The sequence below is a fragment of the Stenotrophomonas maltophilia genome, from assembly GCF_001676385.1.
GTDB classification, from domain to species: Bacteria; Pseudomonadota; Gammaproteobacteria; order Xanthomonadales; family Xanthomonadaceae; genus Stenotrophomonas; species Stenotrophomonas maltophilia_J.
Map to the genome: position 1 here is coordinate 115105 of NZ_LYVJ01000005.1, position 207354 is coordinate 322458.

Consider the following 207354-nt stretch of genomic DNA (forward strand, 5'->3'; position numbering starts at 1 on the left):
GCGGGAAGCCGCCGGCCAGTCTGCAGGCCAGCGCACGCGCAGGTCACCGGCGGCCTGTGCTTCAGCCAGCGAAGCGCGCGTGCAGACCGGGCCACCGAGCACCTGCGGCGCAGCGCGCGCCGCTTCCTCGAACCGCCAGCCAAGCCGCTGCAGCAGGCCCTGCGCACAGTCCAGCGGCGCCGCCACAGCGCCCAGCGCGGGCACCAGCAGCAGTGCCGTGCCGAGCACGGTCCCGCGCACGCTCACCGTTGATCCGTAGTGGCCGGTGCCGGTTCCGGAGTGGCCGCTGCAGGCGGCACTGGCTTGGCAGCCTCTGCCGGCAGGTACTGCTGCAGGCGCTGGAAGAAGCGACGGTAGAAATCGGCATCCGTCACCGTGCTGCTGGCCACCTTCACCAGTGAATCGTCATTGCTGCCGAACGGCAGCGACACAGATCCCAGTGCGCCCACGCCGACACTGGCCGAGGTCGGGCTCTTCTTCAGGGCGTAGCGGTCCTGCACCGCGCTGACGAACACCAGCGCCTGATCGCCCCGGGGCGCACAGGAGATGCGCAGCACCAGCTGCTCATGGTCGTCCTCGCGCGGCTGGAAATTCTTGCTGCCCTCGACCTGCGCATCGTCGGCACGGGCGATGGCATAGCCCTGGCTGAGCAGCCTGCGGCGTGCCGCCTCGCAGGCCTCAGCGGGGCGTCCTTCGACGGTACGCGAGAAGGTATCGCCGGAATCGAACGATTCGCGCAGCACGGTGCTGTCGGCGGCGCGGCCACCACAGGCCGACAGGATCAGGGCGCTGGCGCACCCCAAGGCAATGCTGGAAAGACGGGAGGCCCGCATGGGTACTCCTGCGAGGACGAGATCACCAAGGGTAGTCCCGCGACCGTGTGCGCCAGGTTGACAGCGTCTCCCGCGTTGCTCCCCGTTCATGCATAAAAAAAGGGACGGAGGCAGTCGTTTGTGCCACAAACGACTTAATCCCCTCCGTCCCCTTTTAGGCTAGAAGGGCCGGCAATGCCGGCCCGTCGGAGATCACATGGCGTCGCCGGTTCAGTCCGCCCAGCGGCCAACGCCGGTGGACTGCGGCAGGACCTGTGCCGACAGCGGGCGGTCGTTGGCCAGCAGGTTCACCGCGTCGGCCAGGATCGCTGCCGACTCGCGCAGCAGCGGATCCGGGCGCTTCTCCGCGGCCTTTTCGCGTGCGGCATCCTTGACGATGTCGCGCTCGTTGCCGGTCAGGCCGTCGTCACTGCTGTCGTCAGCCAGCGGGTCCAGGGCCAGGCCCAGTTCCTTGCGCTGCATCTGGCGCTCCTTGCGCTGGGCGTCCTGGCGCTCGCGCTCGGCGCGGCGGGTGGCTTCGTTGAGCGAGATGTACTTCTTCGCCGCCTCGGTGCGGAACTGCTCCACATCCTCGTTCCACCACTGGAATTCCCTGTCCGTGGCAATGCGTGCGTCGTGGCGGCTTTCCAGCTTCGGCAGCAGCGGTGCGAAGTTGCCGTACTGGGTATGCGGCACGGCGGCGATGCGGGTCCACGGCAGCGCGTTGTCGTAGGTGCTCTCGCCGAACTCGGTGGCATCGACACTGGCCGGGAATGCCAGGTCCGGCACCACCCCCTTGTGCTGGGTGCTGCTGCCGCTGACGCGGAAGAACTGGGCGATGGTCAGCTTGACCTGGCCGAAGCGCTGGGTCTCGCCGCTCGGCCAGCGGTCCAGGTCGACGATGTTCTGCACGGTCCCCTTGCCGAAGCTGGTCTCGCCGATCACCAGGCCGCGGCCGTAATCCTGGATCGCACCGGCGAAGATCTCCGACGCCGATGCCGAACCGCGGTTGATCAGCACCGCCAGCGGGCCGTCCCACGCAACGCCCTGGTTGCGGTCGCTGTTGACGGTGACGCGGCCACCGGATTCGCGCACCTGCACCACCGGCCCCTGCTCGATGAACAGGCCGGTCAGTTCGATCGCCTCATCCAGCGAACCGCCGCCATTGTTGCGCAGGTCCAGCACCACGCCATCCAGCTTGTCGGCCTTGAAGCCGGACAGCAGCTTGGCTACGTCGCGGGTCGCCGAGGCATAGTCGGCAGCGTTGCGGCGGCGGCCCTCGAAATCCTGGTAGAAGGTCGGCAGCTTGATCACACCGATCCTGCGTGCCGGTTCACCATTGGCGGCCGGAATATCCATGGTCTCGCCCTTGGCGGCCTGCTCGGCCAGGCGCACCTTCTGGCGGGTCAGCACCAGCGTGTGGTGCTTGCCGTCGACACCTTCGGCGGCCGGAATGAACTCCAGCTTGACCTGGGTGTCCTTGGCGCCACGGATCTTGGCCACGACATCATCGATACGCCAGCCGATCACATCTTCGACCTGGCCGGACCGGCCCTGCCCGACGCCGACGATGCGGTCACCCGGCTTCAGTGTCCCGTCCACCGCAGCCGGGCCACCGGCGATGATCTCGCGGATCACCACCATGTCGTCCTGCCGCTGCAGCTGCGCACCGATGCCTTCCAGCGACAGCGACATGGCCTGGTTGAAGTTCTCGGCCGTGCGCGGGGTGAAGTAGTCGGTGTGCGGATCCACGGCGCTGGTGTAGGCGTTCATGAAGAACTGGAAGACGTCTTCGCCCTTCAGCTCGTTGACCGACTTCTCCAGCGTCGCGTAGCGCTTGTCCAGCGTCTTGCGGATATCGTCCGGCTTCTTGCCGGCCAGCTTCAGGCGCAGCCAGTCATTCTTGACCGACTTGCGCCACAGCTCGTCGAGCTCGGCGCTGCTTGCCGCCCACGGCACTTTCTTGCGGTCGTACTCGAAGCGCTCATCGGTGGTGAAATCCGGCTCCTGCTTGAGCAGCTTGCGCGCATAGGCCACGCGCTCGCCGACGCGCTGCTTGTAGACCGCGAACACCTGGAATGCCGGCTCCAGCTCACCGCCGCGGATGGCCGGGGAAATGTTGGCCTCGAACGGCGCGAAGCGCGCCACGTCGGCCTGGGTGAAGTACTGCTTGCCGCCATCCAGCGTTTCCAGGTAGCGCTTGAACACGTCCTTGGAGGTGGCTTCGTCCAGCGCGCGCGGACGATAGGCGTAGCGACTGTCGGACAACAGGCCGTACACCAGCTTGGAGGTGGTCACCTGGTCGGCGGTTGTCGCGGCGGGCAGTGCCGGCGAGTCGGCCTTGGCCGCCAGCGCCAGCGGCGCCACCAGCGCCAGGGCCATCAGGAATGCGGGGGCTTTGAATTTCATTGACGTGCTCGAAGGCGCCTTGCCAAGGGAGAGACTGCGGGGTGTTCAGACACCACGACAGTGCCGAAAGTTGCCGGGTTTGTCACCCGGCCGCGCTCGGTGGAAAACCAGCCTAGCCGGGCCGGTGTAGCAAATTGTGAATGCAGGCGAAGGCGTGCGGACCAACGGTCCGCACCCACCCCAACGGTCCGCACCCACCATGGTGGTGGTGGCATCCCATTGGCAGCGCCGGGCGATGGCTGGCGAAGGCGTACGGACCAACGGTCCGCACCCACCTCAGGAAATGCCGGCGCCCTTGGCCTGCACGTCGGCATGGTACGACGAGCGCACCATGGGGCCGGAGGCCACGTGGCTGAAGCCCAGTTCGTAGCCGTAATCTTCCAGCGCCTTGTAGTCCTCGGGGGTCCAGTACTTCAGCACCGGGTGATGGTGCGCGGTCGGCTGCAGGTACTGGCCGATGGTGATCATGTCCACATCATGCGCGCGCAGGTCACGCATCGTGGCCTTGATCTGTTCGAAGTCTTCGCCCAGTCCCAGCATGATGCCGCTCTTGGTCGGGACGTCCGGGTGCTGCGCCTTGAAGTTCTTCAGCAGGGTCAGCGACCACTGGTAGTCCGCACCCGGGCGCACGTTGCGGTACAGGTCCGGTACGGTCTCGATGTTGTGGTTGAACACATCCGGCGGATTCTGCGCCAGGATCTCCAGCGCGCGCTCCATGCGGCCCTTGCCGCGGAAGTCCGGGGTCAGCACTTCGATGCGGGTACCCGGCGACTTCTCGCGGATGGCGGTGATGCAGTCGACGAAGTGCTGGGCACCGCCGTCGCGCAGGTCATCGCGGTCGACGCTGGTCACCACCACGTACTTCAGGCCCATGTCGGCCACGGTCTGGCCGAGGCTGGCCGGTTCGTTGGCATCCGGCGGCTTCGGCCGGCCGTGGGCCACGTCGCAGAACGAGCAGCGGCGGGTGCAGACCTCGCCGAGGATCATGAAGGTGGCGGTACCGTGTCCGAAACACTCGTGGATGTTCGGGCAGCTGGCCTCCTCGCACACGGTCACCAGGCGGTTCTCGCGCAGCTTGGCCTTCAGGTTCTGCACGGCATTGCCCGAGGGAATGCGCACGCGGATCCAGGACGGCTTGCGCAGCACCGGCGCATCGGCGAACTGCACCGGCGAACGGTTGATCTTGTCACCGCCCAGCTGCTTGACCCCGGCCTGCAACGGCGCGGCGGACGGAGAGTCGCCCTGCACGACCTGCAGGGGAATGGAACGGGCGGTGGTTTCAGTCATGGCGGTTCCGGGAGCGGTCAGTTGGCCGCAGAAAGATCGGGCAGTTCGGGCGTGGGTTGCAGCAGCAGGCCGAACTGGCGGGCCAGGTGGTCCAGCAGCACCGGCTTGACGGCCTCCATCCCGGAGGGCCCGCCCAAGTCTACCACCGAGGTCACCTGCAACCCCTGGTAGCCACACGGGTTGATGCGGTGGAAGGGTTCCAGGTCCATGGCCACGTTGAAGGCCAGGCCATGGAAGGTACAACCGCGGCGCACACGGATGCCGAGTGCGGCGATCTTGGCGCCGCCGACGTAGACCCCCGGGGCGCCGTCGCGGCGTTCGGCACCGATGTTCCATTCGGCCAGGGTGTCGATGATGGCCTGCTCGATGCGGCACACGTAGTCGCGCACACCGATGCCCAGCCGTGGCAGCCGCAGCAGCGGATAGACCACGATCTGGCCGGGACCGTGATAGGTCACCTGGCCACCGCGGTCCACATGCAGCACCGGGATATCGCCCGGCGCCAGCACATGCTCGTCCTTGCCGGCCTGGCCCAGGGTGAACACGGGATCGTGCTCGACCACCCACAGCTCGTCGGCGTCGGCATCGCTGCGCTGGTCGGTGAAGCGCTGCATGGCACGCCACACCGGCTCGTAGGCCTGGCGGCCGAGGTCACGGACCACCGCAGGGCGCGGCGCGCGGTCTTCCGGAGCGGCTTCGGCCGGGCAGTTGCCGGCTACAGCGTCCACTTCACTTCCGGATGGTCGCGCAGCGCCTGGTGGGCCAGGTCGTACTGCTCACGATTCTCGGCCTTGAACACCAGGCGGACGGACACGTACTTGCCGTTGCTTGAATGCTTCCAGCTGATGCGCTCGTTCACTACATCGATGCCCGCAGCCTGCAGCAGGCGCGGAAGCTCGTGTTCCAGGCCGCGGTTGGCCGGGCCCATGGCGCTGAGCTCGAACTGGCCGGGGAACTGGAAGCCGTGGTCGGGGTTGTCGGACTTGATTTCCATGGGCCCATTATCGGGCCGCGGGACAACAAACCCAAGAGTATTCATCAACGTCAAGCACGGCATCGGCGGGCCGTTGCGTTGCAGGGGACGCCCGTTCAGGCGCGATACGGCAGCGCCGGAGGCCGACCGGCGCCCGGGGTGCCAGCCATCCAGAGCGTCAGGACAGCTTGCACAGGCCGGACATTGTCGTTTTCGGAACAGACAAGTGAGCGGAACACGCTCGTTCCCTCACACATCCAGCGGTAACGTGTTGTTGCACAAATCGACCAACACGCACCCCCTTCCCCATGACCATTCCATCCATGCGTTGCATCGCCGCCGCCGGGCTCTCCGGCCTGCTGGCTGCCGCCCTCCCCCTTGCCGCCCAGGCCTCCACGCAATGTGGCCCCGACGCGATGCGCGATCATCCACCGCAGGTCAATTTCCGCGTCGACAACGACCTGCTGGGCGGCCGCCACCAGGACCAGGGCTACACCAACGGCGCGCAGCTGACGCTGGTTTCGCCGAACCTGGTGGACTACACCGATGACCCCTGCCTGCCCCGCATGGCGCGCTGGGTGAACCGCTACCTGGAAGGCCTGCACCCGGGCCGCTTCGAGCAGCAGAACATGATCTTCAGCATCGGCCAGGGCATCTTCACCCCGACCGATCCGACGCGCCGCGACCTGATCGAGGATGATCGGCCGTACGCGGGCGTGCTGCTGGCCAGCTTCGGATTCAATGCGCGCAGCGGCGATCGCCTGCAGACCACCCAGCTGGCGCTGGGCGTGGTTGGCCCGTGGGCGCAGGGCAAGCAGGTGCAGGACGCGGTGCACAGCGTACTGGGCGACGAGAAGTTCCAGGGCTGGGACAACCAGCTGCATAACGAACCGGTGTTCATGCTGACCCACGAACGCATGCGGCGCTGGCCGGGCGATGCCAGCATCAATGCCGGCGGCTGGGGCTGGGATGCGATCAGCCACTACGGCGGCTCGATCGGCAATCTGGAAACCAAGGCCAACGTCGGCGGCGAAGTGCGCTTCGGCTGGAAGCTGCCGGATGACTTCGGCAGCACGCCGTTGCGCCCGGCGGGCGAGAATACCGCGCCCACGCGCGGTGGCCGTCCGAGCGGCTGGTCGTGGCACCTGTTCGCGACCACCGACGCGGCCTGGGTGATCCGCGACATCACCCTGGACGGCAACACCTTCCGCAACAGCCACAGCGTGGACAAGCGCCATGTGGTGGCCTATGGCGGCTACGGCGTGGCGGTGATGCATGGCCGCTGGAAGTTCGCCATGGCGCGCTACCACAGCACCCGCGAATTCGACGGCCAACGCGAAGCACCGGTGTTTGGCAGCTTCACCATCAGCCGTTCGCTGTAAGCGGGCCTTTGTAGAGTCGAGCCATGCTCGACTGCATCTCCCATCCGTCGAGCATGGCTCGACTCTACAGAATGGAAAAGGCCGGCGTTCGCCGGCCTTTTCCGTTCATCGCGCCAGGGCGTGGCTCATTCCGATTCCCACCACATCCAGAAGCTGTCCCACAGGCGCTTGAAGAAGCCGGCCTGCTCGACCGCTGCCACGGCCACCAGCGGCGCTTCGGCCACCACCTTGCCATCCAGGGTGACCTTCACGGTGCCGATCTGCTGGCCGGCGGTGAACGGTGCTTCCAGGGTCTTGGGCACATCGATGCTCGGCTTCAGGTCGTTGTAGCGGCCACGCGGCACGCTCACCAGCATCGGCTGGGCCACGCCCAGCTGCACCTTGTCGGCGGTGCCCTTCCAGACCTTGTGCTCGGCCACGGCCTTGCCCGGCTCGTACAGGCGGTGGGTCTCGAAGAAACGGAAGCCCCAGTTCAGCAGTGCCAGGCTGTCATCGGCGCGCTGCTTCTCCGATGCACCGCCGAGCACCACCGCGATCAGGCGCTGGTCGCCACGCTGGGCCGAGCTCATCAGGCAGTAACCGGCTTCGGAGGTGTGGCCGGTCTTGATGCCGTCCACGCTGCCATCGCGCCACAGCAGCAGGTTGCGGTTCTGCTGCTTGATGTTGCCGACCTGGAAATCCTTGATCTTGTTGTACGCGTAGGTTTCCGGGTAATCACGCACCATCGCGCGGCCCAGCAGTGCCAGGTCGTAGGCGGTGCTGTGGTGGCCTTCGGCGGTCAGGCCATGGGCGTTGACGAAGTGCGAGTTCTTCATGCCGATCCTGGCGGCGTAGCTGTTCATCAGCGACGCGAAGGCTTCTTCGCTGCCGGCCACATGTTCGGCCAGCGCGATCGCGGCGTCATTGCCGGACTGGATCGCCATGCCCTTTTCCATGTCTTCCAGGCGCGCGGTCTGGTTGACCGGGAAGCCGCTGTAGCTGCCATCGGTACCGGCGCCACCTTCGCGCCAGGCGCGCTCGCTCATCATCACCTGGTCATCCGCACGGACCTTGCCGTTCTTGACCTCGGCGGCGACCACGTAGGACGTCATCACCTTGGTGATGCTGGCCGGCGCCAGCTGCTCGTGGATGTTCTCGCCGGCCAGCACCTGGCCGGTGGCGTAATCCATCAGGATCCAGGCCTTGGACACGCTCGGTGCCGGGGCCGGCGGCGTGGCAACGACGACCGGAGCGGCAGCGGCGGCGGGTGCCGGCGTGGCCGGAGTCGGCAGCGGGGTCTGGGCGGAAGCCAGGCCCACCACCAGGGTGGCGGCCAGGGCGGTGGCGGCGGAACGGAAATTCATTGGACAGCAGGCTCCAGGGGACGGCCGGGAATGGAGGGTGGAACGTAACGGCCATTGTAGGCCGGGGGAGCATGGGCCGGCAGCACCGGCCCGGGCGGATCAATCCTTGACGATCTGCGGCGACCCCAGGCCCAGACCGGCGATACGGCCGACAAGTTCCGCGGCACTGGCATGGTCGCTGGCGGGAACGCGCAGGCGGAACAGGGTGCGGCCACCGGCCGCGATGTCACTGATGGTCGCACCCACGATGCCAGCGGCGTTGAGCTGGCCCATCGCGCGATTGGCATTGTCGCGGCTGGAGAAGCTGGCCACCTGCACCATCACCGCGCCCACCACCTGCTGTGACAGGCTCGGGGTTGCCGGTGCGGCGCGGACCGGGGCCGGCACAACGGCTCGCGTGGTGCCGGCAACGACCGCCGGGGCCGGCGTGGGCGCCGTGCCGCGCACCGGCGGCGCACCTGGCGGCAGGCTGCTGACCGCCACCTCCGGCACGGTGCTGGCCACGCCCTGGGTGGTGGCCGGCTGGCCACGGGCCGGCATGCTGTCGGCCGGCAGGCGCTTGACCAGGCGATCGATGTCGCTGTCGGCGCTGGCCCGTGTGGCGGGCGTCGGGCGCGCACTGGCCACGGTGGCCGCGGCGGCTTCGGCGGCTTCGGCGGCGCGACGTTCGCGGCGCGACGGCTTCTGCGCCAGCAGGTTGCCCTCGCCCGGCTGCAGCGCGCGCACTTCCACATTGCCGGTGCCACGCTGGGTGATGCCCAGGCGCACGGCAGCGGCATAGCTGAGGTCGACCACGCGGCCATCGTGGAAGGGGCCACGGTCATTGACGCGCACGATCACGGATTCGCCGTTGTCCAGGTTGGTCACGCGGGCGAAGCTGGGCAGCGGCAGCGTCTTGTGTGCGGCGGTGAACTGGTACATGTCGTAGACCTCGCGGTTGGAGGTCAGGCGGCCATGGAATTTGGCGCCGTAGTAGGACGCCGTGCCGCGCTCGACATAGTTGCGGGTATCGTCGAGCACCTTGTACGACTTGCCCAGCACCACGTAGGGTGATTTGTTGCCGACCGCCGAGCGGGGTTCCGCAGTGACTTCCGGCTCCGGAATGCAGGCCACGTTGGGAATGTAGTCCGGCGTGCTGTCACGCACCCCGGGCTTGTACAGCCCGCCAGCGGTGTAGTTGCCGCGCGTACGGGGATCTTCCTTGGCCGCCGCGTATGGCGAGCCTTCCGGGCAGTGCGCCGGGCGCGAGCTGCGGCCCTGTACCAGCGTGCCGCCGGGCTTTCCACCGTGACCGGCCGCCGCCGGCTTCTTCGGCGCGCTGCTGCAGGCCGCCAGCGCGAGGACGATCAGGCCTGGGACCAGCCATCTGATGTTCATGCCGGGGGCAGCTCCTGTCCGGCGATGGCCTGGGACAACTGGAACACGGCCATCGCATACATCTTCGAGAGGTTGTAGCGGGTGATCGCGTAGTAGTTCTGGAAGCCCAGCCAGTACTGCTTGCCGGTGCTGCCCTCAAGCGTGATCGGGGTGGCGGTGGCGCCCGGCTGCACCGGCACGCTGGGCTGGTAGCCGCGTTGCGCCAGCTCGGCCAGCGACCAGGTCGGCATCCATTCGGTCGGATTGAACTCCTCGCGGCCCGGCGCCAGCGTGGCCGGCACGGCCACCTGGCCACCCCGGACCCAGCCGCCCTTCTTCACGAAGTAGTTGGCGATGGACGAGAACACGTCGTCGTAGCTGTTGAACAGGTCACGGCGGCCATCACCGTTGCCGTCCACGGCGTAATCGAGGTAGCTGGACGGCATGAACTGGCCCATGCCCATCGCCCCGGCATAGCTGCCCTTGAGCGTGGTGATGTCCAGCTTCTCTTCGCGGCCCAGCTCGAACAGCTTGGCCAGCTCATCGCGGAAGAACAGCTCTCGGCGCACTTCGCGTTCCAGCCTGGCCGGGTCGCCGCTGCGCGGGTAATAGAACGCCAGCGTGTACAGCGCATCAAGCACGCGATGGTTGCCAGCATTCCTTCCGTAACTGGTTTCCACGCCGATGATCGCCACGATCACTTCGGCCGGCACGCCGGTGCGCTGTTGCACCCGATCCAGTTCAGCGCGGTGCTGGGCCAGGAACGCGCGGCCGCCATCGATGCGCGCCTTGCTGATGAACATCGGCCGGTACTCGTTCCACGGCTTGACCCGCTCGGCCGGGCGCGACATCGCGGCGATGATCGGCTGGCGCACCTGCGCCTGGTCGAGCACGCTGCGGATCTGTTCCGGTTGCAGGCCATAGCGCTTGGCGGTATCGGCAATGAACCTGGCCCGCGCGGTCTCGAACGGCACCGGGGTCAGATCGACCGGCGGCGCGGTGGCAGCGGTGGCTTCGGGCGCGGCCTCGGCCGGACCCTGGACCCTGGTGGCGGGGTGGCGCGGCGTGCTGCTGGCCTGCGGAGAAGACGTCGGGGACTTCGGCGGGGTCGCGCAGGCGACCAGGCCGAGGGTGAGCATGCAGGCCAGAGTGCGTCGAATCATCGTCGCAGGTTAGCAGGTCATGGATGAATTAAAACCCCTAACACCATGAATCACAACGATTTGCCCACGTCTGGCGGGAAATGTGAAGACCTGGTGATCAGACCGCCCATTCAGATAGAGGTGGCCGGTTGCGCCCCATCCCCGCAGACGCAACCGGCGACCAGATCCGGTCGGTACCTGCGCGGCTGCCGCTCCCCAGTGGCAGTACCCCGCGCTCCCTGTACCCGTTGGATCAGTACTGCTTCCCGTCCGGCGCCCCCTCGCGCTGCATCGAATGGCGGCGCGCCGTGCCGAACGGGCCGCCATTGTGCAGGCCGATTGCGACAAGTCCATTGATCAGGATCAACGCGGCGTCAAAATGTGAACTTCATAACATTTTTTGCGGACATTGGTCGGAGACCGTGTTGCTCTGCACCGGATGGAACGCGCCGCCATCACGCACGCTGCGCAGATTCAGGAAGCCGGGTTGCCTGCGGGTAACGCTGCACATGCCGGCGTAGCGCTGCGCCCAGGCCCGGCGGGGACACTACCCATAGCCCCCATGCACCGGGTTGTGGCTGCGGACCGCCATCACCAGCCCGAAGCCGGCCAACAGGGAAACCGCCGAGGTACCGCCATAGCTGATGAGCGGCATCGGCACGCCCACCACCGGCAGCAGGCCGGAAATCATTCCGCCATTGACCAGCACGTAGACGAAGAACGCCAGGCCGGTGGCACCCGCCAACAGGCGCGAGTAGCAATCGCGCGACTGGCTGGCGATCCACAGGCAACGCCCGATCACCACCAGGTACAGGGTCAGCACCATTGCCACGCCGATCCAGCCGAATTCCTCGCTCAACACCGAGAACGCGAAGTCGGTGGTCTGCTCGGGAATGAAGTTCAGGTGCGACTGCGAACCCTCGCCCCAGCCCTTGCCATCGAAGCCGCCGGAACCGATCGCGATCTTCGACTGGATGATGTTCCAGCCCGCTCCCAGCGCGTCCATTTCCGGATCCAGGAACATCATGATGCGGTCCTTCTGATAGGGCCGCAGCAACCAGAACCAGGCCACCGGCGCAACCGCGGCCACGCCGCCGACGCCCAGCCCCACCCACCACCACGGCAGCCCTGCCAGCAACAGCACGAACATGCCACTGGCGGCGATCAGCACGCCGGTGCCGAAGTCCGGCTGCAGCATCACCAGGCCGGTCGGCACGCCGATGATGACCAAGGCCACGAGCACGGTGTTGAAGCGCGGTGGCAGCGGCATCCTGTGCAGGTACCAGGCCACCATCATCGGCAGGCTGACCTTCAGCAGTTCGGCCGGCTGCAGGTAGAAGAACTTCAGGTCCAGCCACTGCCGCCCGTACTTGCCGGTCCCCAGCACGAACACCGCCAGCAGCGGGATCATCGAGATCGCGTAGATCATCGGCGTGGCCGAGCGGATGCGCAGGATCGGCACGCGGGAGATGCCCCACAGCGCGGCCAGGCCCACCGCGAAACGCACGCCCTGGGCCATCACCAGGCTGTCGCCACCGGCACTCTTCAGAGTGGCGAGGCCGATCACCATCAGCGCGCCCAGGGCCAGGCACAACACCCAGTCCAGCGTGCTGAAGAAGCGCCGCAGCATGTCGCCGGCCCAGCGCAGGAACACTTTCATCGGGCAGGCTCCGCAGGGATGGGGCGTGGCGCGGCCGGCAGCGCGGTGGCAGTGGGCGCTCCCGGCGGCGGCGCCGGGGCCGGGGCCGGCACACCGATCAGGACCGGGTGTTCGCCAACCTGCCCGGCGGCAAGATCACCGGCCTGGCGCGCGCCGGCATCTTCATTGTCGAACGCGGTGGCGCCGATGGCGGTGGTGCCCCGCTCGCTGTCCAGCGGTTGCATGCCTTCGGGCATCCTGCCCAGCAGGTAGGCATCGAACACCTTGCGCGCGATCGGCGCGGCGGCCGAACCGCCGTAGCCGCCGCCCTCCACGGCCACGGCGATCGCGATCACCGGGTTCTCGGCCGGCGCGAAGCCGACGAACAACGCACGGTGGCGCAGATGCATCGGCAGGCTCTTCGGGTTCACGGCAGCCGTGCCCTTGCGGCTGATCACCTGTGCGGTACCGGTCTTGCCGGCCATGACGTAGGGCGCCCCAACGGCCACGCGCCAACCGCTGCCGCCGGGCCGCATGGTCGCCATCATGCCTTCGCGCACGGCCTGCACGTTGCCGGGGTTGGGGCTGATCGGCCGGCTTTCACCGGCCGGCATCGGTGTCCAGGCACTGTCGAAGCCGGCGCGCTGCTGGATCACCAGGTGCGGGGTGCGCAGCTGGCCGTCGGCCAGGCCGCTGACGCCACGTGCCAGTTGCAGCGGTGTGACTTTCCAGTCGCCCTGGCCAATGCTGATGTTGACCGTATCGCCAGGGAACCAGGCTTCCTTGCGGGTCTTCCGCTTGTACGCCGGCGACGGCAGGATGCCGCCGATCTCGCCGGTCAGGTCGATACCCGTCGGCTGGCCGAAGCCGTAGTACTCCATGTAATGGTCGAAGCGCTCGATGCCCAGGTCCAGGGCCAGCTTGTAGTAATAGGTGTTGACCGACTCGGCGATGGACTTGCGCAGGTCGGTCCAGCCGTGGCCGCCGCGGTGCGCATCACCCCAGCCGCGCGAGGTGCCCGGCAGGTAGAACATGCCGGTGGACAGCACCTTGTCTTCGGGCCGGCGCACGCCCGAGTCCAGGCCGGCCAGGCCGATCAACGGCTTCAGCGTCGAACCGGGGGCGACGCCGCCCAGCACCAGGCGGTTGAACTGCGGCCGCGACGGATTCTCGTTCAGTGCCTTGAAGTCGGCATGGGAAATGCCGTTGACGAACAGGTTCGGGTCGTAGGACGGCAGGCTGACCATCGCCAGCACTTCGCCGGTGCGCGGGTCCATCGCCACCGCCGAGCCTTCCTGGTCGCCGAAGGCGGCCACCATGGCGCGCTGCAGGTCGGCATCGATCGACAGCCGCAGGTCGGCGCCGGACTGCGCGGCGACACGGCCGATGGTACGGATCGCACGGCCCTGCACGTTGGTCTCGACCTGCTCGTAGCCGACCCTGCCGCGCAGCTGCTGCTCGTAATAGCGCTCCAGGCCGGACTTGCCGATGTGGGTCAGCGCGGCGTTGCCTTCGCCGAGGATCTCCAGGTCCTTGTCATCGACGCGGCCGACATAGCCGATGATGTGCGCGAACAGGTCGCCATACGGGTAACGCCGGGTCAGGTAGGGCTCCAGCTCGACGCCGGGGAAGCGCCAGCGGTCGACGGCGAAGCGCGCCATCTCCTCGTCGCTCATGCGCAGCTTCAGCGTGACCGGCAGGAACTTGCGGCGCGCCTTGCGCGACCTGTTGAATGCTTCCAGCTCTTCCGGGCTGATGCTGATGATCTTTGCCAGCCCTTCGAGGGTGGCATCCATGTCCTTGACCTTGTCCGGGGTCACATCGAGGCGGAAGGCCGGCACGTTCTCCGCCAGCAGGCGGCCGTTGCGGTCGTAGATCATGCCGCGCCCGGGCACCACCGGCCGCGGCTTGATGCGGTTGGCCTCCGAGCGCGTGGCGTAGACGTCGTGATCCAGCACCTGCAGCTTGAAGTACCAGCCCCCCAGTCCCAGCAGGCAGACCAGCACGCCGAGAAAGCCCAGCGCCGCGCGACGGCGGAACTGTTCGGCTTCGGCGTGCGGGTTCTTGACCTGGCGGCGCGGGATCATGATTCAGCGCCCGCGCTTGCCGAAGCGCACCGCGTCCAGCAGCACGAACACCAGCGGCCACAGGCCCATGCCCAGCAGCGGCGCCCACCAGTACGACCACGGCAGGGTCGGCTCATCCACCACGATGTGGACCAGCGCACTGACAATGCGGTCGTTGAACAGCAGGCCGCCGATGGCCAGCATCTGCTGCGACATGGGGAAGAACCGGATGCGGGCGCGGAAGCGCTGCAGGATGAAGGCCAGCATCACCAGCCGCAGTGCCTGTTCGCCGAGCACACCACCGTACAGCAGGTCAGCGACCACGCCGCTGGCGAAGGCGATGCCCAAGCCCACGCGCTCGGGCGTTTCGATCACCCAGTACGCCAGCACCAGCGCCAGCCAGTACGGGCGCAGCGGCTGCAGCAACGCCGGCAGTGGCAGCAGGCCCAGCAGCAGCGCCACCACCACGCTGGCCGGCAGCACCCACGGATTGTCGCGCAGGCGGCTCATCGCTGGGCCTCCGGCGTGGTCGGTTGCCGGTCAACGGCCGGCACTACCGGAGCAACAGGGTCAGGGGACGATGCGGGGGCAGCGGCCGGCACTACCGTGGAGCTGGCCGGAGCCGTCGGCGATTGTGCAGGCACAGTGGCGCCGGCGGCGGGGCCACCCGGGGCGGCCTCGTCCAGCTGCAGGCGCAGTTCCGGCGGAATCCGGATCGCCGCGCCGGGGCGCAGCAGCAGCACGTCGCGGCCGCGGTCGAGCTGCGCCGCCGGCTTGAGGTCGCCAACCAGGAAGGCATGGGTGTCGTCCGGGCGCAGCGCGGTGATCGTCCCGACCGGGAAGCCGGCCGGGAAGCGCCCGCCGAGGCCGGAAGTGACGATCTCATCGCCCACTTCCACGCCGGCGCTGAGCGGGATGTCACGCAGTTCCAGCGTATCGCCACGGCCGTAGACGATCAGGCGCACGCCGTTGCGGGCCACGGTGACCGGCACCGCATGGTCGGGATCGGTCAGCAGCAGCACGGTGGAGGTGCCACTGGTGACGCTGATCACCTGGCCCATCAGTCCGCCGGCATCGATCACCGCCTGGCCCACGTGCACGCCTTCGCGGCTGCCGGCGTCGAGCACCAGGCGCTGCTTCACCGGGTCCAGGTCGATGTCCAGGATCGGCGCCAGCTGCACGTCCAGGCCGCTGCGCTCGGCCACGTTCAGCAGTTCGCGCAGCTGGGCGTTGTCCAGCGCGGCGGTCTGCAGGCGGGTCAGGCGCGCGTTGGCCAGCAGCAGCTGGTTGCGCAGTTCGCGGTTCTCGGTGACCAGCTGGCTGTGGCTCGCTGCGGAGTCCTTGACCTGGTTGCCGAGCTTGCCGGGCAGCCCGGCCAGCGCCCACACAGGCTGCACCAGGTTGTTGGCCTGCTCGCGCAGGCGCGCCAGCCAGCCGGCCTGGTCGTCAAGGACGATCAGGGTGATGGCCAGTGCAAGGTAGGCCAGCAACCGCAGGGGGCTGACGGCATCACCGGATCGGGAGGCGACGGGAGGACCGGCGTAGGGCGGCACGGCGACGATTCAACTGGCAGAAGGCGGAAGGGAGACACGCGGGCGCCCCGCCGGCGCCGGCCCGCCATCACGGCGGGCCGCACCCCGGAAGGGCGCAGCGGGCGGAAGCGGCCGGGACGGCTTATTCCGGCGCAAAGAACTCGTTGCCGTGCATGTCCACCAGCTCCAGCGCGCGGCCGCCGCCGCGGGCCACGCAGGTCAGCGGATCATCGGCCACCTGCACGTGCAGGCCGGTTTCCTCGGAGATCAGGCGGTCCAGGTCACGCAGCAGGGCACCGCCACCGGTCAGCACGATGCCGCGCTCGGCGACGTCGGCGCACAGTTCCGGCGGGGTCTGCTCCAGTGCCAGCTTGACCGCGCTGACGATACCCGACAGCGGCTCGTGCAGGGCTTCGAGGACCTCGTTGGAGCTGATCTTGATCATTTTCGGCACGCCCTCGGCGAGGTTGCGGCCGGAGATCTCCAGTTCCTGCACCTCGGCCTGCGGGTAGGCGCAGCCCAGTTCGACCTTGATGCGCTCGGCGGTGGCTTCACCGATCAGCATGCCGTGGTTGCGGCGCACGTAGTTGGTGATCGATTCGTCGAAGCGGTCGCCACCGATGCGGACCGAGGCCGAATACACGATGCCGTTGAGCGAGATCACCGCCACTTCGGTGGTACCGCCACCGATGTCGATGACCATCGAGCCACGGGCTTCGGTGACCGGCATGCCGGCACCGATCGCGGCGGCCATCGGCTCTTCGATCAGGTACACGTCGCGGGCACCGGCTTCCTCGGCCGATTCCTTGATCGCGCGGCGCTCGACCTGGGTCGAGCCGGCCGGCACGCAGACCAGCACGCGCGGGCTCGGGCGCAGCACGCGCGACTTGTGCACCTTCTTGATGAAGTGCTTGAGCATCGCCTCGGTATAGGTGAAGTCGGCAATGACGCCGTCCTTCATCGGGCGGATGGTGGTGATATGGCCCGGGGTACGGCCCAGCATCTGCTTGGCTTCGGCGCCGACGGCGGCCACCGAGCGGGTGCCACCGATGGCGCGGTCCTGGCGCACGGCCACGACCGACGGCTCGTTCAGCACGATCCCCTGCCCGCGCACGTAGATGAGAGTGTTGGCCGTGCCCAGGTCGATGGACAGGTCGTTGGAGAACATGCCACGGAGTTTCTTGAACATCTGAGGAAGGAGTCCTGAGGGGTGTCGTGCCCGCCGCGGGATGGCGAAAAAATGGGCAGAAATCGAGGCCGACAAGCCTAGCAACCCGCCTGCCGCCGAGCAAGGAAAAATCCAGCTGAACCCGCGTCTTCACAGGCTTTCGGCCTGATCGGGCCTCACCCGGTTCTGGCTCTGGACGGCACCAGCGGGTAACCTTTGCGCCGTCGGGCGCCCAAGGGCGCCGTTTGCTTGCCCGCCGAACCGGGCTGGCCCACCCCAAAATTCACCGCATAGGCTTACATCGATGTCCGCTCTGATCTGTGGTTCTCTTGCCTTCGACACCATCATGGTGTTCCCGGACCAGTTCAAGAATCACATCCTGCCGGACAAGGTGCACATCCTGAACGTGTCGTTCCTGGTGCCGCGCATGCGCCGCGAGTTCGGCGGCTGCGCCGGCAACATCGCCTACAACCTGCACCTGCTGGGCGGCCAGCCGATCCCGATGGGCACCGTGGGCTCGGACTTCGGACCCTACCGCGAGTACTTCGAGGGCCTGGGCATCGACCTCTCGCGCGTGCGCGTGATCGATGAGCTGTTCACCCCCCAGGCGTTCATCACCACCGACCACGACAACAACCAGATCACCGCCTTCCATCCGGGCGCGATGATGCGTTCCTACGAGAACCACGTGCGTGGCGTGCCCGGCGTGACCCTGGGCCTGGTCGGCCCGGATGGCCGCGAGGGCATGATCCAGAACGCGCAGGAGTTCCACGAAGACGGCATTCCATTCATCTTCGATCCGGGCCAGGCCATGCCGCTGTTCAATGGTCCTGAACTGCGCGTCTTCATCGAACAGGCCGACTACGTGGTGGTCAACGACTACGAGTCCAACCTGCTGCAGGAGCGCACCGGCTGGGACGAAAAGGAAATCGTCAGCCGGGTGCAGGCCTACATCACCACCCGTGGCCCGAAGGGCGCGGTCATCCACACCCCGGAAAAGAGCTACGACATCCCGCCGGCGCACGAGCGCCGCGTGGTCGACCCGACCGGCTGTGGCGACGCCTTCCGCGCCGGCCTGATCTACGGCATCCAGAAGGGCTACGACTGGCTGACCATCGGTCGCATGGGCAACCTGATGGGCGCGCTGAAGGTCGAGCACCCGGGCACGCAGAACCAGCGCTTCACCTTCGACGAGTTCAACGAGCAGTTCAAGCAGCAGTTCGGTTACGCGCTGGGCGCGTAACCCGAACTGCCCGCGCATTCCACCTTATCCCCGCGCCTTCGGCGCGCCCCCTTGAACAACAAGGGGGCTTTCCACCCGATGCGCTGCCGGGAATGCTGTTGGCAGGTGTCGACCTTGGTCGACGCGCTGCTTGATTCCTGTAGAGCCGAGCCGTGCTCGGCTTGCGCGCGCCAGCGCGATCGGAACGAAAAGAGCCGAGCCTGGGCCCGGCTCTACATCATCAGGCGCCCTGCCAGGCCGCCAACAGCGCGCGGCAATCGGCGAAATGCCAGTCGGCGCGGCCCGGCCACGGGTTCTCCGGCAGGTTGACCAGCACGGTGTGGGTGCCCGCAGCACGGCCGCACTCCAGGTCGTAGCCGTGGTCACCGACCATGACGGCCTCCGTCGCTGCAATGCCCCAGCGCCGCAGGTGCTGCTGCAGGCCGTCCGGCGAAGGCTTGGGCACCGCCTCATCACGGCCGATGATGTCGGCATCATCGAACAGTGCCCCGATCCCGATCGCCTCCAGCGTCAGCTTCGCCAGCGCATGATCGTTGCGGGTCAGGATGCCCAGCCGGCAGCCGGCCGCCGCCAGCGCGCGCAGCAGCTTCACCGCGCCCGGTGCCGGCAACGCATCCTCGGCCAGTGCACGCTCGTGGTCCAGCAGCCACTCACGCTTGGCCTGCGCAGGTGCATCCGGCAATGCCGCGATATGCTCGAGGATGTCTTCCTCGGCCGCGATCTCCAGCGCACGCCGGATCGCGGCGAAATCATGCACCGCCACGGTCAGGGTACCGTCCATGTCGAATACCCAGTGGCGGATCGTGGACAGCGCGTGCCGCACGCTGCCTGCCTGGGGCGTCACTGCCACCACTGCGGCATCCGGCTGGCGTCGACACCCCCGGTCTCGAACACCGCAGTGCGGGTGCCACCCGCCTTGACCGGGAATTCGATGCTGATCGACCTGCCCTTGCGGGCCAGCTTCCACAGCGCCTTCTGGTCGGTGATGAACAGGGCAATGGCTTCATCGGTCTTCGGGCGCCAGGCCGCCATCGGCACCGGCCTGCCGTCGTCCACGGTCACTTTTACCGTGCACTGCGGGCACCGGAAATCGCCGGCCTGCAGCACCAGGTAGGCGTGGCGCTTCCACTCCGGATGATCGCGGAACACCAGCTGCACCGGCTTGGCGCCACTGCCATCCACGTCCACCCGTTCCTTGCTGTAGATCGACGCCGAGACCTGGCTGCCCTTGCTGCCGACCGGGATCTGGTTGTACTGCCACAGCGCCTGCATGCGGCGCAGATCGCGCGCGGCATCGCCCTTGGCCTTGACCTCGTCGAAGCCGGCGGCGATGCGCTCAGCGGCGGCGGTGTCCTTGTACTGGTCCAGCAGCGAGGCGCCATGCAGGCGTGCGCGTTCCCAGTCCTGCGCGGCCACGGCCATGTCGTACTGCTTGGCCACGTCCTCGGCCTTGGCTTCCTTCTGCGCCTGCGCGGCCGCCGCGGCGGCTTCCTGCGCCTTTCGTTCTTCCTCGGGGTTGCTGCAGGCGGCCAGTGCCAGGCTGCAGGCAGTAAGCAGGATCAGTCGTTTCATGGCGGAGGTCCTTCGTGTTTTCGCATTCTTGTAGAGTCGAACCATGCTCGACTGGCCGTTCAACAGCAGTCGAGCATGGCTCGACTCTACAAAAAAAGCGCCGGGGGATGCCCGGCGCGTTTTCTTACTTGGCTTCGGCCTTGGCCAGCATGTCCTGGACCGAGGCGGTGGTGATCGGGTGGTAGCCCGGCTTGGCCTTCTCGAAGGCCTGCTTGGCCAGTTCCAGCCCCTTCGGGGTCTTCACCAGTTCGGCGTAGATCGGCAGGATCAGCTTGCGACGGCCGACGCGCTCGATGAATGCGGCCGCACCTTCATTGGCCTGCTCGTAGCCGCTGCGGATCGCCAACGGGTACCAGCGCATGGCGATCTCGCCATTCGGGGTGCCGGTGAAGTGGAAGGCCTTGTCCAGCGTGGCCAGCTTGTCCAGCGGCTGGGTCGCGCCCAGGCCGTCGATGAAGCGCACCCATTCCTGCGTGCTCCAGTCGGCGATGACCTGGCTGCTGGGCACGTTGCCGGCGCTGGCGAAGGCGATGCGCGCGGTATCGACGCTGCTGAAGTTGCGCGACTGGGCCTTGGCCGCGAACGCCGGAATGCCCGGCTCGTCCAGCCACGCCTTCAGTTCGGCCTCGGTCACTGCCGACGGATTCTTCGGCAGCAGGTTCTTCTTCATGTACTCAACGAACTGGTCGGTGTTCGCGCTCTGGAAGGCGTGGTCATCGAACCAGCCACGCAGGAACGGATCGAAGGTCTCGCGGCCGAAGCGCTGCTCCAGGAACTCCAGGAACCAGGCACCCTTGACGTAGGCGACCTGGCTGAGGGCTTCGTCGGGGTCGCGCTCGTTCAGCGGCGGCAACGCCAGCGCCTGGTCGGCCGGGCTCATGTCCTTCACTTCGGCCAGCAGGTCGGTCTGGTCGATCTGCTTCTCCATTTCGGCCATCTCCTTGCCGTACAGGGCTTCGGTGATGCGGCCCTGGACGTAGGTGGTGAAGCCTTCATTGAGCCAGATGTCCTTCCAGCTGGCGTTGGTCACCAGGTTGCCCGACCAGCTGTGCGCCAGTTCGTGGGCGACCAGCGAGACCAGCGACTTGTCGCCGACGATCACGGTCGGGGTGGCGAAGGTCAGGCGCGGGTTCTCCATGCCACCGAACGGGAACGACGGCGGCAGCACCAGCATGTCGTAGCGGCCCCAGCGGTATTCGCCGTACAGCTTCTCGGCAGCACCGATCATCTTCTCGGTGTCTTCGAATTCCTTGGCGGCCTTGTTGACCATGGTCGGCTCGGCCCAGACGCCGGAGCGGCCGGAGATCGGCTCGAACACCAGGTCGCCGGCGGCGATGGCCAGCAGGTAGGACGGAATCGGCTGCGGCATCTTGAAGGTGTAGTCACCGTCACGCGCGGCCTTCGGATCGTTGTCGGCGCTCATCAGCACCATCACGTCCGGGCGCGAGACCACATGCGCGCTGTAGGTGAAGCGCACGCTCGGGGTGTCCTGCAACGGTACCCAGGAACGGGCGTGGATGGCCTGCGACTGGCTGAACATGAAGGGCAGCTTCTTGCCCTCGGTCATCGACGGCGCCAGCCACTGCAGGCCCGAGGCGGTCGGTGCGGTGTGGTAGGTCACTTCCACCCTGGCCGGCTGTTCCGGGGCCTCGATGGTGAGCTTGCTGCCAAACACCTTGTCAGCGGCGGCCAGCTCGAACTTCAGCGGGCTGCGCGCGCCATCGGCGGCGACGGCCTCGACCTTGGACACAGTCAGCTCGCGGGTGTCGAGCACCAGCTGGCTGGCGTCCTTCTGCTTCCATTCCAGGGTGTAGGTGGCGGTGCCGCCGATCTGCTTCTGGTCGAAGTCCAGCTTCAGATCCAGCGCGATGTCCTTGATGGCGACCTTGTCCGGCTCGGCGTACGAGCTTTCGTCGTGGCTGCGGTTCTCGGCGTTCACGGGGGCGGCGGGGGCCTTTGCGGCAGTCGGGGCGGCGGCGGGCGCGGCCGCCTCCTGGGAGCAGCCGGCGGCCAGGGCCACGGCCAGCGGAAGGAGCATCAGCGGATTACGCATGAATCGGGACCGTTACGGGGATCAAACCCCAATGGTACCTCCCTCCGGCCCCGCAGGCGTTGCGCGGTGCGGGGTAATGGCCGGCCGGGTGCGCGGTGCGCGACCATGCCGACCCAGGTTGGCACGGACCTTTCACCGCTCGCGGCCTGCGCTGTGCCAACCAGGGTTGGCACCTCCCAAGGCAGGGGCTACAGCTTGTAGCCGGAGTGGATCGAAACGATGCCGCCGGTCAGGTTCTTGTAGTGGCAGCGCTCGAATCCGGCCTGCCCCATCATCGCCTTCAGCTCGTCCTGCGGCGGGTGCTTGCGGATGCTCTCGGCCAGGTACTGGTAGCTGTCCGAATCATTGGCGAACAGCTTGCCCAGCTTCGGCAGGATCTTGAACGAGTGGAAGTCGTAGATCGGCTTGAACCAGTCGGCGGTCACTTCGGAGAATTCCAGCACGCGGGCCTGGCCGCCCACCTTCAGCACGCGGTACATCTCGCGCAGGCCGGCGTCCTTGTCGGTGACGTTGCGCAGGCCGAAGGCAATGGTGACCAGATCAAAGCTGTTGTCCGGGAACGGCAGGGCTTCGGCGTTGCACTGTACGTAGTCCAGGCCGAGCACCAGGCCGCGGTTGGTCAGGCGATCACGGCCAACCGACAGCATGCCGGCGTTGATGTCACCCAGCACTACCGAACCCTCGGCGCCGACGCGTTCCTTCAGCAGGGCGGCGATGTCGCCGGTGCCACCGGCCAGATCGAGCACGCGGTCGCCCGGCTTCACCTGCGCGGTTGCCACGTAGTAGCGCTTCCACGCCCGGTGCACGCCCAGGCTCATCAGGTCGTTCATCAGGTCGTAGTTGCGCGCGACCGAGGTGAACACCTGGCCGACCAGCTTCTGCTTGTCCTTGGCGGCGACGTCGCGGAACCCGAAATGGGTGGTACCGGATTTGTAGGGGGATTCGCTCATGGCCCCGATTATCGCACCGCCGGAGCCGCTGCGGGGCAACCGGGCCTTATCATGGCCGGCCATGACCCATCGGAGCCCCGCATGATCACCACGCCCGACTACCCGGCCCTGCTGCAGACCGCCATTGCCGAAGCCCGCCAGGGCCTGGCCGAAGGCGGCGTCCCGATCGGCGCGGCGCTGTACCACAACGACGGCCGCCTGCTCGGCTGCGGCCACAACCGCCGCGTGCAGGAAGGCGACCCGTCGGTGCACGGCGAAACCGACGCCTTCCGCAAGGCCGGCCGCCAGCGTCGGTACCAGGACACCATCATGGTCACCACCCTGGCGCCGTGCTGGTACTGCTCGGGCCTGGTTCGCCAGTTCAACATCGGCACCGTCGTGGTGGGCGAATCGCGCACCTTCCAGGGCGGCATCGACTGGCTGCGGGAAAACGGCGTCAACGTGATCGACCTCGACAGCCAGGAATGCGTCGATCTGCTCGGCGGCTTCATCGCGCAGCATCCGGACATCTGGAACGAGGACATTGGTGAATGAGGGCGAACGGGGCCGCTTCCACATCAATCAGCACGATTTAATGAACGCTTCAGCAGCGCTGCCGCCTTGCGCTGGCAGCGTTTGCATCAGTCGCTGTGAACCAGTGCACAGTCCACTGCGACGCCTGCATACACGGTGGTAACACCCCGCACGGCCGACGCGCCTAAGGTGGGGTCTACCGGGATTTCCTTTCCCCCGACGGAGCCAGGCATGTGCGCTCGCGCCGTACGACCCGTGACCGATCCTGCCCTCGATGCGATCCGTGAGCGCCTGCGGCAGCAGTACGTGCTGCACCGGCGCGGCGCGCGGTTCTGGACCGCCTATCAGGCACTGCAGCTGCAGCTGGTACGCGGCCATCCGATCGACCACGTGCGCCTGTGCAATGCGATGGCCGGAATCGCCGAGGAACTGGGCGCGGTCGAGCACGCGCAGTTGATAGGCAGCCGCAACGCCGGCTCTACATCGTCCTGACGCGGCATCCACCGGCACATCGGCCACACTCCAAGGCCCCCCACTCCCTTTTCCCTCAACCGAACTGGATTGTCATGCACGCTGAAGTTCCTGCCATTCCCCCGGTCATCGATGTCGACGCAGAACTCGAGCACTGGCGCCGCCAGCATGCCGACGGGGTGCTGCCGCACAACTCCTTCGGCTCCTATGTGCCGTGGATCAAGTTCGCCTGCGACTCACTGATCACCCAGCCGCGCGCCAGCGAGGCCGAACGGGACGAGATGTTCCAGACCCAGTACGCCCTGCAGATCATGCCGCGCCTGAGTGAAGCCCAGGCCCGCGAATTCGTCGAGCGCTGCTGGGAGCACGTGTACCAGAGCAGCCCGGTGCGCAGCCTGCAGGCACCGCGGCTGCAGCGCATGCGCGCCTGACGGCGCTGCACGTCGCCTGCACGGCCGCGTGCCGATCATCGTATCGATTCCCCTGGAGCGGTCACGATGAGAGCAAGAAAGCTGTTCAACACCATCGCCAAGAAGGCCTCGACGGCGGCAGGATCGCCGTGGACCTTCCTCGGAGCGGTCGGCATCGTGGTTTTCTGGGGCATCACCGGCCCCGTGTTCGGGTTCAACGACACCTGGCAGCTGGTGATCAATACCGGCACCACGATCATCACCTTCCTGATGGTGTTCCTGATCCAGCACACGCAGAACGCGGATACGGCGGCGATGCAGATCAAGCTGGACGAGCTGATCCGGGCCACGTCCGAAGCCAACAACGAGCTTCTCGACCTGGAAGAGCTGGACGAAGCGCGACTGGAAGAGATCCGCGCGGAGTACGAGCAGATGGCGCGCGAAGCCGGCGATGCGCTGGCGCGCGTACGCGCCTGCCATGCCGCGAACCGCGACGACGAAGCGGTGTAGCAGATCCCGGAATGACAATGCCGGCCAGCGGCCGGCACTACCATTGATCGTCCAGGCAGGTGCCAACCAAGGTTGGCACCTGCCAGAAGCGCGGACTACCCGCGCTCGTGCCAGCCACCACCCAGCACCTTGTACAGGGTTACGCGGTTGGCCTGTTGCGCCAGCTGGGCCTGCAACTGCGTCTGTTGCGCGCTGTACGCCGTTCGCCGGGCATCGAGCAGGGTGACGAAGCTGTCCAGGCCGGCGTCATAGCGGGCCTGCGACAAGCGGTTGGCCTGCCCGGCGGCGTCCACCAGGCGCTGCTGGGCGTTGACCTGCTCATCCAGGCTGGCATTCAACGCCAGCGCGTCAGCGGCTTCGCGGAAGCCCACCTGGATTGCCTTCTCGTACTGCGCCAGCGCGATATCACGGTCGGCGTTGGCGATGGCCAGGTTGGCGCGCAGCTTGCCACCCTGGAAGATCGGCAGGGTCACTTTCGGCAGGAAGCTCCACAGGCGGGTGTCGCTGTCGAACAGGTTGGACAGTTCAGTCGATCCACTCCCGAGGCTCCCGGTCAGTGAAATGCTGGGGAAGAACGCCGCGCGTGCCGCACCGATGTTGGCATTGGCCGCCAGCAGCTGGTGCTCGGCGGCCATGATGTCCGGGCGCTGCAGCAGCACGTCGCTGGGCAGGCCCGCCGGTGGCGGTGCCACCGCCAGCAGCCGCGGCTCGATGCTGTCCGGCAGCAGCGCCGGATCGAGCGGGCCACCGGCCAGCAGCGCCAACGCATTGCGGTCCTGGGCCAGCTGGCCACGCAGGCGCGCCACATCGGTGCGTGCGGCCTCTACCAGCGTGCGGGTCTGGGTCAGCTCCAGCGCCGAACTGCCGCCTCGCTCGTGCCGGGCTTCGGCCAGGCGCAGCGAATCCTCATAGGTCTGCAACGTGGCTTCGGCAATCTTCAGCTGCTGCGCGTCGGCCCCATGGGTCAACCACGCGGTAGCGGTCTCGGCGATCAGGCTCAGCTGCGCGCTCCGGCGGTTGGCAGCCACGGCAAAATACTGCTGCAGTGCCGCCTCACTGAGGTTGCGCACGCGACCGAACAGGTCGAGCTCGAACTCGGCCACGCCGACACCGGCGGTGAACTGTTCGGTCACACCGGCGCCGGTGCCCTGCCGCTGCATCTGGCCAGTGACGGCCACGCCGGGCACGCGATCGGCACGCTGCACGCGGTACTGGCCACGCGCGCGCTCGACGTTCAGCACGGCCACGCGCAGGTCGCGGTTGTTGTGCAGCGACTGGTCGATCACCTGCTGCAGGCGCGCATCGGTGAAGAAGTCGCGCCAGCCGAGTGCAGCAGCATCGATGACTTCGCCCTGGGACACCTCGGCCGGCCACTGCGCCGGGATGGCCGGAGCGACGGCGGTGTCCTTCGGCGCCAGGGTGGAGCAGCCGGCCAGCGCGAGCGCGGCGGCAATGGAAAGGAACAGGGATGCACTTTTCATGGGAATGACTTCCATCGGTACTGCCGGATGGCAGGAGGCAATGCCGGCCAGTGGCCGGCACTACCGTTTCGATCACGTCGTGGATCTGCGCTTGAACACGCGCTGCACCACCACGAAGAACAGCGGCACGAAGAACACGCCGAGCACGGTGCCGACGATCATGCCGCCGAGCACGCCGGTGCCGATCGCCTGCTTGGCGCCGGAGCCGGCACCGCTGGAGATCGCCAGCGGTACCACGCCCATGCCGAAGGCCAGCGAGGTCATCACGATCGGGCGCAAGCGATCGCGCACGGCGTGCATGATCGAGTCGATCAGGCTGGCGCCCTTCTCCAGGTTTTCCTTGGCGAACTCGACGATCAGGATCGCGTTCTTGCTGGTCAGGCCCACCGTGGTCAGCATCGCCACCTGGAAGTAGATGTCGCGCTCCAGGCCCTTGAAGGTGTTGGCCAGCACGGCGCCGAGGATGCCCAGCGGGGCGGCCAGCAGCACGGCGGTCGGCACGCTCCAGCTCTCGTACATCGCGGCAAGGCACAGGAACACGATCATCAGCGACAGCGCATACAGCAGCGGCGTCTGCGAACCGGCCTGGCGTTCCTGGTAGGACATCGCCGTCCATTCGATGCCGAAGCCTGGCGGCAACTGCTTGGCCAGCTGCTCGATCTCGGCCATGGCATCACCGGAGGCAACACCCGGCGCCGGCTCGCCCTGGATCTCCATCGCCGACACGCCGTTGTAGCGCTCCAGGCGCGGCGAGCCGTAGTCCCAGTGCTTGGTGGCGAACGCACTGAACGGCACCATTTCGCCCTTGTCGTTCTTCACGGACCACAGATCGAAGTCCTCCGGCACCATGCGGAACGCCTGGTCGGCCTGCACGAACACGCGCTTGACGCGGCCGCGATCGACGAAGTCGTCGATGTACGAGCTGCCCCACGCGGCGGCCAGCGTGCTGTTGATCTGGTCGATCGACAGCCCCAGCGACGTCGCCTTGGCCGCATCGATGTCGATGCGGAACTGCGGCGTGTCTTCCTGGCCGTTGGGGCGCACGTTGGCCAGCTTCTTGCTGCCGGCGGCGAGGCCGAGCAGCTGGTTGCGTGCGGCCACCAGTGCCTCGTGGCCCTGCCCGCTGTTGTCCTTCAGGAAGAAGGTGTAACCCGAGGCAGTGCCCAGCTCCGGGATGGCCGGCGGCGGGAAGGCGAAGATGAAGGCATCCTTGATCTGGCCCAGCGCCGCCATCGCGCGGCCGGTGATCGGCATCACGCCATTGCTGGCGTCGCGCTCGCTCCAGTCCTTCAGCTTGACGAACGCCATGCCCGCGTTCTGGCCCATGCCGGCAAAACTGAAGCCCTGCACCGAGAACACCGAGTCCACCGCATCCTTCTCGTTCTGCAGGAAGTGGTTTTCCAGGGCTGCGATCGATTCCAGCGTGCGTTCCTGGGTGGCACCGACCGGTGCCTGCACCAGCGCCATCAGCACGCCCTGGTCCTCGTTGGGCAGGAACGAGCTGGGCAGGCGCACGAACAGCACGCCCATCAGCACGAACAGCGCCGCCACGACGCCCATGAAGCGCCATGGGCGGTGGATGATGCCGCGCACGCCGCGCTGGTAGCTTTCGCTGGTACGGTCGAAGCCGCGGTTGAAACCATTGAAGAAGCGGCCGGCCAGGCCGCGGTGGGCGACATGGTGCTCACCCTTCTTCAGCGGCTTGAGCAGGGTCGCGCACAGCGCCGGGGTCAGCACGATCGCCACCAGCACCGACAACGCCATCGCCGAAACGATCGTGGCCGAGAACTGGCGATAGATCACGCCGGTGGAGCCGCTCATGAAGGCCATCGGCACGAACACGGCCGACAGCACCAGGCCGATGCCCACCAGCGCACCGGTGATCTGGCCCATCGACTTGCGCGTCGCTTCGAGCGGCGACAGCCCTTCCTCGGACATGATGCGCTCGACGTTCTCCACCACCACGATGGCGTCGTCCACCAGCAGGCCGATCGCCAGCACCATCGCGAACATGGTCAGCATGTTCACCGAGAAGCCCAGCATCGCCAGCACACCGAAGGTCCCCAGCAGCACCACCGGCACCGCGATGGTCGGGATCAGGGTGGCGCGGAAGTTCTGCAGGAACAGGTACATCACCACGAACACCAGCACGATCGCTTCGAGCAGGGTCTGCACCACGCCCTTGATCGACACGCGCACGAACGGGGTGGTGTCGTACGGGATCTCCGCCTTCAGCCCGGCCGGGAAGAAGCTCTTCATGTCCTCCAGCGCGGCATCCACGCCGGCGGCGGTATCCAGCGCATTGGCGCCGGTGGCCAGGGTGACGGCCAGGCCGCTGGCCGGCTGGCCGTTGTAGCGGGTGACGAAGTCATACGACTCCGCGCCCAGCTCGACGCGGGCGACATCTCCCAGGCGCAGTTCGGCGCCGTCCTGCGCGCCACGCACGATGATGTTGCGGAACTGTTCCGGGGTCTGCAGGCGCGACTGCGCGTTGATCGTGGCGTTGAGCTGCTGGCCCTTCACCGATGGTGCACCGCCGAGCTGGCCGATGGCCACCTGGGCGTTCTGTGCCTTGATCGCGGCGGTCACTTCCGCAACCGAAAGGCCATAGGCATGCAGCTTGTTCGGGTCCAGCCAGATGCGCATGGCGTACTTGCCACCGAACACCTGGATGTTGCCCACGCCCGGCACGCGGCTGAGGCGGTCGACAACGTTGGAGCCGACGTAGTCGGCGATGTCGTTCGCATCCATGCTGCCGTTCTCGGACACGAACGCGATGACGTTCAGGAAGCCCGAACTGGACTTGGCTACGTTGATGCCCTGCCGTTGCACTTCCTGCGGCAGCAGCGGCATGGCCAGCTGCAGCTTGTTCTGCACCTGCACCTGGGCGATGTCCGGGTTGGTGCCACTCTCGAAGGTCAGGGTGATGGTGGCCTGGCCGTTGGACGAGCTGTTGGAGGAGAAGTAGATCAGGCCATCAAGGCCCTTCATGTTCTGCTCGATGATCTGCGTCACCGAGTCCTCGACCACCTTGGCCGAGGCACCCGGGTAGGTGGCGCTGATTTCCACCGCCGGCGGCGCGACGTTGGGGTACATCGAGACCGGCAGCTTGAACAGGGCCAGGCCGCCGGCGAGCATGATGATGATGGCGATCACCCACGCGAAGATGGGTCGATCGATGAAAAAGCGTGCCATGGGGTTCTCCGCTTACTTCGCGTCGCCGGCCGGGGCGGCAGGCTGGGCAGGCGCCGCCTTGGCGGGTGCGTCGCCCTTCTCGGTGGCCTTGACCGGCATGCCGGGGCCGATCTTCTGCAGGCCTTCGACGATGACCTTGTCGCCGGCCTTCAGGCCGTCCTCGACCAGCCATTTGTCGCCGACCGTGCGGCTGACCTTGACCGGGCGCACTTCGACCTTGCTGTCCTTGCCGACCACCATCGCGGTGGTGTCGCCCTTCGGATCGCGGGCGATGCCCTGCATCGGCACCAGCACCGCATCGCTGCGCACACCGCCGCCGATCACCGCACGCACGTACATGCCCGGCATCAGCAGGCCGTCCGGGTTGTCCACCTTCACGCGCAGGCCGAAGCTGCCGGTGGCCGGGTCGACGCTGACTTCGGAGAACTCCAGCGTGCCCTTGTGCTCGAAGGTGCTGCCGTCTTCCATCAGGATGCTGACCGGCAGCGTCTGGTTGTCCTGCAGGCGGCCGGCGGCCAGTTCGCGGCGCAGCTGCAGCAGCTCGGCCGAGGACTGGGTCAGGTCGACATAGATCGGGTCCAGCTGCTGCACGGTGGCCAGTGCAGTGGCCTGGCCGGCGCTGACCAGCGCGCCCTGGGTGACGCTGGACTTGCCGATGCGGCCGCTGATCGGCGCGGTGATTCGGGCGTAGCCCAGAGTGACGTTGGCCGCATCCAGCGCGGCCCTGGCAGCCCCAACATCGGCTTCAGCCTGCTTCTGCGCGGCCACGGCGTTTTCCAGGTCCTGCTGGCTGACCGCGTCGACCTTGGCCAGCTCGCTGATGCGCCTGGCGCTCAGGCGCGCGGCATTGGCGGTGGCTTCGGCGCGCGCCAGCTGGGCGCGGGCACTGTTGGCCTGGGCGCGGTAGCTGGCGTCCTCGATCTGGTACAGCGGCTCGCCGGCCCTGACCATGCCGCCCTCGGTGAACAGGCGCCTGGCGACGATGCCATTGACCTGCGGGCGCACTTCGGCGACCAGGAAGGCGTTGGTGCGGCCCGGCAGTTCGCGGGTCAGGCCCACGGTCGCGGACTTCAGCGTGACCACGGTGACCTGGCCGGGGCCCTGCTCGGGGGCCTGGGGTTGGCCGCCACAGGCAGCCACGGTCGCGGCGATCGCCAGTGACAGCGCAATGGGTCGGATTCGGCTCAGCAACATGACGGAAAGGCTCTCAGGGAAAGGAATCTCAAACAGCGCTGATACCGACCGAAGCGCCAGCAGGCAACGCTCACCAGTGGGGAGTGGGAGCCGGACCGGCTTGCCACGCACACGGCGGGAATGATGGGAGCGAAATATACATACATGCTTGTTTGTTTGTAAACCAGTACAATTCAGCCACGTTTCACCCGCCCGCATACCCATCCATGGCCCGCAAGACCAAAGAGGACACCCAGGCAACCCGGGAAGGCATCCTTGACGCCGCCGAAGCCTGCTTCCATGAACACGGCGTGGCCCGCACCACGCTGGAGATGATCGGTGCCCGCGCCGGTTACACCCGGGGCGCGGTGTACTGGCACTTCAAGAACAAGAGCGAGGTGCTGGCCGCGATCGTCGAGCGGGTGCACCTGCCTTTCATGCAGGAACTGGAGCGGACCTCGACCGACCAGCGCGACACCCCGGTGCATGACCTGCGCGCGGTGATGATCCACTCGTTCATCGAGCTGTCCGAAGACGAACGCCTGCGCAAGACCATGGAGATCATGCTGCGCAGCGATGCCTCGGCCGATACCAGGGTGTTGACCGAACTGCAGCAGGCGGGTTTCCGCGACGCGCTGGACCGCATGGAACGTGCACTGCGCCGTGCCAGGGACCTGGGCCAGCTGCGCGAGGGTGCCGACCCGAAGATCGCCGCACGCATGCTGCACGCCACCGTGCTGGGCGTGCTGCACGGCGCGATGGTCGAACCGGACCTCATGGACCTCAAGCGCGACGGCATGCTGGCGCTGGACATGACCCTGGCCGCCTACGTGAAGGACGGTGTGTTCGTACCCGGTACGGTGCCCGAGCCGCTGCCGGAGGCGTAGATCACCTGGCGCGGTGAACGTTGCACGCTCCCGACCCGATCAACAGCGAGAACGACGCGATGGTGCTGGACAACGTGGTGTGGGGTTTCATCGGCTGCGGCAGTGTCACCGAGAAAAAGAGCGGCCCCGCCCTGGCCGGCACGCCTGGCTCAGGGGTGGCGGCAGTGATGCGCCGCAATGCAGCGCTGGCCGAAGACTACGCCCGGCGCCATGCCGTTCCCCGCTGGTACACGGATGCCGGTGCGCTCATCGCCGATCCGGACGTGAACGCGGTGTACGTCGCAACACCGCCGTCCACTCATATGCACTACGCGCTGCAGGCGATCGCTGCAGGCAAGCCGGTCTACATCGAAAAGCCGATGGCGATGGACCACGGCGAATGCCAGCGCATCATGGAAGCCAGCACGCGCAGCGGCGTGCCGGTGTTCGTGGCCTACTACCGCCGTGCCCTGCCCCGCTTCGCGCAGGTGAAGCAGTTGCTGGACAACGGCGTGATCGGTACGCCGCGCTGCGTGCGCGCCACCCTGCACCGGGCGCATTCGGCAGCTGCCGCATCGCCGGACTTCTGGCGGACCAATCCCGCGATCGCAGGTGGCGGGCTGTTCGTCGATCTGGGCTCGCACACGCTGGACCTGCTCGACCACCTGCTGGGGCCGTTGACCGATGTCCACGGCCTGGCCAGTTCGCAGGCAGGCGCGTATGCCGCCGAGGACAGCGTCTCGATGTGCTTCCGCACCGGGACCGGGGCCCACGGCATCGCCCAGTGGAGCTTCTGCGCATTCCGCCGCCACGATGAAATCGAGATCACCGGCGACCGCGGCCGGCTGCGCTTTGCCACCTTCGAGGACGTTCCCGTGGTACTGGAAACCGAAGCCGGCATGCAGACGTTCGACATCCCGAACCCACCATCGATCCAGCAACCGCTGATTGCCACCCTTGTGGACGAACTGCGCGGCAGCGGCCGTTCGCCCTCGACCGGCGTCAGCGCTGCCCGCACCAGTGCGGTGATCGACCAGGTGTTGCAGGACTATCGCGCCCGGCACTCGCGCTGACCGCCAACAGGAAAGGCCGCCGTCCGGCGGCCTCTTCTGTTGCGGGCGGGGCCAGAGCCCTCGCCACGGCAAGGGATCCCGCATCCAACGGGCGTTACAGGATGTAGCGGCTCAGGTCCGGGTCCTGCACCAGCTCACCCAGGTGCTTGTCGACGTAGGCGCTGTCGATGGCCAGGGTTTCGCCGTCGCGGTCCGGCGCCTCGTAGCTGAGCGAATCCAGCAGGCGCTCCAGCACGGTGTGCAGGCGGCGGGCACCGATGTTCTCCTGGCGCTCGTTCACCTGGAAGGCGATCTCGGCCAGGCGCTCGATCGCGTCGGTGGTGAAGCTGACCTTGACGCCCTCGGTGGCCAGCAGCGCTTCGTACTGCTTGGTCAGCGCGGCCTTCGGCTCGGTCAGGATGCGCACGAAATCGCCCTTGCTCAGCGCCCCCAGTTCGACACGGATCGGGAAGCGGCCCTGAAGTTCCGGAATCAGGTCGCTGGGCTTGGCCAGGTGGAAAGCGCCCGACGCAATGAACAGGATGTGGTCGGTCTTGATCGTGCCGTACTTGGTCGACACGTTGGAGCCCTCCACCAGCGGCAGCAGGTCGCGCTGCACGCCTTCGCGCGAGACGTCGCCACCGCCGACGTTGTCACCGCGCTTGGCAACCTTGTCGATCTCGTCGATGAAGACGATGCCATGCTGCTCGCAGGCCTCGATCGCGGCGGTGCGGATATCGTCCTCGTTGACCAGCTTGCCGGCCTCTTCTTCGATCAGCAGTGGACGCGCGGCCTTGATGGCCAGCGTACGCTTGTGCGCCTTGGCGCCGCCACCGAGGTTGGCGAACATCGACTTCAGTTGCTGGCCCATCTCCTCCATGCCCGGCGGGGTCATGATGTCCAGGCTGACGTTGGCAGCCAGGTCGAGTTCGATCTCGCGCTCGTCCAGTTCACCATTGCGCAGCATCCTGCGGAATTTGATGCGGGTCTCGCTGTCCTGCGCCGACGGTTCGCTGCGTGCCACGTCCGGATCGAACCCGATGCCACCGCTGCGACGCGGCAGCAGCGCATCCAGGATGCGGTCTTCGGCGCGCTCTTCGGCCTGGGTCCGCACGCGCACCTTGGCCTGTTCGCGGTACAGCTTGACCGCCGTGTCAGCCAGGTCACGGATGATCTGCTCGACGTCCTTGCCGACGTAGCCGACCTCGGTGAAGCGGGTCGCTTCGACCTTCACGAACGGCGCATTGGCCAAGGTGGCCAGGCGACGCGCGATCTCGGTCTTGCCGACGCCGGTCGGGCCGATCATCAGGATGTTCTTCGGCATGACTTCATTGCGCAGCTCCGCTGGCAGCTGCATGCGACGCCAGCGGTTGCGCAGGGCGATGGCCACCGCGCGCTTGGCGTCGTGCTGGCCGACGATGTGCCGGTCCAGTTCCTGCACGATCTCGCGCGGGGTCATGGTGGCGGAGGAAACTTCGATCTTCGACATGGATGTGCTCACGGATTCAGATGCATGTAGAGCCGAGCCATGCTCGGCTGGCGGGCAGCCCTGCCGAGCATGGCTCGGCACTACGGAAGAGCGGTCAAAGCTCCTCGACCACCACGTTGCGGTTGGTATAGATGCAGATGTCACCGGCGATGCCGATCGCTTCGCTGGCGATGGTGCGCGCATCCAGTTCGGTATGTGCCATCAGCGCACGCGCAGCCGACAGTGCATACGAGCCACCGGAACCGATGGCGATGATGCCGTCCTCCGGCTCGATCACATCGCCGGTACCGCTGATGATCAGCGAGGTTTCCTTGTCGGCCACCGCCAGCAGGGCTTCGAGCTTGCCCAGGCGGCGCTCGGTGCGCCAATCCTTGGCCAGCTCGACCGCAGCACGCTGCAGCTGGCCGTGCTTTTCCAGCTTGGCCTCGAACAGCTCGAACAGGGTGAAGGCATCGGCGGCGGCACCGGCGAAGCCGGCCAGCACCTGGCCATCACGGCCGAGGCGGCGCACCTTGCGCGCGTTGCCCTTCATCACGGTGTGGCCCAGCGTGACCTGGCCGTCGCCGGCAATGGCCACATGCCCGCCGCGACGAACGCAGACGATGGTGGTGGCGTGGAAAACGTTGGGGTTCTGACTGGGGTCCATGCGGCCTCCGATGGCTGTCTCCGGGACATGGGGACAGCGCCGGGTACGATCAAGCCTGCGTGGATGGCTGCCGTTCAGCGCTTGGCGTGCGCTGGCCGGTCCGGATCGGCCTCGATGCCCCAGGCGATGTACCAGTCTTCACCCTGCGTCTCGATCGGGTGCTGGGTGCGGCCGGAACCGTTGCCGCAGGCCAGCGCGTCAGCCGCACAGTAACGGTCGCAGCCCCAGCAGATGCGCTCGGGGTGGCGGGGATGCAACGGAACCGGCTTTGCCATGCCTGCAGTGTCCTCGTGGCCTGCGACCATGGTGCGCCAACGGCGCCGGCCCTGCCCTGATGCGGATCAAGCGGCGGTTGTTCCGGCAGCACCAAGCATGGATCGCACAGCCGCCGGAAGGGCCTGGCATTACCCGCTCCCGCCGGGCGGATCCTTGCGGCGCTTCGCACGTGGATGCGCGGCATCGTAGACCTTGGCCAGGTGCTGGAAGTCGAGGTGGGTATAGATCTGGGTGGTCGCAATGTCGGCGTGGCCGAGCAGCTCCTGCACGCCGCGCAGGTCGCCGGACGACTCCAGGATGTGGCTGGCGAAACTGTGCCGCAGCATGTGGGGATGCACATGCTTGAACAGGCCCTGGCGCTGCGCCAGCTGGCGGATGCGGATCTGCACCGCGCGCTGGCTGATCGGCCCGTTACGGCCGGGAAACACCGGCGTGGCCGGGCCGCCGCCGCTTTCCGCACGCCACGCCTGCAGCGCTTCACGCGCCGGCCGCCCGAAGGGTACCCGGCGCTGCCGGTTGCCCTTGCCCGTTACATTGACCAGGCCGCTGGCGAAATCCAGGTCGCGCCAGGTCAGCGCGCAGACTTCGCTCAGCCGCAGGCCCGAGGAATAGAACAGCTCCAGCAGCGCGCGGTCACGGCGGCCGAGCTCACCGTCTGGTTCCAGCTCGACCAGCTGCACCGCTTCATCGGCATCGAGCACCTGCGGCAGCCTGCGCGGCGCACGTGGTGCCTTCAGCGTCGCCGCTGGACTGGCCTCGATGCGTCCATGCTTGAGCAGCCAGGCGTAGAAGCTTCGGCAGGCCGACAACCGGCGCTGCAGGCTCTTGGCCGACAGGCCGCGGCGGTGCTCATCGGCAACAAACTGGCGCAGCGCCTCGGCGTCGAGTGCCTCCACCGCAACACCACGCGGTTCGGCCCAGGCCGACAACGCATCCAGGTCACGGCGGTAGGCATCGAGCGTATGCACCGACATCCGCCGCTCCACCTGCAGGTGCTGCAGGAAGGCCTGTACCGCGCTCATCGCCGGGCGTTCCGCTCAGCCCTGGAAGCGCTTCAGGCCGGTGGCCAGGGCATCGCCCATCATGCGCAGGAACAGCGTGCCCATGCCCGGATAGAAGCGGTTCGGGTCATGGCTGCCCACTGCGATCAGGCCCACGCCCGGCAATGGCAGCAGCGCGGTGGTCTGCACTTCCTCGCTGCGCACGCCATACAGCACGGCATTCTTTTCCGGCTGCAGGCGGCCACAGATCGGCTCGCCATCCTTCAGGCAATCACGGAACGGGCCCAGCTGCGGATCATCGGCGGCGATGACCTGCAGCCAGTCGGCCTGTTCCAGCCCGGCCACCGGCGCATGCACCACCAGCCGCACCAGGTCGCCGGCGAAATCTTCCTGCAGCGAGGCAGCCATCGCACGCAGGGTGTCGGCGGCGTTGTCCTGCTTCATCAGCGCCAGGGTCAGCTGATGCGTGCGCACCGCCAGGCGTTCGTTGACCTGGGCGGTCGCGCCCAGGTCGGCCAACCGTCGCGCCAGCTCGCGGTTCTTCTCGCGCAGCACTTCCAGCTGGTAGCTGGCCAGCGACGCGGTCGGGCCGTCGTCGCGCGGCACCACCAGGGTCAGGGCCAGGTCCGGGAACTGCTTGAGGAAGCCCGGATGTCGCCGCAACCAGGCCGCGACTTCATGGGCCCCGAGCTTGTCGACGATGTCGGTCATGCCATCCACTCCCCTTCAAAGACGAATGCAGTCGGGCCGGCCATCACCACCGGCTGGCCCTCGCCCGGCCATTGAATGCGCAGGTCGCCACCGGGCAGGCTGATGCGGGCGTCGCGCCGCAGGCGGCCGCGCTGCATCAGGGTCACTGCGGCGGCACAGGCGCCACTTCCGCAGGCCAGCGTTTCGCCGACGCCACGCTCGTATACCCGCAGGCGGGCATGTTCCGGCCCCATCACCTGGGCAAAGCCCACGTTCACCGAGCGCGGGAACGAGGCATGCTGCTGCAGCAGCGTGCCGACGCGCTCGACCGGCGCGGCATCGACCAGGCCCACTTCGATCACCGCGTGCGGGTTGCCCATCGATACCGCCGCGAAGCGTACGCTCTCGCCCTGCAATGGCAGCAGGTACTCTTCGCGTGCATGGGCGAAGCCCATCAGCGGCACGTTGGCCGGCTCGAATCTGGGCACGCCCATGGTTACTGCGAACCGGTCATCGCCCAGTACCTTCACTTCGTGGCTGGCCAGTGGGCTGTCGATGACGAAGTGATCGCCCTGCGCACTGCCCTCGCGTACCAGCCAGGCGGCGATGCAGCGCGCGCCGTTGCCGCACTGCTCGGAATTGGAGCCGTCGGCGTTCCAGATCCGGTACGAGGCCACCGAGCCTTCCTCACGCGGCGCTTCGATGGTCAGGATCTGATCGCAACCGACGCCGGTGTGGCGGTCGGCCAGGCGTGCGGCCAGTCCAGGCGTGGGCGGCAAGGTGCCGTCCCGCAGGTCGATCACTACGAAATCATTGCCCGCACCGTGCATCTTGCTGAAGCGCAGCGCCTTGGAACCCGCCTTACTCATTCCCGTCGTCCGCCTTCTTCGCTGGCGCAGGTGCCGGCTGCGTCGTCGGTGCGGCCGGGTCCACCGTCGTGGCGGGTGTATCAGCGCCCTGGGTTTCCGCCGGGACCGCCTCGGCGGCAGGCGCGGTAGCGGGTTCGACGGCTTCTTCCACCGGCACCGGCTTCTGTGGCAGTACCAGCGGGCCCTTGTTGCCGCAGGCGGCGAGGAACAGCAGCGAGGCCGCTGCCAGCGGAATCAGGATGGCGTTTCGAGGGGGGATCTTCATGCCCCCGAGTATAGCCATTGGTGGCTGAGCGGTTGGTGCAGCCGATCGGGTTGCCGGCCAGCGGCCGGCACTACCGCTCCGGCGGCGGCAACGGCCGGGTCCACAGCCAGATCGCCACCACGGTCATGCTGCCGATCGAGAATCCCTTCACCCACGCGTTCGGCACGCACCACAGCATGATGCCGGCACACACGGCCATGGTAATCGTGGCCATCCATTTGCCGTAGCGGCTCACCGCACCGTGGGCCTGCCAGTTGCTGATGGCCGGGCCGAAACGTGGATGCTGCAGCAGCCAGCCGTGCAGGCGCTCGGAACCGCGCGAGGCGGCCCAGGCCGAGATCAGGATGAACACGGTGGTCGGCAGGCCCGGCACGAAGATGCCGACGATGCCGGTACCCAGGCTGACGTAGGCCAGCAGCCACCACGCCCATCGGAAGCGCACCGCGCGCGGCGGCGCGGCGGTCTCGCGGGGTGCGGGTGCTTCGGGCAGGCTCATGGCCGCAAGGATAACGGTTCGGGGTGCCCGGCAGTGCCCGGCACCCCGCCGGGGTCACGGTTGCCCGATGCCCAGCTGCTGCAGCACGAAGGCATACGACTCGGACAGCTCGCGGTAGCGCTGGAAGCGCCCCGACTTGCCGCCGTGGCCGGCTTCCATGTTGGTGCGGAACAGGATCGGATAATGGCCGGTGTTGTCGTCGCGCAGCCTGGCCACCCACTTGGCCGGCTCCCAGTACTGCACCTGCGAATCCCACAGGCCGGTACCGACGAACAGCGCCGGGTAGGCCTGCCGCTTCACGTTGTCATAGGGCGAGTAGGACAGCATGTAGTCGTAGTACTGCTTCTGTTCCGGGTTGCCCCACTCGTCGTATTCGTTGGTGGTCAGCGGAATGGTCGGGTCGAGCATGGTGGTGACCACGTCGACGAACGGCACCTGGGCCACCATCACCCGGTAATCCTGCGGCGCCTGGTTGGCCACTGCGCCCATCAGCAGGCCGCCGGCGCTGCCGCCGGACGCGGCCACGCGATCCTTCGCCGCCCAGCCCTGCGCCACCAGGCCACGGGTGACGTCGATGAAGTCGTTGAAGGTGTTCTGCTTGTGCAGCAGCTTGCCGTTCTCGTACCAGTCGCGGCCCATTTCCTGGCCGCCACGGATGTGGGCAATGGCATACACCACGCCACGGTCGAGCAGGCTCACCGCCGTCTGGTTGAAATACGGGTCCATCGACATGCCGTAGCTGCCGTAGGCGTACTGGAACAGCGCACCCTTGCCGTCCTTCTGGTAGCCCTTGCGGTAGACCAGCGACACCGGCACCTTCACGCCATCGCGCGCGGTGATCCAGACGCGGTCGGTTTCATACTTCGATGCGTCATAGCCGATCACCGGCTGCACCTTCAGCTGGCGACGCTCGCCGGTGGCGGTGTTCAGCTCGAATACCGTGGTCGGCGTGGTCATCGAGGTGTACACGTAGCGCAGCCACGGCGTCTCGGCTTCGGTGTTGTCACCCAGGCCCATCGAGTAGGCCGGTTCATCGGCCTTCACGTAGTCGCTGCGGCCGTCCTTGAACAGCAGGCGGATGCGCTCCAGGCCCTCGGAGCGTTCGGCGATGGCGGTATAACCCTCGAACAGCTCGAAGCCTTCGATGAACACCGCCTCGTCGTGCGCGATCCAGTCCTTCCACTGCGTGCGCGAAGTGGCGTCGGTCGGGGCGGTGACCAGCTTGAAGTTCTTCGCGCCATCGTTGGTGCGGATCACCCAGCGGCCATCGTAGTGGTCGGCGTCGTACTCGACGTCACGCTGGCGCGGCGCCAGCACGGTGAAGGTGGTGGGGTCGCTGGCCGGCGCGTAGCGCTCTTCGGAGGACACGGTGCTGTGCACGCCGATGGTGATGAAGCGATCGTCACGGGTGCGGCCGATGCCCATGTAGAAGCTGTCGTCCTTCTCTTCGTAGACGACGGTGTCGGCGCTGGCCGGGGTGCCCAGCACGTGCTTCTTCACGCGCACGGTCAGCAGCGTTTCCGGATCGTTCTCGACGTACAGCACGGTGCGGTTGTCATCGGCCCAGACCAGGTCGCCGGAGCTGCCGGTGATGACGTCGGGCAGCACCTGGCCGGTCCGCAGGTCCTTGAAACGGAGGGTGTACTGGCGGCGGCCGACGTCATCCTCGGCCCATGCCAGCAGCTGGTTGTCCTGGCTCACTTCCATCGCGCCGACGTTGAAGTAGCCCTTGCCGGCGGCCATCGCGTTGACGTCGAGCAGGATTTCCTCGGCGGCCTCCATGCTGCCCTTGCGGCGGGCGTGGATCGGGTAGTCCTGGCCGGTCTCGAAGCGGCTGTAGTACCAGTAGCCGCGCTCACGCGCCGGAACGCTGGAATCGTCCTGCTTGATGCGGCCGACGATCTCCTTGTACAGGGTGTCTTCGAGCGGCTTCAGCGGCGCCAGCAACTGGTCGGCGTAAGCGTTCTCGGCCTGCAGGTAGGCCAGCATGTCCTTGTTCTCGCGCTTGTCGTCGCGCAGCCAGTAATAGTCATCGTTGCGGGTCGCGCCAAACGGCGCCTTGACCACATGCGGGTGCCGGGCGGCATCCGGCGGAACGGGCGGAGTGGCAGCGGTAGCAGTCGTGGTCATCAGGCTGGCAAGCAACAGGCAAAGGGTGGATTTCATGAAGTAAGGCTCCAGGCGCGTCAATGCAATGGTCTTCGGCGGGGTCAGATCCCTTTTCCCGAAAAGGGATCTGACCCCAATCCCTGCAATGCGGCAACCCTGCGGATCGTCATGGGTCATGCCGACCGGCGTACCATGCGGGCATGAGTACCCTGCCCCACACGCCGGGCTTCAGCCGGCGCAGCCATGAAATCGCCCCGTTCCACGTGATGTCCCTGCTGGCGCGCGCGCAGGCGCTGGAACAGGCCGGCCACGATGTGATCCACCTGGAAATCGGCGAACCGGATTTCACCACCGCCGAGCCCGTCGTCCGTGCCGGCCAGGCCGCGCTGGCCGCCGGCCACACCCGCTACACCGCCGCACGCGGCCTGCCAGCGCTGCGGCAGGCGATCAGCGGCTTCTATCGCAGCCACTACGGTCTGGACATCGATCCCGAACGCATCCTGGTCACCCCGGGCGGTTCCGGTGCACTGCTGCTGGCCAGCAGCCTGCTGGTCGATCCCGGCCGCCATTGGCTGCTGGCCGACCCCGGTTATCCCTGCAACCGCCACTTCCTGCGCCTGGTGGAAGGCGGCGCACAACTGGTCCCGGTCGGGCCGGGGACCGCCTACCAGCTGACGCCATCACTGGTCGAACGGCACTGGAATGCCGACAGCGTCGGTGCGCTGGTTGCCTCACCGGCCAACCCCACCGGCACCGTGCTGTCCGCAAGCGAGCTGGCGGCGTTGTCGACGTCACTGCATGCGCGCGGCGGCCACCTGGTGGTGGACGAGATCTACCATGGCCTGACCTACGGCCTGGATGCCCCCAGCGTGCTGCAGGTGGATGACAGCGCGTTCGTGCTGAACAGCTTTTCCAAGTACTTTGGCATGACCGGCTGGCGGCTGGGCTGGCTGGTGGCGCCCCCAGCGGCGGTGCCGGACCTGGAGAAGCTGGCGCAGAACCTGTACATCAGCGCGTCGAGCATTGCCCAGCATGCTGCGCTGGCCTGCTTCGGCGAAGAATCGATGGCGATCTTCGAGCAGCGCCGCGAGGCGTTCCGCCAGCGCCGCGACTTCCTGCTGCCCGCGCTGCGTGAGCTGGGCTTCCGTATCGAAGTCGAGCCGCAGGGCGCGTTCTACCTGTACGCCGATGTCAGCGCATTCACCGACGACGCGCAGGCGTTCTGCGCCCACTTCCTGGAAACCGAGCACGTGGCATTCACCCCCGGCCTGGATTTCGGCTTCCACCGCGCCAACCAGCACGTGCGCCTGGCCTACACGCAGGAAGTGCCACGGTTGCAGGAGGCGGTGGAGCGGATTGCGCGCGGGCTGAAGCGCTGGAGCGCCTGAGCGGCCGGCGCGAACGGCATCCACGCATGGCGTGGATGCGTGGTCCCAAAGAAAAACGCCGCCCGGGGGCGGCGTTTTTCATTCTGCTTACTTGCCGCCCAAGCGTTCCCACAGGAAGCTGTAGGCCAGCGCCGACATGTGCGCGGCCTGTGCGTTGTTGGCGGCACCGCCGTGGCCCCCTTCGATGTTCTCGTAGTAGGTCACATCCTTGCCCGCGTCGATCATCTTCGCCGCCATCTTGCGGGCGTGGCCCGGGTGCACGCGGTCATCGCGGGTCGAGGTGGTGAACAGCACCGGCGGGTAGTTCTTCTTCGCATCGAACAGGTGGTACGGCGAGAAGGTCCTGATGAACTCCCAGTCGCTGGTGTCCGGGTTGCCGTACTCGGCCATCCATGAGGCGCCCGCCAGCAGGTGGCTGTAGCGCTTCATGTCCAGCAGCGGCACCTGCACCACCACCGCACCGAACAGTTCCGGGTACTGGGTCAGCATGTTGCCGGTCAGCAGGCCTCCGTTGCTGCCCCCCTGCACGCCCAGGTGCTTGGCGCTGGTGATCTTGCGCTTGACCAGATCGCGCGCCACCGCGGCCATGTCTTCATAGGCCTTGTGGCGGTTCTGCTTCAGCGCCGCCTGGTGCCAGCGCGGGCCGTACTCGCCGCCACCGCGGATGTTGGCGACCACGTACACGCCGCCCTTCTCCAGCCAGGCGCGGCCCATGCCACCGGAATAGCTCGGGGTCAGCGAGATCTCGAAACCACCGTAGCCATACAGCAGGGTCGGGTTGGAGCCATCGAGCTTCATCGCCCTGTCGTGCACCACGAAATACGGCACGCGGGTGCCGTCCTTGCTGGTGGCGAAGTGCTGCTCGATCACCTTGCCCTTGGCATCGAAGAAGGCCGGCATGGTCTTCAGCGTTTCCGGGGCCTGGCCGATCTCGGCCAGGGCCAGCGTGGTCGGCGTCAGGTAATCGGTGGCGGTCAGCCACACCGCGTCGCTGTCATTGCTGTCCACCGCAGCCACGCCCAGCGTGCCGAAGGCCGGGGCGCCGACGAACTCGCTCTTCTGCCAACCGCTGGCACCCGGAGTCAGTACCGACAGGCGGTTCTTGACGTCGTCCAGCACGTTCAGCACCAGGTGGCTCCGGGTCCAGGTCGTGCCGGCCAGTGAGGTGGTCGCGGTCGGGGTGAACAGCACCTCGAAGTCGCGCTTGCCGGCCAGGAAATCGTCCAGCCTGGTCGCCAGCAGCGAACCGGACGCATAGGTCTTGCCGCCCACGGTCCACGGATCGCGCAGTTCCAGGGTCAGCCACTGCTTGTGCAGGCCCTTCTCGGCCGAATTCGGCGCGTCGATCCTGGTCAGCGTGCCGTCGTCGCCACGCAGGTAGAGCTCGTTGTTGTAGAACGCCAGCGTGCGGCTGACCAGGTTGCGCTCGAAGCCCGGCGTGTCGTCGTGCATCGCCGCGATGTACATGTCTTCCGGCTTGCCTTCATACACCACGCTCGCCGATGCCATCGGCGTGCCGCGCTTCCACAGCTTGGCCACGCGCGGATAGCCGGAGGTGGTCATCGAACCAGCGCCGAAATCGGTATAGACGAACACGGTGTCGCGATCGACCCAGTTGAGGCCCCCCTTCGACTCCGGACGGAAGAAACCATCCTTGACCCAGGTCTTGCCGGCCAGGTCGAACTCACGGGTGACGTCGGCATCGGCGCCGCCGCGCGACAGCGCGATCAGGCAGCGGCTGTAATCCGGCCGCAGGCAGTCGGCACCGTGCCAGACCCAGTTCTCGCCCTCGGCCTTGTTCAGTGCGTCCAGGTCGAGCACGGTCTCCCACTGCGGCGAGGCCTTGCGGTACTCCGCCAGCGTGGTGCGGCGCCACACGCCGCGTTCGTGCTGCTTGTCCTTCCAGAAGTTGTAGTAGTAGTCACCGATCTTCTGCACGCCAGGAATCTTGGCATCGGAATCGAGCACCTCGCGGATGCTGTTCTCCATCTGCTTGAAGGCCGGGGTCTGCGCCAGGCGCGCCTCGGCCTTGGCGTTCTGTTCCCTGACCCAGGACAGCGGCTTGTCGCCAGTCACGTCCTCCAGCCACGCGTAGCGATCGGTGTCTTCAGCGGCCACGGCGGTCCCCACCGAGGCAGCGGTCATCATGCCGGCCAGCAGGCAGGCGGAAGCGAGTCGTGGCATTGCAGCTCCAGGCAGTCATAAGCCGTGGAACGCTAGCACGGAACGGTACACGCTCCCCCGTGTCGAAGGTCAGGCCGCGGCGGTCGATCGCCGTCGGGCGCGGGCGGGCGCGCCAGCGCGACGACGGGCCTGCCCACCATTGCGCCGCGCCAGGCGCAGCCACGACAGGCGCGGCAATGGAAAGCGCAGCAGGGCCCACCACGCCGCGAGCGGCATGCCCACCAGCCACATCGGCAGCCAGCCCAGCCAGGCGCTGCTGCCACGAGCCGCGGGCCATACCAGGACCAGCGCCACCCCGGCCAGGGCCAGCTGCCGCGCGCTGCGCAGCAGGCGCGGATCCGCGCGCTCGCGGGCGCGTTCAGTTCGAGGAGGGCGGGTGGGACGTGCGTTCATGGAGCTTCTCCGGCAGGCAACGCAGCACAGCATGGGGCGGACGCTTCTCATGGATTGCGACACCATTGACGGATCGCGTGCGCGCAGTCGACCATGCGCGGGCAAGCCCACTGGAGCCCGCTCCCGCATGACCTCGATCCGCCCGTTCTGCGCCGTTCTGCTGGCCCTGTCCCTGGCGGCGCCCGCCCTGGCGGCCGACGAGCCGCCATCGCCCCGTGCCAGCACCGCCGGCGCGGCCGCTCTGGACGCACCGATCGACCTCACGCGTTTCATGGGCACCTGGTATGTGATCGGCCGCGTGCCGAACTTCATCGAGCGTGGCCATGTCGCCAGCGTCAATGAGTACGCGCTGCGCGATGATCACAAGGTGGCCATCACCTACCGCTACCGCGATGGCTTTGGTGAACCGCTGCAGGAGATCCGTGCCCGCGCCAGTGTTGATCCGGGCAGCGGCAACCATGGCTGGCGCACCTGGTTCTACCGTGTGGTACCCACCCATTCGCGGGTACTGGAAGTGGCCCCGGACTATTCGTGGGCCCTCATCGGCTACCCGGGCCGTGAAATGGCCTGGATCTTCGCCCGTACGCCGGACATGGACAAAGCCCTGTACAAGGAGCTGGCCGAGCGACTGCGCGACGAGTACGGCGTGAACACCGACAAGCTCAAGCGCGTGCCACAGCACCCGGAGCAGGTTGGCAAGCTGGGTTACGAAGTACCGAACGTGCGCTGACCGCACATGGGGTTGTCGGCCAGCGGCCGACACTACCGTTTCCACGCAATGGAGCAGAGCCGGCCGCCGGCCGGCTACCGCGATGCACCGGACGATGCCGGGCGCCGCCCGGCCTGCTGTCATCTGCGGCTGTAATGCGCGACCAGGCGGTCGCCGAACATCTGCAGCAGCTGGACCAGCACCAGCAGCAGAACCACGGTGACCAGAGCCACGTCGGTATGCGAACGCTGGTAGCCATCGCGGAAGGCAAGGTCGCCGAGGCCGCCGGAACCGATCGCACCGCCCATCGCAGTGAAGCCGATCAGCGCCACGGTGGTGACGGTCGCACCGGCGATCAACCCGGGCCGGGCTTCCGGCAGCAGCACGCGGGTAACCAGCTGCCAGGTGGTGGCGCCCATCGCCTGGGTGGCCTCGATCACGCCGCGATCCACTTCGCGCAGCGCAGTCTCGACCAGGCGGGCGTAGAACGGCGCCGCGCCGATCACCAGCGGCACGATCGCGCCGCGCACGCCCAGCGAGGTTCCCATCAGGAACAGCGTGACCGGAATCAGCACGATCATCAGGATGATGAAGGGCACCGAGCGCAGCAGGTTCACCACCAGCGCCAGCACGCCGTAGGCGATCGGCCGCCGCTTCATCTGCGGTGCGCCGAACAGATACAGCAGCACGCCCAACGGCAGGCCGATGGCCAGCGTCAGTGGCAGTGAACCGATCAGCATCAGCAGGGTGTCGAGGGTGGCCTGGCCGATATCGGCCCACTTGCCCGCATCCAGGTGGCGGAAGAAGCCGCCGGCAGTCGCGATGATCATCGACGCAGTTCCTCAACGTGAACGCCGGCGGCCACGAACGCGGCCTGCGCGGCGGACTGGTCGCCGCCCACCAGGGCGACCACCAGCTGGCCATACGGGGTGTCCTTGATCCGGTCGATCCGGCCGGACAGGATGTTGTAGTCGACCCCGGTCTGCCGCGCGACGCTGCCGAGCAGGGGTTCATAGGTATCGCCGCCCAGGAAGGTCAGGCGCACGATGCGTCCCCCCACGGCGTCGAAATCGCGGTGCAGCGCACCTTCGTCCACATGCTCCGACTCGCTGACGAAACGGCGCGTGGTCGGATGCTGCGGGTGCAGGAACACCTGGGTCACCGGCCCGGTCTCGACCATCTGGCCGGCGTCGAGCACGGCAACCCGGTCACAGACGCGGCGGATCACGTCCATCTCATGGGTGATCAGTACGATGGTCAGGCCCAGCTCGCGGTTGATCTTCGACAGCAGCGACAGCACCGAGGCCGTGGTCTGCGGATCCAATGCGCTGGTTGCCTCGTCGCACAGCAGGATCTGCGGGCGGGTGGCCAGCGCGCGGGCGATGCCGACACGCTGCTTCTGGCCACCGGAAAGCTGTGCCGGGTATTTCCGCGCGTGCGCCTCCAGGCCCACGGTCTGCAGCAGCTCGGCCACACGCGCATCGATCTCCGCCTTCGGCGTGCCGGCCAGTTCCAGCGGGAAGGCGACGTTGCCAGCCACCGTGCGCGAGGACAGCAGGTTGAAGTGCTGGAAGATCATGCCGATACGCCGGCGCAGCGCGCGCAGGCCGTCCGCATCCAGCGCGGTGACGTCCTCGCCGCCGATCAGCAGGCGGCCACCGCTGGGCTCTTCCAGCCGGTTGATCATGCGGATCAGGGTCGATTTGCCGGCGCCGGAATGACCGATGATGCCGAAGACCTCACCGGCCTCGATGGTGAGGTTCAGCGGTTGCAGCGCGCTGACTTCGCGGCCGGCAACGGCATAGGATTTGTGCAGGCGCTGGAACTCGATCACAGGCGTGGCTCACCGGCTGGGTGACGGAAGGGGGCGTGCAGCCTACCAGCGCAGCCGCTCGCGCGCCCGCGCCATGGGCCAGAATGTTATTCCTTTTGGTTCTAAGGCGCCCGCGCCGGCGCAATGGCCGGGGTCAGAGCTCCTGCGGGGATCTGACCTCGGGATCGGATCCCCGCAGGGGCTTCGATCCCATTCCCTGTCCAGACCGGCTCAGGGATGATCCAACGGCTTCGGCGGCTGCACCCGGTTCAGGCGTTCGCGGTGCAGCAGGTACAGGCCCGAGGCGACGATGATCGCTGCGCCCACCCAGGTATAGCCATCGGGCAGTTGGCCCCAGAAAGCCAGGTCCCAGCCGATCACCCAGACCAGGCCGCTGTACTCCAGGGGTGCGATCAACGAAGCCTCCCCCAGCTGGAAGGCCCGGGTCAGGGCAATCTGGCCCAGCGCGCCGGCCAGGCCCATGCCGGCGATCAGCGGCGCATGCGCCAGCTGCAGCGGCACCCAGCCGGGGACTGCCAGCAGACCGGCGCCGAGGGCCATGATCACCAGGAACCACACCACCATCGACTGCGACGTATCGGTGCGGGTCAGCAGGCTGACCGTGATCGCGGCTACGGCATAGGCAGTGGCGGCAGCCAGCACCATCAGGCCCGGCACCGAGATGAAGCCGTCCACGCCCGGCCGCAACACCACCAGCACGCCGACCAGGCCGATGCCGATAGCGACCCAGCGCCGCGGGCCAACCCGCTCGCCCAGCAGCGGCACCGACAGCGCGGCGATCAACAATGGGGCCACGAAGTAGATGGTGTAGGCGGTCGACAACGGCAGGTCGCGTAGGGCGAATACGAAGCAGCCGATCATCGCCATGCCCAGCGCGCCACGCAGCAGGTGCAGGCCCCAGCGACGCGGCACCAGCGAGCGCGGACCCGCGCTGGCCAGCACCCAGACCAGCACGAACGGCAGCGAGGCGGCGCCGCGCAGGAACGTCACTTCCAGAGTGGGATAGCTGGCCGAGAGCTGCTTCATGCCGGCATCCATCAGCGAGAAACAGGCGACCGCTGCGACCATCCAGGCCACCGCGCGCGAGGGAGAGCGTTGCACGTTCATGGCCCATTATCGCCCGGTCGTCGCCTTCTGTAGAGCCGAGCCCACGTTCGGCTGTTCTTCACAAGGCAGCCGAGCATGGGCTCGGCTCTACACAAAGCGGGCACACCGGCCGGCAAGATAGAATGATCGCCACTGAAACCTGCGGAGCTTCGCCCATGCCCTCCTTCGACGTCGTGTCCGAAGTCGACACCCACGAGCTGACCAACGCCATCGACCAGGCCAACCGCGAACTGAGCACGCGCTTCGACTTCAAGGGCGTCGACGCCAGGTTCGAGCGCGACGGCGATGTGATCAACCAGTTCGCACCGACCGAGTTCCAGCTCAAGCAGATGAACGACATCCTGCGCGCACGCCTGGCCGCGCGCGGCATCGACGTGCTCAGCCTGGAATTCGGCGACATCGAGACCAACCTGGCCCAGGCCCGGCAGAAGATCACCGTCAAGCAGGGCATCGAGCAGAAAATCGCCAAGAAGATCGCGGCAACACTGAAGGACGCCAAGCTGAAGGTGGAAAGCCAGATCAACGGCGACAAGCTGCGCGTGCAGGGCAAGAAGCGTGACGACCTGCAGGAAGCGATCGCCGTGCTGAAGGCCGGCAAGTTCGACCTGCCGCTGCAGTTCAACAACTTCCGCGATTGATGCCCCCACCGGGCGCTGCCCATGGCAATGGCTCGACGGCGCGTTGGCGGCGGCGCGCCTACAATGGCGGGCCCGCCAACCGACGTGCCCGCCATGACCGATCCCAGCCTGCCCGCCGATGACCCGATTGCCGCCACCCGCCTGTGGCTGGAGCGCATCGTCATCGGCCTGAACCTGTGCCCGTTCGCCAAGGCGGTGTATGTGAAGGACCAGGTCCGCTTCGTGCTGAGCGATGCGACCACGCCGGAAGCGCTGGTCGAACAGCTGGCCGAAGAACTGGTGCTGCTGCGCGACACGCCGGCCGAGCAGATCGACACCACGCTGATCGTGCATCCGCAGGTGCTGACCGATTTCCTCGACTACAACGACTTCCTCGACAACGCCGATGCGGCGATCGAGGCGCTGGACCTGCAGGGCATCCTGCAGGTGGCCAGCTTCCATCCGGACTACCAGTTCGAAGGCGTGGCGCCGGGCGATGCCAGCAACTACACCAACCGTGCGCCCTATCCCACCCTGCATCTGCTGCGCGAAGACAGCGTGGCGCGCGCGGTGGATGCATTCCCCGATCCGGACGTGATCGTCGAACGCAACATCCAGACCCTGGACCGCATCGGCGTGGACGGCTGGCATCGCCGCCTGCGTGGCGAAGACCTGGCATGAGCGCGGCGGCACCGCCCATCACTCCATGGCCGCTGGCCCCGCTGTCGGGCAAGGTGGTGCTGGTCACCGGCGGCGCCAACGGCATCGGCCGTGGCATCGCCCAGGCCGTGCTGGGTGCCGGTGGGCAGGTGCTGATCGGCGACCTGGACGTGGAGGCCGGCGAGGCGTGCCTGGCGGAATGGCAGCGCGGTGAGGATGCCGCATTCCAGCGCCTGGACATCACCGACGAGGCCAGCGTGCGCGACTTCATCGCCACGGCCCTGCAGCGCTTCGACCGCATCGACGGGCTGGTCAACAATGCCGGCATCGCCGGTCCGCATGGCACGCTGCTGCAGGACATGGCGTGGGAAGAGTGGCAGCGCCGCCTGTCCTCGCTGCACGGCGCCTTCCTGTGCAGCAAGCACGCACTGCCGGCGCTGACCGCCAGTGGCGCCGGCGCGATCATCAACATCGCCTCGACCCGCGCCTGGCAATCCGAAGCGCACAGCGAAGCCTACGCAGCCGCCAAGGGCGCGCTGGTGGCCTTCACCCATGCGCTGGCGATCAGCAGTGGCCCCGCCGTGCGGGTGAACAGCATCAGCCCCGGCTGGATCGGCACCACGGCATGGCAGGCACCTTCGCGACGTCACGAACCGCAGTACTCGGCCACCGATCATGCGCAGCACCCGGTCGGCCGCGTCGGCCGCCCCGAGGACATCGGCGCGCTGGCGGTCTACCTGCTGTCGTCGCTGTCCGGCTTCACCACCGGCCAGGATTTCATCGTCGACGGCGGCATGACCCGGAAAATGATCTACGCCGAATGAAAAAAGGGGACGGAGGGGATTAAGTCGTTTGTGCACAAACGACTTAATCCCCTCCGTCCCCTTTTTTGCGGTTACGCCATGCCCGAGTGGCGCAGCAGCGCGTCGATCTGCGGTGCACGGCCGCGGAAGGCCCTGAAGTTCTCCGCCGCCGGGCGGCTACCGCCGCGCGAGAGGATCTCGTCGCGGAAGCGCGCGCCGGTTTCGGCCAGCGCCTGCGGCGCCTCCTCGAACGCCGCATAGGCGTCGGCACTGAGTACCTCGGCCCACTTGTAGCTGTAGTAACCGGCCGCGTAGCCGCCGGCGAAGATATGGCTGAACTGGTGCGGGAACCGGTTCCAGGCCGGCGGGTGGTTCACTGCCACTTCCGCGCGCACGCGGTCGAGCAACGCCAGCACGCTGTCCTGCGCCGGCTCGAACTGGCTGTGCAGCAGCATGTCGAACAGGCCGAATTCCAGTTGCCGTACGGTGGCCATGCCGCTGTGGAAGTTGCGTGCAGCCAGCATGCGCTCGTACAGCGCGCGCGGCAGCGGCTCGCCACTGTCCACGTGCGCGGTCATGCCCTGCAGGTGATCCCATTCCCAGCAGAAGTTCTCCATGAACTGGCTGGGCAGCTCCACCGCGTCCCATTCCACGCCGTTGATGCCGGCGACGCCCAGCTCGCCGATCCGGGTCAGCAGCTGGTGCAGGCCGTGCCCCATTTCATGGAACAGGGTGGTCACTTCGTTGTGGCTGAAGGTTGCCGGTTTGCCGTTGGCGCCGCGGCCGAAGTTGCATACCAGGTAGACCAGTGGTGTCTGCACGCTGCCATCGGCATGCACGCGACGGTTGCGGCAATCGTCCATCCACGCGCCGCCGCGCTTGCCCTCGCGTGCGTACAGGTCCAGATAGAACTGCCCGACCAGCCCACCCTGCGCATCCACCAGGCGGAAGAAGCGCACATCTTCATGCCAGACCGGCGCGCTGTCCGGCTGCACGCTCAGGCCGTACAGCTGCTCGATCACCGAGAACAGGCCCGCCAGCACCTTCGGTTCAGTGAAGTACTGCTTCACCTCCTGCTCGGAGTAGCTGTAGCGCGCCTGCTTCAGGCGGTCGGCGGCGAACGCCAGGTCCCAGGCCTGCAGGTCGTCGATGCCGAGCTGCGCGCGCGCGAACTGCTCCAGCTCGGCACGGTCCTTGGCGGCGAACGGCTTGGCCCGCGTGGCGAGATCACGCAGGAAGGACAGCACTTCGGCCGGGTCCTGCGCCATCTTGGTCGCCACCGAATACTCACCGTACGAACCGAAGCCCAGCAGCGCGGCCAGTTCCGCGCGCAGGGCCAGGATGCGGTCGATGTTCCCGCTGTTGTCCAGCGCGTCGTCGCCGAACTCGGAGGCGCGCTGCGCGCTGGCGCGATACAGGATCTCGCGCAGGTCACGATCTTCGGCCCAGGTCTGCACCGGCAGGTAGCAGGGCATCTGCAGGGTCAGCTTCCAGCCGTGCGAACCGTCCTTCTCCGCGGCGGCCCGCGCGGCCGCCTTCACATCGTCCGGCAACCCCGCCAGGCGCGCCTCGTCCTCGACGAGCAGCGACCACGCATCGGTGGCATCCAGCACGTTCTGCGAGAACTTCGCCGACAGCGCCGACAGCTCCTCCTTGATCGCAGCGAAGCGCTGCTGGGCCTCGGGCGCCAGTTCGGCACCACCGAGACGGAAATCACGCAGGGTGTTGTCCAGCACCCTGCGCTGGGCCTCATCGAATGTCGCAGCGTCCGGGCTGGCGGCCAGTGTCTGGTACTGGCGATACAGCGCCAGGTTCTGGCCCAGCGCGCTGGCGAAACGGGTCACCCGCGGCAGGTTGCTGTTGTAGGCCTCGCGCAGTTCCGGCGTGTTGACCACGCCCTGCAGGTGGCCGACCAGGCCCCAGGCGCGCCACAGTCGCTCGGTCGCGTCGTCCAACGGGGTGACGAAGGTCTCCCAGCGCACCGGCTGCACCTGCTCGGCCTGGCTGACGGCGGCTTCGGCCTCGGCCAGCAACACGTCCAGCGCCGGCGCCACGTGCTCCGGGCGGATCGCCTCGAAGCGCGGCAGGCCGGAAAAATCGAGCAGGGGGTTGGCAACGGTCACGGCAGATCTCCAGGGTACGGGCCCGGCAGGCGGGCAGCGCTCCCGATATGGCGCTGGCAGGCCCGGCTGACAAGGGGGCACGGCCCGGCATTCACGTCGGCCTTACGGTCCAGCGCCGAAGCTCTGGCTGCGGGGGAGCCCGCAGCGGCATGTACCGAAAGAGGCCCCACATGGAAGGTCTGGCTGCAGATGCATCCGCCTCACCGGCCTGTTCACTGGCGTTGTCCGCCAGCCCGGCCGAACTGGCCTGGATCGCCGCGCTGTGCGATGACGGCGATGACGCCACGCGCCACCTGCAGCAGCTGCAGGCGGTACTGCAGCAGGGCGGCACATTCGATGACGCCCAGGAGTGGTACCCGTTCGAGGTGATCGAACGCGGCGCCAGCCAGCTGCAGCCGGGCCACGAGCGCGAGTTCGTGATCTGCGTGCTGCTGTGGCTGCAGGCGCTGGCCCAGGGCCGCGCCAGCATCCTTGACCCGGGCCTGCACCTGGATGACCGCGCGATGGATATCGAGGCACTGCCGGACGCACTGCGCGATGCGGTGCTGGATGCGTTCACCGCGGCGGGGTACTGAATGTGCAGCGTCGAGCCATGCTCGACTGCTCTTGGCGCCTGCTACCGGGTCAAGCATCCGGAACGGAAAGCAGTCGAGCGTGCCTCGGCTCTGCGAGGGCGTTACACCGCTTCCAGGCTGCACCACGGCAGCTCGGGCAAGCCCTGCCCCGCCACCGCTGCGGCCAGCTGTGCATCGGCACGGTCGACTTCGATGCCCTGGCGCGCGTACCACGCCGGGTCGTAATAGCTCTGCGCATAGCGCTCGCCGCTGTCGCAGAGGATGCTGACGATGCTGCCCTGGTGGCCCGCCTCGCGCATCCACTGCGCGGCCTGCAGCACACCGATGAAGTTGGTCCCGGTCGAGCCACCGACACGGCGCCCCAACTGGCGGCTGACATGGCGCATCGCGGCCAGGCTCAGCGCGTCGGGCACCTTCACCATCGCATCGACGCTGGTCGGGATGAAACTCGGCTCCACCCGTGGCCGGCCGATGCCTTCCACGCGCGAACCGCCGCTGCAGGTCAGGTCACGCCAGTCCTGTTCACCGGCCACGGCAGCCTTGTAGCCGTCGAAGAACACCGACACTTCCGGGTCCGCGCACAGGATGCGGGTGTCATGCCGGCGGTAGCTGACATAACGGCCCAGCGTGGCGGCGGTACCGCCGGTGCCCGGGCTGCACACGATCCATTCCGGAACCGGGCTGGGCTCTTCGGCCATCTGCTTGAAGATGGATTCGGCGATGTTGTTGTTGGCACGCCAGTCCGTCGCGCGTTCGGCGTAGGTGAACTGGTCCATGAAGTGGCCGCCGGTTTCGCGGGCCAGCTTCTCCGAGTCGCAGTTGAGGTCGCAGGCGCGCTCGACCAGGTGGCAGCGGCCACCGTGGAACTCGATCGCGGCGATCTTCTCCGGCGAGGTGGTGGCCGGGATCACCGCGATGAACGGCAAGCCGAGCAGCCGCGCGAAATAGGCTTCGGAGACAGCGGTCGAGCCGCTGGAGGCCTCGATCACCGGCCGGCCCTCGCGCAGCCAGCCATTGGCCAGCGCGTACAGGAACAGCGAGCGCGCCAGCCGGTGCTTGAGACTGCCGGTGGGATGGCTCGATTCGTCCTTGAGGTACAGGTCGATGCCTTCGAACCCGGGCAGCGCCAGCGGGATCAGGTGGGTATCGGCGGAACGGTTGAAATCGGCTTCGATCTTGCGGATGGCGGCGGCCACCCATTCACGCTGCGACATGGCGGGCAATCGTTGTCAGGACGGAACGGTGCGATCTGCCCATTGTACGTCGCGGTGCCGTCAGGTGCCGGCCGGTAGAATGGGCCATCCGGCCGGCAACGGCCCCGTCTGAAGGACCTCCCCATGACCATTCCCGCCCTGCGCGACGTCCCCGGCGTCACCGCCCAGGCCCCGGCCGAGACCACCGGCTTCGTGTTCAACCACACCATGCTGCGGGTCAAGGACATCACCGCCTCGCTGGACTTCTACACCCGCGTGCTCGGCTACCAGCTGATCGACAAGCGCGATTTCCCCGATGCAGAGTTCAGCCTGTACTTCCTGGCCTACGTACCGGCCGGCGCGGTGGTGCCGGAGGACGATGCACAGCGCCGCATGTGGATGGCCGGCCTGCCGGGCGTGCTGGAACTGACCCACAACCACGGCACCGAAACCCAGGACGGCGCGGTCTACCACGACGGCAACAGCGACCCGCGCGGTTTCGGCCACATCTGCGTATCGGTGCCGGACATCGAGGCCGCCTGCCAGCGCTTCGAAAATCTCGGCGTGGCGTTCCAGAAGCGCCTGACCGACGGCCGCATGAAGAACCTGGCCTTCATCAAGGACCCGGACGGCTACTGGGTCGAGATCATCGCCAACTGATAAAAGGGGACGGAGGGGATTAAGCCGTTTCTGGCACTATTGGCTGGAAGCGACTTAATCCCCTCCGTCCCCTTTTTTTGCGAGGTCCGTATGGAAACGATGGAACTGCACCGCGGCCGCCTGATCGACCACCTGCAGCTGGTGGTGCGTGACCTGGAGGCCAGCCGCCGCTTCTACCAGGCGGTGTTCGATACGATCGGCATTCCGATTGCCGGCGAGGGTCCCGACTTCTTCTGGGCCGACGAGCTGTTCATCTCCACCGCCAGCAGCCGTGCCGCCGCCGGCCAGCTGACCGGCCGCCATCATCTCGCCTTCCAGGCGCGCGACACTGCCACCGTCGATGCTTTCCATGCGGCCGCGATCGCCGCCGGTGGCACCGACAACGGCGCGCCGGGCGAGCGCCCCTACCACCCGGGCTACTACGGTGCCTTCGTGCTCGACCCGGATGGCAACAACATCGAAGTGGTCTACCACGGTCCGGCCACCTACAGCGCCGACTCGGTGAAGGTCACGTTCTGATTTCACCAACGCCGCGAACGAAGAAGCCGGGCAATGCCCGGCTTCCCTGGTTGCAGCGCGGCAGCCTCAGTGGGCCGCCATGTAGATGTCCTGCAGCACGGCCTTTTCCAGCTCCAGCTCACCCAGCAGGTTCTTCACGATATCGCCCAGGCTGAGGATGCCCACCAGGCGACTGCCTTCGGTGACCATCAGATGACGGCGCCGCGAGTACGTCATCAGCGACATGGCCTGTTTCAGGGTCGCCTCCGGCGAAATGCCTTCCAGGCCCGTGGACGGCAGGCTGGAAATCACCCGGCGACCGGCCTGCGGACCATCGTCGGCCAGGGTACGCACGATGTCCTTCTCGGAAATGATGCCGACCGGGGCATCGTCCTTCATCACCACCAGGGCAGCGATCCTGTTCGCGCTCATCTTGTGGGCGGCGGCACCGATGGTGTCTTCCGCGTCGATGGTGATGACAGCTTCTTTCTTGGATTGCAGGAGTTCGCGGACGTTCATTCTTGTTTCCTGGTACAGGTCACTCAGTGAAAAAGTGTGCTCTTCCGATACGCCCCCTCCCCGGGAACAGACCTTTCAGCGCACGACGTACTGCAATGCGAACGAGGCGGGCTCAACCGCACAACCCGGACCTCGGTCAAATCGATTCTACGACTGCGACCATCGGTCACTACCGGCATCGATAGGACAGTACGTCGTGGGAACCAACCGACGATCCAGAGAATGGCACCGCCACTGAAACCGACGCTGAATGCTGCGGCCGATGCGTGCTCAAGCTTGCCTTCCCGCTGCCGAGGGGCGGGACAGGCGGGTACGGCACTGTCCCACTTGCAACGATTCCCGCGCTGGTGGCCTGCCCGGCCGCAAGGGAACCGGCCTCAGTCCACCCCGGCAGGCCGCCCCATCGGCGCATCAAGCAACGGCATTCCCTCCCTGCTCCAATGCACCGGTTGGATGCGCGGCGAGCGTTTGGATGTGCAGCCCATTCCCGGTCCCGGGTTGGCGTGATAGATGATCCATTGCGTGCCATCGCGCATCCTGAAGAAGCCATTATGCCCAGGCGCGTATACGTGGCCCGCAGGGTTCTTCGCCAGGATCGGATGCATGGCCTTGGTCCATGCCGCGGCGTCCAGTGGATCGGCGCCTTCCCTGGCGTGCAGCAGCCCGATGGCATAGCCGTCCGACCAGCATGCACTTCCGGAGTAGGTCAGGAACAGGTCACCGTTCGGGCCCTGCAGGAACTCGGGCCCCTCCAGTATCTGCCGCCCGCCCTGCCGCTCCCACGGTTGGTCCGGCCGCGCGATGATGGTTTCTCCACCGCGCAGGGTCCAGGGATTGGCCATGGCCACGATGGCCAACGCGCTGTCCGGCCCTACATAGGGTGAATACACGAAGTAGCGCTTGCCGCCAGCCACGAAAGTGGTGCCGTCGATGCCGGCGTGTGCCGTGTCCAGGCGCCCGCGATCGGTCCAGCGGCCTTGGGTCGGATCGGCATTGCGGTTCTCCAGCACGAACACGCCGCGATGGGCGTCCTCCTGGCCGTCGGGCACGTCACTGGCGGCCGCCGTGTAATAGATGTACCAGCTGCCATCGATGCGATGCAGTTCCGGCGCCCAGATCGATTTCGCGTTGGGACCTGTCGCGGGCGGACGCCACACCGTCACCTCACGTGCCTCGGCCAGCCGACCCAGGTCGCGTGTAGCGCGGATCGCGAGGCGATCACCGTGCGTGCCCATGTAATAGAACATGTCCCCATCACGGACGATCCACGGGTCGGGCCCGGAGTCGAGCAGGGGATTGTCTACCCCATCCACCGCAGCGGATGCGCTGGCCGAAGGCTGGAGCAGCGCTGCAAGCGCCAGGACAAGCGTGCCTTTCATCCTGTTCCCCTCCCGGGTGTAAGGGCGCCGGCGGGCTTGCCAGCCAGCGGCAACAAAACCATATAATCATACAATAGGCAACCGCCGCCGCGTCCAAGGAACCGCCATGCAGCAGGACCACCCCGACAGCTTCATCGGCATCAACTGGGGCAGCAGCAATCTGCGCGCCTATCTGATCGGGGCCCACGGTGAGCTGCTTGATTCGCATGAAGCTCCTTCGGGCGTGGCCACGCTGGACCGCGCCGCCATGGCGACAGCCGCGGATACCCTCCGCGCCCGCTGGCCTCATGCACGTCGTGCTTACGCGGCCGGAATGATCGGCTCGAATGTCGGCTGGATCGATGCCGGTTATGTGGAGTGTCCGGCAGGCGTCGAGGCGGTTGCGCAACGGCTGGTGCCCACCCGTATCGGTGAGCTGGCCGTCAGCATCGTGCCCGGCATGGCGTGCGTGCGCCCGATGGACGGCATGCCGGACGTCCTGCGTGGCGAGGAGACCGAGCTGCTCGGCCTGCTTGATCGCAGTGACGTCGGCCCCGATTCCGTCGTCGCGCTGCCCGGCACGCATACCAAATGGATCCAGCTGGCCAACGCCCGCGTGGAGAGCTTCATGACCTCCCTGTCCGGCGAGCTGTTCGACCGCCTGGCCAGTGGTGGCCTGCTTGCTTCGGTGCTGGAGGGCCCGGGCGAGCCAGGGGCGGCATTCGCCGAAGGCGTGCGTACCGCAGCCGAAGGCCGCCTCGGGTTGGGTGCTCTACTCTTCGGCGTGCGCGCGCGGTTGATCCGCGGCGCCCTGCCGCGGACGGCCACCAGCTCGTATCTGCGCGGCCTGCTGGCCGGTGCGGAGATCGCCGATGCGCTGGTGCTGTTCCCTGGGCTGAGGCATATGTCCGTGCCGCTGGTCGGCTCCGGGCCGGTGACCCGGCTCTACCGGGCCGCGATGGCCGAACTGGGAATCAACGCTCATCCCGTGTCCTCCGCCGACGCGGCGGTGCGTGGTTTCCGCGCACTGCACGCGATGGCCTCCGCCGAGCGGTGAGGCGCGGCAGATCGCGTGCTGCGTCGCAACGTGCGTATTGTCTGATTATATGTTTTTGTACGCATCACGACATCGAGAGGGGTCTTGAGCAATGCGTGCTGGCAAGGGGAAGGTGGCAGGGCTGATCGGCGTACTGGCAATGTCCGCGGCTGCATCGGGACAAGCGCAGGAACGCACCGTGGTGGGCAGGACCGCCGATGGCGTCGCCGTGGAGTCGATTCTGCTGCGCGATGGCACGGGCATGCAGGCCACCGTACTGACCCTCGGCGCCGCGCTGCACTCCCTGGAAGTCCCCGACCGCGATGGCAGGTATGCCGATGTCGTGCTGGGCGATGCCACGCTCAAGGCCACGCTCGACACACCGCAGTACTTCGGCACCCTCGTCGGCCGCTTCGCCAACCGCATCGCCAAGGGCCGCTTCACCCTGGACGGCAGGACCTACCAGGTGCCCGTCAACAATGGACCCAACAGCCTGCACGGTGGCACGCGAGGATTCGACAAAGTGGTGTGGACCATCGTGGAAGCCACCGCGAACCACGCCATCCTGCGCCATGTCAGTCCGGACGGCGACCAGGGCTATCCGGGCTCGCTCACGGTCACCGCGACCTACGCGCTGAAGGGTAACGGCCGGCTGGAAATCGAATACCGCGCTACCACGGACGCGCCGACCATCGTCAACCTGAGCAACCATGCATACTGGAATCTGTCCGGCGAAGGTTCGGGCACGGCGATGGATCACGAACTGACCATACCGGCCAGCGCCTACACGCCGGTCGACGCGACCCTGATCCCCACGGGAGTGCTGCAGCCGGTGGAAGGCACCGCATTCGACTTCCGTACGGCCAAGCCGATCGGCCGCGACCTGCGCCAGGGCAACGAGCCGCAGCTGCTGCACGGCCGTGGCTACGATCACAACTGGGTGATCAGCAGGTCACCCAGCCGCGAGCTGCGCGAAGTCGCCCGTGTGCACGATCCACGCTCGGGCCGGGTGATGCGGGTGCTCTCCACGCAGCCCGGCCTGCAGTTCTATTCGGGCAACTTCCTCGACGGCAGTACCGTCGGAAAGAGCGGTCGCGTGTACCGCCAGGGCGATGCCATCGTGCTGGAACCGCAGCTGTTCCCGGACACGCCGAACCAGCCGGCCTTCGGTTCGGCACGGCTGGATCCGGGCGAGACCTACCTGAACCGCATCGTCTACGACTTCTCGACGGACCGCGCGCCGCCCAGACGCTGATTCCGCGCACCGCGCGTTGGCCGGTCATCGCACCGGCATCCCGATGCAGCACGCACTACCGCCTCCCGGCCGATGCCAGGACGGGCAGCTCATGACCCAAGGAGATGCAGCTCATGCGAAAGTGGCTTTCCCCACTGTTGGCGGCGATGCTCGCCGTGGCACCCATCGCGCATGCGACCGACGCGGCGCGCTGGTCTCCGGCCGAGGCCGATGCATGGTATTCCCGGCAGCCATGGCTGGTGGGCGCCAACTACGCCACCTCCAACGCGATCAACCCGCTTGAGATGTTCCAGGCGGAGACCTTCGATCCGGAGACCATCGACCGCGAACTGCGCTGGGCACACGAGCAGTTCGGCATGAATACCATGCGCGTCTACCTGCATGACCTGCTCTGGAAGCAGGATCCGCAGGGCCTGCTGAAGCGTATCGACACCTTCCTGTCCATCGCCGAGAAGAACGGTATCCGCCCGATGCTGGTGCTGTTCGACAGCTGCTGGGACCCGGACCCGGTGCTGGGGCCGCAGCGACGCCCGATTCCCGGCGTGCACAACTCCGGCTGGGTGCAGAGCCCGGGCCGCCACATGCTGGTCGATCGTTCCAATGACGCCCATTTCCAGGCCTATGTCGAAGGCGTGGTCGGTGCCTTTGCCAACGACCGGCGCGTGCTGGCCTGGGACCTGTGGAACGAACCGGACAATCCGGGCGGCGGCAACTACATGGACAAGCAGCTGAAGGGCGAACAGGAGCGCGTCGCCGAGCTGTTGCCGAAGATCTTCGACTGGGCGCGTGCGAAGAAGCCGGTGCAGCCGCTCACCAGCGGCGTATGGATCGGTGACGACTGGTCGCCCGGCGCCGCGACGCTGACCGCCATCCAGCGCACCCAGCTGGAACGCTCGGATGTGCTCACCTTCCACAACTACGAACAACCCGAAGCCTTCGTTGCCCGCGTCGGGCAGCTGCGCAAGCACGGCCGCCCGCTGATCTGCACCGAATGGCTGGCCCGCGGCGCCGGCTCGAACGTGGACACGATCCTGCCGATCGCCCGCCGGGAGAACATCGGCATGATCAACTGGGGCCTCGTCGACGGCGCGATCCAGACCCGCTTCCCGTGGGACAGCTGGCAGCGTCCCTACACGATGGAAGCACCCACGGTGTGGTTCCACGACCTGCTGAAGGCCGACGGCACGCCCTACCGGGCACGCGAAGCCGAACTGTTCCGCAGGCTGGCCAGGACGCCGCGCACGTCCGTTCCTGCCTTCTGACCTCCTCGTGCCCGCCTGCACTGAAGGCGGGCCACTCAACCGCGACTGCTTTCCGGAATCCGGAGATACCGCCATGACCGCTCGCTCGTCCCGCACCGCGCTTTGCCTGGCCATCCTCTCGGCCCTTGCCCTGCCTGCCCTGGGCCAGGCGCAGGAGGGCGGCTCGCAGGAGGCCGTCAACCTGGACACGGTCACCGTGACCGCACTGCGCCAAAGCCTGCAGACCGCCCAGTCCATCAAGCAGGAATCGGCGATGGTCGTTGATTCGATCGTCGCCGAAGACATCGGCAAGCTGCCCGACAACAGCGTGGCCGATGCGCTCCAGCGCGTCACCGGCGTGCAGGTGGCCCAGGGCAACCAGGGCGAAACCACCGGCGTGGTGATCCGGGGCCTGCCCAACGTGATCAGCACTCTCAACGGGCGCGAGATCTTCAGCAGTTCGGGGCGTGGATACGCGTTCCAGAACCTGCCGGCCACCGCCATCAAGAGCCTGAACGTCTACAAGAGCAGCGAAGCGAGCCTGCCGCTGGGCGGTATCGCCGGCCTGGTCGACATCCAGCTGCGCCGGCCGCTGGACTTCGAGGGGGCGGAGATTGCCGGAACCGTGACGGGCACGCACAGCAAGTACGGCGGTGACGTCGATCCCTCCGCCAGCCTGCTGCTGAGCAACCGATGGGAGACCGATGCCGGCGAGATCGGCGCGATGGTCAACTTCGGCTATGTCGGCAAGCGCTACGCCTATGACGCGGTGTGGGGCGACTTCCCGAAGGTACTGGAAAATCCCGACGGGACACCGGTGCGCAGCGAGGCCGGCAGCCTGATCGCCGCACCCAACGGCTGGGGCACCAACTACAATCACGGTGACCGCAAGCGCAGTGCGTTCAATTACGCCCTGCAATGGAAGCCCAGCGAACGCACCGAGGTCTACGCCGAAGGCCTCTATGACTTCGTGCGTGACGACTATGACCAGGCCTTCCTCTTCAGCTTCCCGGTCGGCGTGGTTGCGCCGAACGGGCTCCAGGTCGGCAACAACTGCTATGCCAACCGCCTGGACGGGCCATTGGCCGGCCAGACCATCTGCGATGCCACCGGTGGCTCGTGGACCGGCGACACCTATGCGGCCAGCAGCACCCAGGCGCACAAGCAGCGCGGCCAGGACATCCAGAACGCGCTGGGCTTCAAGTGGCGCGGAGACCAGTTGCAGCTGTCCACCGAAGTGGCGCGTACCTCCGGCTACTACCGCGACGAGAACTTCATCATCGACACCTTCCTGGGCGGGCCGATCACCACCGTGTGGGACGGTACTTCCGGCAAGCACCAGAACTGGCACCTGGCCGGCAACCCCGCCATGGATCCGTCGCGCTTCTATCTCAATGGCCTGTTCCAGACCTGGGGCGAATCACGCGGCGAAGAGAACAGCTGGCGCGGCGATGGAACCTTCGAATTCCTCGATGGCCCGATCGCCAACCTCCAGTTCGGCCTGCGCTACGCCGACCGCACGGCCAGCGCCAAGGGCAGCGTGGAGATCAACACCCCACCGCCGGGGGGCGCCGGCAGCGGCAACATCACCGCCTCGCCCAATCCGGCCAACCAGGTGGTCGGGCTGTTCCCGGCGGGCAGCTTCTTCTGCAGCAAGCGCGGCAACTCGGCGCTGAACCAATCGTTCCTCACTCCGTGCTACGACTACCTGATCGACAACGCCGATGCGCTGCGCCGCTACTACGGCCTGCCTGACGGCCTGGCGGCGGAGAATCCCGGCCGCTTCTTCGACATCGAGGAGCGCAAGAGCGCAGGCTACCTGCAGGCAAAGTACGACTTCGACCTCGGCGGGCTGCGCGTGGACGGCCTGGTCGGCGTGCGTGCGGAAAAGATCAAGCGTGAGCTGAACGCCTTCTCGTTCGATGCCGGTACCGGCGTCTACAGCGCCATCACCCGCAGTACCCAGGACACCAATGCGCTGCCCAACGCGAGCCTGAACCTGCACTTCAACGATGCGTGGCAGCTGCGCGTTCTGGCGGCCAAGACCTTGAGCTATCCCGACTTCGGAGCATTGAACCCGTCGATCTCCTTGAATCCGGGCACCGTCAACCGCGCCGGCGTGGCCAGCAGCGGCAACCCCGACCTGAGCCCGATCAAGTCGACAAACTATGACATGTCACTGGAGTGGTACTTCTCCCCGGTCGGCTACGCCAGCGCAGGCGTGTTCTATCGTGACATCGATGGCTACATCCAGAACTACATCACCAACGTGGTCATCGCCGGGGAAGACTATGAGCTGTCCTCGCCGCAGAGCGCCGGCAGTGGCCACCTGCAGGGCGTGGAACTGGCCTACCAGCAGACCTTCGATTTCCTGCCCGGCGCCTGGAGCGGGCTGGGCGCCCAGTTCAATTACACCTACATCGAAGGCGACACCAAGTCACCGGAATTCATCGGCGGGCCGACGATCTCGCGCCCGTTGCAGAACGTGTCCAGGAACAACTACAACGCGGTGCTGTTCTACGAGAACTTCGGCTTGAGCGCGCGCCTGGCCTATGGCTATCGCAGCCGCTACATCGACTTCTTCACCCAGCCCACCGTGGCCGGAACGGAGGACCAGGTCGAGCCGGCCAGCTCGCTGGACTTCTCGATCAGTTACGACGTCACTCCGCGCGCTACGGTGGTGTTCTCGGCCACCAACCTGCTCGGCAACAACCTGCACCAGTACTGGGGCAGCGGCACCACGCGGCCGCGTGATATCCGCTACCAGGACAGGACCCTGGGCATGGGCTTCCGGTTCAAGCTCTGATGACGACCTTCCCCCACATGCCTCACGCCCCGCATCGTCCCTTTTGTCGGATAATAGGAGTGACCGCAGCCTGCGGTGCACCAAGCCAAAGGGACGCCCGTGAAACGGATCGAGGTACGCAACCTCTACGACCAAGTCACCCAGGAGATCGGCCAGCGCATCGTCAGTGGCGCGATCAAGCCGGGCGAGTTCCTGCCCAAGGAAGAGCTGTTGGCGCAGACCTTGTCGGTGAGCCGTACCGCGCTGCGCGAGGGCCTGAAGGTGCTGGGCTCCAAGGGCCTGATCGAAACCAGGCAGAAAACCGGTTCGCGGGTGCGCGAGCCGCGTTTCTGGAAGCAGCTGGACAGCGATATCCTGGCGTGGCGCTGTGCGTCCATGCCGACCCAGGACTTCGTGGAGAAACTGGTGGAAATGCGCGAGGTGATCGAGCCGGCCGCGGCCGCCTCGGCTGCGCGACGCCGTTCGCCCGCGCAGCTGGCCCGGATCCGGGCGGCGTACCAGGCGATGGCCGATGCAACCGACCAGGATGCGTGGGCCAAGGCCGATCTGGCCTTCCACGAGAGCGTGCTGGAAGCTACCAACAACGAACTGCTGGGTTCGCTGTTTTCGGTGATCGATGCCGCGCTGGGCACCTTCTTCCTGCTGTCGGCGCAGACAGCGAAGGACTTCAAGTATTCGCTGCCGCATCACTTCGACGTGTACGACGCGATCCGGCAGAAGCAACCGGACGCGGCGCGCGCCGCCATGCTGGAAATGATCGCCGACTCCCGCGCCAACCTGAAGGGCAGCCGCGCCAGACGCTCCGCCACCCCATAGAGGATTCGCCATGAGCACCGCCTGGATGCAACCCCTTCCCCTGGTTGCGATCCTGCGCGGGCTCACCCCGCAGGAAGCACCGGCCATCGGTGCCGCATTGGCCGAGGCCGGCTTCCATCTCCTGGAAGTGCCGCTCAACTCGCCACGACCGCTGGAGAGCATCACGCTGCTCGCCAGGCAGCTCGGTGACCGTTGCCTGGTCGGCGCAGGCACCGTGCTGTCCACCGCCCAGGTACAGGACGTGGCCGATGCGGGCGGACGGCTGGTGGTGATGCCGCATGCCGATGTGGAGGTGATCGCGGCAGCCCATCGGAAGGGCATGGTCTGCACGCCCGGGGTGGCCACGCCCACTGAAGCGTTTGCCGCCCTGCGCGCCGGTGCGGATGCGCTGAAGCTGTTCCCGGCCGAACAACTGCCACCACCGGTGCTGAAGGCGTGGTCCAGCGTCCTGCCCGCCGGCACGCCGCTGCTGCCCGTGGGTGGCATCACGCCCGAGCGCATGGCCGCCTATCGCCACGCCGGCGCGGCCGGCTTCGGCATCGGATCTGCCCTCTACGCCCCCAGGACTCCGGCCGCGGAAGTGGCGCGCCGTGCACGCGCGTTCATCGACGCGTGGAACAGAACGAACATGGACCCCCACGCATGAAGATCACTGCCATTACAACCTATCTGGTGCCCCCGCGCTGGCTGTTCATCCGCATCGACACGGACGCCGGCATCAGCGGCTGGGGCGAACCCATCGTCGAGGGCCGCGCGCACACCGTCGCCGCCGCCGTGGACGAGCTGTCCGACTATCTGGTCGGCAAGGACCCCCGGCATATCGAAGATCACTGGAACGTGCTCTACCGTGGCGGCTTCTATCGAGGCGGCCCGATCCTGATGAGTGCGTTGGCCGGCATCGACCAGGCGCTGTGGGACATCCATGGCAAGGCCTTGGCCGTGCCGGTGCACGCCCTGCTCGGCGGCCCGGTTCGCGACCGCATCCGCGTGTACTCGTGGATCGGTGGCGACCGGCCGGCCGATACCGCGCGTGCCGCCAGCGACGCCGTCGCGCGCGGCTTCACCGCAGTGAAGATGAACGCGACCGAGGAAGTACAGTTCGTCGATACCCACGCCAAGGTCACCCGGGTGCTGGAAAACGTGCAGGCGGTGCGCGATGCGGTGGGCCGGGATATCGGCGTGGCCGTGGATTTCCATGGCCGCGTGCACAAGCCGATGGCCAAGGTACTGATGCGCGAGCTGGCACCGTTCGGGCTGATGTTCATCGAGGAGCCGGTGCTGTCGGAGCATGTGGAAGCGCTTCCGGAACTGGCCGCGCTGTCACCCGCCCCCATCGCGCTCGGTGAACGCCTGTACTCGCGGTTCGACTTCAAGCGCGTGCTCCAGGCCGGAGGCGTGGATATCCTGCAGCCCGACCCCTCGCACTCCGGTGGCATCACCGAGACCCGCAAGATTGCCGCCATGGCCGAGGCCTACGACGTGGCCATCGCCCTGCACTGCCCGCTGGGCCCGATCGCCCTGGCCGCCAACCTGCAGCTGGATGCCGTCTGCTACAACGCCTTCATCCAGGAACAGAGCCTGGGCATCCACTACAACGCCAGCAACGACCTGCTCGACTACCTGGTGGACCGCGCACCGTTCGATTACAGGGAGGGCTTCGTGAAGATTCCTGATGGCCCCGGGCTTGGCATCGAGATCAACCAGGCCTACGTGGACGAGCGCGCTGCCGAAGGCCACCGCTGGCGCAACCCCATCTGGCGCCATGCCGATGGCAGCGTGGCCGAGTGGTGAGCGCCATGACCACCCTGGCTCGCTATCCCAGCCTCGCCGGCCGTTCGGTGCTGGTCACCGGTGGAGCCACCGGCATCGGTGCCGCCTTCGTCGAGCAGTTTGCCCGGCAGGGCGCCAACGTCGCTTTCCTCGACATCGACGACGCCGGCGCACGCATGCTGCTGGACAGCCTGCACGATGTCGGGACGGCCCCCCGCTACCTGCACTGCGACATCACCGATATCAGCGCGCTGCAGGCAGCGATTGCCGAAGCGCGCACACTGCTGGGGCCGTTCGCGGTGCTGGTGAACAATGCCGCCAACGACGCCCGCCATGCCTTGGCCGATACCGGCGTTGCGGACTTCGAACGCAGCATGGCGGTGAACCTGCGCCACCAGTACTTCGCCATCCAGGCGGTGGTGCCGGACATGCGCGCCCTCGGCGGTGGCTCGATCATCTGCCTCGGGTCCACCGGCTGGATGATCAAGAACAGCGGCTATCCGCTGTATGCGATGGCCAAATCCGCCGTGCATGGCCTGGTCAATGGCCTGGCGCGGGAACTGGGCCAGGACCGCATCCGCATCAATGCGCTGGTGCCCGGCTGGGTCATCACCGACAAGCAGCAGCGCCTGTGGCTGGACGCGGAGGGCGAAGCACAGCTGCGGCGTGCGCAGTGCCTGCCGGGTTACCTGCGCGCGGACGACCTGGCTCGTGCTGCGCTGTTCCTCGCCGCCGATGACAGCCGCATGTGCACCGGCCAGGACTTCATCGTGGACGGGGGCTGGGTGTGAACGGCCCGGCGACCCTTGAGGTGCCCGCCGGCAACACGCTGGGCGAAGGCGTGCTGTGGTGTGACCGCGAAGCGGTGCTGTACTGGACCGACATCGCCCGGGCCGAGCTGTGGCGCTACCGTCCCGAAGATGGTGCGCTGACGCGCTGGTCGATGCCGGAACGGCTGGCGGCGCTGGCACTGTGCGACGCGGCGGGCTGGCTGCTGCTCGCGCTGGCGTCGCGACTGGCGTTCTTCCATCCCGGGCGCGGTGAACTCCGCGAAGTGCTCCCGTTACCCGATACAGGCGCCCGCCTGCGCGCCAACGACGGCGCCTGTGATCGCCAGGGCCGGTTCGTGTTCGGCCTGCTGCACGAACCCGTCGACGGACCGAAGCATGCCGTTGCCCCGTTCTACCGGCTCAACGCTGACCTCGCGCTGGAACGGCTTCCGCTGCCGACCGTGGCCATCGCCAACAGCGTGGCGTTCAGTCCGGACGGCACCACCATGTACTTCTGTGACTCCCTGCAGAAACAGATCCTGTTCTGCGATTACGGCGACCACCCAGGCCCGGTGAACGTGCTTGCCGACCTGCGTGGCGAGGACGGAGAGCCCGACGGCAGTGCGATCGACGCCGAGGGAGGCCTCTGGAATGCCCGATGGGGTGGCGGGCGGATTGTCCGTTACCGGCCCGACGGCCGCCCGGACCGCTCGATTGCCGTTCCGGTCACACAGCCGACAAAACCGGCCTTCGGCGGCCGCAACCTGCGATCGTTGTTCGTCACCAGCGCACACGACGGCATGGACGCGGCCGCCCGTGCACGCGACCCGCTGGCCGGGCATCTGTTCACCCTCGACGCCGGCGTCGCCGGTCTTGCAGAGCCCCGGTTCGCGGGCAACCCCAACGACCTGCCGCCGCACGCACGGCGCGGAACCATCGCGGAGCTTCCATGAGCCTTTCCACCCTGGATATCAGCATCGTGCTGGCCTATCTGGCCGGCATCTTCCTTCTCGCGCAATGGGTCTCGCGCGAGAAAGCCGGCAAGCAGAAGTCGGCACAGGATTATTTCCTGGCCAGCCGCAGCCTGCCGTGGTGGGCCATCGGTGCCTCGCTCATCGCCGCCAACATCTCGGCCGAGCAGATCATCGGCATGTCCGGCTCGGGCTACGCCATCGGCCTGGCCATCGCCTCCTATGAATGGATGGCGGCCCTCACGCTCCTGATCGTCGGCAAATGGTTCCTGCCGGTCTTCCTGCGCAACGGCATCACCACGATGCCGCAGTTCCTGCAGGAACGTTACGGCAACCGCATCCGCACGTTGATGGCAGTGTTCTGGCTGGGCCTGTACGTGTTCGTCAATCTCACCTCGATCCTGTGGCTGGGTTCGATCGCCATTGCCGGCGTGGCCGGCCTCGACCAGGATGTGGCGCTGGTGCTGCTGGGTGCGTTTGCCCTCGCCTACCAGCTGTACGGCGGCCTCAAGGCCGTGGCCCTGACCGACATCGTGCAGGTCTCGCTGCTGGTCCTGGGCGGCCTCCTGGTTACCTTCATCACGCTCGGCCAGATCGGCAACGGCAGTGTCACCGAGGGTTTCATGCAGCTCTGGCAGCAGCATCCCGAGCGCTTCGAGATGATCCTCAGCAGGGACAATCCGTTCTACAAGGACCTGCCAGGATTGTCGGTGCTGCTGGGCGGCATGTGGATCGCCAATCTCAGCTACTGGGGCTTCAACCAGTACATCATCCAGCGCGCACTGGCCGCAAAGGATCTGCGCGAGGCACAGAAGGGGGTCGTGTTCGCTGCGTTCCTGAAGCTGCTGATTCCGGCCATCGTGGTGCTGCCGGGCATTGCCGCAGTCATGCTCGCCCCTGGGCTGGCGCGCCCGGATGCGGCCTATCCGACGATGCTGGCGCTGCTTCCCAGCGGCATCCTGGGGCTGGTATTCGCCGCACTGGTGGCCGCGATCGTGGCCTCGCTGGCATCGAAGATCAATTCGGTGGCAACGATCTTCACGCTCGACTTCTATGCCAAGCGCGCGCCGGACGCATCGGAAACCAGGCTGGTGCGCGTCGGCCGTGTGGCAGCTTCCATTTCGATCATCGTCGCCGTGCTGACCGCCCGGCCGCTGCTCGGCGGCTTCGACCAGGGTTTCCAGTACATCCAGGAATTCACCGGCTTTTTCACCCCCGGCATCGTGGTGATCTTCCTGTTGGGCCTGTTCTGGAAACGTGCGAACGAAGCAGGCGCATTGGCAGCGGCGATCGGCTCGTTCGCGCTGTCGCTGGCCTTGAAGCTGCTCTGGCCCTCCCTGCCGTTCCTGGACCGCATGGGCGTGGTGTTCCTCGCCACGCTGCTGCTTGGCGTGGGCGTCGCGCTGGCCACGCGCGCCAGCGGCGACCGCGACCGCATCCGGACCGACGACGTGGGCTTTGCCACCGCCCCTTCGTTCAACATCGCCTCGCTGGCCGTGCTGGCGATCCTGGTGGCCCTGTACGCAACCTACTGGTGACCGCTGATGCACCTGACCGCCCGGCACGCGCCACTGCTGCGCCGCGGCCTGCACGCCCTTGTCCTGCTGGCGGTGTCCGGCCTGGCCGCCGCTGGGCCAACCGCCGAGGTGAGATGGACCGGCAGCGCCACCATCACCGCCAGCAACGCGGGCTGGGGACGGCTGGCGCGGCTGCCCGATGGCCGTTGGCTGGCAGTGACCACGCACTTCAACGAGGGACAGCCGACCACCCTGCGACTGTCGGTCAGCAACGATGGCGCCCGCAGCTGGGCCCCCTTGTCGGACGTGGCCGAGCCGGGGCGGATGATCGACAATGGCGAACTGTCCGTCCTGCCCGGGGGGCGCGTGCTGCTGGCCATGCGTTCACTGGTCGAGGGCGCGTCGTATCGTCTGCGCCTCTACGCAAGTGATGACCAGGGCCGCAGCTGGGCCTTCCTGAGCACCATCGCCGCCAATGAATCACCGAGGGGCCGCAAGGACCGCGGTGTGTGGGAGCCGGTGCTGACCCGCCTGGACGACGGCACGCTTTCGGTGGTGTACGCCGACGAGACCCGTGCCGATGAGCATCCGTCCTACAACCAGGTGGTCTCCCAGCGCCTTTCCGTTGACGGTGGCCGCACCTGGGGCCCAGCCACCACCATTGCCGAACAGCCCGGCGGTGGATTGCTTCGGCCCGGCATGCCGGTGATGGCACGCCGCCCTGCCGGTGGCTACCTGATGGTGTTCGAGACCTGCGGCGAGGATCCGCAGTGCCCGGTGTCCTACAAGGTGTCGCCGGACGGCCGCAGCTGGCCGGCCGGCCTCGGAACGCCGCTCGCCGACCAGCGCTGTGGCCCGCACGTCATGGCCACGACACGGGGCGTGATGTTCGTCAGCTCCTGCCTGAACGAAGTCAGCTGGAGCGGGGACGGCGGGTCGACCTGGCAGAAGGTGCGCACCCCGGCATGGCCGCTGGGCTTCCGCCATTCCTGGCCGGCGCTCGTTGAGATCGGACCGGCGGAAATCGGGGTCGTCAATGCGGTGGACGGAAGCGTGAGGATACGCTTCGGCATCTATTAGCTTCCATCCAACGCATCCGTGCAGCCAGCCTGCGTTACTCCACCGTCACGCTTTTGGCCAGGTTGCGCGGCTTGTCCACGTCGGTACCGCGTGCCAGTGCGGTGTGGTACGCCAGCAACTGCACCGGAATGGTGTGCACGACCGGGCTGAGCACGCCGGCATGGCGCGGCGTGCGGATCACATGCACGCCTTCGGACGCGTTGAAGTTGCTGTCCTGGTCGGCAAACACGAACAGCTCGCCGCCGCGGGCACGCACCTCCTGCATGTTCGACTTCACTTTCTCCAGCAGGCTGTCGTTGGGCGCAATCACCACCACCGGCATGTCCTCATCCACCAGCGCCAGCGGACCGTGCTTCAACTCGCCGGCCGGGTAGGCCTCGGCGTGGATATAGGAAATTTCCTTGAGCTTGAGCGCGCCTTCCAGCGCGATCGGGTAATGCAGGCCGCGCCCCAGGAACAGGGCATTGGGCTTGCGCGCGAAGCGCTCGGCCCACGCCGCGATCTGCGGCTCCAGGTTCAATGCGTGCTGCACGCTGCCCGGCAGGAAGCGCAGCTGCTCCAGGTACTCAGCTTCCTGCGCCGCGTCGATGCGGCCCCGCAGCTTGCCCAGTACCACGGTCAACTGGAACAGTGCGGCCAGCTGGGTGGTGAAGGCCTTGGTCGAGGCCACCCCGATCTCGGCACCGGCGCGGGTGTAGCAGACCAGTTCGCTGGCGCGCGGAATCGCGCTTTCCGGCACGTTGCAGATCGACAGCGTGTGCGTGTGGCCGAGCGACTTGGCGTACTTCAACGCCTCCATCGTATCCAGCGTCTCGCCGGACTGGGAAATGGTGACAACCAGGTGCTTCGGGTTGGCGTAGGCCGCACGATAGCGGTATTCGCTGGCGATCTCCACGCTGCACGGCAGGCCGGCAATCGCCTCGATCCAGTAACGTGCGGTCAGGCCGGCGTAATAGCTGGTGCCGCAGGCAATGATCTGCACGCCTTCGATGCCCGACAGCACCGCTCCGGCGTTCCTGCCGAACAGCTCGGCCGGGAAGCCACCGGCGTCGATCGCCGCCTCGATGGTGTCGCCCAGCGCGCGCGGCTGCTCGTGGATTTCCTTCTGCATGAAGTGGCGGTACGGGCCCAGTTCCAGCGAGGCCAGCGACACGTCGGACAGGTGTACCTCACGCTCGGCCAGCCGGTCGTGCTCATCGAAGATGCGCACGCCATCGCGGCGGATCTCGGCGGTGTCGCCCTCTTCCAGGAAGATCACCCTGCGCGTGGCAGCAATCACCGCCGATACGTCGGAGGCGACGAAGTTCTCGCCATCACCCAGGCCGACCAGCAGCGGGCAGCCCATCCGCGCGCAGACAAAACGCTCCGGCTCGGCGCGGCTTACCACGGCCAGCGCATAGGCGCCGGTCAGTTCCTTCACCGTGCGCTGCAGCGCCGCCAGCAGGTCATCGCCATCCTTCAGGTGGTGGTGGATCAGGTGCGCGATGACTTCGGTATCGGTCTGCGATTCGAAGGTGTACCCGAGCGCCAGCAGCTTCTCGCGCTGCTCCTCGTGATTCTCGATGATGCCATTGTGGACCAGCGCCACGCCGTGGCTGATGTGCGGATGCGCGTTGGCCTCGGTGACCCCGCCGTGGGTCGCCCAGCGGGTGTGGCCGACACCCAGCACCGCGTTGAAGCCCTCGGCCTCGGCCGCAGCGGCCATTTCCGACACGCGGCCGGTACGGCGCACGCGGCGTACCTCACGCCGCTCGCCCTGCTCGACGACGGCGATGCCGGAGGAATCGTAGCCACGGTATTCCAGGCGCTTCAGACCCTCGATCAGCACCGGTACCACGTCGCGATCGGCGATTGCACCCACGATTCCACACATGTCACGCGTTTCCTTGAAGACGATCGCCGCATTCTAGCCTGCGTGTCCGCCTTGGCCCTCCTGTCCGCTTAATGAAAGTGTCCGGAAAGGTGTCCGCGGACAGCCGGACACTCCGCAGCCATCCGCAAGCCATTGACCCGAAAGGAATTGAAGTTGGCACGCTACGTGCTTGGTACTGGCTACCACCGTCAGGCACGCACCCGATGATCCGCGACACTTCCGCACAGGACCAGATCGTTTCCTCCGCCCCCGCCGGCACCGCGCGCGTTGCCTGGCACCGCTATCGCTGGCCGGCCCTGGCTGCCATTGCGCTGCTTGCCGGCATCGGCTGGGCCGTGCATGCCTGGTCCAATGCCAGTCGCTCCTTCGACAGCAGCCGAGTGCGCATCGCCGAAGTGAAACGAGGCGACCTGGTCCGGGACATCGCCGCCGACGGTCGCGTGATCGCCGCCAACAGCCCGATCCTGTACGCCATCTCGGCCGGCACCGTGGACCTGAAGGTGGTTGCCGGCGACGTGGTGAAGAAGGGCCAGGAGCTGGCGATCATCGACAGCCCGGAGCTGCGCAGCAAGCTGGCCCAGGAACAGGCGACCCTGGCCGGCCTGGAGGCCGAGGCCAGCCGCGCGGCACTGGACGCAACCCTGGCGCGCGCCCGGTCGCGCAAGGAAACCGACCAGGCCACCATCGAACGGCAGGCCGCCGACCGCGACCTGCAGCGTTATCAGCGGGGCTACGACGGCGGCGCCGTGCCGCAGATCGACCTGGCCAAGGCCAAGGACGCGCTGAAGAAGGCCGACATCAGCCTTGCCAACGCCACCACCGATGCCCGCCTGCAGAGCCAGGGCGCGGACCTGGATGCCCGCAACAAGCGCCTTCTGGCCGATCGCCAGAAGGCCGTGGTGGCCGAAGTGCAGCGCCAGGTCGATGCCCTCACCCTGCGCGCCCCGTTCGATGGCCAGGTCGGCCAGGTCCAGGCCGTGCAATCGACCAACCTGGCGGCCAATGCCCCGGTGCTGGGCGTGGTCGACCTGTCCAAGTTCGAAGTCGAGATCAAGGTACCCGAGAGCTTCGCCCGCGACCTGGCCATCGGCATGCCGGCGCAGCTGACCGGCGGCAACGGCCAGCCGTTCCCGGGCGAGATCAGCGCGGTGTCGCCGGAGGTGGTCAACGGCGAGGTCAATGCCCGCGTGCGTTTCGCCAGCGCGCAGCCGGAAGGCCTGCGCCAGAGCCAACGGATGTCGGTGCGCGTGCTGCTCGATACCCGCAAGGACGTGCTGAAGGTCGAACGCGGACCGTTCGTCGAGCAGGGCAACGGCACGGCCTACGTCATGGATGGCCGCACGGCGGTACGCCGTCCGGTGGAACTGGGCGTCAGCAGCCTGGGCGAAGTGGAAATCAAATCGGGCGTACAGCCGGGCGACCGCATCGTGGTCTCCGGCAGCGACCTGTTCAAGGACGCCGAACGCGTCTCCGTCAACTGATACATCCTGGAGAGAGAGGACACCCCATGTACATGCTCGAAATGCGTTCGGTCGCCAAGGTCTTCCGCACCGAACAGGTGGAAACCCACGCGCTGCGCTCGCTGGAACTGCAGGTCAGGGAAGGCGAGTTCGTCGCCGTCACTGGCCCGTCCGGCTCCGGCAAGACCACCTTCCTCAACATCGCCGGCCTGCTGGAGACGTTCACCAGCGGCACCTACCTGCTTGATGGCCAGGACGTGAGCACGCTGGGCGACGACGCGCGCAGCCGCCTGCGCAACCAGAAGATCGGCTTCATCTTCCAGGGCTTCAACCTGATCCCCGACCTGAACCTGTTCGACAATGTCGATGTACCGCTGCGCTACCGGAAGATGAGCGCCGGTGAGCGCCGCGAGCGCATCGAGAAGGCGCTGACCCAGGTCGGCCTGGGTTCGCGCATGAAGCACTACCCGAACGAACTGTCCGGCGGACAGCAACAGCGCGCGGCGATCGCGCGCGCCCTGGCCGGCAGCCCGCGCCTGCTGCTGGCCGACGAACCGACCGGCAACCTGGACACGCAGATGGCGCGCGGCGTGATGGAACTGCTGGAAGAAATCAATGCGGCCGGCACCACCATCGTGATGGTCACCCACGATCCGGAACTGGCCGCACGCGCGCAGCGCAACGTGCATATCGTCGACGGCCAGGTCACGGACCTGGTGCGCGAGCCGGTGCTGGCCACGCCGCGCCGCATCGCCGCGGTCAACGAGTGAGGGCCCGCCCATGTTCGCCTACTACGCCCGATTGGCGGTGCGCAGCTTCCGCCGCAACAAGGTGCTGACCGCGCTGATGGTGATCGCCATCGCACTGGGCATCGGTGCCTCGATGACCACGCTGACCGTGTTCCACGTGCTGTCCGGTGACCCGATTCCGGAAAAGAGCGATCGCCTGTTCTATGCCCAGATCGATCCGCGCCCACGCTCGGGCTACCTGACCGACGAGGAACCGGAGGGCCAGATGACCCGTTTCGACGCCGAAACCCTGCTGCGCGAGAAGCGCGGCGTGCACCAGGCGATGATGAGCGGTGGCGACGCCATCGTCGAGCCGGAACGCAGCACGCTCAAGCCCTTCTCGGTGGACACGCGGTGGACGTCGGCCGATTTCTTCCCGATGTTCAACGTGCCCATGCAGTACGGCCGCCCCTGGTCGGCCAGCGACGACGACGCGCGCGCCCGTGTGGTGGTGCTGTCCAAGGCCATCAACGAAAAGCTGTTCCAGGGCGCCGACAGCGTGGGCCGCGAGGTCCGCGTGAACAGCCATACCCTGCGCGTGATCGGCGTGATGAAGGAGTGGAATCCCGAGCCGCAGTTCTTCGACCTGACCACCGGATCCTATGGCAAGGACGAAGACCTGCTGGTGCCCTTCTCCACCGCCATGGACCTGGAATTCGGCAACAACGGCAACATGAACTGCTTCCGTGATGGCGGTCCGGGCGGCGACAGCCATTCGCTCAGCGCGGCATGCACCTGGATCCAGTACTGGGTTGAACTGGAGCCGGGCAAGGTCGATGACTACCGCCGCTACCTGGTCAACTACTCCGACCAGCAGCGCGCTGCGGGCCGTTTCGAGCGCCCCGCGAACGTGCGCGTCCGCAGCGTGATGGAATGGCTGGACTTCAACGGTGCGGTACCCAGCGACGTGCGCCTGCAGATGTGGCTGGCGCTGGGCTTCCTTGGCGTTTGCCTGGTCAACACCGTGGGCCTGCTGCTGGCCAAGTTCCTGCGCCGCAGTGGCGAGATCGGCGTGCGCCGGGCGCTGGGCGCCAGCCGTGGCCAGATCTTCCTGCAGTGCCTTATCGAGGCGGGTGCGGTGGGCGTGGTCGGTGGCGTGCTCGGCATCGCCCTGGCACTGGTTGGCCTGGCTGCAGTACGCCAGCAGCCCGTGGACTATGCACAGCTGGCGCACCTGGACGGCAGCATGCTGCTGCTCGCCCTCGGCCTGACCCTGGTGGCCAGCCTGGCCGCCGGCTTCCTTCCGGCCTGGCGTGCCATGCAGGTCACGCCCGCCATCCAGCTCAAGTCGCAGTAAGCACGAGGAAAACCGCCATGGATATCCGCCCCATCCTCAGCACGCTGCGCCGGCACAAGACCGCCGCCGCCCTGATCGTGCTCGAGATCGCATTGACCTGCGCCATCGTGTGCAATGCGCTGTTCCTGGTCAGCCAGCGCGTGGAGAAGATCACCCAGCCCAGCGGCGTGGCCGAGCATGAGCTGGTGCTTGTGCGCACAAGCGGCATCGGCACCCAGACCAACGCCATGGCACGTACCCGGGAAGACCTGGCGGCGCTCCGGTCCGTTCCCGGCGCGATCAGCGTGGCCAAGGTCAACCAGATGCCGTTCCGCTCCAGCTCGTCGAACACCAGCATCTCGCGCGAGCGCGACCAGGAGCGCCCGACCATGTCGGTATCGCTGTACATGTTCGGCGAAGGAGGACTGTCGACGCTGGGCCTGCAGCTGGTGGCCGGCCGTGATTTCCTGCCCGGCGAGTACATCGACTTCGAGGATGCCCGCACGTCGGCCAGCGCCACGCCGGACAAGGCGTCCGCGGCGATTCTCAACCAGGCCGTGGCCGAGAAGATGTTCCCGGGCCAGAACCCGTTGGGCAAAACCTTCTACATGGGCCGCCAGGTGCTGCGCGTGGTCGGCGTGGTCGCGCACCTGGCCACTCCGACGGACTGGAACAACAACAGCACCTTCTCAATGATCCTGCCCGTCCGGACCGACTTTTCCGGGCCAGGGCCGTACGTGCTGCGCACCACGCCCGAGCGTCGGGATGAGGTACTGAAGGCGGCACTGGCCGTGCTGGAACGCAACGACCCCAATCGCCTTGTCCGCGAGAAACTCAGCTACGAAGATCAGCGCCGCGACTACTTCAAGAACGACCGCGCGATGGTCGGCCTGCTGGTCACTGTCTGCGTGGCATTGCTGGTGGTCACCGCGCTGGGCATCGTCGGCCTGGCCAGTTTCTGGGTGCAGCAGCGCAGCAAGCAGATCGGGATCCGCCGCGCACTGGGCGCGACCCGCGGCCAGGTGCTGCGCTACTTCCAGACCGAGAACTTCCTGTTGGCCACGCTGGGCATCGTGCTGGGCATGCTGGCCGCCTATGCGATCAACCTGGCGCTGATGAACATGTACGAGCTGCCGCGCATGCCGCTGCTGTACCTGCCGCTGGGCGCGCTGCTGCTCTGGATGCTGGGCCAGATCGCGGTGTTCGGCCCGGCCCGCCGCGCTGCGGCGGTACCGCCTGCCGTCGCTACTCGGGGAGCCTGAGATGCGCGCATGCGCAATGCTGCTGATGATGCTCCTGCCCCTGCCGGCCCTGGCCGGCGGGGACAGCAGGCAAGCGCTGGAATGGCGGCAGGATGGGGCACGCCTGTCGCTGCGGTCGACCGAAGGCGAGGTACAGGTGGCGGCCGCCCGCCCTGAAACCCGCTTCGGCGTACGCAGCGGTGACCGCATCCTGCAGGTGGATGGCACCCCGGTCCACGAGGTCGAGCATCTTGCCGGCGCCCTGCGGGACTCCGGTGCGCCCACCGCGCATCTGCGGGTGCAGCGCGGCGGGCGCGAACTGACGGTTCCGGTGAATGCCAGCGCCTGGCGCCAGGCGCTGGCGGTGCCACCTCCGCCTGCGCCACCACCACCGCCTTCCGCGCGTCGCTGAGCGCAGCCCCTGCACGGCCATGGGTTTGGCTATGCTTGATGGGTGGCGCCGGGCTCTCCCGGTGCATGGACACGAACGGCTCCATCGGCGCCGCCCATCCCTTTCTGCAGAACCGCGTGATGCCTGCGATCCTGATCATCGACGACAACGCCAGCGTGGGTACCGCACTGGACGTGCTGTTCTCCCTGCACGACATCGACACCCTGCAGGCCCGGAATCCGGCCGAAGGGCTGGCCCTGCTGGAGTCGCAGCCGGTCGACCTGGTCATCCAGGACATGAACTTCAGCGAGGACACCACGTCTGGCGAAGAAGGCGAGGCGCTGTTCGCGCAGATCCGCGAACGCCATCCGGACCTGCCGGTGATCCTGCTGACCGCCTGGACCCACCTGAGCAGCGCGGTGGACCTGGTCAAGGCCGGCGCCGCCGACTACCTGGCCAAGCCGTGGGACGACCGCAAGCTGCTGACCACGGTCAACAACCTGCTGGAGCTGTCCGAGGCACGGCGCGAGCTGGACCGTCGCCGCAGCCGCGAACTGCGCCAGCGCAACGTGCTGGAGGAAAAGTACGAGCTGTGTGGCGCGGTCGTTGCCGACCCCGCCAGTGAGCGCGTCGTGACCCTGGCCTGCCAGGTCGCGCGCTCCGAGCTGCCGGTGCTGATCACCGGACCGAACGGGGCCGGCAAGGAGAAGATCGCGCAGATCATCCAGGCCAACTCCCTGGTGGCCAAAGGCCCGTTCGTGGCGGTCAACTGCGGCGCGCTGCCGTCCGAACTGATCGAAGCCGAGCTGTTCGGCGCCGAAGCGGGCGCCTACACCGGCGCCAACAAGGCGCGCGAAGGCAAGTTCGAGGCCGCCGACGGCGGCACGCTGTTCCTGGACGAGATCGGCAACCTCTCGCTGGGTGGCCAGATGAAGCTGCTGCGCGTGCTGGAGACCGGCCGTTTCGAGCGCCTCGGCTCCAACCGCGAACGCCAGGTCAAGGTCCGCGTGGTCAGCGCGACCAATGCCGACCTGCCGGCAATGATCCGCGATGGCACGTTCCGCGAGGACCTCTACTACCGCCTCAACACGGTGGAACTGGTGCTGCCACCGCTGGCCGAGCGCCCGGGCGACATCGTGCCGCTGGCCGAGCGTTTCCTGGCCGCCGGCAAGCCGTTGTCCAGCGCCGCCGCTGCCGCATTGCAGCGGCACCCATGGCCGGGCAACGTACGCGAACTGCGCAATGTGATCCAACGTGCCGAGCTGCTGGCCACCGGCAACCGCATCGAGGCGGCGGATCTCAACCTGCCGCGCGCGCCGGCAGCGCCGCGGCCGGCAGCCAGTGCGGGCAATGATCCCGACCGTGCACGCATCGAGGAGGTGCTGCTGCGCAATCACGGTGTGATCGCCCAGGCTGCCGCCGAGCTTGGCCTGAGCCGGCAGGCGTTGTACCGGCGCATGGACCGGCATGGCATCCCACGCGAATGAAACGGCGCTCGTTCACCTTCCGCCTGTTCCTGCGCCTGCTCCCCGTGCTGGCGCTGGCCGCCGCACTGCCATGGCTGCTGGCGTACTGGATGGACCAGGGCTGGCTGGTGGTCACCGTGGCAACCCTGGTCGTGCTGTCGCTGATGTGGTGGACGCTGCGCCGGGCCACCGCCCCGGTGCGCTCGCTGATGCGCGCCCTGTCCGGCACCACCAGCAGCTATCGCGATGGCGAATTCAACTTCGGCGTGCACTGGCCGGGCAACGATGAGCTGGGTGACCTGGTGCAGGCGCATCGCGAACTGGGCGAGGTACTGCGCGCGCAGCGCCAAGGCCTGGTGCAGCGCGAGCTGCTGCTGGACACCATGGTGCAGAACACGCCGGTGGCGATGCTGCTGATCGCCTCCGGCGGCGACGGCATCGCCCGCGTGGTGTTTTCGAACCTGGCCGCGCGCAAGCTGCTGCACGGTGGCTGGAAGCTGGAAGGACAGCGCATGGACGACGTGCTGGAACAGCTGCCCGTGGAACTGCGTGATGCAATCGCGCGCGGCGGCGACAGCCTGTTTGCCGTGCATGCGGAAGGCGAGGAGGGCGATGAGGCCGACGAGCAGGTCTACCACCTGTCGCGTCGCGCATTCCAGCTCAACGGCCGCCCGCACGACCTGCTGCTGGTGCGCCTGCTCACCGCCGAACTGCGTCGGCAGGAAGTGCAGACCTGGAAGAAGGTGATCCGGGTGATCAGCCACGAGCTCAACAACTCGCTGGCGCCGATCGCCTCGCTGGCCCATTCCGGCGGCATGCTCGTGCAACGCGAACGCTACGACCGGCTGCCGGAAATCTTCACCACCATTGAAGACCGTGCACGCCACCTGGAAGGCTTCATCCGCGGCTATGCGCGCTTCGCCAAGCTGCCGCAGCCACAGCTGCAGACCGTGCACTGGGCGCCCTTCCTGTCCAGCCTGCGCCAGCAGATCGGGTTCACCATGGAGCACGAACCGGACGCGGAACTGAGCAGCCGCATCGATATCGCGCAGTTCGGGCAGGCGCTGTTGAACCTGCTGAAGAACGCGCATGAAGCCTGTGCCGAAGCCGATCCGCCCAACGACGACGTGCAGGTGCAGCTGACGCGGCTGCCGCAATGGCTGCGCCTGGATGTGCTGGATCGTGGCAAGGGCATGAACGAGCAGGTCCTGCAGAATGCACTGATGCCGTTCTATTCGACCAAGCGCAACGGCACGGGGTTGGGACTGGCGCTGACCCGCGAGATCGTCGAGGCGCACGGTGGGCGGGTGTCGCTGCAGAACCGCGGCGATGGCGGGTTGTGTGTTTCGATCCTGTTGCCGGTGGCTTGAGCGGGCCCGGCAGTCGCCGACCTTGGCCGGCCTGTCGGTAGATCCACACCCTGCGTGGATATGCCGACCTGGCTCGGCATCTACCAGACCCGCCGCATCGCCACACGCAGATGCATCGGAAAGCCCAGCGCGGCTTCCTCGGCCATCACGGCCTTCAGCCCGGCTCCCCACTCCGCTTGCGGTACCGCGATGAAGCCTTCGCTGGCATAGAAGGCTGCATTCCACGGCACATCAGACAAGGTGGTCAGCACAGCGGAGCAGTAGCCTCCCGCCCGGGCCTGCGCCAATGCATGGCGCAGCAGCGCACGTCCATGACCACGGCGCGCATGCGCCGGATCCACGTCCATCTGCAGGACATGGAACTCACCGCACAGGTCGCCTGCCAGCAGGTAGCCGGCAATGCCGCCGCAGTCCGCATCGTCCACCACCCACAGCTGCCCGCGCCGGAGGCCCTGCCGCAACGTTGGCAGATCCAGGCCATGGCCGGTGAACACCGGATAGGCCTCATGGCCCTTCAGCAGCTCGCCGGCGCGCTGTTCGATCGCCGGCAGCACGCCGAGCTCGTCGGCATGCGGAAGACGTGGCTCAGGATTTCTTGACCGGACGCTTCCAGCCATCGATCGTTTCCTGCCGTGCGCGCGCCAGTGTCAGCTTGCCATCCGGCGCGGTGCGGGTGATGACCGAGCCGGCGGCGATGGTCGCGCCCTCGCCAATCGTCAACGGCGCCACCAGCGAGCTGTTGGACCCGATGAAGGCGTTGTCGCCGATGGTGGTGGTCGACTTGTTCACGCCATCGTAGTTGCAGGTGATGGTACCGGCACCGATGTTGACCTTGCTGCCGATCACCGCGTCCCCCAGGTAGGTCAGGTGGTTGGCCTTGCTGCCGACCCCCAGGATGGCCTTCTTGGTCTCGACGAAATTGCCGACGTGCACGCCATCGGCCAACACGGTACCCGGGCGCAGGCGCGCAAACGGACCGACCTGCGCAGCGCCTTCGGTGACCACGCCCTCCAGGTCGCAGTGGGCGCGCACCTCGGTACCTGGCCCGAGGTTGACGTCCTTCAGCCGGTTGAACGGGCCTACGGTAACGCCGTCGCCGAGCACGACGTCGCCCTCCAGCACGACATCGACGTCGATCAGCACGTCGCTGCCGACAGTGACGGTACCGCGGATGTCCAGCCGCGCCGGATCGCGCACGCGCGCGCCCTGCGCGCACAGCGCACGCACCGCGCGGCGCTGCCAGGCGCGCTCCAGCTGCGACAGCTGCCACGGATCGTTCGCGCCCTCGGCTTCCTGCGCATCCGCCACGAGTGCCATGTCGGCCGGAGTGTATTCCTGCGCGGCGAAGGCAAAGACGTCGGTGAGATAGTACTCGCCCTGGGCGTTGCTGTTGGACAACTGCGACAGCCAGCGCCGCAGCGCCGTTGATTCGGCGGTGATGATGCCGGTGTTGATCGTGCGCACGCGCAGCTGATCGTCATTGGCGTCCTTCTGCTCGACGATCGCGCCGACCTTGCCCTCTGCATCGCGCAGCACCCGGCCGTATCCGGTCGGGTCGTCCACATCGGCCACCAGTACCGCGAGCCGGCCCGGCTGCGCGAGCAGGTCGCGCAGGGTCTGTGCGCGGATCAGCGGCACGTCGCCGTACAGGACCAGCACCTGTGCCGCATCCGGCACCTGCGGCATGGCCTGCGCCACCGCATGCCCGGTGCCGAGCTGCTGCGCCTGTTCGGCCCACTGCAGGTCGGGCTGTCCGGCAAAGCACTGCCGGACCGCCTCGCCGCCGTGGCCATGGACCACGTGGATGGCCGCCGGCTGCAGCTCCCGGGCCGTGGCAATCACGTGCGCAAGCATCGGCTGGCCGGCGATCGGCTGCAGCACCTTCGGCAACACGGATTTCATGCGCTTTCCAGCGCCGGCGGCGAGGATGATGACGTGCAGGGGTTGGGTCATGGGAGCAGCAATCCGTGGTTCGTTGCCACTGATTCTAGAGCGTGGGTCGTTAACATGGGCGTCCCTCCTCCTTTCTCCCGCCAATGACCCTCATCCGCCAGGGAAGCGCCTACCTTTTCATCGGGCTCGTGCAACTACTGGTGGATTGGCTGGTCTACGTGGTCGCCACGGTACAGGGGCTACCCGTTGCACCTGCCAACATCACCGGGCGCCTGGCCGGCATGCTGCTGGGCTTCTGGCTCAACGGCCGCTACACCTTTGCCGAGGCCGGCACCCCCAGGCTGGGCTGGAAGCGCTTCGTCCGCTTCTTCGCGCTGTGGCTGCTGATGACCGCCGCGAGCACGCTGCTGGTGAGCCTTGTCGACCACGCGCTGGGCCTTCGCTACACCTGGCTGGCCAAGCCGCTCGTCGAAGGCGGGCTGGCCGGAGTGTCGTTCCTGTTGATGCGCCACGTCGTGTACCGCTGATACCGCGCCGGGACCGGGCGGCTGCGCCGGTTGCCCGCCGACCCGCGTGTACGGCGCCTGATTCACGGCGGCAATGCGCCGTCGGCGAGGATCGATGCTCTCCGGCCGGACCGGCCGGGCCACGCACAAGAACACGCATAAAAAAACGCCGGCACAGGGCCGGCGTTTTCGTGGGTCCCGCGTGATCCTCAGTGCTTGAGGGTCTTGCGCAGGCGCTCCAGCGCCTGCAGCTGGACGACCGCTTCAGCCAGCTTCTGCTGCGCTTCGGCCACTTCCATCGCTTCGCTGCGGTTTGCCAGGATGCGCTCGGCTTCTTCCTTGGCCTTGCGGACCGAGGCTTCGTCGATGTCCTGCGCGCGGATCGCGGTGTCGGCCAGCACGGTCACCACCTGCGGCTGCACTTCCAGGATGCCGCCGGAAATGGCGAAATCCAGCTGCTCGCCGTTTGGCGTGGTCACCACCACCTTACCCGGCTTCAGGCGGGTGATCAGCGGCGCGTGCTTGGGGGCAATGCCCAGTTCGCCCAGCTCACCGGTGGCCACGACCAGGGTCGCTTCGCCACGGAAGATTTCCTGCTCGGCGCTGACGATGTCGCAACGGATCGTGCTCATGCAAATCTCTTCGCTGTTCGCGGCGGCGCGATGCCACCGTGGGAGTCCACCGGCGCGGGCGGTTGCCCGGCGCCGGCGTCAGGTCGGGCGGGATCGCTCCCGCCCGCCCCGGATCAGGCCTTCTCGGCCATCTTCTTGGCCTTCTCGACCGCTTCCTCGATGCCGCCGACCATGTAGAACGCCTGTTCCGGCAGGTGGTCGTACTCGCCATCGACGATGGCCTTGAAGCCACGGATGGTGTCCTTCAGCGGCACGTACTTGCCCGGCGAACCGGTGAACACTTCGGCCACGTGGAACGGCTGGCTGAAGAAGCGCTCGATCTTGCGGGCGCGCGACACGGCCTGCTTGTCCTCTTCGGACAGCTCGTCCATGCCCAGGATCGCGATGATGTCCTTCAGCTCCTTGTACTTCTGCAGGGTCTGCTGGACGCGCTGGGCGGTGTCGTAATGCTCGTTGCCGATGACCAGCGGATCCATCTGGCGGCTGGTCGAGTCCAGCGGATCGACGGCCGGGTAGATGCCCAGCGAGGCGATCGAACGCGACAGGGTGACGGTCGAGTCCAGGTGGGCGAAGGTGGTCGCCGGCGACGGGTCGGTCAGGTCGTCCGCGGGAACGTACACGGCCTGGATCGAGGTGATCGAACCGTTCTTGGTCGAGGTGATGCGCTCCTGCAGGACGCCCATTTCCTCGGCCAGGGTCGGCTGGTAACCCACGGCCGACGGCATGCGGCCCAGCAGTGCCGACACTTCGGTACCGGCCAGGGTGTAGCGGTAGATGTTGTCGACGAACAGCAGCACGTCCTTGCCCTTGCCGTTTTCGTCCTTCTCGTCGCGGAAGTACTCGGCCATGGTCAGGCCGGTCAGGGCGACGCGCAGGCGGTTGCCCGGCGGCTCGTTCATCTGGCCGTACACCATCGCCACCTTGTCCAGGACGTTGGAGTCCTTCATTTCGTGGTAGAAGTCGTTGCCCTCACGGGTACGCTCGCCCACGCCGGCGAACACGGACAGGCCGCTGTGCGCCTTGGCGATGTTGTTGATCAGTTCCATCATGTTGACGGTCTTGCCGACGCCGGCGCCGCCGAACAGGCCGACCTTGCCGCCCTTGGCGAACGGGCACATCAGGTCGATCACCTTGATGCCGGTTTCCAGCAGCTCGGTGGCCGGGGACTGGTCTTCATACGACGGGGCCGCGCGGTGGATTTCCCAGTTGTCGCTGGCAGCGACCGGGCCGGCTTCGTCGATCGGACGGCCCAGCACGTCCATGATGCGGCCCAGGGTACCGGCGCCGACCGGCACCGAGATGCCACGGCCGGTGTTGACCGCCACCAGGTTGCGCTTCAGGCCGTCGGTGGAACCGAGGGCGATGGTACGCACCACGCCGTCGCCCAGCTGCTGCTGGACTTCGAGGGTGATTTCGGTGTTTTCGACCTTCAGTGCGTCGTACACCTTCGGCACCGATTCACGCGGGAATTCGACGTCGACGACCGCGCCGATGATCTGAACGATCTTGCCCTGACTCATTGCTGCATCCTCTAATGTGTGCTTTGAACGAACGCGGTCAGACTGCTGCCGCGCCGCCGACGATTTCGGAGATTTCCTGGGTGATCGCTGCCTGGCGCGCCTTGTTGTAGACGAGCTGCAGGGTGCCGATCAGCTTGTTGGCGTTGTCGCTCGCCGCCTTCATCGCAACCATGCGTGCCGCATGCTCGGAGGCGACGTTTTCCAGCAGTGCCTGGTACACCAGCGACTCGATGTAACGCGTCATCACGTGCTCCAGCACGGTCGCGGCATCGGGTTCGTACAGGTAGTCCCAGTCGTGGTGAGCGACCTGCTTCTCGGCCGGCGGCAGCGGCAGCAGCTGATCGAAGCTGGCCTTCTGCACCATGGTGTTCACGAAGCGGTTGTAGACCAGGTACACGCGGTCGATCTTGCCTTCGGTGAAGGCGTCGAGCATGACCTTGATCACGCCGATCAGCGATTCCAGCTTCGGCACGTCGCCGATATGGGTCACGCTGCCGACCATGTTGACCTTCACGCGGCGGAAGAAGGTCGATGCCTTCTGGCCGATGGTCACCAGGTCCACTTCCGCACCCTTGTCCTGCCATGCCTTGGCTTCGCCCAGCATCTTGCGGAACAGGTTGTTGTTGAGGCCGCCGGCCAGACCGCGATCGGAGGAGATCACGATGAAACCGACCCGCTTGACCTGCTCACGCTCGACCAGGAACGGATGCTGGTAGTCGGTACTGGCCTGGGCCAGGTGGCCGATCACCTGCTTCATCGCCTGCGCGTACGGACGCGAGGTCTTCATCCGATCCTGCGCCTTGCGGATCTTGGAGGCCGAGACCATTTCCAGGGCGCGCGTCACCTTGCGGGTGTTCTGCACGCTCTTGATCTTGGTTTTGATTTCGCGTCCGCTTGCCATCTCTTGTTTCCCGTGGCGCGGGGCTGTCGCCCCGCGTTGTTCAACCGTTTGATCATCTGGTCCAGCGGAGCCAGTGGCTCCGCTCTACAGGACCGCGATTACCAGCTGCCGGTGGTCTTGAACTCGGTGATGCCCTTCTTGAAGGCAGCCTCGATGTCGTTGTCCCAGCCGCCGGTGGCGTTGACCTTGCTGACCAGCTCGCCCTGGGTGTTGGCGAAGTGGGCGTGCAGGCCTTCTTCGAACGCCAGCAGCTTGTTGACCGGCACGTCGTCGAGGTAGCCCTCGTTGACGGCGTAGATCGACAGCGCCTGGTTGGCGATCGACATCGGCGCGTACTGCTTCTGCTTCATCAGCTCGGTGACGCGCTGGCCACGTTCCAACTGCTTGCGGGTCGCTTCGTCCAGGTCCGAGGCGAACTGCGCGAAGGCAGCCAGCTCACGGTACTGGGCCAGCGAGATACGGATGCCGCCCGACAGCTTCTTGATGATCTTGGTCTGGGCCGAGCCACCGACGCGCGACACCGAGATACCGGCGTTCACGGCCGGGCGGATGCCGGCATTGAACAGGTCGGTTTCCAGGAAGATCTGGCCGTCGGTGATCGAGATCACGTTGGTCGGAACGAAGGCGGACACGTCGCCGGCCTGGGTTTCGATGATCGGCAGCGCGGTCAGCGAACCGGTCTTGCCGGTGACCTTGCCTTCGGTGAACTTCTCGACGTACTCCTCGGACACGCGGGCAGCGCGCTCGAGCAGACGGGAGTGCAGGTAGAACACGTCACCCGGGTAGGCTTCGCGGCCCGGCGGACGCTTCAGCAGCAGCGAGATCTGGCGGTAGGCGACGGCCTGCTTGGACAGATCGTCGTACACGATCAGCGCGTCTTCGCCGCGGTCCATGAAGTACTCACCCATGGTGCAGCCCGAGTAGGCGCTGATGTACTGCATGGCAGCCGATTCGGAAGCGGTCGCGGCCACCACGATGGTGTGGGCCAGCGCGCCGTTCTCTTCCAGCTTGCGCACGATGTTGGCGATGGTCGACGCCTTCTGGCCGATCGCAACGTACACGCACTTGATGCCGGTGCCCTTCTGGTTGATCACCGCATCGATCGCCATGGCGGTCTTGCCGGTCTGGCGGTCACCGATGATCAGCTCGCGCTGGCCACGGCCGATCGGGATCATCGAGTCGACCGACTTGTAACCGGTCTGCACCGGCTGGTCGACCGACTTGCGCCAGATCACGCCCGGCGCAACACGCTCCACCGGAGCGGTCAGCTCGGTGCCCAGCGGGCCCTTGCCATCGATCGGCTCGCCCAGCGCATTGACGACGCGGCCCAGCAGTTCCGGGCCGACCGGCACTTCCAGGATGCGGCCGGTGGTCTTGGCGACGTCGCCTTCGCGCAGGTGCTCGTAGTCACCCAGGACCACGGCGCCGACCGAGTCGCGCTCCAGGTTCAGGGCCAGGGCGAAGGTGTTGTTCGGCAGTTCGATCATTTCGCCCTGCATCACGTCGGCCAGACCGAAGATGCGCACGATGCCGTCGGACACGCTGGTCACGGTGCCTTCGTTGCGCGATTCCGCGGCCAGCTTGACCTTCTCGATGCGGTTCTTGATCAGTTCGCTGATTTCGGAGGGGTTGAGCGTGGTTGCCATCGTCAAGTCCTAGTGCCGGCAGCGGGGCCGGACGTTAAATGAATTCAGTTAGCGAGCGCGGTCTGCAGACGGGCCAGCTTGCCCTTCAGCGAACCATCGATGACCACGTCACCGGCGTCGATCACGGCGCCGCCGATCAGCGAGGCATCGACCGCGGTGGTCACCTCGACCTCGCGGTTGAAGCGCTTGCGCAGCGCGGCCGTGATCGCGTCCAGTTCACCGGCCGACAGCTCGGCGGCCGAGGTCACGGTGGCCTTGACCACGTGCTCGGCTTCGGCGCGCAGGGCATCGAACATGCCGGAGATTTCCGGCAACAACGGCAGACGATGCGATTCGGCCAGGAGGGCCAGGAAGCGCGAGTAGGTCTCGCCGTGGGACACCGGCGCCAGCAGGGCGACGGCGTCGTCACGACCCAGCTCCGGGTTGGCGAGCAGGGCCGCCACGCGCGGGTCGGCGGCGACGTGGGCGGAGAACGCCAGGGCGTCCGACCACGGCGCGAACGCGCCTTCGTCGCGCGCGGTCGCGAACGCGGCGCGGGCGTACGGGCGGGCAAGCGTGAGGGCCTGGCTCATCCTTAGATCTCCGAGGCCAGCTCGTCGAGCAGCGCCTTGTGGGCGTTGGCGTCGATTTCGCGCTTGAGCAGCTTTTCGGCACCGGTCACGGCCAGCGCGGACACCTGCTTGCGCAGGTCTTCACGGGCACGGTTGGCGGCGGCGTCGATTTCAGCCTGGGCCAGTTCCTTCTGGCGGGTGGCTTCGGTGATCGCTTCGTTGCGGGCAGCGTCGACGATCTGGTTGGCGCGCGCGTGGGCCTGGTCGATGATCTCGTTGGCCTTGGTGCGGGCTTCCTTCAGCGCTTCGTTGACCTTCTCCTGCGCCTGGGCCAGGTCTTTCTGGCTGCGGTCGGCAGCAGCGAGGCCTTCAGCGATCTTCTGCTGGCGCTCCTCGATCGCGTTCATCAGCGGCGGCCAGATCTTGGTCGCGATGATCCAGATCAGGCCAGCGAAGGCCAGCGCCTGCGCAAGAAGGGTGAAATTGATATTCATGGTTAGCTCGATCGCTGGTTTCGGGGTGGACGCGCCGCCGTGGCGGCGCATCCGGCCTTCATCCGAAACCGGGTGCATCCGCACCCGGTCGTCTCAAACCGCTGTATCAGCCGGCCAGAGCCTTGGTGACGGCGCCAGCGAAGGCAGCCGACAGCGGGTTGGCGAAGGCCAGCAGCAGGCCGACGGCGACCGAGATGATGAACGCGGCGTCGATCAGGCCGGCGGTGATGAACATGCGGACCTGCAGGACCGGGATCAGTTCCGGCTGGCGGGCGGCCGACTCCAGGAACTTACCAGCCATGATGGCCAGACCCAGACCGGCGCCCAGCGCGGCCAGGCCGATCATGATGCCGACGGCAAGGGCGGTGGAGCTCTGAATCTGCGCGAAGTTGGTCAGGACGGCGAAGTACATGGTTATCTCCAGGAACTTAAGTTGCTAAGGGTGATGAAACGGATGAAGGTTGAAACGCGTTGAAGCTTGAAACTCAGTGAGCGTCTTCCGACAGGCTCAGGTACACGATCGACAGCATCATGAAGATGAAGGCCTGCAGCGGGATCACCAGCAGGTGGAACAGCATCCAGCCCAGGCCGAACGCACCACCGGCAATGGCACCGAAGAAGCCGGCACCACCCAGCACCCAGATCAGCAGGAACACGATTTCGCCGCCGAACATGTTGCCGAACAGTCGCATCGCCAGCGAGATCGGCTTGCTCAGCCACTCGACGATGTTGAGGATCAGGTTGAACGGCATCATCCACTTGCCGAACGGCGCCGTCAGGAATTCCTTGATGAAGCCGCCCAGGCCCTTGGACTTCAGCGCGAAGAACAGCATCAGGAAGAACACGCTGATCGCCATGCCCAGGGTGGCATTGACGTCAGCGGTCGGTACCGGCTTCCAGTAGTGGATGCCCGCCCATTCCAGCGGCTTGGCGATGAAGTCGGCCGGGATCATCTTGATCAGGTTCATCATCAGGATCCAGAAGAAGATCGTGATGGCGATCGGCGTGACCAGCTTGCTCTTGCCGTGATAGGTGTCCTTGGCCTGGCGGTCGACGAACTCCAGGCAGATCTCGACGAAGGCCTGCCACTTGCCCGGCACGCCGGCGGTGGCCTTGCGGGTACCCAGCCAGAACGCGACCACGATCACCAGGCCCATCAGGACCGCGGTAAGGAAGGTGTCGACGTGGATATGCCAGAACATCCCGTCGCCGTTGCCGACCGGAGCGGTCAGGTTCTGCAGGTGATGCTGGATGTAGCTGGTAGGGGTTAGAGCCTCGCCCGCCATGTGTCCGGAACCTTCAGTTAATTGAATTCTGTCAACGCCTGGCCATGGCCAGGACCTGGAACATCAAGCCGACGGCGATACCGGCCAACAGCGCCAGTGCAGGCAGCTTGAAGACCAGGAACCCCACCAGCAGGACGCCGAAAACCACCACCCACTTGGCCACGATGGCCACGATCAGGCGAGCCATCGCCGACCCCGCGGCCATCGCTCCCCCGCCCAGCGCCATCCGGGCCGCGACCCAGCCGCCCGCTGAAATCGCCACGCCGGACGCCAGCGCGCCGAGGGCATATTTCGGCCCTGCCAGCAGGAAGGCCAGGGCCAGGACAGCCACTGCGGCCAGCGGGTAGACCGCGGCGCGCAGCATCAGTCGCCGACCCGCATCAACGGAGTTCAGCACAGGACGTCCCGCGTGGTTGCAAGTGGAAGGCTGAGGCGGCTACAGCAGGGGGGCCTCATCGAGCCGCCAAATTATAGCAATGGGACAATTTGCGAGACAACCGCCCCCTGTTCATACCGGAAGGCCGCAAGTTGCGGTAACGGTTACAGTTTTGCGTGCCACCCGGGGGACAATGACGTCCATCCGATGTTGCAATGCAGTATTGAACTTTGGTCGCACGCCACGGAACTTTCGCCGCAGCGACCGGTCCCACCCTGCGACCTGCCTGCAGCAACCTCGTCGGCTCCATCCCCGCAGGTCCCGCGATGGCCCCGAAGCCCGGCTCCGGGGCCATCCTTTTTGCATCGTCGCGACAGCGCTGAACCGTGCACACACCGTGGACCATACGTTCACGGATGGTGGACGGTGGTACGCGGCACAGTGGCCTTCATCCTGATGAACCATTGCAAGGACTCCTCGATGCGCCCCGTACCCACCCTGCTCGCCCTTTCCCTGCTCGCTGCCGGCGCTTCATTCGCCAGCGCCGCCCATGCCGCCGAAGGCGACGATCGCTTCGCCCTGCGGCTGGGTGCGATGAACATCGATTCGGACAACACGATCCGCGGCAGGACCAGCGTGGCCGGCCAGGACATCGGCTTCTCGGAGGACTTCAAGCTGGGGGGCAAGGAATGGGAACCGCGCGTTGACGGCATGTTCCGCATCAGCGACCGCCAGCGCCTGCTCTTCAACTACTTCAAGTACGACAAGGATCGCCGCGAGACCCTCGGCGAGGACATCTCCTTCGGTGACGTCAACGTGCCGGCCGGCAGCTTCGTCAAGGGCGAGCTGAAGTACCAGGTCGCCAGCCTCGTCTATGACTACTCGGTCGTTGATACCGACACATTCGACCTGGGCCTGCAGCTCGGTGCGGAATACGCCAAGGTCAGCAGCAAGGCCTACGCCGATCTGGGGACCGTGTACCAGGGCCGGTTCCTCGATGAGAAGACCGACGGCATCGCGCCGGTGGTCGGTGCGCGCCTGAGCTTCACGCCGTCCGAGAAGTGGATGATCACCCTGCAGGGCCAGTATCTCAACACGCGCTGGGGCAGCTTCGATGACTACAAGGGCGACCTGAGCCGCGCCAACGCCATCGTCGATTACCGCTTCACCAGGAACTTCGGTGTGTTCGCCGGCTACGACTGGTTCAAGCTCGACGCGGACAAGAAGGGCAGCGATGGCACCATCGGCCTGAAGCAGGAATTCAAGGGCCCGGTGGCCGGCGTCAGCTTCGTGTTCTGATCCCCCGCTCCTTCCACGCTCTCTCTCTCCTGGCGCGGCCTCCGGAACATCGGGGCCGCGTTTTTTGTGTGGCCCTGATGCAAGAGCAGAAGCGGGTTGGTCGAGCGCTGGAGGGAGCGGGGGCTGCGTGCGAATGTCCCCCGGCGCCAGCCTGCGGCCGGCGCCTCCTCCTTTACTTCGCACACAACCCCCGCTCCCTCCGCGTGTCAGGCATCCCGGCGGCCCAGGCACTGGCTCTCGACTATCCGCAAGCCGAGCCGCTGCGTGGGTGGCAGTTGCCGTAGACGCATGCGTGGTCGAGCGCTGGGGGAAGAGGGGCTTGCGTGCGAATGTCCCCCGGCGCCGGCCTACGGCCGTCACCTCCTCCTTTACTTCGCACACAAGCCCCTCTTCCCCCGCGTGTCAGGCATCCAGGCGGGCCAGGCTGTGGCTCTCGACTATCCGCAAGCCGAGCCGCTGCGCGGGTGGCAGGCGTTTGGACAAAGTAAAGGAGGAGGCGACCGCCGAAGGCGGACGACGGGGGACATTTGTCCAGACGCCTGCCACCCGCACAGCGGCCCAGACCTTCGCGGTGGCAGTTGCCGTAGACGCAGGCGTGGTCGAGCGCCGGAGGGAGAGGGCATCCGGGCGGCTTTGGCACTGCTCTCGACCGTCCGCAAGCCGAGCCGCTGCGCGGGTGGCGGGCGTTTCGACAAAGTAAAGGAGGAGGCGACCGCCGCAGGCGGGCGACGGGGGACATTTGTCGAAATGCCTGCCACCCGCGCAGCGGCCCCACCCTTCGCTGCAGCACTGATCGAAGAAAAGAGCCCCGGCAGATGCCAGGGCTTTTCGTTCGAAACGGCGTGGACGCCTTACTTCTTCTTCGGCAGGTACAGATCGGTGATCGTGCCGTCGTAGATTTCCGAGGCCATCGCCACCGACTCGCTCAGCGTCGGGTGGGCATGGATGGTGTGGCCGATGTCCTCGGCTTCGGCACCCATCTCGATCGCCAGGCCGATCTCGGCCAGCAGGTCACCAGCATGCACGCCGACGATCGCACCGCCGATGATGCGGTGGGTTTCCTCGTCGAAGATCAGCTTGGTGAAGCCCTCGGTACGACCGATGCCGATCGCGCGGCCACTGGCGGCCCACGGGAACTTGGCCACGCCGACCTTCAGGCCCTTCGCCTTGGCTTCGGTCTCGGTCACGCCGACCCAGGCGATTTCCGGGTTGGTGTAGGCCACCGACGGAATCACGCGGGCCACCCACTCCTTCTTGTGGCCGGCGGCCACTTCGGCGGCCAGCTTGCCCTCGTGCGTAGCCTTGTGGGCCAGCATCGGGTTGCCGACGATATCGCCGATGGCAAAGATGTGCGGCACGTTGGTGCGCATCTGGCGGTCGACCGGGATGAAGCCACGATCGGTGACCTGCACGCCGGCCTTCTCGGCATCGATCTTCTTGCCGTTCGGCGAACGCCCGACGGCCACCAGCACACGGTCGAACGTGCCTTGCGCCAGCGCCGGCGCCTGGCCTTCCTCGGCCGCCTCGAAGGTCACGGTGATGCCCTTGGCATCGGCGGTGACGCCCGACGCCTTGGTCTTCAGGTGTACTTCGATGCCCTGCTTCTTCAGGCGGTCGGCCAGCGGCTTGACCAGATCCTTGTCGGCGCCAGGCATCAGCTGGTCCATGAACTCGACGACGGTGACCTTGCTGCCCAGCGCGCTGTACACGGTGGCCATTTCCAGGCCGATGATGCCGCCACCGACGACCAGCAGCGAGCCCGGCACTTCGGCCAGTTCCAGCGCGTCGGTGGAATCCATCACGCGCTTGTCGTCCCACGGGAAGTTCGGCAGCTTCACCGCCTGCGAACCGGCGGCGATGATGCACTTCTGGAAGCGCAGCAGCTGGGTGCTGCCGTCAGCGGCGGTGATTTCCAGCTCGTTGGCCGAAACAAACCTGCCGACGCCCTGCACGTTGCGGACCTTGCGCTGCTTGGCCATGCCAGCCAGGCCCTTGGTCAGCTGGTTGACGACCTTTTCCTTGTACTCGCGCAGCTTGTCCAGGGTGATGGTCGGCTTGCCGAACTCGACGCCGAAATCACCGGCGTGGGCCACTTCGTCGATCACCGCAGCAGCATGCAGCAGCGCCTTGGACGGAATGCAGCCCACGTTGAGGCAGACGCCGCCGAGGCTGGCGTAACGCTCGACCAGCACCGTATCCAGGCCGACGTCGGCGGCGCGGAACGCTGCGGTATAGCCGCCCGGGCCCGAGCCCAGCACGACCATTTCGCACTCGATATCGGCCGGCTTGCCACTGGACAGCGCCGGCTTCGGCGCAGCCGGCTCGGCCGGGGCACGGTGCGACGGGGTCACCGGCGGCTTGCTGGCCGGAGCGGCTGCCGCCGGGGCCGGCGCAGCGGGCTTGGCCGGGGCTTCAGCGGCACCTTCGGTTTCCAGCACCACGACCACGGCGCCTTCGGACAACGTATCGCCCAGCTTGACCTTCAGTTCCTTGACCACGCCGGCGGCCGAGGACGGCACTTCCAGGGTGGCCTTGTCCGACTCCAGGGTCACCAGGCCCTGGTCCTTCTTCACCGTGTCGCCGACGGCGACCAACACTTCGATCACCGGCACATCGCTGTAATCACCGATGTCGGGAACCTTGACTTCAATCGTGGCCATGGTGGGTTTTCCTCGTGCCCGCCCGGCGGCGCCGGCGGGCTGTCACTGCATCTGTTCACGCGGCCGCGCCAGGGGCTGCGGCCGCACGGTGGGGGCGAAGCGGTGCCTTACAGCAGCACGCGACGCATGTCGGCCAGTACCTGTGACAGGTACGTGGTGAAGCGTGCGGCCAGGGCGCCGTCGATGACGCGGTGGTCGTAGCTCAGCGACAGCGGCAGCATCAGCTTCGGTGCGAATTCCTTGCCGTTCCAGACCGGCTGGATGGACGACTTGGAGACGCCGAGGATGGCCACTTCCGGTGCGTTGACGATCGGGGTGAACGCGGTGCCACCGATGCCGCCCAGCGAGCTGATCGAGAAGCAGCCGCCGCTCATGTCGGCCGGGCCGAGCTTGCCGTCGCGCGCCTTCCTGGCCAGTTCGCCGGTTTCCTGCGCGATCTGCACCACGCCCTTCTTGTCCACGTCGCGGATCACCGGCACGACCAGGCCGTTCGGCGTGTCGGCGGCAAAACCGATGTGGAAGTACTTCTTCAGGGTCAGGTTTTCGCCGCTGGCATCGAGCGAGGCGTTGAACTCCGGGAACTTCTTCAGCGCCGCAGCGCTGGCCTTGATCAGGAAGGCGAGCATGGTCAGCTTGATGCCGGCCTTCTCGTTTTCCTTGTTCAGCGCCACGCGCAGGGCTTCCAGGTCGGTGATGTCGGCCTGGTCGAACTGGGTGACGTGCGGGATCATCGCCCAGTTGCGGGCCAGGTTCGCGCCGGAGATCTTCTTGATGCGCGACAGCGGCTGCACTTCGGTCTCGCCGAACTTGCTGAAGTCGACCTTCGGCCAGGGCAGCAGGTTCAGGCCGCCACCGGCAGCGACAGCAGCACCGCCGGCAGCCGGCACGCCACCGCTGAGCGCGGCCTTGACGAACTTCTGCACGTCACCCTTGGTGATGCGGCCCCCCTTCTCGGTGCCGTTGATCTGCAGCAGGTCCACGCCCAGCTCGCGGGCGAACACGCGCACCGCCGGAGTGGCGTACGGCACCTTGGCCGGCAGCACGCCATCGGCGTTGAACTGCACCGGCGGGCTGGACGGGGTACCGGCCGAGGCGATATCGCGGGCCGCCAGCTTGTCCGGCTGCGCCGGCATCGCGACCGGTTCGACCTTGGTGGCCGTCTCGGCAGCGGCCGGCGCAGCGGCGGCGGCGGCCTGGGTCGGTGCCGGCGCGGCAGCACCCTCGGCTTCGATGATGGCGACCACATTGCCCTGCGACAGGGTGTCGCCGACCTTGACCTTCAGTTCCCTGACCACGCCGGCGACCGAGGACGGCACCTCCATGGTGGCCTTGTCGCTTTCCAGCGTGACCAGGCCCTGGTCCTTCTTGACCGTGTCGCCGACGGCGACCAGGACTTCAATGACCGGGATGTCGGTGTAATCGCCGATGTCCGGTACCCGGGCCTCGACCGTACCGCCGCTGGCGGCCGGGGCGGCCGGCGCTGCAGCGGCCGGCGCCGGGGCGCTCTGGCTGGCGGCAGCCGGGGCCTTGGCCGGCGCCGGGGCGGCGGCCGCCGGCTTGGCGGCTTCACCGTCTGCCACTTCGATCAGCGCCACCACCTTGCCTTCGGACAGGGTGTCGCCGACCTTGACCTTGATGTCCTTGACCACGCCGGCAACCGAGGACGGTACTTCCATCGTTGCCTTGTCACTTTCCAGCGTCACCAGGCCCTGGTCCTTCCTGACCGTATCGCCGACGGCGACGAGCACCTCGATTACCGGGATATCGCTGTAGTCACCGATATCGGGGACAAGTGCTTCCTTGATTTCGGCCATGGGGATAACTCCGGCAATCTGGTGTAGGGAAACGTCTATTGTGCGGCCAGCCGGGGCCAGCGCCAACCGTTACAGGTGTTTTCAGTACGCACGCAGCCGGGACACGCTGTTGCCGCCGGATGCGGGGCGCGACCAGTGGGTAGCGTATTGTCCGGACGATGTCCGCTTCATGTCGCCAGTACAGCGGCCACCGGTTGCCAGGCCTGGCGCAGGCGCGGCAAGGACCACGCGGCATTGGCGGGGCTCGTGGACGGCAGTGCCAGCAGTCTCGGCGGCGCCTCCAGTTGCGGCAGCACCCAGCGCTGGAAGGCCTGCATCGACGCCCCGCCATTGCAGCCGATCAGCTCCAGCCCGGGAAGCGCGGCAATCAATGCCGGCAGCGCATTGGCCACTTCCGTGCCCCGCACGATGTCCGCATCCAGGCTGCCACGGCGCTCGCATCGGCCGATCACATCCCACAGGCCGATACCGGCCGCCTGCAGTGCCTGCAACCGTTGTTCATAGACCAGGCCTGCGTCGAAACCGCACAGGTCCGCCATCAACGGCCAGAAGCGGTTGCGGGGATGAGCGTAGTAGCGCTGCTCCTGCAGCGACGCAGCGCCGGGCATCGAGCCCAGCAGCAACACCCGGCAATCCACGTTCACCTGCGCTTGCAGGCCGATGCACACCGTTGCTGCGCTCACGCCTCCTCCAACTGCATGAATGTCAGCGGGGGCCGAAAACCCCATGAATACAGGCATTTCGCACCGGTCGCTGAACGAAGGAAACTATTTTTTAACGTGCGTCGGATTCGATTCATGTTGGGGCGACTACGGTGTGCTCGCCCCGCAACCGGGGGCCCAAAACAAGAAACATCTAGGAGATACCCCCATGCGCTCCATCCGTATCCTGAGTCTCGCCCTGCTGACCTCCGCCGCCTTCGCGCCGGCCGCTTTCGCCCAGGACAGCAGCAGCACCGACACCGCGTCGGGCAAGCATTTTGCCGTGGTTGGCGGCATCTCGCTGCTGGAACCGAAGAACGACCCGATCACCGGCGTGAAGAAGACCGATGGCGGCCCGGCGCCGACCGTCAGCTTCAGCTACTACATCAACGACAACTGGGCCGTTGAGCTGTGGGGCGCCGCCGACAAGTTCGAGAACAAGTTCAAGGGCCCGAACAATGCCCGCCTGGGCTCGGTCGAGCAGCAGCCGGTCGCGCTGAGTGGCCAGTACCACTTCGGCCAGGCTGACAACGTGTTCCGTCCGTTCGTGGGCGTCGGTTACTACCAGTCGAGCTTCAGCAACGAGAAGCTGGGCAACGGCACCGACAGCGACATCCGCTTCAAGGATGCCAAGGGCGTGATCGGCACCGTCGGCGTTGACATGAACATCAATTCGACCTGGTTCGCCCGTGCTGACGCCCGCTACATGCGCTCGCGCCCGGACATCAAGGTCGGCGGCGAGAAGATCGGCGAAGCCAAGATGGATCCGTGGACCGTCGGCTTCGGCATCGGCGCCCGCTTCTGATCCAGGCAGTACCGCTTCAGTGATGCAATGCGACGGGCCCTTCGGGGCCCGTCGTCGTTTCCGTCACCATCGTTCTGTAGAGTCGAGCCCATGCTCGACGCCTTTCGCAGAGTCGAGCCATGCTCGACTATCGGGAAAGCAGCCGAGCATGGGCTCGGCCCTACACAAACAGGGTGCGAAGGCGCGATGGAGGAAGTCGACCTGCTGGTGATCGGTGGCGGCATCAACGGCGCCGGCATCGCCCGTGACGCTGCAGGTCGCGGCCTGCGGGTGCTGCTGTGCGAACAGCACGACCTCGCCGCCCACACCTCCGGTGCCAGCAGCAAACTGGTCCACGGCGGCCTGCGCTACCTGGAGCAGGGCGAGTTCGGACTGGTGCGAAAGGCGCTGGGCGAACGCGAGGTGGTGCGCCGGCAGGCCCCCTATATGGTCCATCCGCTGCGCTTCGTCCTGCCCTGGGAGCCGCACCTGCGACCGCGCTGGATGCTGCGCGCGGGACTGTGGCTGTACGACCACCTGGGCCGCCGCAGCCCGGCCTTCCCCGCGTCGCGCGCGCTGGACCTGCAGCGCGATCCGCTGGGGCGCTGGCTGTCCTCCTCGTTGCGGCAGGCCTTCAGCTACGCCGACGCGCAGGTCGATGACGCACGGCTGGTACTGCTCAATGCCCTCGATGCCGCGCAGCGAGGCGCACAGGTGCGGGTGCGCAGCCGCTGCATCGCCCTGCACCCCGTGCAGGGCCGATGGCGGGCGGTACTGGAAGCCGCCGACGGCCAGCAGCAGCACGTGACTGCGCGCGCCGTTGCCAATGCAGCCGGCCCATGGGCCGGCGGACTGCTGGAACGGATGCAGGTGCGCAGCGCTGGCCCCGCCCTGCGCCTGGTCCAGGGCAGCCACATCGTGCTGCGCCGGCACTGGCCTGATGACCGCGCCTGCCTGCTGCAGCAGCCCGATGGGCGCGTGGTGTTCCTGCTGCCGTTCGCCGGCGACCACCTGCTGGTCGGCACGACCGACACCGACTATCGCGGTGACCCGGCGCGGTGCAGCGTGCTGCCTTCCGAGGTGAGCTACCTGTGCGAAGCGGCCAATCGCTACCTGCGTGATCCCATCGCACCGGAAGAAGTGGTCTGGCAGTTCGCCGGCGTGCGCCCGCTGCTGGCCGACCCCGACCCGCGCGCGGCACAGCTCAGCCGCGATTACCGCCTGCAGCTGCAGGAGCAGCCAGCACCGGCGCTGCATGTGCTGGGCGGCAAGCTGACCACTTACCGGGTACTGGCCGAAGAGGCGCTGGACCTGCTGCGTCCCGCCCTGCCGAAGATGGGCCCGGCGTGGACCGCAGGCGCAGACCCGCTGCCGGGCAGCGACTGGGGCGACGCGGCGCAGGCGCACGCCCGCCTGCGGGCACTGGCACCGTGGTTGCCCGCGCAGATCGCACGGCGCTGGGCGGGGGCCTACGGCAGTCGCAGCGCGGACCTGCTGCACGGCGTGCAGGGCATGGGCGATCTTGGCGAGGATTTTGGTGGTGGCCTGCACGCGCGGGAAGCGGCTTTCCTGCGCGACCACGAATGGGCCCTGGATGCCGAGGACGTGCTGTGGCGACGGAGCAAGCTAGGGTTGCGGCTGGATGCGGCGCAGGTGGCCAGGCTGCAGGCGTGGATGAGGCAACCCACCTGGTAGAGCCGAGCCACGCTCGGCTGCGTTGTGCAGAAACAGCCGGGCATGGCCCGACGGTTCCCGCGTACAGCAGCCGAGCATGGCTCGCCTCTACAGAAACCTGAGGTAAGTTACCCTGACCGCCCAACCGGAGACGCCGCATGACGCCCCGCTACGTGCTGGCCATCGACCAGGGCACCACCAGCTCGCGCGCGATCCTGTTCGACCGCGCCGGCGAGGTGGTCGGCAGCGCGCAACGCGAGTTCGCGCAGCTCTTCCCGCAGCCCGGCTGGGTCGAGCATGACCCGCGCGAAATCCTCACCAGCGTCTATGCGACGCTGACCGAACTGCTCAGCCGCGAACAGATCGACCCGCGCCATATCGCCGCACTGGGCATCACCAACCAGCGCGAAACCACCGTGGTCTGGGACCGCGCCACCGGCCAGCCGATCCACAACGCGATCGTCTGGCAGTCGCGGCAGAGCCATGCCCTCTGCGAGCGGTTGAAGTCCGAAGGGCATGAAGCACTGATCCGCGAACGGACCGGCCTGCTGATCGATGCCTATTTCTCCGCGACCAAGGTGCGCTGGATCCTCGACCACGTGGAAGGCGCGCAGCAGCGCGCCGAGCGGGGCGAGCTGCTGTTCGGCACCATCGACAGCTGGCTGGTGTGGAACCTCAGCGGTGGCCAGGCCCATGTGACCGACTACAGCAACGCCGCGCGCACCCTGCTCTTCAACATCCACACGCTGGACTGGGACGACGACCTGCTGGCCCTGCTCGATATCCCGCGCGCGATGCTGCCGCAGGTGCGCGACTCCAGCGCCGTGTATGCACATACCCGGCCGCAGTTCTTCTTCGATCACCCGATCCCGATCGCCGGCATCGCCGGCGACCAGCAGGCGGCGCTGTTCGGCCAGGCCTGCTTCCAGCCGGGCATGGTCAAGAACACCTATGGCACCGGCTGCTTCATGCTGATGCACACCGGTGCGCAGGCCGTGCGGTCGCGCAACGGCCTGCTCACCACCATCGCCTGGGGCCTGGACGGGCGCGTGGAATACGCGCTTGAAGGCTCGATCTTCATCGCTGGCTCGGTGGTGCAGTGGCTGCGCGACGGGCTGCGCATGATCGAACGCGCCAGTGACAGCCAGGCACTGGCCGCGCAGGTACCCGACAGTGGCGGTGCCTACCTGGTGCCGGCATTTGTCGGCCTCGGTGCGCCCTATTGGCGCAGTGATGTGCGTGGCGCGATGTTCGGCCTGACCCGTGGCACCGGCAAGGCGCACTTCGTGCGCGCAGCGCTGGAAGCGATGGCCTACCAGACCCGTGACGTGCTTGATGCGATGCAGTCCGATGCCGGCATTGCGCTGACCGAACTGCGCGCCGACGGTGGCGCGATCGGCAACGACTTCCTGGCGGGTTTCCAGGCCGACATCCTCGGCGTGCCGTTGCTGCGGCCGCGGCTGACCGAAACCACTGCGCTGGGCGCGGCCTGCCTGGCCGGCCTGGCGGTGGGATTCTGGACCAGCCGCGAACAGATCGCCGCACAGTGGGGCCTGGACCGGCGCTTCGAGCCGCGGATGGACGCCGCCCGGCGCGAGAAGCTGTATGCCGGGTGGCAGCAGGCAGTGGCCGCCACCCTCGCCTTCCACGTCGATTGAGGCGGTGTCGACCAAGGTCGACACCCACCACAGGCATCGTCAGGGGATCAGCGCGGTCAGAACGCCGGCAGCACCGCGCCCTTGTATTTGGTCTCGATGAACGCCTTCACCTGCGGGCTGGTCAGGGCCTTGGCCAGCTTCTGCACGCGGGCGTCGTCCTTGTTGTCCGGGCGCGCGACCAGGAAGTTCACGTACGGCGAATCCCTGCTCTCGATCGCCAGCGCATCCTGGGTCGGGTTGAGTCCGGCATCCAGTGCGTAGTTGGTGTTGATCAGCGCCAGGTCGACCTGGTCCAGCACGCGCGGCAGCATGGCCGAGTCCAGCTCGCGGAACTTCAGTTTCTTCGGGTTGGCGACGATGTCGCGCTGGGTCGACAGCGCATTGGCCGGGTCCTTCAACTCGATCACGCCGGCCTTGTGCAGCAGGATCAGCGCGCGGCTGTTGTTGCTCGGATCGTTCGGGATCACCACGTCGGCACCTTCACGCAGCTCGGCCAGCGCCTTGATCTTGCGCGAGTACGCACCGAACGGCTCGATGTGCACGCCGGTCACCTTCACCAGGTCGGTCTTGCGGTCGCGGTTGTAGGCATCCAGGTAGGGCTCGGTCTGGAAGTAGTTCGCGTCCACCTGCTTCTGCACCAGCTGGTCGTTGGGCTGCACGTAGTCATTGAACACGCGCACGTCCAGGTCCACGCCTTCCTGCTTCAGGAGCGGCTTGACCACGTCGAGGATCTCGGCATGCGGTACGGCCGTGGCGGCCACCACCAGCTTCTGCGAGGGCTCGCCGGACTTGCCGCAGGCGGTCAGGGCCAGCGCAGCGGCGAGCAGGGGCAGCAACAGGGTCTTCTTCATGGGGGACTGGGTTCTCGGAGGAAATGTCAGGATTTTTCGTAGTTGCTCAGCGCCAGCTCGAGCAACGCCTTGGCCTGCTCGCGCAGCATCATCGGTTCGACGATCTCGGCATCCGAGCCATAGTGCAGCACGTCCATCAGCAGTTCGCGCGAAACGCTGTACGGCACCTTCAATTCATAGCGGCCATCGGCCAGGAAGCGGCCCTGCTGCTTGGAATGCCAGTGTTCGTCGGCCACCCAGCGCGCGGCCTTGGCGCTGAACAGGATGGTCGCCCAGCCTTTCGGAGCGCCGGAGAAAATGCCGTAGCTGGCGCCCAGCTGCTCGTCCAGTTCACTGTCGGCGACGTCACGGGCAGTGCTGTCGATCACCCGTGCCCTATGGATGCGGTCGACCGCAAAGCTGCGCAGGGCCTCGCGGTCATGGTCCCAGGCATCCAGGTACCAGTTGTCGCGGTAGTGGGTCAGGCGCTGCGGCGAAACGGTACGCTTGGTCGGCTCGTCGGTGGAGCGGGCGCGGTATTCGAACGCGAGCTGGCGGCGTTCCAGCACGGCCGAGGCCACGCTGCGGAAGCTGCCTTCATCGAACTTGCGGCCGCGGTGCGGGATGACCCGCACGCGGTCCACCGGCCAGCTGGAAACACCCGCCTGCGCCGCCAGCAGGCTTTCGATGCGCTGCTGCAGGGGCGCCAGCACGGACGACAGGACGCCTCCGCCGGTCCGCGCCAGCAGGTGCTGCGAGGCCAGCAGGGCGTGCAGCTCCTCCGAGCTCAGCCATAGGCCGGGCAGTTCGAATCGGTCGCTCTCGTCGGCGTGATAGCGGAAACCTGCCTCGCCGTCACCCTCGATCGGTGCCATCAGCGCATCGCGCAGGAAGGCCAGGTCGCGGTAGACGGTGGCGCGGGAACAACCGAGCTTGTCCTGCAGGGTCGCCACCGTCACCGGATAGCGTGCGGACTTGAGCAGACGATGCAGGGCGGTGATGCGTTCGTATCGGTCCATGCCCCCGATTATGTCCGAGTCGCGGGTCTTGTGTGGGACGTTTCGGCTATCGTGGGCCCCCCGCCCCCATGGAACGCCCGATGCGCCGGTTGCCTGCCCTGTCCCTGCTGGCCTGCCTGTTGCTGGCCGCCTGCGATCACACGGCCGGGCCAGCCGGCACTCCGGGCCCCGTACCGGCTGCCGATCCGGCGCAGGCGGTGCTGGACGCCAGCCAGCGCTTCGCCGCCCTGCGCAGCTTCCATGCTGAACTGGAGGTGCTGGGCGCGCCACAGCCGGTGCGCAGTGCCATGGACTTCGTCGCCCCTGACCGGTTCCGGGTGCAGACCCCCGCCGGGCCGCAGACCATCATCGGCGACACGATGTTCCTGCAGGCGGAGGGCTCGATCCGCCAGGTACCGGCCCCGCCCGGCCTGCTCGAGCAGTGGCGCAACCCATTGCCGGCCGATGCTCTGCCCGCCGGCCTGCAGGCCGAGGACCTGGGCAGCCAGACGCTGGATGGGGCCGAGACCCGCCACTACCGGCTGCGCGGTGCCCGGCCCGGCGAACGCCTGGAGTACTGGGTGGACGCCCAGGGCCTGCCGCGGCAGATCGTGCGCAGCGGCAGCAGCAATGGCCGCAGTTTCCAGCTTCGCCTGCGCTATTCGCGCTTCAACGATCCGGCATTGCGCGTCGATCTGCCCTGAACGGGCGTTCGCGGCAACGTTCGCTGAAGCGCGCATTGGATCGATTCGGACGGCCATCACGCTTCCAGTATCATCATCGGCTGTCAACCGCTTCGGAGAAGCCTCGATGTCCCCACGCGTGTCCCTGCTGGTCCCCCTGCTGCTGTGCGCACCGCTTGCGTACGCGCAGGATGCCTCCGAACTGGCGGCGATGTCCTCGCCGTGGAGCGGCAGCGGCGGCGAGCTCGGCTTCGCCTCGGCACGCGGCAACAGCAGCACCGAGAGCTTCAACGGCCGCCTGCGCCTGCGATACACCGATGGCGACTGGGTGCACAGCATGGACCTGTTCGGCCTGCGCTCCAGCTCCAAGGTGACCGAAACCAACGACGACGGCACCACCACCCGTCGCAACAACACCACCGCCAACCGCTATACCGGCAGCGCCGGCAGTGCGCTGCAGCTGGGCGAGCACCGCCAGCTGACCGCCACGCTGCGTACCGAGCGTGACGACTTCGCCACCTACGACCGCCAGAGCTCGTTCGGCCTGGGTTACGGCACCCGCCTGTGGAACACCGACCGCTTCTACTTCGACGCCCAGGTCGGTCCCGGTGTGCGCCGCACCCACAGCACCGAAGATGACCGCACCCGCACGGGGCTGATCGGCCGCGGGCTGTTCGACATGAAGTACGCGCTGACCGGCAACACCGACCTGGTCAACACGCTGCTGGTCGAATCCGGTTCGTACAACACCTTCGGCCAGAACGATTTTGGCGTCTCGGTGAGCATGAACGAGCACCTGGCGCTGAAGGCCGGCTGGCAGGCGCGTTACAACAGCGACGTCGCCGAGGACAAGCGCAAGACCGATACGCTGACCACGATGAACGTGGTCTACAAGTTCAAATAAGCAGACGGGCGCCAAGGCGCCCGTTCTTCCTTTTGTAGAGTCGAGCCATGCTCGACTGCTGTTGGCCAGCCCCGTCGAGCAGGCCAGCCTCTGCGAAAAGAGCAGTCGAGCATGGCTCGACTCTACAAATGCATCGTTCAGACGTTCAGCAGTTCGCCGGCGCCAGCATCCAGTAGCTGCCTGGCCACCTGCCGGCCCAGCGCTTCCGGATCACTTGCCGGGCCCACTGCTTCGGCACGCACCGCCCGGCCATCGCTGGCACTGCCGACCAGCCCCTGCAGGTGCAGGTCGCTACCCTGCCACTGCGCGATCGCCGCCACCGGCACGTGGCAACTGCCATGCAGCGCACGGTTCATCGCCCGCTCGGCCTCCACGCAGGCACGGGTGGCGGTGTCATCAAGGCTGGCGAACAGCGTCATCAGCCGCGCATTGCCGCCATCACACTCCACCGCCACGGCACCCTGTGCCGGCGCCGGCAGCCACTGCGGGGGCTCCAGGCGCGCGACGATGCGCTCGCCCAGGCCCAACCGCTCCAGCCCGGCTACGGCCAGCACGATGGCGTCGTAGCCGCCGTTGTCGAGCTTGGCCAGGCGGGTGTTGACGTTGCCGCGCAGATCCAGCAGTTCCAGGTCCGGGCGCAGCGCGCGCAGCTGGGCCTGGCGGCGCAGCGACGACGTACCGACCCGCGCGCCGATCGGCAGTGCATCCAGCGACGCGTACAGGTTGGAGACGAAGCCATCGGCCGGATCGTGGCGGACCAGCATTGCCGGCAGCGCGAAGGGCGCGTCCAGTTCCATCGGCACGTCCTTCAGCGAATGCACGGCGCAGTCGGCCTCCCCCCGCAGCATGGCCAGCTCCAGTTCCTTCAGGAACAGGCCCTTGCCGCCGATGGCGGCCAGCGAGCGGTCGAGCACTTCGTCGCCGCGGGTGCTCATCGGCACCAGTTCCACATGCAGGCCAGGATGGGCCTGGCGCAGGCGCTCGGCGACGTGTTCGCTCTGCCAGAGGGCGAGCGGGCTCTTGCGGGTAGCGATGCGGACGGTTTCCATGCGGTCATTATCGCGCCTTCGGCGCGGATGCGGCCAACGGCGGAGCCCCTCGTGGCTGGCGGAGGGGTCGTGAAAGCAACAGCCGCGCTTGGCCGGACGGGGTGGGGTCACGGGGGACGCCGTGAATCCGTCCGTGGAGGCTTGGCCGCGGCATCCATGCCGCGGACACCCCCGCGACCCCACCCCGCCCGGCCTCTGACAGCTTCAGTGCGCGTCAGCCACGGAAGATCAAAAGAAAAAAGCAGAAGCAAAAGCAACAGCCGACGGCTTCCGGGGTCAGATCCCTTTTCCGCAGGAAAAGGGATCTGACCCCTCTTTCCAAGCCGATAACAACAATGCTCTTGCTGTCCGATGCGTTGAAGAACGAGAGGGTTGGGCCGGGGTGGGGCGGCGGGACCGATGGCGCCATGGATGGCGCCATCGAGCTTACATGGATGTACTTGCAGCGTGTCCCGCCGCCCCACCCCGGCCCAACCCAGCACGTAGAAACAACGAGCCATGACCCGCTGTTGCTGTTGCTGTTGATTTCATAGCAGTCGCGGCCGCAGGCCGCGCGGACACCTCACAGATGCCGCAGTTCCTGCTTCAGCGTCGCCACGCAACGGCGGCTGACCTCCAGCGGTTGCTTGCCGTGTCGCAGCACCGCCTGCACCTGCCCATTGCCCCCCCGGCGCAGCTCCACCAGTTCGTGGCGCGCGACCAGGCAGTTGCGATGGATACGGATGAAGCGGCTGGCGAACTCTTCCTCCAGCGACTTCAGCGACTCCTCGATCAGGTCCTCGCCGCGCGCGTGATGCACCACCACGTACTTTTCTTCGGCCTGCAGGTAATGGATGTCGTCCAGCGGAATCAGCCGCAGGCTGCCGCGCAGGCGCGCGCACAGCATGCTGCGCGCCTGCTGCCCGCCCCCCGCGCGGGGATGGCCGTCACGACCAGCCAGGAAGGTGCGTGCACGCGCGATGGCCGCCGCCAGCCGCTCGGCACGGACCGGCTTCATCAGGTAATCGATCGCCGCTGCCTCGAAGGCCGACAGCGCATGCGCATCATAGGCGGTACAGAACACCACTGCGGGCCTTGGCTCGAAGCTGGCCAGGTGGCGGGCTGCTTCCAGGCCATCCAGCCCTGGCATCGCGATGTCCAGCAGGACCAGGTCCGGCTGCAGCGCCGCGCACGCATGCAGGGCCTGTTCACCGTTGCCAGCCTCGGCCACGACGTCCACCCCCTCCTGCGCCGCCAGCAGGCTGCGCAGGCGCTCGCGCGCCAGCGGTTCGTCATCTGCGATGACTACCCTCACGATCATCCCCTCACTGGATCGGCACTGTCACCTGGCAGGCATAGTAGCCCTCGCTCCAGCCGGCCGTCATCCGCGCGGCGCTGCCGAAGCGCCAGGACAGGCGATGACCGATGCTGTGCTGCGCATGGCCGGCTCCCCGTGCCAGCGCCGGGCCCGGTGCGCGCGGGTCGGGCGCCGGATTGCGCACGCAGATCTGCAGTTCATTGCCCTGGCGTACCAGCTGCAGTTCGATGATGCCACCTTCGGGCAGGCGCGAGATGCCATGCAGTACGGCGTTCTCCACCAGCGGCTGCAATACCAGCCTCGGCAACGGCAGGTTCCAGGGCAGCGGCTCGTCACGCTGCCAGCGCACCTGCAGGCGCTCGCCAAGGCGCAACGATTCAATCGACAGGTAGCGCTCGGCCAGCTCGCATTCGTCGCGCAGTGTCGAGTCGCCCTCGCCGGCGCCCAGTGCGGCCCGGAACAGGTCGGACAGGTCCAGTACCGCACGCTCGGCCACCGCTGGGTCGCGATGCAGCAGGCTGGCGATCAGGTTCATGCTGTTGAACAGGAAATGCGGGCGGATCCTCGCCTGCAGCGCGTCGGCCTGTGCACGCGCATTGGCCTGCATCTGCGCGGCCCAGCGATCACTCACGTAGAAATAGCGCAGGGCCAGTGCGGTGATCAGTGCGGTCGTGGCGGCGCTGCCAAGCGTGAAGCGCCAGAAGCTGATGCCACGGGTGAAGTTGTCCCCCAGCACGGCGTACAGGGCGTGCACGATGCCGGCGCAGACCACGGCGATCAGGGCCGCCAGAGTGATTGCCGCGACCGCGCCCAGCGCCTGCGGCAGCCTCGACAGTGCCTGCCGCAGCAGGCACAGGCTGGCGGTGACCGCCAGCGCCAGCCACAGCGCGAATCCGCTGGCCGACAGCAGCTCGCCCAGGGTCCAGTGGCGGCTGCCATCGGGTGCCAGGGCCAGCACCAGCACCACCAGTTCGGCCAGGCCGAGCATCGCCGCCAGCCGCGGCAGGCGGCACAGTTCCGGCATCCACGGCGGCGGGCTGGACGCAGGCATGGCTCAGGCCGCGCCCAGGCGCTGCTGCAGCCAGTCACCCAATGCCTGGATTTCTTCGGCGCAGACCTGGTGCGCCATCGGATAGCTGTGCCATTGCACATCCAGGCCGAGCGCGCGCAAAGCCTGCGCGCTGTGCGCGGCGAGCGCCTGCGGGATCACCGGGTCGCCATTGCCATGGGCCATGAACACCGGTGCCTGCACCGCGCCTTCGACGCGGTGGGCGCTGTCGGCTTCGGGCAGGTAGGTGGACAATGCAATCAGGCCGGCCAGCGGCGCAGTACGTGACAGCGCGGCGGTCAGGATGATGGCTCCGCCCTGCGAGAAACCGGCCAGGAAGATCTTCTCCGGGGCGATGCCGCGTTCGGTCTCGCGTGTGATCAGCGCGTCCAGCTGTGCGACCGATTCCTGTATGCCCGCCTTGTCGGCGCGCGATCGGAAGTCCATGCCGACAATGTCGTACCAGCCACGCATCGGCACGCCGTTGTTGATCGTGATCGGCCGCACCGGTGCGTGCGGGAACACGAAGCGCAGCGCCGGCCAGTGCGGTCGCACCAGTTCCGGCACGATCGGCGCGAAGTCGTGGCCATCGGCACCAAGGCCGTGCAGCCAGATCACCGACCACTGTGGCGAGGCGCCGGTTTCCTGTTCAACCGTTTGCAGCATGATGCGGCTCCTTCAGATTCGAGCCGCATTATGCCCATGCCGCCGACGCGCCGCGATCAGTACAGGGGGGGCTGCGCGGCGGCTTCCCGGCGCAACTGCGCGGCGCGCACCAGCACCGGCGGCGGGATGTTCTCTTCGGGAATGTCGAGCAGGCCGAGGCGGTGCAGGAAGGCACCCGGACCGCGCGACGAGGTCAGCGCCACCACCGGAATGGCCAGGACCATGCCGATCACCACCGGCGCCATCCAGGCGGCCAGCGACGGCGACACCGCCCACGCCAGTACGCCCATGAAGGCACCGAACACGCCCAGGCCGCCGTACCCCCGGATCAGTGCGATCCACGAGATGCCACCGTCGTCCCGCTGCTGAGCGTCCCAGCCCGAATCGCGGCCGGACAGCACTTCGGCCACGCCCCGCGACTGCACGTACATCACCACCGGTGCCATCAGGGCAGCCAGCACGGTTTCCACCAGCATCGACACGAACGCGCGGACCGCGCCGCCGCAGCCGCGGCGATCGACCGGGTCCAGCAGCATTGCAAGGTAACCCAGCACCTTGGGCAGCAGCAGCACCGCCATGGTGGCCCCGAACAGGCGCACTACCTGCACTTCGTCCTGGGCACGCCAGTAGACGCTGGGTGACAGGTGCAGCAGCGCGTTGAAGTCGATCCCCTCCTGGAACACCGGGATGGCGATGCCGATCAGCATCAGCATTCCCCACATCGGCGCGGTGAAGTAATGGCCGATGCCGATCAGCATGTGCATGCGGCTGATCCAGTGCAGGCCACGGCTGCCGACGATCTTGCCGTGCTGCAGGTTGCCCTGGCACCAGCGGCGGTCGCGCACCAGCAGGTCGGTCAGGGTCGGCGGGCCTTCCTCGTAGCTGCCTCCCAGGTACGGCACCATGTGCGCGGCCCAGCCGCCACGCCGCATCAGCGCCGCCTCGACGAAATCGTGGCTGAGCACGTGGCCGCCGAACGGCTTGCGTCCAGGCAGCGCCGGCAGGCCCGCGTGATCGGCGAAGGCGCGGGTGCGGATGATGGCGTTGTGGCCCCAGTAGTTGCTCTCGGCGCCATGCCACCAGGCCACGCCGCGGGCGATCACCGGCCCGTATACGCGGCCACCGAACTGCTGCATGCGGGCGAACAGGGTACGGCCACCGATCACCGACGGCAGGGTCTGGATCAGGCCGACATCGGCGTTGTGTTCCATGCCGGCCACCAGCCGCACGATGCTGTCACCGGTCATCAGGCTGTCGGCATCGAGGATCAGCATCTGCGGATAGGCACCGCCGAACCGGCGCACCCAGTCGGCGATGTTGCCGGCCTTGCGCCCGCTGTTGTCGCCACGGCGGCGGTAGAACAGCCGTGCGTGGCCCTCGGGCACGCGCTCGCGCAGTTCGGCGAACACCTGCTCTTCGGCCCGCGCGATGTCCTCGCGCCGGGTGTCGCTGAGCACGAAGAAGTCGAAACGTTCCAGCTGGCCGGTGGCGGCCACCGATTCATAGATGGCCTGCAGGCCAGCCAGCAGCCGGCGTGGATCCTCGTTGTAGGTCGGCATCAGCAGCGCGGTGCGGCTGTGCACGGTTGGCAGCGGCGTGTCCGGATCGATGCCGAGGCGATAGCCGCGATCGAACACCGCAGTGAGGAAGCCGGCCACGGCGCTGGCGAAGGACAGTGCGATCCAGGCGAACAGGCCCACGAACAGCACCAGCAGGCAGGCCTCGAGCACGCTGATGCCGCTGGCCGACAATACCCGCCACATCATCCGCGTCGCCACGGCCGTCATGGCTGCCGTGCCGCCGAGAATGTAGAGGCGGCGCAGGCCGATCATGCGTGGCGACGTACGATGCCGGCGGACCTTCAGCTTGCCTTGCCGCAGGGTCTGTTCGGGCATCTGCAGCGGCGATTCGGCCGGAAGCAACGCCCAGCCGGCGTCCAGCCGGGGCGTATCCGCGTCCACGCGGCTGGTTTGCACCTCCATCACCACCTACTCCGCGCAGCCGGCACGGCCGGCCGCTCCGGCCGGGCTGCATGCATGAAGGTTCCAGGCGCGCCTTCCCGACGCCCGCACTTGTCCTGGCTGCGCCGGCCTCGGGCCGCACAGCCGATGTCTGTCACTACCGGAACCCACACGATCTCCAACAGGCGGAATCGAAAAATGCGGCTCAGTCTAGGGCTCCGGATGTAAGCCGGGTGCGAAGGCGGGCGCCGGGATTTATCCCCATTCAGCAAACAGCAGGCGATCCGTCGGGGGCGCGGCGGGCGGCTCGCGATCGCCTCGGAACCTGGATCGTAACAAACGCAAATGCTTATCAATCAGCCGCTCGACAGATCCCGACCCACGTCTCCCGATCCGGGCAGGCCCCAAGGATCCGGGGCGGCAGAGCGGCGCGCGGGCGATGGGCCAACGCAGTCGCCGCCACTGCGGTTCACTCGCTTTCCAGCACAGCCGGTGCTGCCTTGCGGACAGCCGCCTCGCGAGCCTGGTCCATGGCGACGGCCAGCTGTTGGCGTGCGAGCAGTTGTTGCGCCTGCACCACTTCGGGTGTTGGCAGAAGCACCGGTCCCGGTGCGTTTTGCGGTGTAGCGGGTGTGGTCATGCAACCTCCGTGGACATCCCGCAACCGCACGATCCAGCTGGGGCGGCAACGGGACTGCGCACCCTATCCTAAAAATGCGCCGGATGGGTGACGGTGCGGCCCCTGGACGCACGGCAGGACAGGACACCGGCCGCGTTGCCGGCCCGGCAGGCTGGCATGGCAGACCCTGCCCCCTTATCATGAAAACGTTTTCTGATAGTCCACCCCTCTCCATGAATGCCATTGATCTTTCCCGCTTCAGCCCGAAGTGGCAGTTCCGCTTCAATTTCTTCCAGCAACACGGCGCCCCCAAGGAGCCGGGGTTCAAGCAGGCCTGGAAAGCCCTCTCCTTCGGCGACCGCCTGAAGATCAACATGAACTTCTTCGCGTTCTTCTTCGGCCCGATCTACCTGCTCATCCTGGGCATGTGGCGCAAGGCACTGTCGGTGCTGGGCATCAGCATCGCGCTGGGCGTGGTCACTGCGTTCCTGCCGGATGTCGTTGCGCGCCCGGTGTTCATCGCCCTCAGCTTCCTGGTTGCCTCTGCCACCAACTACAGCTATTACCTGGAACAGGTGAAAGGCAAGGTCAGCTGGAATCCGTTCGATGGCATGTTCTGAACGGTTGGCCGCCGGATCCGCCCCCAGCGGACCGGCAGGCATGCCACACGATGACGCCCGGCCCAGGCCGGGCGTCATCGTATCCGCAGTCCGGAACTCAGGCCGCACGGCGCGGCGCGGCCTCCGCTTCAGCCTGCAGGCGGAAGCGCGATACGGCAATGGCCAGGTGTTCGGCCTGCTCTTCCAGCGCGCGCGCTGCCGCACTGGCTTCCTCCACCAGCGCGGCGTTCTGCTGGGTGGTTTCATCCATCTGCACCACGGTCTGGTTGACCTGCTCGATGCCGGCCGACTGTTCGCGCGACGCCGCCGAGATCTCGGCCATGATCTCGTTGACCCGGCCGACCTGGCCGACGATCTCCTGCATGGTCCGGCCCGCGCCGTGCACCAGCTGCGCGCCGGCGCCGACCTGCGCCACCGATGCATCGATCAGCGCCTTGATCTCCCTGGCCGCTCCCGCCGAGCGCTGGGCCAGTGCACGCACTTCGCTGGCGACCACCGCAAAGCCGCGGCCCTGCTCGCCGGCGCGGGCAGCCTCCACGGCAGCGTTGAGCGCCAGGATATTGGTCTGGAAGGCGATGCCATCGATCACCGAGATGATCTCGGCGATGCGCTGCGAAGAGGCCTCGATCTGCTCCATGGTCTGCACCACCTGGCTGACCACCTGGCCACCTTCGCTGGCCACGCCCGCCGCAGAACCGGCCAGGGCATTGGCCTGCAGTGCGTGGTCGGCGTTCTGGCGCACGGTCGAGGTCAGCTCTTCCATCGAGGCAGCCGTTTCTTCCAGGTTGGCGGCCTGCTGCTCGGTACGGCGCGACAGGTCGCTGTTGCCGGCGGCAATCTCGCCAGCAGCCAGGCGGATGCTGGCGGCCGACTGCTGGATCTGGCCGACAATCCCGGTCAACTGCTGCACGGTGCTGTTGGCATCGTCGCGCATCACCGCGAACACGCCATGGAAATCGCCGTGCATGCGGGCAGTGAGATCGCCGGCGGCGATCGCGCGCAGCAGCGTCGACAGCGCCGCGAGGTTGTGGTCGCTGACCTGCATCATGGTGTTGAGGGTTTCCACCATGCGGCGGAAATCATGATCGAAGCGCAGGACGTCACCGCGCACCGCGAAGTCACCGGCCGCTGCGGCGGCGGCCAGCTGCTGGATCTGATCGTTGATCGCCGCCAGATTGCGCTTGGTGGTGGCCATCGCCGCGGTGAACACCGCCTTCTCGCCCGGCAGCGCTTCCATGTCCACGCTGAGGTCACCCACCGCGTAGCGCTGCATTACGTCGACCAGGCGCTGGGTGACCGCATTGCTGGAAGCCACCAGCTGGTTGCTGTCGGCCACCATGCGGCCGTACTCGCCCGGGAACGCCGCAGCGTCCATGCGATAGCTGAGTTCGCCGGCGTCGTGGCGGCGCGCCATCTCCGCCTGCGCAGCCATCACCGCCTGCAGCTGGCCACGCATGCCCTGCATCGCGTCCAGCAGGCGTCCGACTTCGTCATTGCTGCGGGCCGGCAGAGCGCTGTCCAGCTTGCCCGCGGCAACATCGCCGGCTACGCGCACGGCTTCGGCCAATGGCCGGATCGCCAGGTGGCGCAGTACGACGTAGACGCCGGCGCTGAGGGCCAACGCCGCCACCACGCCCACCAGCAGGGTCAGCCACAACAGGTGGCGTGCCTCGGCCACGATCACCGCATGCGGCATTACCACGCCCAGCGCGAAGCGCTGCGGGGCATTGCCCACGCGCAGCGGTACGTAGACGCGGACGTTCCCGGCCGCGTCCGGCGTGAAGGATTCAAAACGACGGTCGGCGGCGATGTCGGCCAGCATGCTGCGGGTCAGCGCATCGCTGCGCGGCGTGCCGATCTCTGCAGCGTTGGCCGACGCCAGCACCACGCCCTTCGGCGACAGCAGCTCGACCCTTCCCGCGCCCATCGGCCGCAGCGTCGACAGGTGCTCCTGCAGCGCTGCCAGCGAAATGTCGACAGTGAACACACCCAGGAACCTGCCATTCTCGATGATCGGCGAGCTCAACGTGCTCATCATCACCTTCTGCCCGGCGATGTCGTAGGCATAGGGCTCGCTGACCTTCGGCAGCTTGTCGCGGCTGGGCGCCATGTACCAGTCGGCCGAGCCGCCGGCGGCTTCGGTATAGTCCGTCATCGGCGACTGCTGTGGCTTGCCGTCCTGCCAGGCCCAGTAGCTCATGTAGCGCCCCGTGGCGTCATGGGCCTCGGCGTTGACGAACTGGGCATCCCTGCCGTCAAAAGCATCGGCCTCCCACATGGTGCTCTTGCCCAGCCACTCCGGGTGGGCACGCAACTGCTCGCCGAGTACGGCAGCCAGGCTGGCACGGTCCGGTGCATCCCCGCGTGCACGTTGCGCAAGCACCGCTTCCACCATTGCATCGTTGCTGGCGAAGGCCGTACCCAGATCCGCCGCCACCTGGCGCGCTTCGGCATTGGCCTCGCTGCTCATGGTCTGGCGCGACGCGGCGATCAGGCTCGCACTGGCCTGGCGATAGATCAGGAAGGCGGTCAGGCCAAAGCACAGCAGCGCAATCGCGGCCGTGCCCAGCATCAGCTTGTGGGCGATGCTGCCCGGGCGGCGGGCAGCGGCAGAACGGGAAGAAGGCATGGAGGGATCCGCAAGGCAGTTCAGGACGACCGGGCCGCGAAGGCACCGCGCTGGCGCGCGATCCTTCGCGCAGGCCGCCGGCCACCGGGCCGTGCCCAGCGCTGGAAGCTCACCGGGTTAACGGCTGCCTGCCAGCGAGGTTGAGGCGGCCTGCATGCACGTTCCTGAATCCACTCAGCCAGGGCCCGGTTTCCAGGTCCCCGCCGTCCTGGTCCACCACCTATTCCGCGACGCGATCGGCGATCCACTGCGCCCGCGGCAACACCTCGATGCTGCCGGCCGCGTACTGCTGCAGCACGTCGTCCGGGCCGAAGCGTGGCTGCCAGCCCAGTACACTGCGCAAGCGCGCGCTGTCGTAGACACGGTCGATGCTCAGCGGCAACGGCCAGCCGCGGCGTTCGAACTCGGCCAGCAGCCGCGGCGCCCGGCGGGCCAGGACCTCGCGTGGCCGCGTGGCCAGCTCAAGGCAATCCTCGCGCTGGAACGGGGTCGGCGCACAGGCGATGTAGCGCGCGAACGACCCGCCCTCGTCCTGCAGCAACGCAGCGTGCGCGCTGGCCACGTCACGCGCATCGATGCCCCGATGCAGGCGGAACATCGCCATGCGCTCGGGCGGCTCCGGGAAGCAACGTCCCATGCGCAGCACGCGCACGCAGAAGCCCGGCGTCGCTGCGGCTTCGGCCAGGGCCTCGGCCTGGAGCTTGCTGCGGTGATAGATCGTGCGTGGCAGCGGTTCGGTCTCTTCATCGATCCAGCGGCAGCCGCCCGCCACCACAGCATGCCCGTACAGCGCGGTGGTGCTGGTCAGCACGAAGCGGCGCGCACCGGCCTCGCGGGCGGCCCGCAACAGCGAGGCAGTCGCATCCACGTTGATCTGCTGGAACACCGCATCCGGCACCAGGCCGACGTGTGGCGCATGCAGGGCAGCGGCATGGATCACGGCATCGACGCCCTGCATCGCACGGGTGACGGCCTGGTGATCGGTGATGTCGGCGATGATGCGCGTCGTTGCAAACGGGCTGCGGTCCAACCCCACTACTTCATGCGCAGCGGCCAGCGCACCGAAGATCGCGCGCCCGATCCGCCCGGAACTGCCGGTCAACAGAATCCTCATTGAGTCCATTCACTCGAAGCGCCCGGGAACTACCGGGATGGGTCGATTCTAGGCACGGCGCAGGCCGCCTGCGATAGGAGCGGGTTGCAATCGTGGGTTCACCTTGCCCGCGTCGGCGTGGCCAGCAGTTGCCGTGCGATGAACAATGGGTCGTCGCCGCCTGCGACATCAGGCGTGACACCAACGCGTTCCCAGTTGCCGCCTGTGCGCAGGTTGATGGGCTGCCGGTCCGGGATGCTGATCTGATAGCCATCCGGCAGCAGTACAGGATCATCGAACATGTGGGCCGCGCCGCCACTGCGGCTGCCAACGATGCGGGCGCGTCCCACAGATTGCAGCGAATACGCGACAGCCTCGGCCGCAGAACCGGTGCGGCGGTCGATCAGCACCACCAGCGGTTTCAGGTACAGCGGCAGGCTGGCGGGTGGCAACGGCACCGGCGTGCGCCGGCCACGCCGCTCCAGGGCCTGCACCTGGGTGATATGGGTGGCCAGCAGGGTGCGCACCAGCAGATCCGCGCTGCCGTCATCGCCTCCCCCGTTCTGGCGCAGGTCGAGCACCAGGCCCTCGGTATCGGCCAGCAGAGTGAAGGCGGCCGCCAGCCGGGGCCGCGCCAGGTCGAGCGGATAGAAGGTGCTCAGGCGCAGGTAGCCGATGTTGCCTTCCAGTACCCGGACCTCGCGCACGCCGGCACCGTTGCGGTGCGCATCGGCGCGCCACGCCATCAGCCAATCGTCCTGACCGGCACCGGCCTCCACCCGTTCAACGTGGAAGTGGCCATCGAACACGTCCAGATCCTGGTTCAGGCGCGCACTGAAGGCAGCGGGGTCTGCACAGGCGTCGGCGTAACGCTGCCCTTCGGCCCAGGCGCGCAGCGCCGCAGCGATGCGGGTGCCTTCGGCCTCGTCCAGGTACTGCGACTGTACCGCTGTGGCCGCCGCCTGCAGCACCGCCTCCTGCGCCGGGCAGGAAGCGGCCAGCAGCGCACCCAGCATCCACGAAACAGCCATGACCGCACTCCCCTGCCTTGTCGATGTATAAGCCCTTATATATCATTGCGGCCATGGATCTCCAGCACGCCACCCTGGGTACCCTGCTGCGTGCCCTGCTCGACCAGCTCGACCCGGCGGTCGAGCAGGCCTATCGCGATCTCCAGCTGGACTACCGGCCGCGCTACACGCCGGTGCTGCGCACGCTGGTTGCGCAGGGACCGTGCCGGATCAAGGACCTGGCGCAGGCCTGCGGGCTGAGCCACTCCGCGCTCAGCCAGACGGTTTCGGCGATGGTGCGCGCAGGCTGGCTGCTCACCGCCATCGGTGAGGACAACCGCGAACGCATCCTGCAGCTGAGCCCGCAGGCGCTGCAGGCAATGCCGGCACTGCAGGCGCAGTGGCAGGCCACGGCACGCGCCGCGCACAGCCTCGAGGCCGACCTCGGCCAGCCGCTGGAACAGGTGCTTCGCGCGGCCTTGCAGGCCCTTGAGCAGCGGCCATTCGCGCAGCGACTGCAGGAGGCACGCGAACGCCAGGTGAAGAGCACTGCGGGGATGGCGACCCCGGCTTAGCGCGTCGTCACCAAGCATTGGGCACCGTCGCTTGAAGCAGCGGCGCCTTCGCAACGGGAGATCCCCATGGCTGACCAGCACAATGGCACCACACCGCGCGGCTTCGCTTCCATGGACCGCGCCAAGCAACGCGCAATCGCGGCCAAGGGCGGCCGTGCAGCGCATGCCTCCGGCAACGCGCATCAGTTCACCCCGGCCGAAGCGCGCGCGGCAGGACGAAAGGGGGGCGAGGCGATCAGCCGCGACCGCCAGCACATGGCCATGATCGGGCGCGAGGGCGGGCATGCGCGCCACGCCCACGCACGACAGCAGCAGCAGCAGCAGCAGCAGCAGCAACAACAGCACAGCGACGGCCCACCGCAACAGCAGGGCTAGCCGCCACGCCCTCGACGCGGGGCCAGCTGCTGTGCGAGGGCTCAGGCATGAACCAGGATGTTCAGCAGCCTTCCAAACGGATCGCGGACAAAGAAGCGCCGCACGCCCCATGGCTCATCCGCTGGGCCGTACTCCAGCGCGATGCCGGCGGCCTGCATGCGGTCGAGTACCACCTGCAGGTCGTCCACTTCGATCGAAAGGTCCGGAACGGGGGTGCCGCCGCCCCCTTCGCTGGCGAAGCTGACCTGCGCGAGCGCGCCGCCCTGCCCGCCATGGGTAATGATCCAGCCGTGGTCCATGATCACCGGCATGCCGAGCAGGTCCCCATAGAAGGCCGCAGCCCGGGTCGGATCCTGCGTGGCGATGTTGGCAACGATGCGCTTGACGGCCATGGCGATGCTCGAGTCGGGAAGTGAACCGGAAGACTACCCGATCATTCGCTGCGGCTTCCGGATGGACCCGGAGCTCATGATGTCGCCCCTTGGAGGGCCTGCGTGGGCGGTGGCAGCCTCGATCGCGCTGCCGGCGTGTTCCCTATGGACAGCCGCGCGTCGTCTGCGGATCGGTCGCGCCATCCCGCGTGCTGCACGCGTCGGGCATCACCAGGGCGCGAACAGGATGACCAGCACGATCACCAGCACAACGGCCAGCAGACCGATGAGCACGTTTCGCTGGCGCCCGCTGGGCCTGGGTTTTCCGGGGGTATTCATGCGTTCCTGCCTGTATCTGCGGATGATCCCGGGAGCCTGATGGATCCGCGTCAGCGCCCGCGTGCAGAACGCGTGCAGGCAACGTGCATATCACCACGGTCGATGTCGATGTCCAGCACCTTCACTCGTCAGACCATGAAGACCTTTCTGACCGGCCGGAGTGTTCCCATGCCCCCCATCCTCACTGCCTTCGCCACCTCCCCCGACCGCGGCCAGGGCCTGGCCCGTGACATGCGCGTACGCTGGGCACTGGAAGAGCTGGCTGTGCCCTACGACGTGCAGCTGCTCTCCTTCGCTGAACTGAAGCAACCCGCGCACCTTGCGCGAAATCCGTTCGGGCAGATTCCCACCTTGCAGGACGGCGACCGGGTACTGTTCGAATCCGGTGCCATCGTCCTGCACCTGGCCGAACGGCATCCCGGCCTGCTGCCCAACGATCCGGAAGCACGCCTGCGCGCGATCATGTGGATCTTCGCCGCGCTGAATACGGTGGAACCGCCCATCGTCGAACGCTCGATGGCCTGGGTGCTGGAACGTGAGCAACCTTGGTACGCGCAGCGGCAGGCCATGCTGGACGGGCGCGTGCGCCTGCGCCTGTCCCAACTTTCCACCCAATTGGATACGTCGCAGTGGCTGGACGGCGACTTCAGCGCCGCCGACCTGATGATGGTTTCGGTGCTGCTGCGCCTGAAGAGCAGCGGCCTGATCGACGAGTACCCCTCCGTGGCCACCTATGTTGCGCGGGCAACGCAACGGCCCGCCTACCAGCGTGCGTTCGCCGCCCAGCGGGCAGTATTCGAGAACGCATAGCGTGCCATCTCCGTTGCGTATCCGTGAACGACGACGCGAGAATGGCGGCAGAGCCCAGACCCGGTGAAACGCGCATGACGCGTTTCCCTTGCCCGTTCCGGCGACACGCTGCCCGCCACGCCCTCAGTCCTTCTTGAAGACAGTGCGCTTGCCGATCGGGCTGCCCTTGCGCGCAGTCGGCCGGGCCAGGCCTGGAATCAGGAAGTCCGTCACCTTGTGCCCCTTCTGCACCTTCGCGGCCAACCAGCGCGGCATGCGCCCGCGGCCGGACCACGTCAGGCGCTTGTATTCGGGGTCCCGATACTTGGCTGCCACCTTCGCGGCGCTGCGGCGGCGCGCGGGTTTGCGCTGCGGTGCCGCCTCTGCAGCGGCATCCGGGCCGAACAGTTCCTCCAGGGTATAGCCGGCTTCCGCCGCGGCGACCTTCAGCATGCGGCGGACGGCACTGGCCGGGCGGCGGCGGGAAACCAGCTGTTTCCGCTGTTCTGCGGCAGCCACCAGCGCACCCAGTTCTCGCAGGCTGAGCGATTCGATGTCGATGTTCATGCGGGAAAGGTCTATCGGGGCGTGGCCCCTGTCAAGGCAACCGGCCGCTGCACGTATACGCGGGCTTAACCGGTGGTGGGCTTCGATCACCGTCGCCCCTCTTCGAGGTCACCCGTCATGGCCCACCCAGCGCCTCCGCTCGCCCTGCTGCTGGCACGCATCCTGCTGATGGCACTGTTCCTGGTCTCGGGCCTGGGCAAGCTGGGCGATCTTGGCGGCACCCGGAACTACATGGAAGCAATGGGCGTGCCCGGCATGCTGCTGTGGCCCACCGTCCTGTTCGAGATCGGCAGCGGCCTGTGCATCCTGCTCGGCGTCCAGACCCGCCTGGTATCGATCGTGCTGGCGGGTTTCAGCCTGGTCACCGCCTTCATTTTCCATCACGACTTTGGCGACTCGACCCAGCAGATCATGTTCCTGAAGAACCTCGGCCTGGCCGGCGGCTTCATCCTGCTGGCCTGCACGGGTGCGGGACGCTACAGCGTCGACGGGCGCCTGCGGCACGCATAGCACGGGCCGCCTACAGGCGATGCAGGCGCAGGTTCCTCCACGTCGGGGCCGACCCACGGAGATCGACCGCTTCCCCGTCACTGGTGAACAACAGTCCCGGCTCGAGTTCGGCGACCAGGCGGATGCCATCGATGTACAGCCAGCCGGAACGCTGCTGCAGTTCAACCACCTGCGAAGGCGCACCCCATTGGTCGATGCGGTAGCGGCCCAACCAGCGCGCCCAGTGCGGCGCCTGCGGCCCAGCGGGCAAGCCTGGTCCATCATTCTGGTCAAGGCTCTCTTCGCCCAGCGCGCACTCCAGGTGTGCCGGTAGTTCCGCCGTCGCCGCATGGTAGCGGTAGCGGATGGCCTCTCCGTCCGAGTCAACGATGAACATCTCGTCACCGTCCACGGCGGTGAACAGGCGTGCCGCAACGGCCGGGTCCCGCCGCAGGCGCAGCGTTCCCCCCTCGCCCCCCCGCATCTCCGCCCGCACGTTGCGGCCGATCCACCCGCCCTCCAGTTGCCGCGCCCGTGCGCGATCGAGCGCGATCGGTGCCAGCGCCGAGGCAGGACAGCGAGGCTGGCGCCGTCCGAACCGCGCTGAAAGGAGTGCATCGAGCAGCTGCTCGCCATAGCCATAGCCGGCCGCGGTCGCGCGGTTGAACATGGCCGCAAATCCCACGTCCGCCTCGATGCAATAGGTGAAGACGCATCCGAATCCGAAACCGCCGCCACGGTGATGCAGCAACCGTACCGGGGTGCCGCCATAGCAGCGCTCGCTGCGCATCACGCCAAGCCCATAGTCGCCACCCAGCCCGAAGCCGTGCATCTCATCCCACAGGGGACGCGCGAGCAATCGTTGGCCACCACCTTCTCCCCGGCCCAGCATGAAGGCCAGATACCGCGACATATCACGGGCGCTGGTCCACACGCCTCCCGACACCACCAGCGGCGTTTCCGCGGGCACCTCCCGAAAGCCTTCCTGGGTGCCCAGGGCACGGCTTGCGTTCGCCAGGTAGTCCGAGGGATCGGCAGTGCTGTCATGCATGCCCAGCGGCACGAACAGCCGCCGTCGCAGCCATTCGGCGTAGCGCATCCCCGTTGCCTGCTCGAGGACATGGCCGGCCAGATCGAAACCCAGATTGGAGTAACGATATCGCGTCCCCACCGGAAAGCGCAGCCAGGTGTCACTGATGCTCTGCACGTGCGCGGCGAATCCTGGCGACGCCGGCTCGTAGTTGTTGCCCACCGGCGCTTCATGGGTGAAGCCGGCCCGATTGGCAAGCAGCAGGCGCAACGTGATGCGCTCCTGCGGCGAAGGCTCGAAGCGGCTGCGCACGGTGAATTCCGGGAGATAGCGCGTGACGGGCACGTCCAGGTCCAGCAGCCCATCCTGCACGGCCAGCAGCACGGCGACCGCCGCGAGATTCTTGGAGGTGGACTGGATGCTGAACATCGTGGCCGCGTCCACCGCCGCGCTGCCCGCGCCTGCGACGTGCCCGAAGCCTTCGACCCATCGCGGCTCGCCCTCCTGGACCAGGCAGACGGCGGCAGCCCCGATGTGGCTGCCTGCCATGGACGATCGGATGGCCTTGCGCTCGGCGTCGATCAGGTCCCCGGGCTGCGGTGCAGCGCTGGCAGCGGAGCTGGTCGGCAGCCGCGCTGCGGCCGGAACGGCGACGGCCTGCGCCAGGAACGTGCGACGACTGAGCGTATAGGGCATCAGAGCACTCCACTACGGATTGCGGCCATCTTCTTCCCATTGCCCTCCATGCGACATAGGTCATACGGCACGGCCCGAGCCTCCGGCGGCCGCGACCCGGCCGCGATCGGTGGGTGCCGGGGACGCTTCCCTGAACTGTTGACGCGGGCTTCCCATCGTCTTGATGGCCACGCCCACCCTCGGCACCTACCGTGGATGTGCCCGCTTCCAGGGCAGCCCCCATGCAGGAGCCATCGCATGCCATCCGATCAGAAAGACCTTTCCCGTCCCGATGCCAGCACGCCGATCTCCGCGTTCACGGCCGTCGCCCTCCCCGGCAAACAGGAAGCCGGCGCGGTTTTCATGCGCCACCATCCGCGCGTGCCGCAGATGGAGATCCACCCATGATCCGGCAGGCCTTCGGCCGCTTTGCGGCAAGCACGGCCCGGCTGTCCGGCAGCCTTGGCGCGTTCGTCGCGGCATTCGGCGTGATCATCGCGTGGGCCGCCAGTGGCCCGCTGTTCCACTTCAACGACACGTGGCAACTGGTCATCAATACCGGCACCACCATCGTCACCTTCATGATGGTGTTCCTGATCCAGCATACGCAGAACGCCGATACGGCCGCGCTGCACATCAAGCTGGACGAGCTGATCCGCGTCAGCAAGGATGCCAACCAGGAACTGCTGAACCTGGAAGCCATGGACCCGGCGCATCTGGAGGAGATCCGCGCGCGCTATGAAGCACTGGCGCGTACCGCGGCGGACATCAAGCAGAAGAAGGAACGTTGCATGCCCTGCGAGCAGGTCGAGGCACAGGATGCGTAGCGGCGGGACGTGGAGGCAGCGGAAGGTGCCCGGCGGACACGCAGGCGGCGGGAGCGATGCCAGGGGCGCCAGCCAGTTGCCCGCAGTCCTTGGACGGGATCGGCCGACGTTCGCCGTTCAGGACGCGGCACCATGAAGCGATGTATCTAAGACTCGGGCCCGTTGATGGTTGCCTCGATCCGATGACCGTCCGGATCGATCAGGAATGCGGCGTAGTAGTGCTGGCCGTAGTCCGGTCGCAAGCCGGGCGGGCCGTTATCGCGGCCACCAATCTGAAGTGCCGCCTCGTGGAACGCTCTGACCGCCGTTCTTGAAGGCGCCGCGAAGGCCAGATGGAATCCCTCGCCAGGAGGGCGAGCATTCCTGCGCAACTTCAGACACAGCAGGTCCTCGCCTTCAATGAGGCCGTAACCGATAGCGGTTTCGTCCTGGAACACCCGCCTGAATCCAAGCGCGCCCAAGGCAGCGTCGTAGAACCTTCCAGCAAGGTCGAGGTCCCGGACGCCGATGGAGATGTGATGCAGCATGTCGATGTCGATCCCAATGGACGGGCGATAGCCGAGGAGATACGCGCCTGGCTCGTGGATGCCCAGGAATATCTGGTTGCGGCCGGTGGTCAGCGCATCGATCAGCCCTCGCGTGCAGTGTAGTAGGTAGTACCGATCTGGCGCGACTTCAAGGTGATGCGCGTGCGTTCGTTGCCTGCCCGGTACCAATCGCTCTGGTAGTCGAAACAACCATCTTCGAACGCCGTCTGCAGGCGCTCGATCTCTTCCTCGCTGAACTCGTTCTTGCGCGCCTTCTTCTTGCGAACAACGTTGCGGTTAGCCACCATCGGATTGAGGTCTGCCGCGTTGCCGCCCCGCTGGTACCGCTGGACGCGCGCCCGCCGCTCCAGCTGGCGGTGCAGCATATCTGTCTCTTTGAAGTCACCGCCGGTCTTTCCTTCCTTGTGGATTCAGCAAGAGCGGCCCCGTGTCACCAATGCACGCCGGCGTCTGCTGGGCTTCTCGCTCACCGATGAGCAGCTGGTGCCCGATCTGATCCTCGGCCATCTCGAAGGTCTGTAGCGTAATCTGCCGTCCTGCAAGGCGTAGCCAATGGCCACGCGCGCGCGATAGCGCGCGATAGAGTGCTGAAGACGCATCCCAATCGGCGCTGTCGTGTCCAGCGCGCCATACGCGGCAGGCAGGGGTCATCGGGCAACGACCAGGTCCGGCGAGACTGGGATCAGCTGCGCGCTGTTGGTATAGCCCTGGTCCTGATGGCGACCACCGAACAGGTCCTTGTCGACGCGGAAGATGGCTTGTGGCGGGTAGTCGCGCATCGCGTCCAAGCGACATAGTTCGCCCGCCTGTGCGGCAAGGAGAAGGTAGTAGCGAACAGGCCGGAGAGTCCGGAGGCTCAAGGCGGCGCTGGGCAGGCGCGACTCAACTCAGCCGACTGCCTTTGTCGTTTTTGGCAATTGTGACGGGTTCTCTCCATGTCCTATGCTCCGCCGACGCTTGGGGGCGCCGCTAAAGAGTTCAAGCCCCAGAACCTCTCTCAATCATGGATTGTGCTTCGCCGTCGGTGAAGCGCTGGATGACTCAAATGAACAAATCGAATTCGCTCGCCCATGCGCGGGCTTGCGTGCTGCTGAGCGTTGGTCTGGTGGTTGTCAGCGCCCCGGCGTCGGCCGGCCTGCGTGACAGCTTCGCCAACAGCCGCGCCTCTGCCCAGGAGCAGAGCAAGAAGGGCCAGGCCGAGATTCCGGTCTGCAGCAAGCCGCTAGGTTCCGTCTCAGTGATCGAACCAGAAGACGTGGTCAACTGGTGGACTGGACAACAGCTGCCCGCGCCTTCGAAGTTGATCAAGGTCTTCGTCAACAAGTCCAAGTGCTTCACGCTGGTGGACCGGGGTGTCGGCATGGCCGCCGCCCAGGGTGAACGTGCGCTGGCCAGCGAAGGTCAGCTGCGTGGCCGTTCAAACATCGGCAAGGGACAGATCCGCGCAGCCGACTACGTGCTGGTGCCGGACCTGATCTCGCAGAATCGCAACGCCGGTGGCAGCGCGATCGGTGGTCTGCTGAGCGGCCTGATCGGCGACAAGGCCGGCGCCGTGGCGAGCCGCCTGAATTTCAGCACCAAGACCGCGAACGTGACCCTGACTCTGACCGACGTGCGTTCCTCCGAACAGGTAGCGATCGTCGAGGGAAACTCCAGGAAGACCGACCTGGGCTGGGGCGCCAGTGGCCGCATATTCGGCGCTGGCGGCATCGGCCAGATGGGCGTGGGTGGCTATGCCAACACCGAAATCGGTCAGGTGATCACCCTGGCTTATCTTCAGGCGTACACCAACATGGTAGCCGAGCTGGGTGGCCTACCGGCCAACGCCTCGACGGCCAACGCGGGCCAGGCCGTGACCATGCTCAAGGCAGGTCGTCTGCTGGCCAATGCCAGGGGTACCGGCGCAGCGGTGCGCTCGCTGGAGCCGGGCATGCTGCTGTACCCTACCGGGGTCAAGGAAGGCACCATGTGGGAAGTGGAAGATGAGATGGGCAACAAGGGCTGGGTCAATTCCACCCTGATGGAAATGGCCAAATAGCCCGCCTGCGTGCCCGGGCCGGCCTTCGTAGCCGGCCTTGTTGCGGGCGCGCCCATCACAGCGGTTCGCCGGTGCTGCCTTTATATTGATGCGTGCTCTTCGGTTTGTGGATCGCACTTGGAGGTTCCTTATGCCGCCTGACACCCGCCGCAGCTACACCGACGAGTTCAAACTCCCCAACCGCCCAGCCTGATCTTCCATTCGGATCGAGGCGGGTAGTACTGGGGCAACGAGTATCGCCAGCTCTTGGAGTCATGCGAGTGGTTCAAAACATGAGCCGCCCGGGTAACTGCTGGGAAAACTCGGTGGCCGAGAGCTTCTTCAGTGCACTGAAGAAGGAACGGATCAAGCGACGGATCTCCCCCCGGGACGAAGCGCATTCCGACTTATTCAATTACATCGAGAAGTTCTACAACCCGGTCCGCCGGCATGGTTCCGCTGGCGACCTGGCCCCGGTAGAGTCTGAACGGCGCTACGCGCAAAGCGGCTCATGCGTGTCTACGGAAGTCTGACCTGTCCACAAGGACCAGCGCCGACTTGCGCCGGGCTGTCCAGCGCTTGATCTCTTCTTCCACCACTTCGCTCATCGGTGTCTCCTTCGGGGAAAGTAGCACCTGAGCAGGAAATCAGTGGTCATTACATTGCCACGACAGCATGCCAAACGAGATCCTTGCCGCTGCTAATCCTAGCCGGCCACTCCAAGCATTGCGGTCTTCGTTACAATCATGCCGACAACCCACTGCTAACGCTATTTCTAGATGGAGATCGCAAATCGGAGCAAGCAGGAGAGCACGTAGGAATCCCCCTACTCCGGCGCGCAAATCCTGCACCTAAACTAGGAAGGACGGCTTCTCACGACGCCCACCTTGCTTGACTTTGCACGAATTCGCGAGTTTCTCGTTAATCAACGAATGATCACCAGGAGGTAATGAATCATGGACGTTCCGAAATATGTGAAATTGAAGATCACGCTGGCCATATTGGTTGTATCGGCAGCTTTTGCTGCGCAATCTGCAACTGCCCCGCCGCCAAACGCCACCGGCAAGGCAGCAGCCCAGATGGATGGCATCGATCGAGCCGAAATAGAGAAGATGCTCGCCGTCGAGCTTCAGAGAAGTGCAGATCAGACGGCGCTGTTACCTGGCCAGAAGAAAATATCAATATCTACAACCCTTGCGGTTAATGAGCGACGCCTTTTTATCGACCTAGGCCGGGATGCGGTGCCCGACAAGGCAGGCGCAGCATCAGAAAGGCAGTGTCACGAGTTTGTCACAAACGCCGTCACGCTTCTGAATGACATCGTCAGTGTTAACGGATTCACCTGCACGTACGGCGGGAAGGACATTTTCTACTATCACCCAGAGCCCCCAACCTCCGCCCGCCCAACAAGCCAGGACTGAATGAAGGCGCCACGCATTTATGACCGGCATGCAGGAAGACTTCATAACTTCGTACTTTGCGCGCGAATGAGATGGCCTGACCAAAGCGCTCTGATGGCTCGCTTTAAAGGGCTCGCTTTAAGGCGTTCTGGCGCCGCTGACGTCCATCCAAACCGCCCCCTAGATTGGATACCCGTCAAGCATTCCCAATCCCGGATTCTTTGTGAATCCTCAGATTCCCGCTGGACAAGCCCAGTTTGTCGCCGGCAATTTCCTCGCCGGCATTGCTCACGTATACAACAGCCCTGATGGGCATTTATGCACCTCCTAGATGAGGCACGACCCTAACAGGCGCATGAGAACATTTACGTGGGGCAGCGCCAACTTGCACAACAATTCCGGCAACCGTGATGCTGAATGCCGTTGGTCATCACAAGATGGAGGCAGCGATCAGGGCAGCATCCCCAAAAATTCTTGGTAAACCGCAATGCCCGATACAGGCCTTTCTACGTCCTCGATCTTGATGCAGTACGCGACCGCGATGGCAACCTCGACCGCGTGACCGCAATCAGTGTCTACTGCAACCACTGCAAGCACATCACCCATGCCAAGGCGCCGGTGCTGGAGACCATGCAAGGCGGCACCCTACTCGCGTGCGCGGGGTGCGGCGAGCGCCAGGCCGTCAGCAACGCCCGCCTGGTTGAATGCGGCCACGTGCTGGGCCACACCTTACCCCTTGCGATGCCGGCCTGACTCGGGCCACGTGCGGCCGATTCGTCCTGCAGCGAGCGTCCGCACCGCTTACGGATCAGATTAGGGCACCGCCAGCCTTAGTACCTCAGCCGGAACACAACACGGTTCCGGAACAGGTGCTGGAGGCCCACCGAGCATAGCAGGAACAGCACTAGGCCTCCGACTAGCCCGATCCACCAAGCCAGCACTGCACCCGACCAGAGACCGAAGGCGATAGAGCAGACTAGAACCAGTGTAGCCACCCAGCTAGGGATGCCGTATTCAATGCGAGCCTTACACCCTCGGCAGACTATCGCGCCGCGTGGCACGCGTCCCATGCACATCGGGCAGGTCATCTCATCGTCCATATTCTCCGCTCCTTTGTTTAGACATCTGGAGCGATATCGGCCTACAGGACGGAAACTTGCGTCCCCCGATCACAGCTACCTGCTGCTTTGTGTTCTGCCTGCGAAAATCCGGTCCTTCTGATCAATCGCAGGGGTTTCCGGCACGGAATCTAGGACAGTGCGACTTCAGCAAATGGCCGAGGCACAGCTTGGGCACTGGAGATGGCCAAATCAAAGCGTCCCGACAGCCTGCATTAAGGCGTTTCGGCGTTTCCAACCCTGTCTACTCATGCCCCAGATTCTATATGCGCACCCTAAATGGTCCTGCTATGCTCTTCAATGCCGGATAGGGTCGAGAGGTAATTCCATGGTTGTATGGTCCGAACAACTCGCTTCTTCATCCCAATGCGAAGGTCGACGCCACCTCAGGGGGACAGCGTATCGCTACCTCACCATTGCAATTACAGCGTTCGTACTGTCTGCGTGTGCGAGCAGTTCGTCACCTGCCCCCTCGCATCATTTGAAACAAAGACAGTCCGTTAGATCAGGGAGTGAGATTGGTATGGAGCGATTCAAGAACGACATTGAGCGTTTGGCTAGCGTGCGATTTGATGACGTCAACGCATTGAATGAACAGCTTCACACGCATCTAGGAGAACCGACGCGACAGGGCCTGCGGGATGAGCGGGTCGCAGAACGCGGAAGGTTGGGTGACCTTGAAGTCCGGAACATCACGCTGAGAAGTGATGCCGACAATCCTGGGCTTGCAAAGCTGACCTTCGATGTCGCGCCACCCAGCATTGCGCTCGAGGAGATTATCTGGCAGGACTCCACCATAGAGCCACCTCACCCCGATGCACCTGGCTCCCGCGCTTACTGGTCCGCGCAGGTGAACGGAGTCAAGGTCATACTCCAGCTCGCCCCTGACCAAAAAACGCTGACCCATGTACTGATCAGTCAGCGCTGACCGCTGTTCATTGCGAAGGAGCCGCACCATGGAGCGCACTGAAGAACTTGCACTGTCACAGCCGCAGGAGAGTGGCCGACCAGGAGCCGCACGTCGTCCGGCTTCGCCATTGGTTGACCCATCGTTGGCGCCATTTCTGGCTAAATCCCCAACACTTCGAGCGGGTCTCGCGCAAGCCGAACGCGATGATCTGGAGGTCATCTGGGGGCAAGCGGGTGAAGGTACCTATCTTGTACCCGGTGAGAAGATCGTTATTGACGAGAACGCGATCGGGCAAGGCGCCAGAATCGCACGTTCTCTTTCTCACGAAGTTGGGCACCATCTCTTCACTGAGCCCTCAGATCCGACGTCTAAGCAATCCTATGTAAACAATAAGTTGCGAGGAGAAGCAGCTGCAACCCTCAGCAATGTCCAGGTCCAGCGCGAAATTATCGCCGCTGGGGGACCGAACATTGGCGTATCGGGCACAGGCAACCGGCCGCAGCAGTATGGAGCCATTGCGGTAGAACTTCAGGCCGGTCGGATCAACCGTAACCAAGCACTAAGTCAGATCGCTGACGTGTTCAAGACGGAGGCTCCGTCAGTTGGCCCTCATGCGACGTACGAGCTTTATTATGGCGCGCACTATGATCAGCACATAGCGCCCACGCAACGTCGGCGCAGGCCAGAGCCAGAATTCGACGCCGAGCGCACTGCGCTTGCTGACAGGGCTGGCACTGCCACCGACGATGTGTCGTCGCTGCATCGAGCGCCTAAGTCAGCAGTTGAACTCGGCGATGCTGACCGTTCTCTCTACTCGCAGATCAGGGCTGGCGTGGAACGCCTGGACGCAGAGAGTGGGAAGCAGTGGGACGAGTCGAGTCAGCGCCTGTCCGCGAGCCTTTTGGTTCTGGCGAAGGAAAAGGGCCTTTCACGGGTTGACCATGTTGTGCTCAACAACCCTACACAGTCCCTGTCTCGTGGTGAGGTAGTTTTCGTGGTGCAGGGAGAGATGGCTGATCCTACCCGTCGCTTGGCGGATATGAGGACGATGGATGCGCTTCGCGCACCTGAGGCGGACTCGCTTCAACGTGCCGATGCGTTGAGTCAATCCCAAGCAGCGAGCCTTCTACAACAGCCGGCACAACAAGTTCCTACGCAGGACGGACCATCGTTCTCGCGTTAAGGCCATCACCGCGCCATCGGCGGCATCCATGCTTCCGCACGGATTTCCTGAACAAGCATCTCATGCCCTTGCATCGCATGATGGTTGGGTCGGCGATATCGGGATAGAACCCAGCATCATCAATTCCGTCGGAGTCCGAGGTACGAGAAAGCCCCCCGGAGGCGGCTTATCGGGGCGGTGGTGCGTAGTGACTTACAGGCTGGGCAATCGGGGCCGTGCCACGTCGAAGTAGTGGCCGGTCATCTCGATGCCGGTCCAGTTGTAACCCTCGGCATCCGCGGCCACCAAGGTGGTGCCAGAGCCAGCGAACGGGTCGAGGATGCGGCTGCCCTGCTCGCAGATCCGCATAAGCTGACGCATGAGGTCGGTCGGCTTTCCGAGCGGAGGCGTGCGTGCCGCCGCTGGCGCATGGCGGGCCAGTGATGAGAGCGTCGAAGCTGTTGGCCGGCAGAGTCGGCAGGACGGTCAGCGCATCACCGTGGATCAGTTCGTTCTTCATGGGTTGAGCCCTCTTCGTGGTGTCGCTCGCGGCGATCCGTGGAGAGGCTCTGGGCCTTCATGTGGTTCATGTCCCCACACCGGGGGCACTTCATCTGTAGGTCGTAGTCGCCAGCCGCTTTGGCCAGCAGGCGCGCACAGGCGCCACAGCGCAGGTTCTGTCGTGCTTGATTCATGCCGCTGCCGCTCCCAGCCCGAAGGCGTCGAAGCGGATAACCTCTTGACCCAACCATTCGTTGATCGCAGTCATGCGCGTCTGCAGCGGAGCAAGCTCCATTGCCGCCCACACCGCAGCCGCGTCCCGGATCGAGCCAAAGCCGCCGCTGTTCTGCGGGACGATGCCGAGCAGCTGTGGTGGAACCCGCAGCGCGGCCGGCATGTCGTCACGGGTCACGCTCTTGATGCCGGTGAACTCGTCCCTGGCCGCGACCTCGCTGACCGGGATCACCTGCAGGCCGTCCTTCTTTCCGTTGGGTGAGTGTACGAACAGGTTCTTGAAGTTGCCAGGCCCGCGCGACTGCCGCAGTGCATCGCGCAGCGCGTCCACGTCCGTGCCCTCCGCCCGGCCGTCGGTCAGGTAGAGGATGTAGCCGGCGTGCGAACCGTTCTTGTAGTACTTCCGCCGGAACAGCGTGGCCGACTCGTTGAGCAGCGCTGCCTGTACGGCCGGCATCCATTCCGGCAGGCCGTGGATTTCCTGATCGGCATCCGCCTCTCGCAGCTGGAACACTTCCCCGGCGGGAAACTCATGCTCCACTCGTCCGGTGCGCACCTGGAAGAACTCACCGGGCTGCACGCCACGGCGCATGTACTGCGCAAGCGGCACGGCCAGGCTGTGCGCGGTACCGGACATGGCACGGCGACGCTCGACATACACCGAAGAGAACCGTGGCGACAAACAGGATGCGGCCGGCTACAAATCACCAGCCACCACGGGCCGCTACGATGACGATGTCCCCGTCGTGAAAGCCACCTCGCAGGCGCTGGTTTTTTCCGGCAATTTTTCCGGCGGGGCAGAGAAGGCACGGGGCAACAGTCTAAGTGCCTGTATTTATTGGTGGGCCCACCAGGATTCGAACCTGGAACCAAGGGATTATGAGGCTCCACATTCACGCCTGAAAATCAATGACATATGCGTCGTATTTTTTCCGATGCAACCCCGTGGAACCCGCGTTGTAGCGCGGCTGCGGATGCCATTTTTCCGGCGAGCTGCCCGTCCTTCCCCGCCAACACTCCTGTCGATCGACAGGGAGCTGCTGCAGCTGTCGGCGGCCAGCAATCCCATCCGAACGGCGGTGGCAGACGCGACTTGGCCAGCCCGTCCGCGCGCGCCGCCTCCCGATACGCAGTGATCCTGACCGCATGCGGGCCGGTCTGGTACCTGACTGCACACATCTTGACTGCGGCGTGGGCCTGATCGAATCTGCTGCAGCGACAGCATGCCACACGAGATCCTTGTGCCAATCCGAGCTGGCCATTCCAGGCGCTGCAGTCCCAGTGACTATGGAGCCAACAAGCCACTGCTAACGCTATTTCTAGATGGAGATCGCAAATCGGAGCAAGCAGGAGAGTCCGTAGGAATCCCCCTGCTCCGGCGCGTCAATCCTCACCTAAACTAGGAAGGAGGGCTTCCAACGACGCCCACTTGCTTGACTTTTCACGGATCCGCGGCTCGCCGCATGCGAGCCGCGGAAGGCGACGCGTCGGTCGTCGTCGGACGGGAAGCGCGCTCCACGCGCTCCCGTCCGACGGCTCACGGTGTGATGACGATTCGGTTCGCGCTGTTGCCGTCCCCGGCCCGGCTCGCGTTAGCAACCGTACCCGCCGGCCGCGTGCACGTGCTGGTGTGCTCGACGGCGTTGGTGACGACGCCATTGGCATCGGTCAACGTGGTCCGCCAGCGGAACGTCGCGGTCGGCTGCGGCGAGGTGTTCGTGCAGCGGAAATTGAAGGTCAGCGGCGAGGGCGTCGCGCTGGTGTAGGTGCCGTTGTAATCGCTGCAGGTCCACCCGGACGCGCACTGGACGATCTTCGTCTGCCGCTTCACCGGAAAGGCGGGATTGCCTTGATAGTGAACCGAGGCGGGGATGTTCACCCCTTGCGGCCCGCTGACGTTGGCGAGGCTCAGGATTTTGAAGGGCAGCCCGTAGGCCCACAGGTACTCCTCCATCTCGGCCTCGCACAGCACGCGTTTCACCTGGCCCGCCGGCAAGGTCGGGTACATCGGGCAGTTGGAATCGTCGCCGTGGTCGAATCCCACTGCATGCCCGAATTCGTGCAGGAGCGCGGACTCTCCGTCGAACCGATCCGCTGGAATGGTGGGCGCCGTCGTGCAGATGAGCTGGGTGACGCCGGGCGTCTGATCCATGCGCTTGCGGTCGACGTAGATGTCGGCGTTGAGAATGGTCCCCGTGTTCGGATTGACCGTTGTGCGTGTTTCCATTCCTGTGCCGGGGGTGACGTTGTCGGCGTCTTCGACGGTGATGTTCGCGTAGTTGAAGGCCTGAGTCTGTTCGCTGACCCGCGGATGGGTCGCCAGACTGTCGGTGGGCAGGTACAGGTCGGCGCCCACGGCGTTCCAGGCATTGGTCGCGCCGATGGCCGAAAAAATACAGCTCTACACGGAACTGTGGAATCCGACCCGGACGGACGCCACCTCCCATTGCTGATTAACCGCGGCCGGCGCGGCGTGGGCGAAACCCGCGTACGCGAACAGCCCGCTCGCCAGGGCGGCGCGCGAAAATTCGATGTTCATGAAGGCCTCCTGCCTCAGTGCTGGTCCAGGGAGAACGTGCGGAGCTGCCGCTCGGCCGTCTTGATGTCCTTCGGGTTCGCGCCCGAACGCGCCGCTTGCGGGCCGGCGAGCAGGGCGCCGCCGTCGGACACTTCATAGATCAGAAACGGCAGCGCGCTGAACGCCGCCTCCGGTTGCTTGCGCGCCTCGGCCGTCCACTGCTCGTACAGATTCTTCGACAGCGCGAGCAGGTAACGCTTGCCGGGAACGAGAGCGACTTCGGACGACACCTCCATCAGCAGGCCGTCCGGCATGAGCCCGGATTTGCGCGCGAGGTACACCGTGTCTCCCGGCGCGCGCGAACCCTTCAACGACTCGACGACGGTCAGCGGAATCGCCGACAGGAAACCGTCCAAACGGGTTCGCCCTTGCACGGCCGGCCCGGCGGTGGCGATCACGACCGTGTCGGCCATCGCCATTTGCTCGCCGGGCGAGGCCGTGCCCGAGAAAAATTTGCGCACGAGCTCGAACAGGTCCACATCGCGTTTGCGATAGGCCGATACATCGGCGGCCGTGAAGCCCAGCGCCGCCAGATCGATCGCGGCCTCGCGCGTCGCGGCCTGCCGCTGCTCGACGCTCAAGCCGATGACGTGGCCGGTGGCGTCGCGCAATGGCGCCGGCGGTCGCGCGTCGCCCGTCGCGACCAAGGCCTCGTACGCGCCTTGGCGATCGCGCCGGGACAGGGCTTGTATGCGTTTTTGCTGGTGCGACTGCGCTTGCGCAAGTTCGTTAGCCGGCGCGGCCGAGACGGCGGCCGGGAGCGAGACGGCGGCGCCGCTCAACAGCGCCAGGAAAACCAAAGTTCGTTGCATATCACTTTCTCCTTGCGAGGTGTTCGTCCGTACCGTGGACTGGGTTCGTGGCACGGAACCAGCTGGAGCTCCGCGCACGTCCTCCCACGCCTGGTCGGCTTCTTTCCATCGTCGGGCCGCCTCGTCGCGAAGGGCAACACCCGCCTCCTGCACTTGCTCAAGCTTCCGCTCGGCCCAGGTGTCGGTGATGTTGGCCGCATCGAGCGCGTCGGCGAACCGCTGCCGTTCCGCCGGGGTCTCCAGGCGACGGTCGAGCGCTTTGAGGAAGCTGTCGCGCTCGAATTGCCGGAAACCGGGGGAGCGCTGTAGGTCGTTGACCAAGCCCGCGGCGTCGACCCCGCCCACGCGGCGGTTGTGAAGTATCAGGCGCTCGGCTTCGTATGCGAGCTGATCGACGCGGCCTTGTTCATCGGTGGCCGCCAGCAGTGCAGCCACATCGCGGGTGTCTACCCGCCCCGAATTTGTCGCCATCGGAATGTCCCTATTCGGAGAGCCTCGACCGTAGTCTACCCGCGCCCTGGCGGATGAGCCCGACCTGCGTCAAGAATCCACCGCCAGGGGCCTAGGTCTTGCTGCCCTTGGTTTTGTAGACCTTTTCTTAGGTCCCTCGGTAGGCTTTATTGCAGGAAAATGCTCTAAAAGTCCACGGCTAACCGATTGATTCAAAAGGGGCAAAAAATGAGCCCTTTGGTTTCGGGTCCAGAGGTACTGAGAAGAGAGAGGCGACCTTGGCGAAAGTTTCGCCAACCGGCCGGTTTCGGCCTCTCTCTGAGTCCAAGGGCTTGTCAAAAACCCTCGGAAATAAGGCGTTTTCTCGCTGAAACTCGGGGAGAGAAATATGCCCCGTTATTGCTATGGTGGGCCCACCAGGATTCGAACCTGGAACCAAGGGATTATGAGTCCCCTGCTCTAACCGTTGAGCTATAGGCCCGGCGCAGCGCCACAGTGTAGTGGAGACCGCGCCCGATCGGCTACCCGGCAGCAGCAAGAGCCTCAGCAATACGTCCCAACCGCTTCTCCGCCACTTCCGCAAACCACACCTGCCGCCGCAGATGTGCCTGGGACAGCGCCACCGTCCTCCTGGCCTCTTCCAGTCCCTGCTGGTTGTCGCCGCTGAAGCCGGCAAGCAATCCAGCCTCAGACAGCGTCAGCAGCGTATACGTCGTCCGACGTGCAAACCCCAACGGATCCTCACACTCATCCCGCATCACCTCATCCCAGTTCAGCAGCGGCGGGAAATCGATTTGCACGGGCTCAGGCATATCGTGCTCCACATCATTCATGGCGTGACTCCAGATGCATGACGAATCAGTGCCGCAGGCCGCATGTGATGTACGTGACCTGCTGCGCGCTTGCATCAGCGCCGATGAAGATCGGCCTGCCTACGCGATGTGTTGAGCATCTGCACGGTCAGCGTGCGGCCGCCGCGGGACGTAATCAAATGGCAGATGCGACATCGTCAGGATCCGATCGGCATGGCCGGGAGCTACCAAAGAAAAACCCCGCACCAGGCGGGGCTTTTCTCAACACTCAACAGCAACCGGATATCAGTCGATATCCAGGAAGCTGCGCAGCTGCTCCGAACGGCTCGGGTGACGCAGCTTGCGCAGGGCCTTCGCTTCGATCTGGCGGATGCGCTCGCGGGTCACGTCGAACTGCTTGCCGACCTCTTCCAGCGTGTGGTCGGTATTCATGTCGATGCCGAAGCGCATGCGCAGCACCTTGGCTTCCCTCGGGGTGAGGCCGGCCAGCACGTCGCGCACGGTTTCAGACAGGTTGATGTTGGTGGTGTTCTCGATCGGGGACTCCACGTTGGTGTCCTCGATGAAGTCGCCCAGATGGGAATCCTCGTCGTCGCCGATCGGGGTTTCCATCGAGATCGGCTCCTTGGCGATCTTCATCACCTTGCGGATCTTGTCTTCCGGCATGTCCATTTCCTTGGCCAGCTCCTCCGGCGTGGCCTCGCGGCCGTACTGCTGGAGCATCTGGCGGGAAATGCGGTTCAACTTGTTGATCGTCTCGATCATGTGCACCGGGATACGGATGGTGCGCGCCTGGTCGGCGATCGAGCGGGTGATCGCCTGGCGGATCCACCAGGTGGCGTAGGTCGAGAACTTGTAGCCGCGGCGGTACTCGAACTTGTCCACGGCCTTCATCAGGCCGATGTTGCCTTCCTGGATCAGGTCGAGGAACTGCAGGCCACGGTTGGTGTACTTCTTGGCGATCGAGATCACCAGGCGCAGGTTGGCCTCGACCATTTCCTTCTTGGCCTTGCGCGCCTTGGCTTCACCGTAGGCCATGGCGCGGCTGATTTCCTTCAGCTCTTCCAGGTCCAGCTGGGTCAGCTTCTCGATGTCGATCGTCGCCTGCTGCTCGGCGATGATCTGGTCCTTCACTTCGCGCAGCGCCGAGGACCACTTCTGCTTCCGCTTCAGAGCGTCTTCCACCCACTCCAGGTTGGTCTGGTTGCCTTCCCAGGAGCGGATGAAATCCTTGCGCGGCATGCGCGCGGTCACCGTGGCCAGGTTCAGCACGCGACGTTCGTGGGCCTTGATGTCGGCCATGGTGTCGCGCAGCTGCTTGGTCAGCACGTCGGTCAGCGGCAGCGGCAGCTTCAGGGTCACGAACACCGCCGACATTTCTTCGCGCAGGCGCGGCAGGTTCTTCTTGTCGCCCTTGGCCGCCGCCTTCTTGAAGGCATTGAAGGCATCGCTCAGCTGCGCCATGCGCGCGGCGACTTCCTCCGGATCCGGACCGGTCGGCGCGGCTTCCTCATCGCCGCCGCCATCGACATCGTCGTCTTCGTCCTCGTCGCTTTCGGCGTCGGAGTCGGTGCTGTCATCGGTCATGGCCGCCGGCGGTGCCGGCTCCTCGTCGATCAGGTCGTTGAAGCCGACGATCACTTCGGCCAAGCGCTTCTTGCCTTCCTTGTGCGCTTCATAGTCGTTCAGCAGCGACTCGACCGAGACCGGGAACTGGCCCAGGGCGGCCTGCACCTGCGAAAGGCCTTCCTCGATGCGCTTGGCGATGGCGATTTCGCCTTCGCGGGTCAGCAGCTCGACGGTGCCCATTTCGCGCATGTACATGCGCACCGGGTCGGTGGTACGGCCACCTTCGGTGTCGAGCGCGCTCAGCGCGGCGGCGGCTTCTTCGGCGGCGGTGTCATCGACCTCGCGGTTGCCGGTGTTGCCGTCATTGAGGAGCAGGGTCTCCACATCCGGCGCAACTTCATGGACGTCGATGCCCATGCCGTTGATCATGCCGATGATGTCTTCGATCTGTTCCGGATCGACCATGTCATCCGGCAGGTGGTCATTGACTTCGGCGTAGGTCAGGTAGCCCTGTTCCAGGCCCTTGCTGATCAGTTGCTTGATTTCGGATTGGGCAGGACGTTCGTTGGCCATGTAGTGCTCGCGCCACCGGCTGGGTAGGAAATAGGGAACGTAGCATTATACCAGCCCGGGGCCCCGCCTGCCGGGCGGTGGTCCCGCAGGCTCAGGGCCTGAGAAGGAAGGTCACGGGACCGTCGTTGACCAGGCTGACGACCATATGGGCACCAAATCGGCCGGTTTCCACCCCTGGGGCGTGATTTTCACGGCAGATCTCGACAAATCGATTGAACCCGCGTTCAGCCTCGGCCGGCGGCGCGGCCGTGGTGAAGCTCGGCCGCATGCCCGAACGGGTGTCGGCGGCCAGGGTGAACTGGCTGACCAGCAGCAGGCCGCCCCCGGTGTCGCGCAGCGAACGGTTCATCTTCCCCGCCTCGTCGGCGAACACCCGGTAGCCCAGCAGGCGCTCGGCCATCCGCTGCAGCTGGGCCTCGGTGTCACCCGGCTCCATCCCGACCAGGGCCAGCAGGCCAGGGCCGATCTGCCCCACCGGCGCATCGTCGACGTGGACGGCCGCCTGGCTGACACGCTGGATCAGGACGAGCATCTGCAAGCTTCCAATGAACGGGGCGGGCCACGATAGCAGCGCCGTTGGCTAAACTGGCGCCGATGAATCCGCAACGCAAAGCCCGGCTGGTCCACCGCGCCACCTCCCTGTTCGCCCGCCTGCCCTGGCCGTTGCTGCGGGGAATCGCGCATGCCCTGGCCTGGGCCTGGATCAGGCTCAATGCGCGCGAGAGCCGCGTTACCCGTCGCAACCTGGAGCTGGCCTACCCTGAACTGGACGACGCGGCGCGCAGCCGCCTGCACCGCGAACTGCTGCGCTCCACCGCGCTGCAGGCCATCGAGACCCTGCGCCTGTGGAGCCGGACGCCAGCCGACAACCTGCGCCTGCACCTGAAACAGCGGCATGGCCAAGCCCTGTACGACGCGGCCCTGGCCAGCGGCAGGGGGGTGATCGTGGCCGCGCCGCACTTCGGCAACTGGGAACTGTTGAACCAGTGGCTGGCCTCGCGCGGGCCGATCGCCATCGTGTACAAGCCACCGGAGGACGCGGCCAGCGATGCCTTCCTGCAACGGGTGCGGGGCGGGCAGAACGTGCAGCAGGTGCGTGCCGAAGGTCCGGCCGTGCGCCAGCTGTTCAAGGTGCTCAAGGACGGTGGCGCCACCGGCATCCTGCCCGACCAGCAGCCCAAGGCCGGCGACGGCGTGTTCGTGCCGTTCTTCGGCGTGCAGGCGCTGACCATGACCCTGGTCAACCGCCTGGCCGAACGCACCGGCGCTACCGTGCTGTATGGCTGGTGCGAGCGCATCGGGCCGGACATGGAATTCGCCCTGCACATCGAACCGGCCGACCCGGCGGTGGCGGATCCGGACCCGCAGGTGGCGGCTACCGCGCTCAACGCCGGCATCGAGCGCATCGCCCGCCGCGACCCGGCGCAGTACCAGTGGACCTACAAGCGCTATACGCTGCGCCCACCGGGCAGTGGCGAGGACGACCCGTACGCGACCGAAGAACATCCTCATTGAGGTGGGCCGGCGCCCCTGCGCCGCTCGCCACAGCACGTTGAATACGACGCCGGTGCCCCCATAGAGACTGCGATGTCCGCCTCCCCCGGTCCTGCCATGCCTGCTGCTTCTTCCCTGTTCGGCGATCCGGCCGCGACCCGCTGTGAACGCGCGGTGGCCGAACTGCGTGCCGGTCGTCCGGTCCTGCTTCACGATGGCCAGGGCCAACGCCTGGCGGTGATCGCGCTGGACAGCGCGACGGCCAGCAGCTTCGCCGCTTTTGCCAGCGCAGCGCGCGAACGCCACTACCTGTTCCTGACCGCGATCCGTGCCCGCGTGCTCGGCGTGGACGCTCCCGACGGCGCACGGCTGCCGCTGGCCGGCGTCGCCTTCGATGCCCTGCCCTCGCTGGGCTACCTGCGCGAGTCGGGCCCGATGCCGGACGGTTGGAGCGCGGGCGATGCCTTCGATGCTGGCGCGGTGGAACTGGCCCGCCTGGGCCTGTTGCTGCCGGCCATGGTGGCGGTGCGCCTGGAGGCCGGCGACCACACCTTCGACGGTGCCGCCGATGTGGCCCTGTGCGATCTGGCCGAGGGCGCGGCCCATGCCGCCCATGACTACGAACTGGTGGCGCGTTCGCCGGTGCCGTTGCGCGACGTCGGCATGACCACCTTCGCGGTATTCCGCGGCGGCGTGGCCCAGCGCGACCAGGTCGCGATCATCGTCGGCGAACCGGACCTGTCGGCCGTGGTGCCGGTGCGCGTGCACTCCTCATGCCTGACCGGCGACCTGTTCGGTTCACTCAAGTGCGACTGCGGCGACCAGCTGCGGCGCGGGCTGCGCAAGCTGAAGGAACTGGGCGGCGGCGTGCTGCTGTACCTGGACCAGGAAGGACGCGGCACCGGCATCGCGGCCAAGATGCGTGCCTATGGCTATCAGCACGATGGCCTGGACACCATCGATGCCGATGCGCAGCTGGGCTTCGGTGCCGACGAGCGGCGTTACGGCAGCGCGGTGGCGATGCTGCACGGCCTGGGCATTTCGCGCGTGGCCCTGCTCAGCAACAACCCGACCAAGGCGCAGCGCCTGCGCAACGCCGGCATCGAGGTGCTGGACTGCATTCCGGTCACCGGCGAGATCACCGCCGAGAACGAGCACTACCTCCGTACCAAGGCCGATCGTGCCGGCCATCTGCTGGATGTCGACGCCCTGATCCAGGCTGCCCAGTAGCGCGGCCGACCTGCTACCGTCTGCGCGGTGCGGCCACGGCCGCCCCATCTGCCTGCCACCTGACGGAGCCCGCGTGACCGAAGCACCTTTTCCTGCATCGCCCACCGCTGACTGGCAGGCCCTGCCGCAGCGTGCCGCAGCGCTGGCGGCGCTGGAAGGCGCCTGCGGCGGCCTGTTGGTGCCGGGCCTGCCGCTGGCGGCCGCGACATGGTTCCTGGAACTGCCCGGTGGCCTATGGACCGCTGCGATCGGGCTGCTGGTGGGCATCGTGGTCGGCGCATGGCTGGGCCACCGCCGCGTGGTCCGCACCCGCTGGCGGCTGGACACGCAGGGCCTCGGCCTGCGCCGCGACCTGATGTGGCAGCTGGAAACGCGTATCCCCCTGTCACGCGTGCAGCACCTGGACCTGCGGCGCGGCCCGCTGGAACGCCGCGCCGGCCTGGCCACGCTGATCGTGCATACCGCCGGCGCCCGCATGAGCGCGGTCACCGTGCGCGGCCTCGACGAGGCGGACGCCGAGCGCCTGCGCGATACCCTGTCGCACCAGCTCGACCAGGACGCGGACGCCCTGTGAGCCTGCCGCCGCCCCTGCCCGCCTCGCTGCCCAACGGTGGCGAAGACCACCGCCTGCACCCCTGGTCGTGGCTGTTCGTGCTGCTGATGCAGTTGCGCCACTACTTCCTGCCGCTGGTAGCGCTGCTGGTGTTCGGACAGCGGGGCGACGGCGACCCGCTGTGGGCGCAGCTGATTCCGCTGTCGGCGATCGCCGCGTTGGTGCTGGTTTCGGTGCTGCAGTACCTCAGTTACCGCTACCGCATCGGCGGCGACGCAATCACCGTGCGCAGCGGGCTGCTCGCACGCAACCGGCGCGAGATCCCATTCGCCCGCATCCACAACGTGGAGGTGAGACAGAACCCCCTGCACCGGTTGTTCGGCGTCGCCGAACTGCGCCTTGAATCGGCCGGTGGCGTGCGCCCGGAGGCGGAAATGCGGGTGCTGAAGCTGGACCAGGCACTGGCATTGGAACGGCTGGTTCGGCAGCGCGGGCAGCCCACCCAGGCCGCCGGGGCAGAAGCGTCCGCCGGGGTCGCCGAGGCCGGCGGCGAACACGTGCTGCTGCGCCTGTCGAGCTGGGAGGTAGTGCGCATGGGCCTGCTCTCCAACCGTGGCTGGGCACTGGTGGTGGCGGCCATCGGCGTGCTGTTCCAGACCGTGCCGCGACCGGTGATGGACGAGGCGCTCCAGCGCGGTGGCCGCGAGGCCTTCGGCTATGCCAGCCATCTGCACCCGGGCGTGGCGGGGGCCCTGCTGTTGTCGGCCGCAGCGCTGTTGCTGGGCTGGATGGTGCTGCGCGTGCTGTCGGTGGTGCTGACCCTGCTGCGCTATCACGGCTTCACCCTCAGCGAGCAGGAGCGCCGCCTGACCGTATCGGCCGGCCTGCTCAGCCGCACCCGCAGCAGTGTTGCGCGTCGCCGGATCCAGGCCTGGACACTGCGCGAAGGCACGCTGCAGCGCTGGTTCGGCCTGCGGCAACTGCGCATTGACAGCGCCGCGGGGGGCCCATCGCGCGGCGAGGACCGCGCCCTGCGCGAACTCGCGCCATTGGCCCCGCACGTGCGCTGCGACGAGCTGATCCAGCACCTGCTGCCGCAGCTGCAGTGGCCACCCGCAATGTGGCAGGCCATCCCGCGACGCGGGTGGTGGCGGCTGTGCCTGGGCGCGCTGGTGCTGGTGCCGTTGCTGGCAGTGGCCGGTTATGTACGCTGGGGGCCGTGGGGCCTGGCCGTGCTGGCCTGGCTGCCGGTGGCCTTGCTGGTGGCGCATCGGCAGATGGCGCGCATGGCCTGGTACCTGGATGACCACTTCGTGGCCGTGCGCGGCGGCTGGTGGAAGCGCTGGTGGCGCTGGGCCGAGCTGGACAAGGTGCAGGGCCTGCGCCTGCAGCGTTCGCCACTGGACAAGCTGCTGGGCACCAGCAGCCTGCAGCTCGATACTGCTGGCGCACACGGTGACGTGGCCCTGACCCTGCACCACCTGCCGCAGGCACAGGCGCAACAGGTAATGGATCAGCTGGCGGCGGCGCTGGCGCGGCGCAAGCTGCGCTGGTGAGCCGGGGCCGTGCATCCACGCATGGCGTGGATCTACTGTAGAACCGAACCATGCCCGGCTTGCCGCAGCCGAGCATGGGTTCGGCTCTGCAGGACGTGCATCACCGCTGCGACGGGCCCCAATACCCCAGGTCTTTGCGGATCTGCAGGTCGCGCACCCAACTGCCGAAGGGTTTGCGGCGCAGCGCGCCCATCTCGCCGGACAGGAAATCTTCGGTGGCGGCGATCACCCGCTCGCTGGACAGGCCATCGCGGTACGGATGGATGGCATCGGCATAGCGCACGATCTCCGCCTGCAATGCGGCGTCGGGGTGCAGCGCGCGCTGCAGCATCGCCGGCAACTGGGCCGGCTCGTCGAAGTCGATCATGTGCGGCTTCGGCACGCGGTTGCGGAAGGTCACCACCGGCTTGTGCTGGACGATGAACTCCGAGACGATCGAGGAGGTATCCGACACCAGCACATCGGCGGCACGCTGCGCCGCCATCACCTGCTCCGGCTCGATGAAACGAGCATTGGCGCCGGCCAGTGCGCGGTAACGCTCGAACAGGTCCGGCGGGCACTTCGGATGCAGGGTCAGCAGCCAGTAGCGCTCACCGGCGGCGATATCGGTGGCGATCTGCGCATGCAGGTGCGGCGCGGCACTGAGGCGTTCGGTGAACGTGGAACCGAACAGGATCACGGCGCGGTCACCCGCCGGTTCGCGAAGCGCGGCACTTTCGCCGCCATCGTCGCGGAACAGCGGGTCCAGCTTCGGCCATCCGGTCTCGGCCACCGCGAAGTGGCCCTGCCGGGCCGCGATCTCGCGGAAAGGCGCGGTGGTGGCCGGCCCCTGCGTGCAGTACAGGTCGAACATGCCGCGCACCCGGAAGTGGCCCCGGGCGCTGTCGCGCTTCTCCACGTTGAACCCGTGGAACAGCTGCACTTTGGCACCGGAAAGGAACGTCGGCACCCAGTTGGCCGCGCTGAACACCGCCCGCGGGCGCATGGCCAGGGCCTGCTTCAGGCCTACGCAGGGCACCCCCGGCAGCGTGCTGCCTGCCGCGCCACCCTCGAACCAGGCCGCCACCTGTTGCCCGGAGGCGTGCAAGGCCAGCGCCAACGGGGCGAGAATAGGCAGCGCATAGCGCTCTGTCGCAAACAACAGGTACCCGGCCATCATGTCCTCCACGACCGCTCCCATCGAACGGCCTCGCATTTCAGCGTGCATTATCGCGTTCAATGAAGCCGGCCGCATCGGCGACTGCCTGGCCTCGCTGGCATTCTGCGACGAGATCATCGTCGTGGACTCCTACTCCACTGACGCGACCGCTGCCATCGCGGAGGCCGCAGGGGCGCGGGTACTGCAACGCGCGTTCGAGGGCTTCCGCAGCCAGAAGGCATTCTGCGTCGAGCAGGCGTCCCATGACTGGGTGCTGTGCCTGGATGCCGATGAGCGCATTGGCCCGGAACTGCGCACGTCCATCGAGCAGGCCCGCGACGGCGGCTTCGCCGGCCATGCCGGCTACCGTTTCGCCCGCCTGTCGGAGTATTTCGGCAAATTCCTGCGCCACGGCAACGCCTATCCGGACCGGGTGATGCGCCTGTTCGACCGCCGCCGGGGCGGCTGGCGCGGCAAACGCGAAATCCACGAAGCAGCCAGTGTCGACGGCGTCGTCGGTACGCTGCGCGGCGACCTCATCCACTACCCGTACCGCTCGTTGCAGCAGCAGCTGGCCAAGACCGAGAAGTACGCGCGGATGATGGCCGAGCACGAGTTCGCGCGCGGCAAGCGGGCCACTCTTGGCAAGCTGGTGCTGGCGCCCGCCTGGCGGTTCTGGCGCGGCTTCCTGTTCCGGGGTGGTTTCCGCGACGGCTGGCATGGCCTGGTCTACGCCTACGTGCGCGCCAACTACGTGCGGCAGAAGACCATCATGCTGTGGATGCTGGGCAACGGACAGGCGGTGGCCGACCCGCCGACGCCCTGATCGCCGGGCTCAGCCGGTGCCGCCATTGCCACACTGATGCCTCAGGATCCCGCCGTCATCCGATGGCGCGCGCCTTCCACGATCGACAGCCCGGTCAACAGTCCCACCAGGGTCACGTAGAAGCTGGCAGTCATCTGATGGGCAAACATGGACTGTGTCAGGCCGCACAGTATGTAGGTCAACACCATCATGACCCCGGCGGCGGCGGGCCCGCGGAAGGTCGTGCGCCCGCTGCGCCGGTGCAGCCGCACGAAAAGCCAGAGCGGGATGCCGTACACGGCCATCAACAGCAGCAGGCCCGGCACGCCTTGGGTGGCCGCCCATTCGGCGGCATCATTGTGGGCGTGCCCCAGGTGGCAGCGAGCCTCGTCCGGGTTGTCACGGCAGATCGGGACGCGCTGCATCGCATCGTCGAAATGGCCCACGCCCACTCCCACCAGCGGATGGTCGAGGAAGGTCTCCCACGCAACCTGCAGGCGTTCCACACGGGCGCCGGCAGAGGAATCACTGTCGCCCTGCTCCATGCGCTGCACATCGCTGTGCAGCTCGCTCAGGCGCACCTGGTGGCGCAACTCGGGCACCGACAGCAGCAGCGTCACGCCGATCGCCAGCATGCCGGCAAGCACCGACAGGCGGGCCGCGCCGGTGCGCCAGCGCAGGCTCAGCGCCAGCACCACCAGCAGCGCCAGCAGCGCGGCGAACACGCCACGACTGCCGGTCAGCACGATGGTGGCGCAGCCGGCGGCCATGCCGGCAATCACCAGCGACCAGCGCCGCGACGGCCGGCAGAACACGAGCAGCACCATCAGAACCATCACGATGTCGGCCAGCACGATGGCGTTGGTGAACAGCTCGGCACGCGGCGCGCCCGCCAGCACCTGCCACAGTGCCATCGCAAAGGTGACCAGCAGCCCGATCAGGGCGCCGCGCCACAGCCAGCGCAGATCGGGACGCAGCCCGCACACCCAGAGCGCGATCCATGGAATCACCACGAAGCGCGAACGGTTGTCGACATCGCGCAGGCCGTGCTCGAACAACAGCATCGACAGCAGGCCCAGGGCCAGCACGGCCAGCATCAGCCACGCCAGCACTTTGACCGGCTGCCCGGCCAGCGCGCGCGCGCGCCACAGCAGTTCCGGCGCCATCAGGGTACTGGCCAGCAGCAGCAACCCGTACGGCAGAAGATTGATGGGTACGGTCAGCACCAGCGCAGGCAGGCACAACAAGCCCAGCTGGGCCAGCCAGTGCGCGGCACCGTGGCGCCCGCCAGAGGGAGCGCCCAGCGGGTTGCCGGCCGCGGCGGTGAAGTTGTCCGGTGAAGCTGGCACGTCGGGAAATACCGCTGCAATCTGCTGGAAGTGCGGGGACGGCCACATCGCCGGCCCCGGCCTGTTCTTTTACTGCGTTTGGCCGCACTTGGGCAGTCTGGACAAGCGGGACCTGCAGCGGCTAGTCATGTTCCTGCAAACGGCGTTCACGTTCGCGCTCCTCCGCAGTCACCACGCAGGGAACCTCCACCGCCGACGCCGGGACCAGCCACCAGCGCCGGCGGTTGGCCACCCCCGCCAGTTCGGCACGGCTGCGGTCCACGCATGACAGCATGGCGTCTTCCCGCACCAGCAGCCATCGCTGCGCCGGGGCGAGCCGCTGCCAGTGCGTAGCGGCGACCAGTTGCTCGTCCCATGGCGTCTGGAAACCAAACGTGGCCGCCGGACGGTCAGCCATCAGCAGGTTCTGTTCCTTCCACGCCACCAGCCCCAGTTCGGCCTCCGGGCCGAGACGGGCGCCGACCGCGCGCATCAAGCCGCGCGCGGAACTGGAATCGTTCAGCAACGGATACGCGACCAGGCCGTACAGCACCCAGATGACGGCGAGCGTCGACACCAGGGCAAGATGACGACGGCGACCCGACACGAGCAGGCTCAGCCCGCCCCAGGCGGCCATTGCCAGTGCAGCCCAGGCCAGCGTGTCGATCGCGCCGGGCGCCAGGCCACGCCCTTCAGCCAGCCGCATGCCGGGCCCCGACCCGCCCAGCAGGGCCAGCGCGCCCACCAGGGCCAACCCTGTTGCCAGCAAGGCAGTGAAAAGCCCCAGCAGGGCCTGCACATCACGCCGCTTCAGCAACCCGGGCAGCAACGGCGCCAACGCCAGGCAGAACATCGGCAACGCGGGAAGGATGTAGACATCACGCTTGCCGTGGGGAATCGAGAAGAACAGCACGACCAGCACCCACCACGCCAACGGCAGCAGATAGCGCGGGTCACGGCGGCGCAGGCGGCGGCACCAAGCGGGAACCGCCCAAGGCAACAGCAGGAAGGCAGGAATCCACATGGACGGCATGATTCCGAGGAAGTACCACCCTGGCTGGTGATGGTCCCAGGACCGGACATAGCGACCGGCGGTCTGCCGGAACAGGATGTCGTCCACATAGGCGCGATGGTGCTCGGACCCGCTGGCCAGGCCGGCCAGCAGCATGGGCGCCAGCCACAGCGACAAGGCCAGCAGGAACGCCAGCGGCGCGAGCCAGAAGCGCGGTTCGCGCACATGCAGGCATACCCGCGGCCAGTGCAGCGCCGAAGCGACCGCGGCGGGCACGATCATCAGCAGCGCCAGCACGCCCACGCCCTTGGTGATCACCCCCATGCCGGCGAAGAACCAGCCCATCCACCACCAGCGCCACGCGGGTCCCAGCAGCAGGTGGCGCAACAGGCCGTAGTTGGCCAGGGTGATGAACAGCACCACCAGAGGATCGATCTGCGCCTTCTTTGCCTGGAACGTGAACTGCAGCGCGAAAAGCAGTGCCCATCCCGCATGCAGCCCCACCTGCCGCGTCCACAGGCGGCGACCGAGATCGACCACGCACCAGAGCGTTCCCAGCGCCGCCAGCAGCGAAGGCAGCAGGAATGCCACTCGCCAGTGGCCCGACACGCCATACATCGCGGCCTGCCACCACATCAGCATCGGCGGCTTGTCCGAGTATAGTTCGGTACCACGATGCGGGAACAACCAGTGCCCGCTGTCGACCATCTGCCTGGCCACCAGCGCGAAACGCGGCTCATCCGAAGGCCACGGATCACGGAGCCCGAGGCCGGCGCCCAGCACCAGCAGGGCCATCACCACCAACAACCACGTCTGGCGCGACGCGTGGGTTTTCAGCATGGGTCTCGAAACGGCAGCCGGGGTCAGGCTGTTTTTAGCAGACGCGCGTAGAAGAAACCGTCAGCGTCGTTGTCGCCCGGCAACCGCTGGCGCGCGATACCCTCGCAATCCCTGCCGAATGCGTCGCCCAGCGGCTGCGCCACGGCGTCCGGATGCCACTTCAGGAATGCGCGCACCTGGTCGATGTTCTCGGCACGCAGGATCGAACAGGTGGCGTACAGCAGCACGCCCCCCGGTCGCAGCATCGACCAGCACGCCTCCAGCAGGCGCGCCTGCACGCCGACCAGCGCGTCGATGTCCTCGGCGCGGCGATGGAACATCACATCCGGCTGGCGACGGATCACGCCGGTCGCCGAACACGGCGCATCCAGCAGGATGGCGTCGAACGGCACGCCATCCCACCAGGCGCCGGGATCGCTGGCATCAGCCACCTGCGTCTGCGCATTGGCACCGACGCCGGTACGCGCATAGGTGTCACGCGCACGCGCCAGTCGACGCGCGTCGATGTCCAGCGCCAGCAGGCGCAGGCTCGGATCGCGTTCAAGCAGGTGCGCCGACTTGCCCCCCGGTGCCGCGCAGGCGTCCAGCACACTGGCGCCGGGCGCCGGCGCCAGCGCATCGGCCGCACATTGCGCCGACAGGTCCTGCACCGACAGAGCGCCGTCGGCGAAGCCCGGCAGCTGGTTCACCGCGATGGGTGCCGCCAGGCGCAGTGCATCGGGGCTGAGTGCGCTTGCCTCGGCGGCGATGCCCGCTTCGACGAGCGCGGCCAGTGCGCTGTCACGACCACCCTGCTGGCGGTTGGCACGCAGCCACAACGGCGCCGGCTGCAGGCTGGCGGCGAAGATCGCCTCGGCCTGCGCCGGCCAGTCGCGCTCGATGGCGTCGGCCAGCCATGCCGGGAAGGCGTCACGCGCGGGTTGTTCCGGGAAACCTTCGCGCTGCGCACGGCGCAGGATCGCATTGACCAGGCCAGCCTGCCGCTCGCGCCCGAGCGCACGTGCGGCGTCCACCGTGGCCGACAGGGCGGCATGCGCCGGCAGTTCCAGCACGTCCAACTGGGCAAAGCCCACCATCAGCAGGGTGCGCAGGTCGGCATCGCGTGCCGACAATGGCTTCTGCATCCACGCCTGCAGCGCCGCGTCGTAAGTGCTGCGACGGCGCAGTACCGCGAAACACAGGGCTTCCAGCAGGGCGCGGTCGCGGCTGTCAGCCAGTTTCGGCAACGCCCAGGCCAACTCGGCCTTCAGCGAACGGCCACGGGTGAATACCTGCGCCAGCACCCGGGCAGCCAGCATGCGGGTGGCCGCACCCGGGGCCGCCTTGGCAACGGAGAAATCGTTCTGCCTGGACACCGCTTATGCTCCCACGTGCAGGTCGCGGCGGGCATTGAGGTAGTCGGCGGCAGTGATCGCCTTGCCGCCTTCGCGCTGCAGCGTGCGCAGGCGCAGCACGCCCTGGCCACAGGCGATGTCGATGCCGTCGCGGCTGGCCGCCAGCACTGTGCCCGGCGCCTGGCCATGGGCCGTGTCCAGGGCCACCGCGCCATGGATGCGCACGCGCTCGCCGGCCAGCGTGGCCTCGGCGATCGGCCACGGATTGAACGCACGCACGGTACGCGCCAGCGTCGCAGCGTCCTGCGCCCAGTCCAGCTTCGCCTCGGCCTTGTCCAGCTTGTGCGCGTATGTCACACCCTGCTCCGGCTGCGGTCGCGCGATCGGCTTGATGCCGGCGCGCAACAGGCCCAGCCCGTCGGACAGCACCTGCGCACCCAGTTCAGCCAGCTTGTCATGCAGCTGGCCGCCGGTATCGGTGGCCGCGATCGGCAACGCCTGGTGCAGCAGCACCGGGCCGGTGTCCAGCCCCGCTTCCATCTGCATCAGGCAGACCCCGGTCGTCTCGTCGCCGGCCTGGATCGCGCGCTGGATCGGCGCAGCGCCGCGCCAGCGCGGCAGCAGCGAAGCATGCACGTTCCAGCAGCCGTGGGCCGGGATGGCCAGCACCGCCTTGGGCAGGATCAGGCCATAGGCAACCACCACCATCAGGTCCGGCTGCAGGTCGCGCAGTTGCTGCTGGGCGGCCTCGTCCTTCAGCGATTCGGGCTGGAAGACCGGAATGCCACGGGCCACGGCTTCAAGCTTGACCGGCGAGGGCGCCAGGCCGCGGCCACGGCCGGCCGGGCGGTCGGGCTGGGTATAGACGGCCACGACCTCGTGGTGGCGCGCGGCGGCGCGCAGCGACGACACCGCGAATTCCGGCGTACCGGCAAAGACAATCCTCATGGCTACCCCACTTGCAGGATGGATTCGTGCAGGAAAGAAAACGGCGCCGTCGGCCGGCGCCGTACAGCCCGCGCGTGCCGCGCAGGCACGGGCCACCCGAAGGGCGGCCCGGATGGGCGATCACGCCACGTGCTTGCGCTGCTTGGCCAGCTTCTTGCGGACCATCTCGCGCTTGAGCGGCGACAGATAGTCGATGAACAGCTTGCCGTCCAGGTGGTCCATCTCGTGCTGGATGCAGGTGGCCAGGACGTCGCCGGCCTCCAACTGCTGTTCCTGGCCGTTGCGGTCCAGGTACTTCACGGTGATGGTGTCAGCGCGGGTCACGTCGGCGAAGATGCCCGGGACCGACAGGCAGCCCTCCTGATAGACCCGGCCCCCGTCCTTGGCGACGATTTCCGGGTTGATGAACACATGCGGTTCATTCTTTTCCTCGCTGACGTCGATGACCATGAAGCGCTTGTGCACGTCCACCTGGGTGGCGGCCAGGCCGATGCCCGGGGCGTCGTACATGGTCTGGAACATGTTGTCGATCAGTTCCTGGAAGGCCGGCGTGGTGACTTCGGCGGCGTCGATCAACGCGGCCTTGGTACGCAGGCGCGGATCGGGGAACTCGAGAATGGGGAGAAGGGCCATGGCTGTTTCCGGATTGGGCCGGCACGCCGGCATACGTCGCAGATTCTAGCTCCAACGCTTGCCTTGCGCCCCGGTTTCTGGACTATAGTGCGCGAACCTGTTGGGGAATCAGGGCTTCACACCTATGTTGCTTCGTTTTCGTACGGTCGTCGCCGCGGCGATGCTGACCGTGGCTGCCTATGCTACCGCCGTGGAAGTGAATGGCGGGCACCCGGACACCTATGTGGTCCGAAAAGGGGATACGTTGTGGGATATCGCCGCGCGATTCCTGCAGAAGCCGTGGCTGTGGCCGGAGATCTGGCAGGCCAATCCGCAGATCGCCAACCCGCACCTGATCTATCCAGGTGACGTGCTGAGCCTGGCCTATCTGGACCGGGTGACCGTGGCCCAGCAGCCCGGCCCGCGGCAGGAGGCCCCGATCGACGCCATTCCACTGGCCCAGGTCGAGCCCTTCCTGAAGCAGCTGAGCGTGGTCGACAGCATTGAACAGCTGCCGTACGTGGCCGGCCTCGAGGAGGAACGGCTGCGGGCCAGCAGCGGCCAGGCCGTCTATGTGCGCCTGGCGGACGCGCAGCTGGGCCAGCGCTGGGCCGTGGTCCGCCCGACCGTCCGCTACGCCCAGCCCAAGCCCAGCGAAGACCTGAACGCCAATGGCGAGGTGACGCCGGGCAGCGGCAACCTGTGGAAGGCCTACAACGCGCCCAACCAGCGCCGCGGCGTACTTGGCTACGAGCTGGCCCAGGTCGCCACGGGCACCATCACCCGGGTCGCCGGCGACAAGGTCGAGGTGTCCACCCTGGTGCTCGACAAGAACGAAAGCGGCCGCGAGGTGCGTGCCGGCGATCGCCTGGTGCCCGTGGAGGCCAGGCCGTACGACCTGCAGTTCGTACCGCACGTGCCTGCTGCCGGCGTCGAGGGCGTTGACGTCCGCGTGCTGGCGGTGACCGACATGTTCTCCGTCGGCGGCCCGCGCGATGTGATCGCGATCTCGGCCGGTCGCGCCCAGGGCGTGGACAACGGCACCGTGTTCTCGCTGTGGCGGCCGGGTCGCCATGTGGCGCACCGCATGAAGTACCCGACGTCGTCGCGCATGGACGATTCGCTCAGCTCCGGCGTCGGCCGGGTCTCGCTGCCGGACGAGTACGCCGCGCACGCCATGGTGTTCCGCACCTTCGACAACGTCAGCTACGCGCTGGTGATGCAGGGCGTGAAGCCGGTACGCGTGGGGTACAACGCACTGCACCCGGACGCCAGGTAACGGCCCGCCCAGCCGGCACCGCAGGCAGCACCGGGTTCTCGCCGACAGACGTCTGCGGGATGACCTGACAACCACACGCAAAGGCGCCCTAGGGCGCCTTTGTTGTGTGCGGCCGATAGTGGGGAATGATCACGCGTGCACATGAGGCGCTGCTGCGCCTGTTGATGGCGGGAGGCGCACTGGCGCCACGACGGGCCCTGCTGCAGGCCGCGGGTGGCACCGAGGCAGCCCTCGCGCAGGGCCCCGCGACCTGGCGCGCGCACGGCTGCACGGCGGAGCAGTGCACCGCACTGGAACGTCCCGATCACCGCGCCTGGGCGGCTGCCCGGCGCTGGCTGGAACAGGACAACCACCACGTGCTGTCCTGCACCGATCCGGCCTTTCCGCCCCCATTGCTGGAGGTCCCCAATCCGCCGCTGGGCCTGTTCGTGGCCGGAGACCCCAGCCTGGCCTGGCGCCCATCGGTGGCGCTGGTCGGCAGCCGCTCCCCCACCCCGGGTGGGCGGGCGCTGGCCGCCCGCTTTGCCGGCTGTTTCGTCGAGGCCGGGCTGGCGGTGACCAGCGGCCTGGCGGCCGGCATCGACGCCGCCGCGCACCTGGCCACCCTGGACGCGGGTGGGTGCACCATCGCAGTGATCGGTACCGGCCCGGACCGGGCCTACCCGGACAGCCACGCCCGCCTGCAGGCGCGGATCGCCGCTGAGGGCGTGGTGCTCAGCGAGTACCTGCCGGGCACGCCGGCCCGCCCCGGTCACTTCCCTGCGCGCAACCGGCTGGTGGCCGGGCTTGCGCTGGCCACGGTGGTGGTCGAAGCGGCCCAGCGCTCCGGGGCGCTGATCACCGCCCGCCTGGCTGCCGAGGCCGGACGCGAGGTCTGCGCCCTCCCTGGTTCGGTGCTGAACCCGCGTGCAGCCGGCTGCCACCGGCTGATCCGTGAAGGCGCTGCACTGGTCGAGCGCCCCGAAGAAGTACTGGAGCTGCTGGCCCCCGCCCTGCGGCGGCAGTTGCCGGGCTTGCAATCACGGCTGTCCACCCCCACTGAACAGGCATCGCCGGCCCACCTGCCGGCACGTTGGGCCGACGACCCTGACTACCAGTGCTTGTGGCAGGCCCTGGACCACGACCCAAGCGGTATGGATTGGCTGATTGCGCGCTGTGGATTGACGGCGCCCCAGGTGTCCTCCATGCTGCTGGCCATGGAACTGGCGGGAATCGTGGTGTGCGTACACGGCCGCTACTGTCGAACTCCCTAGTTTCTTCACCTCCACAGCGTCGCGCGACGCAGGCCGAGGGGCAATGAAAGAGAGCATCCTGGATGTACTGCTGTACCTTTTTGAACACTATTTCAGCGAAGATGCGGACCTGATCCGTGACCGCGATTCGCTTCAGAACGGCCTGATCCAGGCCGGCTTCAGCCCTACCGAGATCAACAAGGCGTTCGACTGGCTCGATGCCCTGGCTGCGCAGCGGCCGAGCATGGCCCAGGCGCGGGTCGACGGGCCGGTGCGCGTCTACCACGGCCCCGAGCTGGACAAGCTGGATGTGGAATGCCGCGGGTTCCTGCTCTACCTGGAACAGCACGGCATCCTCGACGCCGACCAGCGTGAGCTGGTCCTGGACCGCGCGATGGCCCTGGACCAGGACGAACTGGACCTGGACGACCTGAAATGGGTCGTGCTGATGGTCCTGTTCAACCAGCCAGGCTCCGAAGCGGCCTACGCGTGGATGGAAACACAGATGTTCATGGACGAGCCAGAACCCCTGCACTGACCTTACACTTGGGGGCATAGCGCATTCAGGAGCGTCCCCGTGAGTGAGTGGTTCCATGCAGAAGGCAACCGGCAGCAGGGCCCGCTGCCGACGGAGCAACTGGTCGAATTGTTCCGCAGCAACCAGATCACCCTGGACACCCTGGTCTGGCGCGACGGGCTGCCGCAATGGCAGCCGTTGCGCACCGTGGTCGACGAGCTCGGCCTGATCGTGCCGGCCCTGGACGCCGCCCCGCCGTCGCTGGAACCACAGCCGGAACCGATGCCCCCTCCGCCACCGCAGCCGCCGGTGCTGCCTTCCACGCCCTACGCCTCCAGCGCCCCCGCAGCGGCGCTGCCGCCATCGAAGAAGAAGCTGTCCGGCGGTGCGCTGGCGGCCATCATCGGTGGCGGCCTGCTGCTGGTGCTGGTACCCGTCCTGGCGATCCTAGCAGCCATCGCCCTGCCGGCCTACAACGACTACACCGTGCGCGCCCGGGTCGCCAATGCGATCAGCACACTGCAACCGCTGAAGGGCCAGGTGCAGCACTTCGCCGATGAGCAGGGCCGCTGCCCCGGCGCCAACGATGCGGGTTTCCCGGCGCCGGGCGATTTCACCCAGGCCGGCTTGTCGGCGGTGAACATCGGCCGCTTCAACAATGGCCACTGCGGCATCGAAGCCACCCTGGCCGCCCCGGGCAAGCGCCTCGATGGCGACCTGCTGTGGCTGGAATACGACCGCGACAGCGGCCGCTGGGAATGCAGTGGCGAAAGCGACGACAAATACCTGCCACCGTCGTGCCGCGGCTGAGCCGCCGGCACACCGGTACCTCCAAGGATGATTCAACAGGGAACATGCAATGACTGAGTGGTATTACGCCGAAGGACAGCAGCGCCAGGGCCCCTTGCCGGCCCAGGAGATCCGCCTGCGCTTCCAGCGCGGCCAACTGGACCTGGACACCCTTGTCTGGCGCGAGGGCATGGCGCAGTGGGCCGCGCTGCGCCAGGTGGTCGACGAGCTCGGACTACAGACGCTGGCCGATGCGAACACCGCCGCCAGCAGCGGTGGATTCGACCTGCGCGGTGACTATGCCGCCATCGACAACGGTACGGCGCCATTGCCTGGTACCGGTGCCCTCAGCAGTTCGCCCTACAGTGCACCGGCCACTGCCGGCAGCGCTGGGCATGGGCAACCCGTGCAGGGTGGCGAAGTGGTCTATGCCGGCTTCTGGAAGCGCGTGGCAGCCTACATGGTCGACTACTTCGTGCTGGCCGTGCCCGGCGGCATCATCGGTGCCATCGTGGGCGTGGTACTCGGCGCCAGCATGGGCGCGGTGGGCAGCGGCGAAACCGCCATCGAGATCGTCGCCCAGCTGGCCAGTGCCTTGATCAACCTCGGCATCGGCGTGGCCTACTACACCTGGTTCCATGCCTCGCAGGGTGGTGCCACGCTCGGCAAGATGGCGGTCGGGATCAAGGTCGTACGCGGCAACGGCGAGCGTCTGACCAAGGCCCGCGCCTTCGGTCGTTATTGGGCCATGCTGCTGAGCAGTTTCACCCTCGGCATCGGCTTCCTGATGGCGGCCTTCACCGAGCGCAAGCAGGGCCTGCACGACATGATCTGCGACACCGTGGTGGTCGACCGCTGGGCCTACACCGACCAGCCGCACCTGCAGCGCCGCGAGCTGGGTACGGTCACCGTACTGGTCCTGGTCCTGACCGGCGTACTGGCGCTGGCAGGCCTGGCCCTGCTGGTGTTCGCGGTCGGCTTCATCGCCAAGATGGCCTCATGAATGGCCATCATCACGCCGGGCTGCTTGACAGGGGTTGCCCGGCCGTGATTCCTCTAGCACGGTGAAACCTGAACGCCCGGCACACTACCGGGCGTTCAGTTTATGGATTTGCCCGTGGCCGCTTCACTAATGCGGCCGTTTGCTCCACCCTAGCGACCCCTTCCCCGCGGTTCGCCCCACAGACCCTGCTGCCATGCCCAAGCACCTGCTCATCGTCGAATCGCCGGCCAAGGCCAAGACGATCAACAAATACCTCGGCAAGGACTACACCGTCCTGGCCTCGTATGGGCATGTGCGCGACCTGATCCCGAAGGAAGGTGCGGTCGACCCGGACAACGGGTTCGCCATGCACTACGACGTCATCGAGAAGAACGAAAAGCACGTCGATGCGATCGCCAAGGCCGCCAAGGGCGCCGACGACATCCTGCTGGCAACCGACCCGGACCGCGAAGGCGAGGCGATCAGCTGGCACATTGCCGAGATCCTGAAGGAGCGTGGGCTGGTCAAGGACAAGCCCATGCAGCGCGTGGTGTTCACCGAGATCACCCCGCGCGCGATCAAGGAGGCGATCAGCCAGCCCCGCGCGATCGCCAGCGACCTGGTCGATGCCCAGCAGGCGCGCCGCGCGCTGGACTACCTGGTCGGTTTCAACCTGTCGCCGGTGCTGTGGCGCAAGGTCCAGCGCGGCCTGTCCGCGGGCCGCGTGCAGAGCCCGGCGCTGCGCATGATCGTCGAGCGCGAGGAGGAAATCGAAGCCTTCGTCGCCCGCGAGTACTGGTCGATCGCCGCCGAGTGCGCACATCCGTCGCAGCATTTCAATGCCAAGCTGGTGAAGCTGGACGGGCAGAAGTTCGAGCAGTTCACCATCACCGATGGCGACACCGCCGAAGCCGCACGGCTGCGCATCCAGCAGGCCGCCCAGGGCGCGCTGCATGTCACCGACGTGGCCAGCAAGGAGCGCAAGCGCCGCCCGGCACCGCCGTTCACTACCTCCACCCTGCAGCAGGAAGCCTCGCGCAAGCTCGGCTTCACCACCCGCAAGACCATGCAGGTGGCACAGAAGCTGTACGAAGGCGTGGCCATCGGCGACGAGGGCACCGTCGGCCTGATCACGTACATGCGTACCGATTCGGTGAACCTGTCGCAGGACGCGCTGGCCGAAATCCGCGACGTGATTGCCCGTGACTACGGGATCGCTTCGCTGCCCGACCAGCCCAATGCTTACCAGACCAAGTCGAAGAACGCCCAGGAAGCACACGAAGCGGTGCGCCCGACCTCGGCCCTGCGCACCCCGGCCCAGGTCGCCCGCTTCCTGACCGACGACGAGCGCCGGCTGTACGAACTGATCTGGAAGCGCGCGGTGGCCTGCCAGATGATCCCGGCCACGCTCAACACGGTCAGTGTCGACCTGTCCGCAGGCAGCGAGCACGTATTCCGCGCCAGCGGCACCACCGTGGTCGTGCCCGGCTTCCTGGCCGTCTACGAGGAAGGCAAGGACAACAAGAGCGCCGAGGACGAGGACGAGGGCCGCAAGCTGCCGGCGATGAAGCCCGGCGACCGCGTGCCGCTGGACCGCATCCTGGCCGAACAGCATTTCACCCAGCCGCCGCCGCGCTATACCGAAGCGGCGCTGGTAAAGGCGCTGGAAGAGTACGGCATCGGCCGCCCGTCGACCTATGCTTCGATCATCCAGACGCTGCTGTTCCGCAAGTACGTGGAAATGGAAGGCCGCAGCTTCCGCCCGTCCGATGTCGGCCGTGCGGTCTCCAAGTTCCTGTCCAGCCACTTCACCCAGTACGTGGACTACGACTTCACCGCCAGGCTGGAAGACGAGCTCGATGCCGTCTCGCGTGGCGAGGAAGAGTGGATTCCGCTGATGTCCCGCTTCTGGGAACCGTTCAAGGAACTGGTCGAGGACAAGAAGGAATCCGTCGACCGGTCCGAAGCCACCGGTGCGCGCGAGCTCGGCACCGACCCCAAGAGTGGCAAGCCGGTCAGCGTGCGGCTGGGCCGCTTCGGGCCGTACGCGGCCATCGGCAGCACCGCCGAGGACGCCGAGGAGAAGCCCAGGTTCGCCTCGCTGCGCCCGGGCCAGTCGATGCATACCATCACCCTGGAAGACGCGCTGGAACTGTTCCTGATGCCGCGTGCACTGGGTGAGGACAACGGCGAGCCGGTCAGCGTCGGTATCGGCCGCTTCGGTCCGTTCGCCAAGCGCGGCAGCACCTATGCCTCGCTGAAGAAGGAAGACGACCCGTACACCATCGACCTGGCCCGCGCGGTGTTCCTGATCGAAGAGAAGGAAGAGATCGCGCGCAACCGGATCATCAAGGAATTTGAAGGCAGCGACATCCAGGTGCTGAACGGCCGCTTCGGCCCGTATATCAGCGACGGACGGATGAACGGCAAGATTCCCAAGGATCGCGAACCGGCATCGCTGACCCTGGCCGAAGTGCAGCAGTTGATGGAAGAAACCGGCAAGCCGGTGCGCAAGGGCTTCGGCGCCAAGAAGGCGGCCGCGAAGAAGGCACCGGCCAAGAAGGCTGCGGTGAAGAAGGAAGCCGCGCCGAAGAAGGCGGCGGCCAAGAAGGCGCCTGCCAAGAAAGCGGTCAAGAAGGCTGCCGCGAAGAAGGCCCCGGCCAAGAAGGCCGCTGCAAAGAAGTAGATCGACGCCGTGCGTGGATGAGGCGGCAAGGCGTGCGGACCAACGGTCCGCACCCACTGCCGGCCGGCGGCCGGCACTACCGGGCGGTACCGCTCCACCCCTTCTGCACGCGGCAGGGAGATAATGGAGGCCCACGTCGGGCCCGTCGCCGCCATGAAAGAACTCACCCTGGACTCTGCTGTCGCCACGCTCCGCGCCGGTGGCGTGATCGCCTATCCGACCGAAGCAGTCTGGGGCCTGGGCTGTGACCCCGCACATGAAGCGGCGGTGCACATGGTGCTGCGGCTGAAACAGCGTCCGATCGAGAAGGGCATGATCCTGGTCGCCGCCGAGTTGTCGCAGCTGGAGGGCTGGGTGCGCCTGCAGGCGCTGCCCGATGCCCGCCAGCGCGCGGTACTGGCCACCTGGCCGGGCGCCAACACCTGGATCCTGCCGGCCGGCCCGCGCGCCCGCCCCTGGGTCACCGGCGAGCACAGCGGGATCGCCGTGCGCATCAGCGCCCACCCGCTGGTGGCCGCGCTGTGCCGCGCCTGGGGAGGACCGCTGATCTCCACCAGCGCCAACCTGGCCGGTGAACCACCGGCACGCACCCGTGCCGAGCTCGATCCGCGGCTGCTGCGCCTGCTCGATGGCATCCTCGATGGCGAGACCGGCGGCCTGGCCCAGCCGACCCCGATCCGCGATGCGCTCAGCGGCAATGTACTGCGCTCCTGAGCCGCGATTGCACTGCCGCCGGCAATCCCGCACGCTGCCGCCATGAACCTGCTGCGCACCGCCCTGGGCCTGTTGTGCCTGCTGCCGCCATGGACCGCACCGGCGGCCGAGGATGTGCGGGTGTACCGCTGTGTTGCCAGCAATGGTGCTGTCGCCCTGCAGGACAGGCCCTGCAACAGCGGCCGCCAGGAGATCCGCGACCTGCAGCGCCCGCGCGACCCCACCCCACGCGTGGTACGCAGCGACGCCGCACCAGCACCGCCCAGCGAACCGCCAGTGATCACCGAGCGTGAAGTCCGTCATGTCTACATCCAGCCGCCGCAGCCGATGTACGAATGCGTGAGCGACGACGGCCGGCGCTACACCAGTGATAACAACGACGGCAATCCGCGCTGGGTACCCCTGTGGACCAGCGTCTGGTTGCCCCCAGGGCACCACGGCCCGATGCGTCCCGGCCCACGCCCGGCCATCGGCACCCCGGTGGGTTCACCTGCCGGCGGAGGCGAGGGCTATCGCCCGCCCCCGGTGGGCGTGGGCGTGCAGGTCCCGGCCGGCAGCGTGCTGGTCCGTGACAGTTGCCATGCCCTGCCACCCCAGGAGGTCTGTGCGCGCCTGCGTGACCGCCGCTGGGAGCTGGATCGCCGCTACAACAGCGCGCTGCAGAGCGAACGCACCGCCATCAGTAACGAGCAGCGCGGCATCGATGCGCGCCTGTCGCGCGATTGCCAACACTGAGCGCACAGCCTGTACGCTGTGCGGATGAACAAAGTGATCTGGCTGGCCCTGGCGTTGCTGCCCGGCCCTGCACTGGCCGAAGAAGGCGTGATCTATCGCTGCACATCCAGCAGTAGTGATGTTCCCACCCTGCAGCGCACCCCTTGCCCGTCCGGCAGCACGCAGCAGGTGCTGCGCGTACCCGAGGCAGCCAATCGGCAACCGGCCACGATTGCGCCGGAATCCGCGCCTGTCCCTGCGGAGGCACCGCTGCCGGTGCCGGCCGCGTCTGTCGCGGCCCCGCTGCCCCCTGCCCTTCCCCGGCGGGCGGATGAAGGACGCACCATCATGCAGGCCGGCATGGTCGAGCGCGAAGGCGGCGACCAGATCCTCGACAGTGCGACGCTGCGCCGCGAGCTCGACACCGTCGCCAGCGAGGGGCCGCCCAAGCCACCGCTGCCACCGATCTTCCAGTGCACCGACAGCCAGGGCGGCCACTACCTGCACGAATATGAACCCGCGCCCGGCCGCTGCGAGCTGATGACGGTGCAGGGCCTGGGTGGCGTCACGCCAGTGAATGCGGCCAGCTGCGAAGTGGTGCGTGACCGCTGCGAGGAACTGCCCGAAGCGCAGCGCTGCGGCAGCTGGCAGCAGCGCTTCCGCGATGCCCGTGGTCATGAACGCTTCGCTGCGCCGGAAAACCGCGACGCCGCGCGCGCCGAGCGCGAACGACTGCGGGGCGTGCTGGAGGCCAGCAACTGCCCGGTGCCCGGGTGACAGCGTCCCTGCATGGCGTGGATCCACTCGACCGCGGCGGCATGGCCGCACCTGCTCATGGGGTCGCTCTGTTGTAGAGCCGAGCCCATGCTCGGCTCACAACGCGGCCCGTATACCGACAGCCGAGCATGGGCTCGGCTCTACAGTAAGAGCGATCAGAACCCGTAACGCAGGAAGCCTCCATCCACGGCGATGCACTCGCCGGTAACATAGCTGGCCGCCGGCAGGCACAGGAAGCCCACGGCTGCGGCCACTTCCTCCGGCTCACCGATGCGGCGCATCGGCGTACGGCCGATCACTTCCTCGTAGTAATCCGGATCCGACAGCGGGCCCGAGGTACGTCGCGTCCGGATGTACCACGGCGCCACCGCGTTGACGCGGATGCCGTCCTCGGCCCACTCCACGGCCAGATTGCGGGTCATCTGGTGCATGGCCGCCTTGGTCATGCCATAGACCACGCCGCTGCGTACATGGGTCAGGCCGGAGACGCTGCCGACGTTGACGATGGACGAGGAGGCATGGCGCGCCAGCAGCGGATGGGCGTAGCGCGACAGCTCGAACGCCGAGAACAGGTTGGTCTCGAAGATGTTGCGCCATTCGTCTTCGGAATACTCCGTGGCCGCCCGGGTGATGTTGCCACCCGCATTGTTGACCAGGATGTGCAGGCCATCGCTGTGGTCCTCGACCCAGTCCAGGATCTGCCGACGGTCCTCGTCATCGGAGACGTCGGCGGCCAGCGCATGCACCTGGTGCTGCGGGTACACGTCCAGCAGTTCGTCGCGCGCCGTCTCCAGCATGTCGATATCACGGCCGACGATCATCAGATCGGCGCCGAAGCCGGCCAGCTCATGCGCGATGGCCAGGCCGATGCCGGCGCTGGCACCGGTGATCAGGGCCGTCTGGCCGTCCAGGCGCCACCGTTGCTGGGTCATGTGTCCTCCGGGGCCGCGCCCGCTGTGTTTCGATGCGGAAAGGATACGCGCTCACGGCAGCACCCTGCCGCAGGTGCGACACTGCACCTACGCCCACCGCGGAGAGCCGCCATGCGCATCCTGCTCCTGTCCACGGCCCTGCTGGCCCCCCTGCTGCTGCCTGCCTGCCAGCGACCGCCGACGCCGAACCCGGAGAAGCCGCCGGAACCGCAGGCCATGGCCCGCGCGATCCAGCAGCCGCTGGACCGCGCCAAGCGCGTGCAGAAAACCGTCGATGACGCCGCTGCGAGCGAGCGCAGGGCCGAGGCTGACGCGACGCAATGATCCGTGGGGCCAGCGCCCTTTGCGCTGCAATGGGACCCGACCCCATGAACGAAAACGCCCGGCCGAGGCCGGGCGTTTTCACTCGGTACCGTTACCGGTCAGAAGCCGCAGAAGCAGTACGCCAGCGCCTTCACCGGTGCGCCATTGCCCTTTTCGCGGGCGGCGTTCTCGACGAAGCGCAGCTGCGTATCCACTTCCGGCATCGTGCGCGCCAGCATCATCCGCGCCATGCCCGAGTCGGACAGCATCCAGGCGCCGGCACGGCTGCCAGCGAAACCGCTGACGAACTGCGCGAATGGCGTGGCCGCCTTCTCGATGTAGCGCACGCGGTAAGCGTCGGTCTTGCCGAGCTTGGCGCGGCTGGCCGCGTCGGCCACGGCATCCTTGAGGCCCCCGAAGGCGTCAACCAGCCCGCGTTCCCTGGCCTGCGCGCCACTCCACACGCGGCCACGAGCCACTTCGTCGACGGCCTCGACCGGCTTCTTGCGGGCATCGGCGACGCGTCCGGTGAAGTCGGCGTAGCCCTTGTTGATCACCGACTGGATGACCTGGCCCACGGCCGGATCCATCGGACGGGTGACATCGAAGGCACCGGCAAAACGCGTGGTACCGACACCATCGGTGTGTACGCCGATCTTGTCCAGCGCACGGCTGAAGTTCGGCACCATGCCGAAGATGCCGATCGAGCCGGTGATGGTCGACGGGTCGGCGTAGATGCGGTCGGCGTTCATGCTGATCCAGTAGCCGCCGGATGCCGCCAGGTCACCCATCGACACCACCACCGGCTTGCCGGCAGCCTGCAGCGCCACCACTTCGCGACGGATCTGCTCGGAGGCGAAGACTTCGCCGCCCGGCGAGTCGACGCGCAGCACCACCGCCTTCACATCATCATCGTCGCGCGCGGCACGCAGCAGCGCCGAGGTCGACTCGCCACCAATGCGGCCGGCCGGCAGGTCGCCGCCACTGATCTCGCCGGCGGCAACCACCACCGCGACCTGCGGACGCGGGTCCACCGGCTTGCGGCGTGCATCGAGCAGCGCCAGGTAGCGACCGAAATCGACGTTGCGGAAGCCACCTTCGGCATCCTCGTCGGCCACGCCGCGTTCGGCCAGCAGATCTTCGAACTCCTCGCGGGTCTTCAGCGCGGTCACCAGCTTCTGCTGCAGGGCAAACTTGGCCAGATCGCCACCGGCAGCGGCGATGCCTTCCGGCAGCGTATCGATGCCGGCGGCCAACTGTGCAGGATCCAGGCGGCGTGCCTTGGCGATATCGGCGAGGTAGCGCTGCCACACATCATTCATCCAGAACAGGTCGGCCTCCTTGGAGGCCGGTGACGCCGCGTCGAGCACATACGGCTCGGCCGCGGACTTGTATTCGCCGACCTTGAACAGGTGCACGTCGACACCGAGCTTGTCCTGCAGGCCGGTGCGGAAATACTGGCGATAGCGGCCCAGGCCCTCGAGCACCACCGACCCCATCGGATCCAGGTAGACCTCGTCGGCCTGCGCGGCCAGCAGGTACTGCGACTGGCCCATGCTCTCGCTGTAGGCCACCAGCTGCTTGCCGGAAGCCCGCAGCTCCTGCAGCGCGGCGGCCACTTCACGCAGCGAAGCGAAGCCCGAGGGCTGCAGTTTGTCGAGCTCCAGGACCACGCGCTCGATCTTCTTGTCGCCCTTGGCCGCTTCGATCACCCGCAGCAGATCACGCAGCTGGATTTCCTCCGCGCTGTTGTCGCCCACCGCCTTGGCCAGCGCGCGGCTGACCGGATCGGCGCTGAACTGCTCCACCAGGCGGCCTTCCGGCGCGATCACCAGCGTGGTGCGGTCCTGCAGCGGCTTGCTGGCGCCGGCGCCCATGCCGGCGGCGACGACGAACATCACCAGCAGCAGGAACAACAGGCCAAAGAACGCCAGGTTGAGGATCAACCGGCGTGTGAAGTTCATGACGTCCCACAGCCCGATGAAGAAGCTGGCGACAGGGTTGCGACGTGCCGGGGGCAGCGGGGGCACGGGTTGATTCATGGAACGCTCCGGATGGCTTCTTGCCGTGGTACCAGCATAGCCGGTGCCGCGTGATGCGGCATCGGACACAAGTCAGGGGATCGCCCGCCACGGTTGGCGGCAGCGCGCGACCCGGATCAGGGCAATGCGGACTGGCCGATGCGCTGGCTGCTGCACCGCAGGCGCCAGCCCATCAGGATGGCGGCGGCGGTCAGGCCGACGATCAGGCCGATCCACATGCCCTGCGGGCCCATGCCCAGGCCGAGGCCGAGCCCGGCGCCAAGCGGCATGCCCAGGCCCCAGTACGCGAACATGGCGATGAACATCGGTACGCGGGTGTCCTTGAGGCCGCGCAACGCGCCCGCCGACAGCACCTGGATCCCGTCGGGGAACTGGAACGTGGCCGCGTACAGCAGTAGGGTCGAAGCCAGGCCGGCCACGGCCAGGTCATTGGTATAGACACCGACGATGGCGTCATGGCCGAACAGCAGCACCGCCGCCGACAGCGTCTGCGTGCCCATGATGATGGCGTAACCGGCCCAGGCCGCACGGCGCACGCCGAAGCCGTCGCCACGGCCGACCGCGTGGCCGACGCGCACGGTGGTGGCCTCGGCCACGCCCATCGGGATCATGAAGCACAGCTGCGCGACGTTGATCGCGATCTGGTGCGCGGCCGCTTCATTGGCACCCAGGCGGCCGATCAGCAGCGCGGTGACGATGAACAGCCCGCCTTCCATCAACACGGTGATGCCGATCGGCAGGCCGGTGCGCAGCAGGTCCCAGATCGCCTTCCAGCGTGGACCTTCGAAATGCGAGAACAGCTGCAGGCGGGCGAAGCGCTTGGTGAACCACAGGTAGGTAGCGAAGGCGATCGCCTGCAACCACATCATCGTGGCCGAGGCGATGCCCAGGCCCTCCGCGCCCAGCTCCGGGAAGCCGAGCTTGCCGTTGGCCAGCACGTAGCCCAGCGGCGCCAGCACCAGCAGGCCACCGAAGCCGAGCAGCATGGTCGGCAGCGTCCAATGCATGCCTTCGCTCAGGTAGCGCATGCAGAAGTACAAGGTCAGCGCCGGGCCGCCCCATCGCACTGCGTGCAGGAATGCGGTCGCGCCCGGCACGATGTCCGGGGCAATGCCGAACGACGGCAACAACGGCGGCACCACGGTGAGGAAGGTGAACATGATCAGGCCCAGGCCCAGCGCCAACCACAACGCCTGGCGGAACAGCGGGCCGATTTCGCGCTCGCGGCCGGCGCCATGCAGCTGCGATACCGAGGCGGTCAGCGAGATCAGGGTGCCGATCGGGATCAGCATCGGCAGCCATAGCAATGCGGTGCCGATGGTCACTGCGGCCAGGGTCGCGGTCGCGTGGTGTCCGGCAATCACGTTGTCGACGAAGGAGATCAGGCCGGTGGACACATGCCCGAGCACAAGCGGCAGGGCAAGCAGACCGGTAGCGCCGACTTCCTTGCTGAAGCGCGGCGTGGAGGTTGCGGTAGACATGAGGTGCTTGACGCGAACTGCGGTTGCGCGCGAAGGGCACAGGCACCGGGTTGCGGCCGGTCATCTTACGCGCGCCGCGCACGTATTCCCATGACACGGCGTGAATGCTGGGTTCCGCCAGCCCCAAGCAAAAAGGGGACGGAGGGGATTAAGTCGTTTCAGGCCCAGCCATGCCGAATACGACTTAATCCCCTCCGTCCCCTTTTTTACTGTCCGGCCTGGCGCTTGAGCCAGGTGTCGCGTTCTGTGGCGGGCACTGCGAGGAAGGCGCTGCGTACCGCGTCACGCTCCTGCGGCGGCGTGCGCTGTGAAACCAGAGCGAGCTGGGCCAGCTGCGCCGGGCTGAGCTGGCGCAGCACGGCCAGCGCGGTTTCGCGCTGTGCCGGCGGCACGAACCCGAACAGGCCATGCAGCTTGGGAAATTCCAGGCCCAGCTGCGGGCCCAGCCGCCAGCCTTCGCGGAACGCCTGATCCTGCGCGTGGAACTGCTCGCGCAGTTGCTGCTGCTGGTCGGCAGGCAGAGCGTTGAAACGTGCTGCCGCCTGGCGGATGCGTTCACGCTCGCCCTCCGGCAGTGCACGCCAGGCTGCGTAGTCGGCACGACGCTGGCGCTGCTGCTGCGCGTCGAGCTGGGCGAAGGCCGAGGGCGCGGCAGCCGGCGCCGGCGCGGCCACGGGAGCCACGGAGGACGGCAGCGGTGTGCCCAAGGCCTGCGGCGCAGCAGACAGCGGCAGCGGCAAGGCCAGCAGCAGGCAAGCAGGCAGGGTCCTATTCATCGGCAGCAGTCGTTTCCAGCGTGGTACTGGCCGGTTCGGGCCGGCTCGGCCGGGATTGCGATTCATCCACCGGCAGGGGCCCACCGGCTGCCGTCCATGCGTACATGTCGGCTTCGGCAACCAACGGATAGTCCCGGTCGGCCAGCATCGCCGCGTCGTCCGCGGCCAGGGCCCCGGTGGTGTCCAGCGGCGCATTCACCTGGCTCGGCGGCAGTGCTTCCACGGTGACCGGGCCTGCCTCGCTGACCACGCCTTCCGGCAGCGATGCGCCGCTGCCCGATGCGCGTCCTTGCCAGTGACGCCAGCCCAGCGCAGCCGCCAGCAGCACTGCCACGGTGACCAGCAGGATCAGCGGACCGCGCCAGCGCGGCTTGGCATTGGCGGGGCGCCGCCTGGCGCGAGCAGCGGCGCGCTCGTCACGCACCGGCGCACGCCAGCCCGAGGCAGAAGGGTCATTGTTGGCGGCCGGTGCAGCTGGCTGTTGCAGCTGCTGCAGGCGCTGGGCCGGCAGCTCGCGGATGCGCAGCTGCACCTGTTCCGCCAACTGGCGCCAGGCCGAGGCATCAGGCTGGCCCTGCGCGTCGCGTGGGCAGGCCTCGGCCAGCAAGTGCTGGTAGCCCACCTCGTCCTGGTCGAGCACGCGCATGGCAATGCGTTCATCCAGGCTGCCGCCCACCCGCAACAGCAGGGCCAAGCGTGGCAGCGCCGCCATTCCACCCAGCATGGCCAGCGTTGGCGGCCACTGGCCGCCGGCCGGCTCACGCAGCGCCTGCCGCTGCCCCAGCAGCGTCCAGAAGCGGGCCGGCCACTGCGCCATCGGCAGATCACTGGCCACCGCAGCGAAGGCACGCATCGCTGCGACCAGGCTCTGCTCGGCGCGGGCCGCATCCCCGCACTGCAGTTCAGCCACCACCAGGGCACGGCGTTCGACGCCACGCAGGAACGCTGAAAGCGCGCCGGCCGCGGTCGAGGAAACAGGGGCGGGCACAGCCGTCATCGGTCACTCCAAAAGTCTGCCGGCATGATAGCGGCAGGCCATCGCTGGCTGGCAGGACTTGCGCTGGCACGTGCTTCGTGCTGCAGGTTGTGCACAGCACCACGAAGGTCGCGGGGAAAACTGCGACGTCCGGCTGAATTCACTCTGTTTCAGCATTGTTTCACACTCAACCTATTGATTTTCATTGGTTTTTGTGTGTGGCGATTTTTTGACCAACTCAAGCGTGAGGCCGTCGCCATCGGCCTCCCGCGTGCCCGTCGACCGGTAACGCACAATGTTATCCACAGAACGTGTGGATAAGACTGAATCTCCAATGGGCACCGACATTTAGGTGACATTTATGATTCAGCGGAGGGTGCCCGGTGACCTTCGGCCCCGCCTCCGACGGGCATCGCGGCCGTTACACTGACCCGATGCTTTCACCGCTTCCGACCCTGCAGGTCGCCCTGCCCGTGCCCCTGCCGCGCTTGTTCGACTACCTGCCACCGGACGGCGAGGGTCCAGCGACGGCGGCGGGCTGCCGACTGAAGGTGCCTTTCGGCAACCGCGAGCTGGTCGGTGTGGTGGTTGGGCGTGGCCACGCTGAGGATGGCCAGGCCCTGCGGCAGGCGCTGGCCTGGTGCGACCCACAGCCGCTGCTGCGGGGTGAACTGTGGCAGAGCCTGCAGTGGCTGGCACGCTACACCCATGCACCGTTGGGCGAGGTGCTCAATACCGCCCTGCCCGGGCCGTTGCGCCACGGCGAGGCCCTGCCCGATACCCATCACTGGGGCTGGCAGTTGACCACCGAGGGTCGCGCCCAGCGCGCCAGGCTGCGCGCTGGCAGTCGCCCGCGGCAATTGGCTGAACTGCTGGCCGATGCCATCGTGGATGAGGACGTGCTGGGCGCGCGCATGGACGACTGGCGCGGCGCCGCGCGCAGCCTGGCCAAGCGCGGGCTGGCCGAGCGCGTGGCGCTGAGCGTATCGCCACAGCATGCGCAGCCGCTGCCCGGCCCCACCCTCAACCCGGAGCAGGCCGAGGCGGTGGCCGCGATCCACGCCGCCGAAGGTTTCCAGCCATTCCTGCTGGACGGCGTAACCGGCAGTGGCAAGACCGAGGTCTACCTGCAGGCGATCATCCATTGCCTGGCCCAAGGCAGGCAGGCGCTGGTGCTGGTGCCGGAAATCGGCCTGACGCCGCAGACCCTGGCACGCTTCCGCGGCCGCCTCGGCGTCACGGTGCATGCACTGCATTCGGGGTTGAACGACAACGAACGCGCCCGCGTCTGGGCGGCAGCCTCCCGCGGCGAAGCGCAGGTCATCGTCGGCACCCGATCGGCGGTGTTCACGCCGCTGCCCCAGGCCGGCCTGCTGATCGTCGACGAGGAACACGACGGCAGCTACAAGCAGCAGGACGGCATCCGCTACCACGCCCGCGATTTCGCGCTGGTGCGGGCCAAGGCGCTGGGTGTTCCGGTGCTGCTGGGCAGCGCTACGCCCTCGCTGGAATCCCTGCACAACGCCTACGCCGGGCGCTACATGCACCTGCGCCTGAAGCAGCGCGCCGGCGATGCACGGCCGCCACGCGTGCGTATCCTCGACGTGCGCAAGCGGCCGTTGCACGACGGCCTCTCGGCCGATGTGCTGGCCGGTATCGGCGAGCACCTGCAACGTGGCCAACAGGTCCTGGTGTTCAAGAACCGTCGCGGCTATGCGCCGGTGCTGCTGTGCCACGATTGCGGCTGGACCGCGCCATGCCAGCGTTGCGACGCGCCGATGACCGTGCATGGTGGCGGTCGTCGCCTGCAGTGCCATCACTGCGGCGCACGGCAGCCGGCGCCGTTGGCGTGCCCGGCCTGCGGCAGCCTGGCGCTGCAACCGCAGGGCATCGGCACCGAACGCCTGGAAGAGCATCTCGCCGCGGCCTTTACCGATTTTCCGGTGGTGCGCATCGACCGCGGGACCACCACGCGGCGCGACGCGCTGGAACAGCAGCTGGCGAAGCTGGGCGACCGGCCCGGCATCCTGGTCGGCACGCAGATCCTGGCCAAGGGCCACGACCTGCCCAGGCTCACTCTGGTCGTCGTGGTCGGCATCGACGAAGGCCTGTTCTCGGCTGACTTCCGCGCCAGCGAGAAACTGGCACAACAGCTGATCCAGGTCGCCGGACGCGCTGGACGCGCACGCGACCCGGGCGAGGTCTGGCTGCAGACGCACCACCCGGGGCACCCGCTGCTGGAAACCCTGGTCAGCGGCGGCTACCACCCGTTCGCACAGGCCGAACTGAACCAGCGCCAGGCCGCTGGTTTCCCGCCCTTCGCGCACCTGGCACTGCTGCGCGCCGAGGCCCAGCAGGTCGAGCATGCCAATGCCTTCCTGCTGGCGGCGCGGCAGTTGTTGGGCGAACAGGAAGCAGTGGAAGCCTACGGGCCGATGCCGGCGCCGATGCCACGCCGTGCCGGTTACCAGCGCACCCAGTTGTTGCTGTCGGCGATGCAGCGGCCACCGCTGCATGGCGTGCTGGCCCAACGGGTGCCGCAGCTGTATGCGCTGCCGGAAGCACGCAAGGTGCGCTGGTCGCTGGATGTGGATCCGACGGATCTGTATTGAGGGGTCAGAGCCCACCCGCTGGGTGGGATCTGACCCCGTGGCCCGAACGCCGCGCTTACGTCAGGGGCGACATCACGCCGCGCTGGTAGGCCGGCCGCTCGCGCAGGCGCGCGTACCATTCGGCCAGGTGCGGCAGTTCCGGGCGCTGGATCGGCAGCTCGTACCAGGCGTACACCAGCGATCCCAGCGGGATATCACCCATCGCGAATTTCTCGCCCGACAGCCAGGGCTGCGTCGCCAGGGTGGCGTCGGCCATCGCCAGGTAGTCACCGGCACGGACGATGGCGGCGCTGATGCGCGCCTCGTCACGGTCTGCGGGCGCGGTGCGCATGATGCCCCAGATCAGCTCGCTGTACAGCGGTGCCATCCGAGAGGTGCTCCAGTCCATCCATTTCTCGGCCTGGGCGCGTTGCATCGGGTCTTCGGCATACAGCGTGCCCAGCGCATAGCGCGCGCTCAGGTAGCGAACAATGGTGTTCGATTCCCACAGCGGCAGGCCATGGTCTTCGATCACCGGGACCAGGCCATTGGGATTCATCGCCTGGTACTCCGGCGTCTGCGTGCCCCCATGGCTGCCGCCGACTTCAATGGATTCGTACGGCAGGCCGATCTCCTCGGCACACCACAGCACCTTGCGGACGTTGCTGGAATTGCGCCGCCCCCAGATCTTCAACATGCGGATTTTCCTTGCTGGCAATGCAAGCGGCAACGATACGCCTGATCGGGCGGGGTGTGCGCGTGCCGGAAGCGGGATCTGGCATCTGGACGTTGCCGGCCAGCGGCCGGCACTACCGGGCCTTCTTCGGCAGCGCGCGCACGTAGGACGACTTGCCGTCTTTCTTCAGTTCGAACAGGCCGGTCGCTGCCAGCAGGTCGCTGAGCTTCCCATACCCATAGTTGCGCGAGTCGAATGAGGCTTGGTTGCCGATCTGGCTGCCGACCGGGCCCAGGTGTGACCAGCCATCGTCACCTTCGGCCGAAGTCACCGCGCGGCGCAGCATCTTGACCAGCCGCGTGTCGCTGCGCAGTTCGGCACCGCTCTTGCGTGGGCGCGCTTCATCGGGCGATGCCTGCTCGCTCGGCTCGCTCGATGCCTGTTCCATTTCAGGGGCGCTGGCGTGGGCCTGGCCCAGTGCTTCCAGGTACGTGAATTTCGAGCAGGCGTTGACGAAGGGATCGGGCGTCTTCTTCTCGCCGAAGCCATAGACCTTCACGCCATCGGTCAGCAGGCGCATCACCATCGGGGTGAAGTCCGCATCGCTGGACACGATGGCGAAGCCATCGAGGTTGCGCGCGTACAGCAGGTCCATCGCATCGATCACCATCGCCATGTCCGAGGCATTCTTGCCCTTGCTGTAGGCGAACTGCTGGATCGGGCGGATCGCGTACTCATGCAACACCGCTTCCCAGCTCTTCAGCCGCGGGCTCTTCCAGTTGCCATAGGCGCGGCGCACATTGGCGACGCCGTAGCGGGCGACTTCGGCCAGGACCTCGTCGATCTTGGAAGCCGGCGCATTGTCAGCGTCGATCAACAGGGCGATGCGCTTTTCCGGTTCGCTCATGGGCTCCTCACGGGCCGTTGCCTGAACCCAAGTATCGCCGATCCATGCGGGCGCTGACGTGACAGGCGGCCGCCATGCGAAGATGACGGGCGACCCCCATGCCCCCCTGGAGTGAGTCGATGAGTCGCGAGCGCGTTCCCCACCTGGTCGTTGTCGGCGGCGGTTTTGCCGGACTCTGGGCCACCCGTGCCCTGGCCCGCGAACGCATGCGCATCACCCTGGTCGACCGCCGCAACCATCACCTGTTCCAGCCGCTGCTGTACCAGGTGGCCACCGCCGGCCTGTCCGCGCCGGATATCGCCGCACCGCTGCGCCACATCCTCGGCCACCAGCGCAACGTGGAAGTGCGGCTGGGCGAAGTGGTCGCCATCGACAGGCAAGCCCGGCAGATCCGCCTGGCCGATGGCAGCACGCTGGACTACGACAGCCTGCTGCTGGCCACCGGTGCCACCCATGCCTACTTCGGCAACGACCAGTGGGCCGGTGATGCCCCCGGCCTGAAGACCCTGGACGACGCCATCGCGCTGCGCCGCAAGCTGCTGCTGGCATTCGAGCGCGCCGAGGCCGAACCGGACCCGGCGAAGAAGGCGGCGTGGCTGAGTTTCGCCATCGTCGGCGGCGGGCCGACCGGTGTTGAACTGGCCGGTACCCTGGCCGAGATCGCGCGGCACACGCTGCGCAACGAATTCCGCCACATTGATCCGGCCAGCGCCAAGGTGCGGCTGATCGAGGCCGGCCCGCGCGTGCTGTCCTCGTTCCCGGAGGTGCTTTCGCTGAAAGCACGCCGGCAGCTGGAAAAACTGGGCGTGGACGTGCTCACTGGCACTCCGGTGAGCAACATCGACAGCCAGGGTTTCATGCTGGGCGATCAGTTCGTGCCAGCACGCACCGTGGTGTGGGCCGCGGGGGTGGCAGCCTCGCCGTTGGCACGCACGCTGGACGTTCCTCTGGACCGCGCCGGCCGCGTGCAGGTGCAGCCTGACCTGACCCTGCCCGGCCACCCGGAGCTGTTCGTGGCCGGCGATCTCGCCGCACTGAACCAGGCCAACGGCAAACCGGTTCCCGGTGTGGCCCCTGCCGCAAAGCAGATGGGCAAGTACGTGGCCGAGGTGGTCCGCGCACGCCTGCATGGCAAGCCCGAGCCCGGGCCTTTCAAGTACGCCGACTACGGCAACCTGGCCACCATCGGCCGCATGGCCGCCATCGTGCACCTGGGCCGCCTGCAACTTTCCGGCGTGCTGGCCTGGTGGTTCTGGCTGGCCGCGCACGTGTTCTTCCTGATCGGCTTCCGCAATCGCATCGTGGTGCTGCTGAACTGGGCAGTGGCGTACTGGAGCTACCAGCGCAGCGCGCGCATCATCTTCGGCGATGACCAGGATGATCGGCGGGCGAAGCGGTAGGGTTTCCTGGCGACTTTCCCGGGTCAGATCCCTTTCCGCAGGAAAGGGATCTGACCCCGGCTGCAGCAGCCGAGCATGGGCTCGGCTCTACAGCACGCCGGAATCGCGCGCCTGCAGCCAGGCCAGTTTGCGTTCGCGCGGCTGCTGCTTGAGCTGCCATTCGGCCCGTGACGCGGCGGCCCGGTCCGGGTACTGGCGCACGGCCAGCACGCGCAGCGGCGGGCGGGCCCGGGTGTAGCGCGCGCCCTTGCCGGCCTGGTGGGCGGCGAAACGCGCATCCACATCGGTGCTGATGCCCGCGTAGTAGCTCCCGTCGCGGCATTCGAGCAGGTACAGGAACCAGGGGCGGAGGGACGGGGCCATGGCCGGATTATGCCGTGCTGCACTGCAGCGGATATACTGGCGCCCGAATGCAGGAGAGAGGCGCCGCGCTGGCGCCCGCCGAAGGCGCAGGCTCCCATGATCGCTCAGGCCGGTGGGCTGGAATCCCACCAACCATGCATTCGACTCGCCGAGCTGGAGAGAGGTCACCGGGCATGCCCGGGATCCGCCGAAGGGGCACGCGGCCCATGCCGTTGAACTCTCAGGCAAAAGGACAGCGGGAGCGGCACCGGCCATCGTCATCCCGTCATTGCGCAGGCAATAGCGGTACGGGCGCATGGCCGGCCCCACCGCGCCCGGAGCCTGTCCATGCTGTTGTCCATCATCTACCTGATCGCCATTTCCGCCGAAGCCATGACCGGTGCGCTGTCCGCCGGCCGCCGCCGCATGGACCTGTTCGGCGTGGTCATGATCGCCTGCGTCACCGCCCTCGGTGGAGGCTCACTGCGCGACATCCTGCTCGGCCACTACCCGCTGGGCTGGGTGAAGCACCCCGAATACCTGGGCTTCACCGTATGCGCGGCGCTGATCGCCACCTGGGTGGCGCGCTGGATGCATCACTTCCGCCGCACGTTCCTGGTGCTCGACGGACTGGGCCTGATCGCCTTCACCCTGATCGGCTGTTCGATCGCGCGTGAGGCCGGCCATGCGATGCCGATCGTGCTGATCGCCGGCATGCTGACCGGTGCCTTCGGCGGCGTGCTGCGCGACATCCTCTGCAACGAGGTGCCGCTGATCTTCCAGAAGGAGCTGTACGCGATCATCGCGCTGCTGACCGGCGCGGCGTATCTGCTGCTGCTGCACTGGGGCGTGGCCGACGCCACCGCGATCCTGTGCTGCCTCGGCGGCGGCTTCGCGCTGCGCCTGCTGGCGATCCACTTCCGCTGGGAAATGCCGAAGTTCGTCTACCACGACGAAGTGCATTGAGGTTCGCGTTCGCCTGGGGTTCCATGCTGGGCGCGGATCGACTGCACCACCCCGGCGATGTACCTGGCGCTGTCGCTCATGCGCAGCGCCAGGCGCATCGCCGGTGCGGACGGGCCGGTCTCCAACTCCGACCGGCCCTGATCGCGGCCGCACCCCCGCAGGCGCTGGCCGCCATCCACACAGGTTCCGCCCCCAGGCGGCTTGATCACGCTGCTTCGGACACCTTCACCGCGCGACGGGCGCGCACGGCCGTGGCCAGCCGCTCCAGCACCGTCACGGTGGTATCCCAGTCGATGCAGCCATCAGTGATGCTCTGCCCGTAGACCAGCGGCTGGCCTTCGACCAGCTCCTGGCGGCCACCGACCAGATGGCTCTCGATCATCACGCCGACGATGCGCTGTTCGCCCTCTTCCAGCTGAGCGGCGATGTCCTCGATCACCTTCGGCTGGTTGTCGGGGTTCTTCAGGCTGTTGGCATGGCTGGCATCGATCATCAGGCGGGTCGGCAGCCTGGCCTTGGCCAGCGCCTGGCAGGCGTCGGCAACACTGGCTGCGTCGTAGTTCGGCTGCTTGCCCCCACGCAGGATCACATGGCAATCGGGGTTGCCGGTGGTCGACACGATGGCGGTGCCGCCCTGCTTGGTGACCGACAGGAAATGATGCGGGTTGGACGCCGCACCCACCGCATCGGCGGCGATCTTGACGTTGCCATCGGTGCCGTTCTTGAAGCCGACCGGGCACGACAGTCCCGAGGCCAGCTCACGGTGCACCTGGCTTTCGGTGGTACGCGCACCGATCGCGCCCCACGCCACCAGATCGGCGATGTACTGCGGTGAGATCACGTCGAGGAATTCGACACCGGCCGGCAGGCCAAGCTTGTTGATGTCGCGCAGCAGGCCACGGGCGATGCGCAGGCCCTTGTCGATCCTGAAGCTGCCGTCCAGGTCCGGATCGTTGATCAGGCCCTTCCAGCCCACCGTGGTGCGCGGCTTCTCGAAGTACACGCGCATGACGATTTCCAGCTCGCCTGCCAGCGCGTCGCGCAGTGGCTTCAGGCGCTGTGCGTACTCGATGGCGGCGTTTGGGTCGTGGATCGAGCACGGGCCCACCACCACCGCCAGGCGGTCGTCACGGCCGTGCAGGATCTGGTGCAGCGCCGCGCGCGAGGCGCTGACAGTGCCGGAGGCTTCATCGTCGCAGGGCAGCATCGCCAGCAGCTGGGCAGGCGGTGTCAGCGGTTCGATGGTACGGATGCGCAAGTCGTCGGTGTGCGGGGGCATTGCAGGAGATCTCCGGAACGTTGGGGGTCCCCAGCGTGGCGGCATGAAAAAAGCCGCCAGGTTCGCTGGCGGCTTTCGGGAATGCGTCTGAAGCTTTCTTCAGGGTGAGCGCAGTCCTTCCTCCGCCAGTGGCTTCGGAAAGTAATACCAGTAAAAACGGGTAGCGGCTGCGTTCATGGGATCTATTGATAGCACAGCTTTTGCGCAGTGCAAAATGTTTCATCCGCAACTGGGACGCTGCCCGAGCGCAGCGGCGGCCTATCGGCTGCCATGCACTTCAACGTCCAGCAGCAGGCCTTCGTGGATATCGGCCCAGTGCTCCAGCACCCGATCCAGCTCCTGCCGGGCCTCGTCCAGCTGCTCGGGGTTGAGCAGCGAGCGCGCGGTGTAGAGGTCGGAGACCAATCGACGCAGGGTCGATTCCGGGATGGCCACCGACGGGTTCTCCTGCCCCGGCAACTGCAATGCCGGGCACTCGCCAAGCGGACCGAACAGCGTGACCTCGAGCTTGCTCTGCATGATCAACGTCCCTGCGGATGGACATGGGCAACGCACTGTTTACCGTGTATCGGTGACAGGCGCATCTGCCGCCCATGCCGGGGATCGCAGGCGGCCGCCGTGCCGCTACAGCGCGGCCAGGTCGGCCAGATGCTGGCCCATGCTGTCCACCTCACCGATGGCATGGGTGGTGGTGAAGTAATCATGCCAGCCGGTGGCGGCGATCCCGGCCACCAGTGTGTCGGCCGCTTCGCGGCTGGCGCAGTGCCAGACCGCATAGAACTGCTCGCCGCTGCCATGCGGCACGTCGGTAGCGATGCGGCCCATGGCCAGCGGCCTGATGCTTTCCGGGTCGAAACGCTGCATGCCCTCGCCGATGCGGGCGAAGAAGGCGGTGCGTTGTCCGGGCGAGAGCGCCGTCCAGGCGGGGGTGGCGGTGTAGAGCTCGATGAAGGTGTGGGGCATTGCGGTTCTTCCTTGAGGTTCATGAGATTGCCGGCCAGCGGCCGCCATTACCGCAGTGATCGCATGGCGCGTTTGCGGATGTAGGCGTTGGCGTCGCTGTGTTGCTCGCGTTGCCAACGTGCGCACAGCCCACGCAGCCATTGCGGCTGCGTCTTGCCGGCATCGTTGAGCCAATTGCCGACGGAGTCCTGCACATAGCGCTCGGGGTCATCGGCCAGCGCGTCCAGCAACGGCACTGCGTGTTGGGGCTGCTGCTTGAACAGCGCGATATGCGTAGCCCAGACGCCCCGGGGACGCAGCGCCTCGCAGGCGAAACGGCGCAGGTACGGCGATACTTCCTGCGTCCACGGTTGCAGGTACCCAAGCGCCTGCAGCGGTGCAGCAACGATGTCCGCGCGCAGTGCCAGCCAAGCCCATTCGCGCACGCCGAAGTGCGGGTCATCGGCCAGCGTTCGTATCACCTGCAGCTTCCCTGCCAGGGGCGTGCCGGCGTCACTGCCGATCAGGTAGCAGGCCCAGCCACGCACCGTATCGGAGGCGTGGCCTCGCCACTGCGCGGGATCGCCCTGTCCGCTGTCGCGCAGCAGGCGGGCGGCCAATGCCATGCGCTGGGTGATGCCCTTGCCTGCGGCGTCGCGCATGCGTTGCAGTGCGTCCGGTTCGAGCACAGGTGCCACGACGTGCAGCAGTTCGGCGAAATCCACCGCCAGGCACTCGGCCAGGTGGGTGGCGGCGACGCGGCCGGTGCTGAGCGCACGCAGGCGTTCGGCCGCAATGGGCGCGCTCATGCAGCGGATTCCCGCCCGGCATCGGTGTGCTGCCAGACCTTGTGCAGCAACCGTGAAAGCTGCTGCTGTTCGTCGGCCTCCAACCCGTTGAACAGGCCCCCGATCCACTGCGTGTGCTGCTCGAACAGCGCCTCGGCGAGGCGTGTCCCCCGTGCGGTCAACACGATCCGCAGGCGGCGGCCATCTTCGGCATCGCTGTGGCGCTGCAGCAGGCCTTCGCGCTGCAGGCCGTCGAGCAGGCCACTGATGGTGGCGCGGGTCACGCCGGCACGCTCGGCCAGCTCATGCGGCGGCAGCGAGCCACCGGCCCCGTGCAGCAGGAACAACACGATGAAGCGGCCTTCGCTGAGGCCATGCGGTGCCAGCCGTGCGGCACAGTCGTGGTCGATGGCGGCAGACAGTGACAGCAGTTGGAAGCACAGGCGCAGCTGGGCCAGGTTTACCTCGCCGCGGCGCGCAGCTTCCTTGAGCAGAGCGGTGTGTTTTGCTTCCAGCATGCCGGCCACCATGTGATTAGGCGCCTAATCATAATCGATTTTCGCCCTGGAACCACGCTGTGCGGAGCATGCGGGGCCGGGTCCGGCCAAGCCCGCGCATCGCCCCAAAAGAAAAACCCCGCCTTGCGGCGGGGTTTTCCAGTACGGCGGTGAAGGGTGCCGGCCCAGGGCGGGCACCTCCTGGTACGGCGAGGACTTAGAAGTCCATGCCGCCCATGCCACCCATGCCGCCCATGCCACCGGCGCCGCCCATGGCCGGCTCGTCCTTCTTCGGAGCTTCGGCCACCATGGCTTCGGTGGTGATCATCAGGCCAGCGATCGAGGCGGCGTTCTGCAGGGCCGAACGGGTCACCTTGGTCGGGTCCAGGATGCCGAACTGCAGCATGTCGCCGAACTCGCCGGTGGCCGCGTTGTAGCCGAAGCTGCCGGTGCCTTCCTTGACCTTGTTGATGATGACCGACGGCTCGTCACCGGCATTGGCGACGATCTCGCGCAGCGGGGCTTCCATCGCGCGCAGGGCGATCTGGATGCCGTGGTTCTGGTCTTCGTTGGCGCCCTTCAGGCCGGCCAGGGCGGTGATCGCACGAACCAGGGCCACGCCGCCGCCCGGGACCACGCCTTCTTCAACGGCTGCACGGGTGGCGTGCAGGGCGTCGTCGACGCGATCCTTCTTTTCCTTCATTTCGATTTCGGTCGACGCGCCGACCTTGATCACGGCAACGCCGCCGGCCAGCTTGGCCACGCGTTCCTGCAGCTTCTCGCGGTCGTAATCCGACGAGGTGTCCTGGATCTGGGTCTTGATCTGGGCCACACGGGCTTCAACGTTGGCCTTGTCGCCGACGCCGTCGATGATGGTGGTGTTCTCCTTGGAAACCTGCACCTTCTTGGCGCGGCCCAGGTCCTTGATGGTGGCCTTCTCCAGCGACAGGCCGACTTCTTCGGAGATCACGGTACCGCCGGTCAGCACGGCCATGTCTTCCAGCATCGCCTTGCGGCGGTCGCCGAAGCCCGGAGCCTTGACGGCCACGACCTTGACGATGCCACGGATGGTGTTGACCACCAGGGTCGCCAGCGCTTCGCCTTCGACTTCCTCGGCCACGATCAGCAGCGGCTTGCCGGCCTTGGCGACGCCTTCCAGCACCGGCAGCAGGTCACGGACGTTGGAGATCTTCTTGTCGTGCAGCAGGATGAACGGGTCATCCAGGTCAGCGGTCTGCGACTGCTGGTTGTTGATGAAGTACGGGGACAGGTAGCCGCGGTCGAACTGCATGCCCTTGACCACGTCCAGCTCGTTGTCCAGGCCCGAGCCTTCTTCAACGGTGATCACGCCTTCCTTGCCGACTTCCTTCATCGCATCGGCGATGATCTGGCCGATCGACTCGTCCGAGTTGGCCGAGATGGTACCGACCTGGGCGATCGCCTTGTCGTCGGCGGTCGGCTTGGAGATGTTCTTCAGCTCGGCGACGGCGGCCGACACGGCCTTGTCGATACCGCGCTTGAGGTCCATCGGGTTCATGCCGGCGGCCACGGCCTTGGCACCTTCGCGGATCAGGGCCTGGGCCAGCACGGTGGCGGTGGTGGTGCCGTCGCCGGCGTCGTCGTTGGTGCGCGAAGCAACTTCCTTCACCATCTGCGCGCCCATGTTCTCGAACTTGTCAGCCAGTTCGATTTCCTTGGCGACGGAGACGCCGTCCTTGGTGATGGTCGGAGCGCCGAAGCTCTTTTCCAGCACGACGTTGCGGCCCTTCGGGCCGAGCGTGGCCTTGACGGCATTGGCGAGAACGTTGACGCCGCGCACCATGCGCGAACGGGCGTCTTCACCGAAACGGATATCCTTGGCAGCCATTGCATTTACCTCATTGGTAGCGCCGGACGAGGCCCGGCGGCTGGGATTTGGGGATCAGGTTGAAACAGGTCGCGCCGAGGCTCAGCCGATGACGGCGAGCACGTCGTCTTCGCGCAGGACCTTGTACTCGACGCCTTCGCTCTTGTAAGAGCTGCCGGCGTACTGGCCATAGATGACCTTGTCGCCGACCTTCAGCGACGGCGCGCGCACGTTGCCGTTGTCCAGCGGCTTGCCTGGGCCGACGGCCACGACCTCACCCTTGGTGGACTTTTCCTTGGCCGAGTCGGGGATGACGATGCCACCGGCGGAGATTTCGTCGGCTTCGATCGGCTTGACCACAACGCGGTCGTGCAGCGGCTTGATGCTCATAGGAGACCTCTTAAGTGATTGATTGGTCTAAAAAAGTCCGGCGATGTTAGCACTCGCATCAAGCGAGTGCCAGAACCGCACGTGAAGAAACCCGACAACGTCGGGAGCAGGGCAGAGATGGAGCCCGCCCATCCCCTTTCAAGGGGCGGAAGACAAAAAATTTCTGGCGCCCTACCCTGCCGCAACGCGGCAAATCCCGCCGGATTCGGTGACCCGCGTCGCACTGTCAGACATCTGGCGTTCATTTACGACAAAGTGTCACGGGATCGGCCTTAGGCTCGCCGGGCATCCCAATCACAAGGAGTAGTCGATGCGATTGCTGTCCCCGCTTGCCGCGGCCTGCCTGCTGGCCCTGGCCACTGCACCGGCCCAGGCCGAGGTCTTCATCAATGAACTGCATTACGACGACAGCACGGCCGCCGGAGACGTCGGCGAAGCGATCGAAGTCGTAGCGACCGCCGGCGAAGACCTGTCCGGGTACCGGCTGTACCTGTACAACGGCAGCACTCCGTCGGCTGCCGTGGTGTACGCCAACACTCCTGTGCCGGCGGGCAGCGCTGCCGGCTGCGGCAGCGCCACCCTCGCCGTGGTCAACTACCCGACCAACGGCCTGCAGAATGGCGCGAACGACGGCATCGCCCTGGTCGATGCCAGCGGCAGGGTGGTCCAGTTCCTCAGCTACGAGGGAACGATCACCGCCTCCGGCGGCCCCGCCGCCGGCATGACCAGCCAGAACATTCCGGTGGCCGAGAGCAACAGCACGGCCGCGGGCACTTCGCTGCAGCTGACCGGCAGTGGCAGCCAGTACGCGCACTTCACCTGGGCCGAATCCGCCACGCAGACCTTCGGCAGCTGCAACAACAACCAGACCTTCAGCGGCGGCGGCACCCCGGGCCCGAACACGCCACCGTCGGTGTCCACCACCACCCCCGCGCAGGGCAGCAGCACCTTCCCGGCGGCCGCCGACCTGGAAGTGGTATTCAGCGAGACGGTGAACCTGGCCAGCGGCGCCTTCGCCCTGAGCTGCGGCAGCTCCGGCAGCGTACCGCTGAGCTACCCGGCCAGCGGCAGGACCGTGAAGCTGTCCACCAACACCGCGCTGGTGGCCGGTGAAGCCTGCCGCTTCGACATCCGCGCCGCGCGCATCACCGACCTGCAGGGCGCACACCCGGCTGCCGACAGCCGGATCGCTTTCAGCGTGGCCAGCGCCGGCGGCAATCCGGACCCGGGCGTGCCGAGTGGCTACTACTCGAAGGTGAACACTTCCAGCCCCAGCCAGCTGCGCTGTTCGCTGCACGCCACCATCAAGGGCCATACGGCGTACCCCTACAGCGGCACCGGTACCAGTACCTGGACCATCCTGGAGATCGCCGACGAGGACCCGAACAACCCGAACCGGATCCTGGACGCCTATCGCAACCACAGCTACGCCAAGGTCAGCGACCGCGCAGGCACCGGCTCCGGGCTCACCTACAACCGCGAACATACCTGGCCGAACTCGCTGGGCTTTGCCAGCACCACCGGTGACAAGGGCCTGCCCTACGCGCCGTACACCGATACCCACATGCTGTATCTGACCGATGCGCAGTGGAATGCCGACCGCGGCAACAAGCCGTTCGGCAAGTGCGACGCCAGCTGCGGCGAGCGGGCCACCGAGGCCAACAACGGCCAGGGCGGCGGTACTGGCGGCTACCCGGGCACCTCCAACTGGGTGCGCACGCCGGACGGCAACACCGGCACCTTCGAGGTGTGGGGCCATCGCAAGGGCGACATGGCGCGTGCGGTGATGTACATGGCGATCCGCTACGAAGGCGGCAAGGATGCGGCCACCGGCCAGTCCGAACCGGATCTGGAGCTGACCGACGACCGCAGCAAAATCGTCAAGACCAGCAGCTCGCCAGCCTACATGGGCCTGCTGTCGACACTGATCGACTGGCACCTGTCCGATCCGCCGGACGACGCCGAGCGCGCGCGCAATGACGTGATCTACAGCTTCCAAGGCAACCGCAACCCGTTCATCGACCACCCCGAGTGGGCGACCCCGGCCCTGTTCACCTCGGCCAAACCAGCGACCTGCCAGCTGGCCAACTGACCGCGCAACGCAGCGGTCCATCGCCGCCGCCGGGCCAGGTCCCGGCGGCGGCCCTATACTCGGCCGTCATGTCGACCGTCGATCCCGTCCTGCTGCTGTTGACCACCTGTCCCGACCGCGCCAGCGCCGAACGCATCGCGCACGCGCTGGTCGGCGAGCGCCTGGCCGCGTGCGTGACCCGCCTCGATGGCGCGCAGTCGACTTACCGCTGGCAGGGCGAAGTGACCACCGACGCCGAGCTGCAGCTGCTGGTGAAGACCACCGCGAGCCGCGTCGATGACGCAATTGCCCGGATCGTGGAACTGCATCCGTATGAACTCCCGGAGTGCATCGCGGTCGAAAGCCGGGCCGGCCTGCCGGCGTATCTGGATTGGATCCGGGCACAGACCCGGGAGGACACTGATTGAAGACTCTGTTTGCGCGTGGCGCCGCCCTGTGCGCCCTGTTGTGGCTTTCACTGCCCGCCTTTGCCCTGGACGAGAAGGACCTGTTGCCGGTCGACCAGGCGTTCGCGTTGACCGCGACCGCTCCCGAACGCGGCCAGGTGCAACTGCAGTTCAAGATCGCCCCGGGCTACTACCTCTATCGCCACCGCACCAGCGTCAAGGCCGATCCGGCGTTCAATGCCGGGCCCCTGCAGATGCCGAAAGGCGACAGGCACCACGACGACTTCTTCGGCGAAGTCGAAACCTATCGTGAGCGCCTGCTGGCGACCCTGCCCGGCGCCCCGACCGACGCGGCGGGCACCCTCAGCCTGGAAGTGCGTTACCAGGGTTGCGCCGATGCGGGTGTCTGCTACCCGCCGCAGAAGCGCGTGGTGCAGGTCACCCTGCCCGGCGGCGGCGCGCACGCTGCCGCCCCGGTGGCGCGTGCCGGTGCCGCCAACCCGTTCAACAACCCACTGGCCGGTGCCGGCAACGGCGGCGGCCTGCGCCTGCCGGGTGCCCCCAGCGACAGCCAGGCGCTGCCGCTACCGTCGGAGCAGGCGTTCGGCTTCGATGCCATCGCCAGCGACGGCAATACCCTGCTGCTGCGCTTCAGCCCCGCACCCGGCTATTACCTGTACCGCGACCGCACCTCGCTGAAGCTGGACGGCAGCGCCGGCGTGCTGGCCGGCAAGCCACGCTGGCCGGCCGCGCAATCGCATCACGACGAGCACTTCGGTGCTGTCTCGGTGTACTTCAACCAGGTGGAAGTGCCGCTGCCACTGCAGCGCACCGTCACCGACGCCGTCGACAGCACCCTGGTGGTGACCTTCCAGGGTTGCCAGACCGATGGCATCTGCTACCCGCCGATGACGCGCCGGGTGAAGCTGTCGATTCCGGCCGGCAAGGTCAACGCCAGCAATGACCGGACGCCAGCGCGCAACGAGGTGATCAGCCCGCTGCCCGCCGCTGCACCGCGCGAGTCCGCCAACGGCGCGCCGCTGCGCCTGCTGCCGACCGTGCCGAACGACGATGCCAGCACCGCGTCCGCTCCGGACAGCGAGCGCGCAGGCAATGCACTCGCCGCCGATGCACGCAGCGACAACGCATTGCGCACGCGCCCGCCGGCGACGACACCGGACCCGGACCGCTCGTTCGTCTGGGTGCTGCTGCTGGCCCTGGCCGGCGGCCTGGTGCTGAACCTGATGCCCTGCGTGCTGCCGATCCTGTCGCTGAAGGTGCTGGGGCTGGCACAGAGCGGCGAAAGCCCGCAGCGCGCGCGCAGCCACGCGCTCTGGTACACGCTGGGCGTACTGGTCGCGTTCGCGGTGATCGGTGCATTGATGGTGGGCCTGCGTGCGATCGGCAATGCCGTGGGCATCGGCTTCCAGCTGCAGCATCCCGGCGTGGTGGCCACTCTGGCCTACATCATGTTCGCGGTGGGCCTGAGCCTGTCGGGAGTGTTCACGCTGGGCGGCGGCCTGGGCAATCTTGGCCAGTCACTGGCCAGCCGCAGCGGACCGGCCGGCGATTTCTTCACCGGTGCGCTGGCCTGCGTGGTGGGCAGTGCCTGCGTGGGCCCGTTCATGGGCGGCGCGGTGGCCTATGCGTTCATCGCCACGCCATTGCAGGCGATGACCGTATTCGTGTTCCTCGGCCTGGGCCTGGCCCTGCCGTTCCTGCTGATCGGCTTCGTACCGGCACTGGCACGCCGCCTGCCCAAGCCGGGCCCGTGGATGGAAACGCTGAAGCACGTGCTGGCTTTCCCGGTGTATGCCACCGCGCTGTGGCTGCTGTGGGTGCTGGGCAAGCAACGCGGCGTGGATGGCATGGCACTGGTACTGGGAGGCCTGCTGCTGCTGGCCTTCGGCCTGTGGCTGTTCGAACGCAACCGGTGGACCGGTCGCCGGGGCGCCACGCTGGTGGGCGTGCTGCTGGCGATCGCCGCACTGGTGCCGGCCTGGGGCGTCACCCGGCTGGCCGCGCCCGCGCGCGCCGCGCAGGTGGCGAGCGACAACGTGGTCGAGTACTCACCGCAACTGCTGGACCGCCTGCGCGCGGACAACCGCGTAGTGTTCGTGAACATGACTGCCGACTGGTGCTTTAGCTGCAAGGCCAATGAGCGCGCGGTACTGTCGCGGCCGGAGTTCCGCGACCTGCTCAAGCGCACCAATGCGGTGTACATGCGCGGTGACTACACCAACGTCGATCCGCAGATCACCACGTTCCTCGAGGAGCACAAGGCGGTGGGCGTGCCGCTGTACGTGGTGTACGGGCCGGGCGCGCCGCCAGCCGTGCTGCCGACGCTGCTGACCCATGCGGTGGTCGAGGAAGCGCTGCTGCGCACGGCACGATGAAGTGGCAACGGCCCGCACTGTTGTGGACAGCTGTGCTGGCCGCCGGCCTGGGACTGTGGGCCGGGCATCGGCTGGCGCCGGCGCCGGCTGTGGACCGCGGCGATCCAGGCCTGCGCACGCCTGCAGCACCGGCACCCACGCTGCGGCCTGGTGATGCCCTGCCCGCACTGGTGCTGCCCGATCTGCAGGGCCAGCCGCTGGATCTGCGCCAGCGTTCTGCCGGTCGTCCACTGCTGATCAATGTGTGGGCCAGCTGGTGCGGGCCGTGCGTGGAGGAAATGCCGGAACTGGCCCGCTTCGCCCGGGCCCAGGAACCGCACGGCGTGCAGGTGCTCGGGCTGGCGCTGGATACACCCGAAGACGTCCAGCGCTTCCTGCAGCGGGTACCGGTGGGCTACCCCATCGTGCTGGAAACGCCCGGCCCGCGCGACGCCAGCGTGCAGTTGGGCAACGCACAGGGGCTGCTGCCTTACAGCGTGCTGTTCGACGCGCAGGGACACATGGTGAAAGCGAAGCTGGGACCGTTCGCCCGCGGCGAGATTGACAGCTGGGCGAAGTAGGGCCCGGCCAATGCTTCCTGCTTGACCGCAGACAGGGCGCCACGGAGAATTCCGCGACTAATTCTCATTTGCTGTTGCGCAGGATGCGGGCGGCAGCCTTGCGGGCCTCCTCCTTCGATGTTCAAGAACGTCCTGTTCCAACTGCACTGGCTGCTGGGCATTACCGCCGGGGCCATCCTGGCCGTGATGGGCCTCAGCGGTGCCGTGCTGTCCTTTGAGGATGAGCTGCTGCGGGCCGCCAATCCCGGTTTCGCCGCCATTGCCGAACACCACGCCGACGGCCAGCTTCCGCTGGCGCTCAGCGAACTGGTGCCGCAGCTGCAGGCGGGCAGCCAACGCCCACTGCAGCGCCTGCGCGTCGATGCCACCGGCCAGCGCCCTTCGGTCGCACGTTTTGCCGGCGGCAAGCAGCACTGGGTGTACTTCGACCCATACAGCGGTGAGCGCTTCAGCGCCCTGCGCGGGCAGGCCTTCTTCGACTTCGTCGAGGACCTGCACCGCCACCTTGCCGCCGGCGAGCGCGGCAAGTGGATCACCGGCAGCTGCGCGATCGCGCTGCTGTTCTTCGCCCTGTCCGGCCTCTACCTGCGCTGGCCGCGGCGCTGGTGGCAGTGGCGCAGCTGGCTGGCGGTGGAGTGGAAACGCACTGGCCGCAGCTTCCTGTGGAGCCTGCACTCGGTGTCCGGCACCTGGGTGCTGCTGATCTACCTGATGAGCGCGCTGACCGGCCTGTGGTGGTCGTTCGATGGGTACCGCAGCGCTGTCAGCGCGCTGCTCGGCGTGGCACCGACGTCCAGGCACGCAGTCAGCGCCGACACCGCCCTGGACCTGCGGCGCGTCGAAACCGCACTGTACGCCCTGCCCGGCGTACGCACCGGCTTCATCGACCTGCGGCTGCCGGAGAAGCCCGGGCAGGCGTTGAGTGTGCGGGTGATGGCCGGCGCGGCGTCGCAACGCGGCGGCCACCATGATCGTGCGCACGACCTGCTGCAGCTGGACCCGGGCAGCGGCGCAATCCTCGATTACCGCCCCTACGCCCGCCAGGGCACGGGCGGGCAATTGGCCACCAGCATGTTCGCCCTGCACTCGGGCAGCTTCTTCGGCGTGCCCGGGCGCGTGGTGGTGATGCTCAGCAGCCTGGGCATGAGCCTGTTCTTCATCACCGGCTGGATGCTGTACCTGGACCGCCGGCGCAGCCAACAGGCCGCGCGGAGCCTGCGCCAATCATTGCCTGCGGCACCCGAGGCCGGCGGTGCCGCATCCTGGCTGGTGGTGCACGCAAGCCAGAGCGGGCTGGGCGAGCAGCTGGCCTGGCGTGCAGCGGCACAGCTCCAGGCTGCAGGCCAGGTCGTGCGGGTATTGCCGCTGGCCCGCGTCGACGCCGCGCAACTGCAAGCGACCCCACAGGCCCTGTTCGTGCTGAGCACCTTCGGCGACGGCGAACCGCCGGACGCGGCACGGCGCGTGGCGCGACAATTGACGGCACAGACGCTGGACCTGTCGGGCCTGCAGTTCGGACTGCTGGCGCTGGGTGACCGGCAGTACCCGCGTTACTGTGGCTTCGGCCGCCAGGTCGACGGCTGGTTGATCCGCAACGGCGCGCGCCCGTTGTTCGAGCGCATCGACGTCGATGCCGCCTCGATAGTGGCCCTGCGCCAGTGGCAACAGCAGCTCGGTGCACTGACCGGCATCATCACCGACGACAGCGTGCTGCCGGCGGCCACGCAGATGCACGAGTGGCGCCTGCTCGGGCGCGACCCGCTCAATCCGGGCAGCGCCGGAGGCACGATCTGGCGCATCCGTCTCGCCGCACCCGCAGGAGTGCAATGGCAGGCCGGTGACATCCTGCACATCGCACCGCGCCACAACGCGCAGCATGCCAGTGCAGTATTGAAGGCACATGGGCTGGATCCGCTGCAGCCTATGCTGGTCGATGGCCATCCGCGCACGTTGCTGGACCTGGCCAGCGAACGCGAGCTGCCCGATGCCGATGCCGCGCTGGCGGTGCAGGACGCCTGCCTGTGGCTGGCCGGGTTGCCGCTGCTGCCCGGCCGCGAGTATTCGATCGCTTCCGCCGCGGACGATGGCGTGGTGGAACTGGTGGTGAGGCTGGTGCATGACGCTTCCGGCCGTGCCGGGCTGGGCTCGGGATGGCTGTCGCTGCATGCGCCGACCGGTGCCGGCGTTGCCGCCCGTGTCCATCGCAATCCGGGCTTCCATCGCGTCAGCGGAGCGCCGATGGTGCTGATCGGCAACGGCACCGGCATCGCCGGCCTGCGCAGCCTGCTGCGCGAAGCCGCGCAGGCCGGCGAGCACGGACACTGGCTGCTGTTCGGCGAGCGCCAGCGTGCCCACGACTTCCTGTTCGCCGACGAGATCGAGGCCTGGCAGGCCAACGGCCACCTGGCGCGTGTGGACCTGGCGTTCTCGCGCGATGGCGACGGTGGTTACGTGCAGGACCGGCTGCGCACTGCCGCCGGGACATTGCGCGAGTGGATGCAACGCGGCGCCGTGGTCCATGTCTGCGGCTCGCTGCAGGGCATGGCCGAGGGCGTGGACCGGGTGCTGCGCGCTGCACTGGGCGACGACGCGGTGGAAATGCTGCTGGAGAGCGGGCGTTACCGCCGCGACGTGTATTGAGCCACAAGGGTAGTGCCGGCCAGCGGCCGGCGCTACCGGAGCAGGATCAGGCCGCCGCGCGCGCCTGAGGCACCGGTTGCAGCCGGAATGCCCCCACCGCCTCGGCCAAGGCCTGGACCTGCGCCTGCATCTGCGCCGTGGAGGCACCGGCCTCTTCCACCAGGCTGGCGTTGCGCTGGGTACTGACCTGCATCTGCACGATGGCGTGGTTCACCTGCGCGATGCCGGCATGCTGGTCCTGCGACGCACTGCGGATGCCGGCCAGCAGGTCGGCCAGCTGCTGCACGCTGCCGACGATCTCGTCCATCGTGTTGCCGGCCTGCCCGGCCTGCGCGCTGCCCTGGCCGACACGCGCCACGGAGTCCTCGATCAGCCCCTTGATCTGCCTGGCCGCGTCGGCACTGCGCTGCGCCAGCAGGCGGACTTCCGCGGCCACGACCGCGAAGCTGCGGCCCTGCTCGCCTGCACGTGCCGCTTCCACTGCAGCGTTCAGGGCGAGGATGCTGGTCTGGAACGCGATGCCGTCGATCAGCTGGGTGATGTCACCGATGCGCCGCGAGGCTTCGCTGATGCCGTGCATGGTCGCAATCACCTGGCCGACCGCCTCGCCGCCCCGCCGCGCCACCGCTGCGGCGCCCTGCACCAGGGCATCGGCGCGGCCTGCCGCGTCGGCGTTGCGGCCGACGGTATCGGTCAGCTCCTGCATCGACGCTGCCGTCTCTTCCAGATTGGCCGCCTGTTGTTCAGTGCGCCGCGACAGGTCATGGTGCCCGGCGACAATTTCGCCAACACCGCCATCGAGGCTGGACGTGGCCCGCTGGATGCGGAAGACAATGCTGCCCAGCTGCGCGACGGTGGTGTTGGCATCGTCGCGCATGCGTGCGAACACGCCCTGCAGGTCGCCGTCCATGCGCACGCTGAGGTCACCACGGGCCAGCGCCGCCAACAGTGCCTGCAGGTCACCGAGGTTGGTCTCGAAGGTAGCCAGCAACCGGTTGATGCTGGTCGACAGCGTGCGCACGAAACCCTGTTTGCCTTCCAGCGCGATGCGGCCGTGCAGGTCACCGTGCGCGGCGGCATCGACCAGTGCGGCCACCTCGGTTTCCAGCAGGGTTTCCAGCGCACGGCTGCGCCACTCCACCGCCACGCCGAGGCACTGCCCTTCGTCGATGATGGCATTGGCAATCAGCTGGTAGCGGATGCCGGTATGCCCGATCTCGCGTTCCTCGCGCTGGCGCACGCCGGCCAGGCTGGCCAGTGCCGGATGCAGGCGCACTGCATCACTGCCGACCAGGCCTCCGGCCTGCAGTCCAAGCAGCTGCAGCAGCGCCGGGTTCGCATACACCACCTGCCCTTCGGCATCGATCACCATCAGGCCGGTCTGCGCACTATCCAGTGCCTGGCGCACACGGGTGTTGCCGCGCGCCACGGCACGTTCGGTCTCGATGCGCGCGCGCAGCCGTTGCTGCATGTCGACCAGGCGCTGGGCCAGCTGGCCGATCTCATCATTGGCGTTGTGGACCCGCAGCGTGGTGTCCAGGCGGTCGTCGGCGATGTCGCTGGCGAAACGCAGGGTGTCCTGGATCGGTTGGCGCACCGCGCGCAACACCAGCACCAGGCTGGTGATCAGCACGCCGGCGACCAGCAGCAGCGTCAGTGCGAACAGCACGCTCAGGGTGCGTGCACCGGCCTGCTGCCGGGCCCGTGCTTCGTCCAGCGCCGCCACCTGCGCCTGCTGGAACGCGGCCAGCGCCGGTGCCACGCCGGCAGCAGTGTCCAGCAGCGATTGCGCTTCGACATCCAGGCCGACGCGGGCCGCGGCATACCCCAGCAATGCGGCCTGGTAGGACTCCATCCCCCGGCGCAGAGCGTCCTGCACACCGGCAGGCAGCCCCGCCAGCGCGAGATCGAACGGCAGTTTCTCCTCGCTGGCGCGGTCGGCGTGGGTGGAGTCACCGTCGAACAGCAGCAGCGCCTCCTGTCGGCGCATCTTCTGCAGGGGCAACGCCAACGAGGGGCGTCGCAGCGCGTCCACCTGCGCCTGCAGCGCGTCAGCGGCTTGCTGCAGCTGCGCAGCGAGGCCAGCCTCACCCCGCCCCATCTCGTCGACGCGTTCAAACAGGGCCGCCACGCCCTGCGAGAACGCATCGGTGGCTTCGGTCAGCGCCTGCAGCGCCCTGCGCTGGCCCACCTCCATGGGCATCCCGCGCAGCGCCTGCAGATCGCCATTCAGCGCCTTCTGCGTGGCCAGCAGCTGCTCGCGATCACCGTCATCGAAACTGCGTGCATACTGGGTCTGCAAGCGACGCGCTTCGGCCACCCGCGTGGCCAGGCGAGCGGCCACGTCGCTGCCACGCTGGTAGCTGGCCTGGTTGTGCGCGGCCTGCGCATTGGCGTAGCCGGTCCAGGCGTAGGCGGCGGCGATCGCGATCAGGCCCAGGCCACAGATCCACAGGGTCGCCTTGAGCTTGCTGGCCACGCTGAGCCGGTGCGGCTGCAGCCACAGGAGCAGGCCGGGGAACGCCGAGTGCAACGCGGCAAGGCGCGTGCGCAGGGACCGGAGGGGGGGGACAGCGGCCGACATGATGGGCTCCAGGCGGAAGGACGCACCTGTATCGGCGGGAATCCGGGCAACTTTAGGCCCTCCTCCGTCCAACCTTCCGGCGCGCCTGCCGACGCGGCCTTTGTACCGGGCGCAGGCGACGAAGGGATGACACTGCCGCCACGCTTGACCTCAACCCCGGTTGGGGAAGCACAGTGGACCTCCCTCCCCCGCTGGTGCCTCCATGACCACGCTCGATGTTCCCCGCTACCTGCAACGCCTGCAGCTGGATGCGCCGCCACCGCGGACGCTGGCCGGCCTGACCCTGCTGCAGCAGCGCCACAATGCGCTGCTGCCATTCGAGACCCTCACCTGCCTGCTGCGCGACGCAGTGCCGATCGACCTGGACAGCGTGCAGCGCAAGCTCCTCGACGAGCAGCGTGGCGGCTACTGCTTCGAGCTCAATGGCGGCCTGCTGGCGCTGCTGCAGGCACTGGGCTTCGATGCGCGGCCGCTGAGCGCGCGCGTACTGCTGGCGGCGCAGGGCAATGCGTTGACCGCGCGCACCCACCTGCTGCTGGATGTGCGCGTGGAAGGCGATGACTGGCTGGTGGACGCAGGTTTCGGCAGCCTGACCCCGACCGTGCCGCTACGCCTGCACGATCCGCGGCCGCAGGCCACGCCGCACGAACGCTATCTGCTGCAGCGCCTGCGCGACGAGGACGGCTTCGTGCTGTCGTACGAATCCGACGATGGCTGGCGGGCGATGTACCGCTTCGACCTGCAGGAGCCGGCACCGATCGACAACGTGGTGGGCAACTGGTACGTGTGCACCCATCCCGATTCCAGCTTCCCCGGCCAGCTGCGCGCGTCACTGACCGGGCCGGACTGGCGACGCACCATCGGCACCGGCAACTACACCGAATATCGCCCGGGGCAGGCTCCGGACAGGCGTCCGCTGCACGACGTCGGCGACGTACGGGAGGTGCTGCAGCAGCGCTTCGGCATGCAGCTGCCGGATGACCCACGGCTGGATCCGGCCATCAGCGATTGGCTGCAGCGCTCACGCGCCGCGGCGGTGTAGCGCCGGGCCGATGCACGGCTGAGCGTTGGTGGCTGCGTGAACAGCAGCCGAGCGTGGGCTCGGCTCCGCAGATGAGCACCTCGCAGCACCGTAACGCCGTTGTCCGTGCCGAGCAGGCGGTCACGCTGGCGGGGTGATTCCGTAGCGTCGAGCGAAAGCAGCATGGCTCGGCACTACGGATGCGCGTCCGCCATGTGCCGCACATGCTCGGCGGCCTGGGCGTGCAGCCAGTCGCGGAAGGCGAGGAAGCCGCGATGATGGGCCGAGCGCTGCGGGTACACCAGCCAATGCGGCCAGGCGGTTTTCAGGCGCTGGCTTGACAGCGCGACCAGCTGCCCGGAGTCCAGCAGCAGGCGCGCCCGCGTCACCCGCCCCAGTGCCACGCCCACGCCATCCAGCGCCGCGCGATGGTGTGCCTCGGAATCATCCAGCACCACCACGAAGCGCGTCGGCGGGCTCTGTCCGCTCAATGCAAACCAGGCGCCCCACGCACCATCGGGATCACCCAACAGCGGCCACTGGTTCAGCGGCACGCGGTCGATCCCGCCCATGCGTTCAATCAATGCCGGGCTGGCCATCGGCAGCAGCCATTCGTCGAACAGCGGCTCCACCACCAGGCCCGGCCATCGCCCGCTGCCCAGTCGCAGCGCGGCGTCGAACTGGCGCTGCAGCTCGAAATCAACCAGGCGCTCACTGGACTGCAGGTTGATCTCGATCTGCGGGTGGAGGGACACGAAATGGCCCAGGCGCGGCACCAGCCAGGCCGAGGCCATCGACGGCACCGCGCTGATGGTCAGCACATGCTCGGCACGCGCCGCATAAGGCTGGAACGCTTCGTTGATGGCGTCCAGGTGCGGGCCAACCTGATCGAGCAGGCGCTGCCCCTCCAGCGTGAGGGCGATGCCGCGCGCCTGGCGGATCAGCAGGGGCTGGCCGAGGCGTTCTTCCAGCTGCCGCATCTGATGGCTGAGCGCACTGACGGTCAGGTTCATCGATGCTGCCGCACGCGACAGGTTGCCAAGCCGCGCGGCAGTCACGAAACCATGCAGGGCGTGAAGGGGGGGACGGGACATGAGGCTTGAAATCCTCTCAAGGCATGCTTGCGGAAATGTCGCTTTTTGCCCCTCCATGCTGCCGGTATCGTGCAATCCACTCAAGTGGAGGCACGCTCATGAACATCTTCGGCAGCCTGTTGTTCCTGCATGGCCACGTGACCAATGCCGCGCTGGCGCGGCAGCTTGCCAGCCCGCCGCCGCTCGCGTCGCCGCGCGACGCGCAACCGGCCGCGCCGGCGCAGCCCCCGCCTTCACGGTAGAACCCGTCCGCTCAATACGCGTACCAGCGCTGGACGTGTCGGGGCAGCCACGGCATCGGATCGATATCGAGCGCACGGAAGCCGTCGAGGGTGTCGCGCAGGGCAAGTTCGCCTGGACCTCCGGGCATCCGCAGGCCTTCCTCTTCCGGCAGCTGTACCGAAGCCCAGTCGTGCAGTCGGTCCAGGCGCTGCGCCAGCGCGGCCTGCAGCCATGCCCGCAGCGGGTAACAGTGATAGCCGTGATCGCCCAGCGCGGTGACCGCTAGCAACAGGGCCTGATTGGCACCACGCACCCACTCGGTGCGCCCTCCGGCCTTGTCCTGCACCGTCATCGGTGCCGGTGCGCGATGCGCCCTGAACGGCGCGCGCAGCTGGAGTTCCAGATCGCGCGCGTCACGCTCGCTTTCCGCTTCCACCAGTGCCCCGGCATCGAGGTCGAAGAACTCGAACCAGCGCCGGTGCAACGCGCCGATGCGTTGCAGCGGATCACGCGAGAATCCGATCTTCGCGTAGTCCTCCCAGGCGCAGGGGAACACGTAAGCAAAGACGCGCCCATCGATGCGGATGTCCGGTTGCATGCATACAGGCTGCATCCACCACCTCCGGATCGCAACCGGACCGGACAACCGGTGGCAGGCCTCAGCGTCGCTCCACGATCGCCACGATCAGGCACTGCAGCTCCTGCTCGGCCCCGGCCTTGTCCAGCGCCCCCGCGGCCACGGCCTCGGACAACATCTCGGCCGCCCCCAGGATCGCCCATCGCCCGGCCAGCGGTACGGTACCGCCGGCCGCGAACGGGCCCAGCCAGGCTTCGCAGTTGTCGATGAAGTCCTGCTGGTAGCGCCGCCGCACGTCGTGCAGTTCCGGCGCGCCGACCAGCGCCGCCAGGATGCCCTGCACTTCACGGCCCTGGCTGAGGATGCAGTCGATGTAACCGGAGGCGATGGCCGCCGCCCGGTCGGCCAGCTGCGCCCGGGCCTGGCCGATGCGCTCGTGGAACACCCGCGTCTGCCGGCCGTCGTAGTCGTCATACAGCGCCGCCAGCAGGCCGTTGCGGCTGATGAAGTGATCGTAGGCGACCGGCTTGGTCACGCCTGCCGCATCGGCCAGCCGGCCCAGTGTCAATGCATCGGTGCCCTCCTCGCCGACCAGCGCCCAGGCCACGTCCAGCAACTGGCGCGCGCGTTGTTCGCGGGTCAGTCGGCGGCGCGTGGGAGCGGTATCGGCAGGCATCGGCGGCGCGGGCGATCAGTGCATCGGAGTGCCGATTTTACGGCCGATCTCCCAGGCAGTCTGCAGATGCGCAGCGGCCGCGCCGGAGTCGGCGTCCAGCAGCAGATCCGACGACAGCACGCGCGCACCGCAGTAGTCGAAAATGCCCATGTCGATCTGCGTCTTCATCGCTGCACCATAGCCCCGCCGCTCGATCATCTCCGCACCGGCACCGCCGACACCGGCCAGATGCACGCGCAGCCGCTGCAGTTTCTTCTGCACCTTGCCGTCGGCTCCCTCCTGGTACGCCCAGCCCTGGGTGAATACACGATCGATCCACCCCTTCAGCACGGCGGGGAAGGACCACCAGTACAGCGGGTAGACCAACACCAGCGCGTCGGTGGCCTGCAGCCGTGCATGCTCTGCAGCAACGTCGGCCGGCACCCCACCGGTACCGCGGAACAACGCATGGTCCTCCGCATTGAAGCGCGGATCGAATCCCTCGGCCATCAGGTCGGCATAGGCGACGCTATTGCCGGCATCGGCAGCAGCAATGGCCTCGCCGATGCGGTGCGCGATGGCATGGGTCAACGAACCCGGCCCGGGATGGGCCACGACGATGAGGCTGTGCATGGGAAAGCTCCTGGAATCATTACCTACCAATAGTAAGTAATGACTCCAGGTGTGCCAGCACCATCGATGGGACGCTGTTTTCGCACTCGCCGTATAGTGCAGCCACCCACCAGACTCCTGCCGATGCGCCGACATCTACCGGTCCTGCCGCTGTCCCTGTTGCTGGCTGCCATGCCGCTACCGGCCCTGGCCGGCGAACTCAGCCCGGCCGATTCGGCCGCCTTGCGCCAGGATGTGCAGGCGATGATGACCGCCTTCGCCCACGGCGATACCGACCTGGTCATCGCGCGCACCCATCCCAGCCTGAAGCGACAGGTCGGTGGCGACGAGGCCTACGCGCGGATGACCCGTGACACCCTTGAGGCACTGCGCAGGGCCGGCGTCAGCATCATCAGCGACGAGGCCGGTGTGCCGGGCCGCACCTATGCGGCGGGCGACGAGGAAGTGTGCTTCGTGCCGCGCCGGTCATTGCTGCGCGTGCGTGAAGCACCGATGCGCAGCACCTCGTTCATGGTGGCCGTGCGCCGCATCGGTACGACCCGATGGCGTTACCTGGATGGCGCAGCGATGCTGGAAAACCCTGCACTGCTGCGGCAGCTGCTGCCGGCGCTGGAGCCGGGCGTGGCCTTGCCCGAGGGTGGAATGCAAGCGCTGTAGCGCGATTGCAGCGTCCGCGGCCGTGCGGTGAAGCCAACCGCTGCCTGGCGCGGAGCTACCGGAACAACGCGTTCAGTGCCGCACCCGAGGCGGCCGGCTGCAGGCCGTCGAAACGTCCATCCTGCACGATCGGCGCGATGGCCTGCATCAGGCCACCCCATGCAGCGCGCGCCAGCGCGCCGCCCAGGCTGATCCGGCGCACCCCGAGCCCGGCGATGTCCTGCACGTCCAGCGGCGTCGGCCCGCCCACCAGCAGGTTCACCGGCCTGGATCCGGCAACAGCCACCACCGCACGGATCTGCTCGCGTGTGCTGATGCCCGGCGCATACAGCACATCGGCACCAGCCCCGGCATAGGCACGCAGGCGTTCCAGGGTGTCCTGCAGATCGGGGACGCCAACGAAGAAATTCTCTGCGCGTGCAACCAGCAGCACGTCGCCACCTGCGCGGTCGATGGCCGCGCGGGCCGCGCGCAGGCGCTCGACGGCCTGGCCGATCGGGCGCAGCGGTGCATCGGCCGCGCCGCTGGCGTCCTCGATCGACAGCGCGGCGATGCCGGTATCGACCGCAGCGGCCACCGACGCTTCCACGTCCTGCGGCGTGGCACCAAAACCATCACCGAAGTCGGCGTTCAACGGCAACGAGGTCGCAGCGGCCATCAGGCGAAGATGCTCCAGCGTGGCCTGCAGCGACACCGTACCGTCCGCACGCCCCTCGCTCCAGGCGCAGCCGGCACTGGTCGTGGCCAACGCCTGGAAGCCCTGCCGCTGCAGGTAGCGGGCGCTGCCCACATCCCAGGGATTGGGCAGCACGAAGCAACCCTGTGCATGCATCTGGCGGAAGATCGAGCGCTTGCGCCGGGTCTCGGCATCGGGCTTGGGCATGGCGGGCTCCAGTGCGGCAAAGACCGCACCCTAGTCCGGTCATCAGCCGCGCTCAACATCGACGCGGCTGAACGCACCGGGGACGCCGTGCCGGGCTTGCCGTGGCGGCGAGCCCGGCCCCGGCCTGTGCGGGCGGCGAGCCCCAACCCGTCCATTCCCCGGCGCCCCACTGGCCAAGGTGCCCGGAACCGCCCCTCGCCTCATCCATGCCGCCATCGCGTGTCGGCCGGGCAGCCCTGCCGTCATCGTCGGCCTACGTGCACGCATCCTCGGCCAGCGCGCCGTTCAGCGGGCCTTGATCTGCCGCCCGGCATACGGCCACAAGCGCTGCGACGGATTTCAAACAATCAATTGAAACGCGGCAAACTTCGCCGAACTGGACAGCATCCGCCGGTTCCGCCAGACTGCCGCCCTTTCCCGTCTTCCGGATCCCATGGCGAAGCTGCTGGTCCTGCACGGCCCCAACCTCAACCTACTCGGCACCCGCGAGCCGGAGGTCTACGGCCACACCACACTGGCCGACATCGACCAGGCCCTGGCCACCCAGGCATCGGCCGCCGGGCACACAGTGGAAAGCCTGCAGTCCAACGCCGAGCATGTGCTGGTGGACCGCGTGCAGGCCGCGCGCAACGACGGAACCGCGTTCATCCTGATCAACCCCGCCGCCTTCACCCACACCTCGGTCGCCCTGCGCGATGCGCTGGCGGCGGTGGCGGTGCCGTTCATCGAGATCCACCTGTCCAACCCGCATACCCGCGAACCGTTCCGCCAGCACAGCTACTTCAGTGACAAGGCGGTGGGCGTGGTCTGCGGCTTCGGTGCCGACAGCTACCGCTACGCGATGGACGCGGCGCTGCTGCGGGTATCCGCCACCTGATTGTCGACCCGGGCGCCCACGGCGCGCTCCTCACCTAGATAGAAATAGAAACCCAAGAGGCCCTCATGGATCTGCGCAAAATCAAGAAGCTGATCGACCTGCTGGAAGAGTCGAACCTGGCTGAAATCGAAATCAAGGAAGGCGAAGAGTCCGTGCGCCTGTCGCGTGCGCCGGTCGCCGGCTATGCCGCCCCGGTCGCTGCCCCGGTGTATGCCGCCCCGGCTGCTCCGGCGCCGCAGGCGATGCCGATGCAGTCGCCGACCGAAGCCTCCACCGGCGGCACCGCCAAGCCAGGCCCGGCGCTGCCGGAAGGCCACGTGCTGCGCTCGCCGATGGTCGGCACCTTCTATGCGTCGTCCGCCCCGGACAAGCCGGCCTTCGTCACCGTCGGCCAGCAGGTCAAGGAAGGCGAGACCCTGGCCATCATCGAAGCGATGAAGATGTTCAACCCGATCGAAGCCGACACGTCCGGCACCATCGTCGCCATCCTCGGCGAGAACGGCCAGCCGGTGGAGTTCGACCAGCCGCTGTTCGTGATCGGCTGAGGGGCACGCCATGCTCGACAAAGTCGTCATCGCCAACCGAGGGGAGATCGCGCTGCGCATCCTGCGCGCGTGCCACACCCTCGGCATCCGCACGGTGGCCGTGCACTCCACGGTCGACCGCAACCTCAAGCACGTGGCCATGGCCGACGAGTCGGTCTGCATCGGCCCGGCGCCCTCGCCGCAGAGCTACCTCAACATCCCGGCGCTGATCGCCGCCGCTGAAGTCACCGACGCCCAGGCCATCCACCCGGGCTACGGCTTCCTGTCGGAGAACGCCGACTTTGCCGAGCGCGTGGAGGAGTCCGGCTTCATCTTCATCGGCCCCAAGGCCGACACCATCCGCATGATGGGTGACAAGGTGGAAGCGATCCGCGCGATGAAGGCCGCCGGCGTGCCGTGCGTGCCCGGCTCGGGCGGTCCGCTGGGCGATGACATCGTCGCCAACACCAAGATCGCCCGTGAGATCGGCTATCCGGTCATCATCAAGGCTGCCGGTGGCGGCGGTGGCCGCGGCATGCGCGTAGTCCACGCCGAGGCCTCGCTGAAGACCTCGATCGAAACAACCAAGAGCGAGGCCAAGGCCGCGTTCGGCAATGGCGAGGTCTACATGGAGAAGTTCCTGGAGAACCCGCGCCACGTGGAAATCCAGGTGCTCGCCGACGGCCAGGGCAACGCCATCCACCTTGGCGAGCGCGACTGCTCGATGCAGCGCCGCCACCAGAAGGTGGTGGAGGAAGCACCGGCACCGGGGATCACTGCCGAACAGCGTGAGCAGATCGGCAAAGTGTGCGTGGAAGCCTGCATCCGCATCGGCTACCGCGGTGCCGGCACCTTCGAGTTCCTGTACGAAGACGGCCGCTTCTACTTCATCGAAATGAACACCCGCATCCAGGTGGAGCATCCGGTCACCGAAATGGTCACCGGCATCGACCTGGTGGCCGAGCAGCTGAAGATCGCCGCCGGCCATAAGCTGTCGATCAAGCAGAGCGACGTGGTGCTGACCGGCCATGCCATCGAATGCCGCATCAACGCCGAAGACGCAGAAACCTTCGTGCCGAGCCCGGGCACCATTACCGGCTTCCATCCGCCGGGCGGCCCCGGCGTGCGCGTGGACACGCACATCTACAGCGGCTATCGCGTCCCGTCGAACTACGACTCGATGATCGGCAAGCTGATCGTGCACGGCCCGGACCGCGAGACCGCCATCGCCCGCATGCGCGTGGCGCTGAGCGAGATGGTGGTCGATGGCATCAAGACCAACGTCGCCCTGCAGCAGCGCATCATGCGTGACAAGGGCTTCCAGGCCGGTGGCCAGAACATCCACTACCTGGAAAAGCGTCTTGCCGAGCGCAAGAACAAGCCGATCGCGCTGACCTGATCGGTACCGCGTGCTGGACATGAAAAGGGCGGGGATATCCCCGCCCTTTTCTGTTGCTGTAGCGCATCAGCGCTTGTCGGCAGCTTCGGCCGGAACCTGCGAGTTGGCCAGCGGGCGCACGCCATTGGGTGACGTCGGGTCGACGATCACCATGGTCTCGGTCGAGCCGTCGGGCCACACGACCTGGAAGGTACTGCCCGCCGGCAGCGATGCGAACGGCATCCCGCTCTGCGCGCGGTAGACCGCCGCTACCTGGCTGGCACCGGCCCGGCGGACCTCTTCCTGCGCCTTCACCGTCGTCAGTTCCACTTTCGAGAGGTGCCGGTAGCGATCTTCGTAGGTATCGATCATCAGCAGGCCGACCGCACCGGCCGAGTAGGCCACGAACAGCGCCACCCAGAACCAGAACTTGGCCCCGTGCAGGAGTCGACGGTAGTTCATCGCCCTTCCCTCTTTCCAATCAATCGCCTGATCCATTCCTTCATTTTCCCAGCACCTTGCCGCGAAACCGCAGCGTCATACACGAAATCCCGGAAATCCTGCGTCCCATCCTGCGAACAGATCCCTCCGTTCGCACAAAAACTGTTGACCAGCACGCTGTCAGCACCACACGGCAAGCCGAGTTCGCAGGCCGCAAGCCGCCATGCAAGTTCACTGAGCTGCTCGCCGGCTACCAGGTCGACGAGTGCCTGATCGCCGGCGGCGCGCACGCCCATGGCCGGTGCGATGGCCATGAAGGCTTCCGGATCGCGCGAATCGCGCACGCGCTCGACCAGACCACGACGGTACTCGGGGCTGTCCTGCAATGGCTCCCCTTCGGCGAACAGCGAGGCCTCGGCGGCCAGGTTGCCCTGCGCCGCCGCCTTGCGGCGTTCGGACAACACCAGCGCCGCGCCCAGCTTGTCACCGGGCACGAATCCGCCACAGCGCTGCGCGACGCGCTCACGGGCTTCGACCATGGCCGGTGCGGCCGTCAGCCCCAGCCCCGCCAGCACGTTGTTGTCCAGGCGGTAGCCGCCCGGATCGACTGCATACTGCGCGCAATAGTCGTAGACACGGCTGAGCATCCAGCGTGCCTCGTGGTTGCCCTCGTCCGCCTGCACGCGCAGGCGCTGTGCGTAGGCATACAGATCGGTGGCATCTTCAAGATCGGCACGCAGGTCCAGTGGCAGGCCCGAGGGCAACGCCGTGCCACGCTCGAATGCCGCCAGCCGGCGCGCCAGCGCTTCCGGCACCACCGGCAGCGCTACGGTGCCGCCACCAGCCACCGCTGCCTCCGGCAGGCCCACCGGCGCCACCGAGGACACCGCCGCATGGCCGCTGGCCCGATACCCGGCCACGCCCAGCACGGCCACCGCCGGCAGCACGAGCAACCAGGTTTTCAGGGTCGGAATCACGGCCATCGGAGACAGTGGGCGTTATGACACACAGGAAAGCACGGAGTTTAGCAAGGCCCGGCAGGCCTGTCTGAACGGGTTCCGTTCATCCCAGGGCATACGGAGACCGCCCGATGGTCTAGCATGGCCCCCTTTCCCGCGATTGCTCCCACCGCCATGCCGTTCCTGGAACTGACCCTGCGCTGCACCGAAGCCACCCAGCCCCGCTATGAGAATGCACTGGAGGATGTCGGCGCGCTGGCCGTGACCCTGCTTGATGCCGAAGCCGACACCAGCAACGAGCAGGCCATCCTCGAACCCGGCGTCGGCGAGACGCCGCTGTGGGACACCCTGGTGCTGAGCGCTCTGTTCCCGGCCGACAGCAACGCCCTGCTGCTGCTGGCCGCACTGGAAGCGTTCGACCCAGAGCTCGACTGGAGCAGTGGCAGCTTCCGTGCGGTTGAGGATGAGGACTGGGAGCGCGCCTGGCTGGATCAGTTCCAGCCGATGGCGTTCGGCAGCCGTACCTGGATCGTGCCGTGGAACCACGAACTGCCGGACGCCGCCAAGGCGGCCGATGCCGCCGTGGTGCGGCTCGACCCGGGACTGGCGTTCGGCTCGGGCACCCATCCGACCACTGCGCTGTGCCTGCGCTGGCTGGATCAGCTGGCCGTGGATGGCAAGCTGCAGGGCCAGCGCGTGCTCGACTTTGGCTGCGGCTCGGGCATCCTCGCGCTGGCCGCGCTGAAGCTGGGCGCCGCCGAAGCCATCGGCGTGGACAACGACCCGCAGGCGCTGGTCGCCACCGCCGACAACGCCGAGCGCAATGGCGAGCAGGCGCGCATGCATGTCTACCTGCCGCAGGACGAACCGGTGGCCACCTATCCCGTTGTGGTTGCCAACATCCTCGCGTCAGCGCTCGATGCACTGGCCGAATTGCTGGCCACGCGTGTCGCCGCCGGCGGCCGCATCGCCCTGTCCGGCATCCTGCAGGGCCAGGAAGGCGAACTGCTGCAGCGCTACGCGGCGTGGTTCGACGACCTGCAGGCCACCCAGGATGGCGACTGGATGCGCATCACCGGCGTGCGCCGCGCCTGATCGTGGTTGAATGACCGCTGGATCCGAGCCCGCACTCTGAGCATGTCCGAGCCGAACCCACCCCGCCGCCCCCTGGCAACCTTCCTGCGCGCCACACAGGAAGGCGCGCCCGCGCCTTCGATCGAAGCACCCCTGCCCGGCCCGGCTCCTCACCCTGCGCCGGCAACGCCACCGGACGAGCCCGCCGATGCGATGCTGCCCGGCACCGGTGACACGGCCATCGCTCCTTCAGCGGCGGTGATCGAACCCGTGGTCGCCGCTGTCCCTGCACAGGTTGCAACAGGAGAGGTCCCCAGTTTCCTGGGCAGGGCACGTCCACGCGCACGGCCTGCGCCACGCTGGCACTGGTTGCTGGTCGCAGGACTGGCGCTGCTGCTGGTACTTCAGAGCGTGCTCGCCGATCGCGCGCGGCTGGCTGCCGACGCAGGAAACCGTGCGTGGCTGGGTGTACTGTGCAATGTCCTGCGCTGCCGGCTTCCCGCCTGGCATGAACCGGCTGCCTTCACGATGACCAGCCGCGAGATCCGTCCGCTGCCCGGCCACGCCGGGGTGCTGCTGGTCCAGGCCAGCATCCGCAACGATGCGCGTTGGGCGCAGGCCTGGCCGGACCTGCGCCTGTCGCTGTCCGATGCCGACGGGCGGGTGATCGGCAGCGGCGTGTTCACGCCGCCGCAGTACCTTGGCGAAAATCCCGGCGCCGCGCTGCTGGAGCCCGGGCAGAGCGCACGCATTGCGTTCCGCGTGCAGGAACCTGCCGCCTCTACCGTCGCATTCACGTTCGACTTCCTCTGACCGGGGCAGCGGCAACCGCCCGTGGCAGGCCGGGCACGCTCGCGCTAGACTGGCCGCCACCACCTCGTCCGGCCGCGCGCTCCGCGCGCACGGGCCAACCAGATCGGGAACCCCCTTGAACGCTGTCCTCTCTCGTCCTGACAACAGTCGTGGCGCTCCCCGGCCACCGCTGCGTGAACACGTCGCCCAGTCCGTTCGCCGCTACCTCCGTGATCTCGATGGCTGCGACGCGGACGATGTCTACGAGATCGTGCTGCGCGAGATGGAAATCCCGTTGTTCGTGGAAGTGCTCAACCACTGCGAAGGCAACCAGAGCCGCGCCGCCGCAATGCTGGGCATCCACCGCGCCACCCTGCGCAAGAAGCTGAAGGAATACGGTATCAGCGCGTAAGCGCCGATAGCGCCTTTGTAGAGTCGAGCCATGCTCGACTGCTTCTGCGCCAAGCAACCCGCAAGCGACAGCCGAGCATGGCTCGACTCTACAGAAGCGGATCACCACGCCATGCGTGGATACCGCATCGGCCGGTCAACCGCCCCCGCCCGCCTTCCAGTAATACCGCACCACGTGGAAGAACACCGGTGCGGCGAAGCACACCGAATCCAGCCGGTCGAGCATGCCGCCATGGCCTTCGATCATGTGGCCCCAGTCCTTGATGCCACGGTCGCGCTTGATCGCCGACATCACCAGGCCCCCCCAGAATCCCATCAGGTTGATCAGCAGCGACAAGCCGAACGCCTGCAGCGGCGTGAACGGGGTGATCCACCACAGCGCCGCACCCAGTGCGCTGGCAGTCAGCACACCGCCCACGAAGCCCTCCACCGTCTTCGACGGCGACAGCTTCGGCGCGATCAGGTGCCTGCCCAGCAGCTTGCCCCAGATGTACTGCAGCACGTCCGAGGACTGCACGACGATCACCAGGAAGGCGAACAGCAGCACGTTGCGCGACGGGTCGTAGCCGGGCACGTGCAGGTTCAGCAGCAGCGGCACGTGCGAGATGCAGAACACGCAGATCATCAATCCCCACTGCACCTTCGCCGTGCGTTCCAGGTAGTGTGTGGTATCGCCGCCGATGGTCGACAGGATCGGCAGGAACAGGAACGCATAGACCGGGATCAGCAACGTGTACATGCCATACCAGTCGATCCACACCAGGTAGTACTGCCACGGCAGCACGATGTAGAACGCTGCCAGCAGCGCGTAGTAGTCGCCCGAGCGGGTCGGCGCCAGGGTAATGAACTCGCGCAGCGCGAACAACGAGATGACCGCGAACAGTACGATCACCCCGGCACGGCCGAACAGCAGTGCCAGCCCGACCACGATCGCCATCACCCACCAGGCGCGGATGCGCGAAACCAGGTTGGCGATCACCGCGCTGGGCCGTCCGCGCTGGCGCCAGCGCAGGGTCTCGGCCACCAGCGTGGCCAGCACCAGCACGGCGCCCACACCGGCGAACAGCAGCCCGGTCTGCTGGCCCACGCTGCGCGCGGCAAGGTCGCCTGACACCTCCATCAGATAGCTCATGCGCGCCCCCCGTTCGGCGCCAGGTCCAGCAGTGCCTGCCGGCTGCGCGCCAGGAATGCGGCCTTGTCCTCGTCGGCCTGCAGCCGCAGCGGCGTGCCGAACGTGGCGGTACACAGCAGCGGCAGCGGCAGGAACCGGCCCTTGGGCATTACCCGTTTCAGGTTGTCGATCCACACTGGCACGAACTCCAGCTCCGGCCGTTGCCGCGCAAGGTGGTAAATGCCGCTCTTGAAAGGAAGCAGCGGTTCGTCGCTGACATTGCGCGTGCCTTCCGGGAACAGGATCAGCGAGCAACCTTCGTCCACCGCGTCGCGCAACGCCTGCAGCGGATCCTGCTGGCGGTGGCCGGCCTCGCGCTCGACCAGCACGCCATTGAACACGGCGTCGATCAGGTAACGCCGCAGCCCATCGCGCTGCCAGTACTCGGCCGCAGCGACAGGACGCACCTGGCGGCGCAGTGCCGGTGGCATCGACGACCAGATCAGCACGAAGTCACCGTGACTGGCGTGGTTGCCGTAATACACGCGATGCACGCCGGACGGTGCGCATCCGATCCACAGCGCGCGTGCACCGGTCACCACATGGATCGCCCCACTGCAGGCGCGCGCAATCAGTTCGGCGAACATCCGTTCCTCCCGTTCACGTCTGCGGCCACAACACGGCCAGCACCAGCAGCACCACCTGCACACCGGTCAGCAAGTACTGGCGCAGCAGCAGGCGGCGCATGCCGGCCCAGCGCAGGTCCCAGCCACGCAGCGGCGCAGCGGGCGGTGCGCGGCGCAGGCCACTGTCATGCAGCAGCTGGTCGGTACGGCGCGCAGCGGCTTCGCCGTCCAGGCCTTCATCGCGCAGCAGCTGCAGCAGGCTGGCATCCAGTCCCACCCGCCACGCGTGGTAGGCCTGTGCGATGCCCGCGGCAACACTGAGCAGCAGCAGGCCGGCAGCGGTCATCGCCAGCCCCGTCTCGATGCCCAGCAGCAGCAGCGCCACCAGCAACAGGCCCAGCGACAGGCATGCCGGCCAACGCCCCTGGCACAGCAGCAGCTGCATGGTTGCCAGATCGGGAACCGCACTCATGCGCGCGCTCCTGCCGCGGTGGTGATGGCATGCAGATGCGCCGCGCCCAGCACGATGCCAGGGCGTGCCGCACGCACGATCGCCACCGCTGCGTCCGCATCCACCGCACGACCGCTGCGCAGCAGCCAGGTCGCCACGCTGGCGGCGCTGCGCGAATAGCCCAACGCGCAGCACACCAGCACCGGTCCCTGTGCACGCAGGCGCTCGATGGCCTCCGCCGCTTCGCGCAGCTGTTCCGGCGTCGGTATCACCAGGTCCAGCATCGGCACGCATGCATAGGCTGTGCCCGGCGCCCTGCAGGACAGCTCGGCGCAGGCGTCCACCGTGCCAGCCAGCGGTGCCGGCAGCGCGATGCAGGGCATACGCCCCAGCCACACGCCGTCCATCACCGGTACCGGTTGTGGCGCGCGCCGCGTCCATAGCCGCGAATTGATCCAAGCCGCGAGCAGGTAGGGTGCCAGCAGCCAGCGCGCGGCCATCGTCAGGCGCCCATCCGCACGCTTCTGGAACACCGCCGGACCCAGCCCCGCATAGGCCAGCGCCACCAGCAACAGTGACACCACCGGCCACAGCAGCCACAGCGCCGTGCCACGCAGCAGGATCACCGCTGCCAGCACGACCGATGCCCCCAGCAGGTACAGCAGCGCCAGGCGCCACCGTTTCGGGTCACGCGTGATGTGCCAGGCCCGCAGCGGTGGCGTGCCCTGCTCCGGCCACAGCCAGACGCAGAGCCAGCCCACCAGCAGGCCGGTCGGGACGTCGATGAAATGATGCTGGAACGTGGTCAGCACCGAGACACCGATCAGCAGCGCCCACACGTGCAGCACCCAGCGCCAGGCACCATGCAGGTACTGCGCGAACTTCACCCACAGCACGATCAGCAGCACGATGTGCAGCGACGGCGCCTGGTTGAACGGCTTGTCGAAGCCCAGCAGCACATCGAACAACCAGCCGAACACACCGCCGATCTCTGGCCGTTCGAAGCTGAAGCGCAGTGGCCACAGCAGGAAGCAGCCCACTGCGATCAACTGTGCACTGAACAGCCGCAACGCGTGCCGGTCCAGTTCCAGCCGTTGCCGGCACAGGAAGAACGAAATCGCATAGAACAGGTCGATCGACCAGTACGGCACGATGGTCCACGGCACGAACGGGATGCGCGCCTCCCATGCGAATGCCATCACCGGCAACGCGGCGTGGCGACCGGCCATCCAGTTGGCGAATCCATAGCTGGCAAAGAAGAACGGGCCCAGCAGGGCCAGCCACAGCAGCGCACGCCGCCAGGGGCGCCCCACTGCCGCCAACGGGGTTGCGGCGAGCGTCGCCATCACGCGGTCCGGCGCGCCAGCGACACCGTGAAGATGCCGAAGTCGTCGATACGCTGGGCCACCTTCTCGAATCCGGCCAGGCGCACCAGTTCATCCATCTCCTGCTGGGTGCGGCGACGCATCACCCATGCTGCACCACCACGGTGGCTGGTCAACGCGCGGGCGATGAACTCCAGCTGCGGGTGCCAGGGCTGGCCGGTGTACGCCAGGTAGCCGCCCATCGGTACCGTCGCGGCAATGCCCTGCAGCGAGCGCAGCACCGCGTCGTTGTCGGGGAACAGCTCGTACAGGCCGGACACCACCGCCAGCGTCGGCGCCGGATCCACCGTGGCCAGCTGCGCCGGATCGAACGCATCGCCCTGCTCGAAGCGCGCGATGTCGGTCGCGCCGAGGCGTTCAATCAGGGCTCGGCCCTCGGTCACGTTCAGGTCGCTGAAGTCGCGCAGCACGATATGGTCGGCGCGCTGTTCGCCTTGGCCCAGCGCTTGGAGCACATAGCGGCCATGGCCGGCGGCCACGTCCAGTACCCGCACCGGCGCGCCCTGTCCGCGCAGGCGTTGTGCGGCATCGCGCAGCAGTTCCTGCAGATGCTGGCCGCGCACGCGGATGCCGCGCCAGCCGATCGCATCCAGATAGTTGCGGTCGATCATCCGGCCCAGCGGGCCCTTGCCGCGCGCTTCGTTGCGATAGATGTAGTCGAGCGTGCTGCCGGAATCGAAACCGGTCTGCAGGCCCAGCGCGATGCCTTCGGACAGCGTGCCGCCGAAACGCAGGCCGCCACGTACCACGCGCCAGCGCAGGTCGGCCAGGCTGTTGCGTTCCGGCGGCCAGGCCAGGATCTCCGATTCCTCGAAGGTCGGCCCATGGCGGTGCGCATCGCGCCGCGACAGCTCGCGCAGCGGCTCGGCGAAACGCGCCTGGATGAAGCTACGGATGCGCGCCAGCGCCGGTGCCCGATCGCGCTCGCCCAGCGTGTCGTGGAAGAAGCCCGGCAGGTGCACGCGCTCCTTGATCGGGCTGGACAGGCGCTCGTAGAAGCGGTCCTGCGGCCCACGGTGCACCACGAAGTCCGAACCGGACACCAGCAGCTGCACCGGCACGCTGATCGCCTGCGCATCGGCGACGATGCGGTCGGCGGCTTCGTACAGGCCCAGCAGCACGCGCACCGAGATCGGCCGGGTGATCAGCGGATCGGTGCGATAGCTCTCCACGCGCGCCGGGTCATGGGTCAGCCACTGCGGCTTGACGTAGCTGTTGACGAAGAAGTTGCCACGCAGCTTCTTCATCAATGCCAGGCCCGGTCGCGCAAACGGTACGTACAGCTTCACTTTGAACGCCGGCGAAGCCATCACCAGCGCACGCAGGCGTGGGGCGTAATCGTGGACCCAGGTCGCGGCCACCACCGCCCCTACGCTCTGCGCGACTACCACGATGTCTTCCACCGCGATGCCATGCTCGGCGCGGATGTGGGCGATGAAGCTGTCCAGATCGCGCACCAGCGCCGGGAAGCCGGGTGCATCGCCACGCGCGCCCGGCGAACGGCCATTGCCGCGCGCATCCCAGGCGAAGAATGCGGTGTCGGGCAGGTCCAGCTCGTCGACCAGGTGGGTGACACGCCCGGAGTGCTCGTGGCCGCGGTGCAGCAGCACGATGGCCCGGGGGGCCGGGGTGGCGGTGGGCGCCGGCCAGTACCGATAGAACAGCGGTACCTGGTCGAAGCTGTGGAATTCCCGTTCCTGCGCCTGACGCATGCAATCTCCGTATGGGTATGGCGTGTTGTCTTGCTGTGTTACCGCTGCGGTGCCGCCGCAGATTCCTTCAGTCCCTGCCGCACGCGACGGCCGAGGGTGATCACGCACAGGAGCGACGTGGCCCAGGCCACGCCAGTGACCACCGGCGCGCCGACCCAGCCGAATGCCAGAAGCAGGCCGAGCACACCGATCACGAAGGCGCGGTCACTCTTGCCCATCGGGCCGTCATAGCGGCGGCTGGCACCGACCATCAGCCCGAGCACGCCGGCGTACTCGCTCAGCGCCGCCGCCCAGGCCAGCAGCCACAGCGCTTCGGGGCGCACGCCCGGCACGCTGAGCAGGCTCAGGTACAGCGCCGCATCGGCAATCACGTCGCACAATTCGTTCAGATAGGTGCCAAGCCGCGATTGCTGCCCGAACTCGCGCGCCAGCATGCCGTCCACCGCATTGAGCGCCATGCGCAGCAGCATCCACAGCGGCAGGGCCAGGTACACCAGCGGCTGTGCCGGTGCGCAGCGCCAGACCCCGGCCGCGACCAGCAGCGAGACCACGGCGGCAGCCACGGTCACCGTATTGGCGGTGACGCCCGTGCGATACAGAGTGCGCACGGCCGGACGCAACAGGTCCTGGAAACGTCCTTTCAATGCATAGATCGACATGATCCGAACCCGCTGTTCCTTGGCAGTGCGGGCACAGCCTACCCGATTGGCGCGGTGACCCCCAGCGGATTGCTTGCTGGTTGCGCCCGGACCGACCGTGGCGATGGCCGGTCACGCCCCCGCCCCGGGTCGATTTCGCCCCGCGGCACCCGCCGCCGGCCCCCACCGCC

At 67.1% G+C, this 207354-nt stretch carries 199 protein-coding genes, 1 tRNA gene, 5 pseudogenes and 2 riboswitches (1 of these 207 only partly in view); of the genes and pseudogenes, 89 read left to right on the forward strand and 116 right to left on the reverse strand.

Annotated features, from left to right (window positions below):
- From A9K58_RS07840 to A9K58_RS07865, 6 genes are all read right to left on the reverse strand, one after another.
- Positions 1–240 carry the 5' end (the start) of a hypothetical protein gene (locus A9K58_RS07840; protein ID WP_065199017.1) on the reverse strand. Its footprint begins 1014 nt before the window's first position, so 240 of the gene's 1254 nt are visible here — the first part of the coding sequence; its start codon is at positions 238–240; its stop codon lies beyond the left edge, outside the window.
- A 2-nt stretch (positions 241–242) separates the two neighbouring features.
- Positions 243–833 carry a DUF2242 domain-containing protein gene (locus tag A9K58_RS07845; RefSeq protein WP_065198838.1) on the reverse strand — a complete coding sequence of 197 codons (591 nt, stop codon included), beginning with the start codon at positions 831–833 and terminating at the stop codon, positions 243–245.
- A 210-nt stretch (positions 834–1043) separates the two neighbouring features.
- Complete coding sequence (locus A9K58_RS07850) at positions 1044–3221, reverse strand: carboxy terminal-processing peptidase (protein ID WP_065198839.1); 2178 nt, start codon at positions 3219–3221, stop codon at positions 1044–1046.
- A gap of 276 nt (positions 3222–3497) precedes the next feature.
- Positions 3498–4508, reverse strand: a complete 1011-nt coding sequence (gene lipA / locus A9K58_RS07855; RefSeq protein WP_065198840.1) for a lipoyl synthase — start codon at positions 4506–4508, stop codon at positions 3498–3500.
- A 17-nt stretch (positions 4509–4525) separates the two neighbouring features.
- Entirely contained in the window at positions 4526–5236 is a 711-nt protein-coding gene (gene lipB / locus A9K58_RS07860; RefSeq protein ID WP_065198841.1) for a lipoyl(octanoyl) transferase LipB, read from the reverse strand.
- Positions 5224–5502 (reverse strand): YbeD family protein, encoded by a 279-nt coding sequence (locus tag A9K58_RS07865; protein ID WP_065198842.1) that lies wholly within the window; start codon positions 5500–5502, stop codon positions 5224–5226. The genes lipB and A9K58_RS07865 overlap by 13 nt, the downstream gene beginning before the upstream one ends.
- A gap of 287 nt (positions 5503–5789) precedes the next feature.
- Between A9K58_RS07865 and A9K58_RS07870 the strand changes: the two genes are divergently transcribed.
- Complete coding sequence (locus tag A9K58_RS07870; protein WP_065198843.1) at positions 5790–6863, forward strand: lipid A deacylase LpxR family protein; 1074 nt, start codon at positions 5790–5792, stop codon at positions 6861–6863.
- A 125-nt stretch (positions 6864–6988) separates the two neighbouring features.
- Here the strand turns inward: A9K58_RS07870 and A9K58_RS07875 are convergent, their stop codons facing one another.
- The 3 genes from A9K58_RS07875 to mltB all read right to left on the reverse strand — a co-directional run bounded on the left by A9K58_RS07875 (position 6989) and on the right by mltB (position 10725).
- Positions 6989–8206, reverse strand: a complete 1218-nt coding sequence (locus A9K58_RS07875) for a D-alanyl-D-alanine carboxypeptidase family protein (protein ID WP_065198844.1) — start codon at positions 8204–8206, stop codon at positions 6989–6991.
- A 99-nt stretch (positions 8207–8305) separates the two neighbouring features.
- The gene (locus A9K58_RS07880; protein ID WP_065198845.1) at positions 8306–9583 is read right to left on the reverse strand and encodes a septal ring lytic transglycosylase RlpA family protein; all 1278 of its coding nucleotides are present in this window, start codon (positions 9581–9583) and stop codon (positions 8306–8308) included.
- Entirely contained in the window at positions 9580–10725 is a 1146-nt protein-coding gene (gene mltB, locus A9K58_RS07885; RefSeq protein WP_065198846.1) for a lytic murein transglycosylase B, read from the reverse strand. The genes A9K58_RS07880 and mltB overlap by 4 nt, the downstream gene beginning before the upstream one ends.
- A 157-nt stretch (positions 10726–10882) precedes the next feature.
- Between mltB and A9K58_RS20180 the strand changes: the two are divergent.
- A pseudogene (locus tag A9K58_RS20180) lies at positions 10883–11089 on the forward strand (hypothetical protein); the annotation flags it as partial.
- Positions 11090–11251: 162 nt separating this feature from the next.
- Here the strand turns inward: A9K58_RS20180 and rodA are convergent.
- The 5 genes from rodA to A9K58_RS07910 all read right to left on the reverse strand — a co-directional run bounded on the left by rodA (position 11252) and on the right by A9K58_RS07910 (position 17130).
- Complete coding sequence (gene rodA / locus A9K58_RS07890; RefSeq protein ID WP_065198847.1) at positions 11252–12364, reverse strand: rod shape-determining protein RodA; 1113 nt, start codon at positions 12362–12364, stop codon at positions 11252–11254.
- The gene (gene mrdA / locus A9K58_RS07895) at positions 12361–14430 is read right to left on the reverse strand and encodes a penicillin-binding protein 2 (RefSeq protein WP_065198848.1); all 2070 of its coding nucleotides are present in this window, start codon (positions 14428–14430) and stop codon (positions 12361–12363) included. Before mrdA ends, rodA begins: the two co-directional genes overlap by 4 nt.
- 3 nt (positions 14431–14433) lie before the next feature.
- Complete coding sequence (mreD, locus tag A9K58_RS07900) at positions 14434–14919, reverse strand: rod shape-determining protein MreD (protein ID WP_065198849.1); 486 nt, start codon at positions 14917–14919, stop codon at positions 14434–14436.
- A complete protein-coding gene (gene mreC / locus A9K58_RS07905) occupies positions 14916–15962 on the reverse strand; it encodes a rod shape-determining protein MreC (protein WP_065198850.1) in 1047 nt (348 codons plus the stop codon). The genes mreD and mreC overlap by 4 nt, the downstream gene beginning before the upstream one ends.
- A 121-nt stretch (positions 15963–16083) precedes the next feature.
- On the reverse strand, positions 16084–17130 hold the full coding sequence (locus A9K58_RS07910; RefSeq protein ID WP_005411077.1) for a rod shape-determining protein: 1047 nt from the start codon (positions 17128–17130) through the stop codon (positions 16084–16086).
- A gap of 283 nt (positions 17131–17413) precedes the next feature.
- Here A9K58_RS07910 and A9K58_RS07915 point away from each other — a divergent pair, with 283 nt between their 5' ends.
- Positions 17414–18352, forward strand: coding sequence for a carbohydrate kinase family protein (locus A9K58_RS07915; RefSeq protein ID WP_065198851.1), 939 nt, complete (start codon positions 17414–17416; stop codon positions 18350–18352).
- 220 nt (positions 18353–18572) lie between these two features.
- Here the strand turns inward: A9K58_RS07915 and A9K58_RS07920 are convergent, their stop codons facing one another.
- From A9K58_RS07920 to ubiE, 4 genes are all read right to left on the reverse strand, one after another.
- Positions 18573–19205, reverse strand: coding sequence for an HAD family hydrolase (locus A9K58_RS07920; protein WP_065198852.1), 633 nt, complete (start codon positions 19203–19205; stop codon positions 18573–18575).
- Complete coding sequence (locus A9K58_RS07925) at positions 19193–19924, reverse strand: hypothetical protein (RefSeq protein WP_065198853.1); 732 nt, start codon at positions 19922–19924, stop codon at positions 19193–19195. The genes A9K58_RS07920 and A9K58_RS07925 overlap by 13 nt, the downstream gene beginning before the upstream one ends.
- A 124-nt stretch (positions 19925–20048) precedes the next feature.
- Positions 20049–21977: a M1 family metallopeptidase gene (locus A9K58_RS07930; protein ID WP_065198854.1), complete on the reverse strand. Its 1929-nt coding sequence runs from the start codon at positions 21975–21977 to the stop codon at positions 20049–20051.
- Between the two features lie 188 nt (positions 21978–22165).
- Positions 22166–22927, reverse strand: a complete 762-nt coding sequence (ubiE, locus tag A9K58_RS07935) for a bifunctional demethylmenaquinone methyltransferase/2-methoxy-6-polyprenyl-1,4-benzoquinol methylase UbiE (RefSeq protein WP_065198855.1) — start codon at positions 22925–22927, stop codon at positions 22166–22168.
- An 81-nt stretch (positions 22928–23008) separates the two neighbouring features.
- On the opposite strand from ubiE, the gene A9K58_RS07940 reads away from it, so the two are divergent.
- From A9K58_RS07940 to A9K58_RS07955, 4 genes are all read left to right on the forward strand, one after another.
- Positions 23009–23461, forward strand: a complete 453-nt coding sequence (locus tag A9K58_RS07940) for a nucleoside deaminase (protein WP_065199018.1) — start codon at positions 23009–23011, stop codon at positions 23459–23461.
- A 210-nt stretch (positions 23462–23671) separates the two neighbouring features.
- Complete coding sequence (locus tag A9K58_RS07945; protein ID WP_065198856.1) at positions 23672–23932, forward strand: hypothetical protein; 261 nt, start codon at positions 23672–23674, stop codon at positions 23930–23932.
- A 74-nt stretch (positions 23933–24006) separates the two neighbouring features.
- A complete protein-coding gene (locus A9K58_RS07950; RefSeq protein WP_065198857.1) occupies positions 24007–24342 on the forward strand; it encodes a hypothetical protein in 336 nt (111 codons plus the stop codon).
- A gap of 66 nt (positions 24343–24408) precedes the next feature.
- Positions 24409–24831 carry a low affinity iron permease family protein gene (locus tag A9K58_RS07955; protein ID WP_065198858.1) on the forward strand — a complete coding sequence of 141 codons (423 nt, stop codon included), beginning with the start codon at positions 24409–24411 and terminating at the stop codon, positions 24829–24831.
- 95 nt (positions 24832–24926) lie between these two features.
- Here A9K58_RS07955 and smeF read toward each other — a convergent pair whose 3' ends face one another.
- Genes smeF through smeD form a run of 3 tightly spaced genes read right to left on the reverse strand, consistent with a single transcriptional unit; the run spans position 24927 to position 30701 of the window.
- A complete protein-coding gene (smeF, locus tag A9K58_RS07960; RefSeq protein WP_155760455.1) occupies positions 24927–26327 on the reverse strand; it encodes a multidrug efflux RND transporter outer membrane subunit SmeF in 1401 nt (466 codons plus the stop codon).
- 57 nt (positions 26328–26384) lie between these two features.
- Entirely contained in the window at positions 26385–29507 is a 3123-nt protein-coding gene (gene smeE / locus A9K58_RS07965; protein ID WP_065198860.1) for a multidrug efflux RND transporter permease subunit SmeE, read from the reverse strand.
- A gap of 12 nt (positions 29508–29519) precedes the next feature.
- Complete coding sequence (gene smeD / locus A9K58_RS07970; RefSeq protein WP_065198861.1) at positions 29520–30701, reverse strand: multidrug efflux RND transporter periplasmic adaptor subunit SmeD; 1182 nt, start codon at positions 30699–30701, stop codon at positions 29520–29522.
- A 206-nt stretch (positions 30702–30907) separates the two neighbouring features.
- Here smeD and smeT point away from each other — a divergent pair, with 206 nt between their 5' ends.
- Entirely contained in the window at positions 30908–31567 is a 660-nt protein-coding gene (gene smeT / locus A9K58_RS07975) for an efflux transporter SmeDEF transcriptional repressor SmeT (protein ID WP_065198862.1), read from the forward strand.
- A 59-nt stretch (positions 31568–31626) separates the two neighbouring features.
- Complete coding sequence (locus tag A9K58_RS07980; RefSeq protein WP_065199019.1) at positions 31627–32619, forward strand: Gfo/Idh/MocA family protein; 993 nt, start codon at positions 31627–31629, stop codon at positions 32617–32619.
- Between the two features lie 94 nt (positions 32620–32713).
- On the opposite strand, the gene hslU is transcribed toward A9K58_RS07980, so the two are convergent.
- The 9 genes from hslU to A9K58_RS08025 form a co-directional block, all read right to left on the reverse strand.
- On the reverse strand, positions 32714–34087 hold the full coding sequence (hslU, locus tag A9K58_RS07985) for an ATP-dependent protease ATPase subunit HslU (protein WP_065198863.1): 1374 nt from the start codon (positions 34085–34087) through the stop codon (positions 32714–32716).
- A gap of 94 nt (positions 34088–34181) precedes the next feature.
- Complete coding sequence (hslV, locus tag A9K58_RS07990; RefSeq protein WP_065198864.1) at positions 34182–34733, reverse strand: ATP-dependent protease subunit HslV; 552 nt, start codon at positions 34731–34733, stop codon at positions 34182–34184.
- Positions 34734–34807: 74 nt separating this feature from the next.
- Entirely contained in the window at positions 34808–35008 is a 201-nt protein-coding gene (locus A9K58_RS07995; RefSeq protein ID WP_065199020.1) for a DUF3079 domain-containing protein, read from the reverse strand.
- Between the two features lie 129 nt (positions 35009–35137).
- On the reverse strand, positions 35138–36031 hold the full coding sequence (gene xerC, locus A9K58_RS08000; RefSeq protein WP_065198865.1) for a tyrosine recombinase XerC: 894 nt from the start codon (positions 36029–36031) through the stop codon (positions 35138–35140).
- A 15-nt stretch (positions 36032–36046) separates the two neighbouring features.
- Positions 36047–36721: a DUF484 family protein gene (locus A9K58_RS08005; RefSeq protein ID WP_065199021.1), complete on the reverse strand. Its 675-nt coding sequence runs from the start codon at positions 36719–36721 to the stop codon at positions 36047–36049.
- Positions 36718–37569 carry a diaminopimelate epimerase gene (gene dapF, locus A9K58_RS08010; RefSeq protein WP_065198866.1) on the reverse strand — a complete coding sequence of 284 codons (852 nt, stop codon included), beginning with the start codon at positions 37567–37569 and terminating at the stop codon, positions 36718–36720. The genes A9K58_RS08005 and dapF overlap by 4 nt, the downstream gene beginning before the upstream one ends.
- Positions 37562–37834, reverse strand: coding sequence for an LPS translocon maturation chaperone LptM (lptM, locus tag A9K58_RS08015; RefSeq protein ID WP_065198867.1), 273 nt, complete (start codon positions 37832–37834; stop codon positions 37562–37564). The genes dapF and lptM overlap by 8 nt, the downstream gene beginning before the upstream one ends.
- 70 nt (positions 37835–37904) lie before the next feature.
- Entirely contained in the window at positions 37905–38330 is a 426-nt protein-coding gene (locus A9K58_RS08020) for a YbaN family protein (protein WP_065198868.1), read from the reverse strand.
- Between the two features lie 54 nt (positions 38331–38384).
- Positions 38385–40460 (reverse strand): S9 family peptidase, encoded by a 2076-nt coding sequence (locus tag A9K58_RS08025; RefSeq protein ID WP_407070824.1) that lies wholly within the window; start codon positions 40458–40460, stop codon positions 38385–38387.
- On the opposite strand from A9K58_RS08025, the gene A9K58_RS20185 reads away from it, so the two are divergent.
- Entirely contained in the window at positions 40435–40503 is a 69-nt protein-coding gene (locus A9K58_RS20185) for a hypothetical protein (RefSeq protein ID WP_353088925.1), read from the forward strand. The genes A9K58_RS08025 and A9K58_RS20185 overlap by 26 nt on opposite strands.
- Positions 40504–40639: 136 nt before the next feature.
- Positions 40640–41827: a pyridoxal phosphate-dependent aminotransferase gene (locus tag A9K58_RS08030; RefSeq protein ID WP_065198870.1), complete on the forward strand. Its 1188-nt coding sequence runs from the start codon at positions 40640–40642 to the stop codon at positions 41825–41827.
- Between the two features lie 87 nt (positions 41828–41914).
- Here A9K58_RS08030 and A9K58_RS08035 read toward each other — a convergent pair whose 3' ends face one another.
- Together A9K58_RS08035 and A9K58_RS08040 are read right to left on the reverse strand one after the other, a co-directional pair.
- Positions 41915–44011 carry a prolyl oligopeptidase family serine peptidase gene (locus A9K58_RS08035; RefSeq protein ID WP_065198871.1) on the reverse strand — a complete coding sequence of 699 codons (2097 nt, stop codon included), beginning with the start codon at positions 44009–44011 and terminating at the stop codon, positions 41915–41917.
- A 69-nt stretch (positions 44012–44080) separates the two neighbouring features.
- Positions 44081–44404 carry a hypothetical protein gene (locus tag A9K58_RS08040; protein ID WP_065198872.1) on the reverse strand — a complete coding sequence of 108 codons (324 nt, stop codon included), beginning with the start codon at positions 44402–44404 and terminating at the stop codon, positions 44081–44083.
- Between the two features lie 127 nt (positions 44405–44531).
- Between A9K58_RS08040 and A9K58_RS08045 the strand changes: the two genes are divergently transcribed.
- Positions 44532–45134 (forward strand): lipocalin family protein, encoded by a 603-nt coding sequence (locus tag A9K58_RS08045; RefSeq protein ID WP_065198873.1) that lies wholly within the window; start codon positions 44532–44534, stop codon positions 45132–45134.
- Positions 45135–45253: 119 nt separating this feature from the next.
- Here A9K58_RS08045 and A9K58_RS08050 read toward each other — a convergent pair whose 3' ends face one another.
- The 3 genes from A9K58_RS08050 to A9K58_RS08060 all read right to left on the reverse strand — a co-directional run bounded on the left by A9K58_RS08050 (position 45254) and on the right by A9K58_RS08060 (position 48054).
- Complete coding sequence (locus tag A9K58_RS08050) at positions 45254–45943, reverse strand: methionine ABC transporter permease (protein WP_065198874.1); 690 nt, start codon at positions 45941–45943, stop codon at positions 45254–45256.
- On the reverse strand, positions 45940–46947 hold the full coding sequence (locus A9K58_RS08055) for a methionine ABC transporter ATP-binding protein (protein WP_065198875.1): 1008 nt from the start codon (positions 46945–46947) through the stop codon (positions 45940–45942). The genes A9K58_RS08050 and A9K58_RS08055 overlap by 4 nt, the downstream gene beginning before the upstream one ends.
- A 210-nt stretch (positions 46948–47157) precedes the next feature.
- Entirely contained in the window at positions 47158–48054 is an 897-nt protein-coding gene (locus tag A9K58_RS08060) for a DMT family transporter (RefSeq protein WP_065198876.1), read from the reverse strand.
- Positions 48055–48209: 155 nt separating this feature from the next.
- Here A9K58_RS08060 and A9K58_RS08065 point away from each other — a divergent pair, with 155 nt between their 5' ends.
- From A9K58_RS08065 to A9K58_RS08075, 3 genes are all read left to right on the forward strand, one after another.
- Positions 48210–48692, forward strand: coding sequence for a YajQ family cyclic di-GMP-binding protein (locus A9K58_RS08065; protein WP_065198877.1), 483 nt, complete (start codon positions 48210–48212; stop codon positions 48690–48692).
- 93 nt (positions 48693–48785) lie between these two features.
- Positions 48786–49352 carry a DUF1415 domain-containing protein gene (locus A9K58_RS08070; RefSeq protein WP_065198878.1) on the forward strand — a complete coding sequence of 189 codons (567 nt, stop codon included), beginning with the start codon at positions 48786–48788 and terminating at the stop codon, positions 49350–49352.
- Positions 49349–50155, forward strand: coding sequence for an SDR family oxidoreductase (locus A9K58_RS08075; protein WP_065198879.1), 807 nt, complete (start codon positions 49349–49351; stop codon positions 50153–50155). Before A9K58_RS08070 ends, A9K58_RS08075 begins: the two co-directional genes overlap by 4 nt.
- A gap of 71 nt (positions 50156–50226) precedes the next feature.
- Here the strand turns inward: A9K58_RS08075 and A9K58_RS08080 are convergent, their stop codons facing one another.
- Positions 50227–52257 carry a M3 family metallopeptidase gene (locus A9K58_RS08080; protein ID WP_065198880.1) on the reverse strand — a complete coding sequence of 677 codons (2031 nt, stop codon included), beginning with the start codon at positions 52255–52257 and terminating at the stop codon, positions 50227–50229.
- A gap of 170 nt (positions 52258–52427) precedes the next feature.
- Here A9K58_RS08080 and A9K58_RS08085 point away from each other — a divergent pair, with 170 nt between their 5' ends.
- Positions 52428–52832, forward strand: coding sequence for a hypothetical protein (locus tag A9K58_RS08085; protein ID WP_065198881.1), 405 nt, complete (start codon positions 52428–52430; stop codon positions 52830–52832).
- A 101-nt stretch (positions 52833–52933) separates the two neighbouring features.
- On the opposite strand, the gene A9K58_RS08090 is transcribed toward A9K58_RS08085, so the two are convergent.
- A complete protein-coding gene (locus tag A9K58_RS08090) occupies positions 52934–54046 on the reverse strand; it encodes a PLP-dependent cysteine synthase family protein (RefSeq protein WP_065198882.1) in 1113 nt (370 codons plus the stop codon).
- A 123-nt stretch (positions 54047–54169) separates the two neighbouring features.
- On the opposite strand from A9K58_RS08090, the gene gloA reads away from it, so the two are divergent.
- Both gloA and A9K58_RS08100 read left to right on the forward strand, forming a co-directional pair.
- Positions 54170–54685: a lactoylglutathione lyase gene (gene gloA, locus A9K58_RS08095; RefSeq protein ID WP_065198883.1), complete on the forward strand. Its 516-nt coding sequence runs from the start codon at positions 54170–54172 to the stop codon at positions 54683–54685.
- Positions 54686–54775: 90 nt separating this feature from the next.
- The gene (locus A9K58_RS08100; RefSeq protein WP_065198884.1) at positions 54776–55204 is read left to right on the forward strand and encodes a VOC family protein; all 429 of its coding nucleotides are present in this window, start codon (positions 54776–54778) and stop codon (positions 55202–55204) included.
- Between the two features lie 66 nt (positions 55205–55270).
- Here the strand turns inward: A9K58_RS08100 and A9K58_RS08105 are convergent, their stop codons facing one another.
- Both A9K58_RS08105 and A9K58_RS08110 read right to left on the reverse strand, forming a co-directional pair.
- Positions 55271–55702, reverse strand: a complete 432-nt coding sequence (locus tag A9K58_RS08105; RefSeq protein ID WP_065198885.1) for a CBS domain-containing protein — start codon at positions 55700–55702, stop codon at positions 55271–55273.
- Between the two features lie 377 nt (positions 55703–56079).
- Positions 56080–57081, reverse strand: coding sequence for a glycoside hydrolase family 43 protein (locus A9K58_RS08110; protein ID WP_065198886.1), 1002 nt, complete (start codon positions 57079–57081; stop codon positions 56080–56082).
- A gap of 106 nt (positions 57082–57187) precedes the next feature.
- On the opposite strand from A9K58_RS08110, the gene A9K58_RS08115 reads away from it, so the two are divergent.
- The 11 genes from A9K58_RS08115 to A9K58_RS08165 all read left to right on the forward strand — a co-directional run bounded on the left by A9K58_RS08115 (position 57188) and on the right by A9K58_RS08165 (position 70322).
- Positions 57188–58117: a 2-dehydro-3-deoxygalactonokinase gene (locus tag A9K58_RS08115; protein ID WP_065198887.1), complete on the forward strand. Its 930-nt coding sequence runs from the start codon at positions 57188–57190 to the stop codon at positions 58115–58117.
- Positions 58118–58208: 91 nt separating this feature from the next.
- Positions 58209–59351 (forward strand): aldose epimerase family protein, encoded by a 1143-nt coding sequence (locus A9K58_RS08120; protein ID WP_065198888.1) that lies wholly within the window; start codon positions 58209–58211, stop codon positions 59349–59351.
- 113 nt (positions 59352–59464) lie between these two features.
- Positions 59465–60613, forward strand: a complete 1149-nt coding sequence (locus tag A9K58_RS08125) for a cellulase family glycosylhydrolase (RefSeq protein ID WP_065198889.1) — start codon at positions 59465–59467, stop codon at positions 60611–60613.
- A 73-nt stretch (positions 60614–60686) separates the two neighbouring features.
- Positions 60687–63398: a TonB-dependent receptor gene (locus tag A9K58_RS08130; protein ID WP_065198890.1), complete on the forward strand. Its 2712-nt coding sequence runs from the start codon at positions 60687–60689 to the stop codon at positions 63396–63398.
- Between the two features lie 99 nt (positions 63399–63497).
- Positions 63498–64214 (forward strand): FadR/GntR family transcriptional regulator, encoded by a 717-nt coding sequence (locus tag A9K58_RS08135; RefSeq protein ID WP_065198891.1) that lies wholly within the window; start codon positions 63498–63500, stop codon positions 64212–64214.
- 10 nt (positions 64215–64224) lie between these two features.
- Positions 64225–64860 carry a 2-dehydro-3-deoxy-6-phosphogalactonate aldolase gene (locus A9K58_RS08140; RefSeq protein WP_065198892.1) on the forward strand — a complete coding sequence of 212 codons (636 nt, stop codon included), beginning with the start codon at positions 64225–64227 and terminating at the stop codon, positions 64858–64860.
- The gene (gene dgoD / locus A9K58_RS08145; protein WP_065198893.1) at positions 64857–66005 is read left to right on the forward strand and encodes a galactonate dehydratase; all 1149 of its coding nucleotides are present in this window, start codon (positions 64857–64859) and stop codon (positions 66003–66005) included. The genes A9K58_RS08140 and dgoD overlap by 4 nt, the downstream gene beginning before the upstream one ends.
- 5 nt (positions 66006–66010) lie before the next feature.
- On the forward strand, positions 66011–66775 hold the full coding sequence (locus A9K58_RS08150) for an SDR family NAD(P)-dependent oxidoreductase (protein ID WP_065198894.1): 765 nt from the start codon (positions 66011–66013) through the stop codon (positions 66773–66775).
- A complete protein-coding gene (locus tag A9K58_RS08155; protein WP_065198895.1) occupies positions 66772–67707 on the forward strand; it encodes an SMP-30/gluconolactonase/LRE family protein in 936 nt (311 codons plus the stop codon). Before A9K58_RS08150 ends, A9K58_RS08155 begins: the two co-directional genes overlap by 4 nt.
- Positions 67704–69263 (forward strand): sodium/sugar symporter, encoded by a 1560-nt coding sequence (locus A9K58_RS08160; RefSeq protein ID WP_065198896.1) that lies wholly within the window; start codon positions 67704–67706, stop codon positions 69261–69263. Before A9K58_RS08155 ends, A9K58_RS08160 begins: the two co-directional genes overlap by 4 nt.
- 6 nt (positions 69264–69269) lie before the next feature.
- Entirely contained in the window at positions 69270–70322 is a 1053-nt protein-coding gene (locus tag A9K58_RS08165; RefSeq protein ID WP_065198897.1) for a sialidase family protein, read from the forward strand.
- 34 nt (positions 70323–70356) lie between these two features.
- Here A9K58_RS08165 and glmS read toward each other — a convergent pair whose 3' ends face one another.
- Positions 70357–72195: a glutamine--fructose-6-phosphate transaminase (isomerizing) gene (gene glmS / locus A9K58_RS08170; RefSeq protein ID WP_065198898.1), complete on the reverse strand. Its 1839-nt coding sequence runs from the start codon at positions 72193–72195 to the stop codon at positions 70357–70359.
- Between the two features lie 203 nt (positions 72196–72398).
- On the opposite strand from glmS, the gene A9K58_RS08175 reads away from it, so the two are divergent.
- The 7 genes from A9K58_RS08175 (at position 72399) to A9K58_RS08205 (ending at position 80187) form a co-directional block, all read left to right on the forward strand.
- Positions 72399–73676: an efflux RND transporter periplasmic adaptor subunit gene (locus A9K58_RS08175; RefSeq protein WP_065198899.1), complete on the forward strand. Its 1278-nt coding sequence runs from the start codon at positions 72399–72401 to the stop codon at positions 73674–73676.
- A 26-nt stretch (positions 73677–73702) separates the two neighbouring features.
- Entirely contained in the window at positions 73703–74425 is a 723-nt protein-coding gene (locus A9K58_RS08180) for an ABC transporter ATP-binding protein (RefSeq protein WP_065198900.1), read from the forward strand.
- 10 nt (positions 74426–74435) lie between these two features.
- Positions 74436–75740, forward strand: a complete 1305-nt coding sequence (locus A9K58_RS08185) for an ABC transporter permease (protein WP_065198901.1) — start codon at positions 74436–74438, stop codon at positions 75738–75740.
- A gap of 17 nt (positions 75741–75757) precedes the next feature.
- Positions 75758–76981, forward strand: a complete 1224-nt coding sequence (locus A9K58_RS08190) for an ABC transporter permease (RefSeq protein ID WP_065198902.1) — start codon at positions 75758–75760, stop codon at positions 76979–76981.
- 16 nt (positions 76982–76997) lie between these two features.
- Complete coding sequence (locus tag A9K58_RS08195; protein WP_196769181.1) at positions 76998–77372, forward strand: PDZ domain-containing protein; 375 nt, start codon at positions 76998–77000, stop codon at positions 77370–77372.
- A gap of 119 nt (positions 77373–77491) precedes the next feature.
- Positions 77492–78838, forward strand: coding sequence for a sigma-54-dependent transcriptional regulator (locus tag A9K58_RS08200; protein WP_065199022.1), 1347 nt, complete (start codon positions 77492–77494; stop codon positions 78836–78838).
- Positions 78835–80187, forward strand: coding sequence for a sensor histidine kinase (locus tag A9K58_RS08205; protein WP_065198904.1), 1353 nt, complete (start codon positions 78835–78837; stop codon positions 80185–80187). Before A9K58_RS08200 ends, A9K58_RS08205 begins: the two co-directional genes overlap by 4 nt.
- An 80-nt stretch (positions 80188–80267) precedes the next feature.
- Here the strand turns inward: A9K58_RS08205 and A9K58_RS08210 are convergent, their stop codons facing one another.
- Both A9K58_RS08210 and glmU read right to left on the reverse strand, forming a co-directional pair.
- Positions 80268–80804 (reverse strand): GNAT family N-acetyltransferase, encoded by a 537-nt coding sequence (locus A9K58_RS08210; RefSeq protein ID WP_065198905.1) that lies wholly within the window; start codon positions 80802–80804, stop codon positions 80268–80270.
- Complete coding sequence (glmU, locus tag A9K58_RS08215; protein ID WP_065198906.1) at positions 80773–82140, reverse strand: bifunctional UDP-N-acetylglucosamine diphosphorylase/glucosamine-1-phosphate N-acetyltransferase GlmU; 1368 nt, start codon at positions 82138–82140, stop codon at positions 80773–80775. Before glmU ends, A9K58_RS08210 begins: the two co-directional genes overlap by 32 nt.
- Positions 82141–82223: 83 nt before the next feature.
- Here glmU and A9K58_RS08220 point away from each other — a divergent pair, with 83 nt between their 5' ends.
- A complete protein-coding gene (locus tag A9K58_RS08220) occupies positions 82224–82607 on the forward strand; it encodes a GtrA family protein (protein ID WP_065198907.1) in 384 nt (127 codons plus the stop codon).
- Between the two features lie 188 nt (positions 82608–82795).
- On the opposite strand, the gene A9K58_RS08225 is transcribed toward A9K58_RS08220, so the two are convergent.
- The 9 genes from A9K58_RS08225 to A9K58_RS08265 form a co-directional block, all read right to left on the reverse strand.
- On the reverse strand, positions 82796–83218 hold the full coding sequence (locus A9K58_RS08225) for a F0F1 ATP synthase subunit epsilon (protein ID WP_065198908.1): 423 nt from the start codon (positions 83216–83218) through the stop codon (positions 82796–82798).
- A gap of 113 nt (positions 83219–83331) precedes the next feature.
- Complete coding sequence (gene atpD, locus A9K58_RS08230; protein WP_065198909.1) at positions 83332–84738, reverse strand: F0F1 ATP synthase subunit beta; 1407 nt, start codon at positions 84736–84738, stop codon at positions 83332–83334.
- Positions 84739–84775: 37 nt separating this feature from the next.
- Positions 84776–85639: a F0F1 ATP synthase subunit gamma gene (atpG, locus tag A9K58_RS08235; protein WP_005411129.1), complete on the reverse strand. Its 864-nt coding sequence runs from the start codon at positions 85637–85639 to the stop codon at positions 84776–84778.
- A 98-nt stretch (positions 85640–85737) separates the two neighbouring features.
- The gene (gene atpA / locus A9K58_RS08240; RefSeq protein ID WP_065198910.1) at positions 85738–87285 is read right to left on the reverse strand and encodes a F0F1 ATP synthase subunit alpha; all 1548 of its coding nucleotides are present in this window, start codon (positions 87283–87285) and stop codon (positions 85738–85740) included.
- A 44-nt stretch (positions 87286–87329) separates the two neighbouring features.
- The gene (locus tag A9K58_RS08245) at positions 87330–87857 is read right to left on the reverse strand and encodes a F0F1 ATP synthase subunit delta (protein ID WP_065198911.1); all 528 of its coding nucleotides are present in this window, start codon (positions 87855–87857) and stop codon (positions 87330–87332) included.
- A gap of 2 nt (positions 87858–87859) precedes the next feature.
- Positions 87860–88330, reverse strand: coding sequence for a F0F1 ATP synthase subunit B (locus A9K58_RS08250; protein WP_005419512.1), 471 nt, complete (start codon positions 88328–88330; stop codon positions 87860–87862).
- A 106-nt stretch (positions 88331–88436) separates the two neighbouring features.
- Positions 88437–88742 carry a F0F1 ATP synthase subunit C gene (gene atpE / locus A9K58_RS08255; RefSeq protein ID WP_005411133.1) on the reverse strand — a complete coding sequence of 102 codons (306 nt, stop codon included), beginning with the start codon at positions 88740–88742 and terminating at the stop codon, positions 88437–88439.
- A 73-nt stretch (positions 88743–88815) separates the two neighbouring features.
- On the reverse strand, positions 88816–89616 hold the full coding sequence (gene atpB / locus A9K58_RS08260) for a F0F1 ATP synthase subunit A (RefSeq protein ID WP_065198912.1): 801 nt from the start codon (positions 89614–89616) through the stop codon (positions 88816–88818).
- 31 nt (positions 89617–89647) lie between these two features.
- Positions 89648–90013, reverse strand: coding sequence for a hypothetical protein (locus A9K58_RS08265; protein WP_196769172.1), 366 nt, complete (start codon positions 90011–90013; stop codon positions 89648–89650).
- Positions 90014–90472: 459 nt separating this feature from the next.
- Between A9K58_RS08265 and A9K58_RS08270 the strand changes: the two genes are divergently transcribed.
- Complete coding sequence (locus A9K58_RS08270; RefSeq protein WP_065199023.1) at positions 90473–91291, forward strand: hypothetical protein; 819 nt, start codon at positions 90473–90475, stop codon at positions 91289–91291.
- An 851-nt stretch (positions 91292–92142) separates the two neighbouring features.
- Here A9K58_RS08270 and lpdA read toward each other — a convergent pair.
- The 3 genes from lpdA to A9K58_RS08285 all read right to left on the reverse strand — a co-directional run bounded on the left by lpdA (position 92143) and on the right by A9K58_RS08285 (position 96448).
- Positions 92143–93951: a dihydrolipoyl dehydrogenase gene (lpdA, locus tag A9K58_RS08275; protein ID WP_065198914.1), complete on the reverse strand. Its 1809-nt coding sequence runs from the start codon at positions 93949–93951 to the stop codon at positions 92143–92145.
- Between the two features lie 107 nt (positions 93952–94058).
- The gene (gene aceF, locus A9K58_RS08280) at positions 94059–95765 is read right to left on the reverse strand and encodes a dihydrolipoyllysine-residue acetyltransferase (protein WP_065198915.1); all 1707 of its coding nucleotides are present in this window, start codon (positions 95763–95765) and stop codon (positions 94059–94061) included.
- Between the two features lie 167 nt (positions 95766–95932).
- Entirely contained in the window at positions 95933–96448 is a 516-nt protein-coding gene (locus A9K58_RS08285) for a DNA-deoxyinosine glycosylase (protein ID WP_065198916.1), read from the reverse strand.
- Between the two features lie 187 nt (positions 96449–96635).
- On the opposite strand from A9K58_RS08285, the gene A9K58_RS08290 reads away from it, so the two are divergent.
- The 3 genes from A9K58_RS08290 (at position 96636) to glpK (ending at position 100582) form a co-directional block, all read left to right on the forward strand.
- The gene (locus A9K58_RS08290; RefSeq protein ID WP_065198917.1) at positions 96636–97271 is read left to right on the forward strand and encodes an OmpW/AlkL family protein; all 636 of its coding nucleotides are present in this window, start codon (positions 96636–96638) and stop codon (positions 97269–97271) included.
- A gap of 186 nt (positions 97272–97457) precedes the next feature.
- Entirely contained in the window at positions 97458–98945 is a 1488-nt protein-coding gene (gene glpD / locus A9K58_RS08295) for a glycerol-3-phosphate dehydrogenase (RefSeq protein ID WP_065198918.1), read from the forward strand.
- Positions 98946–99082: 137 nt separating this feature from the next.
- Complete coding sequence (gene glpK, locus A9K58_RS08300) at positions 99083–100582, forward strand: glycerol kinase GlpK (protein WP_065198919.1); 1500 nt, start codon at positions 99083–99085, stop codon at positions 100580–100582.
- Between the two features lie 56 nt (positions 100583–100638).
- Here glpK and A9K58_RS08305 read toward each other — a convergent pair whose 3' ends face one another.
- Positions 100639–101433 carry a MetQ/NlpA family ABC transporter substrate-binding protein gene (locus A9K58_RS08305; protein WP_065198920.1) on the reverse strand — a complete coding sequence of 265 codons (795 nt, stop codon included), beginning with the start codon at positions 101431–101433 and terminating at the stop codon, positions 100639–100641.
- Positions 101434–101459: 26 nt separating this feature from the next.
- Positions 101460–102431 (reverse strand): helix-turn-helix transcriptional regulator, encoded by a 972-nt coding sequence (locus A9K58_RS08310; RefSeq protein WP_065198921.1) that lies wholly within the window; start codon positions 102429–102431, stop codon positions 101460–101462.
- Positions 102432–102511: 80 nt separating this feature from the next.
- On the opposite strand from A9K58_RS08310, the gene A9K58_RS08315 reads away from it, so the two are divergent.
- Together A9K58_RS08315 and A9K58_RS08320 are read left to right on the forward strand one after the other, a co-directional pair.
- A complete protein-coding gene (locus A9K58_RS08315) occupies positions 102512–103114 on the forward strand; it encodes a LolA-like protein (protein ID WP_065198922.1) in 603 nt (200 codons plus the stop codon).
- Positions 103115–103220: 106 nt separating this feature from the next.
- Positions 103221–103997: a DUF481 domain-containing protein gene (locus A9K58_RS08320; protein WP_065198923.1), complete on the forward strand. Its 777-nt coding sequence runs from the start codon at positions 103221–103223 to the stop codon at positions 103995–103997.
- A 137-nt stretch (positions 103998–104134) separates the two neighbouring features.
- Here A9K58_RS08320 and hemC read toward each other — a convergent pair whose 3' ends face one another.
- The 6 genes from hemC to A9K58_RS19700 form a co-directional block, all read right to left on the reverse strand.
- The gene (gene hemC, locus A9K58_RS08325; protein ID WP_065198924.1) at positions 104135–105046 is read right to left on the reverse strand and encodes a hydroxymethylbilane synthase; all 912 of its coding nucleotides are present in this window, start codon (positions 105044–105046) and stop codon (positions 104135–104137) included.
- A gap of 562 nt (positions 105047–105608) precedes the next feature.
- Positions 105609–106340 carry a LytR/AlgR family response regulator transcription factor gene (locus A9K58_RS08335; protein WP_065199024.1) on the reverse strand — a complete coding sequence of 244 codons (732 nt, stop codon included), beginning with the start codon at positions 106338–106340 and terminating at the stop codon, positions 105609–105611.
- Positions 106341–106350: 10 nt separating this feature from the next.
- A complete protein-coding gene (locus A9K58_RS08340) occupies positions 106351–107394 on the reverse strand; it encodes a sensor histidine kinase (RefSeq protein ID WP_065198926.1) in 1044 nt (347 codons plus the stop codon).
- Positions 107395–107397: 3 nt separating this feature from the next.
- A complete protein-coding gene (locus tag A9K58_RS08345) occupies positions 107398–108057 on the reverse strand; it encodes an alpha/beta hydrolase (protein ID WP_081284005.1) in 660 nt (219 codons plus the stop codon).
- Between the two features lie 56 nt (positions 108058–108113).
- The gene (gene mdoH / locus A9K58_RS08350; protein WP_065198928.1) at positions 108114–110039 is read right to left on the reverse strand and encodes a glucans biosynthesis glucosyltransferase MdoH; all 1926 of its coding nucleotides are present in this window, start codon (positions 110037–110039) and stop codon (positions 108114–108116) included.
- Between the two features lie 448 nt (positions 110040–110487).
- Positions 110488–110658 (reverse strand): hypothetical protein, encoded by a 171-nt coding sequence (locus tag A9K58_RS19700; RefSeq protein ID WP_196769174.1) that lies wholly within the window; start codon positions 110656–110658, stop codon positions 110488–110490.
- 212 nt (positions 110659–110870) lie between these two features.
- On the opposite strand from A9K58_RS19700, the gene A9K58_RS08355 reads away from it, so the two are divergent.
- Entirely contained in the window at positions 110871–111257 is a 387-nt protein-coding gene (locus A9K58_RS08355; RefSeq protein WP_065198929.1) for a DUF2628 domain-containing protein, read from the forward strand.
- A gap of 97 nt (positions 111258–111354) precedes the next feature.
- Here the strand turns inward: A9K58_RS08355 and A9K58_RS20050 are convergent, their stop codons facing one another.
- The 3 genes from A9K58_RS20050 to A9K58_RS08370 form a co-directional block, all read right to left on the reverse strand.
- Complete coding sequence (locus A9K58_RS20050; protein ID WP_065198930.1) at positions 111355–113886, reverse strand: methyl-accepting chemotaxis protein; 2532 nt, start codon at positions 113884–113886, stop codon at positions 111355–111357.
- A 220-nt stretch (positions 113887–114106) separates the two neighbouring features.
- Complete coding sequence (locus tag A9K58_RS08365) at positions 114107–115000, reverse strand: NAD-dependent epimerase/dehydratase family protein (RefSeq protein ID WP_065198931.1); 894 nt, start codon at positions 114998–115000, stop codon at positions 114107–114109.
- Between the two features lie 98 nt (positions 115001–115098).
- Positions 115099–116010 (reverse strand): S41 family peptidase, encoded by a 912-nt coding sequence (locus A9K58_RS08370; protein ID WP_065198932.1) that lies wholly within the window; start codon positions 116008–116010, stop codon positions 115099–115101.
- A gap of 53 nt (positions 116011–116063) precedes the next feature.
- On the opposite strand from A9K58_RS08370, the gene A9K58_RS08375 reads away from it, so the two are divergent.
- Positions 116064–116564, forward strand: a complete 501-nt coding sequence (locus tag A9K58_RS08375) for a MarR family winged helix-turn-helix transcriptional regulator (protein ID WP_065198933.1) — start codon at positions 116064–116066, stop codon at positions 116562–116564.
- Between the two features lie 66 nt (positions 116565–116630).
- Complete coding sequence (locus tag A9K58_RS08380) at positions 116631–116939, forward strand: KGG domain-containing protein (RefSeq protein ID WP_065198934.1); 309 nt, start codon at positions 116631–116633, stop codon at positions 116937–116939.
- A 41-nt stretch (positions 116940–116980) separates the two neighbouring features.
- Here A9K58_RS08380 and A9K58_RS08385 read toward each other — a convergent pair whose 3' ends face one another.
- On the reverse strand, positions 116981–117331 hold the full coding sequence (locus A9K58_RS08385) for a VOC family protein (RefSeq protein ID WP_065198935.1): 351 nt from the start codon (positions 117329–117331) through the stop codon (positions 116981–116983).
- A 486-nt stretch (positions 117332–117817) separates the two neighbouring features.
- Between A9K58_RS08385 and A9K58_RS08390 the strand changes: the two genes are divergently transcribed.
- Positions 117818–118459: a glutathione S-transferase family protein gene (locus tag A9K58_RS08390; protein ID WP_065198936.1), complete on the forward strand. Its 642-nt coding sequence runs from the start codon at positions 117818–117820 to the stop codon at positions 118457–118459.
- A 123-nt stretch (positions 118460–118582) separates the two neighbouring features.
- Here the strand turns inward: A9K58_RS08390 and A9K58_RS08395 are convergent, their stop codons facing one another.
- A complete protein-coding gene (locus A9K58_RS08395) occupies positions 118583–119005 on the reverse strand; it encodes an H-NS histone family protein (protein ID WP_065198937.1) in 423 nt (140 codons plus the stop codon).
- Positions 119006–119122: 117 nt separating this feature from the next.
- On the opposite strand from A9K58_RS08395, the gene A9K58_RS08400 reads away from it, so the two are divergent.
- A complete protein-coding gene (locus A9K58_RS08400) occupies positions 119123–119515 on the forward strand; it encodes a DoxX family protein (RefSeq protein WP_065198938.1) in 393 nt (130 codons plus the stop codon).
- A 10-nt stretch (positions 119516–119525) separates the two neighbouring features.
- On the opposite strand, the gene A9K58_RS08405 is transcribed toward A9K58_RS08400, so the two are convergent.
- Positions 119526–121073, reverse strand: a complete 1548-nt coding sequence (locus A9K58_RS08405; protein WP_231109271.1) for a serine hydrolase domain-containing protein — start codon at positions 121071–121073, stop codon at positions 119526–119528.
- 384 nt (positions 121074–121457) lie between these two features.
- Between A9K58_RS08405 and A9K58_RS19450 the strand changes: the two genes are divergently transcribed.
- Both A9K58_RS19450 and A9K58_RS08410 read left to right on the forward strand, forming a co-directional pair.
- Positions 121458–121607: a hypothetical protein gene (locus A9K58_RS19450; RefSeq protein ID WP_155760456.1), complete on the forward strand. Its 150-nt coding sequence runs from the start codon at positions 121458–121460 to the stop codon at positions 121605–121607.
- Entirely contained in the window at positions 121604–122026 is a 423-nt protein-coding gene (locus tag A9K58_RS08410; RefSeq protein ID WP_065198940.1) for a low affinity iron permease family protein, read from the forward strand. Before A9K58_RS19450 ends, A9K58_RS08410 begins: the two co-directional genes overlap by 4 nt.
- A gap of 146 nt (positions 122027–122172) precedes the next feature.
- Here the strand turns inward: A9K58_RS08410 and A9K58_RS08415 are convergent, their stop codons facing one another.
- The 3 genes from A9K58_RS08415 to A9K58_RS20190 form a co-directional block, all read right to left on the reverse strand.
- Entirely contained in the window at positions 122173–122553 is a 381-nt protein-coding gene (locus tag A9K58_RS08415) for a VOC family protein (RefSeq protein ID WP_065198941.1), read from the reverse strand.
- Between the two features lie 101 nt (positions 122554–122654).
- A complete protein-coding gene (locus A9K58_RS08420; RefSeq protein ID WP_065198942.1) occupies positions 122655–122939 on the reverse strand; it encodes a hypothetical protein in 285 nt (94 codons plus the stop codon).
- A 282-nt stretch (positions 122940–123221) separates the two neighbouring features.
- Positions 123222–123362 carry a hypothetical protein gene (locus tag A9K58_RS20190; RefSeq protein ID WP_407070825.1) on the reverse strand — a complete coding sequence of 47 codons (141 nt, stop codon included), beginning with the start codon at positions 123360–123362 and terminating at the stop codon, positions 123222–123224.
- 257 nt (positions 123363–123619) lie between these two features.
- Between A9K58_RS20190 and A9K58_RS08425 the strand changes: the two genes are divergently transcribed.
- From A9K58_RS08425 to A9K58_RS19035, 6 genes and pseudogenes are all read left to right on the forward strand, one after another.
- Positions 123620–124612 carry a CsgG/HfaB family protein gene (locus tag A9K58_RS08425; RefSeq protein WP_065198943.1) on the forward strand — a complete coding sequence of 331 codons (993 nt, stop codon included), beginning with the start codon at positions 123620–123622 and terminating at the stop codon, positions 124610–124612.
- Positions 124613–124872: 260 nt separating this feature from the next.
- Positions 124873–125124, forward strand: a pseudogene (locus tag A9K58_RS19025) (integrase core domain-containing protein); the annotation flags it as partial.
- Positions 125125–125547: 423 nt separating this feature from the next.
- Positions 125548–126012, forward strand: a complete 465-nt coding sequence (locus A9K58_RS08430) for a hypothetical protein (protein WP_155760457.1) — start codon at positions 125548–125550, stop codon at positions 126010–126012.
- 396 nt (positions 126013–126408) lie between these two features.
- Positions 126409–126744: a hypothetical protein gene (locus tag A9K58_RS08435; RefSeq protein ID WP_155760458.1), complete on the forward strand. Its 336-nt coding sequence runs from the start codon at positions 126409–126411 to the stop codon at positions 126742–126744.
- A gap of 888 nt (positions 126745–127632) precedes the next feature.
- Positions 127633–128037, forward strand: coding sequence for a hypothetical protein (locus A9K58_RS19460; protein WP_155760459.1), 405 nt, complete (start codon positions 127633–127635; stop codon positions 128035–128037).
- Between the two features lie 28 nt (positions 128038–128065).
- Entirely contained in the window at positions 128066–129202 is a 1137-nt protein-coding gene (locus A9K58_RS19035) for an XVIPCD domain-containing protein (RefSeq protein WP_081284007.1), read from the forward strand.
- 192 nt (positions 129203–129394) lie between these two features.
- Here the strand turns inward: A9K58_RS19035 and A9K58_RS20195 are convergent.
- From A9K58_RS20195 to A9K58_RS08450, 3 genes and pseudogenes are all read right to left on the reverse strand, one after another.
- Positions 129395–129580 (reverse strand): annotated as a pseudogene (locus A9K58_RS20195) (DNA methyltransferase); the annotation flags it as partial.
- A 95-nt stretch (positions 129581–129675) separates the two neighbouring features.
- Positions 129676–129933 carry a Com family DNA-binding transcriptional regulator gene (locus tag A9K58_RS19045; protein WP_331250476.1) on the reverse strand — a complete coding sequence of 86 codons (258 nt, stop codon included), beginning with the start codon at positions 129931–129933 and terminating at the stop codon, positions 129676–129678.
- Positions 129873–130586 (reverse strand): annotated as a pseudogene (locus A9K58_RS08450) (phage portal protein); the annotation flags it as partial. The gene A9K58_RS19045 and the pseudogene A9K58_RS08450, both read right to left, overlap by 61 nt.
- Between A9K58_RS08450 and A9K58_RS19465 the strand changes: the two are divergent.
- Complete coding sequence (locus tag A9K58_RS19465) at positions 130552–131052, forward strand: hypothetical protein (protein WP_155760460.1); 501 nt, start codon at positions 130552–130554, stop codon at positions 131050–131052. The pseudogene A9K58_RS08450 and the gene A9K58_RS19465 overlap by 35 nt on opposite strands.
- Positions 131053–131453: 401 nt before the next feature.
- Here A9K58_RS19465 and A9K58_RS08455 read toward each other — a convergent pair whose 3' ends face one another.
- From A9K58_RS08455 to dtd, 7 genes are all read right to left on the reverse strand, one after another.
- Positions 131454–132272 carry a M10 family metallopeptidase domain-containing protein gene (locus A9K58_RS08455; RefSeq protein WP_065198948.1) on the reverse strand — a complete coding sequence of 273 codons (819 nt, stop codon included), beginning with the start codon at positions 132270–132272 and terminating at the stop codon, positions 131454–131456.
- Between the two features lie 45 nt (positions 132273–132317).
- Positions 132318–132455 (reverse strand): hypothetical protein, encoded by a 138-nt coding sequence (locus tag A9K58_RS19470; protein ID WP_155760461.1) that lies wholly within the window; start codon positions 132453–132455, stop codon positions 132318–132320.
- A 14-nt stretch (positions 132456–132469) separates the two neighbouring features.
- On the reverse strand, positions 132470–133741 hold the full coding sequence (locus tag A9K58_RS08460) for a hypothetical protein (RefSeq protein WP_196769176.1): 1272 nt from the start codon (positions 133739–133741) through the stop codon (positions 132470–132472).
- A 420-nt stretch (positions 133742–134161) separates the two neighbouring features.
- Positions 134162–134237 (reverse strand) — tRNA-Ile (locus tag A9K58_RS08465).
- Between the two features lie 40 nt (positions 134238–134277).
- Positions 134278–134589 (reverse strand): hypothetical protein, encoded by a 312-nt coding sequence (locus A9K58_RS08470; protein WP_065198950.1) that lies wholly within the window; start codon positions 134587–134589, stop codon positions 134278–134280.
- 264 nt (positions 134590–134853) lie between these two features.
- Positions 134854–136710, reverse strand: coding sequence for an RNA polymerase sigma factor RpoD (rpoD, locus tag A9K58_RS08475; RefSeq protein ID WP_065198951.1), 1857 nt, complete (start codon positions 136708–136710; stop codon positions 134854–134856).
- A gap of 91 nt (positions 136711–136801) precedes the next feature.
- On the reverse strand, positions 136802–137242 hold the full coding sequence (gene dtd / locus A9K58_RS08480) for a D-aminoacyl-tRNA deacylase (RefSeq protein WP_065198952.1): 441 nt from the start codon (positions 137240–137242) through the stop codon (positions 136802–136804).
- A 62-nt stretch (positions 137243–137304) separates the two neighbouring features.
- Here dtd and A9K58_RS08485 point away from each other — a divergent pair, with 62 nt between their 5' ends.
- The 4 genes from A9K58_RS08485 to A9K58_RS08500 all read left to right on the forward strand — a co-directional run bounded on the left by A9K58_RS08485 (position 137305) and on the right by A9K58_RS08500 (position 141543).
- Entirely contained in the window at positions 137305–138225 is a 921-nt protein-coding gene (locus A9K58_RS08485; RefSeq protein ID WP_065198953.1) for a lauroyl acyltransferase, read from the forward strand.
- A gap of 72 nt (positions 138226–138297) precedes the next feature.
- A complete protein-coding gene (gene ribA, locus A9K58_RS08490) occupies positions 138298–139434 on the forward strand; it encodes a GTP cyclohydrolase II RibA (protein ID WP_065198954.1) in 1137 nt (378 codons plus the stop codon).
- 73 nt (positions 139435–139507) lie between these two features.
- Positions 139508–140008, forward strand: coding sequence for a PH domain-containing protein (locus A9K58_RS08495; protein WP_065198955.1), 501 nt, complete (start codon positions 139508–139510; stop codon positions 140006–140008).
- Positions 140005–141543, forward strand: a complete 1539-nt coding sequence (locus A9K58_RS08500; protein ID WP_065198956.1) for a PH domain-containing protein — start codon at positions 140005–140007, stop codon at positions 141541–141543. The genes A9K58_RS08495 and A9K58_RS08500 overlap by 4 nt, the downstream gene beginning before the upstream one ends.
- A gap of 100 nt (positions 141544–141643) precedes the next feature.
- On the opposite strand, the gene A9K58_RS08505 is transcribed toward A9K58_RS08500, so the two are convergent.
- Positions 141644–142702, reverse strand: coding sequence for a CDP-glycerol glycerophosphotransferase family protein (locus A9K58_RS08505; protein WP_065198957.1), 1059 nt, complete (start codon positions 142700–142702; stop codon positions 141644–141646).
- Between A9K58_RS08505 and A9K58_RS08510 the strand changes: the two genes are divergently transcribed.
- Complete coding sequence (locus A9K58_RS08510; RefSeq protein WP_065198958.1) at positions 142701–143507, forward strand: glycosyltransferase family 2 protein; 807 nt, start codon at positions 142701–142703, stop codon at positions 143505–143507. The two genes, A9K58_RS08505 and A9K58_RS08510, sit on opposite strands and share 2 nt — an antisense overlap.
- A gap of 41 nt (positions 143508–143548) precedes the next feature.
- Here A9K58_RS08510 and A9K58_RS08515 read toward each other — a convergent pair whose 3' ends face one another.
- From A9K58_RS08515 to def, 5 genes are all read right to left on the reverse strand, one after another.
- A complete protein-coding gene (locus tag A9K58_RS08515; protein ID WP_231109272.1) occupies positions 143549–144883 on the reverse strand; it encodes an O-antigen ligase family protein in 1335 nt (444 codons plus the stop codon).
- Between the two features lie 73 nt (positions 144884–144956).
- The gene (locus A9K58_RS08520) at positions 144957–146666 is read right to left on the reverse strand and encodes an ArnT family glycosyltransferase (protein WP_065198959.1); all 1710 of its coding nucleotides are present in this window, start codon (positions 146664–146666) and stop codon (positions 144957–144959) included.
- A gap of 23 nt (positions 146667–146689) precedes the next feature.
- On the reverse strand, positions 146690–148021 hold the full coding sequence (rsmB, locus tag A9K58_RS08525; RefSeq protein WP_065198960.1) for a 16S rRNA (cytosine(967)-C(5))-methyltransferase RsmB: 1332 nt from the start codon (positions 148019–148021) through the stop codon (positions 146690–146692).
- A gap of 3 nt (positions 148022–148024) precedes the next feature.
- Positions 148025–148948 carry a methionyl-tRNA formyltransferase gene (fmt, locus tag A9K58_RS08530; RefSeq protein WP_065198961.1) on the reverse strand — a complete coding sequence of 308 codons (924 nt, stop codon included), beginning with the start codon at positions 148946–148948 and terminating at the stop codon, positions 148025–148027.
- A 120-nt stretch (positions 148949–149068) separates the two neighbouring features.
- Positions 149069–149581 carry a peptide deformylase gene (def, locus tag A9K58_RS08535; RefSeq protein WP_065198962.1) on the reverse strand — a complete coding sequence of 171 codons (513 nt, stop codon included), beginning with the start codon at positions 149579–149581 and terminating at the stop codon, positions 149069–149071.
- A gap of 124 nt (positions 149582–149705) precedes the next feature.
- Here def and A9K58_RS08540 point away from each other — a divergent pair, with 124 nt between their 5' ends.
- The 9 genes from A9K58_RS08540 (at position 149706) to A9K58_RS08580 (ending at position 159250) form a co-directional block, all read left to right on the forward strand.
- A complete protein-coding gene (locus A9K58_RS08540) occupies positions 149706–150839 on the forward strand; it encodes a LysM peptidoglycan-binding domain-containing protein (protein WP_065198963.1) in 1134 nt (377 codons plus the stop codon).
- A 125-nt stretch (positions 150840–150964) separates the two neighbouring features.
- The gene (gene dprA / locus A9K58_RS08545) at positions 150965–152092 is read left to right on the forward strand and encodes a DNA-processing protein DprA (RefSeq protein ID WP_065198964.1); all 1128 of its coding nucleotides are present in this window, start codon (positions 150965–150967) and stop codon (positions 152090–152092) included.
- A 43-nt stretch (positions 152093–152135) separates the two neighbouring features.
- A complete protein-coding gene (locus A9K58_RS08550) occupies positions 152136–152609 on the forward strand; it encodes a DUF494 family protein (RefSeq protein ID WP_057497164.1) in 474 nt (157 codons plus the stop codon).
- A gap of 39 nt (positions 152610–152648) precedes the next feature.
- The gene (locus A9K58_RS08555) at positions 152649–153398 is read left to right on the forward strand and encodes a pilin (protein WP_065198965.1); all 750 of its coding nucleotides are present in this window, start codon (positions 152649–152651) and stop codon (positions 153396–153398) included.
- Between the two features lie 49 nt (positions 153399–153447).
- Positions 153448–154380: an RDD family protein gene (locus A9K58_RS08560; RefSeq protein WP_065198966.1), complete on the forward strand. Its 933-nt coding sequence runs from the start codon at positions 153448–153450 to the stop codon at positions 154378–154380.
- 193 nt (positions 154381–154573) lie between these two features.
- A complete protein-coding gene (locus A9K58_RS08565) occupies positions 154574–157045 on the forward strand; it encodes a DNA topoisomerase I (protein WP_065198967.1) in 2472 nt (823 codons plus the stop codon).
- Between the two features lie 123 nt (positions 157046–157168).
- On the forward strand, positions 157169–157759 hold the full coding sequence (gene tsaC, locus A9K58_RS08570) for an L-threonylcarbamoyladenylate synthase type 1 TsaC (RefSeq protein ID WP_081284009.1): 591 nt from the start codon (positions 157169–157171) through the stop codon (positions 157757–157759).
- 42 nt (positions 157760–157801) lie between these two features.
- On the forward strand, positions 157802–158494 hold the full coding sequence (locus A9K58_RS08575; RefSeq protein WP_065198969.1) for a hypothetical protein: 693 nt from the start codon (positions 157802–157804) through the stop codon (positions 158492–158494).
- A gap of 24 nt (positions 158495–158518) precedes the next feature.
- Complete coding sequence (locus tag A9K58_RS08580) at positions 158519–159250, forward strand: hypothetical protein (protein ID WP_065198970.1); 732 nt, start codon at positions 158519–158521, stop codon at positions 159248–159250.
- A gap of 155 nt (positions 159251–159405) precedes the next feature.
- Here the strand turns inward: A9K58_RS08580 and A9K58_RS08585 are convergent, their stop codons facing one another.
- Entirely contained in the window at positions 159406–160182 is a 777-nt protein-coding gene (locus A9K58_RS08585; RefSeq protein WP_065198971.1) for an SDR family oxidoreductase, read from the reverse strand.
- A 111-nt stretch (positions 160183–160293) separates the two neighbouring features.
- Between A9K58_RS08585 and A9K58_RS08590 the strand changes: the two genes are divergently transcribed.
- Positions 160294–160506 (forward strand): hypothetical protein, encoded by a 213-nt coding sequence (locus A9K58_RS08590; protein WP_065198972.1) that lies wholly within the window; start codon positions 160294–160296, stop codon positions 160504–160506.
- 98 nt (positions 160507–160604) lie between these two features.
- Here the strand turns inward: A9K58_RS08590 and sppA are convergent, their stop codons facing one another.
- The 4 genes from sppA to A9K58_RS08610 all read right to left on the reverse strand — a co-directional run bounded on the left by sppA (position 160605) and on the right by A9K58_RS08610 (position 165781).
- Positions 160605–162527, reverse strand: coding sequence for a signal peptide peptidase SppA (gene sppA, locus A9K58_RS08595; protein WP_065198973.1), 1923 nt, complete (start codon positions 162525–162527; stop codon positions 160605–160607).
- 116 nt (positions 162528–162643) lie between these two features.
- A complete protein-coding gene (locus A9K58_RS08600; RefSeq protein ID WP_065198974.1) occupies positions 162644–164008 on the reverse strand; it encodes an MATE family efflux transporter in 1365 nt (454 codons plus the stop codon).
- A 206-nt stretch (positions 164009–164214) separates the two neighbouring features.
- Complete coding sequence (locus A9K58_RS08605) at positions 164215–164784, reverse strand: DUF3106 domain-containing protein (RefSeq protein WP_065198975.1); 570 nt, start codon at positions 164782–164784, stop codon at positions 164215–164217.
- On the reverse strand, positions 164777–165781 hold the full coding sequence (locus A9K58_RS08610) for a hypothetical protein (protein WP_065198976.1): 1005 nt from the start codon (positions 165779–165781) through the stop codon (positions 164777–164779). The genes A9K58_RS08605 and A9K58_RS08610 overlap by 8 nt, the downstream gene beginning before the upstream one ends.
- A 413-nt stretch (positions 165782–166194) precedes the next feature.
- On the opposite strand from A9K58_RS08610, the gene A9K58_RS08615 reads away from it, so the two are divergent.
- Positions 166195–168372, forward strand: coding sequence for a primosomal protein N' (locus A9K58_RS08615; RefSeq protein ID WP_065199026.1), 2178 nt, complete (start codon positions 166195–166197; stop codon positions 168370–168372).
- A 55-nt stretch (positions 168373–168427) separates the two neighbouring features.
- On the opposite strand, the gene A9K58_RS08620 is transcribed toward A9K58_RS08615, so the two are convergent.
- The gene (locus A9K58_RS08620; RefSeq protein WP_065198977.1) at positions 168428–169048 is read right to left on the reverse strand and encodes a glutathione S-transferase family protein; all 621 of its coding nucleotides are present in this window, start codon (positions 169046–169048) and stop codon (positions 168428–168430) included.
- Positions 169049–169163: 115 nt separating this feature from the next.
- A pseudogene (locus tag A9K58_RS08625) lies at positions 169164–169934 on the reverse strand (NYN domain-containing protein); the annotation flags it as partial.
- Positions 169935–170053: 119 nt separating this feature from the next.
- Here A9K58_RS08625 and A9K58_RS08630 point away from each other — a divergent pair.
- Positions 170054–171334, forward strand: a complete 1281-nt coding sequence (locus tag A9K58_RS08630) for an NAD(P)/FAD-dependent oxidoreductase (protein WP_065198979.1) — start codon at positions 170054–170056, stop codon at positions 171332–171334.
- Positions 171335–171421: 87 nt separating this feature from the next.
- On the opposite strand, the gene A9K58_RS08635 is transcribed toward A9K58_RS08630, so the two are convergent.
- Entirely contained in the window at positions 171422–171697 is a 276-nt protein-coding gene (locus A9K58_RS08635; protein ID WP_065198980.1) for a GIY-YIG nuclease family protein, read from the reverse strand.
- A 40-nt stretch (positions 171698–171737) separates the two neighbouring features.
- Positions 171738–171827: riboswitch (glycine riboswitch) on the forward strand.
- A gap of 13 nt (positions 171828–171840) precedes the next feature.
- A riboswitch (glycine riboswitch) is annotated at positions 171841–171943 on the forward strand.
- Between the two features lie 81 nt (positions 171944–172024).
- Here A9K58_RS08635 and A9K58_RS08640 point away from each other — a divergent pair.
- Entirely contained in the window at positions 172025–172642 is a 618-nt protein-coding gene (locus tag A9K58_RS08640) for a trimeric intracellular cation channel family protein (protein WP_065198981.1), read from the forward strand.
- 205 nt (positions 172643–172847) lie between these two features.
- Here the strand turns inward: A9K58_RS08640 and A9K58_RS08645 are convergent, their stop codons facing one another.
- From A9K58_RS08645 to A9K58_RS08675, 7 genes are all read right to left on the reverse strand, one after another.
- Positions 172848–173921, reverse strand: coding sequence for a 3-deoxy-7-phosphoheptulonate synthase (locus A9K58_RS08645; RefSeq protein ID WP_065198982.1), 1074 nt, complete (start codon positions 173919–173921; stop codon positions 172848–172850).
- Between the two features lie 258 nt (positions 173922–174179).
- On the reverse strand, positions 174180–174440 hold the full coding sequence (locus A9K58_RS08650) for a hypothetical protein (protein ID WP_065198983.1): 261 nt from the start codon (positions 174438–174440) through the stop codon (positions 174180–174182).
- Positions 174441–174545: 105 nt separating this feature from the next.
- Positions 174546–174884: a DUF6616 family protein gene (locus tag A9K58_RS08655; RefSeq protein WP_065198984.1), complete on the reverse strand. Its 339-nt coding sequence runs from the start codon at positions 174882–174884 to the stop codon at positions 174546–174548.
- Between the two features lie 47 nt (positions 174885–174931).
- Complete coding sequence (locus A9K58_RS08660; RefSeq protein WP_065198985.1) at positions 174932–175672, reverse strand: DNA alkylation repair protein; 741 nt, start codon at positions 175670–175672, stop codon at positions 174932–174934.
- Positions 175669–176169, reverse strand: coding sequence for a MarR family winged helix-turn-helix transcriptional regulator (locus A9K58_RS08665; RefSeq protein ID WP_065199027.1), 501 nt, complete (start codon positions 176167–176169; stop codon positions 175669–175671). The genes A9K58_RS08660 and A9K58_RS08665 overlap by 4 nt, the downstream gene beginning before the upstream one ends.
- A 196-nt stretch (positions 176170–176365) precedes the next feature.
- Positions 176366–178015 (reverse strand): chaperonin GroEL, encoded by a 1650-nt coding sequence (gene groL / locus A9K58_RS08670; protein ID WP_065198986.1) that lies wholly within the window; start codon positions 178013–178015, stop codon positions 176366–176368.
- 81 nt (positions 178016–178096) lie between these two features.
- Positions 178097–178384 carry a co-chaperone GroES gene (locus tag A9K58_RS08675; protein ID WP_005411227.1) on the reverse strand — a complete coding sequence of 96 codons (288 nt, stop codon included), beginning with the start codon at positions 178382–178384 and terminating at the stop codon, positions 178097–178099.
- Between the two features lie 310 nt (positions 178385–178694).
- Here A9K58_RS08675 and A9K58_RS08680 point away from each other — a divergent pair, with 310 nt between their 5' ends.
- From A9K58_RS08680 to A9K58_RS08700, 5 genes are all read left to right on the forward strand, one after another.
- Positions 178695–180476 (forward strand): endonuclease, encoded by a 1782-nt coding sequence (locus A9K58_RS08680; RefSeq protein WP_065198987.1) that lies wholly within the window; start codon positions 178695–178697, stop codon positions 180474–180476.
- A 68-nt stretch (positions 180477–180544) separates the two neighbouring features.
- Positions 180545–180883 carry a divalent-cation tolerance protein CutA gene (cutA, locus tag A9K58_RS08685; protein WP_065198988.1) on the forward strand — a complete coding sequence of 113 codons (339 nt, stop codon included), beginning with the start codon at positions 180545–180547 and terminating at the stop codon, positions 180881–180883.
- Complete coding sequence (locus A9K58_RS08690; RefSeq protein ID WP_065198989.1) at positions 180880–183258, forward strand: protein-disulfide reductase DsbD family protein; 2379 nt, start codon at positions 180880–180882, stop codon at positions 183256–183258. Before cutA ends, A9K58_RS08690 begins: the two co-directional genes overlap by 4 nt.
- Positions 183255–183818 carry a TlpA family protein disulfide reductase gene (locus tag A9K58_RS08695; protein WP_065198990.1) on the forward strand — a complete coding sequence of 188 codons (564 nt, stop codon included), beginning with the start codon at positions 183255–183257 and terminating at the stop codon, positions 183816–183818. Before A9K58_RS08690 ends, A9K58_RS08695 begins: the two co-directional genes overlap by 4 nt.
- A 117-nt stretch (positions 183819–183935) precedes the next feature.
- A complete protein-coding gene (locus tag A9K58_RS08700) occupies positions 183936–186458 on the forward strand; it encodes a PepSY domain-containing protein (RefSeq protein ID WP_065198991.1) in 2523 nt (840 codons plus the stop codon).
- 46 nt (positions 186459–186504) lie between these two features.
- Here the strand turns inward: A9K58_RS08700 and A9K58_RS08705 are convergent, their stop codons facing one another.
- On the reverse strand, positions 186505–189042 hold the full coding sequence (locus tag A9K58_RS08705; RefSeq protein ID WP_065198992.1) for a methyl-accepting chemotaxis protein: 2538 nt from the start codon (positions 189040–189042) through the stop codon (positions 186505–186507).
- Positions 189043–189244: 202 nt separating this feature from the next.
- Between A9K58_RS08705 and A9K58_RS08710 the strand changes: the two genes are divergently transcribed.
- Positions 189245–190084, forward strand: coding sequence for an arylamine N-acetyltransferase family protein (locus A9K58_RS08710; RefSeq protein ID WP_065198993.1), 840 nt, complete (start codon positions 189245–189247; stop codon positions 190082–190084).
- A 173-nt stretch (positions 190085–190257) separates the two neighbouring features.
- On the opposite strand, the gene A9K58_RS08715 is transcribed toward A9K58_RS08710, so the two are convergent.
- Positions 190258–191157, reverse strand: coding sequence for a LysR substrate-binding domain-containing protein (locus A9K58_RS08715; RefSeq protein WP_065198994.1), 900 nt, complete (start codon positions 191155–191157; stop codon positions 190258–190260).
- A gap of 98 nt (positions 191158–191255) precedes the next feature.
- Here A9K58_RS08715 and A9K58_RS19705 point away from each other — a divergent pair, with 98 nt between their 5' ends.
- Positions 191256–191399 (forward strand): hypothetical protein, encoded by a 144-nt coding sequence (locus tag A9K58_RS19705; RefSeq protein ID WP_196769177.1) that lies wholly within the window; start codon positions 191256–191258, stop codon positions 191397–191399.
- Between the two features lie 11 nt (positions 191400–191410).
- Here the strand turns inward: A9K58_RS19705 and A9K58_RS08720 are convergent, their stop codons facing one another.
- The 3 genes from A9K58_RS08720 to A9K58_RS08730 all read right to left on the reverse strand — a co-directional run bounded on the left by A9K58_RS08720 (position 191411) and on the right by A9K58_RS08730 (position 193244).
- The gene (locus A9K58_RS08720; RefSeq protein WP_065198995.1) at positions 191411–191977 is read right to left on the reverse strand and encodes a GIY-YIG nuclease family protein; all 567 of its coding nucleotides are present in this window, start codon (positions 191975–191977) and stop codon (positions 191411–191413) included.
- Positions 191978–192038: 61 nt separating this feature from the next.
- Positions 192039–192632 (reverse strand): TetR/AcrR family transcriptional regulator, encoded by a 594-nt coding sequence (locus tag A9K58_RS08725; RefSeq protein WP_065198996.1) that lies wholly within the window; start codon positions 192630–192632, stop codon positions 192039–192041.
- A gap of 15 nt (positions 192633–192647) precedes the next feature.
- Entirely contained in the window at positions 192648–193244 is a 597-nt protein-coding gene (locus A9K58_RS08730) for an NAD(P)H-dependent oxidoreductase (protein ID WP_065198997.1), read from the reverse strand.
- Positions 193245–193367: 123 nt separating this feature from the next.
- On the opposite strand from A9K58_RS08730, the gene A9K58_RS08735 reads away from it, so the two are divergent.
- Positions 193368–193901: a hypothetical protein gene (locus A9K58_RS08735; RefSeq protein WP_065198998.1), complete on the forward strand. Its 534-nt coding sequence runs from the start codon at positions 193368–193370 to the stop codon at positions 193899–193901.
- A 55-nt stretch (positions 193902–193956) separates the two neighbouring features.
- Here A9K58_RS08735 and A9K58_RS08740 read toward each other — a convergent pair whose 3' ends face one another.
- Positions 193957–194784, reverse strand: a complete 828-nt coding sequence (locus A9K58_RS08740) for an isocitrate lyase/PEP mutase family protein (protein WP_065198999.1) — start codon at positions 194782–194784, stop codon at positions 193957–193959.
- A gap of 433 nt (positions 194785–195217) precedes the next feature.
- Between A9K58_RS08740 and aroQ the strand changes: the two genes are divergently transcribed.
- The 3 genes from aroQ to accC all read left to right on the forward strand — a co-directional run bounded on the left by aroQ (position 195218) and on the right by accC (position 197584).
- Entirely contained in the window at positions 195218–195661 is a 444-nt protein-coding gene (aroQ, locus tag A9K58_RS08745) for a type II 3-dehydroquinate dehydratase (RefSeq protein WP_065199000.1), read from the forward strand.
- A 65-nt stretch (positions 195662–195726) separates the two neighbouring features.
- A complete protein-coding gene (accB, locus tag A9K58_RS08750; protein ID WP_005411252.1) occupies positions 195727–196206 on the forward strand; it encodes an acetyl-CoA carboxylase biotin carboxyl carrier protein in 480 nt (159 codons plus the stop codon).
- Positions 196207–196216: 10 nt separating this feature from the next.
- Complete coding sequence (gene accC / locus A9K58_RS08755) at positions 196217–197584, forward strand: acetyl-CoA carboxylase biotin carboxylase subunit (RefSeq protein ID WP_065199001.1); 1368 nt, start codon at positions 196217–196219, stop codon at positions 197582–197584.
- 66 nt (positions 197585–197650) lie between these two features.
- On the opposite strand, the gene A9K58_RS08760 is transcribed toward accC, so the two are convergent.
- Positions 197651–198025: a hypothetical protein gene (locus A9K58_RS08760; RefSeq protein ID WP_065199002.1), complete on the reverse strand. Its 375-nt coding sequence runs from the start codon at positions 198023–198025 to the stop codon at positions 197651–197653.
- The gene (locus A9K58_RS08765; RefSeq protein ID WP_065199003.1) at positions 198022–198987 is read right to left on the reverse strand and encodes a hypothetical protein; all 966 of its coding nucleotides are present in this window, start codon (positions 198985–198987) and stop codon (positions 198022–198024) included. Before A9K58_RS08765 ends, A9K58_RS08760 begins: the two co-directional genes overlap by 4 nt.
- Before the next feature lie 150 nt (positions 198988–199137).
- Here A9K58_RS08765 and prmA point away from each other — a divergent pair, with 150 nt between their 5' ends.
- From prmA to fis, 3 genes are all read left to right on the forward strand, one after another.
- Positions 199138–200058 (forward strand): 50S ribosomal protein L11 methyltransferase, encoded by a 921-nt coding sequence (gene prmA, locus A9K58_RS08770; protein ID WP_065199004.1) that lies wholly within the window; start codon positions 199138–199140, stop codon positions 200056–200058.
- A 42-nt stretch (positions 200059–200100) separates the two neighbouring features.
- Entirely contained in the window at positions 200101–200850 is a 750-nt protein-coding gene (locus A9K58_RS08775) for a DUF3426 domain-containing protein (RefSeq protein WP_065199005.1), read from the forward strand.
- Positions 200851–200965: 115 nt separating this feature from the next.
- Complete coding sequence (gene fis / locus A9K58_RS08780; RefSeq protein WP_005419706.1) at positions 200966–201241, forward strand: DNA-binding transcriptional regulator Fis; 276 nt, start codon at positions 200966–200968, stop codon at positions 201239–201241.
- Between the two features lie 135 nt (positions 201242–201376).
- On the opposite strand, the gene A9K58_RS08785 is transcribed toward fis, so the two are convergent.
- Genes A9K58_RS08785 through A9K58_RS08810 form a run of 6 tightly spaced genes read right to left on the reverse strand, consistent with a single transcriptional unit; the run spans position 201377 to position 207184 of the window.
- On the reverse strand, positions 201377–202372 hold the full coding sequence (locus tag A9K58_RS08785; RefSeq protein ID WP_065199006.1) for a phosphatidate cytidylyltransferase: 996 nt from the start codon (positions 202370–202372) through the stop codon (positions 201377–201379).
- The gene (locus tag A9K58_RS08790; RefSeq protein ID WP_065199007.1) at positions 202369–202998 is read right to left on the reverse strand and encodes a lysophospholipid acyltransferase family protein; all 630 of its coding nucleotides are present in this window, start codon (positions 202996–202998) and stop codon (positions 202369–202371) included. Before A9K58_RS08790 ends, A9K58_RS08785 begins: the two co-directional genes overlap by 4 nt.
- A 13-nt stretch (positions 202999–203011) precedes the next feature.
- On the reverse strand, positions 203012–203449 hold the full coding sequence (locus A9K58_RS08795) for a hypothetical protein (protein ID WP_065199008.1): 438 nt from the start codon (positions 203447–203449) through the stop codon (positions 203012–203014).
- On the reverse strand, positions 203446–204774 hold the full coding sequence (locus A9K58_RS08800; protein WP_065199009.1) for a phosphatase PAP2/dual specificity phosphatase family protein: 1329 nt from the start codon (positions 204772–204774) through the stop codon (positions 203446–203448). The genes A9K58_RS08795 and A9K58_RS08800 overlap by 4 nt, the downstream gene beginning before the upstream one ends.
- Entirely contained in the window at positions 204774–206525 is a 1752-nt protein-coding gene (locus tag A9K58_RS08805; RefSeq protein WP_065199010.1) for a bifunctional alpha/beta hydrolase/class I SAM-dependent methyltransferase, read from the reverse strand. The genes A9K58_RS08800 and A9K58_RS08805 overlap by 1 nt, the downstream gene beginning before the upstream one ends.
- A 38-nt stretch (positions 206526–206563) precedes the next feature.
- Positions 206564–207184, reverse strand: coding sequence for a CDP-alcohol phosphatidyltransferase family protein (locus tag A9K58_RS08810; protein ID WP_065199011.1), 621 nt, complete (start codon positions 207182–207184; stop codon positions 206564–206566).
- Between the last annotated feature and the right edge of the window lie 170 nt (positions 207185–207354).

Bases quoted from the DNA above. Each gene is read 5' to 3' on its own strand.
- A9K58_RS07845 (WP_065198838.1), bottom strand. From the start codon at position 833: ATGCGGGCCTCCCGTCTTTCCAGCATTGCCTTGGGGTGCGCCAGCGCC.
- A9K58_RS07850 (WP_065198839.1), bottom strand. From the start codon at position 3,221: ATGAAATTCAAAGCCCCCGCATTCCTGATGGCCCTGGCGCTGGTGGCG.
- lipA (WP_065198840.1), bottom strand. From the start codon at position 4,508: ATGACTGAAACCACCGCCCGTTCCATTCCCCTGCAGGTCGTGCAGGGC.
- A9K58_RS07865 (WP_065198842.1), bottom strand. From the start codon at position 5,502: ATGGAAATCAAGTCCGACAACCCCGACCACGGCTTCCAGTTCCCCGGC.
- A9K58_RS07870 (WP_065198843.1), top strand. From the start codon at position 5,790: ATGACCATTCCATCCATGCGTTGCATCGCCGCCGCCGGGCTCTCCGGC.
- A9K58_RS07875 (WP_065198844.1), bottom strand. From the start codon at position 8,206: ATGAATTTCCGTTCCGCCGCCACCGCCCTGGCCGCCACCCTGGTGGTG.
- A9K58_RS07880 (WP_065198845.1), bottom strand. From the start codon at position 9,583: ATGAACATCAGATGGCTGGTCCCAGGCCTGATCGTCCTCGCGCTGGCG.
- mltB (WP_065198846.1), bottom strand. From the start codon at position 10,725: ATGATTCGACGCACTCTGGCCTGCATGCTCACCCTCGGCCTGGTCGCC.
- rodA (WP_065198847.1), bottom strand. From the start codon at position 12,364: ATGAAAGTGTTCCTGCGCTGGGCCGGCGACATGCTGCGGCGCTTCTTC.
- mrdA (WP_065198848.1), bottom strand. From the start codon at position 14,430: ATGATCCCGCGCCGCCAGGTCAAGAACCCGCACGCCGAAGCCGAACAG.
- mreD (WP_065198849.1), bottom strand. From the start codon at position 14,919: ATGAGCCGCCTGCGCGACAATCCGTGGGTGCTGCCGGCCAGCGTGGTG.
- A9K58_RS07910 (WP_005411077.1), bottom strand. From the start codon at position 17,130: ATGTTCAAGAAACTCCGTGGCATGTTCTCCAACGACCTGTCCATCGAC.
- A9K58_RS07915 (WP_065198851.1), top strand. From the start codon at position 17,414: ATGTCCGCTCTGATCTGTGGTTCTCTTGCCTTCGACACCATCATGGTG.
- A9K58_RS07925 (WP_065198853.1), bottom strand. From the start codon at position 19,924: ATGAAACGACTGATCCTGCTTACTGCCTGCAGCCTGGCACTGGCCGCC.
- A9K58_RS07930 (WP_065198854.1), bottom strand. From the start codon at position 21,977: ATGCGTAATCCGCTGATGCTCCTTCCGCTGGCCGTGGCCCTGGCCGCC.
- ubiE (WP_065198855.1), bottom strand. From the start codon at position 22,927: ATGAGCGAATCCCCCTACAAATCCGGTACCACCCATTTCGGGTTCCGC.
- A9K58_RS07940 (WP_065199018.1), top strand. From the start codon at position 23,009: ATGATCACCACGCCCGACTACCCGGCCCTGCTGCAGACCGCCATTGCC.
- A9K58_RS07945 (WP_065198856.1), top strand. From the start codon at position 23,672: ATGTGCGCTCGCGCCGTACGACCCGTGACCGATCCTGCCCTCGATGCG.
- A9K58_RS07950 (WP_065198857.1), top strand. From the start codon at position 24,007: ATGCACGCTGAAGTTCCTGCCATTCCCCCGGTCATCGATGTCGACGCA.
- A9K58_RS07955 (WP_065198858.1), top strand. From the start codon at position 24,409: ATGAGAGCAAGAAAGCTGTTCAACACCATCGCCAAGAAGGCCTCGACG.
- smeF (WP_155760455.1), bottom strand. From the start codon at position 26,327: ATGGAAGTCATTCCCATGAAAAGTGCATCCCTGTTCCTTTCCATTGCC.
- smeE (WP_065198860.1), bottom strand. From the start codon at position 29,507: ATGGCACGCTTTTTCATCGATCGACCCATCTTCGCGTGGGTGATCGCC.
- smeD (WP_065198861.1), bottom strand. From the start codon at position 30,701: ATGTTGCTGAGCCGAATCCGACCCATTGCGCTGTCACTGGCGATCGCC.
- smeT (WP_065198862.1), top strand. From the start codon at position 30,908: ATGGCCCGCAAGACCAAAGAGGACACCCAGGCAACCCGGGAAGGCATC.
- A9K58_RS07980 (WP_065199019.1), top strand. From the start codon at position 31,627: ATGGTGCTGGACAACGTGGTGTGGGGTTTCATCGGCTGCGGCAGTGTC.
- hslU (WP_065198863.1), bottom strand. From the start codon at position 34,087: ATGTCGAAGATCGAAGTTTCCTCCGCCACCATGACCCCGCGCGAGATC.
- hslV (WP_065198864.1), bottom strand. From the start codon at position 34,733: ATGGACCCCAGTCAGAACCCCAACGTTTTCCACGCCACCACCATCGTC.
- A9K58_RS07995 (WP_065199020.1), bottom strand. From the start codon at position 35,008: ATGGCAAAGCCGGTTCCGTTGCATCCCCGCCACCCCGAGCGCATCTGC.
- xerC (WP_065198865.1), bottom strand. From the start codon at position 36,031: ATGAGCGCGGTACAGGCCTTCCTGCAGCACCTGCAGGTGGAGCGGCGG.
- A9K58_RS08005 (WP_065199021.1), bottom strand. From the start codon at position 36,721: ATGACCGACATCGTCGACAAGCTCGGGGCCCATGAAGTCGCGGCCTGG.
- dapF (WP_065198866.1), bottom strand. From the start codon at position 37,569: ATGAGTAAGGCGGGTTCCAAGGCGCTGCGCTTCAGCAAGATGCACGGT.
- lptM (WP_065198867.1), bottom strand. From the start codon at position 37,834: ATGAAGATCCCCCCTCGAAACGCCATCCTGATTCCGCTGGCAGCGGCC.
- A9K58_RS08020 (WP_065198868.1), bottom strand. From the start codon at position 38,330: ATGAGCCTGCCCGAAGCACCCGCACCCCGCGAGACCGCCGCGCCGCCG.
- A9K58_RS08025 (WP_407070824.1), bottom strand. From the start codon at position 40,460: ATGACCACGACTGCTACCGCTGCCACTCCGCCCGTTCCGCCGGATGCC.
- A9K58_RS08030 (WP_065198870.1), top strand. From the start codon at position 40,640: ATGAGTACCCTGCCCCACACGCCGGGCTTCAGCCGGCGCAGCCATGAA.
- A9K58_RS08035 (WP_065198871.1), bottom strand. From the start codon at position 44,011: ATGCCACGACTCGCTTCCGCCTGCCTGCTGGCCGGCATGATGACCGCT.
- A9K58_RS08040 (WP_065198872.1), bottom strand. From the start codon at position 44,404: ATGAACGCACGTCCCACCCGCCCTCCTCGAACTGAACGCGCCCGCGAG.
- A9K58_RS08045 (WP_065198873.1), top strand. From the start codon at position 44,532: ATGACCTCGATCCGCCCGTTCTGCGCCGTTCTGCTGGCCCTGTCCCTG.
- A9K58_RS08050 (WP_065198874.1), bottom strand. From the start codon at position 45,943: ATGATCATCGCGACTGCCGGCGGCTTCTTCCGCCACCTGGATGCGGGC.
- A9K58_RS08060 (WP_065198876.1), bottom strand. From the start codon at position 48,054: ATGAACGTGCAACGCTCTCCCTCGCGCGCGGTGGCCTGGATGGTCGCA.
- A9K58_RS08065 (WP_065198877.1), top strand. From the start codon at position 48,210: ATGCCCTCCTTCGACGTCGTGTCCGAAGTCGACACCCACGAGCTGACC.
- A9K58_RS08070 (WP_065198878.1), top strand. From the start codon at position 48,786: ATGACCGATCCCAGCCTGCCCGCCGATGACCCGATTGCCGCCACCCGC.
- A9K58_RS08075 (WP_065198879.1), top strand. From the start codon at position 49,349: ATGAGCGCGGCGGCACCGCCCATCACTCCATGGCCGCTGGCCCCGCTG.
- A9K58_RS08085 (WP_065198881.1), top strand. From the start codon at position 52,428: ATGGAAGGTCTGGCTGCAGATGCATCCGCCTCACCGGCCTGTTCACTG.
- A9K58_RS08090 (WP_065198882.1), bottom strand. From the start codon at position 54,046: ATGTCGCAGCGTGAATGGGTGGCCGCCGCCATCCGCAAGATCGAAGCC.
- gloA (WP_065198883.1), top strand. From the start codon at position 54,170: ATGACCATTCCCGCCCTGCGCGACGTCCCCGGCGTCACCGCCCAGGCC.
- A9K58_RS08100 (WP_065198884.1), top strand. From the start codon at position 54,776: ATGGAAACGATGGAACTGCACCGCGGCCGCCTGATCGACCACCTGCAG.
- A9K58_RS08105 (WP_065198885.1), bottom strand. From the start codon at position 55,702: ATGAACGTCCGCGAACTCCTGCAATCCAAGAAAGAAGCTGTCATCACC.
- A9K58_RS08110 (WP_065198886.1), bottom strand. From the start codon at position 57,081: ATGAAAGGCACGCTTGTCCTGGCGCTTGCAGCGCTGCTCCAGCCTTCG.
- A9K58_RS08115 (WP_065198887.1), top strand. From the start codon at position 57,188: ATGCAGCAGGACCACCCCGACAGCTTCATCGGCATCAACTGGGGCAGC.
- A9K58_RS08120 (WP_065198888.1), top strand. From the start codon at position 58,209: ATGCGTGCTGGCAAGGGGAAGGTGGCAGGGCTGATCGGCGTACTGGCA.
- A9K58_RS08125 (WP_065198889.1), top strand. From the start codon at position 59,465: ATGCGAAAGTGGCTTTCCCCACTGTTGGCGGCGATGCTCGCCGTGGCA.
- A9K58_RS08130 (WP_065198890.1), top strand. From the start codon at position 60,687: ATGACCGCTCGCTCGTCCCGCACCGCGCTTTGCCTGGCCATCCTCTCG.
- A9K58_RS08140 (WP_065198892.1), top strand. From the start codon at position 64,225: ATGAGCACCGCCTGGATGCAACCCCTTCCCCTGGTTGCGATCCTGCGC.
- dgoD (WP_065198893.1), top strand. From the start codon at position 64,857: ATGAAGATCACTGCCATTACAACCTATCTGGTGCCCCCGCGCTGGCTG.
- A9K58_RS08150 (WP_065198894.1), top strand. From the start codon at position 66,011: ATGACCACCCTGGCTCGCTATCCCAGCCTCGCCGGCCGTTCGGTGCTG.
- A9K58_RS08160 (WP_065198896.1), top strand. From the start codon at position 67,704: ATGAGCCTTTCCACCCTGGATATCAGCATCGTGCTGGCCTATCTGGCC.
- A9K58_RS08165 (WP_065198897.1), top strand. From the start codon at position 69,270: ATGCACCTGACCGCCCGGCACGCGCCACTGCTGCGCCGCGGCCTGCAC.
- glmS (WP_065198898.1), bottom strand. From the start codon at position 72,195: ATGTGTGGAATCGTGGGTGCAATCGCCGATCGCGACGTGGTACCGGTG.
- A9K58_RS08175 (WP_065198899.1), top strand. From the start codon at position 72,399: ATGATCCGCGACACTTCCGCACAGGACCAGATCGTTTCCTCCGCCCCC.
- A9K58_RS08180 (WP_065198900.1), top strand. From the start codon at position 73,703: ATGTACATGCTCGAAATGCGTTCGGTCGCCAAGGTCTTCCGCACCGAA.
- A9K58_RS08185 (WP_065198901.1), top strand. From the start codon at position 74,436: ATGTTCGCCTACTACGCCCGATTGGCGGTGCGCAGCTTCCGCCGCAAC.
- A9K58_RS08190 (WP_065198902.1), top strand. From the start codon at position 75,758: ATGGATATCCGCCCCATCCTCAGCACGCTGCGCCGGCACAAGACCGCC.
- A9K58_RS08195 (WP_196769181.1), top strand. From the start codon at position 76,998: ATGCTGCTGATGATGCTCCTGCCCCTGCCGGCCCTGGCCGGCGGGGAC.
- A9K58_RS08200 (WP_065199022.1), top strand. From the start codon at position 77,492: ATGCCTGCGATCCTGATCATCGACGACAACGCCAGCGTGGGTACCGCA.
- A9K58_RS08205 (WP_065198904.1), top strand. From the start codon at position 78,835: ATGAAACGGCGCTCGTTCACCTTCCGCCTGTTCCTGCGCCTGCTCCCC.
- A9K58_RS08210 (WP_065198905.1), bottom strand. From the start codon at position 80,804: ATGGCTGGAAGCGTCCGGTCAAGAAATCCTGAGCCACGTCTTCCGCAT.
- glmU (WP_065198906.1), bottom strand. From the start codon at position 82,140: ATGACCCAACCCCTGCACGTCATCATCCTCGCCGCCGGCGCTGGAAAG.
- A9K58_RS08220 (WP_065198907.1), top strand. From the start codon at position 82,224: ATGACCCTCATCCGCCAGGGAAGCGCCTACCTTTTCATCGGGCTCGTG.
- A9K58_RS08225 (WP_065198908.1), bottom strand. From the start codon at position 83,218: ATGAGCACGATCCGTTGCGACATCGTCAGCGCCGAGCAGGAAATCTTC.
- atpD (WP_065198909.1), bottom strand. From the start codon at position 84,738: ATGAGTCAGGGCAAGATCGTTCAGATCATCGGCGCGGTCGTCGACGTC.
- atpG (WP_005411129.1), bottom strand. From the start codon at position 85,639: ATGGCAAGCGGACGCGAAATCAAAACCAAGATCAAGAGCGTGCAGAAC.
- atpA (WP_065198910.1), bottom strand. From the start codon at position 87,285: ATGGCAACCACGCTCAACCCCTCCGAAATCAGCGAACTGATCAAGAAC.
- A9K58_RS08245 (WP_065198911.1), bottom strand. From the start codon at position 87,857: ATGAGCCAGGCCCTCACGCTTGCCCGCCCGTACGCCCGCGCCGCGTTC.
- A9K58_RS08250 (WP_005419512.1), bottom strand. From the start codon at position 88,330: ATGAATATCAATTTCACCCTTCTTGCGCAGGCGCTGGCCTTCGCTGGC.
- atpE (WP_005411133.1), bottom strand. From the start codon at position 88,742: ATGTACTTCGCCGTCCTGACCAACTTCGCGCAGATTCAGAGCTCCACC.
- atpB (WP_065198912.1), bottom strand. From the start codon at position 89,616: ATGGCGGGCGAGGCTCTAACCCCTACCAGCTACATCCAGCATCACCTG.
- A9K58_RS08270 (WP_065199023.1), top strand. From the start codon at position 90,473: ATGCGCCCCGTACCCACCCTGCTCGCCCTTTCCCTGCTCGCTGCCGGC.
- lpdA (WP_065198914.1), bottom strand. From the start codon at position 93,951: ATGGCCACGATTGAAGTCAAGGTTCCCGACATCGGTGATTACAGCGAT.
- aceF (WP_065198915.1), bottom strand. From the start codon at position 95,765: ATGGCCGAAATCAAGGAAGCACTTGTCCCCGATATCGGTGACTACAGC.
- A9K58_RS08290 (WP_065198917.1), top strand. From the start codon at position 96,636: ATGCGCTCCATCCGTATCCTGAGTCTCGCCCTGCTGACCTCCGCCGCC.
- glpD (WP_065198918.1), top strand. From the start codon at position 97,458: ATGGAGGAAGTCGACCTGCTGGTGATCGGTGGCGGCATCAACGGCGCC.
- glpK (WP_065198919.1), top strand. From the start codon at position 99,083: ATGACGCCCCGCTACGTGCTGGCCATCGACCAGGGCACCACCAGCTCG.
- A9K58_RS08305 (WP_065198920.1), bottom strand. From the start codon at position 101,433: ATGAAGAAGACCCTGTTGCTGCCCCTGCTCGCCGCTGCGCTGGCCCTG.
- A9K58_RS08310 (WP_065198921.1), bottom strand. From the start codon at position 102,431: ATGGACCGATACGAACGCATCACCGCCCTGCATCGTCTGCTCAAGTCC.
- A9K58_RS08315 (WP_065198922.1), top strand. From the start codon at position 102,512: ATGCGCCGGTTGCCTGCCCTGTCCCTGCTGGCCTGCCTGTTGCTGGCC.
- A9K58_RS08320 (WP_065198923.1), top strand. From the start codon at position 103,221: ATGTCCCCACGCGTGTCCCTGCTGGTCCCCCTGCTGCTGTGCGCACCG.
- hemC (WP_065198924.1), bottom strand. From the start codon at position 105,046: ATGGAAACCGTCCGCATCGCTACCCGCAAGAGCCCGCTCGCCCTCTGG.
- A9K58_RS08340 (WP_065198926.1), bottom strand. From the start codon at position 107,394: ATGCCTGCGTCCAGCCCGCCGCCGTGGATGCCGGAACTGTGCCGCCTG.
- A9K58_RS08345 (WP_081284005.1), bottom strand. From the start codon at position 108,057: ATGCTGCAAACGGTTGAACAGGAAACCGGCGCCTCGCCACAGTGGTCG.
- mdoH (WP_065198928.1), bottom strand. From the start codon at position 110,039: ATGGAGGTGCAAACCAGCCGCGTGGACGCGGATACGCCCCGGCTGGAC.
- A9K58_RS19700 (WP_196769174.1), bottom strand. From the start codon at position 110,658: ATGACCACACCCGCTACACCGCAAAACGCACCGGGACCGGTGCTTCTG.
- A9K58_RS08355 (WP_065198929.1), top strand. From the start codon at position 110,871: ATGAATGCCATTGATCTTTCCCGCTTCAGCCCGAAGTGGCAGTTCCGC.
- A9K58_RS20050 (WP_065198930.1), bottom strand. From the start codon at position 113,886: ATGCCTTCTTCCCGTTCTGCCGCTGCCCGCCGCCCGGGCAGCATCGCC.
- A9K58_RS08365 (WP_065198931.1), bottom strand. From the start codon at position 115,000: ATGAGGATTCTGTTGACCGGCAGTTCCGGGCGGATCGGGCGCGCGATC.
- A9K58_RS08370 (WP_065198932.1), bottom strand. From the start codon at position 116,010: ATGGCTGTTTCGTGGATGCTGGGTGCGCTGCTGGCCGCTTCCTGCCCG.
- A9K58_RS08375 (WP_065198933.1), top strand. From the start codon at position 116,064: ATGGATCTCCAGCACGCCACCCTGGGTACCCTGCTGCGTGCCCTGCTC.
- A9K58_RS08380 (WP_065198934.1), top strand. From the start codon at position 116,631: ATGGCTGACCAGCACAATGGCACCACACCGCGCGGCTTCGCTTCCATG.
- A9K58_RS08385 (WP_065198935.1), bottom strand. From the start codon at position 117,331: ATGGCCGTCAAGCGCATCGTTGCCAACATCGCCACGCAGGATCCGACC.
- A9K58_RS08390 (WP_065198936.1), top strand. From the start codon at position 117,818: ATGCCCCCCATCCTCACTGCCTTCGCCACCTCCCCCGACCGCGGCCAG.
- A9K58_RS08395 (WP_065198937.1), bottom strand. From the start codon at position 119,005: ATGAACATCGACATCGAATCGCTCAGCCTGCGAGAACTGGGTGCGCTG.
- A9K58_RS08400 (WP_065198938.1), top strand. From the start codon at position 119,123: ATGGCCCACCCAGCGCCTCCGCTCGCCCTGCTGCTGGCACGCATCCTG.
- A9K58_RS08405 (WP_231109271.1), bottom strand. From the start codon at position 121,073: ATGGCAGGCAGCCACATCGGGGCTGCCGCCGTCTGCCTGGTCCAGGAG.
- A9K58_RS19450 (WP_155760456.1), top strand. From the start codon at position 121,458: ATGCCATCCGATCAGAAAGACCTTTCCCGTCCCGATGCCAGCACGCCG.
- A9K58_RS08410 (WP_065198940.1), top strand. From the start codon at position 121,604: ATGATCCGGCAGGCCTTCGGCCGCTTTGCGGCAAGCACGGCCCGGCTG.
- A9K58_RS08415 (WP_065198941.1), bottom strand. From the start codon at position 122,553: ATGCTGCATCACATCTCCATCGGCGTCCGGGACCTCGACCTTGCTGGA.
- A9K58_RS08420 (WP_065198942.1), bottom strand. From the start codon at position 122,939: ATGCTGCACCGCCAGCTGGAGCGGCGGGCGCGCGTCCAGCGGTACCAG.
- A9K58_RS08425 (WP_065198943.1), top strand. From the start codon at position 123,620: ATGAACAAATCGAATTCGCTCGCCCATGCGCGGGCTTGCGTGCTGCTG.
- A9K58_RS08430 (WP_155760457.1), top strand. From the start codon at position 125,548: ATGGACGTTCCGAAATATGTGAAATTGAAGATCACGCTGGCCATATTG.
- A9K58_RS08435 (WP_155760458.1), top strand. From the start codon at position 126,409: ATGCCGTTGGTCATCACAAGATGGAGGCAGCGATCAGGGCAGCATCCC.
- A9K58_RS19460 (WP_155760459.1), top strand. From the start codon at position 127,633: ATGGAGCGATTCAAGAACGACATTGAGCGTTTGGCTAGCGTGCGATTT.
- A9K58_RS19035 (WP_081284007.1), top strand. From the start codon at position 128,066: ATGGAGCGCACTGAAGAACTTGCACTGTCACAGCCGCAGGAGAGTGGC.
- A9K58_RS19045 (WP_331250476.1), bottom strand. From the start codon at position 129,933: ATGGTTGGGTCAAGAGGTTATCCGCTTCGACGCCTTCGGGCTGGGAGC.
- A9K58_RS19465 (WP_155760460.1), top strand. From the start codon at position 130,552: ATGGCACGGCGACGCTCGACATACACCGAAGAGAACCGTGGCGACAAA.
- A9K58_RS19470 (WP_155760461.1), bottom strand. From the start codon at position 132,455: ATGAACATCGAATTTTCGCGCGCCGCCCTGGCGAGCGGGCTGTTCGCG.
- A9K58_RS08470 (WP_065198950.1), bottom strand. From the start codon at position 134,589: ATGAATGATGTGGAGCACGATATGCCTGAGCCCGTGCAAATCGATTTC.
- rpoD (WP_065198951.1), bottom strand. From the start codon at position 136,710: ATGGCCAACGAACGTCCTGCCCAATCCGAAATCAAGCAACTGATCAGC.
- dtd (WP_065198952.1), bottom strand. From the start codon at position 137,242: ATGCTCGTCCTGATCCAGCGTGTCAGCCAGGCGGCCGTCCACGTCGAC.
- A9K58_RS08485 (WP_065198953.1), top strand. From the start codon at position 137,305: ATGAATCCGCAACGCAAAGCCCGGCTGGTCCACCGCGCCACCTCCCTG.
- ribA (WP_065198954.1), top strand. From the start codon at position 138,298: ATGTCCGCCTCCCCCGGTCCTGCCATGCCTGCTGCTTCTTCCCTGTTC.
- A9K58_RS08510 (WP_065198958.1), top strand. From the start codon at position 142,701: ATGTCCTCCACGACCGCTCCCATCGAACGGCCTCGCATTTCAGCGTGC.
- A9K58_RS08505 (WP_065198957.1), bottom strand. From the start codon at position 142,702: ATGATGGCCGGGTACCTGTTGTTTGCGACAGAGCGCTATGCGCTGCCT.
- A9K58_RS08515 (WP_231109272.1), bottom strand. From the start codon at position 144,883: ATGTGGCCGTCCCCGCACTTCCAGCAGATTGCAGCGGTATTTCCCGAC.
- A9K58_RS08520 (WP_065198959.1), bottom strand. From the start codon at position 146,666: ATGCTGAAAACCCACGCGTCGCGCCAGACGTGGTTGTTGGTGGTGATG.
- fmt (WP_065198961.1), bottom strand. From the start codon at position 148,948: ATGAGGATTGTCTTTGCCGGTACGCCGGAATTCGCGGTGTCGTCGCTG.
- def (WP_065198962.1), bottom strand. From the start codon at position 149,581: ATGGCCCTTCTCCCCATTCTCGAGTTCCCCGATCCGCGCCTGCGTACC.
- A9K58_RS08540 (WP_065198963.1), top strand. From the start codon at position 149,706: ATGTTGCTTCGTTTTCGTACGGTCGTCGCCGCGGCGATGCTGACCGTG.
- dprA (WP_065198964.1), top strand. From the start codon at position 150,965: ATGATCACGCGTGCACATGAGGCGCTGCTGCGCCTGTTGATGGCGGGA.
- A9K58_RS08550 (WP_057497164.1), top strand. From the start codon at position 152,136: ATGAAAGAGAGCATCCTGGATGTACTGCTGTACCTTTTTGAACACTAT.
- A9K58_RS08560 (WP_065198966.1), top strand. From the start codon at position 153,448: ATGACTGAGTGGTATTACGCCGAAGGACAGCAGCGCCAGGGCCCCTTG.
- A9K58_RS08565 (WP_065198967.1), top strand. From the start codon at position 154,574: ATGCCCAAGCACCTGCTCATCGTCGAATCGCCGGCCAAGGCCAAGACG.
- tsaC (WP_081284009.1), top strand. From the start codon at position 157,169: ATGGAGGCCCACGTCGGGCCCGTCGCCGCCATGAAAGAACTCACCCTG.
- A9K58_RS08575 (WP_065198969.1), top strand. From the start codon at position 157,802: ATGAACCTGCTGCGCACCGCCCTGGGCCTGTTGTGCCTGCTGCCGCCA.
- A9K58_RS08580 (WP_065198970.1), top strand. From the start codon at position 158,519: ATGAACAAAGTGATCTGGCTGGCCCTGGCGTTGCTGCCCGGCCCTGCA.
- A9K58_RS08585 (WP_065198971.1), bottom strand. From the start codon at position 160,182: ATGACCCAGCAACGGTGGCGCCTGGACGGCCAGACGGCCCTGATCACC.
- A9K58_RS08590 (WP_065198972.1), top strand. From the start codon at position 160,294: ATGCGCATCCTGCTCCTGTCCACGGCCCTGCTGGCCCCCCTGCTGCTG.
- sppA (WP_065198973.1), bottom strand. From the start codon at position 162,527: ATGAATCAACCCGTGCCCCCGCTGCCCCCGGCACGTCGCAACCCTGTC.
- A9K58_RS08600 (WP_065198974.1), bottom strand. From the start codon at position 164,008: ATGTCTACCGCAACCTCCACGCCGCGCTTCAGCAAGGAAGTCGGCGCT.
- A9K58_RS08605 (WP_065198975.1), bottom strand. From the start codon at position 164,784: ATGAATAGGACCCTGCCTGCTTGCCTGCTGCTGGCCTTGCCGCTGCCG.
- A9K58_RS08610 (WP_065198976.1), bottom strand. From the start codon at position 165,781: ATGACGGCTGTGCCCGCCCCTGTTTCCTCGACCGCGGCCGGCGCGCTT.
- A9K58_RS08615 (WP_065199026.1), top strand. From the start codon at position 166,195: ATGCTTTCACCGCTTCCGACCCTGCAGGTCGCCCTGCCCGTGCCCCTG.
- A9K58_RS08620 (WP_065198977.1), bottom strand. From the start codon at position 169,048: ATGTTGAAGATCTGGGGGCGGCGCAATTCCAGCAACGTCCGCAAGGTG.
- A9K58_RS08630 (WP_065198979.1), top strand. From the start codon at position 170,054: ATGAGTCGCGAGCGCGTTCCCCACCTGGTCGTTGTCGGCGGCGGTTTT.
- A9K58_RS08635 (WP_065198980.1), bottom strand. From the start codon at position 171,697: ATGGCCCCGTCCCTCCGCCCCTGGTTCCTGTACCTGCTCGAATGCCGC.
- A9K58_RS08640 (WP_065198981.1), top strand. From the start codon at position 172,025: ATGCTGTTGTCCATCATCTACCTGATCGCCATTTCCGCCGAAGCCATG.
- A9K58_RS08645 (WP_065198982.1), bottom strand. From the start codon at position 173,921: ATGCCCCCGCACACCGACGACTTGCGCATCCGTACCATCGAACCGCTG.
- A9K58_RS08650 (WP_065198983.1), bottom strand. From the start codon at position 174,440: ATGCAGAGCAAGCTCGAGGTCACGCTGTTCGGTCCGCTTGGCGAGTGC.
- A9K58_RS08655 (WP_065198984.1), bottom strand. From the start codon at position 174,884: ATGCCCCACACCTTCATCGAGCTCTACACCGCCACCCCCGCCTGGACG.
- A9K58_RS08660 (WP_065198985.1), bottom strand. From the start codon at position 175,672: ATGAGCGCGCCCATTGCGGCCGAACGCCTGCGTGCGCTCAGCACCGGC.
- A9K58_RS08665 (WP_065199027.1), bottom strand. From the start codon at position 176,169: ATGCTGGAAGCAAAACACACCGCTCTGCTCAAGGAAGCTGCGCGCCGC.
- groL (WP_065198986.1), bottom strand. From the start codon at position 178,015: ATGGCTGCCAAGGATATCCGTTTCGGTGAAGACGCCCGTTCGCGCATG.
- A9K58_RS08675 (WP_005411227.1), bottom strand. From the start codon at position 178,384: ATGAGCATCAAGCCGCTGCACGACCGCGTTGTGGTCAAGCCGATCGAA.
- A9K58_RS08680 (WP_065198987.1), top strand. From the start codon at position 178,695: ATGCGATTGCTGTCCCCGCTTGCCGCGGCCTGCCTGCTGGCCCTGGCC.
- cutA (WP_065198988.1), top strand. From the start codon at position 180,545: ATGTCGACCGTCGATCCCGTCCTGCTGCTGTTGACCACCTGTCCCGAC.
- A9K58_RS08695 (WP_065198990.1), top strand. From the start codon at position 183,255: ATGAAGTGGCAACGGCCCGCACTGTTGTGGACAGCTGTGCTGGCCGCC.
- A9K58_RS08700 (WP_065198991.1), top strand. From the start codon at position 183,936: ATGTTCAAGAACGTCCTGTTCCAACTGCACTGGCTGCTGGGCATTACC.
- A9K58_RS08705 (WP_065198992.1), bottom strand. From the start codon at position 189,042: ATGTCGGCCGCTGTCCCCCCCCTCCGGTCCCTGCGCACGCGCCTTGCC.
- A9K58_RS08710 (WP_065198993.1), top strand. From the start codon at position 189,245: ATGACCACGCTCGATGTTCCCCGCTACCTGCAACGCCTGCAGCTGGAT.
- A9K58_RS08715 (WP_065198994.1), bottom strand. From the start codon at position 191,157: ATGTCCCGTCCCCCCCTTCACGCCCTGCATGGTTTCGTGACTGCCGCG.
- A9K58_RS19705 (WP_196769177.1), top strand. From the start codon at position 191,256: ATGAACATCTTCGGCAGCCTGTTGTTCCTGCATGGCCACGTGACCAAT.
- A9K58_RS08720 (WP_065198995.1), bottom strand. From the start codon at position 191,977: ATGCAACCGGACATCCGCATCGATGGGCGCGTCTTTGCTTACGTGTTC.
- A9K58_RS08725 (WP_065198996.1), bottom strand. From the start codon at position 192,632: ATGCCTGCCGATACCGCTCCCACGCGCCGCCGACTGACCCGCGAACAA.
- A9K58_RS08730 (WP_065198997.1), bottom strand. From the start codon at position 193,244: ATGCACAGCCTCATCGTCGTGGCCCATCCCGGGCCGGGTTCGTTGACC.
- A9K58_RS08735 (WP_065198998.1), top strand. From the start codon at position 193,368: ATGCGCCGACATCTACCGGTCCTGCCGCTGTCCCTGTTGCTGGCTGCC.
- A9K58_RS08740 (WP_065198999.1), bottom strand. From the start codon at position 194,784: ATGCCCAAGCCCGATGCCGAGACCCGGCGCAAGCGCTCGATCTTCCGC.
- aroQ (WP_065199000.1), top strand. From the start codon at position 195,218: ATGGCGAAGCTGCTGGTCCTGCACGGCCCCAACCTCAACCTACTCGGC.
- accB (WP_005411252.1), top strand. From the start codon at position 195,727: ATGGATCTGCGCAAAATCAAGAAGCTGATCGACCTGCTGGAAGAGTCG.
- accC (WP_065199001.1), top strand. From the start codon at position 196,217: ATGCTCGACAAAGTCGTCATCGCCAACCGAGGGGAGATCGCGCTGCGC.
- A9K58_RS08760 (WP_065199002.1), bottom strand. From the start codon at position 198,025: ATGAACTACCGTCGACTCCTGCACGGGGCCAAGTTCTGGTTCTGGGTG.
- A9K58_RS08765 (WP_065199003.1), bottom strand. From the start codon at position 198,987: ATGGCCGTGATTCCGACCCTGAAAACCTGGTTGCTCGTGCTGCCGGCG.
- prmA (WP_065199004.1), top strand. From the start codon at position 199,138: ATGCCGTTCCTGGAACTGACCCTGCGCTGCACCGAAGCCACCCAGCCC.
- A9K58_RS08775 (WP_065199005.1), top strand. From the start codon at position 200,101: ATGTCCGAGCCGAACCCACCCCGCCGCCCCCTGGCAACCTTCCTGCGC.
- A9K58_RS08785 (WP_065199006.1), bottom strand. From the start codon at position 202,372: ATGAGCTATCTGATGGAGGTGTCAGGCGACCTTGCCGCGCGCAGCGTG.
- A9K58_RS08790 (WP_065199007.1), bottom strand. From the start codon at position 202,998: ATGTTCGCCGAACTGATTGCGCGCGCCTGCAGTGGGGCGATCCATGTG.
- A9K58_RS08795 (WP_065199008.1), bottom strand. From the start codon at position 203,449: ATGAGTGCGGTTCCCGATCTGGCAACCATGCAGCTGCTGCTGTGCCAG.
- A9K58_RS08800 (WP_065199009.1), bottom strand. From the start codon at position 204,774: ATGGCGACGCTCGCCGCAACCCCGTTGGCGGCAGTGGGGCGCCCCTGG.
- A9K58_RS08805 (WP_065199010.1), bottom strand. From the start codon at position 206,525: ATGCGTCAGGCGCAGGAACGGGAATTCCACAGCTTCGACCAGGTACCG.
- A9K58_RS08810 (WP_065199011.1), bottom strand. From the start codon at position 207,184: ATGTCGATCTATGCATTGAAAGGACGTTTCCAGGACCTGTTGCGTCCG.